This is a genomic window from Clostridioides sp. ES-S-0005-03 (genome assembly GCF_020658455.1).
Classification (GTDB): domain Bacteria; phylum Bacillota; class Clostridia; order Peptostreptococcales; family Peptostreptococcaceae; genus Clostridioides.
Genome location: NZ_JACVWI010000001.1, coordinates 519,042 through 749,727 on the forward strand (window position 1 = coordinate 519,042; position 230,686 = coordinate 749,727).

General features: G+C 27.5%; 224 protein-coding genes, 1 tRNA gene, 1 pseudogene, 7 riboswitches and 4 other annotated features (2 of these 237 only partly in view). Of the genes and pseudogenes, 177 read left to right on the forward strand and 49 right to left on the reverse strand.

What is annotated here, in order from left to right:
- Positions 1–562 carry the 3' end of a gamma-glutamyltransferase gene (gene ggt / locus IC218_RS02445; RefSeq protein ID WP_227432919.1) on the forward strand. Its footprint begins 1,052 nt before the window's first position, so only the last 562 of its 1,614 coding nucleotides appear in the window; its start codon lies beyond the left edge, outside the window; its stop codon occupies positions 560–562.
- Positions 563–700: 138 nt separating this feature from the next.
- On the opposite strand, the gene IC218_RS02450 is transcribed toward ggt, so the two are convergent.
- Positions 701–1,552 (reverse strand): sulfurtransferase, encoded by an 852-nt coding sequence (locus IC218_RS02450; protein WP_227823743.1) that lies wholly within the window; start codon positions 1,550–1,552, stop codon positions 701–703.
- Positions 1,553–2,180: 628 nt separating this feature from the next.
- Between IC218_RS02450 and IC218_RS02455 the strand changes: the two genes are divergently transcribed.
- The 10 genes from IC218_RS02455 (at position 2,181) to IC218_RS02500 (ending at position 13,886) form a co-directional block, all read left to right on the forward strand.
- On the forward strand, positions 2,181–3,074 hold the full coding sequence (locus IC218_RS02455; protein WP_227432921.1) for a sulfide/dihydroorotate dehydrogenase-like FAD/NAD-binding protein: 894 nt from the start codon (positions 2,181–2,183) through the stop codon (positions 3,072–3,074).
- The gene (gltA, locus tag IC218_RS02460; RefSeq protein ID WP_227823744.1) at positions 3,074–4,468 is read left to right on the forward strand and encodes an NADPH-dependent glutamate synthase; all 1,395 of its coding nucleotides are present in this window, start codon (positions 3,074–3,076) and stop codon (positions 4,466–4,468) included. The genes IC218_RS02455 and gltA overlap by 1 nt, the downstream gene beginning before the upstream one ends.
- Positions 4,469–4,638: 170 nt before the next feature.
- Positions 4,639–4,971: a hypothetical protein gene (locus tag IC218_RS02465; protein WP_227432923.1), complete on the forward strand. Its 333-nt coding sequence runs from the start codon at positions 4,639–4,641 to the stop codon at positions 4,969–4,971.
- Between the two features lie 21 nt (positions 4,972–4,992).
- Complete coding sequence (locus tag IC218_RS02470; RefSeq protein WP_227432924.1) at positions 4,993–7,203, forward strand: EAL domain-containing protein; 2,211 nt, start codon at positions 4,993–4,995, stop codon at positions 7,201–7,203.
- A gap of 155 nt (positions 7,204–7,358) precedes the next feature.
- A complete protein-coding gene (locus IC218_RS02475) occupies positions 7,359–8,105 on the forward strand; it encodes an ABC transporter ATP-binding protein (RefSeq protein ID WP_227823745.1) in 747 nt (248 codons plus the stop codon).
- Positions 8,105–9,979 carry an ABC transporter permease gene (locus IC218_RS02480; RefSeq protein WP_227482348.1) on the forward strand — a complete coding sequence of 625 codons (1,875 nt, stop codon included), beginning with the start codon at positions 8,105–8,107 and terminating at the stop codon, positions 9,977–9,979. The genes IC218_RS02475 and IC218_RS02480 overlap by 1 nt, the downstream gene beginning before the upstream one ends.
- 122 nt (positions 9,980–10,101) lie before the next feature.
- Positions 10,102–11,475, forward strand: coding sequence for an MATE family efflux transporter (locus tag IC218_RS02485; protein ID WP_227482349.1), 1,374 nt, complete (start codon positions 10,102–10,104; stop codon positions 11,473–11,475).
- 107 nt (positions 11,476–11,582) lie between these two features.
- The gene (locus IC218_RS02490) at positions 11,583–12,623 is read left to right on the forward strand and encodes a Fic family protein (protein ID WP_227823746.1); all 1,041 of its coding nucleotides are present in this window, start codon (positions 11,583–11,585) and stop codon (positions 12,621–12,623) included.
- 319 nt (positions 12,624–12,942) lie between these two features.
- On the forward strand, positions 12,943–13,596 hold the full coding sequence (locus tag IC218_RS02495) for an FMN-dependent NADH-azoreductase (RefSeq protein ID WP_227432929.1): 654 nt from the start codon (positions 12,943–12,945) through the stop codon (positions 13,594–13,596).
- An 80-nt stretch (positions 13,597–13,676) separates the two neighbouring features.
- Positions 13,677–13,886: a hypothetical protein gene (locus IC218_RS02500; protein ID WP_227432931.1), complete on the forward strand. Its 210-nt coding sequence runs from the start codon at positions 13,677–13,679 to the stop codon at positions 13,884–13,886.
- A 139-nt stretch (positions 13,887–14,025) separates the two neighbouring features.
- On the opposite strand, the gene IC218_RS02505 is transcribed toward IC218_RS02500, so the two are convergent.
- Positions 14,026–14,592: a DUF1836 domain-containing protein gene (locus tag IC218_RS02505; protein ID WP_413927178.1), complete on the reverse strand. Its 567-nt coding sequence runs from the start codon at positions 14,590–14,592 to the stop codon at positions 14,026–14,028.
- A 159-nt stretch (positions 14,593–14,751) separates the two neighbouring features.
- Between IC218_RS02505 and trhA the strand changes: the two genes are divergently transcribed.
- Positions 14,752–15,405, forward strand: a complete 654-nt coding sequence (gene trhA, locus IC218_RS02510) for a PAQR family membrane homeostasis protein TrhA (RefSeq protein WP_227482350.1) — start codon at positions 14,752–14,754, stop codon at positions 15,403–15,405.
- Between the two features lie 158 nt (positions 15,406–15,563).
- On the opposite strand, the gene IC218_RS02515 is transcribed toward trhA, so the two are convergent.
- On the reverse strand, positions 15,564–15,740 hold the full coding sequence (locus tag IC218_RS02515; RefSeq protein WP_003420092.1) for a hypothetical protein: 177 nt from the start codon (positions 15,738–15,740) through the stop codon (positions 15,564–15,566).
- A 527-nt stretch (positions 15,741–16,267) separates the two neighbouring features.
- On the opposite strand from IC218_RS02515, the gene IC218_RS02520 reads away from it, so the two are divergent.
- From IC218_RS02520 to IC218_RS02560, 9 genes are all read left to right on the forward strand, one after another.
- Positions 16,268–17,212, forward strand: a complete 945-nt coding sequence (locus tag IC218_RS02520) for an ATP phosphoribosyltransferase regulatory subunit (protein ID WP_227432936.1) — start codon at positions 16,268–16,270, stop codon at positions 17,210–17,212.
- A gap of 21 nt (positions 17,213–17,233) precedes the next feature.
- A complete protein-coding gene (gene hisG / locus IC218_RS02525; protein WP_227432938.1) occupies positions 17,234–17,860 on the forward strand; it encodes an ATP phosphoribosyltransferase in 627 nt (208 codons plus the stop codon).
- 33 nt (positions 17,861–17,893) lie between these two features.
- On the forward strand, positions 17,894–18,943 hold the full coding sequence (gene hisC / locus IC218_RS02530; RefSeq protein WP_227432939.1) for a histidinol-phosphate transaminase: 1,050 nt from the start codon (positions 17,894–17,896) through the stop codon (positions 18,941–18,943).
- A 2-nt stretch (positions 18,944–18,945) separates the two neighbouring features.
- Positions 18,946–19,524 (forward strand): imidazoleglycerol-phosphate dehydratase HisB, encoded by a 579-nt coding sequence (gene hisB, locus IC218_RS02535; protein ID WP_227432940.1) that lies wholly within the window; start codon positions 18,946–18,948, stop codon positions 19,522–19,524.
- A 1-nt stretch (position 19,525) separates the two neighbouring features.
- Positions 19,526–20,131, forward strand: coding sequence for an imidazole glycerol phosphate synthase subunit HisH (hisH, locus tag IC218_RS02540; protein ID WP_227823747.1), 606 nt, complete (start codon positions 19,526–19,528; stop codon positions 20,129–20,131).
- Positions 20,128–20,850 (forward strand): 1-(5-phosphoribosyl)-5-[(5-phosphoribosylamino)methylideneamino]imidazole-4-carboxamide isomerase, encoded by a 723-nt coding sequence (gene hisA, locus IC218_RS02545; RefSeq protein WP_227823748.1) that lies wholly within the window; start codon positions 20,128–20,130, stop codon positions 20,848–20,850. The genes hisH and hisA overlap by 4 nt, the downstream gene beginning before the upstream one ends.
- A complete protein-coding gene (gene hisF / locus IC218_RS02550; protein ID WP_227823749.1) occupies positions 20,832–21,590 on the forward strand; it encodes an imidazole glycerol phosphate synthase subunit HisF in 759 nt (252 codons plus the stop codon). The genes hisA and hisF overlap by 19 nt, the downstream gene beginning before the upstream one ends.
- A 28-nt stretch (positions 21,591–21,618) precedes the next feature.
- Positions 21,619–22,287, forward strand: coding sequence for a bifunctional phosphoribosyl-AMP cyclohydrolase/phosphoribosyl-ATP diphosphatase HisIE (hisIE, locus tag IC218_RS02555; protein ID WP_227823750.1), 669 nt, complete (start codon positions 21,619–21,621; stop codon positions 22,285–22,287).
- Between the two features lie 810 nt (positions 22,288–23,097).
- On the forward strand, positions 23,098–24,435 hold the full coding sequence (locus IC218_RS02560; protein ID WP_227432948.1) for an APC family permease: 1,338 nt from the start codon (positions 23,098–23,100) through the stop codon (positions 24,433–24,435).
- A gap of 93 nt (positions 24,436–24,528) precedes the next feature.
- Here IC218_RS02560 and IC218_RS02565 read toward each other — a convergent pair whose 3' ends face one another.
- Positions 24,529–25,377, reverse strand: a complete 849-nt coding sequence (locus IC218_RS02565; RefSeq protein WP_227823751.1) for an MBL fold metallo-hydrolase — start codon at positions 25,375–25,377, stop codon at positions 24,529–24,531.
- A gap of 502 nt (positions 25,378–25,879) precedes the next feature.
- Here IC218_RS02565 and IC218_RS02570 point away from each other — a divergent pair.
- The 17 genes from IC218_RS02570 to IC218_RS02650 all read left to right on the forward strand — a co-directional run bounded on the left by IC218_RS02570 (position 25,880) and on the right by IC218_RS02650 (position 43,114).
- Positions 25,880–26,713, forward strand: coding sequence for a polysaccharide deacetylase family protein (locus IC218_RS02570; RefSeq protein ID WP_227432951.1), 834 nt, complete (start codon positions 25,880–25,882; stop codon positions 26,711–26,713).
- Positions 26,714–26,781: 68 nt separating this feature from the next.
- Positions 26,782–27,738, forward strand: a complete 957-nt coding sequence (locus IC218_RS02575; RefSeq protein WP_227823752.1) for a peptidylprolyl isomerase — start codon at positions 26,782–26,784, stop codon at positions 27,736–27,738.
- 51 nt (positions 27,739–27,789) lie between these two features.
- On the forward strand, positions 27,790–28,272 hold the full coding sequence (locus IC218_RS02580) for a sigma-70 family RNA polymerase sigma factor (protein WP_227432953.1): 483 nt from the start codon (positions 27,790–27,792) through the stop codon (positions 28,270–28,272).
- Between the two features lie 11 nt (positions 28,273–28,283).
- Positions 28,284–29,153: a DUF3298 and DUF4163 domain-containing protein gene (locus tag IC218_RS02585; protein WP_227823753.1), complete on the forward strand. Its 870-nt coding sequence runs from the start codon at positions 28,284–28,286 to the stop codon at positions 29,151–29,153.
- A gap of 42 nt (positions 29,154–29,195) precedes the next feature.
- A complete protein-coding gene (locus IC218_RS02590) occupies positions 29,196–29,951 on the forward strand; it encodes a DUF3298 and DUF4163 domain-containing protein (RefSeq protein ID WP_227432957.1) in 756 nt (251 codons plus the stop codon).
- A 41-nt stretch (positions 29,952–29,992) separates the two neighbouring features.
- On the forward strand, positions 29,993–30,820 hold the full coding sequence (locus IC218_RS02595; protein ID WP_227823754.1) for an XdhC family protein: 828 nt from the start codon (positions 29,993–29,995) through the stop codon (positions 30,818–30,820).
- Positions 30,820–31,581 carry a M48 family metallopeptidase gene (locus IC218_RS02600; protein WP_227823755.1) on the forward strand — a complete coding sequence of 254 codons (762 nt, stop codon included), beginning with the start codon at positions 30,820–30,822 and terminating at the stop codon, positions 31,579–31,581. The genes IC218_RS02595 and IC218_RS02600 overlap by 1 nt, the downstream gene beginning before the upstream one ends.
- A gap of 154 nt (positions 31,582–31,735) precedes the next feature.
- Positions 31,736–31,994: a binding site (T-box leader), on the forward strand.
- A gap of 113 nt (positions 31,995–32,107) precedes the next feature.
- Positions 32,108–32,347, forward strand: coding sequence for an ACT domain-containing protein (locus IC218_RS02605; protein WP_227432962.1), 240 nt, complete (start codon positions 32,108–32,110; stop codon positions 32,345–32,347).
- A gap of 295 nt (positions 32,348–32,642) precedes the next feature.
- Positions 32,643–33,662 carry a ketol-acid reductoisomerase gene (gene ilvC / locus IC218_RS02610; protein ID WP_255606542.1) on the forward strand — a complete coding sequence of 340 codons (1,020 nt, stop codon included), beginning with the start codon at positions 32,643–32,645 and terminating at the stop codon, positions 33,660–33,662.
- Between the two features lie 50 nt (positions 33,663–33,712).
- Positions 33,713–35,401 carry a biosynthetic-type acetolactate synthase large subunit gene (gene ilvB, locus IC218_RS02615; RefSeq protein ID WP_227824256.1) on the forward strand — a complete coding sequence of 563 codons (1,689 nt, stop codon included), beginning with the start codon at positions 33,713–33,715 and terminating at the stop codon, positions 35,399–35,401.
- A 220-nt stretch (positions 35,402–35,621) separates the two neighbouring features.
- Positions 35,622–36,299 carry a manganese catalase family protein gene (locus IC218_RS02620; RefSeq protein WP_227432965.1) on the forward strand — a complete coding sequence of 226 codons (678 nt, stop codon included), beginning with the start codon at positions 35,622–35,624 and terminating at the stop codon, positions 36,297–36,299.
- A 172-nt stretch (positions 36,300–36,471) separates the two neighbouring features.
- Positions 36,472–38,508 (forward strand): thioredoxin domain-containing protein, encoded by a 2,037-nt coding sequence (locus IC218_RS02625; protein ID WP_227823756.1) that lies wholly within the window; start codon positions 36,472–36,474, stop codon positions 38,506–38,508.
- 384 nt (positions 38,509–38,892) lie between these two features.
- Positions 38,893–39,594: a response regulator transcription factor gene (locus IC218_RS02630; protein WP_227432970.1), complete on the forward strand. Its 702-nt coding sequence runs from the start codon at positions 38,893–38,895 to the stop codon at positions 39,592–39,594.
- 7 nt (positions 39,595–39,601) lie between these two features.
- On the forward strand, positions 39,602–40,519 hold the full coding sequence (locus IC218_RS02635) for a sensor histidine kinase (RefSeq protein ID WP_227823757.1): 918 nt from the start codon (positions 39,602–39,604) through the stop codon (positions 40,517–40,519).
- 157 nt (positions 40,520–40,676) lie between these two features.
- On the forward strand, positions 40,677–41,600 hold the full coding sequence (locus IC218_RS02640) for an ABC transporter ATP-binding protein (RefSeq protein WP_227823758.1): 924 nt from the start codon (positions 40,677–40,679) through the stop codon (positions 41,598–41,600).
- The gene (locus tag IC218_RS02645; RefSeq protein ID WP_227432975.1) at positions 41,593–42,330 is read left to right on the forward strand and encodes an ABC transporter permease; all 738 of its coding nucleotides are present in this window, start codon (positions 41,593–41,595) and stop codon (positions 42,328–42,330) included. The genes IC218_RS02640 and IC218_RS02645 overlap by 8 nt, the downstream gene beginning before the upstream one ends.
- A gap of 10 nt (positions 42,331–42,340) precedes the next feature.
- A complete protein-coding gene (locus tag IC218_RS02650; RefSeq protein ID WP_227482363.1) occupies positions 42,341–43,114 on the forward strand; it encodes an ABC transporter permease in 774 nt (257 codons plus the stop codon).
- A gap of 637 nt (positions 43,115–43,751) precedes the next feature.
- Here the strand turns inward: IC218_RS02650 and IC218_RS02655 are convergent.
- Positions 43,752–44,318: a MarR family winged helix-turn-helix transcriptional regulator gene (locus IC218_RS02655; RefSeq protein WP_227432977.1), complete on the reverse strand. Its 567-nt coding sequence runs from the start codon at positions 44,316–44,318 to the stop codon at positions 43,752–43,754.
- A gap of 280 nt (positions 44,319–44,598) precedes the next feature.
- On the opposite strand from IC218_RS02655, the gene IC218_RS02660 reads away from it, so the two are divergent.
- From IC218_RS02660 to IC218_RS02680, 5 genes are all read left to right on the forward strand, one after another.
- Entirely contained in the window at positions 44,599–45,540 is a 942-nt protein-coding gene (locus IC218_RS02660) for an alpha/beta hydrolase (protein ID WP_227823759.1), read from the forward strand.
- 127 nt (positions 45,541–45,667) lie between these two features.
- Positions 45,668–46,879, forward strand: a complete 1,212-nt coding sequence (locus tag IC218_RS02665) for a helix-turn-helix domain-containing protein (protein WP_227823760.1) — start codon at positions 45,668–45,670, stop codon at positions 46,877–46,879.
- Between the two features lie 298 nt (positions 46,880–47,177).
- Positions 47,178–47,975: a 3D domain-containing protein gene (locus IC218_RS02670; protein WP_227432982.1), complete on the forward strand. Its 798-nt coding sequence runs from the start codon at positions 47,178–47,180 to the stop codon at positions 47,973–47,975.
- Positions 47,976–48,085: 110 nt separating this feature from the next.
- A complete protein-coding gene (locus tag IC218_RS02675; protein WP_227432984.1) occupies positions 48,086–48,676 on the forward strand; it encodes an SGNH/GDSL hydrolase family protein in 591 nt (196 codons plus the stop codon).
- Positions 48,677–48,738: 62 nt separating this feature from the next.
- Positions 48,739–50,436 carry a phospho-sugar mutase gene (locus IC218_RS02680; protein ID WP_227432985.1) on the forward strand — a complete coding sequence of 566 codons (1,698 nt, stop codon included), beginning with the start codon at positions 48,739–48,741 and terminating at the stop codon, positions 50,434–50,436.
- Positions 50,437–50,731: 295 nt separating this feature from the next.
- Here IC218_RS02680 and IC218_RS02685 read toward each other — a convergent pair whose 3' ends face one another.
- Positions 50,732–50,908 (reverse strand): hypothetical protein, encoded by a 177-nt coding sequence (locus IC218_RS02685; RefSeq protein WP_227823761.1) that lies wholly within the window; start codon positions 50,906–50,908, stop codon positions 50,732–50,734.
- 255 nt (positions 50,909–51,163) lie between these two features.
- Here IC218_RS02685 and IC218_RS02690 point away from each other — a divergent pair, with 255 nt between their 5' ends.
- Positions 51,164–51,592, forward strand: coding sequence for an HTH domain-containing protein (locus IC218_RS02690; RefSeq protein ID WP_227432988.1), 429 nt, complete (start codon positions 51,164–51,166; stop codon positions 51,590–51,592).
- Positions 51,593–51,730: 138 nt separating this feature from the next.
- Here IC218_RS02690 and IC218_RS02695 read toward each other — a convergent pair whose 3' ends face one another.
- Entirely contained in the window at positions 51,731–51,925 is a 195-nt protein-coding gene (locus IC218_RS02695) for a DNA-directed RNA polymerase (RefSeq protein ID WP_227432990.1), read from the reverse strand.
- A gap of 626 nt (positions 51,926–52,551) precedes the next feature.
- Between IC218_RS02695 and IC218_RS02700 the strand changes: the two genes are divergently transcribed.
- From IC218_RS02700 to IC218_RS02830, 27 genes and pseudogenes are all read left to right on the forward strand, one after another.
- Complete coding sequence (locus IC218_RS02700) at positions 52,552–53,391, forward strand: YihY/virulence factor BrkB family protein (RefSeq protein WP_227823762.1); 840 nt, start codon at positions 52,552–52,554, stop codon at positions 53,389–53,391.
- 129 nt (positions 53,392–53,520) lie between these two features.
- Entirely contained in the window at positions 53,521–54,141 is a 621-nt protein-coding gene (gene dhaL / locus IC218_RS02705; protein ID WP_227823763.1) for a dihydroxyacetone kinase subunit DhaL, read from the forward strand.
- A gap of 55 nt (positions 54,142–54,196) precedes the next feature.
- Positions 54,197–55,198 carry a dihydroxyacetone kinase subunit DhaK gene (locus tag IC218_RS02710; protein ID WP_227482369.1) on the forward strand — a complete coding sequence of 334 codons (1,002 nt, stop codon included), beginning with the start codon at positions 54,197–54,199 and terminating at the stop codon, positions 55,196–55,198.
- Between the two features lie 23 nt (positions 55,199–55,221).
- Positions 55,222–56,106 (forward strand): 3-hydroxy-5-phosphonooxypentane-2,4-dione thiolase, encoded by an 885-nt coding sequence (gene lsrF, locus IC218_RS02715; protein WP_227432997.1) that lies wholly within the window; start codon positions 55,222–55,224, stop codon positions 56,104–56,106.
- A 44-nt stretch (positions 56,107–56,150) separates the two neighbouring features.
- Positions 56,151–56,462 carry a hypothetical protein gene (locus tag IC218_RS02720; RefSeq protein WP_227432999.1) on the forward strand — a complete coding sequence of 104 codons (312 nt, stop codon included), beginning with the start codon at positions 56,151–56,153 and terminating at the stop codon, positions 56,460–56,462.
- A gap of 116 nt (positions 56,463–56,578) precedes the next feature.
- Entirely contained in the window at positions 56,579–57,514 is a 936-nt protein-coding gene (locus IC218_RS02725) for a sugar-binding transcriptional regulator (RefSeq protein ID WP_227433000.1), read from the forward strand.
- 127 nt (positions 57,515–57,641) lie between these two features.
- Complete coding sequence (locus IC218_RS02730) at positions 57,642–59,495, forward strand: ATP-binding protein (protein WP_227823764.1); 1,854 nt, start codon at positions 57,642–57,644, stop codon at positions 59,493–59,495.
- A gap of 80 nt (positions 59,496–59,575) precedes the next feature.
- Positions 59,576–59,816, forward strand: a binding site (T-box leader).
- A 69-nt stretch (positions 59,817–59,885) separates the two neighbouring features.
- Positions 59,886–60,124, forward strand: a binding site (T-box leader).
- A gap of 84 nt (positions 60,125–60,208) precedes the next feature.
- The gene (locus tag IC218_RS02735) at positions 60,209–61,426 is read left to right on the forward strand and encodes a homoserine dehydrogenase (RefSeq protein WP_227433002.1); all 1,218 of its coding nucleotides are present in this window, start codon (positions 60,209–60,211) and stop codon (positions 61,424–61,426) included.
- A gap of 113 nt (positions 61,427–61,539) precedes the next feature.
- Positions 61,540–62,088 carry a hypothetical protein gene (locus IC218_RS02740; RefSeq protein WP_227823765.1) on the forward strand — a complete coding sequence of 183 codons (549 nt, stop codon included), beginning with the start codon at positions 61,540–61,542 and terminating at the stop codon, positions 62,086–62,088.
- A 223-nt stretch (positions 62,089–62,311) separates the two neighbouring features.
- Positions 62,312–63,577, forward strand: coding sequence for a histidinol dehydrogenase (gene hisD / locus IC218_RS02745; protein ID WP_227823766.1), 1,266 nt, complete (start codon positions 62,312–62,314; stop codon positions 63,575–63,577).
- 218 nt (positions 63,578–63,795) lie between these two features.
- A complete protein-coding gene (locus IC218_RS02750; RefSeq protein ID WP_227823767.1) occupies positions 63,796–64,890 on the forward strand; it encodes an ROK family protein in 1,095 nt (364 codons plus the stop codon).
- Between the two features lies 1 nt (position 64,891).
- Positions 64,892–65,842 carry an N-acetylglucosamine kinase gene (locus IC218_RS02755; RefSeq protein WP_227823768.1) on the forward strand — a complete coding sequence of 317 codons (951 nt, stop codon included), beginning with the start codon at positions 64,892–64,894 and terminating at the stop codon, positions 65,840–65,842.
- Complete coding sequence (locus tag IC218_RS02760) at positions 65,835–67,019, forward strand: hypothetical protein (protein ID WP_227823769.1); 1,185 nt, start codon at positions 65,835–65,837, stop codon at positions 67,017–67,019. Before IC218_RS02755 ends, IC218_RS02760 begins: the two co-directional genes overlap by 8 nt.
- Positions 67,020–67,031: 12 nt before the next feature.
- The gene (locus IC218_RS02765; protein WP_227482377.1) at positions 67,032–68,528 is read left to right on the forward strand and encodes a sugar ABC transporter ATP-binding protein; all 1,497 of its coding nucleotides are present in this window, start codon (positions 67,032–67,034) and stop codon (positions 68,526–68,528) included.
- Positions 68,529–68,552: 24 nt separating this feature from the next.
- A complete protein-coding gene (locus IC218_RS02770; protein ID WP_227823770.1) occupies positions 68,553–69,503 on the forward strand; it encodes an ABC transporter permease in 951 nt (316 codons plus the stop codon).
- Between the two features lie 23 nt (positions 69,504–69,526).
- A complete protein-coding gene (locus IC218_RS02775) occupies positions 69,527–70,489 on the forward strand; it encodes a sugar ABC transporter substrate-binding protein (protein WP_227482379.1) in 963 nt (320 codons plus the stop codon).
- A 368-nt stretch (positions 70,490–70,857) separates the two neighbouring features.
- Positions 70,858–71,502 (forward strand): YitT family protein, encoded by a 645-nt coding sequence (locus tag IC218_RS02780; protein WP_227823771.1) that lies wholly within the window; start codon positions 70,858–70,860, stop codon positions 71,500–71,502.
- Positions 71,503–71,670: 168 nt separating this feature from the next.
- Entirely contained in the window at positions 71,671–71,814 is a 144-nt protein-coding gene (locus IC218_RS02785; protein WP_227823772.1) for a hypothetical protein, read from the forward strand.
- 23 nt (positions 71,815–71,837) lie between these two features.
- The gene (gene kdpF / locus IC218_RS22140; RefSeq protein WP_227433307.1) at positions 71,838–71,915 is read left to right on the forward strand and encodes a K(+)-transporting ATPase subunit F; all 78 of its coding nucleotides are present in this window, start codon (positions 71,838–71,840) and stop codon (positions 71,913–71,915) included.
- A 46-nt stretch (positions 71,916–71,961) separates the two neighbouring features.
- Positions 71,962–73,638, forward strand: a complete 1,677-nt coding sequence (gene kdpA, locus IC218_RS02795) for a potassium-transporting ATPase subunit KdpA (RefSeq protein WP_255616310.1) — start codon at positions 71,962–71,964, stop codon at positions 73,636–73,638.
- 24 nt (positions 73,639–73,662) lie between these two features.
- Positions 73,663–75,720, forward strand: coding sequence for a potassium-transporting ATPase subunit KdpB (kdpB, locus tag IC218_RS02800; protein WP_227823773.1), 2,058 nt, complete (start codon positions 73,663–73,665; stop codon positions 75,718–75,720).
- An 18-nt stretch (positions 75,721–75,738) separates the two neighbouring features.
- A complete protein-coding gene (locus IC218_RS02805) occupies positions 75,739–76,365 on the forward strand; it encodes a K(+)-transporting ATPase subunit C (RefSeq protein WP_227433020.1) in 627 nt (208 codons plus the stop codon).
- Between the two features lie 237 nt (positions 76,366–76,602).
- Positions 76,603–77,511: a cysteine synthase A gene (cysK, locus tag IC218_RS02810; protein ID WP_227433021.1), complete on the forward strand. Its 909-nt coding sequence runs from the start codon at positions 76,603–76,605 to the stop codon at positions 77,509–77,511.
- Positions 77,512–77,537: 26 nt separating this feature from the next.
- Complete coding sequence (gene epsC / locus IC218_RS02815) at positions 77,538–78,128, forward strand: serine O-acetyltransferase EpsC (protein WP_227823774.1); 591 nt, start codon at positions 77,538–77,540, stop codon at positions 78,126–78,128.
- A gap of 109 nt (positions 78,129–78,237) precedes the next feature.
- Positions 78,238–78,357, forward strand: a pseudogene (locus tag IC218_RS02820) (cell wall hydrolase); the annotation flags it as partial.
- Between the two features lie 203 nt (positions 78,358–78,560).
- The gene (locus tag IC218_RS02825; RefSeq protein ID WP_227823775.1) at positions 78,561–78,803 is read left to right on the forward strand and encodes a hypothetical protein; all 243 of its coding nucleotides are present in this window, start codon (positions 78,561–78,563) and stop codon (positions 78,801–78,803) included.
- Between the two features lie 99 nt (positions 78,804–78,902).
- Positions 78,903–79,556, forward strand: coding sequence for a hypothetical protein (locus tag IC218_RS02830; RefSeq protein WP_227433023.1), 654 nt, complete (start codon positions 78,903–78,905; stop codon positions 79,554–79,556).
- An 84-nt stretch (positions 79,557–79,640) separates the two neighbouring features.
- Here the strand turns inward: IC218_RS02830 and IC218_RS02835 are convergent, their stop codons facing one another.
- The 3 genes from IC218_RS02835 to IC218_RS02845 all read right to left on the reverse strand — a co-directional run bounded on the left by IC218_RS02835 (position 79,641) and on the right by IC218_RS02845 (position 81,754).
- Complete coding sequence (locus IC218_RS02835; RefSeq protein WP_227433024.1) at positions 79,641–79,958, reverse strand: hypothetical protein; 318 nt, start codon at positions 79,956–79,958, stop codon at positions 79,641–79,643.
- Positions 79,959–79,989: 31 nt separating this feature from the next.
- Complete coding sequence (locus IC218_RS02840; RefSeq protein WP_227433025.1) at positions 79,990–80,958, reverse strand: CPBP family intramembrane glutamic endopeptidase; 969 nt, start codon at positions 80,956–80,958, stop codon at positions 79,990–79,992.
- Positions 80,959–81,535: 577 nt separating this feature from the next.
- Positions 81,536–81,754 (reverse strand): hypothetical protein, encoded by a 219-nt coding sequence (locus IC218_RS02845; RefSeq protein WP_227823776.1) that lies wholly within the window; start codon positions 81,752–81,754, stop codon positions 81,536–81,538.
- Positions 81,755–81,912: 158 nt separating this feature from the next.
- On the opposite strand from IC218_RS02845, the gene IC218_RS02850 reads away from it, so the two are divergent.
- Both IC218_RS02850 and IC218_RS02855 read left to right on the forward strand, forming a co-directional pair.
- Positions 81,913–82,119, forward strand: a complete 207-nt coding sequence (locus IC218_RS02850) for a helix-turn-helix domain-containing protein (protein ID WP_227433028.1) — start codon at positions 81,913–81,915, stop codon at positions 82,117–82,119.
- A 278-nt stretch (positions 82,120–82,397) separates the two neighbouring features.
- Entirely contained in the window at positions 82,398–82,586 is a 189-nt protein-coding gene (locus IC218_RS02855; RefSeq protein WP_227433029.1) for a ferredoxin, read from the forward strand.
- 53 nt (positions 82,587–82,639) lie between these two features.
- Here IC218_RS02855 and IC218_RS02860 read toward each other — a convergent pair whose 3' ends face one another.
- Complete coding sequence (locus IC218_RS02860) at positions 82,640–83,509, reverse strand: methionyl aminopeptidase (protein ID WP_227823777.1); 870 nt, start codon at positions 83,507–83,509, stop codon at positions 82,640–82,642.
- A gap of 143 nt (positions 83,510–83,652) precedes the next feature.
- Positions 83,653–84,906 (reverse strand): anthrax toxin lethal factor-related metalloendopeptidase, encoded by a 1,254-nt coding sequence (locus IC218_RS02865; RefSeq protein ID WP_227823778.1) that lies wholly within the window; start codon positions 84,904–84,906, stop codon positions 83,653–83,655.
- A gap of 291 nt (positions 84,907–85,197) precedes the next feature.
- Between IC218_RS02865 and IC218_RS02870 the strand changes: the two genes are divergently transcribed.
- From IC218_RS02870 to IC218_RS02920, 11 genes are all read left to right on the forward strand, one after another.
- Positions 85,198–85,509, forward strand: coding sequence for a GIY-YIG nuclease family protein (locus tag IC218_RS02870; protein WP_227433034.1), 312 nt, complete (start codon positions 85,198–85,200; stop codon positions 85,507–85,509).
- 93 nt (positions 85,510–85,602) lie between these two features.
- Positions 85,603–85,695: riboswitch (TPP riboswitch) on the forward strand.
- Positions 85,696–85,798: 103 nt separating this feature from the next.
- A complete protein-coding gene (thiD, locus tag IC218_RS02875; protein ID WP_227823779.1) occupies positions 85,799–86,593 on the forward strand; it encodes a bifunctional hydroxymethylpyrimidine kinase/phosphomethylpyrimidine kinase in 795 nt (264 codons plus the stop codon).
- A gap of 22 nt (positions 86,594–86,615) precedes the next feature.
- The gene (gene thiM, locus IC218_RS02880; RefSeq protein ID WP_227433036.1) at positions 86,616–87,407 is read left to right on the forward strand and encodes a hydroxyethylthiazole kinase; all 792 of its coding nucleotides are present in this window, start codon (positions 86,616–86,618) and stop codon (positions 87,405–87,407) included.
- A 21-nt stretch (positions 87,408–87,428) separates the two neighbouring features.
- Positions 87,429–88,061 carry a thiamine phosphate synthase gene (gene thiE / locus IC218_RS02885; protein ID WP_227823780.1) on the forward strand — a complete coding sequence of 211 codons (633 nt, stop codon included), beginning with the start codon at positions 87,429–87,431 and terminating at the stop codon, positions 88,059–88,061.
- Positions 88,062–88,197: 136 nt separating this feature from the next.
- Positions 88,198–88,500 carry a PTS sugar transporter subunit IIB gene (locus tag IC218_RS02890; protein WP_227433038.1) on the forward strand — a complete coding sequence of 101 codons (303 nt, stop codon included), beginning with the start codon at positions 88,198–88,200 and terminating at the stop codon, positions 88,498–88,500.
- A gap of 409 nt (positions 88,501–88,909) precedes the next feature.
- Positions 88,910–91,666 carry a sigma 54-interacting transcriptional regulator gene (locus IC218_RS02895; RefSeq protein WP_227433040.1) on the forward strand — a complete coding sequence of 919 codons (2,757 nt, stop codon included), beginning with the start codon at positions 88,910–88,912 and terminating at the stop codon, positions 91,664–91,666.
- Positions 91,667–91,798: 132 nt separating this feature from the next.
- On the forward strand, positions 91,799–92,278 hold the full coding sequence (locus IC218_RS02900; RefSeq protein ID WP_227433042.1) for a PTS sugar transporter subunit IIB: 480 nt from the start codon (positions 91,799–91,801) through the stop codon (positions 92,276–92,278).
- A gap of 15 nt (positions 92,279–92,293) precedes the next feature.
- Positions 92,294–92,716: a PTS sugar transporter subunit IIA gene (locus IC218_RS02905; RefSeq protein ID WP_227433043.1), complete on the forward strand. Its 423-nt coding sequence runs from the start codon at positions 92,294–92,296 to the stop codon at positions 92,714–92,716.
- 28 nt (positions 92,717–92,744) lie between these two features.
- Positions 92,745–93,536 carry a PTS mannose/fructose/sorbose/N-acetylgalactosamine transporter subunit IIC gene (locus IC218_RS02910; protein WP_227433045.1) on the forward strand — a complete coding sequence of 264 codons (792 nt, stop codon included), beginning with the start codon at positions 92,745–92,747 and terminating at the stop codon, positions 93,534–93,536.
- Entirely contained in the window at positions 93,529–94,329 is an 801-nt protein-coding gene (locus IC218_RS02915) for a PTS system mannose/fructose/sorbose family transporter subunit IID (RefSeq protein WP_227433047.1), read from the forward strand. Before IC218_RS02910 ends, IC218_RS02915 begins: the two co-directional genes overlap by 8 nt.
- 48 nt (positions 94,330–94,377) lie before the next feature.
- Positions 94,378–95,433: an SIS domain-containing protein gene (locus tag IC218_RS02920; protein WP_227482392.1), complete on the forward strand. Its 1,056-nt coding sequence runs from the start codon at positions 94,378–94,380 to the stop codon at positions 95,431–95,433.
- Between the two features lie 183 nt (positions 95,434–95,616).
- Here the strand turns inward: IC218_RS02920 and IC218_RS02925 are convergent, their stop codons facing one another.
- From IC218_RS02925 to IC218_RS02935, 3 genes are read right to left on the reverse strand one after another with little or no spacing between them, the layout of a single operon-like run.
- A complete protein-coding gene (locus tag IC218_RS02925) occupies positions 95,617–96,366 on the reverse strand; it encodes an ABC transporter permease (protein WP_227482393.1) in 750 nt (249 codons plus the stop codon).
- Positions 96,360–97,322, reverse strand: coding sequence for an ATP-binding cassette domain-containing protein (locus IC218_RS02930; RefSeq protein WP_227823781.1), 963 nt, complete (start codon positions 97,320–97,322; stop codon positions 96,360–96,362). The genes IC218_RS02925 and IC218_RS02930 overlap by 7 nt, the downstream gene beginning before the upstream one ends.
- Positions 97,323–97,325: 3 nt before the next feature.
- A complete protein-coding gene (locus tag IC218_RS02935; protein ID WP_227482395.1) occupies positions 97,326–97,784 on the reverse strand; it encodes a GyrI-like domain-containing protein in 459 nt (152 codons plus the stop codon).
- 353 nt (positions 97,785–98,137) lie between these two features.
- Here IC218_RS02935 and IC218_RS02940 point away from each other — a divergent pair, with 353 nt between their 5' ends.
- From IC218_RS02940 to IC218_RS02985, 10 genes are all read left to right on the forward strand, one after another.
- A complete protein-coding gene (locus IC218_RS02940; protein WP_227433053.1) occupies positions 98,138–98,494 on the forward strand; it encodes a GntR family transcriptional regulator in 357 nt (118 codons plus the stop codon).
- A 72-nt stretch (positions 98,495–98,566) separates the two neighbouring features.
- On the forward strand, positions 98,567–99,283 hold the full coding sequence (locus tag IC218_RS02945) for an ABC transporter ATP-binding protein (RefSeq protein ID WP_227433054.1): 717 nt from the start codon (positions 98,567–98,569) through the stop codon (positions 99,281–99,283).
- The gene (locus tag IC218_RS02950; protein WP_227433055.1) at positions 99,276–100,100 is read left to right on the forward strand and encodes an ABC transporter permease; all 825 of its coding nucleotides are present in this window, start codon (positions 99,276–99,278) and stop codon (positions 100,098–100,100) included. Before IC218_RS02945 ends, IC218_RS02950 begins: the two co-directional genes overlap by 8 nt.
- Positions 100,101–100,110: 10 nt before the next feature.
- Positions 100,111–101,322 carry a hypothetical protein gene (locus IC218_RS02955; protein WP_227823782.1) on the forward strand — a complete coding sequence of 404 codons (1,212 nt, stop codon included), beginning with the start codon at positions 100,111–100,113 and terminating at the stop codon, positions 101,320–101,322.
- 20 nt (positions 101,323–101,342) lie between these two features.
- Positions 101,343–102,143, forward strand: a complete 801-nt coding sequence (locus IC218_RS02960; RefSeq protein ID WP_227433057.1) for a hypothetical protein — start codon at positions 101,343–101,345, stop codon at positions 102,141–102,143.
- 11 nt (positions 102,144–102,154) lie between these two features.
- Complete coding sequence (locus IC218_RS02965; protein WP_227823783.1) at positions 102,155–103,423, forward strand: hypothetical protein; 1,269 nt, start codon at positions 102,155–102,157, stop codon at positions 103,421–103,423.
- 317 nt (positions 103,424–103,740) lie between these two features.
- Positions 103,741–104,922: a metal-dependent hydrolase family protein gene (locus IC218_RS02970; RefSeq protein ID WP_227823784.1), complete on the forward strand. Its 1,182-nt coding sequence runs from the start codon at positions 103,741–103,743 to the stop codon at positions 104,920–104,922.
- 284 nt (positions 104,923–105,206) lie between these two features.
- Positions 105,207–106,001, forward strand: a complete 795-nt coding sequence (locus tag IC218_RS02975; RefSeq protein WP_227433060.1) for an ABC transporter ATP-binding protein — start codon at positions 105,207–105,209, stop codon at positions 105,999–106,001.
- A complete protein-coding gene (locus tag IC218_RS02980) occupies positions 106,002–108,074 on the forward strand; it encodes an ABC transporter permease subunit/CPBP intramembrane protease (RefSeq protein ID WP_227823785.1) in 2,073 nt (690 codons plus the stop codon).
- Between the two features lie 691 nt (positions 108,075–108,765).
- A complete protein-coding gene (locus tag IC218_RS02985; RefSeq protein WP_227823786.1) occupies positions 108,766–110,310 on the forward strand; it encodes a putative bifunctional diguanylate cyclase/phosphodiesterase in 1,545 nt (514 codons plus the stop codon).
- A 192-nt stretch (positions 110,311–110,502) separates the two neighbouring features.
- Here IC218_RS02985 and IC218_RS02990 read toward each other — a convergent pair whose 3' ends face one another.
- Positions 110,503–111,462 carry a helix-turn-helix transcriptional regulator gene (locus tag IC218_RS02990; RefSeq protein WP_227482401.1) on the reverse strand — a complete coding sequence of 320 codons (960 nt, stop codon included), beginning with the start codon at positions 111,460–111,462 and terminating at the stop codon, positions 110,503–110,505.
- Between the two features lie 108 nt (positions 111,463–111,570).
- Between IC218_RS02990 and IC218_RS02995 the strand changes: the two genes are divergently transcribed.
- The 9 genes from IC218_RS02995 (at position 111,571) to IC218_RS03035 (ending at position 121,500) form a co-directional block, all read left to right on the forward strand.
- On the forward strand, positions 111,571–112,023 hold the full coding sequence (locus IC218_RS02995) for a DUF6194 family protein (protein ID WP_227482402.1): 453 nt from the start codon (positions 111,571–111,573) through the stop codon (positions 112,021–112,023).
- A gap of 392 nt (positions 112,024–112,415) precedes the next feature.
- Positions 112,416–112,784, forward strand: coding sequence for a GntR family transcriptional regulator (locus IC218_RS03000; RefSeq protein ID WP_227433073.1), 369 nt, complete (start codon positions 112,416–112,418; stop codon positions 112,782–112,784).
- A gap of 1 nt (position 112,785) precedes the next feature.
- On the forward strand, positions 112,786–113,511 hold the full coding sequence (locus IC218_RS03005; RefSeq protein WP_227433074.1) for an ABC transporter ATP-binding protein: 726 nt from the start codon (positions 112,786–112,788) through the stop codon (positions 113,509–113,511).
- Positions 113,505–114,269, forward strand: coding sequence for an ABC transporter permease (locus IC218_RS03010; RefSeq protein WP_227433076.1), 765 nt, complete (start codon positions 113,505–113,507; stop codon positions 114,267–114,269). The genes IC218_RS03005 and IC218_RS03010 overlap by 7 nt, the downstream gene beginning before the upstream one ends.
- A gap of 254 nt (positions 114,270–114,523) precedes the next feature.
- Positions 114,524–115,774, forward strand: coding sequence for an MFS transporter (locus IC218_RS03015; protein WP_227482403.1), 1,251 nt, complete (start codon positions 114,524–114,526; stop codon positions 115,772–115,774).
- Positions 115,775–115,958: 184 nt separating this feature from the next.
- Positions 115,959–116,843, forward strand: a complete 885-nt coding sequence (locus tag IC218_RS03020; protein ID WP_227433080.1) for a mechanosensitive ion channel family protein — start codon at positions 115,959–115,961, stop codon at positions 116,841–116,843.
- A 563-nt stretch (positions 116,844–117,406) separates the two neighbouring features.
- On the forward strand, positions 117,407–118,024 hold the full coding sequence (locus tag IC218_RS03025; RefSeq protein WP_227433082.1) for a PepSY domain-containing protein: 618 nt from the start codon (positions 117,407–117,409) through the stop codon (positions 118,022–118,024).
- 107 nt (positions 118,025–118,131) lie between these two features.
- On the forward strand, positions 118,132–120,663 hold the full coding sequence (locus tag IC218_RS03030; protein WP_227823787.1) for an FAD-dependent oxidoreductase: 2,532 nt from the start codon (positions 118,132–118,134) through the stop codon (positions 120,661–120,663).
- A gap of 216 nt (positions 120,664–120,879) precedes the next feature.
- Positions 120,880–121,500: a TVP38/TMEM64 family protein gene (locus IC218_RS03035; RefSeq protein WP_227433084.1), complete on the forward strand. Its 621-nt coding sequence runs from the start codon at positions 120,880–120,882 to the stop codon at positions 121,498–121,500.
- A 128-nt stretch (positions 121,501–121,628) separates the two neighbouring features.
- On the opposite strand, the gene IC218_RS03040 is transcribed toward IC218_RS03035, so the two are convergent.
- Together IC218_RS03040 and IC218_RS03045 are read right to left on the reverse strand one after the other, a co-directional pair.
- The gene (locus IC218_RS03040; RefSeq protein WP_227433086.1) at positions 121,629–122,165 is read right to left on the reverse strand and encodes a metal-dependent hydrolase; all 537 of its coding nucleotides are present in this window, start codon (positions 122,163–122,165) and stop codon (positions 121,629–121,631) included.
- A 112-nt stretch (positions 122,166–122,277) separates the two neighbouring features.
- On the reverse strand, positions 122,278–122,982 hold the full coding sequence (locus tag IC218_RS03045) for a superoxide dismutase (RefSeq protein WP_285891625.1): 705 nt from the start codon (positions 122,980–122,982) through the stop codon (positions 122,278–122,280).
- Positions 122,983–123,152: 170 nt separating this feature from the next.
- Here IC218_RS03045 and asnB point away from each other — a divergent pair, with 170 nt between their 5' ends.
- On the forward strand, positions 123,153–125,036 hold the full coding sequence (gene asnB, locus IC218_RS03050; protein WP_227433087.1) for an asparagine synthase (glutamine-hydrolyzing): 1,884 nt from the start codon (positions 123,153–123,155) through the stop codon (positions 125,034–125,036).
- Between the two features lie 73 nt (positions 125,037–125,109).
- Here asnB and IC218_RS03055 read toward each other — a convergent pair whose 3' ends face one another.
- Positions 125,110–126,546 (reverse strand): trypsin-like peptidase domain-containing protein, encoded by a 1,437-nt coding sequence (locus tag IC218_RS03055; RefSeq protein ID WP_227482406.1) that lies wholly within the window; start codon positions 126,544–126,546, stop codon positions 125,110–125,112.
- Between the two features lie 329 nt (positions 126,547–126,875).
- Between IC218_RS03055 and IC218_RS03060 the strand changes: the two genes are divergently transcribed.
- The 10 genes from IC218_RS03060 to IC218_RS03105 all read left to right on the forward strand — a co-directional run bounded on the left by IC218_RS03060 (position 126,876) and on the right by IC218_RS03105 (position 138,629).
- Positions 126,876–127,454, forward strand: a complete 579-nt coding sequence (locus tag IC218_RS03060) for a TerD family protein (protein ID WP_227433090.1) — start codon at positions 126,876–126,878, stop codon at positions 127,452–127,454.
- Between the two features lie 34 nt (positions 127,455–127,488).
- A complete protein-coding gene (locus tag IC218_RS03065; protein WP_227433091.1) occupies positions 127,489–128,067 on the forward strand; it encodes a TerD family protein in 579 nt (192 codons plus the stop codon).
- A gap of 85 nt (positions 128,068–128,152) precedes the next feature.
- A complete protein-coding gene (locus IC218_RS03070) occupies positions 128,153–128,782 on the forward strand; it encodes a TerD family protein (RefSeq protein WP_227433092.1) in 630 nt (209 codons plus the stop codon).
- A complete protein-coding gene (locus tag IC218_RS03075; protein WP_227823788.1) occupies positions 128,772–131,531 on the forward strand; it encodes a calcium-translocating P-type ATPase, PMCA-type in 2,760 nt (919 codons plus the stop codon). The genes IC218_RS03070 and IC218_RS03075 overlap by 11 nt, the downstream gene beginning before the upstream one ends.
- 84 nt (positions 131,532–131,615) lie before the next feature.
- Positions 131,616–133,178: a YceG family protein gene (locus IC218_RS03080; RefSeq protein ID WP_227823789.1), complete on the forward strand. Its 1,563-nt coding sequence runs from the start codon at positions 131,616–131,618 to the stop codon at positions 133,176–133,178.
- Positions 133,179–134,315: a toxic anion resistance protein gene (locus tag IC218_RS03085; protein ID WP_227433096.1), complete on the forward strand. Its 1,137-nt coding sequence runs from the start codon at positions 133,179–133,181 to the stop codon at positions 134,313–134,315.
- Between the two features lie 60 nt (positions 134,316–134,375).
- Positions 134,376–135,452, forward strand: a complete 1,077-nt coding sequence (locus IC218_RS03090) for an HpcH/HpaI aldolase/citrate lyase family protein (protein WP_227823790.1) — start codon at positions 134,376–134,378, stop codon at positions 135,450–135,452.
- Entirely contained in the window at positions 135,430–136,668 is a 1,239-nt protein-coding gene (locus IC218_RS03095) for a phosphoribosyltransferase family protein (protein ID WP_227823791.1), read from the forward strand. Before IC218_RS03090 ends, IC218_RS03095 begins: the two co-directional genes overlap by 23 nt.
- A gap of 53 nt (positions 136,669–136,721) precedes the next feature.
- Positions 136,722–137,810 (forward strand): cysteine protease StiP family protein, encoded by a 1,089-nt coding sequence (locus tag IC218_RS03100; protein ID WP_227823792.1) that lies wholly within the window; start codon positions 136,722–136,724, stop codon positions 137,808–137,810.
- A 27-nt stretch (positions 137,811–137,837) separates the two neighbouring features.
- Positions 137,838–138,629: an HAD family hydrolase gene (locus IC218_RS03105; protein WP_227433102.1), complete on the forward strand. Its 792-nt coding sequence runs from the start codon at positions 137,838–137,840 to the stop codon at positions 138,627–138,629.
- A gap of 100 nt (positions 138,630–138,729) precedes the next feature.
- Here the strand turns inward: IC218_RS03105 and IC218_RS03110 are convergent, their stop codons facing one another.
- Positions 138,730–139,284: a cupin domain-containing protein gene (locus IC218_RS03110; RefSeq protein ID WP_227433104.1), complete on the reverse strand. Its 555-nt coding sequence runs from the start codon at positions 139,282–139,284 to the stop codon at positions 138,730–138,732.
- 197 nt (positions 139,285–139,481) lie between these two features.
- Between IC218_RS03110 and IC218_RS03115 the strand changes: the two genes are divergently transcribed.
- From IC218_RS03115 to IC218_RS03140, 6 genes are all read left to right on the forward strand, one after another.
- On the forward strand, positions 139,482–140,684 hold the full coding sequence (locus IC218_RS03115; RefSeq protein ID WP_227433106.1) for a DUF819 domain-containing protein: 1,203 nt from the start codon (positions 139,482–139,484) through the stop codon (positions 140,682–140,684).
- Positions 140,685–140,743: 59 nt separating this feature from the next.
- Positions 140,744–141,727 carry a dipeptidase gene (locus IC218_RS03120; RefSeq protein ID WP_227433108.1) on the forward strand — a complete coding sequence of 328 codons (984 nt, stop codon included), beginning with the start codon at positions 140,744–140,746 and terminating at the stop codon, positions 141,725–141,727.
- 242 nt (positions 141,728–141,969) lie between these two features.
- Positions 141,970–142,923, forward strand: a complete 954-nt coding sequence (locus IC218_RS03125; RefSeq protein WP_227823793.1) for an ABC transporter permease — start codon at positions 141,970–141,972, stop codon at positions 142,921–142,923.
- Positions 142,913–143,869 carry an iron chelate uptake ABC transporter family permease subunit gene (locus IC218_RS03130; RefSeq protein WP_227482412.1) on the forward strand — a complete coding sequence of 319 codons (957 nt, stop codon included), beginning with the start codon at positions 142,913–142,915 and terminating at the stop codon, positions 143,867–143,869. The genes IC218_RS03125 and IC218_RS03130 overlap by 11 nt, the downstream gene beginning before the upstream one ends.
- A complete protein-coding gene (locus IC218_RS03135; protein WP_227433112.1) occupies positions 143,866–144,621 on the forward strand; it encodes an ABC transporter ATP-binding protein in 756 nt (251 codons plus the stop codon). The genes IC218_RS03130 and IC218_RS03135 overlap by 4 nt, the downstream gene beginning before the upstream one ends.
- Before the next feature lie 84 nt (positions 144,622–144,705).
- Positions 144,706–145,674, forward strand: a complete 969-nt coding sequence (locus IC218_RS03140) for a siderophore ABC transporter substrate-binding protein (protein WP_227433113.1) — start codon at positions 144,706–144,708, stop codon at positions 145,672–145,674.
- 133 nt (positions 145,675–145,807) lie between these two features.
- Here IC218_RS03140 and IC218_RS22145 read toward each other — a convergent pair whose 3' ends face one another.
- Positions 145,808–146,023: a GntR family transcriptional regulator gene (locus IC218_RS22145; RefSeq protein WP_227824258.1), complete on the reverse strand. Its 216-nt coding sequence runs from the start codon at positions 146,021–146,023 to the stop codon at positions 145,808–145,810.
- Positions 146,024–147,006: 983 nt separating this feature from the next.
- On the opposite strand from IC218_RS22145, the gene IC218_RS03150 reads away from it, so the two are divergent.
- Positions 147,007–148,866, forward strand: coding sequence for a putative bifunctional diguanylate cyclase/phosphodiesterase (locus IC218_RS03150; RefSeq protein ID WP_227823794.1), 1,860 nt, complete (start codon positions 147,007–147,009; stop codon positions 148,864–148,866).
- Positions 148,867–149,164: 298 nt separating this feature from the next.
- Here IC218_RS03150 and IC218_RS03155 read toward each other — a convergent pair whose 3' ends face one another.
- From IC218_RS03155 to IC218_RS03165, 3 genes are all read right to left on the reverse strand, one after another.
- On the reverse strand, positions 149,165–149,764 hold the full coding sequence (locus IC218_RS03155; RefSeq protein ID WP_227433117.1) for a TerD family protein: 600 nt from the start codon (positions 149,762–149,764) through the stop codon (positions 149,165–149,167).
- A 102-nt stretch (positions 149,765–149,866) separates the two neighbouring features.
- A complete protein-coding gene (locus IC218_RS03160; protein WP_227482414.1) occupies positions 149,867–150,664 on the reverse strand; it encodes a MetQ/NlpA family ABC transporter substrate-binding protein in 798 nt (265 codons plus the stop codon).
- 113 nt (positions 150,665–150,777) lie between these two features.
- Positions 150,778–150,885, reverse strand: a riboswitch (SAM riboswitch).
- 90 nt (positions 150,886–150,975) lie between these two features.
- Positions 150,976–151,962 (reverse strand): lipoate--protein ligase, encoded by a 987-nt coding sequence (locus IC218_RS03165; RefSeq protein ID WP_227823795.1) that lies wholly within the window; start codon positions 151,960–151,962, stop codon positions 150,976–150,978.
- Positions 151,963–152,130: 168 nt separating this feature from the next.
- A riboswitch (Lysine riboswitch) is annotated at positions 152,131–152,307 on the forward strand.
- 144 nt (positions 152,308–152,451) lie between these two features.
- Between IC218_RS03165 and IC218_RS03170 the strand changes: the two genes are divergently transcribed.
- The 6 genes from IC218_RS03170 (at position 152,452) to IC218_RS03200 (ending at position 162,420) form a co-directional block, all read left to right on the forward strand.
- On the forward strand, positions 152,452–154,182 hold the full coding sequence (locus IC218_RS03170; protein WP_227823796.1) for a Na+/H+ antiporter NhaC family protein: 1,731 nt from the start codon (positions 152,452–152,454) through the stop codon (positions 154,180–154,182).
- Between the two features lie 111 nt (positions 154,183–154,293).
- Positions 154,294–154,374 (forward strand) — tRNA-Leu (locus tag IC218_RS03175).
- 659 nt (positions 154,375–155,033) lie between these two features.
- A riboswitch (glycine riboswitch) is annotated at positions 155,034–155,138 on the forward strand.
- A gap of 206 nt (positions 155,139–155,344) precedes the next feature.
- Positions 155,345–157,819 carry an aminomethyl-transferring glycine dehydrogenase subunit GcvPA gene (gene gcvPA, locus IC218_RS21805; RefSeq protein ID WP_255616311.1) on the forward strand — a complete coding sequence of 825 codons (2,475 nt, stop codon included), beginning with the start codon at positions 155,345–155,347 and terminating at the stop codon, positions 157,817–157,819.
- Entirely contained in the window at positions 157,819–159,276 is a 1,458-nt protein-coding gene (gene gcvPB / locus IC218_RS03190) for an aminomethyl-transferring glycine dehydrogenase subunit GcvPB (protein ID WP_227823797.1), read from the forward strand. Before gcvPA ends, gcvPB begins: the two co-directional genes overlap by 1 nt.
- A gap of 235 nt (positions 159,277–159,511) precedes the next feature.
- Entirely contained in the window at positions 159,512–159,829 is a 318-nt protein-coding gene (locus IC218_RS03195) for a hypothetical protein (RefSeq protein ID WP_227823798.1), read from the forward strand.
- Between the two features lie 233 nt (positions 159,830–160,062).
- Positions 160,063–162,420: an HAD-IC family P-type ATPase gene (locus IC218_RS03200; RefSeq protein ID WP_227482419.1), complete on the forward strand. Its 2,358-nt coding sequence runs from the start codon at positions 160,063–160,065 to the stop codon at positions 162,418–162,420.
- A 96-nt stretch (positions 162,421–162,516) separates the two neighbouring features.
- Here IC218_RS03200 and IC218_RS03205 read toward each other — a convergent pair whose 3' ends face one another.
- On the reverse strand, positions 162,517–162,834 hold the full coding sequence (locus IC218_RS03205) for a pyrimidine/purine nucleoside phosphorylase (protein WP_227433130.1): 318 nt from the start codon (positions 162,832–162,834) through the stop codon (positions 162,517–162,519).
- Between the two features lie 284 nt (positions 162,835–163,118).
- Here IC218_RS03205 and IC218_RS03210 point away from each other — a divergent pair, with 284 nt between their 5' ends.
- From IC218_RS03210 to IC218_RS03230, 5 genes are all read left to right on the forward strand, one after another.
- The gene (locus IC218_RS03210; RefSeq protein WP_227823799.1) at positions 163,119–163,799 is read left to right on the forward strand and encodes a response regulator transcription factor; all 681 of its coding nucleotides are present in this window, start codon (positions 163,119–163,121) and stop codon (positions 163,797–163,799) included.
- Positions 163,786–165,276, forward strand: a complete 1,491-nt coding sequence (locus IC218_RS03215) for a sensor histidine kinase (RefSeq protein ID WP_227823800.1) — start codon at positions 163,786–163,788, stop codon at positions 165,274–165,276. Before IC218_RS03210 ends, IC218_RS03215 begins: the two co-directional genes overlap by 14 nt.
- 204 nt (positions 165,277–165,480) lie before the next feature.
- Positions 165,481–166,356, forward strand: a complete 876-nt coding sequence (locus IC218_RS03220) for an ATP-binding cassette domain-containing protein (protein ID WP_227823801.1) — start codon at positions 165,481–165,483, stop codon at positions 166,354–166,356.
- On the forward strand, positions 166,356–168,602 hold the full coding sequence (locus IC218_RS03225) for a M1 family aminopeptidase (protein WP_227823802.1): 2,247 nt from the start codon (positions 166,356–166,358) through the stop codon (positions 168,600–168,602). Before IC218_RS03220 ends, IC218_RS03225 begins: the two co-directional genes overlap by 1 nt.
- Positions 168,595–169,329: a hypothetical protein gene (locus IC218_RS03230; RefSeq protein WP_227823803.1), complete on the forward strand. Its 735-nt coding sequence runs from the start codon at positions 168,595–168,597 to the stop codon at positions 169,327–169,329. The genes IC218_RS03225 and IC218_RS03230 overlap by 8 nt, the downstream gene beginning before the upstream one ends.
- Positions 169,330–169,612: 283 nt before the next feature.
- Here IC218_RS03230 and IC218_RS03235 read toward each other — a convergent pair whose 3' ends face one another.
- Complete coding sequence (locus IC218_RS03235; protein WP_227823804.1) at positions 169,613–170,890, reverse strand: amidohydrolase family protein; 1,278 nt, start codon at positions 170,888–170,890, stop codon at positions 169,613–169,615.
- 155 nt (positions 170,891–171,045) lie between these two features.
- On the opposite strand from IC218_RS03235, the gene IC218_RS03240 reads away from it, so the two are divergent.
- Complete coding sequence (locus IC218_RS03240; RefSeq protein ID WP_227823805.1) at positions 171,046–171,243, forward strand: hypothetical protein; 198 nt, start codon at positions 171,046–171,048, stop codon at positions 171,241–171,243.
- A 261-nt stretch (positions 171,244–171,504) separates the two neighbouring features.
- On the opposite strand, the gene IC218_RS03245 is transcribed toward IC218_RS03240, so the two are convergent.
- Positions 171,505–171,843, reverse strand: a complete 339-nt coding sequence (locus IC218_RS03245; RefSeq protein ID WP_227433146.1) for a TIGR04076 family protein — start codon at positions 171,841–171,843, stop codon at positions 171,505–171,507.
- A gap of 139 nt (positions 171,844–171,982) precedes the next feature.
- Between IC218_RS03245 and IC218_RS03250 the strand changes: the two genes are divergently transcribed.
- Positions 171,983–172,324: a winged helix-turn-helix transcriptional regulator gene (locus tag IC218_RS03250; protein WP_227433313.1), complete on the forward strand. Its 342-nt coding sequence runs from the start codon at positions 171,983–171,985 to the stop codon at positions 172,322–172,324.
- Positions 172,325–172,956: 632 nt separating this feature from the next.
- Here IC218_RS03250 and IC218_RS03255 read toward each other — a convergent pair.
- Together IC218_RS03255 and IC218_RS03260 are read right to left on the reverse strand one after the other, a co-directional pair.
- Complete coding sequence (locus IC218_RS03255; protein WP_227433148.1) at positions 172,957–173,133, reverse strand: hypothetical protein; 177 nt, start codon at positions 173,131–173,133, stop codon at positions 172,957–172,959.
- Positions 173,134–173,883: 750 nt separating this feature from the next.
- Positions 173,884–174,132 carry a hypothetical protein gene (locus tag IC218_RS03260; RefSeq protein ID WP_227433149.1) on the reverse strand — a complete coding sequence of 83 codons (249 nt, stop codon included), beginning with the start codon at positions 174,130–174,132 and terminating at the stop codon, positions 173,884–173,886.
- A 220-nt stretch (positions 174,133–174,352) separates the two neighbouring features.
- Between IC218_RS03260 and IC218_RS03265 the strand changes: the two genes are divergently transcribed.
- From IC218_RS03265 to IC218_RS03295, 8 genes are all read left to right on the forward strand, one after another.
- Entirely contained in the window at positions 174,353–175,375 is a 1,023-nt protein-coding gene (locus tag IC218_RS03265) for a hypothetical protein (protein ID WP_227823806.1), read from the forward strand.
- A gap of 13 nt (positions 175,376–175,388) precedes the next feature.
- Positions 175,389–176,276 carry an ABC transporter ATP-binding protein gene (locus IC218_RS03270; protein ID WP_227483256.1) on the forward strand — a complete coding sequence of 296 codons (888 nt, stop codon included), beginning with the start codon at positions 175,389–175,391 and terminating at the stop codon, positions 176,274–176,276.
- Between the two features lie 5 nt (positions 176,277–176,281).
- Entirely contained in the window at positions 176,282–177,055 is a 774-nt protein-coding gene (locus IC218_RS03275) for an ABC transporter permease (RefSeq protein ID WP_227483255.1), read from the forward strand.
- A gap of 118 nt (positions 177,056–177,173) precedes the next feature.
- Positions 177,174–177,896, forward strand: a complete 723-nt coding sequence (locus tag IC218_RS03280; RefSeq protein WP_227823807.1) for a response regulator transcription factor — start codon at positions 177,174–177,176, stop codon at positions 177,894–177,896.
- 3 nt (positions 177,897–177,899) lie between these two features.
- Positions 177,900–179,303 (forward strand): sensor histidine kinase, encoded by a 1,404-nt coding sequence (locus IC218_RS03285; RefSeq protein WP_227483254.1) that lies wholly within the window; start codon positions 177,900–177,902, stop codon positions 179,301–179,303.
- 10 nt (positions 179,304–179,313) lie between these two features.
- Positions 179,314–179,709, forward strand: coding sequence for a TraX family protein (locus IC218_RS21810; protein ID WP_255616312.1), 396 nt, complete (start codon positions 179,314–179,316; stop codon positions 179,707–179,709).
- Between the two features lie 11 nt (positions 179,710–179,720).
- On the forward strand, positions 179,721–180,134 hold the full coding sequence (locus IC218_RS21815; protein ID WP_255616313.1) for a TraX family protein: 414 nt from the start codon (positions 179,721–179,723) through the stop codon (positions 180,132–180,134).
- A gap of 159 nt (positions 180,135–180,293) precedes the next feature.
- Positions 180,294–180,734 (forward strand): hypothetical protein, encoded by a 441-nt coding sequence (locus tag IC218_RS03295; protein ID WP_227823808.1) that lies wholly within the window; start codon positions 180,294–180,296, stop codon positions 180,732–180,734.
- 149 nt (positions 180,735–180,883) lie between these two features.
- Here the strand turns inward: IC218_RS03295 and IC218_RS03300 are convergent, their stop codons facing one another.
- Positions 180,884–181,504 (reverse strand): flavodoxin family protein, encoded by a 621-nt coding sequence (locus IC218_RS03300; protein ID WP_227483251.1) that lies wholly within the window; start codon positions 181,502–181,504, stop codon positions 180,884–180,886.
- 371 nt (positions 181,505–181,875) lie between these two features.
- Here IC218_RS03300 and IC218_RS03305 point away from each other — a divergent pair, with 371 nt between their 5' ends.
- Positions 181,876–182,208: a winged helix-turn-helix transcriptional regulator gene (locus tag IC218_RS03305; protein ID WP_227433162.1), complete on the forward strand. Its 333-nt coding sequence runs from the start codon at positions 181,876–181,878 to the stop codon at positions 182,206–182,208.
- A 133-nt stretch (positions 182,209–182,341) separates the two neighbouring features.
- On the opposite strand, the gene pcp is transcribed toward IC218_RS03305, so the two are convergent.
- The 7 genes from pcp to IC218_RS03340 all read right to left on the reverse strand — a co-directional run bounded on the left by pcp (position 182,342) and on the right by IC218_RS03340 (position 187,138).
- Positions 182,342–182,983, reverse strand: coding sequence for a pyroglutamyl-peptidase I (gene pcp, locus IC218_RS03310; RefSeq protein ID WP_227433163.1), 642 nt, complete (start codon positions 182,981–182,983; stop codon positions 182,342–182,344).
- 20 nt (positions 182,984–183,003) lie between these two features.
- Positions 183,004–183,936 carry a DUF979 domain-containing protein gene (locus IC218_RS03315; RefSeq protein WP_227433164.1) on the reverse strand — a complete coding sequence of 311 codons (933 nt, stop codon included), beginning with the start codon at positions 183,934–183,936 and terminating at the stop codon, positions 183,004–183,006.
- 21 nt (positions 183,937–183,957) lie between these two features.
- Complete coding sequence (locus IC218_RS03320; RefSeq protein ID WP_227433165.1) at positions 183,958–184,623, reverse strand: DUF969 domain-containing protein; 666 nt, start codon at positions 184,621–184,623, stop codon at positions 183,958–183,960.
- A 191-nt stretch (positions 184,624–184,814) separates the two neighbouring features.
- Positions 184,815–185,414 (reverse strand): GNAT family N-acetyltransferase, encoded by a 600-nt coding sequence (locus IC218_RS03325; protein ID WP_227823809.1) that lies wholly within the window; start codon positions 185,412–185,414, stop codon positions 184,815–184,817.
- Between the two features lie 226 nt (positions 185,415–185,640).
- Positions 185,641–186,117, reverse strand: a complete 477-nt coding sequence (locus IC218_RS03330) for a flavodoxin domain-containing protein (protein WP_227433167.1) — start codon at positions 186,115–186,117, stop codon at positions 185,641–185,643.
- A gap of 3 nt (positions 186,118–186,120) precedes the next feature.
- A complete protein-coding gene (locus IC218_RS03335; RefSeq protein ID WP_227433168.1) occupies positions 186,121–186,534 on the reverse strand; it encodes an FMN-binding protein in 414 nt (137 codons plus the stop codon).
- Positions 186,509–187,138 carry a TetR/AcrR family transcriptional regulator gene (locus IC218_RS03340; RefSeq protein WP_227823810.1) on the reverse strand — a complete coding sequence of 210 codons (630 nt, stop codon included), beginning with the start codon at positions 187,136–187,138 and terminating at the stop codon, positions 186,509–186,511. The genes IC218_RS03335 and IC218_RS03340 overlap by 26 nt, the downstream gene beginning before the upstream one ends.
- A gap of 1,055 nt (positions 187,139–188,193) precedes the next feature.
- Between IC218_RS03340 and IC218_RS03345 the strand changes: the two genes are divergently transcribed.
- Positions 188,194–189,021, forward strand: coding sequence for an N-acetylmuramoyl-L-alanine amidase (locus IC218_RS03345; protein WP_227433170.1), 828 nt, complete (start codon positions 188,194–188,196; stop codon positions 189,019–189,021).
- Positions 189,022–189,102: 81 nt separating this feature from the next.
- Here the strand turns inward: IC218_RS03345 and IC218_RS03350 are convergent, their stop codons facing one another.
- The 3 genes from IC218_RS03350 to IC218_RS03360 form a co-directional block, all read right to left on the reverse strand.
- Positions 189,103–189,285 carry a hypothetical protein gene (locus IC218_RS03350; protein ID WP_227433171.1) on the reverse strand — a complete coding sequence of 61 codons (183 nt, stop codon included), beginning with the start codon at positions 189,283–189,285 and terminating at the stop codon, positions 189,103–189,105.
- Between the two features lie 328 nt (positions 189,286–189,613).
- Positions 189,614–189,814: a helix-turn-helix transcriptional regulator gene (locus tag IC218_RS03355; RefSeq protein ID WP_227433172.1), complete on the reverse strand. Its 201-nt coding sequence runs from the start codon at positions 189,812–189,814 to the stop codon at positions 189,614–189,616.
- A gap of 2 nt (positions 189,815–189,816) precedes the next feature.
- Positions 189,817–190,173: a DUF3796 domain-containing protein gene (locus IC218_RS03360; RefSeq protein WP_227433173.1), complete on the reverse strand. Its 357-nt coding sequence runs from the start codon at positions 190,171–190,173 to the stop codon at positions 189,817–189,819.
- 360 nt (positions 190,174–190,533) lie between these two features.
- A riboswitch (PreQ1 riboswitch) is annotated at positions 190,534–190,577 on the forward strand.
- Positions 190,578–190,678: 101 nt separating this feature from the next.
- Here IC218_RS03360 and IC218_RS03365 point away from each other — a divergent pair.
- The 12 genes from IC218_RS03365 to IC218_RS03420 all read left to right on the forward strand — a co-directional run bounded on the left by IC218_RS03365 (position 190,679) and on the right by IC218_RS03420 (position 199,619).
- On the forward strand, positions 190,679–191,647 hold the full coding sequence (locus IC218_RS03365) for a nucleoside hydrolase (RefSeq protein WP_227433174.1): 969 nt from the start codon (positions 190,679–190,681) through the stop codon (positions 191,645–191,647).
- A 1-nt stretch (position 191,648) separates the two neighbouring features.
- On the forward strand, positions 191,649–192,212 hold the full coding sequence (locus IC218_RS03370; protein ID WP_227433175.1) for an ECF transporter S component: 564 nt from the start codon (positions 191,649–191,651) through the stop codon (positions 192,210–192,212).
- Positions 192,213–192,220: 8 nt separating this feature from the next.
- Positions 192,221–192,910 (forward strand): radical SAM protein, encoded by a 690-nt coding sequence (locus IC218_RS03375; protein WP_227433176.1) that lies wholly within the window; start codon positions 192,221–192,223, stop codon positions 192,908–192,910.
- Between the two features lie 162 nt (positions 192,911–193,072).
- Positions 193,073–193,801: a DNA alkylation repair protein gene (locus tag IC218_RS03380; protein ID WP_227823811.1), complete on the forward strand. Its 729-nt coding sequence runs from the start codon at positions 193,073–193,075 to the stop codon at positions 193,799–193,801.
- 13 nt (positions 193,802–193,814) lie between these two features.
- Positions 193,815–194,453: a DNA-binding protein gene (locus tag IC218_RS03385; protein ID WP_227433178.1), complete on the forward strand. Its 639-nt coding sequence runs from the start codon at positions 193,815–193,817 to the stop codon at positions 194,451–194,453.
- 25 nt (positions 194,454–194,478) lie between these two features.
- On the forward strand, positions 194,479–195,318 hold the full coding sequence (locus tag IC218_RS03390; RefSeq protein ID WP_227433179.1) for a hypothetical protein: 840 nt from the start codon (positions 194,479–194,481) through the stop codon (positions 195,316–195,318).
- A gap of 15 nt (positions 195,319–195,333) precedes the next feature.
- The gene (locus tag IC218_RS03395; protein ID WP_227433180.1) at positions 195,334–196,005 is read left to right on the forward strand and encodes a response regulator transcription factor; all 672 of its coding nucleotides are present in this window, start codon (positions 195,334–195,336) and stop codon (positions 196,003–196,005) included.
- Positions 195,995–197,227, forward strand: a complete 1,233-nt coding sequence (locus IC218_RS03400; RefSeq protein ID WP_227823812.1) for a sensor histidine kinase — start codon at positions 195,995–195,997, stop codon at positions 197,225–197,227. The genes IC218_RS03395 and IC218_RS03400 overlap by 11 nt, the downstream gene beginning before the upstream one ends.
- Before the next feature lie 149 nt (positions 197,228–197,376).
- Entirely contained in the window at positions 197,377–197,694 is a 318-nt protein-coding gene (trxA, locus tag IC218_RS03405; protein WP_227433182.1) for a thioredoxin, read from the forward strand.
- A gap of 15 nt (positions 197,695–197,709) precedes the next feature.
- Positions 197,710–198,588, forward strand: a complete 879-nt coding sequence (locus IC218_RS03410; protein WP_227433183.1) for an NAD(P)/FAD-dependent oxidoreductase — start codon at positions 197,710–197,712, stop codon at positions 198,586–198,588.
- Positions 198,589–198,876: 288 nt separating this feature from the next.
- Positions 198,877–199,245 carry an ArsR/SmtB family transcription factor gene (locus tag IC218_RS03415; RefSeq protein WP_227433184.1) on the forward strand — a complete coding sequence of 123 codons (369 nt, stop codon included), beginning with the start codon at positions 198,877–198,879 and terminating at the stop codon, positions 199,243–199,245.
- 2 nt (positions 199,246–199,247) lie between these two features.
- Positions 199,248–199,619, forward strand: a complete 372-nt coding sequence (locus IC218_RS03420; protein ID WP_227823813.1) for a NifB/NifX family molybdenum-iron cluster-binding protein — start codon at positions 199,248–199,250, stop codon at positions 199,617–199,619.
- 138 nt (positions 199,620–199,757) lie between these two features.
- Here the strand turns inward: IC218_RS03420 and IC218_RS03425 are convergent, their stop codons facing one another.
- Together IC218_RS03425 and IC218_RS03430 are read right to left on the reverse strand one after the other, a co-directional pair.
- Complete coding sequence (locus IC218_RS03425; RefSeq protein ID WP_227433186.1) at positions 199,758–200,213, reverse strand: hypothetical protein; 456 nt, start codon at positions 200,211–200,213, stop codon at positions 199,758–199,760.
- Between the two features lie 38 nt (positions 200,214–200,251).
- Positions 200,252–201,517 carry an ArsB/NhaD family transporter gene (locus IC218_RS03430; protein WP_227433187.1) on the reverse strand — a complete coding sequence of 422 codons (1,266 nt, stop codon included), beginning with the start codon at positions 201,515–201,517 and terminating at the stop codon, positions 200,252–200,254.
- Between the two features lie 466 nt (positions 201,518–201,983).
- On the opposite strand from IC218_RS03430, the gene IC218_RS03435 reads away from it, so the two are divergent.
- On the forward strand, positions 201,984–203,435 hold the full coding sequence (locus IC218_RS03435; RefSeq protein WP_227823814.1) for an alanine/glycine:cation symporter family protein: 1,452 nt from the start codon (positions 201,984–201,986) through the stop codon (positions 203,433–203,435).
- A gap of 211 nt (positions 203,436–203,646) precedes the next feature.
- On the opposite strand, the gene IC218_RS03440 is transcribed toward IC218_RS03435, so the two are convergent.
- The 5 genes from IC218_RS03440 to ribD all read right to left on the reverse strand — a co-directional run bounded on the left by IC218_RS03440 (position 203,647) and on the right by ribD (position 208,195).
- Complete coding sequence (locus tag IC218_RS03440) at positions 203,647–204,075, reverse strand: hypothetical protein (RefSeq protein ID WP_227433189.1); 429 nt, start codon at positions 204,073–204,075, stop codon at positions 203,647–203,649.
- Positions 204,076–204,600: 525 nt separating this feature from the next.
- Positions 204,601–205,062: a 6,7-dimethyl-8-ribityllumazine synthase gene (gene ribE / locus IC218_RS03445; RefSeq protein ID WP_227433190.1), complete on the reverse strand. Its 462-nt coding sequence runs from the start codon at positions 205,060–205,062 to the stop codon at positions 204,601–204,603.
- A 106-nt stretch (positions 205,063–205,168) separates the two neighbouring features.
- The gene (locus tag IC218_RS03450) at positions 205,169–206,362 is read right to left on the reverse strand and encodes a bifunctional 3,4-dihydroxy-2-butanone-4-phosphate synthase/GTP cyclohydrolase II (protein ID WP_227433191.1); all 1,194 of its coding nucleotides are present in this window, start codon (positions 206,360–206,362) and stop codon (positions 205,169–205,171) included.
- 23 nt (positions 206,363–206,385) lie between these two features.
- Positions 206,386–207,051: a riboflavin synthase gene (locus tag IC218_RS03455; RefSeq protein ID WP_227823815.1), complete on the reverse strand. Its 666-nt coding sequence runs from the start codon at positions 207,049–207,051 to the stop codon at positions 206,386–206,388.
- A 31-nt stretch (positions 207,052–207,082) separates the two neighbouring features.
- Complete coding sequence (gene ribD / locus IC218_RS03460) at positions 207,083–208,195, reverse strand: bifunctional diaminohydroxyphosphoribosylaminopyrimidine deaminase/5-amino-6-(5-phosphoribosylamino)uracil reductase RibD (RefSeq protein WP_227433193.1); 1,113 nt, start codon at positions 208,193–208,195, stop codon at positions 207,083–207,085.
- A gap of 137 nt (positions 208,196–208,332) precedes the next feature.
- Positions 208,333–208,454, reverse strand: a riboswitch (FMN riboswitch).
- A gap of 187 nt (positions 208,455–208,641) precedes the next feature.
- On the opposite strand from ribD, the gene recQ reads away from it, so the two are divergent.
- The 8 genes from recQ (at position 208,642) to IC218_RS03500 (ending at position 218,034) form a co-directional block, all read left to right on the forward strand.
- A complete protein-coding gene (gene recQ, locus IC218_RS03465; RefSeq protein WP_227823816.1) occupies positions 208,642–211,125 on the forward strand; it encodes a DNA helicase RecQ in 2,484 nt (827 codons plus the stop codon).
- An 88-nt stretch (positions 211,126–211,213) separates the two neighbouring features.
- Positions 211,214–211,325: riboswitch (TPP riboswitch) on the forward strand.
- A gap of 142 nt (positions 211,326–211,467) precedes the next feature.
- Positions 211,468–212,769: a phosphomethylpyrimidine synthase ThiC gene (gene thiC, locus IC218_RS03470; RefSeq protein ID WP_227823817.1), complete on the forward strand. Its 1,302-nt coding sequence runs from the start codon at positions 211,468–211,470 to the stop codon at positions 212,767–212,769.
- A 48-nt stretch (positions 212,770–212,817) separates the two neighbouring features.
- Entirely contained in the window at positions 212,818–213,012 is a 195-nt protein-coding gene (gene thiS, locus IC218_RS03475; RefSeq protein ID WP_227823818.1) for a sulfur carrier protein ThiS, read from the forward strand.
- Complete coding sequence (gene thiF, locus IC218_RS03480; protein ID WP_227823819.1) at positions 213,005–213,808, forward strand: thiamine biosynthesis protein ThiF; 804 nt, start codon at positions 213,005–213,007, stop codon at positions 213,806–213,808. Before thiS ends, thiF begins: the two co-directional genes overlap by 8 nt.
- Positions 213,809–213,870: 62 nt before the next feature.
- Positions 213,871–214,641: a thiazole synthase gene (locus tag IC218_RS03485; protein ID WP_227823820.1), complete on the forward strand. Its 771-nt coding sequence runs from the start codon at positions 213,871–213,873 to the stop codon at positions 214,639–214,641.
- Positions 214,642–214,657: 16 nt separating this feature from the next.
- Positions 214,658–215,761, forward strand: a complete 1,104-nt coding sequence (gene thiH, locus IC218_RS03490) for a 2-iminoacetate synthase ThiH (RefSeq protein ID WP_227483240.1) — start codon at positions 214,658–214,660, stop codon at positions 215,759–215,761.
- Positions 215,762–216,460 (forward strand): thiamine phosphate synthase, encoded by a 699-nt coding sequence (locus IC218_RS03495; protein ID WP_227433200.1) that lies wholly within the window; start codon positions 215,762–215,764, stop codon positions 216,458–216,460.
- A gap of 179 nt (positions 216,461–216,639) precedes the next feature.
- The gene (locus tag IC218_RS03500; RefSeq protein WP_227433201.1) at positions 216,640–218,034 is read left to right on the forward strand and encodes a YfcC family protein; all 1,395 of its coding nucleotides are present in this window, start codon (positions 216,640–216,642) and stop codon (positions 218,032–218,034) included.
- 179 nt (positions 218,035–218,213) lie between these two features.
- Here IC218_RS03500 and IC218_RS03505 read toward each other — a convergent pair whose 3' ends face one another.
- On the reverse strand, positions 218,214–218,723 hold the full coding sequence (locus tag IC218_RS03505; protein ID WP_227433202.1) for an SdpI family protein: 510 nt from the start codon (positions 218,721–218,723) through the stop codon (positions 218,214–218,216).
- Positions 218,724–218,732: 9 nt separating this feature from the next.
- Positions 218,733–218,993 (reverse strand): autorepressor SdpR family transcription factor, encoded by a 261-nt coding sequence (locus IC218_RS03510; RefSeq protein WP_227823821.1) that lies wholly within the window; start codon positions 218,991–218,993, stop codon positions 218,733–218,735.
- Between the two features lie 277 nt (positions 218,994–219,270).
- Between IC218_RS03510 and IC218_RS03515 the strand changes: the two genes are divergently transcribed.
- The 12 genes from IC218_RS03515 to IC218_RS03575 form a co-directional block, all read left to right on the forward strand.
- Positions 219,271–220,638, forward strand: coding sequence for a GTP pyrophosphokinase family protein (locus IC218_RS03515; RefSeq protein WP_227433204.1), 1,368 nt, complete (start codon positions 219,271–219,273; stop codon positions 220,636–220,638).
- A 75-nt stretch (positions 220,639–220,713) separates the two neighbouring features.
- Complete coding sequence (locus IC218_RS03520) at positions 220,714–221,262, forward strand: molybdenum cofactor guanylyltransferase (RefSeq protein ID WP_413927321.1); 549 nt, start codon at positions 220,714–220,716, stop codon at positions 221,260–221,262.
- A 47-nt stretch (positions 221,263–221,309) separates the two neighbouring features.
- Positions 221,310–221,681: a CoA-binding protein gene (locus tag IC218_RS03525; RefSeq protein WP_227433205.1), complete on the forward strand. Its 372-nt coding sequence runs from the start codon at positions 221,310–221,312 to the stop codon at positions 221,679–221,681.
- 163 nt (positions 221,682–221,844) lie between these two features.
- Complete coding sequence (locus IC218_RS03530; RefSeq protein ID WP_227433206.1) at positions 221,845–222,183, forward strand: heavy metal-binding domain-containing protein; 339 nt, start codon at positions 221,845–221,847, stop codon at positions 222,181–222,183.
- Positions 222,184–222,371: 188 nt separating this feature from the next.
- Positions 222,372–223,187, forward strand: coding sequence for a selenium-dependent molybdenum cofactor biosynthesis protein YqeB (yqeB, locus tag IC218_RS03535; protein ID WP_227823822.1), 816 nt, complete (start codon positions 222,372–222,374; stop codon positions 223,185–223,187).
- A gap of 62 nt (positions 223,188–223,249) precedes the next feature.
- Entirely contained in the window at positions 223,250–223,753 is a 504-nt protein-coding gene (locus IC218_RS03540) for a molybdenum cofactor biosynthesis protein B (protein WP_227483237.1), read from the forward strand.
- A 46-nt stretch (positions 223,754–223,799) separates the two neighbouring features.
- A complete protein-coding gene (moaA, locus tag IC218_RS03545; protein ID WP_227433209.1) occupies positions 223,800–224,759 on the forward strand; it encodes a GTP 3',8-cyclase MoaA in 960 nt (319 codons plus the stop codon).
- A 3-nt stretch (positions 224,760–224,762) separates the two neighbouring features.
- Positions 224,763–225,233: a cyclic pyranopterin monophosphate synthase MoaC gene (gene moaC / locus IC218_RS03550; RefSeq protein ID WP_227433210.1), complete on the forward strand. Its 471-nt coding sequence runs from the start codon at positions 224,763–224,765 to the stop codon at positions 225,231–225,233.
- A gap of 34 nt (positions 225,234–225,267) precedes the next feature.
- The gene (locus IC218_RS03555; RefSeq protein WP_227433211.1) at positions 225,268–225,702 is read left to right on the forward strand and encodes an MOSC domain-containing protein; all 435 of its coding nucleotides are present in this window, start codon (positions 225,268–225,270) and stop codon (positions 225,700–225,702) included.
- Positions 225,703–226,367: 665 nt separating this feature from the next.
- Positions 226,368–226,579, forward strand: a binding site (T-box leader).
- 162 nt (positions 226,580–226,741) lie between these two features.
- Positions 226,742–228,031 carry a cytosine permease gene (locus IC218_RS03565; RefSeq protein ID WP_227823823.1) on the forward strand — a complete coding sequence of 430 codons (1,290 nt, stop codon included), beginning with the start codon at positions 226,742–226,744 and terminating at the stop codon, positions 228,029–228,031.
- A 53-nt stretch (positions 228,032–228,084) separates the two neighbouring features.
- The gene (locus tag IC218_RS03570) at positions 228,085–229,164 is read left to right on the forward strand and encodes a DUF917 domain-containing protein (protein WP_227433213.1); all 1,080 of its coding nucleotides are present in this window, start codon (positions 228,085–228,087) and stop codon (positions 229,162–229,164) included.
- A gap of 20 nt (positions 229,165–229,184) precedes the next feature.
- Positions 229,185–230,686 carry the 5' portion of a hydantoinase/oxoprolinase family protein gene (locus IC218_RS03575; RefSeq protein ID WP_227433214.1) on the forward strand. 43 nt of this gene lie beyond the right edge of the window, so only the first 1,502 of its 1,545 coding nucleotides appear in the window; it begins with the start codon at positions 229,185–229,187; its stop codon lies beyond the right edge, outside the window.

Consider the following 230,686-nt stretch of genomic DNA (forward strand, 5'->3'; position numbering starts at 1 on the left):
ACCATATTGTGGTGGAACTGTATATCTTTGTACTGCTGACAAAGATGGAAATATGGTTTCATATATACAGAGTAATTATATAAATTTTGGTTCTGGGATAGTAATACCAAACACTGGTATTGCACTACATAGTAGAGGTAATAATTTTAACTTAGACCCTAAACACCATAATGTAGTAAAACCATTTAAAAAACCTTATCACACAATAATACCTGGTTTTTTAGGTAAAGATGATAAGGCAATAGGTCCATTTGGTGTAATGGGTGCTTTTATGCAACCACAGGGACATCTTCAAGTATTAACGAGTATGATAGACTTTGGTTTAAACCCTCAAGAGGCATTAGATGCTCCAAGATGGCAGTGGATAAAAGGTAAAGAGATAGAAGTTGAATCAGAGATGCCAAGACAGATGGTAGATGCTCTTATTGAAAAAGGTCATGAGATAAAAGTAATTCATGATAATGTTGATATGGGTAGGGGACAAATAATCTTCAAAACAGAGCAAGAAAGTTATGTTTGTGCAACAGAGTCAAGATGTGATGGTCATGTTGCAGTTTATTAATATTGTAAACTAAATTTATATTTAATGACTAAAGGAATCTATATGAAATGATGATAATAAAAGGCGAAAGTCTACAATGACTAACGCCTTTATAAAAAGCTAAGATATATAATATGCTAGATTTATTTATTATTAACTTTATTCTTGTCCAGTTTTAACTTCGTTGTCATCATAGCTAATCCAGTCACTAAAGCTACCAACATAAATCTTATGGGGCATATTAAGTTCTCTAAGTGCAAGGCTGTTAACACAAGCAGATATTCCTGAACCACAAGACAAAATTATTTCTTCATAATTGTTTAAATCCTTAAAGAAGTCTTTTAAAAATTCAGTATCTTTAAGTGAGCCATTTTCAAAATCACCTTTTATTAAATCCTTGCAAAAGTAATTTTTTGCACTAGGTATATGGCCAGCTTTTGAATATGCAGGTTCAACTAAACCTTGGTATCTTTCATTAGCACGACAATCTATAATCACAGTATTTTTGTCATATAATTTAGACTTAACATATTCCATTGGAACAACTAAACTGTCATTTACATTAGGCTTAATTTTTTTGTCTGTACAGTTTGGAATATTTATTTTTTCTTCTAATTCTCCACCTTCTTTTACAAAAGCTGTTATTCCACCATCTAATACATAGACATTTTCAAGACCTAAGTGTTTTAATTGGAAGAATAGTCTACAAGCACCATTTAAATCTCCATCATCATAAGCTACAATTGTAGTGTAATTATCAACACCCATTTTTTCTAACTTTTCTTTTAATATAAAAGGGTCTTGTAAAGGATTTTTACCGCCATGTTCTTTTGTAGGAGATGATAAATCCTTGTCTATATCCAAGATAAAGCTACCTTTTATATGTCCTTTTTTATAAGAATCAATACCATAAGTTCTATTGATAAGGTCAAATCTACAATCTATAACAACTAGATTATCATTATGTTCTAATTTAGATATAAGTTCTTTTGCAGAAATAATATTTTTCAAAAAACAAACCTCCTATTTTTAATTATTTTTATGTGTATTCATAATAATTATTAACTTTATAAATTAATATTATTATAAATTATTACATAAGTAAATAAATCTTTAGAAAATATAAAAATTTTATATAAAAATTCAAATAATTAATGAATATTAAAAATTTTAGATATATAATAAAATAAGAGTATATTTTAGTTTATATAAAAGCTGGTATTGCAATAGATTAAAGCCTTATACATGTTTAGTTTTTAAAGAAATCTGAGTTATTATGAAAACCTAGGTTAATTTATTAAACAAATAATTGAATAAAAAAAATTTATTATGTATTTATAAAATTTTTGTTACAAATTTGGCATAATATAGTATACTTTAAGTGTGTATTAGGTTAAATCTATAACAAATTATACATATAATATGGGTTTTAATATTTGTTGGAATTTAAACGTAATTTGTTAATATCAACTATTTGTAATTTGGGCAGTTATAATTATTTTACAGGGGGGATGTCCAATACAAAACATTTAATCGAGAACTAATATTGTATTATAATTAGAGTTATAGTTTTGTGTGTTTATGTTTTAATTAAATTTAAAGTGGGAAAAATATATTTGTTAGAATGGAGAATAGCGAGATGAGTAATAAAATAGTTAGTAAGAGACAATTAACAGATAGTATTTATTTGATGGAAATAGAGGCTCCTAGAGTTGCAAAATCTTCTCAGCCTGGTCAATTTATAATAATTAAAAATGATGAAAAGGGAGAAAGAATTCCTCTTACAATAGCTGATTATGATAGAGAAAAAGGAACAGTAACTATCGTATTCCAAACAGTTGGTGCTTCAACTAAGAAATTAGCAATGTTTGAAGAAAACGATTTTGTAATGGACTTTGTAGGGCCATTAGGACAAGCAAGTGAATTCATACATGAAGATATAGAAGAATTAAAAAATAAAAAAATCCTATTTGTAGCTGGTGGAGTAGGTTCTGCTCCAGTGTATCCACAAGTTAAATGGTTTAAAGATAATGGATTAGATGTAGATGTAATAATTGGTGCAAGAACTAAAGAATTAATCATATTAGAAGATGATATGAGAAAAGTAGCTAAAAATGTATACATATCAACAGATGATGGTACATATGGATTTGATGGAAGAGTTACAGATTTATTAAAAGATTTGGTTGATAATCAAGGCAAAAAATATGACCAAGCAATAGTAATTGGACCAATGATAATGATGAAATTTATGTGTCAATTGACTAAAGAATTAAACATACCTACTATAGTAAGTTTAAATACAATAATGATTGATGGAACAGGTATGTGTGGTGGTTGTAGAGTTAGTGTTGGAAATGAGACTAAGTTTGCATGTGTAGATGGTCCTGAATTTGATGGACATTTAGTTGATTTTGACCAAGCTATGAGAAGACAATCTATGTATAAAACTCAAGAAGGAAGAGCTATGTTAAAACTTGAAGAAGGCGATAGTCATCATCATAGTAATTGTGGATGTGGAGGTAACAAATAATGGATGCTAAAAAAGTAAAAGTACCAGTTAGAGAACAAGAACCTGCTGTAAGAGCAGCAAACTTTGATGAAGTATGTTTAGGATACAATAAAGAAGAAGCTATGGCAGAAGCTAATAGATGTCTAGGATGTAAAAAACCAAAATGTGTAGGTGGATGTCCAGTAGGAATTGATATCCCAGGATTTATAACAAAAATTAAAGAAGATGATATAGAAGGTGCTGCTAAAGTAATAGCCAAGAGTAGTTCACTACCTGCTGTTTGTGGTAGAGTATGTCCACAAGAAAGTCAATGTGAAGGAGTATGTATACTTGGAATAAAATCAGATGCAGTATCAATAGGAAAATTGGAAAGATTTGTAGCAGATTGGTCAAAAGAAAATGATATAAACTTATCTGACACAGAACCTAAGAAAAATCAAAAAGTAGCTGTAATAGGAAGTGGACCAGCAGGTCTTGCTTGTGCTGGTGACTTAGCTAAAAAAGGCTATGATGTAACAATATTTGAAGCAATGCATGAACCAGGTGGAGTTTTAACTTATGGAATACCTGAATTTAGACTTCCAAAACAAGCTGTTGTTCAACCTGAAATAGATAATATAAGAAAATTAGGTGTAAAAATAGAAACTAATGTAATTGTTGGTAAAACAATAACAGTAGATGAACTTATAGAAGATGAAGGCTTTGAAGCTATATTCATAGGTTCAGGAGCTGGTCTTCCTATGTTTATGAACATACCAGGAGAAAATGCTAATGGAGTATTTTCTGCAAATGAGTTTTTAACTAGAGTAAACTTAATGAAAGCTTACAGAGATGATTATGATACACCTATTAGTTCTGGTAAAAAAGTTGCTGTAGTTGGTGGTGGAAATGTTGCTATGGATGCTGCTAGAACTGCATTAAGATTAGGTTCAGAATCATATATAGTTTATAGAAGAAGTGAAAAAGAGCTTCCAGCGAGAGCTGAAGAAGTACATCATGCAAAAGAAGAAGGAATTATATTTAATACATTGACAAATCCTAAAGAAATTTTAGTAGATGAAAATGGATATGTTAAAGGTATGGTTTGTATAAGAATGGAATTAGGAGAACCAGATGATTCTGGAAGAAGAAGACCTATAGAAATAGAAGGTTCTGAATTTGTACTTGATGTAGATACAGTTATAATGTCACTTGGAACAAGTCCAAATCCATTAATATCTTCTACAACAAAGAGTCTTGATATAAATAAGAGAAGATGCTTAATAACAGATGAAAATGGTCAAACTTCTAAAGAAGGTGTATTTGCAGGTGGAGACGCTGTTACTGGAGCAGCAACAGTAATATCTGCAATGGGTGCTGGTAAAACTGCAGCAGCTTCAATAGATGAATATTTAAAAGCAAAAGTTAATGCTTAATTTGTAAATTAAATATACCAAGTTAGAATAATTTCTAGCTTGGTATATTTTTTTGAAAAATTATATAATAAAGCCATAGTTACTATTGTAATATTTACTATTAAGCAACATAATTTTGTTTAATTATGGTAAAATAATATCGAATAAAGATTTTATAAGGGGGAAATAATGTGTGGTTGGCAGAATCAGAGTTATCAGACTTGACATTAGAACTTATACCTAAAAAGAATATTTTTGGTATAACGGTTACATATATTAGTGCAACAGATATTGAAAATGTAAGCATTTTAGATAAAGCAAGTATAAATTACTTAAAAAATAATATTCCATCATTAGAATATAGGCCTTTCCTATATAAAATTGAAAAATTAAATGTGCCAGTTTTAAATTATGAATCTCGTATAAAGGATTCATATAAATTTAAAGAAAGAATACTTTTGGATTATTCACATAGAGTAATGTCACAAGTTATTAAAGAGCCGATTGAGTATGTATTACAATAGTATAATTAATGGTGTTTAAATATGAGAAAAAGAGAAAAAATATTTGATGGATTAGTTTTTAGGTATATATTAATTTTATGGATGTTATTAATTTTAATTGATTTTACAAGTACAATTATATATGCAAGTAATTCTATGGAGGTTGCTTCTAAAAATATGATTGAAGCCTCAAAAAGAGAATTAGAAAATTATTTAAGTGTCAATGCATCCTTATTAAAAGCTCTTAGTCAAGACGATAGATTTTCTGATGCCAGAACTTCTCTAATTGAAAAAGGTAAGTTATTAAGACCTTATCAAAAACAATATAACCTTTTTATGCTTGGAATAACTGATGCACAAGGGAATACTTCAAGTACATATAGAGAAAGGGTTGGGACAATAAAAGACCGAACTCATTTTCAGAAGGTATTAGAAACAAAGAAAATGGTGATTTCTGACATTACAGTTAGTAAGGTTACAGGAGATAAAGTATTTATTATATGTGTACCTATTATAAAAAATAATGAAGTAACTGGAACTATTTTTGCTTCCTTTTATTTTCAAGATGTAAATAAGATAGTAAGTAGAAGTAATTCTGATGATTCTATTAAGTTTTTAATGGTAGATAAAAATTATGCCATTATTTCTCATCAAAATAAAGACTATGTCCACAATAAGACGGACATGTTTAGTATAGAAGGAAATATTATAGGGTCCAGTAAAAATGAAATTTTAAAAAATATAGATGAGAAACGTCAAGGTGGTTTTTTATCATGGGATAATTGGAAGTTATATAGTGCAAGATATACGAGTATCGAAGGAACTGATTGGACGTTAATATCAAGTTGTGATGTCTTTAAGAACTTTAAAAGCTTGATAATTGATTTTATAATCAAGTTATTTTTCTATATATTAATATTTTTGATATTGTGGAAATTAAGTAATGTTACACTAATAGAACAACTGAAAAAATTAGCTTATTATGATTCCTTAAGTGGAATAAAGAACAAAGAAAAGTTTAAAAAAGATTCTATATATATTTTACATAATTATTATAAGGATGATTTTTACTTAGTTCAATTGGATGTCAATAAATTTAAATACATAAATGAGATGTTTGGTTATACTGAAGGAAATAAGATATTAATACATATTGCAAATGTGTTAAAACACAATACAAACAAATATGAACTTTGTGCCAGAATGGATAATGACCACTTTATATTATTGCTTTCTTGTAATACTGATACTGACCTTTTAAATAGACTAGCTAAAATAAATAATGAAATATGCAATTTAAGTACTAGTAATTCTTCACAATATAAAATTGTTATGTCAAGTGGCATATATAAGATAAATAGAAGTGATGATATACAAAAAATTGACTTGTTAATTGATAGAGCGAATATTGCTGCAAAAACAAAAAAAGATAAGTATGAGCATTCATATTCATTTTTCAATGAAGATACAAGAAATCGATTATATAGAGAAAAGAAATTGGAGGATAATATGAATAAAGCTTTGGAAAAAGGCGAGTTTGTAGTATATTACCAACCAAAATATAGTTTAAATGATGGAAATGAAATTGAAGGAGCAGAAGCTCTAATAAGATGGAACAATCCAGATATAGGATTTATTTCACCCGTAGATTTTGTACCTTTATTTGAAAGAAATGGTTTCATTGTAAATATTGATATGTTTGTATTTGAAGAAGTATGTAAGACCTTGAGAAAGTGGCTAAACAAAGGTTATAACCCTGTGCCAATCTCAGTGAATATATCTAGAGTTCATTTACATAGAGATAATTTTATAGAGAATATTACTGAATTGATAAATAAGTATAATATATCTCCTAAGTTTATAGAACTTGAATTAACAGAAAGTGTTGTATTTGATAATTTAAATATATTGATTGATATAATTAAGAGGCTTAAAAAGATAGGATTTCTTATATCAATGGATGATTTTGGCTCAGGATATTCATCCTTGAATCTATTAAAGGACCTTCCTTTTGATATTTTAAAATTAGATAGAGGCTTTCTAATTGAAACAACAGATACAAAACGTGGAAAAATTATTATCTCTAAGATAGTAGAAATGTCAAAAGCGATTAATATTAAAGTTATATGTGAAGGTGTAGAAACCAATGAGCAAGTAGAGTTTTTAAAAGAAATAGGATGCGATAAGGTTCAAGGTTATTTATTTGCTAAACCGATGGTACTTAGTGAATTTGAAAAGCTTCTAAAATTTTAGTTGAATTAATTATTAATACTAATTAGTTTGTTGATACCCTAACAATTAACTTACAAATATGTAAGTTAATTGTTAGGGTATTTTTATGGTTAAAATGGGATATTCACGATAATATATTACTGTAGTGAAAATAAAAAAGTAATGGAGAATATAAAATGAACATATTAAGTATTAAAAATATATCAAAAACATATTATGGAAAAGTTCCATATAAAGCATTAGATAGTATTAATTTAAGTATAGAAAAGGGCGAATTTGTAGCTGTTATGGGTCCATCTGGAAGTGGCAAATCTACTCTCTTAAATATAATATCTACAATTGATAAGCAGAGTGAAGGCCAAGTTATATTAAATGGACAGGATACAAGTAAATTAGAAGGAGAAAAATTAGCTGAATTTAGAAGAAAACAACTTGGTTTTGTATTTCAGAATTTTAATTTGATTGATACTTTGACAGTTGGTGAAAATATAATGTTGCCACTTACACTAGATGGTAGAAATGTTAAAAAAATGAACAGGGAAACTAAAAATATATCTGAATTTTTAGGTATTGATAAAATTTTAGATAGAAGAACTTATGAGATTTCAGGAGGACAAGCTCAAAGATGTGCAATTGCTAGAGCAATTATAAATAACCCATCATTACTTCTTGCAGATGAACCAACAGGGAATCTTGATTCGAAATCCACTGATGATGTTTTAGAGTTATTTGCTAAGATAAACAAAGAACAAAATGTAACTACACTTATGGTAACTCATGAAGCATATAGTGCAAGCCATTCAGATAGAGTTGTTTTTATAAAGGATGGATGCATATATACAGAGATAAAGAAATCAGGCACGAATAGTTCTTTTTACAATAAAATACTATCTGTCTTGTCTCAAATAGGAGGTGTAAGGTAGTGACTTTTGGAAGATTTGCTTATAATAATATAATTAGAAATTTTAGAGCATATTTAGCGTATTTTTTAAGCTCAATTTTCTCTATAATGATATTTTTTGTATTTGCAGTATCTATGTTTCATCCAATTATAACGGATTCTGGAATCCAAAGTGGTTCTACTGCATTTATGGCTCTTATGATTTCAGAATTAATAATATTAGGATTTAGTCTGCTTTTTATATTATATTCCTTAGGAAATTTCTTAAAATCTAGATTAAGAGATTTTGGAGTTATGATAATAATTGGAATGAGTAATAAACAATTGAAAAGATTGATATTGATTGAAAATTTAATAATAGGATTATTAGCAATAATGTTAGGAATACTTTTAGGGCTATCTATTTCTAAGTTATTTTTATTGTATTTAGGTAAAATATTTTATATGAACTTGACAGAAAGTTACTTTCCAATAAAAGCGATACTAATGACAATTATATCTTTTATGTTATTATTTTTGATAACAGGACCACTTAGCTTAAAATTGTTAAACAAAAATAATATTTTTGAACTTTTAGTAGGCACAAAGAAACCTAAAAAAGATATAAAACCTTCAAAATTATTTGGAATACTTGGTATATCATGTCTTATGACAGGATATGCTATGATACTATTTGGTAATAAGTTAAATATAAATGGTGATATGTACATGATAGCGCTGTTGATTACTCTAGGAATGTTTTTATTTTTTTCTCAGTTTACCATTTTAATATTAAAGCATATGAAAAATAGAGAGAAGTTTTATAAAAACAAAATAAATATGTTGCTTATAGGTAATTTAGTATATAAGATGAAAGATAATTCTCGATTATTGTTTTTAATGACAATACTTTTATCTGGTACTTTAGTAGCATTTACAACAACTTTAACGCTTGTAACTTCACAAGGTAAATCCTCTAAAAATAATTTTCCAATGGTTTACTCATATTTCTCAGAAGACAATAATAACAAAAAATATGAAGACTTAGAAGAAATTAGAAACACAATAAAAGAATATGATTATAAGGAATTAAGTTTTCCTATGCTTGAATATAATAATGAAGTATTATTAAGTATGAGTAACTATAATAAATTATCAAAACAATTGGGATTAGATAAAATTAATCTAAAGATAGATGAGGGCATTATAGTTCCTAGATATAATTCTAAAGAGCATATAAATTCTTTAAAAGAAATTAAAGCTTATAAGATAAAAAATGTAAACATAAAGATAAAAGAATCAACAGATAGGATAATTTTTCCTACAGGTATGTTTAGTAAAATTATAGTTATACATGATAATTTATATAATAATATACAAAGTAAGTTTTCAAAAATAAACTTTCATGGATTTGATTATGAAAACTGGCAAAATAGTGCTGATATAACTGAAGCATTAAAAGAAAAACATTTTAATCTAGATAGAAATGATATGAAGTCATATTTTTTAACCTTACCAGATATGTATTTAGCTGAGTTACAACAAAGTAAAATTCTTCAATTTATGGGTATTTTCATAGGTGTTATTCTGTTTATGGCAGTTCTTAGTTTTTTGTATTTTAGACTATACACAGATGAACCTTTTGATAAGGTTAAGTACAACAATCTATCAAAAATAGGTCTATCTTTTAAAAATATGAATAAGATTGTTAGTATAGAGATAGGTATACTATTTTTTGTACCTTTTATCATAGCTATTGTAAATAGCATATTTTCTTTACTCTTTTTAAATAGTGTACTAAACAATAGTTTTAACTTAAAAAATTGGGGTATATTATTAGTGCTCTCATGTATATATTCACTTTATTTTCATTTACTAAAGAAATTTTATATTAGAAAAGTTTGGTTTTTTGATTAAAGTGGTATATAATATATATTATAGAAAATTAATATTTAAAAAGTAGTTAATATTAAGGGAGGGCATATGCACCTCCCTTGTAATATGTGGAAAATTAAATATTAGAAGAAGGAGGAGACTTGATGGATAATCAACAATTATTAGGAACGGAACGAATCAGTAAATTACTACTGAAATACTCTATACCGGCAATAATAGGTATGCTGGTAAATAGTCTATATAATGTGGTAGACAGAATTTTTATTGGGAACATACCAGGGGTTGGACCACTTGCAATAACAGGTCTTGGTGTTACGATGCCAATAATGACAATAATACTTGCATTTGGTATGTTGATAGGAATAGGAACAACGACAACTATATCGATAAAACTTGGGCAAGGTAAAGTAGAAGATGCAAGGAAACTTATAGGAAATGCAATGACATTAGCTGTAGTTACAGGAATTATAATAATGGTACTTGGGATATTATTTGCAAATAAAATACTTACATTATTTGGAGCAAGTGAAAATACATTAATATATGCAAAGACATATATAAATATCATCTTATTAGGAACAATAGTAAATCTTCTATCCTTTTCTTTAAATCACTCAATAAGAGCTGACGGTAGCCCTAAGATTTCAGCAGGAATAATGATAATAGGATGCCTAACTAATATAGTTTTAGATTGGATGTTAATATTTGGATTCAATATGGGAATACAAGGAGCTGCAATTGCTACAGTAACTTCTCAAGCTCTTACAGCCATTTTAACTATAGGCTACTATATAAGTGGAAAATCAAATTTAAAATTCAGTAAATCTCATTTAAAATTAGATAAAAGATTAGTAGGTGCAGTATTTGCAATAGGAATGTCACCATTTGCTATGCAACTTGCAGCAAGCTTAGTTCAAGTAATATCAAATATTGCACTTAAAACTCATGGTGGAGATTTAGCTATAGGAGCTATGGCTACAATTTCTTCTATAGCAATGGTATTTTTAATGCCTATCTTTGGAATAAATCAGGGAGCGCAACCCATTATAGGTTTTAACTATGGGGCTGAAAAATACGATAGAGTTAAAAAAGCATACTTAGGTTCATTAGTAGTAGCTACTATAATTTTATGCATGGGTATGGTAGTAATTATGCTTTTCCCAGAGGCAATTATAGGGATATTTAATAAAGACCCTGAGCTTATGAGTATATCTGTAGATGGTTTAAAAATATACCTACTTATGTTACCAATTGTAGGTTTATCAATTACAGGAACAAACTTTATACAATCTATAGGTAAAGCAAAAATGGCAATGTTATTAAGTCTTCTAAGACAGGTAATTTTATTGATACCAGCAGTAATAATTCTTCCTACATTCTTAGGTTTAAAGGGTGTATGGACAGCTCAACCAGTATCTGACTTTATAGCCACAGTAATTACAGGTGTAGTAGTATTTAGAGAGTTGAAAAGATATACACCTAAAAGTGAACGTTTAAGTGAAATAACAACTGAATAAAAAGTATAATTTCAGATAAATAAGTAAAAAATTGTAAAAAATACAATTATATGATAAAATAAAACCGCTGTCAAAAAGAAGAGAAATTCTAATTATGGAGTGATTTTATGGAATTTACAAAAAAAAGCAAATTAAAAAATATGTATGTAAACATGAATGTAGCTAAAATGTTGTCTAAGATAAATGAGTATAAGGGTAGACAACTGCTTTACAAAAAACAACCAAAAGAAATTTTAGAAAGTCTAGAAAAAAAATCTTTAGTAGATTGTTCAGAATCTACATATATTGGAAATCAAAAAGAAAGTAATACTTTTAATTTAGAAAAATTAATAAGCAATGAAGTCACACCTAAAAGTAGAGAAGAGTTAAGTATTGTTGAATACAGAGATGTAGTAAAAACTATTAATAGTGCTTATGAGAGTATACCAATAAGCTCACAAACAATTCTTGAACTTCATGGATACTTATATAAATTTTCATCTACCAGAGGGGGAAGCTATAAATCAGAAAGTGGATTCTTTGAATATAATTTAAAAAATAGTGACTTCATAAATGTTGATGCAAGTGTTAATAAGGTTGAAAAAGCTGTAGAAGAAATATGTGAAGCTTATAATACATTGATAGATGAGGATGAAATTGATATATTAATATTAATTTCTGCATTTGTGTTAGATTTCATCTTGATACATCCATTTAAAGAAGGTAATATAAAAATGGCAAGAGTACTTATACTACTGCTGTTAAACAAAAATGGATATGAAGTTGGAAGATATATAAGTTTAGGAAAAATATTTGATGACAGTTCATATGAGTACTATAGTAACTTAAACTATTTGAAGTCATCTATAGGGAATGAAAAATCAGATATGAATGCTTGGATTGAATATTTTTTAGAAACTATATTGACTGCATATAAGAAGTTAGATGACAGTTTAAATGTATCTGATAAGAAAAGACAGACAAAAACTAGTAGAATAGAAAAAATAATAAATTCTACTCTAGGATATTTTACAAAAGAAGATATAAAGGACTTGTGTCCTGATATTCCAGAACCTACTATAAATAGAGTTTTTAATAATCTAAGAAAACAAGATAAGATAGAGGTTGTTGCAAGGGGAAGAAGCGCAAAATGGAAGAAGAAGTATTAAAAAATACTTTAATAATTTTAATGGTATAGTGTTAAAGCACTATACCATTTTTTATTGAAATTAGAAACTCTGAGAGGAATTTACATAACTTTATGGAACACTTATCTTATCTAAAATACTATAGGTAATTTCTTGATTAGAATTTTAAAATATTTAAAATTATATTATATAATAAATTATGTTTTATTCCTGTACTCTATCAATTTACTTTTTAAGATTATTTAACAAATATATTTCTATTAACTTTATAATTTAATTACAGAATAGAATGGTTATTTTTGTGAAATAATAATATAAAAATAATCTTAGGAGTGAGCTTATGAAGAAAAAATTATTATATATAAATGTGAATTCAAAACCAGAAGATTTATCTTCAAGTAAAACTGTAGCAAGAAAGTTTATCAATAAATTTATAGAAAAAAATAAGGATTTCGAAGTTGAAGAAATAGATCTTTATAAAGAGCATATACCAAGACTAGAATATCAATACTTCGAAAAGAGAAATAGTATAGTCAGCGAAGAAGCCGCTAAGCAATTAGATGATAAGGATAGAAAAGAACTTGCAAAAATTAGAAGCCTTTGTGATCAATTTGTGAGTGCAAGTGTATATGTAATAGCAGCACCTATGTGGAGTTTATCTTTTCCAGCACCACTTAAAGAATATATAGATTGTATAATTCAAGATGGAAAAACTATATCTTTTGAAGGTGATGATAAACCACAAGGAATACTGAATGATATTGATAGAAGTATGGTATATATACAATCTTCAGGTGGACATATACCATGGGTACTAAAACCAGTTATGAATAAAGGGGTAAATTATGTGGAAAGTATCATGAAATTTATAGGAATCAAAAAATTTGATGAATTATTAGTAGATGGAACTGGAACTAGTGAAGAAGAAAGACAAAGTGCAATAGAAAAAGCATCTGAAAAAATAGAAGGCATAGTAGATTCTATGAAGTTTTAGTTATAATATTTTATTTTATTGAAAATATAAAGGAAAAACCTCTCTTAATGTAGAAACCTATATTGAAGGAGGCGAAAATCATGCGAGAAGAAAAAAGTAATGAGAAGTATGATTGTTATTGGTGTAATCAAGAAAATAATTTCCATGTAGAGATAAAAGACAATGTAGTGATGATAGATGATGGCACTGGTATACTTAAACAAGCCGTTTTCATAGGGTATAAACAAATTCAAGTTAATTTGAATTGTTCACATTGTCAAAACTTAAATAGAATAAAATTAAATTTGTAAACTTTAGATATGGAGATTCTTGAAAGAGTTAAAAATAGAAAGTATTAATATTTAGACTGAAAATTATATTGTATACAATAATGATTAATTTAAGCTGTATTGTATTTTAATATTTATTTTCAGTCTTACTTTATTAAAATTATTTTTTGGGAGTATCTTGGAAAAAAGTATCTACTATTTTTTCTGAAATACTTTTTAATTGGTCAGCCATTGAAGTTAGGCTTAGTAAGGCTATCAATAAATCACCTTTATTTTCTGGATTAATACTGATATTTTCAAAATTAGACTCTATAAAGTTTGGCATATTATTTCTTTGCCTTTCTTTTATTGATATAAACTTTTCATAACATGCCACTAAATCTTCTCCGTTGAAATCATCTTTTTCGTATACACCATTTAAGATTCTTTTAATCTCTTGTATTGTAAGTGTATTTTTCATAGAATAAATGATTATCATTTGTAAGATTTGTTCTTTGGTATATTTTTTTCCCTTAATTGGTTTGATTAATCCTTCTTTACTATAATTATTTATCATTGTTTTAGTGAGAATTTTATCATCCTCAAATCTTTTATTGGCAGAAAGTTTACTGTCAATTAGAGAAATAATCTGATCCATATATAGGTCAATAGATGGAATATCATTTGAAGTTATATCTGTATTATTTAGCGTTTCCAGTATTATGGTATTTAATTCATTGTTCATCATATGTTACCTCCATAATATTTATAATACACTAATTTAGAAAATAAAACAATATTAATGGTTGCAAAAGAGATATAAAGTGGTATAATTAAATTTATAATATAGTATTAAAAACTATATATAAAATGTAATTTTTAAAATACATAATTGTAGGAGGACGAAATGTATCAATTTTTTTTAAAGGGTAGAGACCCAATAAGTAGTTTAACTCATTTTATAGGGGCTTGTTTATCTCTTATAGCTACTATAATTTTAATTTTTCAATCTATATCTTTACAACAAACTTCTTTTTTGATGATAGTGTCTGTGTCTGTATTTGGATTATCATTAATTGCTCTTTATAGTGCAAGCTCATATTATCATTTTTTAAAAGGTACACCAGAACAAGAATTATTTTTCAGAAAAGTAGACCACGCAATGATTTATGTATTGATTGCTGGTTCATATACACCAATATGCTTATATTTTATGCAAAAAGAAGAGGGAATAATATTTACTACAGCAATATGGATAGTTGCATTTATTGGTATAGTAATAAAAATATTTTGGATGGATGCACCTAGATGGTTGTCTACAAGTCTATATTTACTTATGGGGTGGGCAATTGTCTTTGATATAAATGCATTTAATTCAATTCCTAAGGATTGTCTTAACTTATTAATAATGGAAGGTGTATCTTACTCTATAGGTGCAGTTATTTACATTATTAAGAAGCCAAACATAAGTCCTGAATTTGGATTTCATGAGATATTTCATATTTTTATTATGTTAGGTTCTTTATTCCACTTTTTAGCTGTTTTATTGTATGTTTTATAGTTTAAGAATCCAGTTAATTGATACTAAAATTTCTACAATGAAGAAAATAAAAAGAACTGTCTTATATAGAATCTATCTTCTACTATAAGACAGTTCCTTATTATAAATACAATTATATTTATAATAACCTGTTTATAAAAATAGCATATTCAAAATGTCTATTCCATAATTCCTTTAATGTATTTCTCATTTACGACATATAGTTTGAATTTATGTACTATAATTATATCCTCTAAATTCTCTGACACACTAACAATTCTAACACATTTATTTCTAATTTCTACAGGCAAATCTAAATCATTTGTTAAATTTACATAGTCATCATATTTATACATAAAATCATCCCTTTACATTAAGATATACTTATTATACTATATTTTAATAAGTTTTTTTAAATTATTACAATTTTTCCCGAAATTTCATTTTTTATACACAAAACTTCCAAATTAAGTAAAGATTAAATATCTAACTGTACAAATAAAAAATCATATAAAATATTTTATTTAAATTTTTAAATAACTATTGCCAATTTTTGAAAAGTATATTATTATTAATATTAATAAAAAAACTGTAAATTTAGAATATTAATAAAAAATATTTGGGAGGAAATTATCATGGTGAGATTAAATGTAGAAAAATTAAATATAAAATTAAATCATCACCATCATCATAGATTAAAGGGATTGTAATATGAAATTGATTCATAGACACAAGCCCTGTTTTTAGTGTAATTGGTCTTGTATCTATGATGGGAAGTAATTTTAAAAGAAAATTATAGCCATATAGGTATAAAGCCTATATGGCTTTTTTATTGTTTTAAATTTGCAAATGTAAGAGTAATTTTAATGAAAAGGGTGAGAGTATGAAATTTTTAAGAATTGAAGATGAGGTTATTTATTCTAAAAAAAGATACAAATTAAAAAGAGAAATAGACAGGCTTTTCTTAGATGAAGAATATTTTCAAATAGAACCACAATTATTTGAAGAATATGATGAATTTACAAATATAAATAGTAAAATCCCAAAAGAATCTATGGTAAAGGTTGTAAATGGAAGAGTAATGGTGTTAAGAGCTGATATAACTACAAGTATAATAAAAAGCCTCATACCAAGATGGGAAGAGGGTTTAAAACTTAAACTTTTTTATAATTCATCTATATATAAAAATAAGAATACAGTTGGAATAAAAGAGATAAGACAGATAGGTTGTGAGTATTTAGGAGAATCTTCTGTAGAAGCAGATAGAGAAGTGGTAAAATTGGCCCTTAAGATACTTGAAAAGTACAACAATAATTTCATTTTGGAAGTTGGGAGTAGTAAATATATTAATGGATTATTAGAGGAATTAAAATTGAATAAGAATTGTGAAAATCAAATTAAAAACTTATTATATACCAAAAATAACCATGAATTAAAAGTATATATTGAAGATTTAAAAATTAAAAATGATGTAAAAGAATTATTATCAAATATCTTAAGTTTTCAAGGTAATCTATATAATGTTATTGAAAAGGCGCAAAAATTCTATTGTAATGATAAGATGAAACAAGCACTTGAAGAGTTAAAACAAATAAACGATTTAATTGAGGAATGTAATTTTTTAGATAAAGCTAGATTTGATTTATCAATGATTACAATGCTTGACTATTATGAAGGAGTTATGTTTAGAGGATACTATCCAGACTCATATAAAGAAATTCTAAGCGGTGGAAGATATGATTCTCTAACTAAAGAGTATGGAAAAGAAATTCCAGCTATTGGATTTACATTAAGTGTTGATGAGCTAATGAAGTATGTATATAAGTAAGATTGAAAAGGAGGTATTATTTTGGATTATTTAACTATAGCACTAGCAAAAGGAAGAATAGAAGGGGAATCATTTAAAAAATTTAAAAAAATGGGCTTGGGAGACAGTATAGATACTGATACAAGAAAGTTAATTTTTAAAGATGAAAAAAATAAAATCATATATATACATGTAAAACCATCAGATGTGGTTACCTATGTTGAAAAAGGAGTTGCTGACCTTGGTATAGCAGGGAAAGATACTATTTTAGAAAATGAAACAGATGTATATGAAATATATGATTTAGGTTTTGGAAAGTGTAAATTTGCAGTAGCAGGATTAAAGGGAGATAGCATATATAGAAAAGATGAATATTTAAAAGTGGCAACAAAGTACCCAAATATAGCAAAAAAATACTTTAAAGAAAAAGGTCAAAAAATTGAAATAATAAAACTAAATGGTTCTGTTGAACTAGCTCCAATAGTAGGCTTATCAGATGTAATTGTTGATATAGTTGAGACAGGTAATACACTTAAAGCAAATGGACTTGAAATATTAGAAGATATATGCGATATAAGCGCTAGGATTATATCAAATAGAGCTAGTTATAGATTTAAGTATGAACAAATTCAAAATATAATTCGTTTGTTTAAGGAAATTGATAACTAAAATATAATTAAAATTGACAAGGAGAGGTTTAGATTGAGAGAAAAAGAAAGTATAAGAGAACTAAAGGGATACGAACCAAATCATGTAAATTGTAAGGTAAAGCTTGATGCAAATGAAGGAAATAAAAAGTTGTTCAAGTATCTTGTTAAAGAGCTTGGAGATAGCGATATAGATTTAAATTTATATCCTGAAGACTCTTATAGCGATTTAAAAGAGTCTATAATAAATTATATAGATATTTCTGGAGTAAGTAAGAAAAACCTTTTAGTAGGAAATGGTTCAAGTGAAATAATTGATTTGATAATACATACTTTTGTAGATAAAGATGAAACAATATTAAGTTTTTCTCCAAGTTTTAGCATGTACTCTATATACAGTCAGATAAATGGTTCAAAGTTTATAGGTGTTGAGAGTGATGAAAATTTAGTTATAAATATAGATGATGTAATTGAAACAGTAAAAGAAAACAATCCAAAGATAGTAATTGTTTGTAATCCTAATAATCCAACAGGGGCAATACTTAAAAGAGAAGACATAATAAAACTTTTAAACTCAACTAACAGTTTAGTAGTTTTAGATGAAGCATATATGGATTTTGGGGAAGAAAGCATGTTAGAGAATGTTTTTGAGTATGAAAACTTAATCGTTCTTAGAACTCTATCAAAGGCATTTGGATTAGCTGGGATAAGAACTGGATATATGCTATCTAATAGTAGTTTGATAAACTCTGTTGAGAAGGTAAGACCTCCATATAACTTAAATTCATTGTCCGATTTCATTGCTACAAGAGCATTGAAAAATAAAGAAGTAGTTAAGTCTTATATAGATGAAGTAAAAAAAGAAAGAGAAAAATTGTATAAAGAAATAATTGATATGGGTATCAAAGCGTATGAGTCACAAGCAAACTTTATATTATTTTACTCTGAGATAGAAAATTTATCACAAAAGCTGATTGATAGAGGAGTACTAATAAGAAAGTTTAGTGGAAAACTAGAAAATTATTATAGAGTTACAATTGGTGATAAAGAAGAAAATATTATGTTTGCAAATGCTATAAAAGATATTTTTCAAAAGGAGAATTAGGTATGAGAGTTTGGAAGATAGAAAGAAATACACTTGAAACACAGATTTTAGTAGAACTAAACATTGATGGTACTGGAAAAGTTGAGGTAGATACTGGAATTGGATTTTTAGACCATATGCTTACTTTAATGGCGTTTCATGGTAAGTTTGATTTAAAGATTATTTGTAAAGGAGATATATATGTAGATGACCATCATAGTGTGGAGGACATAGGTATAGCTGTAGGAGAGGCATTTAAAAATGCTTTAGGGGATAAAAAAGGAATAAGAAGATATTCTACTATCTACATACCTATGGATGAATCTTTATCCATGGTGTCTATTGATATAAGCAACAGACCATATCTTGTATTTAATGCAAAGTTTGATACTCAAACGATTGGTAGTATGAGTACTCAATGTTTTAAAGAATTTTTTAGAGCTTTTGTAAATGAATCTAGAGTAACTTTACATATTAATCTTTTGTATGGAGAAAATGACCATCACAAAATAGAAAGTATTTTTAAAGCATTTGCAAGAGCATTGAAAGAAGGTAGCGAAGTAATTTCCAATGAAATAGCATCTTCAAAGGGGGTCTTATAAAATGAATATAATAGTAGATTATGGTCTAGGAAATATAGATTCTGTATCTAGAGGTTTTAAGAAGGCTGGAATAGAAACTAAAATTTCTAACAATTTAAATGAAATAAAGGAGGCAAATTCACTAATACTTCCAGGTGTTGGAGCTTTTAGAGATTCTATAAATGCTTTAAATAAGCTAGATTTGGTGCCAATAATAAAAGAACATGTGTCAAAGGGAAAGTTTTTAATAGGCATATGTTTAGGCATGCAATTACTTTATGAAAAAAGCTATGAATATGGAGAATATGAAGGGTTAGGTCTTATAGAAGGTAGCATTGATAAACTGGATATAAGTTTAAAAGTTCCACATATGGGATGGAATAATCTAAAATTTAATAAGAAAAATGATGATATTCTTAAATATATTAAAGAAGATGACTATGTATACTTTGTTCATTCATATTATGCAAATTCATCAAATGAAGAACTTGTTGCGTTTTCAGAGTATGAGAAGAAGATTCCAGCAATAGTTAGAAAAGATAATGTATATGGTATACAATTTCATCCGGAAAAAAGTGGAGAAGTAGGTTTAAATATATTAAGAGCATATGGGGAGATGATAAAATGATAATATTTCCAGCAATAGATATAAAGGATAACAAGTGTGTAAGATTAACTCAAGGTGATTTTGACAAAGTAAATGTATATTATGATAATCCATTAGAAGTAGCATATAAATGGAAAAATGAAGGTGCAGAATATATACATATAGTAGATTTAAATGGAGCTAGAAGTGAATTTGGTGTAAATACAAAAACAATTGAAAATATAGCAAACAATATAAAAATACCTATTCAAGTAGGTGGAGGGGTTAGAGATAAGGAGAAAGTTCAAAGTTTAATAAAAGCAGGTGTTACTAGAGTGATACTTGGGAGTATCGCAATTGAAAATATGGAGTTAGTTGAAGAGTTGGTTAATGAATATCAAGAAAAAATTGTTGTTTCAATTGATGCTAAAAATGGAAAGGTAGCGGTTAGAGGTTGGGAAGTTGTAAGCAATGTAGATTCTCTGACTTTATGTAAACAACTTGAAAAAATAGGAGTAAAGACGATTGTTTATACAGACATATCAAAAGATGGTATGCTTCAAGGTCCAAACTTTGATATATATGAAAAAATATCAAAAGAGACATCTTTAAATGTTATTGCTTCTGGGGGAGTGACTTCTATTGAAGATATTAAAAAACTTAAAGATATGAACTTATATGGAGCAATAATAGGTAAAGCACTTTATGATAAGAAGATAGACTTTAAGGAGGCTCAACAACTATGCTTACTAGAAGAATAATACCATGTTTAGATGTACGAAATGGAAGAGTTGTAAAAGGGAAAAAATTTACAGATATAGTGGATGTTGACAGTCCAGAAGTCCTTGGAAAATTTTATAGCGACTGTGGCGCAGATGAACTTGTATTTTATGATATAACTGCATCAAATGAAGAAAGAAAGACATCTTTGGAATTTGTATCTAAAGTTGCAGAAAATATAAATATTCCATTTTGTGTAGGTGGAGGAGTAAATAAATTAGAAGACTTTACTAATATTTTAAGAAAAGGTGCAGATAAAGTTTCTATAAATTCATCAGCAGTAAAAAATCCTGAATTAATAAGAGAAGCCTCACTAAGGTTTGGTGCACAATGTGTAGTTTTATCAATAGATGCAAAAAAAAATGAAGCGGGTTCATGGAGTGTATATGTAAAAGGCGGTAGAGAGAAAACAGATTTAGATGCAATTGAATGGGCAGTCAAAGGTGTTGAACTTGGAGCTGGAGAGATTGTTGTAAATAGTATGGATGAAGATGGAATGAAAAATGGATATGATATAGAGTTACTGTCAAAAATAACATCTTTAGTAAATGTACCTGTTATAGCATCTGGAGGGGCTGGGAAAATGGAAGATTTCTATGAAGCAGTCAAAGAATCTAATGTAGATGGAATCTTAGCAGCATCTGTTTTTCATTTTGGAGAGATAAAAATAAAGGATTTGAAAAAGTATTTAAAAGAAATGGGTGTAGAAGTAAGATTATAAATTAAATATCTATAAGGAGATTGGAAAAATGAATGATAAATGTAATAATGTATGCAGTGAAAAATTTGAAGAATTTATAAAAAATGTAAAATTTGATGATAAAGGATTAGTTCCTGCTATTGTTCAGGATGTAATAAGTAAAGATGTATTGATGTTAGCATATATGAATGAGGAGTCTATAAAGAAAACTTTAAAAGACAAAATAGCTTGTTACTTTAGCAGAAGTAGACAAGAATTATGGGTTAAAGGTGAGACATCTGGAAATATTCAAAAAGTGGTCAAGATTTCTTATGATTGTGATGTAGATACAATATTACTTTTAGTTGAACAAACAGGTGTAGCTTGCCATACAGGTAATTACTCTTGTTTCTATAGAGATTTATTTGATGATACTGATAAAATTGACTTTGAAGTACAAAAAAATACATTAAAAGAATTATATGATTTAATAAATGAAAGAAAAAACAATCCCATTGAGGGGTCTTATACTAACTATCTATTTGACAAAGGTTTGGATAAAATTCTTAAAAAAGTTGGAGAAGAAAGTAGTGAAGTAATTATAGCCTCAAAAAATGAAGATAAAAGTGAACTTATTTATGAGATTAGTGATTTAGTATATCATACATTGGTTTTAATGATAGAAAAGGGTGTTGAAATTGATGAAATAAAAAAAGAATTAGTTAAAAGAAGAAAATAGAATAAAAATAGATTGATAGAAAATAAGAAAGTATACCGTTTTTTAAAAAAAATGGTATACTTTCTTATTTTCTGTTTTATATTGTAGAGGAAAATCACAGGTTTCTTACTTAAGTTTATTATGTATACAATTTATCAATAAAACGATTATAATACATTATTTATTTTAGAAAAACTATGATTATATAATTAATATTTAAGAAAAATAATTTTAAATTAATTTTCATATTGAATAATATGGTCTGAAAAAGGATATGTTTTAAGATGAAATAGATATAAATTTTAACAAAAAGTAAACGTTTTCAAAACTAATATTTTATTTTTTACTAAAAAATAAAATATTAGTTTTGATTTATGGTTTAATTTGGGTTATAATAAATTGTTAAATTATTTATTACTATAAAACAAGCTATAAAATAAATAAAAGTGATACTATTTAGTCAAAAACATTAAGAATAAAATACAAATTACAAAAATATAATAAAATGTTTTTGAAAAACAGTGAAAATTTATTGCAAAAGGTTTAAATTAACTTTTACTTGTGGATAGAATCTATTTTAATAGATAAATAGATATTGAAATGTAAAACAATTTAACTGTTATGAAGAATGTATCATCATATTGGGATTTTTAATTTTTATAATTTTTTTAAAAAATTTTAATTTTACTTAAAAATTAAAATTTACAAAAGTTTAGCATATGTTATTTTATCTTAATAAATAATAAAAACTATTTTTCTATAATATTGGCATAGTAGATGCTTATATAACTATGAAATTAAAATTAAATAGGATGAAGTAGGAGGAAAAAAATGGGAAATAGTGAGCTAAAAAAGACTCTTGGTGTATCTGCAGCATTATCAACTGTTGTAGGTTCAGTAATAGGAGCAGGTGTATTTTTTAAACCGCAAGCAGTTTATACATTAACTGGAGGAGCTCCAGGACTCGGTATATTGGCATGGTTAATAGCAGGAATCATAACTATAACAGCTGGTCTTACAGCTGCAGAGGTATCAGTTGCAATACCAAAAACTGGTGGAATGATGGTATATATAAAAGAGATTTATGGAGATAAATTGGGATTTTTAACTGGATGGATGCAAATTGTATTATTTTATCCTGGGATGATGGCAGCATTAGGTGTCATATTTGGAGAGCAAGCATCAGCTTTAATTGGTAATTCATCATTATTACTTCCAATAGCAATTGGAATTATAGTGATAGTTGCAGGGCTGAATATGTTGGGTTCAAAAACTGGGGGAGCTATACAAACAATTTCTACAATATGTAAATTAATACCACTTATATTAATAATGATTGTTGGATTTATTAAAGGCGGTGGAGATAATCCAATACTTAGTCCTATGGTTGGTGAAGGATTAAGTCTAGGAAGTGTAATAGGTCAAGTTTTAATTGCTATATTATTTGCATTTGATGGATGGATGAATGTTGGTACTTTGGCTGGAGAAATGAAAAATCCAGGAAAAGACCTTCCAAAAGCTATAATAGGTGGATTATCAGTGGTTATGGCTGTTTACTTTGTAATAAACTTAGCATATCTTTGGGTATTACCAGCTAGTGAGCTAGCTAATTACGCTTCACCAGCATCAGCAGTTGCTGAGGTTATATTTGGTTCAATAGGTGGAAAAATAATATCTGTAGGTATATTAATTTCAGTATTTGGAGCATTAAATGGATTCTTATTAACTGGTTCAAGAGTGGCCTATACTTTAGCAACAGATAAAACTTTGCCTAAATATAAAGTATTTTCTAAATTAAATTCTGCTCAAGTTCCAGCAAATTCTATAGTATTAGTATCTGTTCTTGCAGCTATCTATGCTTTATCAGGTCAATTTAATTTATTAACTGATTTAGCAGTATTTGCTACTTGGATATTCTATGTATTGACATTTATAGGGGTAATGAAGCTTAGAAAAACTCACCCAGATATACCAAGAGAATACAAAGTACCACTATATCCAATTGTTCCAATAATAGCTATAGTGAGTGGTATATTTGTCGTAGTTAATCAATTATGCTTCGCGGGTATGAAAACTACTATGATATCTGTTGGAGGTCTTATAATAACAGCTATAGGCTTGCCAGTGTATGCTTATATGACTAAGAAAACAAAAAATGAGTCTAACTAGTTTATAAATACTTTATGATTATATAAAAAATAAAATCTCAATCTATAACGTAGATAGATTGGGATTTTATTTTTTTATTTTTAGCTTTTATAATTACACCTCTAAAAAATCACCTGTCTTAAAATACTCTATTTTGTCTCCAAGTAATTTTTTCATGTAATCAAATGCAACTAATCCTGTACAATGGAATGTATATATTTTCTGAAAACCAATTGTGTTAAGTTCCTTTATGACATCATCTATGTATTCTGTAGAACAGTTAAGTCCACCTTGTTTTGATAAATTATCCATATGAAATCCTCCAATAATAAACTTAATTGATTTATCTGGAAAGTATTTTTTAACAGTATGAGCGATATTTACAATTCCACTATGACTACAACTACTTATTATTGATACATAGTCTCCATCCACATATACTAAGAATAATTCGTGTTTAAAATCATCTTCAATAAACATATTGTCCTTAAATTTTAACAGATTTTTATCTCTACAAAAGAAATCTTTATTATTGTTTTTATCAGAGAAGATATAAAGATTTTCACTAAGTTTGTAAAAATCATCTATCCAAATAAAGTTTTTATTAAAATCTTCAAATAAGCCCTTTCTATTTCCTATATAGTAGTTTTCTTGCTGATTTTCGTTATGGTAGAAATATTCATATAATTTAGCTTGAGATTTTATATAAACGTTAATATCTTTATTAATTTCAAAAAATTTATCTATACCGCCAATATGGTCGGAATGATTATGAGATATTACAAGTGCATCTAAATTTAATAAATCAACATTTAAATTTTTAGCATTTTCTATAAAATTTCCACTTTTTCCTGTATCTAATATATATCTTTTATCATTAATTTCTAAAAATAAAGATAAACCATGTTCAGATTTTAAGTTTTTGGAGCCAGAAATATTTTCAATTAAAGAAATTACCTTCATAAACAATACCTCCCAATAATATTTTTAGAATTTTTATACAACTAATACTTATATTGTAACAAATTATTATGTTGTAATGTAAAAAGTTTCCTATAAAGTATAACACTTTGTAGACAAGTTTATAAATTTTTATTTAATAACAAAAACAAATGTATATGAATATATAAAATATAAGGTCAAAACAAGAAATAATATTATTTTCTTAATATATTTCTTATTTTAAATTTCTATTTTATAGAAAAAAAATTATAAATTTTAAAAATTAGAAACGACATTTTAACTAGTATTAATTGTAAAAAACACTATATAATACTCAATTTTCAACATTCTATACAATTATACAGAAATTATACAGCATAATAATCAGCAAAATAACAAATTTTAAAAATTAAGTAAAACTTTTTGTCGAAGTTCAACGTCTATATATATGTAGTGTAGATTCTGATTCTAAAATACTACAAAAATATAAATGTAAAAATATAGTAATATTGGAGGTCGAACGATGAGAAATAAAAAGAAAAAAATAAATAGAAAGAGATTGTATTTGCTTTTAAGTGCTATAGTAGTCTGTTTAGCATTTATAATAATTGGCATACGAGTTAGTTATATGAACATGAAAGAAGATGAAATTAGTAGAAATGCTAAACTATCAAGTTCTACTATTACAGATATAATATCTAATACATCAGCAGAAGTTAGTAAAGGGCCTAGTAAAAGTTCTGGAAAAGTAGCATACATAACTATAGATGATGGTCCATCTAAATTTACTGACCAAATGATAAAAACTTTAAATAAGTATAATGTTAAAGCAACTTTTTTTATGATAGATGGAAATATGAAGGAATATCCACAGCAAGTTAAAAATATAATTAAAAATGGGAACACAGCAGGTTTTCATAGTGTATCTCATGATATTCATAAACTTTATGTTACTAGTACATCAGCAAAAGATGAATTTGATACGAATGATCAGACTCTTTATAGTATAACTGGTAAACATTCAAAAGTAATAAGAATTCCTTATGGAAGTAAACCATATACTCCACAAGCTTCATATCAAGCCTTAGTTGATGCAGGGTATAAAATTTGGGATTGGGATTTAGATACTGAAGACTGGAAATCTAATTCTGCACAAATTGTACAGAATGTAAAAGCTCATATTAAGAATAGAAAAGGTGAAGATAAGGATCAACTTGTAGTTTTAATGCATGAGAAAAAACAAAGTGCAGAAGCTTTAGATTCAATTTTAAAATTTTTATCAGATGAAGGCTATGAATTTGCAGCAGTAGAGCAAAATCAGATACCAAAAAATTATTGGTTACGTAATTTGGAATAGTAAAAATAAAAAATGTTGATTAAGAGTTTTAAAAATTGAAAATAAAAAATGAGTGAGGTGTAAGTGTTTTGAATAAAAAACTTTGTGTAGGAATGGTCGGAGTACTATCTTTAATGATGGTTGGTTGTAATAAAAGTTTAGCTAAAGTGAATGATGTAGAAATCACAAAGGCGCAATATGAAAAAACAAAGGCAGTATTATCTGCTACTAACAGTTATATAAATGGTCAATCTTTAGATGAAATGGAAAAAAGTTTAGATAAAAAAGGTAGAAATAAATTAGAAAATGTTATAATATCGTTTATGGTGGATAATGAACTTTTATATCAAGAGGCTAAGGATAAAGGATTAACTCCAAGTAAAGGTGAGATAGACTCAAAATATCAAGAACTAGAAAATGAAATGAATTTGAATACAAGCTATAAAGAAAAAATGGACAAAGCAGGTGTAGATAAGGAATATTTAAAGCAAGAAATATCTAGAGATTTAGCCATAGACAAAAGTAAAAAAGCCTTTGAAAATAAAATAAATATAAGTGATGCTGAGATGGAATCTTATTATGTAAATCATAAAAAAGATTTTAACGTAGAAGAAGTAAGTGCTTCTCAAATATTGATATCAACTTTAGACAAAAATAAAAAAGAAGTAAGTAAGGATAAAAAAGAAGCTTTAAAAAAAGAGGCAGAGAATATATTGACTAAAATCAAAAATGGAGAAAGTTTTGAAGCATTGGCTAAAAAATATTCAGATGACAAAGCGACTGGAAAAAATGGAGGTCAGCTAGGATATTTTTCAAAGAATGATAAAAATGCTGAATTTACAAAAAAAGTATTCAAATTAAAGAAAAATGAGGTTTCAGGTGTTTTTGAAACTAGTTATGGATATCATATAGTCAAAGTTACTGATAAAAGAGAAAGACAAAAAAGTCTTAATGAGTGTCAGAGTTTAGTAAGAGAATCTATTTTAAACGAAAAATATATTGAGCACATAAAAAAATTGAATGAAAGTGCAAAAGTAGAGAGATAGAATCTATAAAAACTCAATCCTAGCCTGTAGCCGGAGGGAGATTTTACAGGAATGTTTAAGAGTTTAAAGAGAAGGAAAGTTGAGAGATACATTATCGATAATAAAGACTCTTTTTATAGAATTGCATATAGTTATACAAAAAATGAAGAGGACGCATTAGATGTGGTTCAAGAAGCCATGTATAAGGCTCTATATTCAGTAGAAAACCTTAAAGAAGTAAATTATATAAAAACATGGTTTTATAAAATTCTAGTTAGAACGAGTATAGATTTTATTAGAAAAAACCGCAAATATAATAATATGACAGATATCACTCTTATAGATGAGACAGGAGAATGTGATAAGTATACTGATTTAGACTTAAAAAAAGCATTAGAAGAATTACCTATTGAATATAAATCTATTATAATATTGAGATTTTTTGAGGATTTAAAGATTGAAGAAGTAGCAATAATATTGGATGAAAATGTGAATACTGTTAAAACTAGGTTATACACTGCTTTAAAAAAATTAAAATTAAAAATTGAAGAGTAGGGATAAAAAGAATGACGAACAAGGAAAGGTTAGATAAGTTAAGAGATGAGTATCATAAAATTCCAATACCAAAGAAACTAGATACTATAATAAATCATAAAAAAATAAAAGATATATATTGCGAACAAAATAAAAAGATAAATAAATGGAGATTTAAAGTCATTATGGCTTCAGCCTGTATGTTTATAGTATTAGTAAATATTAGCCCTGTATTTGCAGATAACTTTTCTAAATTACCTATAATTGGAGGATTAGTAAAAGTAGTAACTATAAAAAATTATAGTTTAAAAAACGAAAACTATGAAGCTAAAATTGATATTCCTAAAATACAAGGTTTAAAAGATAAAAATTTAGAGAAGAGATTAAATAATAGTTTTATGGAAGATGGAAAGAGGCTTTATGATGAATTTCAAAATAGAATGGAAAAAATAGAATTATCAAAAAATAAGGAACATAAGTATTTAAGCTTAAGTTATAGTGTTAAAAATAATTCTAAAGATTTTCTATCAATAGAAATGACAAAAAATGAGATAGAAGCATCATCATATGTGAGCAAAATACATTATAATGTTGATAAAAAAAGACAAATAGTTTTAACTTTACCTATGCTTTTTAAGGATGATAAATATATAAAAGTTATTAGTAATAATATAAAAGAACAAATGCGAAATCAAATGAAAAATGACAGCACAAAATCATATTTTATAGATCAGGGGAAAGATTCTCCTGTTAAAGATTTTAAAATAATAAATAAATATCAAGATTTCTATTTTAATAAAAATGAAGACCTTGTAATTTGTTTTGACCAATTTGAAGTAGCACCTGGTTATATGGGTTCAGTAGAATTTGTAATTCCATATAAAGTAATAAAAAATTTGTAAATAGAATAGTAATTTATATATAAATATATTAAGGAGGTTAATATGAATACATATAAAAAACTTAAAAAATCTATATTTAAAATTGCTGTGATTTCAGTGTGTCTACTTGTAGCATTAGTAAATGTAAATCCTATATTTGCAGGAAGTTCTTCTGATAGAGTTATAAAAAATAATCCGATAAAAGTGATAAATGCTAAAAATTATAGTTTGAAACAAGATAATTATGAAGTCAATATCAAAATTCCTAAGATAGAAGGTTTAAAAGATAAAGATTTAGAGAATAAATTAAACAATGAATTTATGGAAAATGGGAAAAAACTTTATAGTGAATTTCAAAATAAAATGAAAAAAGAAAACAATAAAGGTCATAGATACTTAAATGTAAGTTATAGTGTAAAAAATAATTCTAAGGGCTTTTTATCTATAGAAGTTAAAAAAGAAGAGATAGAAGCTTCCTCATATGTAACTAAAACACATTATACTATTGATAAAAATAGAGAAATACTATTAAACTTACCAATATTTTTTAAAGATAGTAGATATATGGATGCTATAAGTGATAATATAAAAGGACAGATGAAAAATCAAATTAAGAAAGACAATACAAAATCATATTTTATAGACCAAGAAAAAGATTCCCCAGTAAAAAATTTTAAGTCTATAAATAAGTATCAAGATTTCTATTTTAATAAAGATGGAAACCTTGTAATTAGTTTTGATGAATATGAAGTAGCTCCTGGGTATATGGGGCCAGTTGAGTTTGTAATACCAGACAAAGTAATAAAAAACTTAAAGTAGACATATAGAAGATTTTTAAATAGACTAGTAAGGAGAAATATATGAATATATATGAACAAGCGATAAAGTTAATAGAAAATAATGAGGACTTTGCATTTGCTACAATAACTTCTCACTCAGGTTCAACACCACGTGAAACTGGAGCAATGATGATTGTAAAAAGTGATGGCTCTATATTTGGTTCTGTAGGTGGGGGAAGTGTAGAAGCAACATGCATAAAACATTCAATTAATGTTATAAAAAGTAGAGAGTCAATGTTGTATAAATTTACTCTAAATAAAACTGATATAGCAAAGCTTGGAATGATATGTGGTGGTACTGGAGAAATACAGATAGATTTTATTGATAGTAATTTGAAGAGCAATTTAGAAAGATTTAATAAAAACTTAAAAGAAAATATAAGTAAAGCATATATATTTGGTGCAGGTCATATTTCAAAAGATGTAGCAGTAATATTATCACTTCTAGAGTTTAGAACAATAGTAATAGATGATAGAGAGGAATTTGCTAATTCTGAAAGATTTCCACACTCAGAAGTGGTAGTTTTAGATTCTTTTGAAAATATACCAGATTTTCCAATTGATGAGAATAGCTATATAATTATTTTAACGAGAGGTCATCTATATGATTCAAGTTCATTGGAATGGGCTCTTAAAACGAATCCTTGCTATATAGGTATGATTGGAAGTAGAACAAAAATTGGATTGACATACGAAAAACTTATGAAAAAGGGGTTCAGTAAGCAAGAACTAAATAAAGTACATGCTCCAATAGGAATAAAACTAGATGCTCAAACACCAGCAGAAATAGCTGTGTGTATAGCAGCTGAACTTATAAATTGTAGAGCAAATAAGGAAAAAAGAAATTAATGAAAATGATGAGCAAAGGTTATCAGATTTTAAATATTAATTTTAAAAATAAAGAAATAGAAGCAGTATTACTGTATAAAAATAGAAAAAATATTTGCATAAAAATAGACTCATTTGGCAAAGTAGTTGTAATAAGTCCACCTAAAGTTTCTAAAAAAACAATAGAAGAAATAATAATTAAAAAAGGAGACTGGATACTTAAAAAATCTGGTGAGTATAAAGACAGAGAGGAAGCATACAAGCAAAGAACATTTATGACAGGTGACAAATTTCTTTATCTTGGTGAAGAATATTGCTTAGTTGTAAATAAAACTTTGGATGATTGTGCGAAAAAAAGTAAGTGTAAAATAAATCTTGAAGAATATAAAATAATTGTTAAAACAAATGACCTAAGTAAAGATTTTATCAAAAAATCTTTACAGTGTTGGTACAAAAATGAAAGTCGAAGAATTGTTTCAGAAAGAATCGATTTTCTTAAGTCGAATTGTGATATAATGAAGCAACTAACACCAGTTAATGTAAAAGTAAAAGAACAAAAAAGTAGATGGGGGAGTTGTACATCTCAAAAAAATATTTATATAAATTCAAAAATATCTATGGCGAGATTAGATGTAATTGACTATATAATAGTACATGAGTTTAGTCATTTATTACATATGAATCACTCAAAAAAATTTTATGATTTGGTAAAAAATATTATGCCAGAGTATAAAGATAAAGAAAATTGGCTTAAAAAAAATGGATATAAGATAATAATATGAAAACGATTATTTCAAATTTTCATTTAAAATATAAAAAAGTGATTATTGTGAAGAAAAAAAATAATCTGAAAATTTTCAAAAAGTCGTTGACATTCCAAAAGATAGAGAATATAATCTATATTAACAGCAAAACAAAGTTAAAAAAATTAGATAAATAAAAGCAATGACAGAGACAACAATACTAATAGAGTTATCTACAGAGAACCAATGTTGCTGAGAATTGGTGTTAACAGTAGTATAATGATCACTCTGGAGCTTTTGTACTGAATATATTTTAGTAAGTACAAACGTCTGCCAACGTTATATGGCTAAGGTTAAGGTAATCAATTACCCGACCTGAAAAAAGAGTGGTAGATATATTTTTTATATCTACAAATAAGGTGGTACCGCGGAATTTAACTTTCGTCCTTATAAGTAATATTTATATTGCTTATAAAGATGAAAGTTTTTTTATTTTGAGCGATATAAAAGATTAATCCATATAAAATTAATGAAAATAATAATAAAAAATAAGGAGGAGTTTTTTATGGAAAATACTGTATATGCTAAATTAAACCAAGGAATAGATTCTTTTTTAAGAGTGGCGATGACACTTAGAAGAAGAGAAGTTGATATACAATCAATAAGTATGACTGTAGATAATATGAATAATTCAGGTATAAAATTGATAGTAAATGAAGAAAAGACATCTCTAGATAGTGTCTTAAATCACATGAAGAAACTACATGATATAAGAGAAATAACTGTTGAACAAGTAAGACACTAATTAAATATGACTTATAAAAATTAAAAACTAGTATGAAGAAACTAATGTTTAAATAAAAACTAAAGAAAAATATTAGATGAGAAAAATTTTAGATTAAAAATACGATTATTATTGAAATTATAAACCTATTACAAATTCTAAAAACTGAAAATTATAAATATTAAGATTATTAAAACTATAAATGTTGAGATTCTGAAGATTAAAATTCTATAAATTAGAAAATAAAGTTTGTTAAGTAGCATAGAATCAATGATAATGAGTATAAATTTCTAATAAAAATAAATATCACAAAATAATTGAGAGAAAATATTGGGAGGAAGTAAAGATGGCAAAGATGTATTATGAAAATGATGTAAATTTAGAGGTTTTAAAAAATAAAAAGGTTGCAGTTTTAGGATATGGAAGTCAAGGTCATGCACATGCACAAAATCTTAGAGATAATGGTGTGGATGTAGTGATAGGACTTTATGATGGAAGTAAGTCAGCGCAAAAAGCAAAGGAAGATGGATTTGAAGTAAAAAGTGTAGCAGAGGCTACGAGAGAAAGTGATTTAACAATGTTGTTAATGCCTGATGAAAAGCAAAAGAAAGTTTATGAAGAAAGCGTTAGAGATAATTTAAAAGAAGGTCAAACATTAGCATTTGCACATGGATTCAATATACACTATAATCAAGTACAACCACCAGAATTTGTTGATGTTGTAATGGTAGCTCCTAAAGGACCTGGTCACTTAGTTAGAAATGTATTTACTAAAGGAAGTGGAGTTCCAGCATTGTTTGCAGTATATCAAGATTACACTAAAAAAGCCACAGAGACAGTTTTGGCATATGCAAAAGGAATAGGAGCTACAAGAGCAGGTGTTTTAGAAACTACTTTTAAAGAAGAAACAGAAACTGACTTATTTGGAGAGCAATCAGTACTTTGTGGTGGTATAAGTGAACTTATAAAATTAGGATATAAGACACTTGTAGATGCAGGGTATCAAAAGGAAGTAGCATATTTTGAATGTCTACATGAAATGAAACTAATAGTTGACCTTATATATGAAGGTGGATTTGAAAGAATGAGATACAGCATAAGCGATACAGCAGAATATGGAGATTATGTATCTGGTAAAAGAGTAATAACTGATGCAGCAAAACAAGGTATGCAAGATGTATTAGAAGATATACAAAATGGAAAATTTGCTAAGGCATGGATTAAAGAAAATGAAGAAGGGCGTGAAAACTTCCTAAAAACTAGAGAAGCAGAATATGCTACAGAAATAGCTGAAGTTGGTAGAAATTTAAGAAGTATGATGTCATTCTTGAAATAAATATATTAAATGGATTAGTTTGAGGGAAAGAGTGGTGCATAGTAGTGCGTATGAACGGAGCAAAGGTAATTTTAGAATGTTTAAAGAAAGAGGGAGTTGACACAATATTTGGATATCCTGGTGGAGCAGTAATACCTCTTTATGATGCTCTATATGATTATACAGATTATTTTAAACATATAAGGACTTCACATGAACAAGGTTTGGTTCATGCAGCAGATGGATATGCAAGAAGCACTAATACAGTGGGGGTTTGTTTTACAACATCTGGACCAGGAGCAACGAATGCTATAACTGGTATAGCAACAGCCTTTATGGATTCTTCTCCTATGGTTGTAATTTCAGGTCAAGTTCCAACTAGTTTATTGGGGAAAGATTCTTTTCAAGAAATTGATATAACTGGAGCAACCTTATCTATGACAAAGCACAATTATCTAGTTAGAAATACTAAAGAGTTAGTACCTACAATAAAAGAAGCTTTTAAAGTTGCAAACTCAGGTAGAAAAGGACCTGTACTTGTGGATGTTCCAAAGGATTTGTTTTTAGCAGAAATGGATTTTAATGATGAGGACTATGGTTTATGTCAAATAGATGAGTATATGGATTATAAGGATGATTTTGACTTAGATGATGAAAACAACTTTAAACTTTTAAAAGATGCAGTGGAGATGATAAAAGAGTCTAAAAAACCTATAATCTATGCTGGTGGAGGTGTTAAATCATCCAATAGTGAAGAAGTTCTTGTAAAATTTGCAACTAAGATAGATACACCTATATTAAATACACTTATGGGACTTGGAAATATAGATAGAAAAAATGAATTATCTCTTGGAATGGTTGGAATGCATGGAAGTAGAGAAAGTAACTTAGCACTTTCTAATTCAGATTTAGTGATAGCGATAGGTGCAAGATTTAGTGATAGAGTAATAAGTAAAAGTTCTGAATTTGCTAAAAATGCAAAAGTAATACACATAGATATAGACCCATCTGAAATAAGTAAAAATATAAAGTCCAATATATCTTTAGTTGGAGATGTAAAGATGGTTCTTAGTCTACTACTAGAAAGAGTTGAAGGTAAGGACAATAGCAATTGGAAAGAGGAAATAAAGACCTTTAGAAAAGGTGAGGGTGTAGAGGAAAAAGAGTTTCATCCACAGAATATACTTAGAAAAATAAACGAAAAATACGAGCAATTGGCAAATCCAACTGTAGTTGTTACTGATGTTGGCCAGCACCAAATGTGGTCTGCAAAGTATTGGGATTTTAAAGGAAATAAAAGTTTTATAACATCAGCAGGTCTAGGAACTATGGGATTTGGTCTAGGAGCAGCTATTGGAACTAAAGTTGGTAATTTAGATAAAAATGTAGTTTTAGTTACTGGTGATGGAAGCTTTAGAATGAATTGTAATGAGTTAGCTACAGTTGCAAATTATAATGTACCTATGCTTATTTTATTGCTTAATAATAGAACTCTAGGAATGGTAAGACAATGGCAGAAATTATTTTCTAATCAAAGATACTCTCAAACTGATATTAATGAAAATGTAGACTATGTTAAGCTTGTAAATGCTTATAATATAGATGGATATAAAGCATGTGATATGGAAGGATTAGAAAGAATTTTGGATGCAATAGATTTTAATAAACCTGTGTTTTTACAATGTGATATAGATAAAGACTATGATGTTTATCCTATTGTAGCTCCTAATGATGCATTAGAAAATTTGATATGTAACTAAAAATTGATACTGAATATTGATAAAGTTTTTTATTAAACTTTTATTGATATTCAGTTTTTTATTTTACAATAATCTCAAGTATAGATTAATATTTTTTAGTTTTATAATAATTTAATTCATGTATGATAAATTATTGATTAAATATTAATGATGGAATTTAGAATAATAATGTAACTTAAGTAAATAATAATTCTGAATAATAATTTACGGAGGTATTTATATGTTTAAGCATGATAAAGCTTTATTAAAAGAAGTAAAAGTAGAAAGACCAAACCCTCAATATGCCGTTTTGATGCAAGAACAGTTAGGTGGTGGAAATGGAGAATTAAAAGCAGCAATGCAATATTTAGCTCAAAGCTTTAGAATAAAAGACCCTCAAATAAAAGATTTATTTCTTGATATAGCAGCAGAAGAACTTAGTCATATGGAAATGGTAGGTCAAACTATAAATTTATTAAATGGGCATGATGTTGATTACAAAGCAGTTGATACAGGGGAAATCGAAACTCATGTCTTAACTGGATTATCACCAGTATTAATAAATTCATCAGGAGCTCCATGGACTGCTGATTATGTTACAGTTACAGGTGATTTAGTAGCTGATTTACTTTCAAATATAGCTTCTGAACAAAGAGCAAAGGTAGTTTATGAGCATCTATATAGACAAATTGATGATAAATATGTAAAAGAAACAATTGATTTTTTACTTAATAGAGAAGAAGCACATAATGCTTTATTTAGAGATGCTTTAAACAAGGTTAAAGATACAGGTTCAAACAAGGATTTTGGAGTTACAGAAGATTCTAAGTTATACTTCGATTTATCAACTCCAGGACCAAATCATGATACTAAGATAGATATCAATCCTCCTTCTTTTGAAAAACCTTTAAAGAAATAGCTTGATATTTCTTGTTTTGTTTTAGTAGGTATTTTAAAAATTATTTGCCTAGAGGAATTAAGTAGATAAAAACTTAAATATATACAGTTAAAAATGGGTATATGCTTATTATAAGTGTATATCTATTTTTTTATTGCAAAACATATAACAAAATAATAAATGAGGTGGTATTATGGCAACGAATAAAAAACCTAATAATTTAATAAATGAGAAATCTCCATATCTTCTGCAACATGCATATAATCCCATAAATTGGCATAGTTGGAACGACGAAACTTTTAAAAAGGCAAAGGAAGAAGATAAACCGATATTTTTAAGTATTGGATATTCAACTTGCCACTGGTGTCATGTTATGGAAAATGAATCTTTTGAAGATGAAGAAGTTGCTGAAATAATGAACAAAAACTTTATAGCAATAAAAGTAGACAAGGAAGAAAGACCAGATATAGATAGTGTGTATATGACAGTTTGTCAAGCAATGACAGGTAGTGGTGGATGGCCAATGACTATAATAATGACTCCTGATAAAAAACCTTTTTTTGCAGGAACTTATTTTCCAAAATACTCAAGATATAATAGACCAGGTGTTATAGATTTATTGGAAAATGTATCTGACAAATGGAATACAAATAAGGATATGCTTATAAAATCTGGAAATGAAATAGTAGAGGCTCTTAAAGATGATTTTGGAGTGAAAAATACAGATGGTGATTTATCAAAAGATATGTTGAGTTCATCAGTTAGAATATTTAAAACTATTTATGATGATAAATATGGTGGTTTTGGTAATGCACCTAAGTTTCCAAGTCCTCAAAATCTTATGTTTTTGATGAAATACTATAGTATAGAAAAAGATGAAGATGTATTAAAAATGGTGGAAAAAACTTTAGATGGAATGTACAGAGGAGGTCTATTTGACCATATTGGATTTGGTTTTTCAAGATATTCCACTGATAAAAAATGGTTAGCACCTCATTTTGAAAAGATGCTATATGACAATGCTATGCTTACAGTTGCATATTTAGATGCATACAAGATAACCAAGAAAGAGTTATATAAAGAAATTGCTATAAAAACTATAGATTATGTAATTAGAGAGATGCAAGATAAAGAAGGTGGATTTTATTCAGCACAAGATGCAGATAGTGAGGGCGAGGAAGGTAAATTTTATACATTTAATCCACTTGAAATAATTGATATATTAGGTGAAGAAGATGGAAAATTCTTTAATGACTATTTTGATATAACTAGTAGTGGAAATTTTGAGGGGAAAAGTATTCCTAATCTCATAGAAAATAAAGAATATGATAAGTATAATGAAAGAATAGCTAATTTGAGTAAAAAGGTATTTGAATATAGGAGAGAAAGAACTTCTTTGCATAAAGATGATAAAATTCTGACATCATGGAATGCATTGATGGTAGTAGCTTTAGCAAAGGCTTATAAAACTCTAAAAATGGATAGATATTTAGAGTATTCAAATAAGTGTATTGATTTTATAAATAGTAATCTTGTGAATAAAGCAGGTAGATTATTAGCTAGATATAGAGATGGTAGTGCTGATTATTTAGCATATTTGGATGATTATGCATTTTTAATATGGGCATATATAGAACTTTATGAATCAACATTTGATATAAAGTATTTAGAAGAGGCATTAAAATTAAATGAAAGTTGTATTGAGCTTTTTTGGGACTATGAAAAAAGTGGATTTTACCTATATGGTAAAGATAGTGAAAATTTAATAGCAAGACCAAAAGACTTGTATGATGGAGCTATTCCATCAGGTAATTCTGTACAATTATATAATCTTATAAGACTTGCAAAAACTACTGGTGACAATAAACTTGAAGAATTGTCATACAAGCAATTAAAGCTTTATTCAGATAGTGTAAAAAATTCACCAACAGGATATAGTTTTTATATGCTTTCATTAATGTATGAACTTTATCCTACAAAAGAAATCATATGTATTTTAAAGGAAAACTCTGATTTAATTGGTTTTAAGACTTTAGTAAGTGAAAATTTTTTACCAAATTCAACTTTTTTAGTAAAAAAATACAATGAAGAAAATACTAAGATAGATTTTTTAAATAATTATAGATTAAAAAACGACAAAACTACTTATTATGTATGTCAAAATAATAGTTGTAGTCAACCATTTAATGATTTACAAAAGCTAAATGATATAATTTTTATGAGAGACTAATTATAATGTTGAAAGAACTCAGTATTGATATTTGATACTGAGTTCTTTTTGCAATAGTTATTCACCTAGTTACATTTTACTGTTCTCCTTTCTTTTTAGGGATATTTACATAGTTCTTATTATTAGGCAAAATAAATCATGGTATTCGCACTCCATTTCTTGATTTTATTTGGTTCTCCATATATAATATATGCTGATATATTATAACGAAAGAACCATTTGAATATGGAATATATGTCTTGCCCCTAAGTGGCGATAAAATGGGGCATTTCTGAAAGATGGTGCAAAATATACTGGAATTTTCAAAAATTGATTATATGTGGCTAATACTAAAAGACTCTAAAAAGTCGTATAGTAGAACAAAGAGGAGAAAGGAGCTATAATATGAATAATGTTGTGATTATAGACGATGACAAAGAGCTTTGTGCTCTTATGAAAAAATGTGTAGAGCAAGAAAATTTATCTGCTATTATTGCACATGGAGGTGTGGAGGGATTACGCCTGACTGATGAAAACAAAAATAGCTGCTCTCTTGTGATTTTGGATGTAATGATGCCAGACATAGATGGGTTTCAAGTTCTGAAAAAAATTAGGGAAACAAGTAATGTCCCAGTACTTATGCTTACCGCTAAAAGTGACGAGAATGATAAAGTTTCTGGGTTGCGTCTAGGTGCTGACGATTATCTAACAAAGCCATTCTGCATAAATGAGCTTATGGCTCGTATCAATTCTCTTATTCGCCGTTATACTATGTTAAACCCTACTTTTGTAACAGATACAGATTGCATAATAATAAAAGGCATGGTTATTGACAGAACAAATCGCGTTGTTTCCGTTGACAATATTCCTGTTCAGCTTACAAGCAAAGAATTTGATTTACTTTCTTTTCTGGCTTCTAATAAAGGACGAGTGTTTACCAAAAAACAGATTTATATGCAAGTGTGGGGAGAAGAATATGCTTTTGACGATAGTAATATTATGTCTTTTATCAGTAAATTACGGAAAAAGATTGAAGCAGACCCTGGACATCCATTTTATATTTTGACAGTCCGAGGTGTTGGCTATCGTTTTAATAAGGAGGCATAACCTAAATATGAATGTTTATCTGCTTTTTGCATTTGCTCTTGCTTTAATTATTATAGTGTATCTCATTTCTATTTTGTGGCGTGTCCGAACACAGCTTGCACTTATAAAATATGCTTTAGAAGATATAAAAAACGGGAACCTTAACCGACGTGTTTTAACAAGGAAGAGTGATATAACAAGACAAATTTGCTATGATATTAACGAAATTGCAATCAACAGTCAATCACAGCTTATCCAGCAGAAACAATCGGAACAAGCATACAAACAGCTAATGATAAGTCTTTCCCATGATGTAAAAACTCCACTTGCTTCTTTGGTTGGTTATTTGGAGGCAATCGAAACTGATATTGTTGTAGGAGAAGAAAAGGACGAATATATACATGTTGCGTATAATAAAGCCCAACACTTAAAACATTTTGTAGAAAATCTATTTGAATGGGTGAAATTGGATTCTAGGGAACAGATTTTTCATTTTGAACTTTTCGACTTGAATGAATTATCTCGTAATATTATAGCTGATTGGGTTCCTATTTTAGAAAAATGCCATTTTGAATATGAAATTGATATACCTGAAACTGAGTATGCTATGCACATAGATGTAAACGCATATACCCGCATTCTTAATAATCTATTACAAAATATCATTAGGCATAGTGATGGAGATAAAGTAACACTACGTATTTTTGAAAATGAACAGCAAGTCAAAATTGTAGTAGAAGATAACGGGAAAGGAATATCTTCTGATAATCTCCCACATATCTTTGAAAGAATGTATCAATGTGACCATTCTAGGTCATCAAAAGGTAATGGCTTAGGATTGGCGATTGTAAAAGAACTTATCAATGTTCACAAAGGAACGATTACCGCCAACAGCACCATTGATATGGGGACTATATTTACAATATTGCTTCCGAAAGCTCTGTAAAATGCAGGGCTTTCTTTCTGCTAAAACAAGATAAAAGCAAGGTTTTAGCAAGGTTTTGGCAAGGTTTATGTTGTATACTTCTAATTGTGATTGTTTCTGATATTCTATCAGTTATCACATGACAAAAGTAGTTTTATGGAAAGTGAGGAAATTTTATATGAATGATTTTGTGATTGAAACAAAACATCTGACAAAAGTTTATGGAGAACAGGAAGTGGTTAGCAAAGTCAATCTCCATATTAAAAAAGGTCAAATTTACGGTTTGTTAGGACGCAATGGCGCTGGTAAAACCACGATTATGAAAATAATTTTAGGACTGACACCTATCACTTCTGGCGAAGTAACTGTATTCGGAAAAAATATCAAAGGTAGAGAAAAGCAAATATATCCCCGTATTGGCGCAATTATTGAAACACCAGGATTTTATCCAAATTTAACTGGAACAGAAAATCTTGAAATTTTTGCGAAGCTGCGCGGCACAGCCAGCCCACACGCAGTTGAAAACGCATTGAAAATAGTAGGATTGCATTATAAAGACAAAAAGCTGTTTGGTAAGTATTCACTTGGAATGAAACAGCGTCTGGGAATTGCAAATGCTATTTTACATGACCCAGAAGTGCTGATTTTGGATGAACCTACAAACGGTCTTGACCCTATTGGCATTGCTGAAATGAGAGATTTTATTAAACATTTAAGTGTTGAGTGCGGAAAAACGATTCTTATTTCAAGTCATATTCTTTCGGAAATTTCATTATTGGCTGATGATATTGGAATCATCAATAATGGTGTCCTCTTGGAAGAAAGCAGCATGAGTCAACTAGAAAAGAAAAATCGTAAATATATACTGCTGCAAGTGTCAGATACTCCAAAAGCTTTACTGATTTTAGAGCGTCAATTCAACTTAAAAGATTATTCTGTTCAAGACAGCCATAGCTTACGTATTTACGACACTAATCTGAATATGGGTGAAATAAATAAAGCCCTTGTTATGCAGAATGTTACTGTAACTAGTTCGGGGATTTGTAATGATACTTTAGAGGACTATTTCAAAAAAATTACAGGAGGAGAAGGCATTGCTTAAATTTATTCAAACAGAATTTCTTAAACTGCGCCGCAAGAAACTTATTTGGTTAATGTTGTTAGCTACTCTCATTATGCCATTTTTCGCACTATTATATTTCAAGCATTTGGGAGAAACTGATGTTGACCCAATACAATTTTATAAATGGTCTGCGTTCAGTTATACTATTTTTATTATTTTGCCTGTCGTTTTGGGAATGCTTTGTACGATACTTATGCGCGAAGAAAATCAGTATGATATACTCAAACAACTTTTGATTGTGCCTATAAGCAAAATGGGATACTTTTTCAGTAAATTTTTTGTGGTTTTGATTTACTCTATTTGTTTCATGCTGATTACAGCCATTGCTTCTATTATATTCAGTATACTTCCTGGATATGTCGTATTTGAATGGGGAAGCGTTTTATATTTACTGAAAAAATGTTTGGAATTTGGTGTTATTATTGCTTTTGTAATGCTACCAATTTTAGCAATCGCTGTGTCGCAAAAAGGATACATTCTCCCAACTTGTATAACATTGGTGTATGCCTTTTCTGGTTTTATCTTAATGACAGTAAATATGTATTTACACCCGTTATCCAGTATGGCAGTTATCGTTATGCGAAATAAAGATATTCCAGGTCTTGTATATACACAGGCAATTAACATTCCACTTGCATTTCTTTGTATTTGCATTTGGGATATTGTTTCAATAGTACTTGTAAATATAGCATTAAGAAAAAGAAAGTGAGGTATGAATCATGCAAAAATTACTTTGGGCTGAAAGCCAAAAGCTTCGCCGTTCAAAGGTTGTTTGGATTGCAGTTTTTGCAATAGTTATGGTAGCTACTATGATTTTTGCAGGAGGACAAGGTGTGCATGATGGACCAGATTTACACTATGGATTAAAAACTGTATATGAGGGCTCTCGGTATATAGACAATGCAGGGTGGTATATGGACGAAGTTCAACCCTGGGCAACTTTTTTTGTTCTTCCAGCAGTAATTGCCCTTTTAGGGAGTTATATGATTTGTCGTGAAGAAGATGATGATACCATAAAATCTCTGCGCCTAATTCCTGTAAATGAAGCAAAATTAACCATTGCAAAAATGATTGTTACTTTTGCATTTAGCATACTCCTTTATTTGTTGCTCTTTGCCATAACATTTTTGACTGAAGTTATTTTACATCTTTCCGATTTATCAGTAGAACTGATTTTAAGTTCTTTGAAAGAATATTTTTTAGGTGGTGTAGGTGTATTCCTTGCAATTTCACCCATTATCGCGCTGGTATCACGTATGAAAAAAGGGTATTGGCTTGCGTTAGTATTTACTGAAATTTATTCTGTTACTGGACTATTTGCTAGTATGTCAAATACTCTAAAAACCTTTTATCCTATTTCAGCTATATTTAACTTTTCTGGTTACCACATAACCACTGTAGGAAAAATAATGGGGAGTACTATAATATTGTTGCTGTGCATCTGTCTTTCTGCCTTTATACTGAAAGGGCTAAAACATAGTGAAGAAAATTGAAATAGGTAATATCAAAATGAAGAAGATGAAAAAGCTGATTATGCTTATTGTATTTCTATTACTCTTTGATATGCTACACTGTTATATCGAATGGAAATTCAACAATGACTCACCTAAAGGGATAATAGAACTAATAGATGAGTGGACTGACCAGATTGGTCTGCATCATGTGATGGGTGTATTTTTTTATTCGAAAATGCAACTGGAATCATTTCTGTGTGGCGACTAAGAGTGAAAAGTAGAAATTCCTATCAGAAATGATGAAGCCATTTGAAATTTCAGACAATCATAGAAAACCAGTTTGGTTACATCTATAGATAATTCATCTATGTATTTTAATGTAAGAATAAGCTTATAATGTTTGAGAATCTTATCTAAGCAACTTACTATAATCTGATTTTCATAATCTCGCATGATTTCAAGTTCAATGACCTTAATACAGTCAACAAAAGACTATAAAAGTTATTCAAATTTATAAAAGGATAAATAGATTTAACGGCGATTTTGAAAAAATTAAAGTCGCCGTTTTCATGTTTTGATTTATATTATACAAATATCTATATTTCAAACCTCCATCTTTAATCTCATGAGCATTTAAAAATATTGTGATATTATAGATAGCTTTTTCATTATAATATTAATCTTTTTTATTTACTTTATTTCTTCTTCTTGAGAATTCTTTAAGTGCTTCAGCTTTAATTTTATCAAGTTCTTCATCCTCCATAAAATTAGCATCGTCTTCAAATCCATCTTGTTCTTCGCCATTAAAACGATACATTTTTTTTAGTAAACTCCACAAGGTTTCTAATTCGTCTTGAGTAAACTCATGAAATACATCTGCCATAAAATTTATTCCAACTCTACTACATTTAATCATGACTTGTTTTCCTAAATCGGTAACCTTTACATTAATTGCTCTTTTATCATTTGGGCTTGGAACTACCTGAACATATTCATTTTTTTCAAGGTTAGCAACTATTCTATTTATATTTTGTTTACTTGTACCCATTTTTCGTGCAATATTATTTAATGTTGTTTCTTCTTCTGGTAAGTGAAGAATAGATAAAATAGTCATATATTGTCTTGAAGTAAGTACATCAAAATACTTATCGCCTTCTATTTGTATTTTGTTTGTAAGAGTAAAAAGAGTTGCATATGTTTGATTCATTAGAAACAATTCTTTCAATTCATTTGAATAATCCATAAAATATCTCCTTTGTATTTAGATACTATTTTGACGAAAACAGAATATCACGAATTGAATATAATGTCAATATGATGTCCAAGTATAGTTAAATGTTCTCTCTAAATAATTAATATTCAATAACTAAATTATTATATAGTTATTTAGAGCAACACTTGTATAGCAATTTATGCTAATAATTAATAAGTAAGAAACTTATATAGAACGTTTTGACTTGAAAATTGTAGTAATATAGTATATAAGTTAATATGTTGAATAAATTCAGGCTGGAGGAGTAATTATGAAGTGTACAAATTTTACTTTCAAGGGAAAAGAAGATTTAGATATATATACATATAAATGGGAAGATGAAAGTATAGAAAACCCAAAGGCAATTGTACAAATTGCCCATGGAATGGCAGAAACTGCACAACGGTATGAAGTTTTTGTTAAAGAGCTTACTAAAAATGGATATATAGTATATATAAATGACCATAGAGGACATGGAAAAACCGCAAAGACAGTAGAGAATGTTGGGCATCTAGCTGAAAAAGAAGGTTTTAGATGCCTTGTAGAAGATATGAATACTTTAACAAGTATTATAAAAAAGGAAAATAAAGATTTGCCAATTTATTTATTTGGGCATAGTATGGGGTCATTTGCGAGTCAAAGATACATAATGGATTACAGTGATAATTTATCTGGTCTTATATTATGTGGTTCAAATGGAAAACAAGGTATTATTCTAAATTTTGCTCATCTAATAATTAATCATGAGATTAAAAAGTATGGAAGAAATTCTCGAAGCAATAAAATAAATGATTTAATATTTGGTGGAGAAAGCATAAGAAGAAATAAAAATACTAAATTTGATTGGTTAAGTAGAGATAAAGAACAAGTTGAAAAATATATAAATGACCCATTTTGTGGGGTGGTATGTACTTGTGGCTTTTTTTATGATTTAGTGCAAGGATTAAAAGAAATAGAGGATAAAGAAAACTTAAAAAAGATACCACTTGATATTCCTATTTATATAATATCTGGAGATAAAGACCCTATAGGTAAAAATGGTAAGGGTGTCTTAAGGCTAAGGGATAGATATATAAAATTAGGAGTAAAAGATGTAACATGTAAACTCTATAAAGATGGAAGACATGAATTATTGAATGAGATAAATAAAGAGGAAGTTTTTGAGGATGTTATTTGTTGGTTAAATGAAAAATGGGAATTTTGTAGTCAATGAAATAAGCTTTTAACTTATAATTTAACCAATAGTTAAATTATAAGTCTTTTGTTAACTTTGCCTCGATTTACTAATAAATGCTTTTTTAATATACTTAAATTAAGAGATATACATTAAGGAGGTATATATGCGAATTAAAATAGGTGAAGTCATACAAACATTGAGAAAAGAAAAAAGTTTAACACAAGAACAATTAGCAAAGTTTATAGGAGTGTCAACACCAGCAGTATCTAAATGGGAAAGTGGAAACTCTTATCCAGATATAGAACTATTGCCAGTATTAGCAGATTTTTTTAATGTATCTGTTGATAAACTTTTAAACTATAAAGTAGATTTAAGTGAAGAAGAAGTAATGAAAGTCTATAAAGAACTAGAAGCAACTCTTGCTAAAGTAGAAATTGATTTATTAATAGAGGAACCATTAGAAGAATTTAAAGAAGATTTAGAATCTGTAGAAAGACTTGCTAATATGTATATGGAGAAATATCCTCAAAGTTATCTGCTAAAGTTAAAAATAAGTTCGCTATACCAAATGTATTCATATAAATTTGGTAAAGATAAATTCAATAGTAAAATTAAAGAAACAACAAATATTCTTGAAGATATAGTTAGAAATACAGATGATATTCAGATTAAAGAAACAGCGCTTCTTATTTTATCAAATGCATATTATATGTTAGACGATTACGAAAAGGCAGAATTATATTTAAATATGATACATAAAGCAATAGGAGACACAAGTGTTAATTTAGCTATGATATATTTAAGTCAGAATAGATTAGATGAAGCAGAAACATTACTTCAAAATAAATTATTTAGCGATGTATTTAATGCAACTCTGGATTGTAAAGGATTAATTAATGTATGTAAAAATAAATATAAAGAATTAAAGAAAGAATTAGATGATGGAAGCTATAACAAAAAAACAACAGAAAAAGAAATGGAATATATAAAAAATAAATCATTAGGATATGCAAATATATCTTTAGAAATAAAGAAGAAATTTAGTGAAAATAGAGGAGCTTTTTTTGGAATATACATGGACTACATAGAGTTATCTTTAAATTTCTTATTTTTTAATATGAAAGAAGAAGCTAAAGAAGCTTTATATGGTTTAAATGAAATATTAGAAAAATATCACCTACATGAAAGTTCAGATACAAGTCAAATGATGTTTTTTGATAAAGTAAAATCTAGAAATTCATATACTTTTAATGTATATACTAATCTACTTATCATGTTTAATGATAATAGTTTTAATGAATTAAGAGAAGAACCAATTTTTGAATCTATAATTAAAAAGGTTTCAGAATTGGAGAAAATGTTAAAAGATAAATAAATGTTTAGTGTGACGAACTGAAATTAGTAAATAAAAAGCTGGAAATCAGGATACTTAATAAAGTAAATATCTTGTTTCTAGCTTTTTATTTGCATGAAATAAGTTATCAAACATAGAGATTTAATTTGTATGAAATAAGTCATTAACCGTAGAATATAAAAAAATTATGAATAAAACAAATTTAGAAGTTACAAAAAAGTTACATAAATTTAGAAAGTTATAATATACATATATAATATAAGATTAAAACTGTAATAAATAAGTTAATTTAAAATTTGAACATGAAAGGGGAAATATTATGGAGAAAAGAGAAAAGAAAATAATAATATCATCTTTATTAAGTGTATCAATTTTAATGAGTTTAGTAAGTATATATTCTATATTAAATAAAGAAGAGATAAGTCTAACTGTTAAAGGCCAAGAACAAAAAGTGTCTTCATTTAAAAAGACAGTTGAAGAACTTTTGGATGAACAGGGAGTGAAATACAATTCTGAAGATAAAATTAATCCAAGTTTGAATACAGAATTAAAGGATAACATGAAAATCAAGGTTGTTAAAGTAACTAAAAATCAAAAAGAAGAATTTGAAAAAATACCATTTGACACAAAACATATGAATGATAGCAATTTAGTAAAAGGAAAATCTAAAGTCTATCAGGAGGGAATAGAGGGAGAGAAAAAACTAGTCTATAATTTAACTTACCATGATGGAAAGCTAGTCAAAAAAGTCTTATCAAAAGAAGTGATTTCTAAAGAACCAACTACAAAAATTATAAAAAATGGAACTAAAGAAAAAGTATTAATTGCATCAAGAGGAGCAAATACAAGAGGAGGAAAACATATGAGAGTAGTTGCTACTGCATATGCAGGAGATACTATAACATCTACTGGTACAACACCAAGATGGGGGGTAATTGCAGTTGACCCAAATATAATACCATATGGAACAAAAGTATATATACCTAGATTAGGTATGACATTTGTTGCAGAAGACTGTGGAGGTGCAATTAAAGGGAACAGAATAGATATATTTATGAATAGTGAAGGAAAAGCATCTAATTGGGGGAGACAGAGTCTAGATGTATATGTGTATTAATTTAGTGAATATAATAACTTTACTTAGAAGGAAAAAAAGTATAAAATATGAATTAATTAAACTGTTAGATTATTCTTAAAACAGAAAAAACATAGCTAAGGGGGGATAAGATGAAAATAGTCTGCTTAGGAGACAGTTTAACATATGGATTTGGAGTATCACGAAGTAATTCATGGACAAACATTGTGAGTCAGGAGACTGGTTTAGAAATAATAAATAAGGGTATAAATGGTGATACAACAAGTGGTATGTTAGTTAGATTTAATGAAGATGTTTTACAGAATTCTCCCGATATGGTTTTTATAATGGGTGGTACTAATGATTTTATTGCTGGAGCAGGAAATGAAGTTATTAATTCTAATATAATGGCTATGGTACATCAAGCATATGCAAAAAATATTATACCAATAATAGGTATACCACTGAGACCAGATATTCCAAATGTTAGGGAAGATTGGAGTAGCTTTACGGATTTTAATACAGTATCAAAAAAGTTAGAGTCATATAATTATTGGATAAAAAAATTTAGTGTGACATTTAATACTGATTTTGTAGATTTTTATTCTGAATATAATAAGAGTATGGAAAAAGAAGGATATAAAAAATTATATTTTGATGGATTACATCCAACTAAGGAAGGTCATAGAATAATTGCAAATATTTTTATTAAGTCAATTAATAAGTATATAGAAGAGTCATAATTATATAAAAAAGGTTTATCTATGCAATTATAATAAATGGATAAAATAGGGAGGATTTTATTATGGATTATACTAAAACTTATGAAGAATGGGTAAAGAGTTCATATTTTGATGAAGATACAAAACTAGAATTAGATAAAATAAAAGATAATGAAAAAGAGATAGAAGATAGATTTTATAAAGATTTAGAATTTGGAACGGCTGGTCTTAGAGGTGTAATTGAAGCAGGAACTAATAGAATTAACAAATATACAGTTAGAAGAGCTACTTTTGGATTGGCAAACTATATACTAGAAAATACTACAGAGGAAGAAAAAAATAGGGGCGTAGTAATAGCTCATGATAATAGGCATAAATCTAGAGAATTTTGTATAGAATCTGCAAATACATTAGCAGCGTGTGGTATAAAGGCATATATATTTGATAGTTTAAGAACTACTCCAGAATTGTCCTTTGCTGTTAGAAATCTAAATGCAATAGCAGGGATAGTTATAACAGCTAGCCATAATCCACCTGAATACAATGGATACAAAGTATACTGGGAAGATGGGGCACAAGTTATGCCAGATATTGCAAATGCAATAACAGAAAAAGTAAATAGCATACATGATTATAGTATAATACCAACTTTAAATGAAGCTAATAAAAATTTAGTAGTCTTATTGGACGAAACACAGGATACTGAATTTATAGAAGCTGTAAAAAGTCAAGTTATAAGAAAAGATTTAGTAAAAAGCGTAGGTAAAAATTTTAAAATAGTTTATACACCTCTTTGTGGAACTGGCAATATTCCAATAAGAAGAGCATTAAAAGAAGTAGGATTTGAAAACATATTAGTGGTTCCAGAAGAAGAAAATCCAGACCCAAATTTTGCAGGGCTTGACTACCCAAATCCAGAAGAGAAAAAAGCTTTAAACAGAGGAATATTGCTTGCAAAAGAAAAAGGAGCAGACCTTGTAATAGCAACTGACCCAGATTGTGATAGAGTAGGTGTAGCTGTAAGAACCACTACAGGGGAATATGTATTACTTACAGGGAATCAAATTGGTGGAATGTTGACACACTATATAATAGAAGGCTTAAAAGAAAATAATCAATTAAAAGAAAATCCTACAATGATAAAAACTATAGTTACATCAGAATTTGGAGCGGATATAGCAAAAGAAAATAATGTTGATGTACTAAATGTTCTTACAGGTTTTAAATTTATTGGTGAAAAAATAAAATTATTTGAAGAAAATAAAGATAGAAATTATGTATTTGGATATGAAGAAAGTTATGGTTATTTAGTTGGAACCCATGCAAGAGATAAAGACGGTGTTGTTTCATCATTATTAATATCTGAAATGGCAGCATTTTACTATTCAAAAGGCATGAGCTTATATGAAGGCTTAATAGAACTATATAAGAAATATGGATTCTTTAAAGAACAGACTATATCTTTAACTTTAAAAGGTATAGAAGGTGTGGAAAAAATAAAAGAGATAATATCTTATTTTAGAGAAAATCAAATTGATTGTATAAATAATATAAAGGTAATTGATAAAAAAGACTACAAAAATGGTGTAGATAATCTCCCTAAATCTGATGTTTTAAAATATTTCTTGGAAGATGAGTCTTGGGTAGCTATAAGACCATCTGGGACAGAGCCAAAGCTGAAATTTTATATAGCTGTAAAAGGAACTAGTGATGCTGAAGCAGATGAAAAGCTTAGAGGTTTAAAAGAATATATAGATATTATGGTATCAAAATTAAAATAAAATAGACTAAATTGCTACATAAAAGAATAATAAATAAGTATTAAAGATGCAATTTTATTTGTATTTAAATAAAAGCATTATAAAAAACTGGTTGACATTTAACTGAAAGTTAGCCAGTTTTTTAATTAAAAAGTATTTTACGAAAATTATTATTTTAATTATTTGTTTTGACAGTTTTTGTTATATTTGTAATAAATGATTTATTAAATTTTATACAACAGTATATTTTCTTAGTATGTAAACTTTAAAGACATTTGTTTTGAAAATAGATTTATTTTTCATACTTACTACTAATCTATCTCAGTTTTGTATAATAATATAAAAATAAAATAATATATACTATAGGTAATAAAAGTAATACTTTTAAATCAAGGTCAAAAGTATTAGTATAAAATGCAAATATGAGTGCTAATAATACAATTATTAAGTTTGGGATTGTTTGAAAGAATGCTTGTTTTGCTCTTTTATTCATTGTATTTCCTCCTTGTAAATATTAATATTTTAAAATGTTTTTCATAAAATAATCAGTAACTTATATTTGATTTTCTTAATCAAAGTATAACAAGAGAATAAGAATAAAGAGTTACTAAAATATTACAATAAGAAATAAAGAAACAAAAAAGTTTATATTTCAAGTTTTTAAAATTTCTTTATTATAATTGAGACTATTTAAGTGTGATATAATAAAAAGATACTTACTAATTTTACTTAGAGGAGTTTAACTTATATGGAAGTAAAAAAGATTGATAGTGATTACATAGAACCTTTACTTAATAAATTAATTGATGAATATCACATAAATGAAGATATTTTATCAAATTTGATTAAAATAGAATCAGAAAAACTAAGAAATTATAAAAAATATGAAAAAGAATTTACAGCAGATTTAGACGTATGGGCAAGATGGATAAATTTTGTTTTGCAACTCGAATATACTATAGATGTTGATTCAGATTCTAGGCTTAGAGGTATTTTAAGTTTACTAATTGAGATATATGAAATTAATATTGAATTTATAGCTAAAGTTGCACATGTTGAAGAACAATATTTGGTAGATTTTATAAATGGAGTAGATTATGTGCCAACAGAAGTAAAATACAGTATATGTGCTACTGCTATGAATCTGAGTTTAATATTTAAAAATAAGGAAATATAAAGAGCTAAATAAATAGAATAGATTATAATATATATTTGTATTAATCTACCTTAAATACCTTATGAAGTTATCTATATATAGAAAAAGCACCTATAATTAAAAGGTGCTTTTCTTATTTATACAATTTATATTGTGTCTTTATCCTATTTGTTTTATTAAAGCTTTTGCAGATTTAATCTTTGATTTTTCATTAGTTTTTTCTAATAAGTCTAAAGCACAATTAGTACAAATATTTACTTCATTACAACTATCTTTTTCAGAGTAAGTTATATACTTATTCTTAGATTTGTCTATTTTGTCTCCACAATAATTACATATTATAAAGTTACTCATATTTTAAGACCTCCGTTTTATTTATTTTTGAATATAAAAATATTATTTAAATAGAATTTGCATTAACAATTAATGTAAAATTTGTATAATTCTGAAAATTAACTTGTTAAAATTATAGCAAATTTGCAACTTTACTTTTAATTATAATGTATTTTATTCAAAAGATAAACATTATAACCATAAATACTTAACTTTTATTACATATTTCTTAAATTATAAGCATAAGATTAATATTGATTTGATATAATCAATAATTGTTTAAGAAGAAAATATAATAAATTTAAAAGTTACCCTGCTAATACTAGTTTGTTTAATATTTTTATTTGTTGTTACTTTAAAAAACCTTTTTGTGTTGTCAATTCAATTAGAAAATACATCTCGAATTTTATCCTTTTAAATTAATACCACTAGAAGCTTGTATATAATCATAATTATAGTCCAATAATATATATTTAATTCAAGATTATACTTTTTATTTTCAGTGATTAAAAAATTAAAATATTAGTAGAATTATTATTTTCAGCTTTTATTTACTTTATTTTTGTTTAAATAATTATATTATGGTATGAATCTGAGTATAATTAATATTGTATAATGAAATTAATATTAGAGAAAAGGGGATATTTATGTTTGGGATAGATAAGAAATTAATTGAATATATAGTAGCAAAATCTAATTATAGTGAGTTAAGTTCAAAATCAGCAGAAGTATCTTTTTTCTTAATGTTGTCTATATTTCCTTTTTTAATATTTACAATAAGTTCTATAGCATATATACCAGTTCTTCATTTAAATAAATATATAGCCTTATTTAGAAACATGATGCCAGAGAGTGCTTTTGATGTATTATCTTCAATTATAGTTTCTGCAATAGACAATAGAAGTTTAAATTTTTTAGCTGTCAGTTTTGTACTTACGATGTGGACATCTTCAAGGGCAGTAAAAGCACTTATTAAAGGAATGAATAGAGCTTATAAAGTTAAAGAAACTAGGTCTTTTTTTAAAATCTTATCTATATCATTTTTATTTACGATTATGCTTTTGGTATTGATTTTTTTATCTATGATATTTTTGGTTTATGGAGAGAAGATAGGTTATTTTATTTTTAACTTTATAGGATTAGATGAGATATTCATAAAAATATGGGATATTCTAAGATACACTGTAGGTATTGCAACAATAATAGTAATATTTACATTTTTGTATAAGTATACACCTAATAAGAGTTTGACTATGAAAGAATCTGCTCCAGGTGCTATTTTTGCTACGTTTGCTTGGTTTGTAGTATCATTTTTCTATTCTTATTATACAAACTATTATGCTAACTATGAAGTAATCTATGGAAGCATAGCTGAAATAATTGTACTTATGACATGGATATATTTTAGTAGTTGGGTTATTGTTGTAGGTTATGAATTAAATTCAAGATTGTATTTTAGAAAGATAAGAAATGAAATGTTAAAGTAAAATATTAAAATAAAAATTGGTATTTGATATTGCAAATGTAAATTTTGTAAAAACGTTTTCTAAAAATAATTTACATTTGTTATTACATATGATAATATTGAGTTAAGATATTGGTAAGGAGATGATTCAATGTTGTCAACAGTTACATGGAGAAAAATGCTAATAAGTGCAGCAGAAATATTAAAAGAAAATAAGATATATTTATGTGAATTAGATGGTATAGTTGGAGATGGTGACCATGGAGTTACTGTAGATAGAATAGCTGATTGTATGAGAAAAAGGGCTCTAGAAGAGCATGATGATGATAGTATAAAATCAATTAATGAAGATTTGAGTACTTTATGTATGAATGTAAATGGAGGGTCAGCAGGACCTTTATGGGGAACTATATTTGAGGGAATGGCTGAAGGAATAGAAGATAAAAAAGAACTTAAAATAGAAGAAGTAAAAGATATGTTTATTGAAGCAAGAGAAAATTTATCTCTTATTTCTACTGCTAAAGTAGGTCAAAAAACACTAGTAGATGCATTATACCCAGCAATAGATGCTATGCATACTATTGAAAGTGACAACATAAAAGATGTTTTTAAAGTGGGTTATGAGAAAGCAGTAGAAGGCGCAGAAAGCACTAAAACTTACATAGCAAAATTTGGACGAGCAAAAAGTATAGGGGAAAGAAGTTTAGGGCATATGGACCCAGGCGCTGTTTCTATATCATTAATGTTTAAAGGTTTATATGACGCATTATAAAAGAGATTAACACAGCAATTAATCAATATAACAAATTTAATAGGGGGAATTTATCATGTCAATGAAAAAATTTATTAACCAACCAGAAGATTTAACTAGAGAAGTTTTAGAAGGTTTAGAACTTTCAAATTCGGAGTTACTAAGAGTTACAGATTCAAATTTAGTAATAAACAAAAAGTTGGAAGAAGAAGACAGAGTAACAATAGTTACTTTAGGAGGAGCAGGTCATGAACCAGCTTTGAGTGGATTTGTTGGAGATGGAATGGTTGATATAGCTGTAGTCGGAGATGTATTTGCCGCTCCAGGACCAAATTCTTGTTTAGAGGCTATAAAGATGGCAGACAAAGGGAAAGGTGTATTATTTGTAGTTCTTAATCATGCAGGAGATATGTTGACAGGAAACCTTGTTATGAAACAAGTTAAAAAAGAAGGATTAAATGTTAGAAAAGTTGTTACTCAAGAAGATATAGCAAATGCACCGAGAGAAAATAGTGATGATAGAAGAGGATTGGTTGGATGTATACCTTTATATAAAATAGCTGCAGGGGCTGCTAAAGAAGGAAAATCTTTAGATGAAGTTGCAGAAATAGCACAAAAATTTGCTGATAATATGGCAACTATAGCTGTTGCATGTAAAGGAGCAACTCATCCATCTACAGGTATGGTAATTTCTGAACTTGGAGAAAATGAGATGGAAATAGGAATGGGGCAGCATGGAGAAGGTGGAGGTGGACGTATGGAAATGAAGTCTGCTGATGAAACTGCTGAAATAATGACACAAGCTTTAATAAAGGATTTGGATATCGAAGATGGTGAAAAAGTAATGTTAGTAGTTAATGGTTCAGGAGCTACTACTTTAATGGAAATGTTAATAGTTTATAGAAAGTGCCATAGAATATTACAAGAAAAAAATATAGAAATAGTTTCAAATTGTGTTGGAGAACTTTTGACTACTCAAGAAACAGCTGGATTCCAACTATTTATAGCTAGAATGGATGATGAATTATTGAGATACTTCAATTCACCATGTAATACGCCTTACTTTAAAAAAAATTAGACTAAATTAAAGGGAGATAAAAAATGGCAGATAAAGATGGAATAATATTACCAAAAGATTATGGAATAGGGATAAAACCACCTCAACAAAGTTTTTATTTAAAAGGAATGGACAATGTAGATTGGGGAATGAAAAATAGATTATCAAAGATATTTAATCCTAAAACAGGAAAATCATTGATGTTAGCTTTTGACCATGGATATATAATGGGTCCTACTCAAGGATTAGAAAGATTAGACCTTTCAATACCTGAACTTATAGAAGATGCAGATTGTCTTATGGCTACAAGGGGAGCTTTAAGAACGTGTATAAATCCCACTCAAGATAAAGCTATAGCACTTAGATGTTCGGCTGGTAGTTCCGTACTCAGAGAGGATATGAGTAGGGAGGTTATAGGAGTTGATATAGAAGATGCTATAAGAATGAATGCATCATGCCTAGCTATACAGACATTTATGGGGGCTGAAGGTGAGTGTAAGGCTATAGAAAATTTAGTCAAAACAATAGATATGGGAAATAGATATTCAATACCAGTTTTGGGTGTCGTTGCAGTAGGTAAAGAGATGGAAAGAACTGCAAAATATTTTCTATTAGCCACTAGGATGTTAGCTGAATTTGGAGCAAGTATAGTAAAGACTTATTATTGTGAGGATTTTGAGAAAATAACATCTGCTTGTCCAGTTCCAATAGTTATAGCAGGAGGGAAAAAAGTTCCAGAAAAAGAAGCGTTAGAAATGGCTTATAGAGCTATAAATGAAGGAGCAGCAGGAGTTGATATGGGAAGAAATGTATTCCAATCAGAAAATCCAAAAGCTATGATAAAGGCAATAAAGGCTGTAGTTCATGAAAACAATACTCCAGAACAAGCATACAAGTTATTTGAAGAATTAAAAGAAGAGTATAAGTAGTATAAGTTTAATATATAGGTTTTAATATAATTGGAGGGGAATTTATGGAATTTGTACATATAGGTGTTATAACAGATAAGCCACAAGAGCATGAAGAGTTTAATGAAGAATTGAAGGTATATATAACAGACCCAAAATACACAGATTTCAAATATGAATATTTAAGATTTGTTGAAGGAAGTCCACTTCCAGAAATAATGCAAAAAAATCCTCATGTTGCATATAAAGTAAAAAATATGGACAAATATCTGAGTGAGAATGAAGTAATTGTAGAACCTTTTAAAGTAGGAGATAACTTAAAATGTGCATTTATAATTAATGGTGGTTTTATAATTGAATTAATGCAAGAATGTTAATAATTAAGCTAAAAAGCCCAGAATTTTTCTGGGCTTTTTAAATTTTTTATACAACTTGACAAATTTTATCTAATGAGATAATTTTATCTTAGAATTAGCTTTGAAAGGATGAAAATATGACTATTGAAAACGAAATGTTGAAATTAGTAGAAGTATCAAAAATGTATTATGAAGATAATAAAACTCAAGCAGAGATTGCAAAAATTTTAGGAGTATCAAGACCATTGATAAGTAAAATGTTAAATAAAGCAAAAGAAATTGGAATAGTAAAGATAGAGATTAGGGAACTATTTTCTAGTAATGATTTGCTGATGAATCAGATGAAAGAGATATTTAACATTAGAGGTGGACTAATAGTACCAGAAGCTAAAACCGAATATATAACTCAACAAACTATACTAAGTCATGGAATAAAATATATAAAAGAAGAATTACCTAAGGTTAGTAATGTCGGTATAGGATGGGGATATACTATAGGTAATATAATAGAAGAAATACAAAAGAGTGAGGATACTTTTACGTTTAAAGGAGAAGTATATCCATTGGTTGGAATGGCTAACATACCAAATAAAGGATATCACCCTAATGAATTAATATCTGTATTTTCAAATAGTACAGGATTTAGTCCTGTATTTTTATATGCGCCTGCATTTCCAACTAGTAGTGAAGAGCGAAATATCTATTTGAAAACTGAAAATTATCAGAGTATGGAGAAAAAATGGGATAATATAGATACAATAATTTTATCTGTTGATAATTATCCTCAGGTTCCAGACCAAGCTACTGCGATTAGATTTGGAAAGAAGCTTACAAAAGAAAAAGCAATAGGTTCTTTTTTATCTTATTATTTTAATAAAGATGGAGAAATAATTAAAAGTGATAGTGATTATGTCATACAAATACCTCTTGAAAAATTAAAAAAGGCAAAAAAAGTAATAGCTATATGTTCAGATTCTAGTATAGATTCAATAACAGGTGCACTGAAGACTGGATACATAACACATGTCATTACCGATGAAAAAAAAGCGACACAAATAATTATAAACAAATAATAAATTACATAAAATTAAATTTATTTGAAAATATTTGTTATGAAATATGTTATAATTAATAGAAAAATGTCATATAATTACTTAAGAAGTATTATTATAAATAACATTGAGAGGTCGTGGTTAGGATATGGATATCCATAATAAATATGTGAATTTTATAAAAAATATACCTGTGCCTTTTTTATACTGTAAGATTATAAGAGAACATGAAGATATAGAATATAGAGTGGAATATATAAGTAAAGGTATGAGTCAAGTATTGAAACTAGAAGAGGGAATTTGTGATAAAGATATATTAGATGTATTACCTATATTTAGAGCAAAAAAATATTCTAAAGAGTTGTTCTCAGATAATATAGATTGTATAAAAAGATATATTCCAGCACTTAAAAATTGGATAAACATAAGAAAACAAATAGTTGGAGATTCGTACGTAGTTTTGTATTTTAGTAAAATAGTATTCGATTATAGACAGATAATCGATTCATTTGATAAAAAAGAAAAATTAGCTTATGTTAAAGATGAAGAAGGAATATATATAGATTGTAGTGAAAATTTAATATCAATATTAAATAACAAAATTAAAACTACAAAAGATATATTTGGAAAAAACGATATAGAAGTATGGGGAGAACGAACTGGGAAATTATTTAGAGATGACTATTTAGAAGGAATATCTAGTAAAAAAAGATTTTTACAAAAACTATTTGAATACGAAGAAACATTTTTTATGGTTGAAAAATATTTTTTATATGATGAAAGTGAACTTTTAGGTACTATAGGAATAATAGATAATATAATATACAGTGGATATAATAATAAAAACTATGATTCAAAAAACTTAATGAAGATGATTGAACATTCAATACCAGAGAATATGTTTTATAAAGATGTATATGGAAATTATATTGGATTTAATTCAGGATTTTTGAATCTAGCATGTATGAATAAAGAAGAATTACTAGGTAAGAATAGTCATAAGTTATCAACAGAAGAATCTCTTATAGACAAGATATGTAAAAGTGATAAGGATGTAGTTGAAAATAAAAAGATTGTTACATTTGAATCAAATATGACTATACATAACGAAAATAAATGTATTGAGATTACAAAAAGGCCATATTTTGATAGTTATGGTAGTGTCATTGGAATAATTGGTACAGCAAGAGATATAAGTAGAAGAAAAAAACTAGAAGAAGAGATGGATAAAAATAGAATGGAGTTTTTTGCAAATCTATCTCATGAACTTAGAACTCCTATAAATTTAATATCATCTTCATTACAAGTAATAGAAAAGAAAGAGGGAGACTTAATAGAATCAAATGATACTCTAAAAAGAAATCTAGGTATAGTAAAACAAAATGGAAATAGAATATTGAGATTAGTAAATAATGTTATAGATTTTACAAAAATGCAGTCGGGATATTTGGATTTTAAGCCAAAAGAGTCTGATATAATATCATTTGTGGAAGATATATGTATGTCTGTAGCTGATTTTGCAAGTCAAAATAATATACAACTTACATTTGATACAGAAATAGAGGAATTTTCAATGTTATTTGATTCAGAAAAATTGGAAAGAATAATATTGAATTTACTTTCTAATGGAATTAAGTACAACAAAGAAAATGGGAAAATAAATATATTTTTATATGTGAAAGATAATATGTTTGAAATGAAAATATCTGATAGTGGTATAGGTATACCAAAAGAAAAAATAGATAAAATATTTAATAGGTTTGAACAAATTGACAATGAACTTTCTTATAGAGTTAAAGGCAGTGGAATTGGGCTTTCATTAGTGAAATCTTTAGTTGAATTGCATGATGGTAGTATATCTTTAAAAAGTCAACTTGGTGTTGGAAGTGAATTTATTGTCTCGTTGCCAGTTAGAAGCAATAATAGTGAAAAATGCAATTATAAAAGAGAGCTCAGTAGTGAGCTAAGTAAAAAATTAGAAATAGAATTTTCGGATTTATAGATTAAGTATAAAAAATAAAATTAAAAAAACTATTGACAATTTATTTGTAAGGGTTTAAAATGAATTACAATATAATAAATAAAAAAGCGATGAATAGGAAGAGTAAATCTAATTCGATTATCAGAGAGAAAAGTCCATTGGCTGAAAGACTTTTTAAATTAGAGAGATTGAAAACTACCTAGGAGCTACTTTCTGAAGTTATCTATATTAATAGATTTTAGTAAGAATAGTCGTTAACTACGTTAAAGTTTAAAGTGGGTTTTCATAAAAAATGAAAACTAAATTAGGTGGAACCGCGGGAATTATACTCTCGTCCTTATATTATAAGGATGGGAGTTTTTTGTTATTTAAAATATTATTTGAAAGTATAAAAAGGAATTATAAAAAATTATAAAAGCGATGAATAGGAAGAGTAAATCTAATTCGATTATCAGAGAGAAAAGTCCATTGGCTGAAAGACTTTTTAAATTAGAGGGATTGAAAACTACCTAGGAGCTGTTATCTGAAGTTACTCTAAAAAGAGTTTTAGTAAGATTAACCGTTAACTGCGTTAAAGTACAAAGTGGATTTTGTCAATAATTGACAAAAATCAAATTGGGTGGAACCGCGAGTATAGACTCGTCCCTTTATATAGGGATGGGTCTATTTTTATTACAATAAAAGATTGAAAATTAAAAAAAATCGGAAAATTATAAATTTAGGAGGAAAATAAAATGCAAAATAAAGTGAAAATTGGAGTACTAGGATATGGAACTGTAGGAAGTGGACTTATAGATATAATAGATAATAATAAAGAGAAAAGAAATATAGAAATAGTTGGAATATTAGTTAATAATTTAGAAAAGCATAAAGAAAAAAAATACTCTAATATAATAACTAATAATATAGATGACATATTTGAGAAAGATATAGATATATTAGTTGAAGTTATGGGTGGTTTAGAACCAACACTATCTTATATAAAAAAAGCATTAAATAATAAAATTCATGTTGTTACAGCAAATAAAGATTTACTAGCTGAATGTGGAGATGAACTTGCAAAATTAGCTAGTGAAAATAAAGTAAGTATTAAATTTGAAGCTTCAGTTGCTGGAGGGATACCAGTATTAAAGCCAATAATAGAATCATTAGAAGGAAATAATATAGACAGCATAAATGCTATTTTAAATGGAACTACTAACTTTATATTATCTAAAATGTATGATGAGGATTTGTCTTATGACATGGCATTAAAACAAGCTCAAGAATTAGGTTTTGCTGAAGCAAACCCAGAGTCAGATGTATTAGGATATGATGCTGCTAGAAAGCTATCAATATTGTCAACTCTAGCTTATGATAATAGAGTATACTGGAAAGATGTATATCTAGAAGGAATTACAGATATAGATGAAAAAGACATAGAATATGCTAAAAAACTAAATTGTAAAATAAAATTAATTGGGCAAAGTAAATATGAAAATGATAAAGTAAGTGCATTTGTTAGACCTGTTTTAGTGGAAAAAGATAACATACTTGCTAGAATAGACAATGAGTTTAATGCTGTCATAGTAAATGGAGATTCAGTAGGAGAAGTTTCGTTTGTAGGTAAGGGAGCTGGAAGTCTAGCAACAGGAAGTGCAGTTTACTCAGATGTTATTGATATAATAGATAACAGAGTTTCTAGTATAGATTCTTTTACTAAAGATAGAATACAAGTAAATAAAATAGTTAGAGAAAAATGTGGAGCACTTCTTAGATTTAAAAAATGTAATAAAGATGAAATATTGAATATAGTTGGAAATTGCTTAGTAAACTATGATATTTTAAATGATGATGATGAGCTTGCTATTATGGTTTATGCTGACTCTGAGTATGAAATAAATAACAGTTTATGTCTAATAAAAGACAAAGGATATTGTGAAAAAATGAATAAAATGTTGAAAATAAGCTAAAAAGAAAAGAATATAGGTTTCTATGTAACATATTTTGGAAATTTTAATACTATATAGTATGAGATGAAACAAAACATCTCATAAAAAATTAAAATTAAAAGGAGATATGCTATATGGGAAATAATAAATGTTCAGGAGATTGGTATAGAAGAAGTTATTCTACATCAAGATGGTTCCAAGATGATAATAATTCATGGGATAGAGACAGAGATAGAGATTGTGACAGAGATAGAGATTGTGACAGAGACAGAGATAGAGATTGTGACAGAGATAGAGACAGAGATAGAGATAGAAATTGTGATAGATTTAGAAGAGAAGCAGAAAAAAGAGAAAGAGAAGCAAGAGAAGCATTCTGTGAAGCTGAAGAAAGAGGAAGAGAAGCAAGAAAATTTGAAAATGAAGCTAGAAAAATGTGGGAAAAAGCAGAAAAATCTTGGAATGAACACTCAGCTTATAATTATCAAGGTATAGAATCTCTAGAAGAGTCTAGAAGATTCTTTGACGAAGGTATGGAATGTGAAGCTAGAAGAAATGGAAACAACCATAATAACCATGATTGTGATAGATGTAGATGTCATAAGTGTAATTGTGACAGATGCAAATGTGACAAATGCAACAAATGCAAATGTGATAGATGTAATTGCAATTGCTGTAGAAGATAAAAAATTTCATTGACAAATTAATAGTTAAAATATATCATATTATGTATAATAAAGAGAAAATTCAGAAAGATTAACTGAAATATAGTATAGTTATTAGACAAATAGTGCTCAGTCAGTGAGGTGAGTACAATATGATTAAACTCCTATCCTCTAGTTATTGATAGAGGGTGGGAGTTTTTATTTATTGCTAGAATGATAACATTATAAAACTAGGAGGGAAAAGATGAAGATTATAAAAAAATCAAATATAAAAGAAAAGGTAGATGAAAAAATACTAAGAGAACAAGTAAGTTCTATAATAGAAGATATAAGAAATAATAAAGAGACTGCGTTGAAAAAATATAATGAAATGTTTGATAAAAACACAAGAGATGAATTCAGAGTTACTGAAGAAGAAATAAAAGAAGCCTATAAACATGTAGATGAGGAGTTTATAAACAATTTGAAAATTGCTGCTAAAAATATAAGCGAATTTGCAAAAGCCCAAAAGGCTAGTTTCGAAAATTCTTTTGAAAAGGAAATCTATCCAGGCGTTATTTTAGGTCAAACTAATATTCCTATAGAGTCATGCCTTGCATATGTTCCAGGTGGACAATATCCTTTATTTTCAACAGCTCTTATGCTTATAATACCTGCAAAAATTGCAGGAGTAAAAAGAATAGTGGCATGTTCACCAACTATGAAAAACACTAAAAATATAAATCCTAAAACATTAGTAGCTATGGATATAGCAGGAGCTGATGAAATATATGCAACTGGAGGAGTTCAAGCTATAGCAGCATTTACATATGGTACAGAAAAGGTTAAACCTGTTGATATAATTGTAGGACCAGGAAATAAGTTTGTAACAGAAGCTAAAAGACAATGTTATGGGCAAGTCGGAATTGATTTTGTAGCTGGTCCAAGTGAAGTTCTTATAATAGCTGATGAAACTTCAAATCCAGTCTATATTGCAGCTGACTTGTTGGCACAATGTGAGCATGATTTAAATGCAAGAGGTATATTATTAACTGATAGTTTAGAAATAGCACAAGAGGTTGAAAAAAATATGAAAATCATGTTAGAAGATTTACCAACAAAAGATATTGCATATAATTCATGGAAAAATAATGGTGAAATAATACTGGTTGATGATATAGATGAAGCAATAAAAATAAGTAATTTTTATGCACCAGAACACTTAGAAATAGCAGTAAATAAATATGAAGAAATTTGTGATAAATTAACTAACTATGGCTCATTGTTTATTGGAAACTTATCTGCTGAGGTATTTGGTGATTATGTTTCAGGTACAAATCATACACTACCAACATTAAAAGCATCAAGATATACTGGTGGTGTTTGGGTTGGTACTTTTATAAAAACTTGTACAAAGCAAATATTAAATGAAAAAGCTATAAAAGTGTTAGCCCCTGTTGCAGAGAAGCTAGCAAAAGAAGAGGGATTATATGCACATGCAAAGGCAGCAGAAGTTAGATTTAAGAAGTAGATAAAGAGAGTTTTAATTGTTATAAAAATGTATACTGCAATAAAAAATAAAATTTTAGAAAACATTATTTATATTATAGTTGAGAATTTAAAAGAAATAAATTTAGAAATAACCTATTTTAAATTTATTTCTTTTTTATTGGAATAATATTGACAAATTTAACCTGTAACTATTATACTAAACTTAATAAATAAAGTTTATAAAGTAAGGTGTTGTTTATGAAAAATATAGTTGGAAAGCCACAAACGATAAAAAAAGTAAATGAAGACTTAATAAAAAATATTATAAAAAATGATGGACCTATAACAAAGCCAGAAATTTCAAGCATTACTGAATTGAGTTTAGCAACAGTTAATAAAATTGTAGAACAATTAGCTTTGAAAAATGAAGTTAAAGTAAGTGGATTAAATGAATCTACTGGAGGAAGAAGAGCTCAACTATTTGAAATAAATGCAGACTTAGAACATATAATAGCCTTGTATTATTATAGAAACAGCTGTATAGGAGTAGTTGCAAATTTATTAGGTGAAATAACTTATCAAGAAGAGTTCAATATAAGAATGGATACATATGAAAACGTTAACCACGATACTTTTTTTGTTATAGATACTTTGATTGAAAAAGTAAGGGGAAACAATATAAGAGCGATTGGAATTGGTGTTCCAGGAGTTGTAAAAAAAGGTGTAGTCAAAAACATTCCAACAATAAAAAGTTGGGAAGGTATAGATTTAGAAAATTTAATAAAGAGTAAATATAACACTAAAGTATTTATAGAAAATGATACAAATATTACCACTATTGGAATTTATCAAAAACAGTACAAAGACGAATATAAAAATATGGCACTTATGTATTTAGATGATGGTATTGGCTCAGGTATAGTTATAAATGGTGAATTATATCTAGGTTCTACAAATTTTGCTGGTGAACTAAGCTATCTAAATATAGAGTTTAGCAAGTATAACTATGATAACTTAAATATTGAAGATTACATTATGAGTTTAAGAAAAAGATATTTAAAGAGCAAAGATAATAAATTTAAGAAAGAAATTTTATCTATAATATCAAATTTTGTAAGGACTCTTGTTTGTGTTTTAAATCCAGAAGCTATGATTATACAATGCAATATATTAACTAAAAGTGACATGGAATTTATAGAAGAAGATGTAAATAAAAGTGTTGGAGGAGAAAATTTCCCTAGACTAATAAAAGTGGAGTCATTGAGAGAGGGAAGTATAAATGGGGTAATTAGTATGTGTTTAAAAGAAACTGACTACCAATATTCCCTATCTAATAAAAAAGGAGGATATTAATGTGAAATATTTGATTTCAATAGATGGAGGGGGAACAAAAACAAAATTTTGTGTAAGTGATTTAGATGGAAATATACTTAAAGAACATACTACTGGTTCAACTAATTATAAGTCAGTTGGAGTTCAAAAAACATATGAAAATATTAATAATGGATTTGAGAAAATATTAAAAGATTTACATATTGACTATAACGATATTGAGTACACTGTATTTGGTATATCTGGATGTGATTCTCCAAATGATTATAATATTATAATGGATGAAATATTAAAAGTTGGGTTTAACAAAGAAAAAATATATTTAGTAAATGATGCAGTTTTAGCCTTTTATGCGCAAACTGATGCTCCTGGCTTAGTAATTGTAGCTGGTACAGGTTCAATTGTATTAGGAATTAGGGAAGATGGAGACATATATAGAGTTGGTGGATGGGGATATAATTTTAGCGATTTGGGTTCTGGATATGATATAGGAAGAAAAGTACTAAAGAAAGTTTTACTTTATTGTGATGAGTGCCATGAATATAGTGATTTATTTGATTGTGTTTTAGATTTCTTTAATGCAGATAGCTTTAAGAAACTTACATATATGATTACTGAAATAAATAACAATGTTGAAATAGCAAACTTAGCTTCATTAGTGATTGATTGTGCTAAACGAGGTGATAAATTAGCTATTGAAATACTGAGAGAGTCATCGATTGAACTGTCCAAATTAGCTCAAGTAATATTAAGTAAAATATTTAATTCAATGAAAAACAATAAAAGTGAAATAGATATAGTTTTATCTGGTGGTACATTAAACAAAACTATATATGCTCAAATGTTAATGGACAACTTAAGGGAAGAAAATACAGATAAAAAGTTAAAATTTATACTTCAAGAAAATCAGCCAGTATATGGAGGTATAAGACTTGCTATGGCGTTAGCTAATAGGAGGGTCAAACATGGATAGGAAAAAAATAGTTGTACAAATCTTTACAGGTGGATTCAAAAATAAAGAAATAAAATTTAATGATATAAAATGTAAGCTATTAGAATTAATGGAATGTATTGATGTAGAAAAGGTCATTATGGGTTGGAGTGTAGACAAAGAACTATATGTAAAGACTAAAAAACTATTAAAAAAATATAATGTTGAATTATATCTTTGGTTCCCATGCTTTTCGGAAGTAGGATTACTTGAAAAAAGTAATCTATTAGTTGATTATACTGGAAAAGAAGTTAAAGGATATGCATTACAAGAAGATGAAAACTTTGAATTTTATTGTCCAAATAATAAGGGAAATATAGAAAACATAAAGAAAATATATAGTACTTATTTTAGTGAAATTGAGTTTGATGGAATTTTTTTAGATAAGATAAGGTATGGCTCTTTTTCTAATAAATTAAATGGTGTTTTTAATTGTTTTTGTAAAGATTGTTTAGATATATATGAAAAAAATAATATTGATAAAAGGTCATTAATGATAGAAATGGATAATGTATCTAATGAAGTTATAGTTAGTGAAGATACTCCATTTGGTATAACAGAATACATTAATGGAAAATACAAATTTAAAAATAAAATATGGGAAGATTTTTTTGAAATGAAAAGTCAAAATATATATAACGCACTAGTGGATATAAGTAGTTATTTTAAAAGTAAAGGATTGAAAATAGGGATAGACACTTTTTCCCCTTTTATCTCTTACTTTGTAGGTCAAGATTTAGAAAAATTACAAGAAGTAGCAGATTTTATAAAACCAATGATGTATAGAATTACTAAAGCTCCAGCAGGTTTGCCATTTGAATTTGAAAGATTAATTGATGAATCAGTACATGAAAATAAAGAGATTGCAAAAAGAAATTTATTAGATATTTTAGGAATTAGAGAGTATGAAGGAGATATATATCCTATAAAATTTGTGCTAGAGGAAATCGATTTTATAACAAAAAATCTTATCAAAGATATATATGTAGGTATTGAAATAAATAAAAAAGAAATTATAGCTCCTGTTACACCTAAATATATAAGTGAAAATATTTCAAACATAAATAAGACAACAGTAAAAGGGTATGTACTATCTTGGGATTTGTTATCAGCACCAAAAGAAAATATTGATGAAGTTATAAATTGGTTTAGGAATTAGTGAGGTGATATAGTGAGTAAGATACTAAAAATGCAACAAATATACAAAAGTTTTGGAAAGGTAGACGTTTTAAATGGTATAGATTTTGAACTAGAAAAAGGAGAAGTAAGAGCCCTTTTAGGAGCTAATGGAGCAGGAAAATCTACACTTATTAAGATTCTAGGAGGAGTCCATTCTCAAACTAAAGGTAAAGTGATTTTAGCTGGCAATGAAATAATGTTTAAAAACCCACATCATTCTAAAGAAAATGGTATTAGTATAATTTATCAAGAATTAAGTTTAATACCAACTCTTACAGTTATTGAAAATATTTTTTTAGGTAGAGAGACTTTAAAAGGAATTGTGTTTTTAAATAAGAAAGATATGCTAGAAGAATACATGAAAATTTGTGAAGATTTTGACTTTAATATAGACCCACATGTAGTAGTGTCTAATTTGAGTGTAGCAAATCAACAAATGGTTGAGATAATGAAAGCAGTTTCATGTAATTCTGAAATCATCATAATGGATGAACCTACAACATCACTTACTAATAATGAAAAAGAAGGATTATTTAAAATAATAAACAGATTGAAATCTAAAGGTAAGACTATAGTTTACATTTCTCATATACTAGAGGAAGTTTTTAAAATATGTGATAGTGCAAGTATAATGAAAAATGGAACTATGATTGGAACTTATGATGTAAAAGATTTAACTAAATTAAAAATAACTCAACTTATGACAGGAAATGATAATCACAAACTTATTGAGAAGAAGGATTATACATTTGCAAAATATGAAGAAGCTCCTGTATTAGATGTTAAGAATGTAAGTTGGTCTAATAAAATAAAAAATGTTTCATTTAAAGTTTATAGAGGTGAAGTTGTAGGTCTTGCAGGTCTTGTGGGTTCAAGAAGAACTGAAATTATAAATTTAATATTTGGGATAGATAATAAAGATAGTGGAGATATATTTATTAATGGTAAAAATGTAGATATAACTTCTCCTAAAGTTGCTATAAAAAATAAAATAGGGTTAATCCCTGAAGATAGAAAAAATCTTGGGCTAATTTTGGAACAAGCTATATATACTAATTCGGCATCAGTACAAATTGATAAATTTAAGAAATTCTTGTTTATAGATAAAAATAGAGAAATTGAGTTTTCTAAAAAGGGTGTCAAGGAACTAGGAATAAAAGTTAGTGATGTAAAACAAGAAGTAAAAGAACTTAGTGGTGGAAATCAACAAAAAGTAGTAGTCTCTAAATGGTTAGACAAAGACTTAGATTTAATAATATATGACGAACCAACAAAGGGAATAGATATTGCTGCAAAAGAAGATATTTTTAATACAATAAAAGAATTTTCAAGTAAAGGGATAGGAGTAATCTTTATATCTTCTGATTTGGAAGAAGTAATAAGAGTAAGTGATAGAATTTTAGTGACAAGAGAAGGTTCTATTGTGGATGATTTAAAAAATGAGAATATAAAAGTTCAAGATATAATGAACAGTATATTTAATGTATAAAAGAAATGAAAATGGAGGACTGAGATGAAAAAAGCTTTTGAGAAATTGAATTTAAGAGATTATGGAGTATTACTAGGTTTTTTGGCTTTATGTATAGCGATAAGTGTTGCAACTCCATCATTTTTAGGTAAACAAAATATACTTAATCTTTTGCGACAATCTTCTATAATTGGAATAATTTCGGCAGGTATGACTTTTGTTATAATATCTGGAAACTTTGATATATCAGTTGGGGCAGTAGCAGCTCTTGCAGGTGCTATAACGATGAAATTTGCGACTGGTGGAACCAATTTATTTGTATCTATGCTTTTAGGTATAGCAATTTGTGCAGTAATAGGACTAATAAATGGGATAGTAGTTGCAAAGATAAATATACCATCGCTAATAGCTACTATGGCTATGGTTACTATTGTAAGAGGATTGCTTTTGATGCTTACAGGAGGATATCCAATTACTGAAAATATACCAATACTCGATTATATTGGAAATGGATATTTATTTAATATACCAATACCAGTAGTAATTTTCTTTATAGTAGTACTAGTTGCATTTATTGTACTAAATAAAACTAAGTTTGGTAGATATGTTTATTCTGTAGGAGGTAATCAAGAAGCAAGTAAACTCAATGGTATAAATGTGGATTCCCATAAAATAAAAGTATTTATTATTAATGCTGTACTTGCAGGAATAGCTGGGATTGTACTAACTGGAAGACTTGGAACGGCAACTGCGATTGCAGGTGAAGGCTATGATATGGATGCTATTGCATCTGTTGTAATCGGAGGGACATCAGTAGCAGGAGGCTCTGGCTCTGTACTTAAAACTGTTATAGGTGTGTTACTTATGAGTGTTATAAACAACAGTTTTAATCTTCTTGGAATAGATGTATATTTCCAATACATATTTAAAGGTTTAATAATTTTAGCAGCAGTTGGATTTGATTCTTATAGCAAGAAAAAGCTTGCTTCAAGATAAAAAATAAGAGGGGGAAATTTTTTATGAGAAAATTAATGAAACATTTAGCATTATTACTATCACTTGCTATGATATTCAGTTTAGTTGGATGCTCAAATGATAGTGGAAAAGGAAAAGATGGAGAAAAAAAGATAGCAGTATTGTTGCCAGGTTCAACAGGTTATTTTGTAGCAACTAAACAAGGTATAGATGCAAAATCTAAAGAATTAGGTGTAAATGTAGAATATGCAGATGCTCAATGGGATGCTAGTAAACAATTATCACAAGCAGAAGATTTTATGGCTAAAGGAGTAGATATGATTGCATTATGTGGAGTTGATTCTGCTGTAAGCGAGAGAATAGTTAAGGCTGCTAATGATTCAGAAGTTCCTATAATAGCATTTACAAATTCTATAGGAAGTAACTCAACTGGAGAATTTAAAGGCTTAGTTACCTATATAGGGCAAAATGAGGAAGAAACAGGAGCATTAACAGGTAAAATTGCTAAAAACTTATTAGGAGAAGCTGGTGGAAAAGCTGTATTAATAGAAGGTGTTCCAGGAACTACTCCACAAGTATTAAGAAAAAAAGGTCTTGAAAAAGAATTAAAAGATAGTAACATACAAATAGTTTATAACCAAACTTCAAATTGGGAGAAAGAGCAAGCCTTAAAGGTAACAGAAGATTTAATTCAAAAGAAAACTGATTTTAATGTTATAATATGTCAAGATGATAACTCTGCTACAGGAGCAGGACAAGCTTTAAAAGATGCTGGTCTTAAAGATAAAGTTAAAGTTATAGGTTTAGGTGGAAGTAAAGACGGATTAAAAGCTGTAACTGATGGGTTAATAGATGGTACAACTTATATGTCTGCTATTGAAGAAGGTGCATTAGTTATAGAAAAGGCATCTAATTTCCTTAAAGGCGAAAAAGTTGAACCTGTTACACAAATTAAACAAGTTGAAGTCAACAAGGATAATATTTCAGAATTTAAGGGTGAATGGTAAGATATTACATACATTAAAATTGAGAGAGTTACTTTATATAGTTTCTAAAGTAACTCTCTCTTTAAATCCAAGCTAGTAATAAGTTATTGGATAGTATTTCTAAACAAATAAAAAATTAATATAAACAAAGACTTATTTATACTAAATTATAAGTCAAATTAATATAAACTTATGTAAAATGAGAAAACATTTAAAGTATTGAAAATACTAAGGTTCAAAAGAATTATTAAAAAAACATAAAAAAACATAAAAAAACTATTGAAAAAAATAAAAAAATTTTGTATAATTAAAGTTTCAAAAAGTGTGGTATACAAAGCCAATTCTTTTGTATATAATATATATAAATTAAGAAAAAGGAAGGGATATGTATGGCCAGGCGGTTATTTTTAGAAAGAATTGGACTTATATTATTAGGTTCAGCAATATTAGCATTTGGAGTTTATAATTTTTACTATCTAAACAACATAACAGAAGGTGGAGTGTTAGGTATTTTACTACTGTTAAAAAATTTATTCAACATACAACCAGCAATAGCAAATATTGTAATTGATGGTTTACTACTTTTAGTAGGATATAAATTTTTCGGTAAAAAATTCCTAATATATTCAATAGTAGCTTCTATAAGTTTTTCAGTATTATATGATTTATTTGAAGCTATAGGACCTCTTGTACCACAATCACAAAATATGCTTTTATCAACTATTTTGGCAGGTATAACTGTAGGAGTAGGAGTAGGGATAATAGTAAAAGCAGGTTGTGCATCGGGAGGAGACGATGCTTTAGCATTAGTAATTTCTAAGACTACATCTTTGAACATAGGGCAAGTTTATCTAGCAACAGATGTTATTGTATTGTTGTTATCATTAGTTTACCTATCCGCATTTGATATTTTTTATTCTTTAATTGCTGTTACGATTAGTGGTAAAGTAATTGATTTTATTTACTATCATGGTAAAAATTTAGATATGGATATGAGTATGGATATGAGTAATGAAATAGTTCCAGAATGTTAATATAAACTAAATAACAGTATTTTTGAAAGGTGGCAAACTTGCCTCCTTTTTTTATGTCTAAATTAAGTAGAGAAGAGCTAATTTTATATTTATGCAATACTAATCAATAATAGATGTATCTTAACCCTATCTTTATACCTAAAATGATAAGATAAATGAAGTAGCAATATGAAACCAAAACGTATCAAAGAAACTAAAGTAAACGGAGGAGTCGAAATGTTAGATATAGTGATGATAGTGTCACTGGCTATAGGATTTATTTCCATGAAGTTGCTTGCTGGCTGGTGTGGGAAACAAACTGAAAAAAAATAATGTAATGTATGGAGGTATTACCTATGTGGTTTCTGGCAGTTGTAATTGTAATGTTGATAGTATATTTGGTGTATGCGCTTATTAATCCTGAAAAATTCTAAATAGTATAGAGGTAATAAGCAAGTTGAATTGGGGGGGAAAATTTTTATGGTACAGATAGTAATAGTATTGGCGATATTTATGGTTTTAGTAATACCTATGGGTAAATATTTATATCATATATCCACTAATCAAAAAACATTTGGAGATAAAGTGTTTGATAAAATAGACAATGGAATATATAAGGTATGTAGTATAGATAAGAAAAAAGAAATGAATTGGAAGCAATATGCTTTAGCTTTATTAGTTACAAATGCAGTCATGGTGTTTATAGGATATGTAATACTTAGAACTCAGAGCATGCATATTTTTAATCCTAATGGAATTAAAGGTATGGAACAAAGTTTATCATTTAATACAATAATAAGTTTTATGACAAACACGAATCTTCAACATTACTCAGGTGAAACAGGGCTTTCATATCTTAGTCAAATGACAGTGATAATATACATGATGTTTACATCAGCAGCAACAGGATATGCAGCGGCCATGGCATTTGCAAGAGGGTTAGTAGGCAAAAAGAAAACATTAGGCAACTTTTATGTAGATTTAATTAGAATAACAACAAGAGTACTTTTACCAGGGGCTTTAATTGTTGGTGTTATATTAGTTACACAAGGAGTACCACAAACTTTTGCTGGTACAGAAACAGTAACTACTATAGAAGGAAAACTTCAAGATATAGCTAAAGGTCCTGTGGCAGCACTTGAATCAATAAAACACTTAGGAACAAATGGAGGAGGATTTTTTGGTTCAAATTCATCACATCCATTTGAAAATCCAACAATAATATCAAATATAGTAGAGATGTTATCTATGATGATATTACCAGGAGCTTGTGTTGTTGCATTTGGACATATGATAAAGAATAAAAAACAAGGTTGGGTTGTATTTGGTGCAATGTCAATCATATTTTTAATAGGTTTAATGGTTTGTTTTAGAGCAGAAAGTGCAGGAAATCCTATCTTATCACAATTAGGACTTAATCAAAGCATGGGAAGTATGGAAGGTAAAGAAGTTAGATTTGGTATAGCTCAATCAGCATTGTTTACGACAGTGACGACTTCATTTACAACTGGTACAGTTAACAATATGCATGATACTTTAACTCCTCTAGGAGGATTAGTACCACTTTTAAATATGATGTTAAATGTCGTATTTGGTGGTAAAGGTGTAGGCCTTATGAATATGCTAATGTACGCTATAATAGCAGTATTTTTATGTGGATTAATGGTAGGAAGAACACCAGAATTCTTAACTAAGAAAATTGAAGGAAAAGAAATGAAGCTTATAGCTTTACTTATTATATTACATCCACTTTTGATACTTATGTTCTCTGGACTTGCAGTAGCACTACCAGCAGGTCTTGAGGGAATTTCAAATCCTGGATTCCATGGATTATCACAGGTTTTGTATGAGTTTGCATCTTCAGCAGCTAATAATGGCTCAGGATTTGAAGGTTTAGGAGATAATACTATGTTCTGGAATATAACAACAGGTATAGTTATGTTTTTTGGAAGATATGTGTCTATTATAATATTACTTGCAATATCAAGTTTATTAGCATCTAAGAACTCTGTAAATGAAAGCATAGGAACACTTAGAACTGATAATTTCACATTTACAATAATTTTAGTATTGGTTGTTTTAATTGTTGGTGCTTTAACATTTTTCCCAGCCTTAGCGCTTGGACCTATTTCAGAGCATCTAGTATTATGGCACTAAAAAATTGGGAGGGAGTAAAATTTTATGGAAACTAAAAAAACAAAGTTTATTACAAAAGATATTTTCAAAACTTCCATTATAGAAGCTTTTAAAAAATTAAATCCTAAATATATGATGAAAAATCCAGTTATGTTTGTTGTAGAGATTGGATTTATAGTAACTTTGATACTTACAATAGTACCTAGTTTGTTTGGAGATGAAGGTAATAACTTAAGAGCTTATAATGGGATTGTAACAATAATACTATTTATAACTGTTCTTTTTGCAAATTTTGCTGAAGCTGTAGCTGAAGGTAGAGGAAAAGCACAAGCAGATACATTAAAGAAAACTAGAAAAGATACAGTTGCAAGAGTTTTAGATAAATTAGGAAATGAAAAAATGATAAGTGCAAGCGAGCTAAAACTGGGAGATATTGTTTTAGTCAATGCAGGAGAAGTTATTCCAAATGATGGAGAAGTAATAGAAGGTATAGCTTCTGTGGATGAGTCAGCAATAACTGGAGAATCTGCACCTGTTATGAGAGAATCTGGAGGAGATTTCGCTTCTGTTACAGGAGGAACTACAGTTGTAAGTGACTGGCTAAAAATAAAAATAACAACAAAACCAGGAGAATCCTTCTTAGATAAAATGATAGCTCTTGTAGAAGGAGCTTCAAGACAAAAAACACCAAATGAAATTGCTTTAAATACTTTATTGGTGGGATTAACACTTATATTTATGGTTGTTTTAATCTCTCTTTATCCAATGGCAAATTATGCAGGTGTAAAGATTCCAATTTCTACTATGATAGCACTTTTGGTGTGTTTAATACCAACTACTATAGGTGGATTATTGTCAGCTATTGGTATTGCAGGTATGGATAGAGTAACTAGATTCAATGTTATTGCAATGTCAGGAAAAGCAGTAGAAGCTTGTGGTGATGTTGATACTATGATTTTGGATAAGACAGGTACTATTACTTATGGAAATAGACTTGCATCAGAATTTATAGCAGTTGGAAATGCAGATTCAAAAAATTTAATAAACTATGCTGTTATGTGCTCATTAAAAGATGACACACCAGAAGGAAAGTCTATAGTTGATTTAGGGATAAAACTAGGTTCAACAGGAAAAACAAAAGAGGCTGAAGAAGCTGAGTTTGTAGAATTCTCTGCACAAACTAGAATGAGTGGTATAAATTTATCTGATGGAACAGCTATTAGAAAAGGGGCTTATGACAGTATAATAAATCGAGTAAAATCTTCTGGTGGATTAGTACCAGACGATTTAGAAGAAAGTGTGAATAGAGTAGCAAAATTAGGTGGTACACCTCTAGTAGTGTGTGTCGATAATGAGATATACGGTATTATCTACTTAAAGGATACAGTAAAATCAGGTCTTGTAGAAAGATTTGCTAGACTTCGTGAGATAGGAATAAAGACAATCATGTGTACAGGAGATAATCCTTTAACAGCAGCCACAATTGCAAGAGAGGCTGGAGTAGATGGATTTATTGCAGAATGTAAACCAGAAGATAAGATAGAGGCAATAAAAAAAGAACAATCTGAAGGTAAAATAGTTGCTATGACAGGGGATGGAACAAATGATGCTCCTGCACTTGCTCAAGCAGATGTGGGTCTTGCTATGAATAGTGGTACAACATCTGCAAAGGAAGCAGCAAACATGGTAGATTTAGATTCAGACCCAACTAAAATATTAGAAGTGGTTGAAATAGGAAAACAGCTTTTAATAACACGTGGTGCTTTAACAACATTCAGTATAGCAAATGATATTGCAAAATACTTTGCAATTATACCAGCTATATTTACCCTTGCAATACCTCAAATGGAGATATTAAATATAATGAAGCTTTCTACATCATTTAGTGCGATATTATCAGCTTTAATATTTAATGCTATAATTATCCCATGTTTAATACCTCTTGCTATGAAAGGGGTAAAATATAGACCTATGAAATCGCAAGCTATGCTAATGAGAAATATGCTTATTTTTGGTCTTGGTGGGGTTATAGTACCATTTTTAGGAATAAAAGTAATTGATTTATTAATTACACCTTTAGTAATGGTTCTTAATTTAGGTTAATAAATGGAGGATATAAAAATGAAAACATTAAAACCAGCATTGCTTGTAAGTCTTGTATTGTTATTTGTTTGCGGACTTGTATATCCACTTGTTTTAACAGGCGTAAGTCAAGTTGCATTTAAAGATAAAGCTAATGGAAGTATGATAGAAGTAAATGGCGTAAAGGTTGGTTCAGAGCTTATTGGTCAAAGTTTTACAGATGCAAGATTTTTTAAGGGAAGAGTTTCATCAGTAAACTATAATACTTATACAAAAGAAGATTTAATACCAGATAAGGATGGAAATACAGTTTATGGCGGTGTTTCATCAGGTTCTTTTAATTATGGAGCAACTAATCCAGAGCTTCATGATAGAGTTCAAAAAGACATTGAACAGTTTTTGAAGGATAATCCAGGTGTAAAAAAAGAAGATATACCAACAGATTTGCTTACAGCATCAGGTTCAGGACTTGACCCTAATATAAGTCCCGCTTCTGCAAAGGTTCAGATACCTGCTATAGCAAAAGTATCAGGAATATCAGAGAGTAAATTACAAAAAATTGTAGATGATAATACTTCAAAAAAACTTTTCGGAGTTTTAGGTGAAGATAGAGTTAATGTGTTAAAGGTTAATGTAGAGGTTGCAAAAATATTAGGTCTTATATAGTATTTCGTAGAATTTTTGTAGTGAAGTATTGTGTATGACTTAGCATAAAGCTTGAAGTTTGAAGAGTGAAAATCGATAATGATTTTCACTTTTTTTGTTTGAATATTATTAATATTAGAAATAAAACAATTGAAGGGATAAAATCCAAAAAAAGGTTGCATTATCAAAATGATAATACTATAATATATTTATCGTTATCAATTTGATAATAGAATTGGACATATAGGAGGAAGTAGTATGTTATATAATAACGCATTAGAGTTGATAGGAAACACACCTGTAGTAAGGTTAAATAATTTAGGATGTACTAACGGGTGTTCTAACATATATGTAAAATTAGAAAAAGTAAATCCAGCAGGAAGTATAAAAGATAGAGCAGTTTATGAAATGCTAGAAGGATTAGAAAAAAGAGGAGAATTAAAAAAGGGTGATGTACTAGTAGAAGCAACTAGTGGCAACACTGGTATTGCATTATCCATGATAGGAAGATTAAAAGGATATGAAGTAGTAATAGTAATGCCAGAGACTATGAGTATCGAGAGACGAGATTTAATGAAGGCTTATGGAGCAAATTTAGTACTTACAGATGGAAAAGCTGGAATGTCAGGCTCTATAGAAAAAGCAAATGAACTATTGAGAGAAAATCCAAACTATAAAAGTTTGAAACAATTTGAAAATAAAGACAATCCAAATGCACATTATAAAACAACAGCAGTTGAAATTATGAATGATGTTAGAGATTTAGATATATTTGTATGTGGAGTTGGAACAGGTGGTACTTTAATAGGGACTGCAAGATATTTAAAAGAGCAAAATCCAAATATAAAAGTAGTTGCACTTGAGCCAAAAAAATCTCCAGCTATATCAGAAAATAAAACTGGACCTCATAAAATACAAGGAATAGGAGCTAACTTTGTTCCTGAAAATTATGATTCTAGTGTAGTTGATGAAGTAATATTAGTTGATGATGAAGATGCTTTTGATACAGTTAAATTACTTGCATCAAAGGAAGGGATTTTGGTAGGTATATCTTCTGGAGCAAATATATTTGGAGCTATGGAAATGGCGAAAAAATATCCAAATAAAAAAATAGTAACAGTAGCTCCAGATGGAGTAGATAAATATATGTCCATGGGAATATTTTAATAATTTTATTTGAGGGAGTGAATACTTTGTTTAAAAAAATAAATAAAGATATTGAATATATAATGAAGAATGATCCAGCAGCTAAATCTAAGATAGAAGTTTTTTTACTATATCCATCAGTGCATGCAATGATAATGCATAGAATAGCTCATTTTCTTTATAAGAAGAAGATGCTTTTTTCAGCTAGATTAATATCCCAGATATCCAGATTTATGACTGGTATAGAAATACATCCTGGAGCTAAAATGGGAGAAGGTATTTTGATAGACCATGGAATGGGTGTTGTAATTGGCGAAACAGCTGAAGTGGGAAATAGAGTAACAATATATCAAGGAGCTACTTTAGGTGCTACAGGAAAGGATACTGGCAAGAGACATCCAACTGTTGGCGATGATGTATTAATTGGAGCTGGAACAAAAATACTAGGAGCTTTAAATATCGGTTCTAATTCAAAAATAGGTGCAAATTCAGTTGTTGTTAAAGATGTACCTAATGGAGCCACAGTTGTTGGTATACCAGCAAAAATAGTGAAAATAAGAAATCTAGAACCTGTAAAAAAGAATAAAAGAGAAGTATCCTACGAATACGAAGAGTTAGACAATGTATATTATATATAGTCATAGTGATGTTATAGAATATGAACTTTTGGAAAATGGTGAAACTGTGACTAAAGGTGGGATAGGAAGAGCTTTAGCAGAAGGAGTTTTATTTGGAGGAGTAGGTGCTGTTGTTGGTGGTGGAGCATGTGAAAAGATAGGTTCTATGACTAAAGAAAAATTCACTATGATAAAGGGGAATGATAGGTTTGATACGCTTTACAAAGCATTAGATTTCATAAATAGATAATATTTTAAAATATATAAGGTATTTGTATAAATTATTACTATTTGATGAAAAAAAATAATTTTTTAAAAATATTAGCCAGTTTTGCGTGTTTATTGACTAGTTATGCAGATTTCTTGTAAATCTATCTCTATAGTGCTAGGATATGATTAAATATAAGATAATTGAAGGGGTATAATTGTATAAATTTTAATAAAATAACATCTATGTCATTAGCAACAATTAGTATTTTAGCATTATCGTTTTCTAATCTGGTTATTTCAAACGCAATGGAAAAGGACATAAATTTAAAAAACGAGAAAAATATTAGACTTGAGAATGGAGATACAATAAGCATTTCTGGGAATACAAGTACATGGAAGGGTAAATGGTTTATAGATGGAAGAAATTATGATTTTGCAGATGTATTAAGCAAGTATTCTGGTATTTTTATATCTCAACATATGTAATTAATGTATGTTTTAAAGTAATTATATGAATGGTTTTAAAACTAACATATAATTACTTTTTTAATATAAGAATAAATTTATTTTGGAGAGGTAAATATAATGAAAATTTCTAGTCAATATAGAAGCCAATATTTATTAAATAATGAAAGTAACATAAAAAATACAAAAAAAAATACAAATATTATTAAGAAAAATGAAACTATAGAAAAAAATAATTATTTATCTAATATCATGAAACAAAAACAAGAACTTGATAATAGAATTAAAGATTTAAAAGATAAACAAGAACTTTATGCTAAAAAAATAAATGAAGCAATCAGAAATTTATTTAAATCAGAAGAAGAAAATAAAAATAGTAATGTAGAAGAAGAAAATAAAAATACTATTTTGGAAGAATATCCAATTTCTCTAAATACAGGAGAAAAAGAGGAATCATTAAATACAGATGAACTTAATGATAAAAATGAAGAAAAGGTAGAAGAATTAGATCAAAAAGGCGTCGATAATGAAAAAGAGTCAGAAGAACTAGAACAAAAACATATTGATAAAGAAGATAAAGAACTTGAAAATTTATTTTTAGAAGGTAAAACTCGCGAAGAACTTGAAAATATGCTTAAAGATTTTATGAGTATGACTCAAGAGGAAATAAAGAAAATTGAGTCAAGAATAGAAAAGTTAGATAAAGATGCTGAAAAATACAAGAAAAATCAAAATATTAATGGGCAAAAAAATTATATAGATACTTTAATTTAAAGACCCCCCAATAAAATCAGGTATATTTTAGAAGGTAGCAACTAGTTAGTTGTTACCTTCTTTTGCTATTAATCCTATTAGATTTTATATAGCTATATATTTCTTTCTAATTAGATAATATAATGCTGTTGTTATAATGGCTGCTATTATCATTGCTATTATTGTAATGTCTAATTTTCTTGTGAATAAACCTATTGCTATATATTCAAGACCTATTACATAGCGAGAAAGTATTTCTAGTTTAACAGTTCTTTTCTTATCTATATTTCCATACGTTGATTCTAATTTATTAAAATATTTTTCACTGCAAAAACTAGTTTTAGGTTTAATTAAAGATATTATTGTAGTTAATATTATAATTCCTACTCCAATAAGTATAAGATTGATATTTCCAAAGTTCATAGTATATACCTCCTTTAGCATAATAATTTTTTTATGTATGTTGTTTATATTCTTTTGTAAAGAGGAAAGGAAGATAAAATAGTGATACAAATATAAGTCTCTCTAAAATAACATAATAGCTAAGTGGTATTTCAGAACTATTACAAATAACATCTAAACTATCAACTAAAGCATGAATTATAGAACAAATCCATATATTTTTAGTTTTCAAATAAACATAACCTAAAAATATAGAAAGTCCGATTCCATAAATTAAATGAATTACACTTCCCAGTATTGGAGCATCTGGATTATAGAATGTAAATTGTAGAGGTAAATGCCATAAACTCCAACAAACACCTACAATTATAACACCTATTTTTTTGTCAAATTTATTAAAGAAAATACTTTGTAAAAAACATCTCCAGCCATATTCTTCAGACAAAAAAGGATAAATATATATTAATGATATTATAGTAAGGTTCAGATAAAATAAAATACCATTATAATTAAGATTATTTCTACTTATTATTAATCCAAGGATAACTTGAGAAAATATAAAGTAGATAATTAATAAAGCACCTGTTCTTACATTTTTTAGAATATACAGTTCTTTTGATTTAAAAGAATAAATAATAAGATATAAACTGCTTATTAAAATTAATATAGAATTCACTAATTGAGATTGATTGAGGTTTATTAAGTTAAATGATTTAGCAATAAATAATAAAAAATAACTAAGAAAAAGTAATATTACTAATGAATAAAACTTATACTCATTATTAGTTTTTCCTTCTGAGTAAAATTTTGCAATAGCGACAGAAGATAAAGGCAATATCATTATGAATGATGCAAAATTTCCTGGGTCAATAAACTTATTGAAATATAATAGAAAACCTAATAAATAAGTTAAGCCAAAAGTTATAGAAAAAAATATTATAATCTGTATTTTCTTTCTTTTTTCTTCATTTTCAATATATCTTGGATTTAATAAATCAATCCATTTTTCTTGTAATTTCAATACAAAAACCTCCTTTAACATATTACTTTCTTTTCTATAATAACAAATTCATATTGTATTAATTTTCTTAATAAAAGTATAGCAGCAATGTAAGTATAAAGAGTATCTAAAATATTACAAATATTAACAGGTTATATAAAACTATAGTAGAAGTTGTAATAATAAAACGAACGAAAATTATTATACTAAAACATAAGACATGTTATAATTATATTGTATATTTATTAATGTATAAACTATCAAGAGCGTTACTTAACACATCTTAAAATTGATTTAAATGAGTCTTTTTCATACACAAAATTATATGATATAATAAAAAAATAGAAGTGTATTGGTAGTACACTTCTATAGCTATAACTAAGCATTCTCATGAGCGGGAGTGCTTTTTTCATTTTTCCAAACAACCTTGTTTACTTCATCAATAATTATCAAATTAATCTTATTATTTTTCAAAATCTCTGTTGCAGTATCAATAAGATTATCTAGGTCAAAACTACGAGTTAATTCTAGTTACTTGTTGTTTAAAACTCTTTTCAGTATGTAAGTATTAAAACACATCTATATCACCCCTTAAGCACTAAGGCATTCTTGTAAGCGCTTCCAAAATAAAAAATTCGTCTACATACTGGTCAAAGTTTCTAACATATTCAGTCTTGTATTTAGTGTTATTTATTTCTATAAAAGCAATAGTTTTGCCATCATCATAGTATCTGCTTATTACGAAATATTTTTCTGCAGTAGATACATTTTCTTTATCTTCTATAACTAAGCCTTCAGCATTAAAACAAGGTGCCATACTATGCTTTCCAATCCTTAAGTAGTTAATATTAACCTTTTAAGGTTAATTTAATAATATTACTATTTCATAATAAAGTCAAGAAAAATTAACTATAAAAGAGAAATATTGCCCTTAATGGGTTAATTATGATAAAATAAATTAAAAGAGGTGATAAAATGATTTCATACAATCGCTTATGGAAATTATTAATTGATAAAAAAATAAAAAAAATGGAATTTAAAGAAATGACAGGACTAGGAAGTTCAAGTATTAGTAAATTGAACGAGGATAAAGTTGTCTCTATGGCTACAATGGAAAAAATATGTTTGGCATTAGATTGTAACATAGAAGATATTGTTGAGATTAAAAAAGATATTGAGTAGTAATATTTATCTTAAAAAGTATATGATACTAATATGTTTTATAGGGCATTAGAAAATATAGAAATAATAGATTAAGTTTTATACAATGGACAAGGTTTTATCAGATTATAAAGAAAAATAATCATAACACAACTAATAAATTTTATAAAATTTATTTTGAAAAGGTATTATTTTCAAATTTGAGGACATAATAAAAAAGAACTGAAGGTCAAAGTTTTAGTTCGCCAATCGTTGGTAAACAAAAATTTTAAATTTGTAACATCTAGGAGGATTTTATTATGAAAGCAAATGTTAATCAAGATACTTGTATAGGTTGTGGATTATGTCCATCAATATGCCCAGAAGTATTTGACATGGCTGATGATGGAAAATCACATGTTATAGTTGATGAAATACCAAGTGATGCTGAAGAATCAGCAAAAGAGGCTAGAGAAAGCTGTCCAGTTGATGCAATAGATGTGCATTAACAAAAGAAAAGCCTATGAAGATTGAAAGCTCAATCTTTATAGGCTTTTATATTTTATTGAGTTAAAATTTCAATTCCTGTTTCTGTAACTAAAACCATGCACTCCCATTGAGCAGATAATTTACCATCTTTTGTGTAGATAGTCCAATCATTTTCTTCATCAACAAAAATCTCATGAGTTCCTTCATTTACCATAGGTTCTATAGTAAATATCATTCCAGGAACCAACAACATTTCAGTTCCTTTTTTAGAAACATAACTTACAAATGGGTCTTCATGAAAACTTAGTCCAACTCCATGCCCACCAATTTCTCTAACAACAGAATATCCATTTTCTTTTGCATAAGAATTAATAGCATTACCTATATCACCCAAGAATCCCCATGGTTTAGCAGCTTCAAGACCTTTTTGAATGCATTCTTTAGTAACTTGAACCAATTTTTTTGCATTTTCTTTAACATTTCCTATCATAAACATTCTTGAAGCATCTGAGTAATATCCATTAAAAATAGTAGACACATCTACATTTATAATATCTCCATCCTTTAATAGGATGTCTTTACTTGGGATACCATGACAAACTTCATTGTTTATTGATGTACATACACTTTTAGGAAAACCATTATAATCTAGTGGTGCAGGAATAGCTCCATTTTCTAATGTAAAGTTATGGACTAATTCATTTATATCTTCTGTAGACATTCCAACTTTAATTTTATCCGAAATATAATCTAAAATCTTTGTGTTTATTACAGCACTTTTTTTAATTTCTTCAATTTGTGTTGCATTTTTTATGATGTCGTGAGTAGGTACAATATGACCTAGCTGAGCAAATGAATTTATTTTATTATCTATATCCATATGACATTTTTTATATTTTTTAGTACTTCCACACCAACAAGCATCGTTTCTGTTTAATTTCATAACTCTTCATCCTTTTTATTATTTATTTAAATTATGGGCTACATAAACTATTTTAAAATATAACCATTAGAAATATTATAACATAAATATCAAAAAGTCTTTTATAAAGAGTACTTTATTAAATAGAAATATATTATTAAGTATTAATGTGTTTCATAGCTTAGTTCTAATTCTTCAAGAAAATTATATGTTAAAGGACAATTTTCTTTCAATATATTTTTTGAGTCTTCATCAAGATAATAATGCACAAATGATTCCGCAAAAAATTCTTCTGGGAATTTACTAATATATGCATGTGCAACTTGTTTAGGGTCATAAAGTTTATACCTTTCTTGAATAAACACTTCCATAAATTCTTCTGAATTTGATTTTTTGTCTAATACATTTTTATCTATAGCATGTGCAGTTTCATGTAATTCCAAATTTTTAGCTGAATGAACATTTGCATAACTAGGGTTACTATAACCTATTTTAGCCACAATAGAGTTGTTTCTATATATCCCAGGTACATCTTTCCAAGTTTTACCTGATCTTACCCAGCATGGAGGTAATTGGTGTTTTAAATCACTAAATTCTGGTTCATCAGTTAAATTTGAATTTATTAATTTTATAATTATATCTTTTTCTTTAAGTGTTTGTAGATATTTTCCATTTATGTTTGAAAGTCTGTTTTTCATGTTTTCAACTTCATCTTTATCATAGTCTGAATTATCTGGAAGTATAATCATTTGTTCAATTATATCTATATTACTTTCTCTTATATTTTTACTGTTTTTGTTAACTTCATATTTGAGGCTATCATCTCGATAAAAAGTCATATTTGCATCGTTTTCTGAAAAAGAGGAGTGAATATTTTCTAAATCTAAAATGTTCATTTGATGTAAAATATTTTTTGTTTCACCACTCCATACCACTAAAGAAAGTGAATTAAAGTTAATTAGTGGATTTTCTTTCATTTTTGTTTTATTACTTATACTGACATCGAATACATATTCAATGGAGTTTTCTATATCAAGATTGTTTGTATTCTTCTTAAGATATAGATATGCTTGTCTTAACTCTATATAAATGTTATCTAAAGATTCGTCGAAAAATTCTGATAGATTGTTTGTAAATATTTCTTCACTTAAAAGTTCACTTTTATCAGTCACACTTTCAATTAAAGTATTAATTTCTTTTATCATCTCAGGAATATTTATCTTCTTGCTTGCTTTTTCATCAGATACATTGCATGGTGCAAGAGCAATGCAATAAAAATCTTCTTCTTTTTTATAAAAGGCTTTAAGTGATTTTGACAAAAGTGTAAAGTCTACACCTATCTGTAAATTGACTTTAAATAAGTTCTTTTGTGATAATTCAATATTATTGCTTTTAGCTATAATTAAATTGTTTTCCATAATCATTGCCCCCTTTTTATTAGGTTATCATAATTTTTTTATATATGTCAATTTATTTTTTTGAAAATTATAATTTTTTTGAAAATTTTATTTTTTATATTTGTGAATTTTTTGTTAGAAGAATAAATATGTTATTAATATGTCAAAATTTAGCGTCAAATACTTTTAGAATCTACTTTACGAATTTACATTTGAGTTATTGTTATAGCTGACCAATATATAAAATTTACAGCAGTTTTTTTTATTTTATAATATAATGTTTATATATTTAATTTAAGGATGTGAATTAAGATGTATTTTACATATATTATAAGGTGCAAAGATGATTCTCTATATACTGGATATACTAGCAATATAGAAAGAAGAATGAATGAGCATAAGTCAGGAATTAATTCAAAGTATACAAGAGCAAGGGGATTTAAAAAGTTAGAGGTTTATTTTGTAACAAATACAAAAAGTAATGCAATGAAATTAGAATACTATATAAAAAAGTTAACTAGGGATAAAAAATTATCTATAATAAAAAATCCCAATATACTTATAGATTCAATTGACAATAAAGAAAATTATATTATTGGAGAAGAGATAAAAGAACTGAAGTAAGTGTCTTTAATTATATTGTAAATAAGTGTATACAGTGTAAAAACTTGACAATAAATACTATTGTAATATAATGAAGTTATAAATATAATAAATTAAAATAGCTAGGGGAGCCAAGAGCTGAGAGGAATACCGACCCTTACACCTGAACTGGATAATGCCAGCGTAGGAAAGCTTAGTATAAAACTTAAGTATGTATTATTTGTGATATATGCGAATTTCTAAGCTATACCTATTGTAGGTATAGCTTTTTTAGTTAATCTATTTAAATTAAATTTTTAGGAGGGTATAAATGAGTAACTACAAAATACCAACACTTACAATAGCTGGTTCAGATTCATCTGGAGGAGCTGGAATCCAAGCTGATTTGAAAACTTTTAGTGCAATTGGCACATATGGAATGAGCGTAATAACAGCTATAACGGCACAAAACACTAAAGGAGTTTTTGCTGTAGAAGATTTAAGCCAAAGTATAATAAAAAAACAAATAGAGGCAGTATTTGATGACATACCTCCAAGAGCAGTAAAAATAGGAATGGTTTCAAGCCCAGAAATTATACTTGAAATAGTTGAAAATTTAAAAAAATATAATCCAGAATATTTAATAGTAGACCCTGTAATGATATCTAAAAGTGGATATTATTTATTAAAACCAGAAGCAAAGGAAAATCTAATTAAGTATTTAATACCACTTGCATATATAATTACACCAAATATTCCAGAAGCTGAAGAAATTACAGGAATAAAAATACATAATGTAGATGATATGAATAGAGTAGGAAAGAAAATATTAGAGCTTGGACCTAAATTTGTTCTTATGAAAGGCGGACATTTAGATGGAGAAGCAGTGGATATTTTAGTTGGTAAAAATATATTTGAAGTGTATAAAAGTGAAAGAATTGATAAAAAAAATACACATGGAACAGGATGTACATTATCTTCTGCAATAACATCTTACCTTGCATTAGGTTATGAAATAAAAGAAGCAGTAAAATTAAGTAAAATTTATATAACAGAAGCAATAAAAAATAGTTTTGATATAGGTCATGGAGTAGGCCCAGTACATCATTTTTATAAGTTTGAATAATAAAATTTTATGGAGGCAGAATATGTATAATTTAATTGAAGAAGTAAAGAAAGTAAACCCATTAGTAATTCACTATACTAATAATGTAACAATAAATGATTGTGCTAATGTAACTTTAGCTATAGGTGCAAGCCCTCTTATGAGTTTTTCATATGAGGAAGTAGAAGAAATGGTAAGTATAGCAAATGCTGTAGTTATAAATATAGGAACTATGAATTCAAATATATTAGATTTGTTTTTATTGGCTGGAAAGGCGGCAAATAAATACAATAAACCTGTTATCTTAGACCCAGTGGGAGTCTTTGCAAGTAAAGCCAGAGCAGAACTTACAAATAAGCTTTTAAATGAAGTTAAATTTGATGTGGTTAAAGGGAATATAGCAGAAATAAAATTTATAGGTGGTTTTGATGTAATGGGTAAAGGTGTAGATTCCTTTGATGATGAAGAAGATTCTACTGATATAATAAAAAAAGTTTCTGAAAAACTTGAATGTATAGTTGCAGCAACTGGAAAAATAGATATAATAACTGATAGTAAGAATACATATAAAATAAATAATGGAACTGATAAATTAAAAGGTATTACAGGCACAGGGTGTATGACTGCTAGCTTGATTGCAAGTTTTATGGCTGTGACTAAAAATAAATTAGAAGCAGCTACAATGGGTGTACTTACAATGTCGTTAAGTGGGGAGCTGGCTAATTTAAATAATCCACCAATAGGTACATTTAAAGAAAAGCTAATGAATTCTATTTATCAAATGGATGAAGAGATTATAAGTAAAAACTCTAATATTGAATTTTTAAATGAATAAATGGTCAACAGGAGGTTGCAAATGATAGATAAAGAATGTTTAAAAAAAGACTTAAAGTTATATTTAGTGACTGATTCTGAAATGCTAGAAGGTAGAGATTTTTATAAATGTATTGAAGATGCAATTGTTTCTGGAATAACAACGGTGCAACTCAGAGAAAAAAATGCTTCTGGAAAAGAATTTTTAAAAAAGGCTATGAAGCTAAGGGAAATAACTAGAAAACATGGTGTTAAGTTTATAATAAATGATAGAGTAGATATAGCAATTATTTGTGATGCAGATGGAGTGCATGTAGGACAGAGTGACATTGATGCAAAGGAAGTTAGAAAGCTTATAGGAAAAGATAAAATACTAGGTGTATCAGCAAGAACTTTAGAAGAGGCTATCTGTGCAAAAAATGATGGTGCAGACTATTTAGGTATAGGGTCTATATTTACAACATCTACCAAACTGGATGCTAAATCTGCATCATTTGAAACTGTCAAAGAAATTAAAGAAAAGATAGATATACCATTTGTATTGATTGGTGGGATAAAACTAGATAATATAGATAAACTTAAGTGCTTAAATAGTGATGGATATGCTATAATATCTGCTGTATTAAAATCTGAAAATATTTCTGAAGAAGTAGAAAAGTGGACATTAAAAATATAAAATGAGTTATGGTAGTGAAAAAATTGGAAAAATTTGATATAATTTAAAAGTAAAATATAGGAAGTTATAAATGTAAACTTTTCTACATATACTTTTTAATCAAAATATATGTAGATTTGATTAAAAGGAGATATTAATGATTAGGATATTATTAGTGTGTGTTGGCGGTATGTCTTCTACTTTATTGGTAAATAAAATGGAGAAAGATGCAAAGAAAAGAGATATAGACTGTAAAATATGGGCAGTTGGAGAGGGAAATATAAAATCAGAACTTGGTAATTTTGATATTTTACTTCTTGGGCCACAGCTTAGATTTATGTTTGATGATGTAAAATCTATAGTTGGAGATAAAGCTCCAGTAGCTATAATAGATATGGTAAACTATGGTACTTGTAATGGTCATGCTGTATTAAATGCAGTACTAGAAATACTAAATTAAATTAATCACTGATAGTGAACTCTATGATATAGAGTTCACTTTTTATATTTTATAGTTCTTTTTCAAATTTTTTTATTTTCAACAAGGCTGATTTAAATTGTTCATCTTCATAGACTCTTAATATATAATTAACTTAGAAAAAAATTAATAAAGGAGAATATAAGGTAGAGTTGTTTCTATATGTAAATTATTCCTAAATTTGCACTGATTATATACTTATCCATTTAGATTTTAATCTATTCAAAATACACTTCTATTTACTCGTTTATCAATTTATATGGTAATAATTGGATTTGATTGTATGAGATTAGTGCAGTACTATTTATTAGAATAAAAGAATATAATTTATTTTTTCACTAATATATAAAGGATATACTGGTATCATTGACATTTATATTGGAGGTTGATTATGAAGAATGAAATTTTACGTTTTATAAATGAAAAGGTATTATTTGACAATTTTGATGAACTTAAAAAACAAAGTGGTATAGTAACAGAAGATATAGTAAAAAAGTTTAATTTAAGTAGAACTCAATCAAGCAGATTATTAAATGATTTGGTAAAGTCTGATAATCTTATAAAGATAAATAGTAGACCTGTTATCTTTCTACCAAAAAATAAGATAAATGATGCAATAGGTCCTACGAAAAAAAGTATTTATGAAAGTGTTGATGAACTTAGTAATGAGTGTAAATTATTAAAGCAGGAGATTGTATTTAACAGTATTATAGGTCATGAAAGTAGCCTAAAAGAGGCAATAGAGCAAATAAAAACCGCTGTACTTTATCCAAATGATGGACTTACAATAATGCTAACAGGTGAAAGTGGTGTAGGTAAAACTTTTTTAGCGAAGGTAATATATAAGTATAGTGTAAGTAGTAATATATTAGAAAAAAATGCTCCATATAATGTACTAAACTGTGCACAGTACTATAATAATCCAGAGTTATTATCAAGTATACTATTTGGACATGTCAAGGGGGCTTATACTGGAGCAAATGAATCTAGAGCTGGGTTAATAGAGAAATCTGATGGTGGTATATTATTTTTAGATGAGGTACATAGATTAAACAGTGAAGGTCAGGAAAAGTTATTTACATTTATGGATACAGGTACATTTTCTAGAATTGGAGAGAATGGAGTAAATAGAAGTGCTAAGGTAAGGCTAGTATTTGCTACAACAGAAAGCTTATCTGAGTTTTTGCAGACTTTTTTAAGAAGAATACCTATAAATATTTATGTTCCTAATATAGAGGAAAGAGGAACTATTGAAAAAAGGAAGATTATAGAACATTTTATATATGAGGAAAGTAAGGTGCTTGGTTTACCTATAGAGATAACTCAAATTACATTAAATACGATTTTAAAGATAAAATTCAAAGGTAATATAGGTGAATGTAAAAATGTAATAAAATATGCATGTGGAAGGGCATATGCAAAAAACCAAAAAAGAAATGGAAATATTTTTGTTACACTTCAAGACCTTCCTAGAAATATTTATATAGAAAATGTAGATATATTTCAGTTCCAAAGTGCTAAAAGCAAAAGTATTGTGTTTTCTCCTAAACAATTTAATATTGAGACATCAGATGAAGGAAATAAAAGAAATATAATATATCAAAGTCTTACAAAGTGTTTAGATTATTTTGATAGACTAGAAAAAAAAGAAATAACAAAAGAGATATTTAGTGAAAAGAGCTCAAACTTAATGATTAGGTTAATGGATAACCTAGTTTTTTCAAATAATGATGAAAATAAAAATGTACTTATGGAGCTTATAATATCTATAATGCAGGATATATTTAGAAATTTAGAAGTTAACAACAATATAAAATATGATGGAAATAATGTATTAGCATTTTCTTCGTATCTTTATTTGAAGGATGAGTCTTATCAATTGTCTGATGAATGTAAAATCTTACAAAGTAAATTACTAACATATTTAAAGAAAGAAAATTACAAAGAATACTCTATAGTAAATAAAGTATCGACATTAATAGCAAATAGATTGGATATGTATCTTAATAATGTAGATATAATTATAATGATTATATTTATTAAGTCGACAGTTATAAGAATGAAGTCTAATAAAGTTAATGCAATGATTATAGCACATGGGTATGCTACTGCTAGTAGTATGGCAAATGTATGTAATCGTATGTTGGGTAAAAATGTATTTACAGCTATAGATATGCCTATAGATGCGACAATTGCTGATGTATCAAATCAAATGTCTAGATACTTGGAAGGAGATAGGATAAAAAATGGACTAGTTGTGTTATTTGATATGGGCTCTCTTAATCTGATATATGAAGATTTAAAAAGTAAAATAAGTAGTCCAATGTTGTTTATAGACCAAATATCCACTATTTTTGCACTAGAGGTAGGTAATTTATTAATGCAAGGTAAAAACATTGAAGATATAGCAGAAATTATGGATGAAGAAATTAAACCCAACATACAATTGTATTATCCTCAAAAAAATAAAGAGTATGCCATAGTATCTTCTTGTTTTACTGGGATAGGTACTGCTATAAAAATCCAACATCTACTTTCAGAAAGCTTAATGGGGATAGTTGATGTTAAGATAATACCGCACGATTATGAGAGTCTTGTTTCTATGGGAGATAAAGATCCACTTTTTAAAATGTATGATGTATTGGCCATAGTAGGAACTGCTAATCCAAATGTAAATGGAGTAGATTTCATACTACTAGAGGATATAATATCAGGAAAAGGAGAAGATGATGTCTTTAGAATATTTAGTAAAGTAGTAGAAAGTGAAAAAATCAAAAACATAAATGATTCTATCATAAAGAATTTTTCTTTGATTAGAGTAATAGATAGTCTGACTATTTTAGACTCAAAAAAAATAATAGAGAGAATAGAAGAAGGAATCAATGCTATAGAAAATAATCAAAAGAAAAAACTTCCTAATGATAAAAAAATTGCTTTATATGTTCACTTAAGTTGTATGATTGAAAGATTGGTTAGACAAGCTGAGATTGAAGAATATACTGATATGAATTTATTAATTAAAAACCATCACAGTGAAGTTAAACTAATAAAAAATGCATTTAGTGTGCTAGAAAAGAGCTATAGTGTGCAAATATCTATTTCAGAAATCGGATATATCTATAATATTATTTATGGTCCACTTCAGTAAAATACAGTATTAAAAAATAAATAAATAAAATTGAAAAAAAGTATGCCACTAGTTGGCATGCTTTTTGCTTTTATAAATAAACAAGAGGATAAAAAATAAAAATTTTAATATATAATGGAGGATTTGAGGAAAATGATATCTTTAATGAGGATTGATGACAGACTAATACATGGTCAGGTAGCATATGGATGGACAACATCATTAGGTATAAATGTAATATTAGTTGCAAATGATGAAGCAAAAAACGATCAAATGAAAGCCATGTCATTAAATTTAGCTAAGCCTAGCAATGTAACTTTATATATAAGGGGGGTAGAGGAATCTGGAGAAATAGTAGAAAAATTTGCTTCTTCAAAGAAAAGTAATGTATTAGTATTAGTAAAAAATACAAAAGATGCTTTAGATGTAGCTAAAAACTCAGGAGGAGTTTTAAAAGAAATAAATGTAGGTGGATTAAGATACGAGGAAGGAAAGAAGAAGCTGACAGACTTAGTTGCTGTTGATGATAATGATATAAACAATTTTAAAGAAATAACTGATTTAGGAATTGATATAGAATTTAGAATGTTACCTAGAGACAAAAAGAAAAAATTATCAGACTTAATAAAATAATTTGGGAGAAAGAAAATGAAAAATTTTTTAATTGCAACACATGGAGAATTATCTAAGGAGCTTGTTGAGACAAGTAAATTAATAATTGGTTCATTAAGTAATGTTGAGTACTTTTGTATGACAAAAGATAAATCAGCAGACGATGCTGAGAAAGAAATGATAAGTATATTATCAAATAACAAAAATAATGGAGAACTTATCATACTAACAGATATATTTGGTGGAAGTGTAGCAAACATATGTACTAATTTACTCTTACAAGGGTTTAAATTTGAGTTATTGACAGGAGTAAATTTACCAATGCTTTTGGCTATTCTTTTATCAACAGAAGAGGATGCAAAGCTATTAGCTAAATCAGGTTTAGAGGAAGCGAGAAATGGAATAGTTCATGTAAATGAACTATTAGAAAATAAAAATGAAATCAAAAGTGTGATGTAATTAATGTAAATTAAGAGGGAGGTTCACTATGTTAGTACAAGCTATTATGTTAGCTATTATAGCAGGCTTTGGTATATTAGATGGACGTATATTTGGTCAGTCTATGTTTGATAGACCAATAGTTACAGGGGCATTAGTAGGATTAGTTTTAGGAGATATAAAGTCAGGAATTATGATTGGTGCACAACTTGAATTAATTTGGATGGGAATTGCAGGAATAGGTGCAGCTACTCCTCCAGATGTAGTAACAGGTGGTGTATTAGGTACAGCGTTTGCTATATTATCAGGAAATGGTGCAGAAGTTGCTCTAGCTGTAGCAGTGCCAGTAGCAGTTTTAGCACAATCTCTTGGAGTATTGGTTAGAATAGTAAACTCATATTTTTCTCAAAAGGCAGTTTTTTATGCTAAACAAGCTGACTTTAAAAAGGTTACTATAATGATGTGGATACCAGTAGTATTATTCTTTTTAAGTACTTCAGTTCCAACATTTTTAGCAATTATGATTGGTGCTGATAAAGTTACAACATTAATAAATGCAATACCTAAAGTTATATTAGATGGATTAGGTGTTGCAGGAACATTGTTACCAGCAGTAGGATTTGCACTACTTATGGATATGCTACTTTCAAAAAAGATGTCTGTATTTTTCTTTATAGGATTCCTCTTAGCATCTTATGTTGGACTAGATATAACTGCAATAGCGTTGTTTGGAGTCTGTGTAGCAGTTATATTAAACTTTTATATTAATAACAAAGAAAATAGTCAAAATCCTCAAGTAGCAACTAATATTTTAACGGAAGGAGAGATTGACTTTGAATAAACTAACAAAAAAAGAATTAAGAAGTATGTTTTGGCGTTCATTTGCTCTTCAAGGTGCGTTCAATTATGAAAGAATGCAAAACTTAGGTTATTGTTATGCAATGTTACCTGCAATAAAGAAGTTATATAATAAAAAAGAAAATCAAGCAAAAGCGATAGAAAGACACTTAGAAATTTTTAATACAACCACAGTAGTAGTTCCTGCTATATTAGGTATAACAGCAGCTATGGAAGAGGAGAATGCTAATAATTCAGAATTTGATGAAAACTCAATCAGTGCTGTTAAAACAGCTCTTATGGGACCTCTTGCAGGAATTGGGGATTCACTATTTTGGGGAACATTTAGAATTATAGCTGCTGGAATAGGAGTATCACTTGCAAAAGAAGGAAATATATTTGGCCCGCTATTATTCTTACTGTTGTATAATATCCCAGCATTTGCTCTAAGAATACTTGGACTTAAATATGGATATAAAGTCGGAGTAAATTCACTTGAAAGAATACAAAGAGAAGGGCTTATGGAGAAAATAATGTCTATGGCTACAACTGTTGGTTTATTCGTTGTAGGAGGAATGGTTGCAACAATGTTGAGTATAACTACTCCACTAAAATTTAATTTAAATGGTGCAGAAGTGGTTTTACAAGATATATTAGATAAAATAATACCTAACATGTTACCTTTAGCTTTTGCATTTGTAATATATTACATGCTAAAGCGAAAGGTAAGTGTAACAAAGTTAACTCTAGGCATTATAGTTGGAGGAATTGCTTTACATGCAATAGGGTTATTATAGAAAGAAAATTATAATTTATTAAATATATGAATAAGGAAGGCATACAAAATGAGAATACAAGATTATATGTTAGAAACACCAGCAAAAATGAGAGAAATGATATCTAATGCAGATAGTTTATTTAATGAAATTAAGAAAGAAGATATAAAAAAGATTATAATAACAGGTTCAGGTACTAGTTATCACTCAGGATTGCAAGTACAACCATATTTGCAAAATTTATTAGACATAGATGTTGTAGAAAAGTATCCATTTATGATAACTGAAGATACATTTAAATTTGATAATAAAAATACTTTAGTGGTGGGAATATCTCAAGGTGGAAGTAGTTATTCTGCATATAATGCTATGAAGTTAGCTGAAGACAAGGGTTGTAAAATAGCATCTATGGCAGGCTGTAAAAATGCTCTAATAGATGAGATTTCTGACTATATATTAACAGTGAATTGTGGTGAAGAAAAATCTGGTGCTAAAACAAAAGGCTTTTATTGTACAAAGTTAAATTTAATGTTATTAGGTCTTCAAATAGCTAGAGAAAAGGGAATAATATCTAGTGAAAAGTACAATGAAGAGATAAATAAGATATTGGATGCAATAGATAGATTTGAATCAGTATATAAATCATCTGAGCAATGGATTGAAAGAAACAAAGAAAAGTTAGTTAACGCTAAAGAAATAAGAGTAGTAGGTCACTCTGATATATATGGAGATACATTAGAGTCAGCATTAAAATTATTAGAGACAATGAGAATTCCTGTAACTGGATATGAGTTTGAAGAGTTCATACATGGTGTATACAATGCTATAAATAGTGATTCTACTATATTTATACTAGATACAGGAAGAGAACCTAGAGTAACTAAGATGGTTGAAGTACTTTCTGGATGGACAGACAATGTATTTGTCATAGGTAGAGATGTTGCAGAAGAAGATAAAAATTTAAAGGCAGATATTATAGATAATCCTTACTATCAAACGTTTAACTTCATAGTACCTATACAATTGATATGTGGAGAAATACCTACATTAAGAGGTATAAACCCAAGTATTCCAAAAGATACTAAGTTCCACATGAAGTTAGGTAGTAAGAAGTTTAATAAGTAATTATACATATAAGTACTTTAGTTTATAGTTTCTTGTATAAATTTATAAATATACACTTAAGTAGCATGAATTATAAAGGTGGTGTCTCAAAATGATTTTAATTAATCATTTTGGAACACCACTTTTTTAGTGTATATATAATAGATTAGTTTTTTACAAATCTACACACATTATCTTCAAAAATTAACTTACCATTTCTTTTTTCAGTCTCCACATAGCAAGTGCGAAACTTCCACAACACAATATTAAAAATAACACTATAACAGGTAGTATATCTCCAACTAGAATGGTTTCACCAAATATTAGACTACGTAAAGTATTAATAACATGGGTAAATGGATTGAGCATAACTGCTATTTTTAATCCTCCAGATAAATCTTCAACAGGGAAGAGAGCAGAGCTTAAAAAGAAAATAGGAAGTACAATGGCAGTCATAATTGTTTCATAAATTATTTCATTTGGTAATAATAGACTTATAGCATAAGCTAGGCTTGATAAAAAAAAGGCTGTCATAAATATCAATACTATCATTATAGCAATTCCACCAATACCAGATGCTATTTTTACTGAAAAGAATATGCTTACTATGCATAAAATTGCTACTTCAATAAAAGACACTAGGATAGCTTCTAGTAACTGACCAAAGACAATGGAATATCGACTAATAGGTGCAATTAAAACTCTATAAAAACTCCCGCTATTTTTCATTATAAAATTGATGATACCACCACTACTACATGATGAAAAGATAACCAATACAATTATACCTGGAAGTATAAAAGCTGTATAATTATCGACATTCATATCACTCATAGTTTGGTTTGCGACAGAGCTATAAAGTATAAGCCAAAGAAGAGGTTGTAATATAGTAACTACAAATGAAATTGGATTTTTAAAACGCCATTTCATATTACGCCATAAGATATTTAACATTTCCATTCCTCCTTTAAATCTTTATTAGAACTTGTTAATGCTAAAAAAACATCTTCAAGACTTGGCTCTACAATTTCTATCGCATCAAACTTTATATTATGCTCTAAAAGAAATTTATTTATTAAAGTAAGTGAAGTTCTACTTTCTTTTACACTTATGAAAAGAGAATTTTCATGTATATTCATAAATTTAACTAAGCAAGCATTTTTAATATCATTCTTATATTTTTTTATATCTTCAATATCATGAAATGCGATACGAAGTATATTTTGCTTAATATAATTACGTAAACTAGATGGTGTTCCTTGTGCCAAATCTTTTCCATTTTTCATAATACAGATATTATCACTTAGCTGTTCAGCTTCTTCAAGATAATGAGTAGTTAGAAAAATAGTTGTACCATATTCATCTCTAATTTTTAGTAGCATATCCCACATAGCTTTTCTTGAATCTACATCCATACCAACAGTAGGTTCATCTAAAAACAGAATCTTAGGAGACGACACCATATTCATAGCTATATCTAATCTACGTTTTACTCCACCAGAATAAGATGAAGTAGGATACTTTAAGTAACTAGTTAACTCAAATTTTTCAATTAAAGAGTTTATTCTTTCTTTTGCAACTTGTGGTTCCACTTTATACATTTTGCTTTGGAATATCATGTTTTCCATGAGAGACAGGTGTTCATCAATAGATACTTGTTGTGCTACACAAGCAATTTGAGTGCGTATCCAAGATGGATTATTTATTAAGTCTTTTCCAAGCATCGTTACATTACCCGCTGTAGGCTTATAAAAAGTGGTCAAAATATTGATAAGCGAAGATTTACCAGCACCATTTGGACCAAGTAAAGAAAATATTTCTCCAGTCTTTACACTAAAACTTAGACCATTTAAAGCTCTTACACCATTTTTATATTGTTTTACTAAATTGTTGATTTCGATTGCCAACATGTATTATTCCTCCTCTTTAAGTGGAAATATGATTTCTGTAATATATTTATCTGGATTACCTTTTATTAGCATACCTGGTCCTTTAATAAATACTTCTCTCCAAGGAGTTTTTATTGTTAGATTATTTTCATGAATATATTTAAATATCATTTCATATGTTTTCGGCAAATTGTTATATGAACCAATGTGGGTAAAAAACAAAGCTTTTGTTTTAGGAAACTCTTTTATTGTTACACCCATACGATTTGGAGTTTCAGAAGTTGGTACACATAACTCCATTTTTCCTATGCCAGTTTCTTGGTCAACATTATGGTAGCAAAAGAATGGTGCACCATTTGATTTTCCTTTTATAGATTTAAATACATTTGGAAAATATTTTGTTGCTTCAGTCATGGGTCCATTGTAACTCATAGTAGCTGCTGTGACTGATTCGATGTTTTTAATTTCAATTTTATAATTCATTTGTTTTCCTCCTTAGGTATGTTTATAATGGTTTAATTAACCCATTAAGTATTAGTACAATATAAGATTTTTGATTCATTGATGATATAACCTTACCTTGTTTGTTTTCAAGTCTAACATAACATAAAATATATATCCTCTCATTTGATGCTCAATTTTGTAAACTTATTATTTGAATTTTGATTTCAATGATTTAATAAATTAAAATCAAATAATTTATTAAAAAGTATTTACAAATTAAGTGTATTAATCGTATAATACACTTAACGAAATATAAAATAAAATTTAAAGTAGAAGTGTATTTTTTTAGAAAAAGTGTATTATCGTATTAATACACTAGAATAGGAGGAAGTATGAATTTTGAATTAGATAATACATCTCCAATTTATTTGCAAATAATAAAGCATATAAAGAGACAAATAGTAACAGGAGAATTAAAACCAGGAGAAACAATACCATCAAGAAGAGAAATGGCACTTAATTTAAAAGTAAATTTAAATACTGTTCAAAGGGCATATAAGGAGATGGGTGATATGAATATAATAAATACTTTTAAAAACTATCAGAGTAGCGTGACAGTTGATGAAAATATATTAAAAAATTTAAAACTAGAGTTAATAAATGAATCTTTAGTTGTATTTATAGAAGATATGAAGGCAATAAATGTTACTAAAGAAGAAGTTTTAAAGATAATAGAAGATAGATATTAGTTTTTTAATAAATATAAACACTTAACTTATAAGGTTAATTGTACAAGCATATTAAATATGGAGGATACTAATATGATAGAAATTAAAAATGTAAGCAAAACATATAAAAGAATGCAAGGACTAAAAGTAAAGAAAATAGATGCTTTAAAGAATGTAAGCTTTAGTATTGAAAAAGGAAAAATAACAGCTTTACTTGGGATAAATGGTGTTGGTAAGTCAACAATTTTAAAAGCAATAGCAGGGCTTATAAAAATTGATAGTGGAGAGATTTTAATAGATGGAGAAAAAATGAATAAAAACATATATAATAAACTTGCATTTGTTCCAGATGTAGAATCTCACTTTAGTAATACAACAATAAAAGAGTCATTTGAATTTATGGAAATTTTTTATCCAAGATGGAATAAAGAAAAATCAAAAGAAATGATGGATATATTTAAACTGAATGAAAATGAATTAATTGACAATTTATCTAAAGGAAATATTGCAAGAGTAAAATTAATTCTTGGATTTTGTCAAGACCCAGACTATATATTACTTGATGAACCATTCACAGGGATTGACTTGTTTAAAAGAGAAGAATTTATAGGAGTAATAGCACAGTATATGAAAGAAAATCAAGCTATTATTATAACCACTCATGAGATAGTAGAAATAGAAAGTCTAGTTGATGAAGTTATAATTCTTGATGAAGGTAAAGTAATAACATCATTTAATGCAGAAGATTTGAGAGAAAGAGAAGGTAAGTCTATATTAGATAAAATGAGGGAGGTATATAAGAATGAATAAGCTTCTATGTCTAATAAATGTAGATTTAAGGAGAAATAAGAGGTTTTATATAGCCTATATATCTTTTTTATCTTTAATTACATTGGGCTTAAATTTATTTGAAATTATTAAATTTAAGAACTCTAAATTTATTATAAACTTAGCAATAGAGGATTTTGGAGGTGTATTTTATGGAATAGGTATCATTGGCAATCTTAGATGTATCCAAACAATTTTACTGTATGGAATATTGGGAATGTTTACATACTATATTTTTATGTGGAAAAGAGATTTCTTTTCTAAAAATCAAAGTATTTATACTTTAATGATGTTACCTCAGAATAAATTTAAACTTTGTATATCTAAGTCAATCACTTTGATAACAATGGTATATGGTTTTTTGATAAGTCAGATAGCAACATTATTTATATGTAAACACATATTTAATTTTGTTTTTAGAAATGTTCCAATAGTTAATATGTCCTTTGCTCAGGATTTATATTATTTAAATTTAAAAAGTATTCCAATCGATTTTATTTCTTTCATAACAATTTATGTATTTTTACTGTTTGTAGCTATTTCTTTTTTGAATAGTTGTATATTATTCACATTTTCTTACAGAGGTAAATTTTATGTGATTTTAATTACCTTGATAATTTTGGCAGGGTTATATTTTTCAACAGTATATATAAATATAATTAGTTTGTTTAGAAAGTATTATGGATTTGTTGGAACACAACTTAATTCCTTAGGTAACTATGTATTAAGTTTTATAGTTATAATGTTTATTTTAAATGGAATCTCTTATTTCTTAATAAATAAGAAATTGTCTATTTAGGAGGTGTGACATGAAATTAAAATCTAAAATATCTATACTTATTATATTTTTAGCAGTGGCAATATATTTTAGTATAGACCTATTGAACAATGAAAACAATTTAAGTATAAAAACGATAAAAGGTGACCAAGATGAATTGGGTTATATAAACATATATTTTGGATATGATTTTAATGGATATATAAATTCAAGATATATAATAAATGGAAGCAATAAAACTAAAAAAACAGAATTATTAAAATCAATAAAAGAGAGTGAGAACACGAATAACCTAATCGATGTCTCTAGTGGTTTGGATTCAATAGCTCATGTTGGTTTTGAAATAAGTGATGATTCTAAATCTAGTTCAAAAGGGATAAATTTTGTTATAGATGAGAAAAAAGAAGACCTAGAAAAAGGTGTATTTATTTCAGAAGGAAGTGATAAAAAAGTTGAATATGAAAAACTAGATATGGATAATTTTATAAGAACTAAATATAAAGTAGATAAAGATATCGATGAGTATCATGTAAAAGTGCTATCATCAAAAAGATACAAAAAAGATTTATATGTGTCTGTGCTTTATGCTCCAAATGAGTCATCAGAAAAAAATGAAGAAGATTTGAATAATATAGATATAATAAAGATTAATACTAAAAGTAAAAAAATAGAGACGATAAAAAGTATAAATATAAGCAAGTATCTTTTTGAAAAATACAACAACATACAGAGTATTGATGTAAGTTATTCTAGTAAAGATGGAGATAAAATGTATATTTTGATAGAAGCGATAAATGCAAATACATGGGATGATGTTGATTCTAAGCTCAATTTACTTGAGTATAATGTTAAAGAGAATAAAGAGAAAATAATAGAATTAAAAAGTTATAATAGAATGTCTTTGGAAAAAGCAAAGCTAAAAGATAGTAAATTATATATGATAATGTCAGAAAGAGATAATTCCAATAAAAGTAAAGAGGTAAATTTAATAACTTATAACATACTAGATGGCAGTTTAGTTGAAGATAAATATGTTTTGGATGAAAAAGAAGAAAGAAGCATCAGAAACATTGAAATTGATTCAAATAAAATCATTGTATGTACATCAAAAACAAATTCCGTACTACCCTGGGACAATAAGACTATTCTATATATAATAAATAAAAATTCGAAAGAAATAGTGTATAAGGGAGAATTACAGTTTAATAGTTCAAATAGCAGTTTAGAATTTGAAATAAAGTAGGTGAATTGATGAGGGATTTAATGAAGTTATTTGAGTTTGATTTAAAAAGAAACATAAAAAATTATATATTTATAATAAGTTGTTTTTGTTCTATTGTATTTTTAAATCTAGTGAAAAATTTAAATGATTATAACTATATAATAGAAAATGCAGTAAAAACTGAGCAGTTATCAAAAGTAGGAAAGACAATAGAAACAGTAAGTGTCATGGGGTTTTCAAGTTTTGGAAACATAATGGGTTCTATACAATCATGTTTTTTATTTGGGATATTTGTGTGTATTTGTTATGCTTTTTTTATTTGGTATAGAGATTTTGACATGAAAAGCAAATCCATATATACACTTGTGATGCTTCCTAAGAATAAAATTAATATTTATATATCTAAATTATTAAATGTATTGTTTCTAGTGTATAGCTACACTATATTATTTACAATAACTTTATTTATTGCAAGTAAAATACTACCTAATTATATGCTTGGTAGTATTGCAAACTATAATTTTGTACAAGAAACAATATATAAATTAAATATTTTACTTCCATACAGCTTTGAGAACTTATTAGTAGAATATGTATTTTTACTAATAGGAGTTATATGTGTAGTATTCACATCAATTCTTATAAATAAATCTGTGTATAAGATGAGAGCTTTAATGAGTTTTCTATTTTTAGTTATAGAAATTCTAATATTTATAATTCTTGTAGAGTTTATTATACCTTATGAATATAGTAATGTATTTACTGTAGTATATTCAAGTGTGAGCATATTTGTATGTAGTTTTATGTCTAATAAACTTTTAAATAATAAAATTGACTTTTAGGAGGTGTATATATGAGAGAAAAGAAATTAGGAAAATATACAATATGTTTTATAACAGTATGTTTATCAATGATTATTATGACTTTGATATTGAGTTGTCTTAGTAAAAATAAATTATCTATAAGAACTTTAAATGGTAATCTAAAGGATATAGGAAGAGTTAGTTTAGTATATACACCAAATATAAGTAGATATACTTATGAAGAAGTAACCATAAGTAAAAATGGGACAAGAAATGATATAAATCCTAAAACTAAAATTGGAAATGATTATTTGCATATTGATAAGAAATACAGCGATTTTATTGATGGTAAAGGAATCGAATTTATATATAAAGATGATTTGAATATAGGGGTAGCATATACTTCTACTAAGTCTAATTCAGTACAGGAAAGAAACAATTTAAATGATTATATAAAAGTTTCAAATAAAAATTTGAAAAGTGGCTTAGAAGAAAATTTTGATATTGATTTAAAAAAATCTGATTTTAAAGAAAATAGTTGGCAAACTATTTTTAACAAAATATATAGAGGAAATTTATATATGGTGATTAGTGAAACAAATGTTTCAGGTGTTACAGTCAATAATATTTGTATATTAAAGGTAGATATAAAAAATAAATCCTATAAATTATTAAATAGATTTAATTTAGACTCACAAAGTAAATACCAACAAAATATTAATGAGATTAAATTTTCTATTGGAAGTAAACTTTATTTAGAGAGGTTAAACAACAAAGAGATAAATGGTGACATTGAAGGGCATGATAATTATTCAGATTTCATTGTGTATGATATAGAAGAGAATTCTTTCGATAAAAGTAACAAGTTTATGGATAATTTAAATAAAGAAAAAAATGCTGACCAAGGGGAAATGGGCTTATTGAGTAAAACAAAGTTAGACTATATCGTTAAAGATAACAAACTAAATATTATAGTTACAGATAAGAGTCGTTTTATAATTAATCTTGTTTATAGTGTTGATTCTAATGAAATTAAACTAGAAGATTATGAAAGGCTTAATTTAAAAGTAGATTATGATGAAGCACTATCTGGTGTTAGGAAAGTTAAGTTATTAGACGATAAAATATACTCTATTTCAAGTGTAAAGGAAACTATTTCAGGAGAGAAAAAAGGAAGTGGAGTTACTTCTGATATAGTTGGAACCAAGCCAATAAAATTTCAAGTATTTGATATGAATCTTAAAAAAACAGTATATGAAGCTGAATTGATAAATGGAGATGTAAGTTTACAAGATAAGTTATTCTTTGTAGCAAATTAAATAATAGTATTAATCAAATAACTTTAAATTTAGATATTTTTTCATGTAAAATATAAAAATGAATAGATAAAAATAAAACAAGATAATTATATACATTTTGATTATCTTGTCTTATTTTAGCATTGATATAAAAGCAATTTGATTAATATCTTTTACATATTATAAATATTCTAATATTATAATATATTCTAGTTTAATCCGATATTTAATTCACTTAAATTTGAAATGATAGTAATATAGTGGTAGAATTAATTATTAGAATATTAAAAATAATAAATAAATAATACATTATACTTGAAGAGGGGGATAATTTAAAAATGAGTAAAAAGTATATAAAAGCAGGAAATTTAATTGATGGAACAGGAAATAGTATTATGGAGAATAAAGGTATAATTATTGATGGAGATACTATACTTGAAATTGAAGATATAAGAGAAGATTTAAGTGGATATGAGGTGTATGATTACCTAGATAAAACTGTTATGCCAGGAATTATGAATTGTCATGTGCATTTGACAATGGAACCAGTAGGAAATCCAAAAGTTTATTATGAGAATGTATCTGATGTAGAGCTTGTAGTAAATACAATAAAACAACTTGATGCATATTTAGATTCAGGAGTAACATATATTAGAAGTCTAGGTTGTCCGAAATATGTGGATGTACAACTTAAAAATCTTATAGACAAAGGATCTATAGATGGTCCTGGTATAGTTACTTCAGGTCCAGTTATATGTATGACAGGAGGACATGGATACTATTTTGGTATTGAAAGTGATGGAGTAGATGAATGTAGAAAATCAGCTAGAACAGTTTTAAAAAATGGAGTAGATTGTGTAAAGATAATGGCTACTGGAGGTGTAACAACTGATGGTGTTGAGCCAGGTTCACCACAGTTGACTTTAGAGGAAATGAAGGCTGCTGTAGATGAAGCTATAAAAGCAGGTAAAATAACTGCTACACATGCACAAGGAAGAACTGGTATAAAAAATGCAGTTCTTGCAGGTATTACTTCTATAGAGCATGGTGTTTATTTAGATGATGAAATAATTGATTTGATGCTTGAAAAAGGAACATATCTAGTTCCAACAGTTGCTGCACCATATTTTATTTTAAATGCAGGAAAAGAAAGTGGAATAACTGAGGCTACTCTTAGAAAGTGCGAAATTGTTGCTATTCCTCATAAGGAATCATTCTTAAAAGCGTATAAAAAAGGAATTAAAATTGCAGTTGGTTCTGACGCAGGAACTTCTTATAATGAACATGGAAAGACGTATTATGAAATGAAATTAATGTCAGATTATGGTATGGATAACATGGATGTAATAGTAGCAGCTACAAAAACTGCATCCGAACTTTTAAGAATTGATAAAAATTATGGAACTCTAGAAAAAGGAAAGAAAGCAGATGTGATAGTGGTAAATGGAAATCCTATAGATAATATAGATGTAATGTCAGATGTTTTATCAGTATTTAAACTTGGCAAAAAAGTTAGATAATAAAATAAAAGAGAAATTAGAAAAAAGTGTCTGAAAGAATGTTTAAAAGATTAGAGACACTTTTTTTATTGATAATATTTATTAATACTTTAAAAATTCATATGTTATTTTATATCCATTAGTTAATATATATATTATAAAAGAATAAAAAGTAATAATTTGTCATGTAAATATATGTGTTTTTATAAATAATATATTTTAAAATAAAAAACAGTATATAAAAAAGGTTTATATGTTATATTTATATAAATATATCTATAAATAAGAAAGGAGCAAGTTGGTAAATGATAGAGGTAGATAAATTATGTAAATCTTTTACAAGGGTTGTAAAAGATGATAAAAGTAAAAGTTCGATAAAAAAATTAAAGAAGATTAAAACTAAAAAAGAAGACTTTCTTGCTGTAAATAATGTTTCTTTTAGTGTTGAAGAAGGTGAGATAGTTGGAATATTAGGACCCAATGGTGCTGGAAAAACAACATTACTTAGAATGTTAGGAGGAATATTAACACCAACATCAGGAAATATAAGTGTTTCTGGATATGATTATTCAATAGATAGAAATTCAGCAAAAAAAGAAATAGGATATCTATCTGGAAATACAAAGCTGTATGGGAGACTTTCTCCTAGAGAACTTTTAACAACTTTTGGAAGTTTATATGAAATGACAAAAGAAGAAATAGAAGAATCAATTAAAAATGTTGTAAAAGTAATGGATATGAATGAGTTTATAGACAACAGAATTGAAAATCTATCAACTGGTCAGACACAGCGAACATCTATAGCTCGTTGCTTAATACATTCCCCAAAAGTATATATTTTTGATGAGCCGACATTAGGTCTTGATGTTTTGAGTAGTGCATCTATAATAGACTTTATGAAAAATGAAAAGTTAATAGGAAAAACTGTACTTTATTCAACTCATTATATGGAAGAAGCAGAAATTTTATGTGATAAGATTTTAATGATTCATAATGGAAAAATAATTGCATCAGGGACTCCAGAAAGTTTAAAAGAAGAATCAGGAGTAAACAACTTGAGAGATGTGTTTATAAATCTTGCTAGAATGGAGGAGGTTTAGATGAGAAGTAAAATTGTAAAATACATATTCAAAAAAGAAATGTTAGACATACTAAGAGACAAAAAGACTTTATTTATGATGATTGTTATACCACTTCTTTTATATCCTTTGCTTATGTTGTTGATGATTCAGGTAATGAATATGTCCGCAAATAGTATGAATAGTAAAGATATTAATATAGCTTTTGATAGTACACCCAATAAAGTGCTTGTATCAATGATTGAAAAGGAGAATAATTTAGAGGGAGACACTGGGAACAATAAAGATACTACAAATGATAAAGGCAAGATAAAAATATTAAGTGTTGATAATTATAAGAAGTCTTTAGAAGAAAATAAAATTGATGCCTACATAAAAATAGAAGAAAAGCAATCAGCTACAAGTTATAAAATATATATGAATTCATCTCAGGAAAATTCTTCTAATTCTGTAAAAAGAATTGAAACTGTTTTAGATAAATACAAGAGACTTACTGTAGAAAATACTTTAGCTGAAAAAGGATTAGATGCACAGAGTACATTAGAACCTATAACATACAGTACTATAGATGTTGCAAAAACAGAAGAAGTAGCAGGTTACTTTTTAGGTCAGATATTACCATTTATATTAATAATAGGAGTTTTGCTTGGTTCAATATATCCAGCAATAGATGTTATGGCTGGAGAAAAGGAAAGAGGTACACTAGAAACTTTATTTACACTCCCAATATCGAATTTAGAATTAGTAATGGGAAAATATATGGCTGTTTCCCTTAGTGCAATAGTAACAGCAATTTTAAATATTTTATCTATGGGATTAACGATGGCATTTATTTTAGTTAGTGGTGGTCTTAGTAGCCAGTTTGGTTTTGGAAATTTTAATTATGGAGATTTAGTTTTACCAGTTATTACTACTTTAATATGTGTATGTCTGTTTTCAATGGTAGTTGCAGCAATAAGTATGTGTGTATGTTCACTAGCAAAAAGTTTTAAAGATGCTCAAAACTATATAACTCCTCTTATGTTGGTTATTATGATACCATCTTATGTTTCTATGATACCCAATATAGTATTGGATAGAGTAACAGCTGTAATACCTGTGGTAAATATATCATTACTTATAAAAAGTGTATTGTCTTTTAAAAGTGATTTAAATCTGATAGCACTAGTTTTAACATCAAATATAGCTTTTGTAATATTGGCAATTATACTTCTGTCTAAAATGTTTAATTCTGAAGAAATACTTTTTGGAAATAGTAAGAGTTTTTCTTTCTTGGAGAAAAGATGCAATATAAAAAAAGGGTCTATACCAACTGTGAGTGATGGTATTATTTTGTATGCAGTAGGATTAGTTCTTTTAATTTATGTTGGTTCTTTGGTTCAAATTAAATTTGGAACAGCAGGTATTGTAATGACACAAGTTATGATAATTGCTTTACCACTAATATTTGCATATTATATCAAAGCTGATTTTAGAGAAGTATTTAGTATAAAGATTCCAACATTAAAACATCTCTTAGGAGGCGTTGTTCTTTGGGTTGGAGGATACATAATTATTATGATTATAACTCAGTTAATTTTATTTTTATTTCCTCAAAATATGGAAGTGGCTGAGAGTTTAAATAAATCTCTTTTTATGAAGGATAAATTTTTATTGAATTTATTGATAATAGGATTATTGCCAGCTATATGTGAAGAAATATTTTTTAGAGGTTTTATATTTTCTGCATTTAGTAAATCCAAAAATGGAGTTAAGTCTGTAAAGTTAGCAATAATATGTAGTGGAGTATTGTTTGGTATTATGCATATGGATTTTATAAGAATAATTCCAACATCAATATTAGGAATCATATTTGCATACAGTGTATATAAGTCTGGCTCTATATTTGTATCAATGTTATTACATTTCTTAAATAATAGTGTAGCGGTTATAGTAAGCCATTATGCAACAGGAAATATAGCTAACTTATATAAGTTTATTGAGGTTGATTTTTCAAATTTAAATATATTTAAATTTGCTTTAGTTCTTGTAATAAGCTTTATATTAGTTATATTAGGAATGAGACTTTTATACAGAAAAGATTTAAAAAATTAAATATAAATTTCTTAAATATATTGAGATAATAAATAACACTAAAATATATAAGTATTGCTTTATTTATATATACTTTAGTGTTATTTTATTTATTTATTCATTATATAAACTCTTTATAAATTCATTTATATAATATTTTAATTATATAAATGAATTTATAAAGAGTTTATATCTAAAAAATGACTTTAAAAAATTAGGTAAAAATGGCATATTAAAAAATTTATATTAAATATTATTCAATTTAGTTAATTATAAAAATTAAGTGTTGATTTGTCGAAATGAATAGAAGAAGAAAAACATAATGAAATTTTAAAGGTGAATGTATTGGAAATACTGTGTTTTAATAAAAAGTAGTCATTTCTTGTAAAATGGATAGTTTTTATTAAAAATTAATATAATTATAATATAAAAATAAAATTTTTCAGAAAATTCATAGAAAGATATAGGCTTTTCATCAATAATTATATGCCAAAATAATCCAATTTATTTTCTATTATACCGATATGAAATGTATAAATCAATAGGAAAGACAACTAATATAACATATTCTATATATATAGTATAGCAAAATTTTACAAATTTTAAAATAAATATAAACTATCCATTTTACAAGAAATGGAAACTTTTGAAATGTGTTTGTTTGCTAGTGATTTATAATCAAATAGAGGTGCTTTAATGGGAGGAAATTTTTATGAGGAAATTACAAAAAAAATTAATGGTTTTTTTATTTATTTGTATAATTTTACAAGTTAAATATACAACACCAGTCTATTCTTTACATAAGCTTTATAAAAATAACTCCATAAATAACCTTGAATTCAGATTATTTAATAAACAATTTATTAGCTACTATGCATTGCAGATAATATTTATTATGACGATAATATGTCTAGTACTTATTTTTTATATAATATATGATAAATTAAGTTTAAGAGTTAAATTGCAAAAGATAGTATATACAGATGGTCTTACAGGAGCAAGTACTATGGATAAATTTGTAATTGATGCTAAAAAAATATTAAGCAAAAACACTCAAGAGAAATATGCGTTATTATATATAGATATTGATAAATTTAAGTATATAAATGATTTGTTTGGATATGAAGTGGGAAATAAAATTTTATGTAGTTTAACAAATATTATTAAACATAATATATTTGAAGAAGAAATATTTGCAAGGATATCTGCTGATAATTTCACAATAATCATGAAATATAGAGAAGAAGAAGATATAATAAATAGATTAGAATGTATATTTAAAGAATTGGATTTATTTAATAATAATCAGGAAGAAAAATATAAATTAGTTTTAAGTTGTGGAATATACTTTATACTTCCAGAAGATAAAGATATCAACCCAATAATAGATAGAGCTAATATACCTCATAAAATGGCAAAGGGAGGACATAAAAGTTCATATGCATTTTATGACAACAAGATTCATGATCAAGAAATAAAAGAAAAAGAGATGGAAAATACAATGTTCTCAAGCTTAGAAAATAAAGAGTTCATAGTATACTTGCAACCTAAAATAGAACTAAATACGGGAGAAATACAAGGTTCGGAAGCGCTTGTACGATGGAAAAGTCGTGATAAGGGATTAATTCCTCCAAATGAGTTTATACCATTTTTTGAGAAAAATGGTTTTATAATAAATTTAGATTTATATGTACTAGAAGAAGTTTGTATACAACTTAGAAAATGGATTAACACAGGTATAAACCCATTAACTATTTCAGTTAATGTATCAAGAATACATTTATATTGTAATAATTTTATAGAAACCTATAAAAATATAATTGACAAGTACAATATACCTGCAAAATATATAGAACTTGAATTAACTGAGAGTATTATATTTGATAATTTTGATATTTTAATTGATATAATGAATAGTTTAAAAGAGATAGGTTTTTTAATATCTATGGATGATTTTGGTTCAGGGTATTCATCATTAAATATGTTAAAAGAAATTCCTATGGATATTTTAAAACTTGACCAAAAATTTATCATGGAAACATATAATAGTAAGAGAAGTAAAATAATTGTTACTAAAGTTGTAGAGATGGCAAAGGAATTGGGGATGAAAGTAATATCTGAAGGTGTAGAGACAGAAGCACAGTTTAAACTATTGAAGGAAGTCAAATGTGATATGGCACAAGGATATCTATTTGGAAAACCAATGCCAATTGAAGAATTTGAAAAATTGATTGCATACACTTCAGCAAAAGAATAATCAGTTTACTTTATAAAAAATGAATAAGTTATATTAAAAATGAACTTTAAGCTAGAGTTCATTTTTTTATGTGGATTTTTATACATTTATTTATTAAAATATGTAAACATTAACAAATATAAATATAGTCTTATCTCATACAGATTAGACAAAACACTAGAATGTAGTATATATTGATAGCATCCATTGACATTACACTCCAGTGTTTATTTTGCAGTAATGATTGTATAATTCCTGAACTTTTGATTTTATCAATGTTTTAAGCTCAATTGGTTCTAGTACTGTGGCCTCTTTTCCAAATGACAAGAAATATTCAGCTACCCAGTTTAGTGTTGTTTTTGAGATATACATATCTATGTAACCGCCATTAGGAAAAACAGTCAATCCTTTTGCTAATAGAAATTCTGCCTCACAGCGTTTTACTCCTATATCTGTTAGTTGAATTTTAATATGATAATCTTTAGCAACTTCTAAATTTTCAAGATATTCATGTATTGAATTTGGAATACTGTATTTTGAACTTGTTATATTTTCTATACTTACAATCTTTTCAATTCTGTCTACACGAAATTCACGGATAGATTTTGACTTTAAGCAATACGCTGGACAGTACCAAAGACCATTCATTGCATATAAACCAACAGGTATAATAGTTCTGATACTTTGGTTTTTATTTGATGAATATTGAACTGTAAGAGCAGAATTATTTGTAATTATGTTAAATAGTTCTTTTAGCAAGGGAGAAGAGCAATGTCTATCTGGTGTCCAGAATACAATTTTATTTTGTATTTGAGTAATATTATGTTGTACATCTGCTGGTAGACAATTTAAAAACTTTTTTAATACAGAGACTCTCTCTTGTTCAAATGGCAAATCACGATAAAAAGCTAACGATTGATAGGCAAAAAATATTGCTTTTGCTTCACTTTCTGAAAAGGTAATTGGTGGTAGTATACGTTCTTTTAACATATGATAACCACCTGTTGCTCCTGTTTTTGAATATAGAGGGAATCCCATGCTTTCTAAAGCTTGTAAATCTCTAAGTATTGTTCGTTTTGATACACAAAATTCTTCAGCCAATTCTCTTAGAGTAAAATTTCTTTTTGCATTTATAGTTATCATCAATTCAATTAAGCGCTCAGCCTTTGACATTTTTCTACTCCTTTTTTTACAATAGTGACAATTATTGTCACTATTATATGATAGGATATTATCGTGTTGAAAGCAATATAAATATTATAGAAAGGATGGATATTTAATATGAAAGCTGACGATATATTCAATTACTGTGTATCAAATTTAGATGATGTTGTTTTAACAGAAAATTGGGGGGAAAGAGGGATATTTTATAATCCTAATGGTATTTTAAAGAAAGGAGTATATGTTCTTACTATCAAAGAAAAAGATGGTGAAAATGACAAAAGTTCATCACTAAACCGAAGTAATGTTTATCGTGTAAATGTATGCTTGAAAAAGGAAACATTTATTAAAAGGTTTGATAATATCCCAAAACGACCAGATGCTGGGCAAATTGTGAAAATGGACTTTGATTTTACAAAACTGGATACAATTATGCCTCATCCTGTTTATGCATGGATGGGATGGGTGTGTGTCTTAAATCCTTCAGAAAAAACATTTAAAGAATTAAAAGTAATGATACAAGAGTCATACGATTTTGCTAAGGAAAAATTTGCTAAAAGGATAAAAAAGTAATAGCATGTGAACATAATTATAATAAAGGCTACTGAAACCTGAAAATACAATTCTATTTTTTCACTTCATATATTCTTATAGATTCATATAAAATTTGGTAGCCTTGAATGTAAATCTCTAAGTCAGACAAGAGAAAAATAAATACCAAATGAAATATCAAAAAACATAGTGATTAAGGAAATTTCTTGTATTATACCTATTTAGACTTGAAGATTTTGAGGTTTAATAGTAGGTTTTAAAATGCTATTTTTTATAAAAACTATCTTTAAATGAAAAAGCTTGTAGATATTCATAATTTTATTTAAAAATAGTTGACATATGAGCTGTATTATTATATTATTGTATTAGGTTATTAATACAATAATATAATAACACAATGAGGAGGCATGAATATGGAATGGGAACTTGATAATAACAAACCTATATATATACAATTAGTAGAACATCTAAAGTTAAAAATAGTTTCAGGGGAAATAAAAATAGGTTCTAAATTAGAAACAGTAAGAGCACTTGCTGAGGATGCTGAAGTTAATCCAAATACGATGCAAAAAGCTTTAACAGAACTGGAAAGACAAGGATTGGTTTATAGCCAAAGAACAAAAGGAAGATTTGTAACAGATGATAAGGAAAAAATAAAAGCTATGAAAGAGGAAATAGCCAATGTTGAAATAAATACATTAAAAGAGACTTTAGTAAAACTTGGATATGACGAAGATGAAATGTTAAAACTTATAACAGAAAATTTGAAAGGAGAATTATAAAATGGATAAAAATATAAATGATGTTTCTCAAAATGACATAGTTGAATTTAAAGGTGTAAATAAAAGCTATGGAACTAAAAAGGTTTTAAAGAATGTTGAGTTGAATATACCAAAAGGAAAAATAGTTGGCTTGTTAGGTCCTAATGGAAGTGGTAAAAGTACAATGATTAAATTGATGAATGGATTATTACAACCTGATGATGGTGAAATTATGATAAATGGAATGAAGCCATCTATAGAAACAAAGAAAATAGTATCATACCTACCAGAAAGAACTTATTTAAACGACTGGATGAAAGTATCAGATTTACTTAAATTTTTCTATGATTTTTATAGTGATTTTGATGTTAGAAGGGCAAATGAAATGATTAAGAGTTTAGATATTGATGTAGATGAAAAATTAAAAACAATGTCTAAAGGAACTAAAGAAAAAGTACAACTTATTCTGGTCATGTCAAGAAAAGCAAATATATATATTTTAGATGAGCCTATTGGAGGTGTTGACCCAGCTGCAAGGTCATATATACTTAAGACTATACTAAAAAACTATTATGAGGATAGTACTTTGCTGATTGCAACTCATTTAATAAGTGAGATAGAAAATATATGTGATGAAGTAATATTTATATCTAAAGGTGAGATAGTACTACAAGGAGATGTTGAATCAATAAGAGAGGAAAAAGGTAAATCTATAGATGCATTATTTAGGGAGGAATTCAAATGTTAGGAAAACTATTAAAATATGAGTTAAAGGCAAGTGGAAGAACGTTTATACCATTATATATAGCTATAATAGTAGTGGCTATATTAAATGGAATATTTATGAAGATTGATATATTCCAAATACAAGGAATAGGAATACTTGTACTTACAAGTCTTTTTATGGCACTGGGTGTTTTAACTATTGTAGTTACAATTCAAAGATTTAGAAAAAATCTTTTGGGAGATGAAGGCTATTTAATGTTTACTCTTCCTGTTAGTACTAGTTCACTTATATTATCCAAATGTATAACAGCACTTATATATGCGGTACTTAGTTTTATAGTTGCAGTAGGTACATTTGCAGTACTAATGTTTTTTAGTGCTTCTGGAATTGCATTTGCTGAGATTTTAGATTTTTTTAATAATGTTTTCAGATTGGGGTTTGAAAATTTTTTAGATATGTTCTTGCTATTATTAACAATGCTTATTTCATATACTTCATTTATTTTATTGCTATATACAGCAATTTCAATGGGGCAATTACCAAAGTTTAATAAACATAGAAATGTATCTGCATTTGTTTCTTTTATAATTATAAATATGATAATATCAACTGTTGGTAGTACAATTGAAAGATTTTTACCAGGAGAAAATACTAACATGATTTATCATTTATATCAAAGTTCTCATTTTATGTTTGCTATACTTGGTAGTATTATAATTTTAGTAATATTATTTATTGCTACAAAATATATACTAGATAGAAATTTAAATTTAGAATAGATATTTTTATAAAGAGCCATCTTTTAGAGTTACTTTAAAAGATGGCTCTTGTTTACTTTAAGAATTAATTAAGTATTATATAAACAGGAATAAATTCTTATATATGGTTAAATGTGTATGTGTATTGTATAATAGAAATGCATATTAAAAATTTTGATAAATAATTACAAAATTCTTATAAACAAATACTGTAAATAGAAAGTCTACAAACAGAGTAATAAAAGTTAAAATTACATAGATTTGAGGGAGAAAATATGAAAAGTTATACAAAGACTAAATGGAGTGTTTGGGGCATAATTACATTTTCATTTATTTTAGTCTTATTTTTAAGGATGTCAACTGCTGTTGTCTCAGATAATTTAGCAAAAGAGTTAGGGTTTAATTCTATACAAATATCAAATATAGCATCATTTTGCCTTTACTCATATGCACTTATGCAAATACCAGCAGGTATATTAATTGATAAATATGGAGCAAGAAAGATTAGTAGTATTGGAATAATAACGGCTAGTATAGGTTCGATACTATTTGGATTAATACAAAATATAGAATTAGCATATCTTTCTCGTATAGTTGTAGGAGCAGGAACATCAGTAATATTACTCTGTATCTTAAAAATTCAAGGTAGATGGTTTGATAAATCGGAGTTTGCTTCTGCAACAGCTAAGTTCTCATTTGTTGGAAATGTGGGAGGAGTTCTTGCTACTTTTCCGCTAGTATTTTTGTCCGAATTTATTGGTTGGAGAAATTCATTTTTATTAATAGGTATAATAGGTATTTTAATTGGATGTTGTATGTATATTATTGTTAGAGATACACCAAGAGAATATGGATTTAATGTAAATGTTGATATTTATGAAGAATCAGAAAAAATTAGTATTATTGAAGGGATTAAGTCCGTTATAATTAATAAGTCAACATGGTATAATTCAATAATAATGTTTTCTTTTGTAGGTTTAACAAGTGCATTTACAAGTCTTTGGGGAGTAAGATACATAATGGATGTTTATGGAGTTAGTAAGAGTTTTTCTGCGTTTATAGTATCATTTTTTACATATGGATTTATATTTGGTTCAATAATCATGGATTTTGTGTTTGCAAAAATAAAGTCTAGCAAGTTTAACATAATAAAATATGGTGCAATGATAGACTTATTTATATGGATAATAATTGTAATTGTTTTTAAAGTAAAACCACCAATAATGTTTTTACCAGTAGCATTTTTTATAATGGGGTGTATAGTCATGTCACATCTACAAGTATTTAATGATGCTAAATATAAAAATAAAGAGATTTATTCTGGATTGGCAACTAGTGTTATTAATACCTTTGAATTTATAGGAAGTGGTATTATTAATTTAATCATAGCTATATCTTTACAAATAAATTTCTATAATACAGTTGATGGATATAAAAGAGGATTTATTGTATTTATAGTATTAAGTATTATAACTATAATAGCATCTCATATTGGTGTAAAAAATGATGATTTTAAAACTCAATAGCATTTTCATAGTGGCTTAGCATAAAGTTCTACAAATAATAGAAGGTTTGGATTTAGAAAAAAGAGCTAACTGGAATATAAATCTTGTTTACTATGATTAAATGATATTGTATCATATTAAATAGAAAAATAAGAACTTTAAACTATAGTATTGGTTCTAAAATATAAAGTAAGGAGTTTTTTCTATGGATACAACAAAAATAGATGATATAAGTAAGTTAGATTTAAATAATCTAGATATTAATAAAATGGACATGGGTGGTTTGATGGAAAGCCTTTTGGAATGGGCAACTACAAGTGGAGTAAAACTTATAATAGGTTTACTCATACTTTCAATTGGATTTAAAATAATAAAAAAAATTGTAAACCATGTCATGACAGTTCTTGGCAAAAGAGATGTCGATTTAACTTTAAGAAGGTTTTTGAAATCTCTTCTTTTAAGTGTACTTAAAGTTGCTGTTATAATAGTTGTTCTTGAATACTGGGGGATGAGTTTATCTAGTTTTGCTGCTGTAATAGCTTCAGCAGGGGTAGCGATAGGTTTAGCGCTGCAAGGTAGTTTATCAAATTTTGCTGGAGGATTTATTATACTTTTGATTAGACCTTTTAAAGTAGGAGATTACATAGAAGCAGCAGGTCATGGAGGAACAGTTGAGCAAATAGGACTTTTTTATACTCAATTAGCTACTCCAGATAATAAGCAGATACTTATACCAAATGGCTCTGTATCAAATGATAGTCTGATAAATTATTCTGCAAAAAATACTAGAAGGGTTGATTTAGTTTTTAGTGTAGGATATGAAGATGATATATTACATGTTAGAAGAGTCTTAAAAGAAATTGTAAATAGACATAAATTAATAATAAATGAACCAGAACCATTTATAGGAGTAGTAGAACATGGAGATAATGCCATTAAATTTGCAATTAGGGCTTGGTGTAAGACAGAAGACTATTGGACAATTTACCTTGATTTATTAGAAGATGTTAAAATTAGATTTGATGAAGAAGGAATTACAATACCTTATCCTAAAATGGATTTAACAGTTAGGGAACTAAATAAAATTTAAGTTTTTAATTATATAAAAGGGATGCTATTTAAAGCATCTCTTTTAGTTGTTTTTATTTTATGTAGATTTTTTATTTTCATATTTAATTAATGATAATTTTTACTATTTTATAGATTTAAATTTTAAAATTCTGGTATAATAAATTATATTATATAGATTTTAAAAATATTTCATCTTTGAGCGATACACGTATAGTTAAATATTATTTTACGATAGACAGAAAGTCATCTTATATCAGTATTTTAAAATAATAAGAAGTTGTATAACTTTGGATATTTGTGTATCATCCAATTTCATCTCAGTTTATCTCAACATTTCTATTTTTAAGAATAACTATGATTTATAAACAGGTATTATATTAGAAATTTAAAAATTTGTACTCATATCTTATTATTTAGGTTAATTTTCATATAAGTAATATTAAAATAGATTTTTAGCTTTTGATTATAAAGCTTTGAAAATAATTAAAATAAAGTAAGGAAAATATGCAATATAAAAGGGTAAATGAAGGGTTTAAAGGGCATAATATAGAATAAATTAATTATTATTTAAGGAGGATTTTTATGTGTAAAAAATTATATTTATTAGTAGCAAGTATACTTATTGCAGGTTTATTAACTGCATGTAGTGGAAATTCAAATTCAGGACAAGCACCTCAAAATAGCAATACAAAAAAAGAAGCAAATGCTTCAAATAGTGATTTAAAAGATGGCAAAATTGATGAAAGTTTAATGGAACAAGACTTCAAAGTACCTTATACAGATGCAATAAATATGTTTAAAGACAAATATAAGGATGCTGATATAGTAGATTTAAGTCTTGAAAGCGATTTAAATAAATATGTTTATACTGTTGAAGGTGTAGATGATAATAATGAGTATAAGATGAAAATAGATGCTAATACAAAGGATGTATTGCAAGATAAAACTGAAAAATTGGATTCAGAAGATTTAAATGGTAAAGCTAGAAAAGAAAAATTAGATTTAAATGATATAATAACACCTCAAAAAGCTATGGAAATTGCATTGAAAGAACAAGATGGAATAGTAAAAGAATGGAGTTTAGATAAAGATTTAGATGTTACTTTTTATAAAATAAGAATAGATAAAGATAAAAATGAATATGACATAAAGGTAGATTCTAAAAAAGGAACTATACTGGAGGTAGAAAAAGAAGATTAAGAGTTTCAAGTTGCTTTTAAAATAAATTCTTTTTTGAATAAAATTTGTTTAAAATATAACAAATAGGGTATAAAAAGGTTAAATAACTATTTTAGGAGGAGTACGGTATGTCATTAAAATCATTGAAAATAAAAGAAAATTTATATTGGGTAGGTTCACTTGACCCTGATTTAAGAGTATTTGACATAATTATGTATACACCTTATGGAACAACTTATAATTCATATGTCTTAAAAGGCACAGAAAAAACAGTTTTATTTGAAACAGTTAAAGATAAACATTTTGAGAAATATATTGAAAGATTAAATGATTTAAATATAGACTTTGAAAAAATTGACTATATTGTGGTAAGTCATACTGAACCAGACCATGCAGGAAGCGTTGAAAAGCTATTAGATTTAGCAAAAAATGCAAAAGTAGTAGCTTCAGAAACTGCTATTAAGTATCTAAAGGAAATCGTAAACAAAGACTTTGAATATATTGCAGTTGCAGATGGAGATGTGCTATCAATAGGCGATAAGACTTTAGAATTCTTCTCTGTACCTATGCTTCATTGGCCAGATACTATATACACATATATAAAAGAAGATAAAACTCTTGTAACATGTGATTCATTTGGAAGTCATTATAGTAATGACAAGATAGTAAACACTCTTAATGAAGATGAAGAAAAGGATTACTTAGATGCCTTAAGATATTATTATGATTGTATAATGGGGCCATTTAAACCATCTATGGTAACTGCTATAGAAAAGATAAAAGATTTAGATATAGACACAGTGTGCCCAGGTCATGGACCAGTATTGACTGAAAATCCTAGAAAAATTATAGACCTTTATTATAAATGGAGTGTAAATGAACAAGTAAAATTAGAAAAAGAAGTTACAATTTGTTATGTTTCTGCACATGGATATACAAAAATCATGGCAGAGGCTATAAAATCATATATTGAAAAAAATAGCAATTATAAAGTAAATTTATTTGATGTAATAGAGCATAAGCAAGAAGAAATTCTAGATAAAATAGCAGTATCGCAAGGTGTATTATTTGGAACACCAACAATATTAGGGGATGCATTAAAACCTATATGGGATATATTAGTATCTTTAAATCCAGTTCTTCATGGTGGAAAAGTTGCATCAGTATTTGGTTCATATGGATGGAGTGGAGAAGGTATAGAAAATGCTATGGAGAGAATCAATCAGCTTAGAATGACAACAGTGAAACCATTTGCTGTTAATTTTAAACCATCAGGGGAAGAAGTTGACAAATTATATGCTTATACAGGAAAATTCTTAGATAAGTTAAACTCTACTTTTGGAAGTAAAAAGAAGACTAAAAAGTTTAAATGTGTAATTTGTAATGAAGTATTTGAAGGAGATAGTGCTCCTAGTATATGCCCTGTATGTGGAGCCAAAGAGGACCAATTTATAGAAGTTGAAGAAGATGAGGTTACTTTTAGAAAAGATACTGACGAATATTTTGTTATAGTAGGAAATGGTGCAGCTGGTTTCTATGCAGCAGATGCTATAAGAAAAAGAAATAAGACTTGTAAGATAACTATGATTTCTAATGAGGAAGAGTTAACTTACTATAGACCTGCACTTTCTGATGGTATAAATGAAGAACTTAATTTTGATTTCTATATGGAAGATAAAGCTTGGTATGACGAAAACAACATAGTAGTAATATTAGGAACAAATGTAGATAAATTAGATGAAGCAAATAAAACTATTGTAGTAAATGATGGAGCTATTAAATTTGATAAGCTTGTAATAGCCACAGGAAGTAGAAATTTCATACCACCAATTAAAGGTCATGATTTAGAAAATGTATTTACACTTAGAAATATAAAAGACTTATATAATGTAAAAGAAGCATTAGAAAAGTCTAAGAAAGTTGTAGTAATTGGTGGAGGACTATTAGGTCTTGAAGCAGCATGGGAATTTAAATTAAAAGGCTTAGAAGTAGTAGTGGTTGAAGCAATGGATGGTATATTATCAAAACAACTTGATAAAGAAGGCAGTAAAATACTAGAGCAATGTGTAAGAGATACAGGCATAGATGTAAGATTAGGTGTGGCAGTTGATGGTATTGATGGCAATGGAAGGGCTCAAAAAGTTGTATTTAAAGATGGCAATAGTGTTGACTGTGATATGGTAGTCTTTTCAATTGGAGTGAGAGCAAATACTCAGATGGTTCAAGATACATCTGTAAAAATTGATAGAGGTATTGTTGTAGATAATACATTACAGACAAATGTTAAAGATATATACGCTTGTGGAGATGTTGCACAAGTAGGAAACACTAGTCTAGCAATATGGCCATCTTCAGTAGAAATGGGAAAAATAGCAGGAGCAAATGCAAGTGGAGATAGTTTGAAATTTGAAAGTGATGTATATCCAGTTTCATTAGATGCTATGAATGTTAAAGTATTTAGTATTGGTAATATACAAGATTTTGATAAAGAAATTTCATCAAAAGATGAAGGTAAAAGAGTATATAAAAAATTATTTATGAAAGATGGTTCATTAGTAGGAGCTATACTTATAAATGATTTAAGTTGCACTGTTAAATTGATAAGATTAATATCTGAAAAAGGGGATTTTGAAGATGTTATGAAGTCAGATATACTATAGTTTAAATATATCTAGATAAAAAGAAAAAGTCTTGAAATATGATAGATTCATATTTTAAGACTTTTTTGTTATAATATATAATAAAATAAAGATACCTTAACTGTAAATTTACATAAATTATTTACTTTTGAATATTAGATTCCTTTTTGAAATTGGTATGTAATAGCAATATAGAGTATATAATAATAGTTAAAGTTAAAAAAGGGGAAAAGCAATATGCAGTATATACAAGAATTACTTGATTTAACTCAAAACTATTGGGTGTTAGCCACAATAATTGGTTTATTAAGTGCATTTATAGAAAGCTTTATACCAGCCTTACCACTTGTGGCGATAGTTACAGCAAATGCTGCTATACAAGGGTTATTACTTGGGTGTTTGCTATCATGGATTGGCTCAGGGCTTGGGACAACCTCATTATTTTTATTAATAAGTAGATTTACTGATAGTAGACTTTTTAATAAGTTGAGAAATAGTAAAACTGAAAGAGCAATAAGTTGGATGGACAAACAGGGATTTAAACTGCTATTTATAGCATATGCTTGTCCATTTATGCCTGGGTGTTTAGTTACTGTTGCATCAGCTTTTTGTAAAAAAGATATAAAAGATTTTGTTCCAGCAATGTTGGCAGGAAAATTTGTAATGTTTATAGTAATAAGTTATGTGGCAAGTGATATAGAAGGATTTATAACAAGTCCACTAAAGATAGCATCATTTATACTATTAGTATTTTTATCATGGAAGATTGGAAGTAAAGTTAATAAAAACCTTGAAAATCATAACTATGAATTTCATCATAAAAAACACGATAATGATAGAGATAACAAAAGAATTTAACTTGTCAAAAAATTAAAATTGTCTTAAAAGAATTAGATTTAAATAAAAATTAAATTTAAAAGTATTCTTTTAAGACAATTTTTTTAATTTATTTAATTAATTTATAAATATGTAGCTATAAAAATACATTAAAATAAAATGTAAAATTGATATCCGATTAAAAAAATAACTATGAAGTTTAAAAGTTTAGATATGAATTTTTCTGTTTTTGAACTAGTTTTTATAGGGAGTAAGGAAATGTTTATAGTAATGGGAAAAAACAATTCGATACCTTCTTTGGTAATAAGGTCAAGACACATGTGAGAAAAATATCCTATTATAAATCCACTAGACAGACATGAAAAAACTATATTGTTGTTGGTAAAGATTGTTAGAGACTTAAAAAAACTACTAATGAGTAATAATGCAAGAAGACTATGGGTAAACCCTCTGTGTCTAAACCTACTTCCAAATAATTTGTAAATTAATATGAATTTTTTACTTATGTAAGAACCTCTCATATCTATATCTGGAAACAATGAACCTAAATATGCAAAATAGATATAGATTATAATTAATACTATTTTATATGTAGTATCGTATTTGACTAAATATATATTATTTATAAAGGGGAGTATCAAAAGCGCTAATATATATCCTCCCCTTTCATGTGTTTCTTTTATCATATAAAAATCCTCCTGAATCGTCACTATAAACACAATATTGGTAAATTTAGACTATCTTTTATTATATTATATAGCAAACATAAGTTTTTTTCAAAAGGATTTTAATATTTAATTACTCTTGAGATTTTAAATTTTTGTAATTTTCTAAAGCTCCATTCCAATTAACTACATTAAACCAGTTGTTAATATATTCATTTCTTCTGTTTTGATATTTTAAATAGTAAGCATGTTCCCAAACATCAAGACCTATGATAGGAGTCAAGTTTTTACTTACAGGGCTATCTTGGTTTGGAGTAGTTATAATGGACAATTTACCATCTTTAGTGGCTACCAGCCAAGCCCAACCAGAACCAAAAACATCTAAAGCTGCTTTTTGGAATTCTTCTTTGAATTTTTCAAAAGAACCAAAATCTCTGTCGATAGCTGCTTTTAAAGATTCAGAAGGTATAGTTTTCTCAGGAGTCATTATATCAAAAAAGAATTTATGATTGTAAGCACCACCTGCATTATTTCTTACTGTTGTAGCAATGTCTTTAGGCAAAGAATCTAAGTTTTGTAATAATTCACATAAAGAATAATTATAAAGCTCAGGATATTTTTCAAGAGCTGCATTTAACTTATCAACATAAGCCTGATAATGTTTATCATGATGTAAAATCATAGTTTCTTTATCTATATATGGCTCAAGTGCATCATAAGCATAAGGTAATGGTTTAACCTTAAACTTGTTATTTTCGGGTGTAAAAGCAAATAAAGTTATACACTGTGAAAGTATAAATAAAGACATAATAACTGGTATTAACATTTTTTTCTTCATAAAAATCACCTCCTAATATAGTATTTCTAGAAATTAAAAAATTATGAAAGATTAGCAGATAATTTATAAAAATTTGATAGTAATTTTTTTAAAATTGAATAAGTTTTGAAGGCAAAGACAAAACTATGAAATAAGGATAACACTAAAAATTAGGAAGGAAATTTGATAATATGTGTGGCAATATTTCAATTTATTATAAAGGAGATATATCTAAAAAAGAAGATATTAAATTTAAAATAAAAGAATCTGTAAATAATATAAATCATATAAGTCTTGATAGTAGAGGATACTTAAAAGGTGAGGAAAAAGAGTTTGATTTTAATAGATTTGATGTAATAGATGTTATACATGGAGTTAAACCATTTGAAAAAGATGGAAAGGTTATAGTTTTAAATGGTGAAATATATAATAGTTGTGAGATAAAAGAAGAATTGATTAAAAAAGGGTACAGCTTTGCTACAGATAGTGATATTGAAATCTTATTAACATCTTATATAGCATTTGGAAAAAATTGTGTACATAAGATAAAAGGTATGTTTAGCTTTATAATATATGATAAAGAAAATGAAAGCATATTTGGGGCAAGAGATTTATTTGGAATAAAACCACTTTACTATATAAATAAAGAAAAAGTGATAATCTTTGCATCAGAATATAAATTTATACTCGAGTATGTTAAAAAACTAAACATAAATGAACGAAGTTTACAGAGTTATTTTTCGTTTCAATATGTTCTTCCTGAAGATACTATGATACAAGGAATAAGATTGATACCAGCAGGACATTTTTTTAGAGTGGAAAACGGAATACTATCTTTAAAGAGATACAATAAACTTGAATTTAGAAGTAGTACAAAATTTTTTTACAGTAAGAATCATTTAGGGAATAGAGATATAGGCGAAGAAGAAATAAGAAATGTAGTAATAGATTCGGTAAGAAGACAGGTAGCAGAAAATAAACAAATTGGGACATTTTTGTCTGGTGGTATAGATTCATCAATTATAACCTCTATAGCTTCACAAATTAATCCAAATATAAAGTCTTTTTCGCTAGGTTTTAATGTTAAAGGGTATAGTGAATTGGAAATAGCTAAAAAAACAGCTGATAAATTGGGTATAGAAAACATTCCACTCAACATAACACAAGATGACTATATAAAAGCATTACCGAGTGTAATTTATTTTTTGGATGACCCTGTGGCAGACCCATCAGGAGTAGGTCTTTATTTTTTAATTAAAGAAGCTAGTAAATATGTTAAAATAGCTTTGTCTGGAGAAGGTGCTGATGAATTATTCGGGGGATATAATGTATACAAGGAATATAATAATGTGAAATCAGTTATAAATTCACCAGTGTATATTAGAGGCGTATTAAATAGAGTTTCAGAGCTTATGCCTAATATAAAAGGCAAAAATTATCTTTACAGAGCTACAACACCTTTAGAAAAGAGATATATAGGAAATGCGAAGATTTTTGAAAATAATGAAGTAAAAAGATTCTTTTTTAAATATAAGGAAAAAAATATACATGAGTATTTATTATCAAATTTGTACAGAGAAGCGCAGAAAAATAATTACGATTATATAAGTAAAATGCAACATATAGATGTAAATACATGGCTTCAAGGTGATATACTTCAAAAAGTTGATAAATTTTCTGTAGCTGAGCATCTAGAACTTAGAGTACCTTTTTTAGATAAAGATGTATTTGATGTAGCAAAAAATTTAAGAGTTGAACAAAAAATAACAAAAAATAACACAAAAGTGCTACTTAGAGAATCTTTTAAAGATATAGTACCAGAGCATGTTATTCAGAGAAAAAAATTAGGATTTCCAACGCCAATAAGAGTTTGGTTAAAAGATGATTTAGGAGTTGTTGTAAGAGAAACTATTTCCAATGCAAATGTAGACGAGTTTATTGATAAAAAATATATAATAAAACTTTTAGATGAACATCTAAAAGGTCACAAAGATAATTCAAGGAAAATATGGACTATATTTACATTTTGTCTATGGCATCAATTGTTTATAGAGCATAAAAACATCAAGTATTAATTTTTTCATGATATGGAGAGGGCGAACATATATAATGTTCTCACCCTCTCTATTGGTATGAAGAAAGAGTAAATTAGTTTATTATTTCGATAAAATTATTGGCAAATATTTTGACAAGATGACTTTCCACTGCTAGATTTAAGTTTTGTCCATCATCATATCCAGCAGAAATTAATCCCAGTAAATTGCCAAACATATCTAAAAGAGCCCCTCCAGAACTACCACTAGAGATTGGAGCTGTAAATTGTATCATTTGAACTGTTTCAAAGTCACGAAAAGCAGAGATAATTCCATCTGAAACTGTATTGAAAAGACCTAAAGGGCTTCCAATTGCAACTATTTTTTGGCCTCTTACAGGTTTTTTACTAACCTTGACTGGTATTGATTTACATTCTCTATCAACTTTTATTACAGCCAAATCATAATCTGAGTGGTATTTTATGATTTGATGTGATGTATAAACTTTATCATCATTTTCAAATCTAACTAAAAATGAATAGCCTTCATTAACTACATGGAGATTTGTAAGTATGTAACCTTCACTATTTATGACTACTCCAGAACCGCTCTTGAATGGTTTGTTTTCATTATCACACACAACAATCATAACAACGGAAGTTGATAATTTTGCGAGTTCTTCATATGTAAGTTCTATTTCTTTATCTTTTTTATTTTTTGTAGATGTAAAGTTTGTGTCAACAGAAGTTTGTTCAGATTGAGGTTTATTTATAGGAGTATAAGTTTTGTTATTATTGATGTTCTTATTTATATCTGTATTTAATTTTTCCAAAGGTATATCTAGCATAGTTGGACTTTTTTTAGAAAATTCAACTAAAGTAGAAAATCTAGAACATTCAGGATACAAATCAAGGATATCCTTATGAGGATTTATATATAAAATATCACATCCAAGCTGTGATAAAAAATATAAGAAAAAAAGTTCCTGTCTCTTAATATTTCCAAAATACACTACCTTGGGTGAAACAGTAATTTTAATTTTATTATAAAATAATTTAGGTAGAAAATAATCTATCCAACATAAAAGTTTAACAGCAAAATTTTTAACAATAGAAGGTGTTGAATGTGGTGTGTTTTTAGAAAACAAATCTAATGTATTTTTAAATGCAATTTTTTTTGTCCAATCTAATGTATCATTTTCTATCTTACAAGGAAATTCAATATTGTATAAATTCCAACTGTTAAATTTAGCATCATTATAAGTATTGAAAGTATTGAGCATCTTATCTGTTTGTGATTTATCAAAATTTATATTTAAGTTGTTTAGCCTAATATAGGGAACTGTTATATTGTTAAAAAAATGAGCATCTATATTTTTGATGTTTTTTATGTATTTATCAATCGAATTATCAATACCTATATATCGTGTAAAGTAGACTTCTTTAATATAAGAAGAACTCTTATTTGTATAAGACTTACTAGACATAAATTCATTTAAAGGCTCTTTTGAGTTCTTTATTACAACTTTTAATGGTTTAATAGTACAAATCATATTTTTTCTCCTCTAATAAGATGATATAATCTATTATAAAACATCTTAAAACAATATAGTACAAAGAATTTTGTAGTTTCAAAATAAAATGTATACTTGTATATATAAATGATATATAATTACATATTAAACATAGATTTTATCTATTTAAAAAAATATGTAAAATCTATGTAAAAAGTAAGAAATATAAACATTTTTTTAATTATATTTTAAAAATATCAAGTAAGTTTTATTCACAAATGAATAAAAAATGTTATAATATGATTAAAGAAAAAGATAAATAATTAGCAAGATTTGTTTAGCTAAAATTAACAAGGGAGCGATAAATTATGGGTATAACATTATCAAAAGGCCAAAAGGTTGATTTAACTAAGGGAAACCCAGGGCTTAAAAATATTTTAGTAGGGTTAGGATGGGACACTAACAAGTATGATGGTGGATTTGACTTTGACTTAGATACAGCAGCATTTTTAACAGGAGCAAGTGGAAGTGTTACTAATGATGGAGATTTTGTATTTTACAACAATTTAAAGCATACTTCTGGAGCAGTTGAACATTTAGGTGATAATAGAACTGGTGAAGGTGATGGAGATGATGAGCAAATAGTTGTTGATTTATCTAAGATTCCTGGAGAAATAAGCAAAATTTCTTTTACAGTTACAATTCATGATGCTACAGAAAGAACACAAAATTTTGGGCAAGTAAGTAATTCTTATATAAGAATAGTAGATAAAGATACAAATGAAGAGCTAATAAAGTATGAATTAGGTGAAGATTTTAGTATAGAGACAGCTATAGTAGTAGCTGAAATATATAAACACAATGGAGAATGGAAATTTAACGCACTAGGTTCTGGTTTTGAAGGTGGACTTGCTGCGTTATGTGGAAACTTTGGAATAAACTTATAATTTTAAATACAATAAACTAGAGGGGGTATTTTCCATGGCTATAGTATTAAAAAAAGGACAAAAAATTGATTTAACTAAGGGAAATCCAGGACTTAAAAATATTAGACTTGGACTAGGATGGGATACAAATTCATTTGATAGTGGATATGATTACGATTTAGATGTCAGTGTTTTTATGGTAGGAGAATCTCAAAGAGTTGAAAGAGATGAAGATTTTATATTCTATAATAATTTAAAACATCCATCTGGAGCAGTTGAGCATTTAGGTGATAATAGAACTGGTGAAGGTGATGGAGATGACGAAGAAATATTAGTAAACTTAGATACAATGCCAAAGCATATACAAAAAATAGCTGTAACAGTTACAATATATGAAGCTGCTGAAAGAAAACAAAACTTTGGACAAGTAAGCAACTCATATATAAGAGTTTTAAACTCTGAAAATGACCAAGAAATATTAAGATATGACTTAGGTGAAGAATTTAGTATAGAGACTGCAATTACAGTATGTGAGATATATAAATATAATGGAGAATGGAAGTTTAGTGCAGTTGGAGCAGGATTTGAAGGTGGCTTAGAAGCACTTTGCAGAAACTATGGATTAAGTGTTTAGTATGAGTAACACAGTATATTAAATATAAGTAGCCTATACAAATAATGTATAGGTTATATTATATAAAATTTTATGGAGGTTTAGTATGTCAATTAATTTATCAAAGGGTGATAAAATAGATTTAAAAAAATCCAACCCAGGATTGAGTAATATACTTGTGGGCCTAGGATGGGACCCTGTGCAACAGGCAGGTGGAGGATTCCTTAAGTCTTTATTTGGTGGAGGACAAGCTGATATAGATTGCGATGCATCTGTATTTATGCTAAATCAGGAAGGAAAATTAAGTGGTATAAAAGACTTAATTTATTTTGGAAATTTAAAGAGTGCCTGTAAGTCAGTTTTACATACAGGAGATAACTTAACTGGTGAAGGTGTGGGTGATGATGAACAAATTCTAGTTAATTTAGATAAAGTTCCATCAAATATTCACAGATTATTATTTGTAGTAAATATATACAATTGTATAGACAGAAAACAACACTTTGGGATGATAAAAAATGCCTATATAAGAGTTGAGGACCAAAGCAATAAAAAGGAAATAGCAAAGTATAATTTATCTGATAATTATTCAGAAAAAACTACTCTTATAGTAGGGGTTATATATAGAAAAGATGGAAGTTGGCAGTTTAAAGCAATAGGTGAAGGAACAAAAGATGCGGGTCTTAAAGAAGTAATGCAAAATTTAGACAGGATTGAGTGTGTATATGGAATTTAATAACGATATCAAATATTATAATGTTGACAAAGAAGACGTAACTAAAGACTTATCTGTTAACCCTGATAGAGGTCTATCAGAATCAGAAGTCAAGACTAGAAGAGAAAAGTATGGTTTAAATGAATTTACACCAAAAGAGGAAGGAAGCTTTTGGGATGATTTAAAAGACAGTTTAAGTGAACCAATGATAGTTATTTTAATTATTGCAGCAGTAGTAAGTGCAGTAATTGGAGAAACTCATGATGCAATAGGGATTGTAGGAGCTATAGCAATAGGTATAGCAATAGGTATGATTACAGAAGGTCGTTCTAAGAAAGCAGCAGATGCTCTTTCTAAGATGACTGAAAATATTGAAGTTAAAGTACTAAGAGATGGAGAAATACATCAAATTTCTAAGAATGAACTAGTACCAGGAGATATAGTATATATTGAAACTGGTGATATGGTACCTGCTGATGGTAGACTTATAGAAACTATAAATCTTAAAATTAGAGAAGATATGTTAACAGGAGAATCAGATGATGTATCTAAAAAATGTGATGTAGTAGTTCCAATGGAAGAAATAGAATCTAAAGGAGCACTAGTGGTACAAGAACCAATTCCTGCAAAACAAATAAATATGGTATTTGGTGGTACACTTGTTGCTTATGGTAGAGGAATATTAGTTGTAACTTCAATTGGAGATAGCAGTGAAATGGGTAAAATTGCTCAAAACTTATCAGATGCAGATGAGCAAACTCCACTTCAGATAAAGCTTGGAAATTTAGGTGGATTGATAGCTAAAGTTTCCAGTGCAGTAGCAGGACTATTATTTATATTCATGGTTTTCCAAATGGTAAGTAAGAATGTATTAAATGTTGATATGTCTGGAATTTTACCATTTTTAGAATCAATAGACCCTGTTAAAACAGCCTTTACAGTATGTGTTGCATTGATAGTTGCAGCAGTTCCAGAAGGTCTGCCAACTATGATAAATATGACACTTGCAATAACAATGCAAAAAATGGCTAAAATAAATGCCTTAGTTACCAAAAAAGAAGCTTGTGAAACTATAGGTTCTGTTTCTGTAATATGTTCAGATAAAACTGGTACATTAACAGAAAATAGAATGACAGTAGAAGTTGCATATATTGATGGAAGATATATTGAGAGCTCAGAAGAAGAAATAAATAGTTATTTTGAAGAAAACTGTATGATAAACTCTACAGCTGATGTAGAGCATAATGATAATGATGTTAAGTACCTAGGAAGTGCTACAGAATGTGCATTACTTCTATATTATAAAAATGTAGATTACAGACAAGTTAGAAAAGAATCTAATATAGTAGCTCAAAATCCTTTTACTTCTGATTCAAAGAGAATGACATCTGTCATAGGTCAAGATAATAATCATGTGTTGTTATCAAAAGGAGCACCAGAAGTATTGCTTGAGCTATGTTCACACATTCAAAGAGGTAAAGACATAGTTCCAATAACTGAAGGTATAAAACATGAGATTTTAGAAGAAATAAAAAAATTACAAGTAAAATCAATGAGAACCTTAGGTTTTGCATATAAAGAAATTTCCCAAGCTGAAGAAGAAGCAGCAGTAACTGCTGAAAGTGATTCTATGAATGTAAGTGCAATGGAAAGTAATTTAGTATTTAGTGGATTTGTTGGTATAAGAGACCCACTTAGAAAAGATGTTATAGAATCAGTGAATACAGCAAATAAAGCTGGTGTTTCTGTAAAAATGCTTACAGGAGACAATATAAATACAGCAAGAGCTATAGGTGAAGAGTTAGGTCTATTAAAAGGAAATATGAGAGCAGTTGAAGCTTCATATATAGATACTTTAGATGATGAAGAATTAAAACAAGAAATACAAACTATTTCGATTGTTGCAAGAAGTAAGCCAGATAGTAAAATGAGAATAGTTTCAGCTCTTCAAAAGAGTGGAGATGTTGTTGCTGTAACAGGTGATGGGATAAATGATGCCCCAGCGCTTTCAAAGGCAGATGTTGGTATAGCAATGGGTATATCTGGTACAGAAGTATCAAAAAGTGCAGCAGATATAATTTTAACTGATGATAGTTTTAGCACTATTGTAAAAGGTATTAAATGGGGTAGAGGAATTTATGATAACTTCCAAAGATTTGTTCAATTCCAATTAACAGTAAATGTAATTGCATTTTTAGTGGCTATAATATCTCAGGTTATGGGACAAGAAATGCCATTTACAACAATACAATTGTTGTGGGTAAATATAATTATGGATGGGCCACCAGCACTAGCATTAGGTTTAGAGCCTGTTAGAGACCACGTATTAAATAGAAAACCTGTTGATAGAAAAGCAAATATAATTTCTAAGTCAATGGTATATACAATAGTATTAAATGCATTCTATATAACAGCAATACTAATGTTACAATCTACATTTAACTTCTTAGGTGTTGATGAAGCTCATAAGGGAACTGTAATGTTTGCGTTATTTGCTTTTAGTGCATTATTTAATGCATTTAACTGTAGAGAATTTAGTGCAGATAGTATTTTTCCAAACTTTACACATAATAAACTAGCATTACAAATAATAGTTTTAACAGGTATTGCACAAGTAATATTTACTCAGTTATTCCAAGATTTCTTTAATTCTGTAGCTATGGATGTTATGACATGGGTAAAAGTTTTATGTGTTGCAGCAAGTGTAGTTGTAGTCAATGAAGTTGTAAAGTGTGTAATAAGATTAGTAAAACCAAAGAAAACAGCTTAAAACAAATTTTATAAAAAAACAAACTGGCTCAAAATATATATTTTGAGTCAGTTATCAATAAACAATTAAATTGGGAGGATAATTATGGGTGACTCAAAGGTATTTGAAAAAATATTCTCCAGCCAATCAGATAGAGGAAATTACACTCCTTCAAAGGGATATCTAAGTTATTTTATTTCATATATTGGTTTAGAAGATGAGATTTTGTATAATCTTGAAATATTTAAGGCGAAGCAAAATATTGATAGTAGAAAAGATATTGCCTTATTTACTGATGCTATAGCAAATCCTAGTGATTTTGACATTATTAATTATTTTAAAAATGGGCTTAAAAATTATAAAAACAGTACAGAAGATGTAGACATAAGTATTTTAGGGTTTGAAGAAATAGATTATAAAATAAAGCAAGCAATAGATAAAGTATTAAAAGAGGAAGAAAAAGATTTTACTAATGATAGAGTTAAACAAAATTTTATAGTGAAAATAATGGCATGGATAAAGACTTATATTGGTGCCTTAGATATAAATAAAAATGATGCTCCAAAAATAATATTTTATGGAGACATAAAAAAGCATGAAGTCTATCTACTTTTAATATTGTACTTAGCAGGATTTGATATATTATACCTTAATCCAAACTCAAAGAGTAATATAAGTATCTTAAATTTAGAGAAATATAAGATAGAATTAGAAGAGGCTAATATAATAGAAGAAAATGTTTCTTTTGAAGATAGAGTTGTTTCAGGTGAAAAGATAGATAAAGGCTCTGTAAAAAAAGCTTTTACTGTTGGAGCAGAAGCATCAAAAAGAATAAGTGAAGAATTGTTAAATGATGCTGGATTTATAAAACCCTGGCAACTTCAAGATAGAAAAATAAAAAGCTTGCTTTTAAGTTCAACTATTGATGAAATATCAATATATTGGAATCAGCCATTAAAATTGAGACCAGGATTTAAGTTTAATGATATTATAGTAGAAACTCCAGTTTTCTTTTCTAAAATCAATGGAATATATAATGATAAAAATGAATACATTAAGTTTTTAGATTTATTAAGAGATTCAGAAAGTTCAACATTTATTGAATTTAATGGAGAGATAGATAGATTTTCAAAAGAATTTACAAGAGAAGCTTTTAGCCTATCATTTGTATTAAATTCAAAAGGTATTATAGATAAAAATTCTGTTTTAAATAATAAAGAATATTCTATTTCAACATTAGCATTAAATCAACAAATTATGATTTTAGAAAAAGTGGAAGAACTTATAGAAGGCAACATGTTTTTAAATGGACTAAGTGGAGAGGATAAAATAAAAGGCTTATTCACAGTACTTCATATGGATAAAAAGCTTGTTCATATGATGAATAATTTCGATTACTCTCTCATAAATCCAAAGTTGGTTATATATATGTATAAGAGCATTGTGTTTGATAAAGAAGTTGTATTCCTAATGCTTTTACTTAGTAAAATTGGATTTGATATTATTATATTATCTCCAGGCGGAGAAAATAATATAGAAAATGTTATAAATAACCAATTGATTGATATACACAGATTGGATAAAATGGTATATGACCTTAAATTGAACTTACTTGAAGATGGAATACCTTTACTTAAAAAAATTTTTGGCAAGAGGAGACGATTTTAAATGGGGATAAATATAAATAATTTTTCAAAAGATAATAATTCTGTAGAGACTGTTGAAAATTTACCTACGACTATACAAGAAGAAAATTTTGATATAATGGAATATACAAATAATAAAAAAAATGAACTTAGAAAGTCTAAAGAGGTGGAGGCTTTAACTTCTCTTATAGAAGTAGAAAATCCAGATACAATTTTACAATTTGGTAGAAAAGCATCTGAAGGAGTAGCTAGAGTTTCTGATAGCCTATTAAACACAATAAAATTAAATAGAAATGAAGAAAATTCTAAGATGCTTGTTCACTTAACTAAAATAATGGATAAGTTTGATTTAGATGATTTTCAAGAAACTAAGGAACCAAATTTTGTTCAAAAACTTTTCAAAAAAGCTAATAATGCTATTGAAATGATGTTTCAAAAGTATGAAACACTGGGAGGAGAAGTTGAAAAGATTCAAATTGAACTTGAACAATATGAAAGAGATATAGCTCTTTCTAACAAGCAAATTGGTGCTATGCTAAATGAAAATTTTGACTTTTATAATGAACTTCAAAAATATATTGTTGCTGGAGAAATGGCAGTAGAAGAAATGGATAATGAAATACTACCATATTTCAAACAAAAATCAGAGACTAGTGGAGACCAAATGGATATTGTCAACTATCAAGAACTATTAAAAGTCTATGATATGTTAAATCAAAGAGTCTATGATTTAAGGATAGCAGAAAATATAGCTATTCAGACTATACCTATGCTAAGAGGTATGCAACATAATAACTATGGTTTAATTAGAAAAATCAATAGTGCCTTTGTTGTAACTCTACCAGTATTTAAACAATGTTTATCTCAAGCTATATTACTTAAAAAGCAAGAATTACAAGCAAAGTCTTTAAAAGCTCTTGATGATAAAACTAATGAATTACTGCTTAGAAATGCACAAAATGTAAGTTCTCAAAGTGCACAAATAGCTAGAATGGCTGGAACAAGCTCTGTGCAAATAGAGACATTAGAAAAAATGTACAATACCATTAAATCTGGTATAGATGAAACTATGAGAATAGAAGAAAATAATAGAGTTACAATTAAGGATAATACAAAGAGATTAGAAGAATTAAATACAGCTATAATTTATAATAAGTAGTATATTAAGGGCTAATTTTGATAAAGTTGGCCCTTTCTATGTATATGAGGAGGCCACACATTGAAATATTTCGATTATATCTGCAAAGAGGATTTAGAGAAAATTTTTTTGAAAGTGCCAGAAGACTTTAATGCCAATACTGAAAAAGATGTACTGAAATATGCACTAGGTGCTTTTTTATACGTTCCAGCGACTCAATATAACATGATTTATAAAAGTATTATAGGTGATGTTAAGGGAGTTAGACCATTAGCTATTTGTTTAGAAGATGCTGTTGGGGCAAATGGAGAATCTGAGGCTATAGAAAATCTTAAATTGATTTTGAAAAATATTAGCAATGAAAATATAACTAATAAAGATGGTATACCATTAATTTTTGTGAGAATAAAAGATGTAGAGCAATTGCTAAGAATTAAAGAGATTATAATTAAAAACAATAATACAATAACAGGAATATTGATTCCTAAAGCAAATTCTGAGTTAATTGAAAACTGTATAGAAGTTTTGAATTCTATAGGTCTTCAAAATATGTATGTTATTCCAATAATAGAAACAAGAGAATTCATATATAAAGAAAACAAAGAATTAAGCTTCAGTAGTTTATATAATACTATTTTAAGATATAAATCAAGAATACTCAGTATTAGAATAGGTCTAACTGACATATTAGGTATGTATGGTATAAGAAGAAATAAAAATTTTTTTATATATAATAATTTAATTTGTTCTTCTTTTATATTAGATATAATTACATATCTTCAAAGACCAGAGATAGATATACCAATAAGTGGAGGTGTATCGGAATTTTTTGATATGACAAATGAAGAGATAAGAAATAAGTATATAGAAGAAATACTATTGGATAAATTTCATGGATTAGTTGGAAAGACAGTAATTCATCCAATGCAAATTCAAATTGTACAAGCTTTGTCTGCAGTATCATATGAAGATTTTACTGATGCTTTGGAGATACTTGATAGTACAAATAGTAAATATGGTGTGAGTAAAGGCATATTAGGTGAGAGAATGAATGAAACTAATCCTCATTTTTTATGGGCTAAAAAAACATTGATTTTATCTAAAATATATGGTGTATTAAATAAAGGAGTAGACTATGAAGAATTGCTTAAATTTTAATTGTGAGATTGACATTGTTGATAATCCATTGAACTTAGATTTAAATGATTTTTTAGATATAGGAATAAGAAATAACAGCAAAAGACGTTTTTTATTTATATCAAAAAAACTTGGAAAACATTTAGCTTGTAAGCCAAGTGAAATGGATAATTTAGGAAAACTAATGGCTACGATTTATAATAAAAAAAATAAGGTAGCATCAAATGGAACTGTAATAGCTTTTGCAGAAACTGGGACAGCCATTGGGCATAGCTTTTTTGATTACTTATCTGGAAATTATGAATTTATTCATACCACTAGAGAGCAATTTGATGAGCTAGAAAATTTAGACTTTTTAGAAGAACATTCTCATGCAACAGACCAAAATTTATATTTTGAAATGCTAGACAACTTTAAATTTGGCGATGAAGTAATTTTGGTAGATGATGAAATTACTACAGCTAATACATGTATGAATATAATCAGAAAGATTCAAAGTATCTATCCTAAAAAAATATATACTATATGTTCTATACTTAATTGGGTAAGTGATGAAAATTTAAGAAGAATTAGTAGTCTAGAAATAGAACTTGGATGTAAAATAGAATTTGTGTATTTATTTAAAGGAGACTTTAATTTTGATATAAATGAAGATATTGTTGCAAATTACAATGATAATTGCAATATTAGTAAATTGAGTATTATGAAGGATGATAAAATAAATTTAATAGTAAATCATATCAATGTTGATTTAGAAGATTATATTGGAAATAAAAAATATATAAGATATACAGGTAGGTTTGGAATTAACAAAAGAGAACAAATTAAATTAAAAGAAATTATAAAAAGAGAAAGTAAAAAAATAGTTATAGAAAGTAAAGAATCTTTAAAAAAGAAAGCAGAAAAGGTTCTATTTTTAGGCACTGAAGAATTTATGTATATACCTATGTTATTTGCAAAAGAAAAAGAAAATCAATGTGATATATACTATCATTCAACAACTAGAAGTCCAATAATTAATATTGATAAAAATAATTATCCTATTAGAAGTAAGTTTAAATTAAAGAGTTTTTATAATTTAGATGTTCAAAATTACATTTACAACATAGACAGACATAATTTTTCTGAGTGTTATTTATTTGTTGAGTTAGATAAAAGTGAGAATTCTTATCTGGAATTTATTGATATAATTAAAAATACAAGTATAAAAAAATTGACTATAGTATGTTGTAGCTAAAATGTTTTATTGCAATAAAATATATCACAGTTTTAAGATAGGAGTTGAGTCATATGAGAGAATTTAGCACATATTCTAAAGATGATGTTATCTTTTTATTAAAAGATATATCAAATTTAATTGAAGAAGAAGGAAACAAAGAGAGAGAGTTAAAAATACAAAATGGCAGACATTATTCGGAAATGATACCAATAGAGTATGAGGTTAGCGAAGATTATCTGAAATTATATCATGATAAACTAGAAGAAAATAAGAATAAACTTGCATTTTCTATAGGTGTTATGTGTGAAAAGATAATTAAAAAAAATGGAAATGATGTTGTACTAGTTTCACTTGCTAGAGCAGGAACTCCAATTGGTATTTTGGCAAAGAGATATCTAAGAAATAAGTATAGTTTAAATTTACCTCACTATACAATATCTATAATAAGAGATAAAGGAATAGATATGAATGCAGTTGAATATATAATAAATAGTCATCCAGATTCAAACATACAATTTTTAGATGGATGGACTGGCAAGGGAACAATATCAAGGGAGCTAGAAAAAGCATGTGATGAGCTTAAAATTAAATTTAAAAAGAATTTTGATTCAACACTTGCCGTATTAGCTGACCCTGCTGGATATTCTGGACTTTATGGAATTAGAGAAGACTTTTTAATACCAAGTGCATGTTTAAACTCAACTGTTTCTGGATTAGTGAGTAGAACTGTGCTAAGAGAAGATTTGATTGGTAAGGATGATTTTCATGGTGCTAAGTTTTATAGCCATTTAAAGGATAAAGATGAGTCTATAAATTATATAGAAACTATAGAAGCATGTTTCAAAAACCAATTTGAAAATATATCTGATGAAGTTGAAAAATGGAAAAGTGATATTATAACTAAAGATGGTTATTTTGATGTTTTAAATATAAAGGAAAAGTACGATATAAAAGATATCAACTTTATCAAGCCAGGGGTAGGAGAAACAACAAGAGTTTTACTTAGGAGAGTTCCATATAAGATACTTGTTAAAGACTTAAATGATAAATCTTTAGAGCATATATTTATTTTGGCAAAAGAAAAAAATGTTGAAGTTGAGAAAATAGATTTAAAAGCTTACAAGTGTTGTGGCATAATAAAGAATATGAAAGATGTTTAGAAAATATATTTGACAGGAGAATGCTGAATGATTGTTTTTTCAGACTTAGACAGGAGTATTATTTACTCTGATAAATTTTTAAATACTAATAAGAGATATACCAATATAGAAATCTATAAAGAGAAAGAAATCTCTTATATATCTTTAAATACTATAAATTTAATAAAACAAATACAGTACTATGGTATGTTTGTACCAACTACTACTAGAACAATAGAGCAGTTTAAGCGTATAGAATTTAATAAATATGGTATTTACTTTCCATGGAGTATAACTTCAAATGGAGGAGTTATACTTAAAGATAATGAAATATTGAAATCATGGAGTGAAAAGATAGACAAATTAAAATCTGACTATGAGCCTATTGAAAGCATGGTAGATAAATTTAAAATTTATTTGAATGTAGAAGGAATAACTAATTTTAAAGTTGCAGAGGATACATTTTTTTATATAGTTGTAGATTTTAAAAAATTTAATTTAGATTCAATTAGGGAGTATATAAATATATTAGAATCAAAAAATTGGAGATTGTATGTGAGTGGTAGAAAAATTTATTTTATACCAAAAGAAATCTCAAAAGAAAATGCCATAGAATATTTAACCAAAGAATTAGGAATAGAAAGTTTTTATGCAATTGGGGATTCTATTATGGATTATGGGATGCTCGATATTTCAAATAAAGCTTATGTATTGAAGCATGGTGATATAAATAAAAATGAAATAAAAAACACATTTATATCAAGTAAATTTGATGGAATGAGTGGAACTGAGGAAATATTATCTGAAATTTTAGATGAAAGTTGTCTACTCAATATATAACCAATAAACTAGAAAAGTCTGAAATAAATTAGGATAAAATTTATCATACTAATTTATTTCAGATTTTTATTAATTTATATTTAAACAAGAGCTGCATATATTAAAATGAAGGTGGAGTCATTGCCCAGACGGAAATACATTCATCATCATCACAGTTTTCATATATATGTGGTATAGTGCTGTTAAAATAAAAACTGTCACCCTCCTCTAATATATACTCTTTATTACCAAGTGTTATTTTCATTTTTCCTTTTATTATGTATCCGCATTCCTCTCCTTCATGTGTAACAAATTCATTACTTTTTTTTGTATGTCCATTTAATGTAACAAGTATAAATTCTATTTTTTTTCCAATTAAATTAGGAACAAGAAGCTCGTAAAATTTTGTAGAATCGTTAGTTACTATTTTCTTTCGATTGTTTTTCTTTACTACTATATTAGAATTATCCTTCCCAATATCATCAAAAAAATAACCTATGTTTACATCAAGCGTTTTTGATATTTTCCACATTGCTATAATTGATGGAACAACCATATTACGTTCAATTTGACTTATTAAACCTGTACTTAAACCAGACTCTTTTGCTAAGGTAGCTATACTTATATTTTTAGATTTTCTAAGAGCTCTAATTTTGCTTCCAACATCTATGTCCATTAGATAAAAACCCCCCTCAAACATGATTATAACATATATAGTTTTCAAAATTAATAAAATAAAATAAAAGTTATATAATGCATGTATTTACATCGTTATATTGAATTTTCTGAAAAGATGAATTATAATAGTATTAATATTCAATATATTGAATATTAATATTTATATTTTAATTTAATGAAATGGAGGCGGTTGAGATGAGGAGTTTTGTAAGTCCTGATAATATTTGGGTATTGTGGGCAATTGTAACTGGATGGGCAGCATTTAGTATTTATTTAGAGCAAAAGTATAGTTGGGCATCAAAAATATCAGGAGCAATAATAGCTCTTGTAGGAGCAATGTTATTATCAAATCTAAATATTATACCAGTAGAGTCTGTTGTATATGACCAAGTCTGGGGTTATGTTGTCCCTTTAGCCATAGCTTTGTTGTTATATCAATGTAATATCAAAAAGATATGGAAAGAGAGTGGAAGATTACTTGTAATATTTCTTGTAGGTTCTATAGGAACTGTACTTGGAGCTATGATTGGATTCTTGGCATTAAAAAATGCAGTACCAGATTTAAATATTGTTGCAGCCATGATGACAGGTTCTTATATAGGTGGAAATGTAAACTTTGCAGCTATGTCAGGAGCATTTGATGCACCTGGAGAATTGGTATCAGCAACTGTTGTAGCAGATAATCTTTTGATGGCATTATATTTCTTTGTTTTAATAGCTATCCCATCTATTGGATTTTTTAGAAAACATTTTAAACATCCACATGTAGATGAGATGGAAAGCATAGGTGTAAATGAAGGCGAAACAATAGCAGCAAATTATTGGGGAAGAAAAGAAATATCTTTAAAAGATATAGCAATAGCCATTGGTAGTGCTTTTATAATAGTTGCAGTATCAGTAGAATTGTCAGGTTGGTTTAAAGCTATAATACCAACATCAAATCCATTTTTAGCAATGTTAAATACTTTATTTGGCAATCAATATCTAATAATAACTACTTTAACTATGATGTTTGCTACCTTTATGCCTAATTTCTTTAGTGATATAAAAGGAGCGCAAGAGCTGGGCACATTTTTAATCTACATTTTCTTTGTTGTAGTAGGTGTTCCTGCTTCAATCCCATTAATAATTCAAAAATCACCATTATTACTTTTATATTGTGGAATAATGGTACTTATAAACATGCTAGTTACATTTACAGTTGCCAAAATATTTAAGTTTAGCTTGGAAGAAGCTATTCTTGCATCTAATGCAAATATTGGTGGACCTACAACAGCAGCAGCTATGGCAATATCAAAAGGGTGGTCTAAGTTAGTAGGGCCAATACTTATAGTTGGAACATTTGGTTATATAGTTGGTAATTATTTTGGTCTTTTGGTAGGAAATATTTTAATATAAGTTTTGTAAAGAGTGAAAAACAAACGTTTGAAAAAGATTTTATTTAATTGGAGGTTGTCATGATTTTTGATGGACATTCAGATACTTGGTCAGATGTAACGATAAGAAGAATTAATGGAGAGAAAGATGTATTTAGAAGAATCCATCTTGAAAATTTTAAAAAAGCAAACATTGAAGGGGCTATTTTTGTAATATGGATAGACCCACCATATGATAAAAAGCCTGAAAAGAGAGTTAAGCAGATAATAGAATGTGTAAAAGAAGAAATTGAAGATATGAAGGATATTGTAAACATAGTAAAAAAATATTCTGATATAAATAAAGGTCTAAATGAGAATAAAATAAATATTTTAATTGGTCTTGAAGGTTTAAGCCATGTTGGAAAAAATTTAGACTTAATCGAATATTATTATAAAGAAGTTGGAGCTAGACATGCATCATTAACTTGGAATGAGCAGAATGAACTTGCTACAGGGTGTTTAGGAGATGAAAACAGAGGCTTAACTGCAATAGGAAAAAAAGCAGTAGATAAGTTAGAACAATTAGGTATGCTAATAGATGTATCACATCTAAATGAAAAATCATTTTGGGATTTGATGTCAGTTGTAAGTAAACCAGTTATAGCATCTCATTCTAATGTTAAGAATCTATGTGATGTAAAAAGAAATCTTACAGATAATCAATTAAAAGAAATTTCAAAAACAGGTGGATTAGTGGGAATAAATAGCTTTAGAGCATTTACCAATATTAATCCTAAGAAGCAAGATTTAATACATTTAGTTGACCATATAGATTATATGGTGAATCTTATAGGTATAGAGCATGTATCTTTTGGTTTTGATTTTAGCGATTATCTAGGAGAAGAGACTATAGGTTCTTTTACTGAAGAAAATTCCAAAAATCCAAGTGTAGATGGGCTTAAAAGTACATATGAAGCTAAGAATATAATAGTAGAGCTTGAAAAAAGAGGATATAAAAAAAGTGATATAAATCTAATATCTAGTGGAAACTTTTATAGAGTGTTTAAAGAGATACTAAAGTAAGATAGTAATTAAATTAGGTGTAGAAAATACTATATTTAATAAGAAGCATTCATATATATAGATTTATATATGAGATATGGGTTAGATTAAATTTAAATGTTACTAGAATTTTTAATTCTAGTAACATTTTTTATATAAAAAAACAAATATATATACATATTGACAATGATAATTATTATTGATAAAATGTAAAAAGAAATGATAATAATTATCATTTTTAGTAAAAAAATTAAGGAGGGAGAATGAAAAAGAGATATTTAATTATAGGAATAATAATTTTATCTTATTTTTCCTTATTTATAGGAGCAGAAGATATAAACATAATGCATATATTTGCAAAAAATCAGCATAAACTTATGATATTTGTCATGAGTAGAATACCAAGATTAATAAGTATATTAATTGCAGGTATAGGAATGAGTATAGCAGGCCTTATAATGCAACAGATAAGTAAAAATAAATTTGTATCGCCTACTACAGGAGCAACAATAGATGCGGCTCAATTTGGTATAGTAATTTGTATGCTTTTAATACCAAGTGCATCGATTTTCACGAAGACCATAATAGCATTTATATTTTCTCTTATAGGAACATTTATGTTCATGAAAATAATAAGGAAGTTACAGTTTAAAAGTATAATATTCGTGCCATTAGTAGGTATAATGTTTGGAAATATAATAGGTTCTATGACTGATTTTATTTCATATAAATATGATTTGAGTCAAAATGTAAGTTCTTGGATGCAAGGTGACTTTTCTATGATACTTAAAGGAAATTATGAAATATTATACATAACAATACCTCTCATAATAGTAGCATATATTTATGCAAATAGATTTACTGTTGTTGGGATGGGGATGGATTTTGCAACTAACCTAGGTCTAAGTTATAAAAAAGTCGTTAATGTAGGTTTAATAATAGTAGCTCTTGTTACAGTATGTGTAGTTGTTACTGCTGGTAATATACCTTTTATAGGTCTAATAGTTCCTAATATTGTATCTTTGTATATGGGTGACAATATAAGAGATAGTATATGGCATACGGGATTATTTGGGGCACTATTTGTACTTATATGTGATATTTTTGGAAGGCTTATCATTTATCCATATGAAATATCTATAGGGCTTACAGTTGGTGTTATAGGAAGTATACTATTCCTTTACTTAATACTAAGGAGGAATATAAATGAAGCTTAGTCTTAATAAAAAAATTTACTTAGTGACTGCATTACTCTTGATATCAATGGTACTTTTTTTAACCTATGGAATAGATATGAATAATCTAGATTATGCATTATCACAAAGAATACCAAAAATACTTGCAATGATACTTGGAGGAGGATGTATAGCATTTACTACAGTAGTATTTCAAACAATTACTAACAATCAGATATTAACACCAAGTGTGCTAGGGTTAGATTCCTTATATGTAATGATTCAAACTATAATAGTATTTATATTTGGAGCAACCAGTAATCTCATTACAAATGAAAATTATAATTTTATCATTAATGTTACTATAATGATTGTAGCTTCAATGTTATTGTATAGAGCATTGTTTGAAAGAAAAGAAAATAATATTTTCTTTTTAATCCTAGTAGGAATGGTATTTGGAACTCTATTTAAAAGTGCAACAACATTTATTCAAGTAATGATAGACCCTAATGAATTTCTAGCACTACAAACTAGCATAATGGCTAGTCTAAATAATATAAATACAAATGTATTGTTAATTGCATTTATAATAGTTATTGCAACAATACCTTTTATATATGATGATATAAAATATTTAGATGTACTATCATTAGGTAGAGAGCAAGCAATTAATTTAGGTGTAGATTTTGATAAAGTAGTAAAAAAAATGATAATCCTAATAGCAATTTTAGTTTCAGTATCAACAGCACTTATTGGACCTATGACATTTTTAGGTCTTTTACTAGCCAACATAGCTAGAGAAGTTTTTAAAACATATAAACATACCTATTTAATTTTAGGTTCTATATTGCTAGGAATGATTACGTTAATAATAGGTCAATTTTTTATACAACATATATTCAAATTTGATACAACATTAAGTGTAGTAATAAATTTTATAGGAGGAATTTACTTTATCCAATTATTATTAAAGGGGGCAAATAGATGATAGAAATAAAAAATATATTTAAAAAATATAAAAATAAAAATGTTGTAGATAATGTTTCTTTTAATATAGAAAAAGGAAAAATAACATCTTTTATAGGTCCAAATGGGGCTGGTAAAAGCACTGTGTTATCAATAGTAACAAGACTTATAGGAGGTGATAGTGGAGAAGTATTGATAGAAGGAAAAAGCTTGAGTTCTTACAACAATAAAGAACTTGCAAAAAAAATAGCTATACTTAAACAATCTAATAATATAACTTTAAAACTCACAATAAGAGAATTAGTTGGCTTTGGAAGATTTCCATACAGTGAAGGAAATTTAACTCAAGAGGATGAAAAATATATTAATGAAGCAATAGAGTATATGAAATTAACTGATATACAAGACAAATATTTGGATGAATTAAGTGGAGGTCAAAGACAAAGAGCTTATATAGCAATGGTAATAGCCCAAAATACGGAGTACATATTACTTGATGAACCACTTAACAATTTGGATATGAATCATTCAGTACAAATGATGAAGGTACTTAGAAGTCTTTGTGATGAGTTAGGTAAGACTATAGTGTTGGTCATGCATGATATAAATTTTGCTTCATGCTATTCAGATAATATAGTTGCACTTAAAAATGGAAAAATTGAAAAGGTAGGTCGTACAGATGAAATAGTTAATGAAAAAGTTTTAGGAGATATTTACGAAATGAACTTTGACATTAAGCATATAAATGGAAATAGAATATGTGTTTATTTTTAAAACACTATAGATAAAAATCTATGAATTTTCTAATCAAAATTTAAACTAAGACAAGTATTAATAAAAAATGAGGGAGACATTAAGATGAATAAAAAAGCAGCAATAATAGCAACCGTGGCTATAGTAGGATTAGTAGCAGTATTTGCATTAGGTGGGAGTAAAAAAAGTGATAAGAAAACATTAGATGCTTCAAATGCTACTATAAAAATAACTCATAGCTTAGGAGAAACAGATGTAAAGTTGAAGCCTAAAAAAGTAGTAGTATTTGATTATTCAGCACTAGATACAATGGATGCACTAGGTGTAAGTGAGAGTTTAGTAGGACTTCCAAAATCAAGCTTACCAGTATCTTTAGAAAAGTATAAAGATGAAAAATATGCAGATTTAGGTGGATTAAAAGAACCAGATTTAGAAAGTATAAAATCAACAAATCCAGATTTAATCATAATAAATGGAAGACAAGAAGATTTTTATGAGCAATTATCTAAGATTGCACCAACAATAAGTACAAGCAAAGATGATAAGAAGTATTTAGAATCTGTCAAAAATAATATAAATAAAATAGCTAAAATATTTGGAGTAGAAGAGAAGGCTAATCAAGAATTTGCTAAAATTGAAAAGAAAATAGAAGTTTTAAATAAAAAAGTAACAGAAAAAGACTTAAATGCTTTAACTCTTATGGTAAATGAGGGGAATTTAAGTGTATTTGGTGAAGAGTCTAGATTTAGCATATTATATAATAGTTTTGGATTTAAGAATAAAGATAAAAATATAAAGGAATCAAGTCATGGTCAAAATATTACTTTTGAATATGTAGCTAAACAAAATCCAGATATTATGTTTGTTATAGATAGAGGTATAGCTACTGGTAGTGATGTGAAAGCTGGTTTAACAGCTAAATCTGTTCTAAACAATGACGTAATAAAGTCTATGGATGCTTATAAAAATGATAATATAATATACTTAGATGCACCAACATGGTATGTAAATGATGGTGGTCTTACATCTTTAAATAAGATGATAGATGATGCTTCAAAAGCAGTTAATAAGTAAGTCTATTTTTTATGGCAAATGTGTTTTATATAATGATTATGTAATCAGCCACCTTAAAGTGGCTGATTTTTTTTGATTTAAATACTTCTGTGGACGAGTTTTGTAGACTTGTATAAATCTATAACAGTTTTCTTTATTGCTGAAAAGTAATTAATTGAATACTTTTTTGAATTTCTTCATCTTGTTCAGAGATGATAATAGAAGTTAGTTTAACTCTAATTGAAATATAGCCAGCATCTTGTATTTTTGATAGAGCAGTACGAGCTGTTTGTGGTGCAACTCTAAATTGCTTGCAAATTGTTTCAATAGATGGTAGAGTTTGCCCTTTTTTATAATGTCCAAATAATATACTCTATACATAGTATTCATAAATTAAATAATACAAGCCATATTCGTGTTTCAAAGTATTTACACTTCCTATTATTATACAACTTATTTGATGAATCTTATTTTATCATTCTATGTTTAAGGTTTAAGAAAACTAGCTAGAACTTGCGGTTTATTAGTTATTTTGATACAATTAATCTAATACATACATGAACAAGGTTATGTTATTATATTAATAATTCAATGGATATATATTTATTATATAATCTCTCAGGAGTGGTTTAAATATTAAAATAAAATCTTCTAAAAAAACGTTTTTCTATTTTTGTTACTAATTATTGATTTTATCCGTATAAAACCTCCAGCATATGCACTAAAGAAAGAATGTAGAAATTGATTAAACAGACCCTTATTTCTCAACTAGTTTACATAAAAAATACTTTGCACAACAAAACTTGAAAAACATTTACAAGTGTATGGACTTATGAGTGATTATTTTATTAAGTATGATTATAAAAAACACATTGATATTTTCAATACCACCTACAAAGGAGAATGAACAACCTAGATTAATAACAATGAAAAAAAGGAAAAAGGTCACGATAGATTTTAGATTGCAGATTTTGAATAAAAATAAACAAACATTAAACTTGCAATAGCTATTATGATTATAGTATTTATATAGGTTCTAAAGTTTGTTAACAGAAACTAAACCTAGACCTATTGGAAAATTTGAAAAAATGATGATTTACAAAAATATGCAATGTCAAAAATAAACTATGTAGAATAAAATCTTCTATATTTTAAGTAATAAGAGAGTTTTATTAAGGTTTAATACACGTTATTTGAGAAAATGATTATACAATATTTTACTAAGTTGGTTATTAAAAATGTTTAGAAAATTTATTGAAGAAATCATATTAATTATTTATAACATATAAAACCTAGTTAGCATAATTGTAGAATATCTGATAAACGTGAAAACATAGGGGATAGAGGTATTTTATGAAGAGATTTTTAAAGATAACTATCTTAGTTTTATTTGTTTTATTAATTTCTATAAGTTACATTTCTGTTCAATTAATTCACAACATTGGAGATTATGGAAAGTTGATTAATTATGTTGGTATTGTTCGTGGAGCGAGTCAACGTCTAACTAAATTAGAAATGAATTTTCAACCAAATGATGAACTAGTAGAATATATCGATGAAATTTTACATGAATTAAATACAGGACATGGAAAATATGGTCTAGTAGTCACTAATTGTAAAAAATATAACGAGTATTTATCTTTATTAGAAAGAAAATGGGAAAATTTAAATATTGAAATTAAAAAAGTAAGGATGGAAGAAGATAGTAGTCAGTTACTACAAACAAGTGAAGAATTTTTTAAGATTGCAAATGACACAGTATTTGAGATAGAACATTATTCGAAAGAAAAAAGCGATTACTTAATGACTTTAATAATTATAATATCAATTGTAGGTATAGTAGCATGGATTATATTGATTATGCAGTACAATAGAAGATTAATTAGACTTGAAAAATTAAATGTAGATTTAAAAAATATTGCATATAAAGATGAACTTACAGGAGCAAATACTATAGACAAGTTTAAGTTGGATGCAGAACAGTATATTTATAAACATAAAGACAAGAAATTTGCTATATTTTATATCGATTTTGAAAATTTTAAGTATATCAATGATATATTTGGATACGATTATGGGGACATGATATTAAAACGCTATTCTAATTTCATGATGGATGATATTGGAAAATATGAAACATTTGCAAGAGAGATTGCAGATAGATTTGTTGCATTAAGATGTTATGTAGATAAGGAAGCTTTACTAAGAAGACAACAAATTGTAGATGATAAGTTGATTAACATTACAGATGAAATTAAAAATAAATATAGTATTACTATTGTCAGTGGAATTTGTTGTATTGAAGATGTGAATGAAAAATTAAATATAGATGATTTGATAAATCGTGCAAATTTTGCACAAAAGACTGTCAAGAATAAACCTGGTACTAAGTATGCTTTTTATAATGAAAATATTCGCAAAAAAATGATTGAAGAAAATACCATTAAGAGTAGAATACATGAAGCACTCAATAGAAGAGAATTTGTTGTTTATTTTCAACCTAAAGTTAATTTACATAATCAAAAAATAGATTGTGCAGAAGCTTTAGTACGTTGGATGACACCAGACAAATGTGTGATATCTCCAGCGATATTTATTCCAATATTAGAAAAGGAATTTTTTATTAGCTTAGTAGACCAATATGTATTTGAAGAGGTATGCAGATGGATTAGAAAGAGATTAGATGAAAATGAACAAGTTGTTCCCATCTCAGTTAATGTTTCTAAGATTCAATTTTATAATGCTAAGTTTGTAGAAACTTATTCGCGTATACAAAATAAATATAATATACCTAAAAATACTATAGAAATTGAATTTACAGAAAGTGTTGCTTTTGAAAATCAAGAGCATCTTTTAGAAATTGTACATGACCTACATGAAAGTGGCTTTACTTGTTCTTTGGATGATTTTGGAAAAGGATACTCGTCTCTAAGTGTTTTGAAGGATTTACCATTTGATGTTTTAAAGCTTGACTCAATGTTTTTTAAAGAAAGTTTAAATAAAGAAAAAGAGAAGATAGTAATAAAAAATATTATACATATGATAAAAGAGTTAAATATTATAACTGTTGCTGAAGGTATTGAATATAAAGAACAGGTTGAGTTTCTTAAAGAGATTGGGTGTGATTTGGTTCAAGGGTTTGTCTTTTATAAACCAATGCCAATATTAGACTTTGAAAAAATATTAGATGAAGAAACTGTTTATAGTTTATAATAGTTAAAGTATATTTTAATATATACTAATCTAATAAAGTGCTTATAATATAAGTGCTTTATTAATTTTGTTAACTATCTAAAATGTACAGTGATACAAATATTGAGAATAACATCAATACATAATATACAACTTTATTTAAATAATTACATGAAAACTATAAATTCTTATAAGGTTTTATGTGAGGTGTAAATAATATAGAGTTATGTTTTAGAGAAGATGAACTTATTGATAGTGTTGATGGCGAATACATAAATAAAGACTATAAGTAGATTTACTTATAGTCTCTTAAACATTGTTATTTTTTCCCTGCAACCCATTTTAAGCCCCAGTTAAATTCATTATCCATTTCTCTATGTCCTTTAAAGTATTTAACTACCTTTTCAACACTAAATGTTTCATCATTTACATTTTCTATTAATGCTATTGAACACATATTATAGCCATTTTTATGCTCATCAAGCTTAACCACTAAATCAGAATCTTGTTTTTGTTTAATAGTTACAACTCCGTCAGCTTCTGACCAATTAGCCACACCTTCATAAATAAAAGCATAAATCAATATTCTTTTTATTTCTTTTATCTTGTTACCATTGATTCTTATATTTTCGCCTTGTGTATTGCTTCCTGTTCGGTCATCTCCATCTAGTTGAGCAAAAGGAGGATGTTCTAAATTGCCAAAAGAATTGCCTAACGCTTGAACAGCACCTTTTACACCATTTTTCATTTCAAACAAGCAACCTAAATCTAAATCTATATTACTATTTCTTAGAGCTCCAAAAAAGCCCTTTTTTTGTACTTTTTGATTCCAATTTAAATTAACTAAAATCTCACCTAAATCGGTATTTTCTTTTTTTGTAAGATTTATTTTTTGTCCTTTTTTCAATTCTATAGCCATAGTAATCTTCCTCCACAAACATAGATTTACTTAAATGGTAGCACTTAACAAGTCAATATTCAACAAGATTACAATAATAATATTAAAATTATACTAATTCTACTAAAAAACAGGAATTACAATTCCTTTGTATTTTTCTTTAATTAAGTTTCTTGCTTTATCTGATGTAAGAACTTCTTGTAGAACTTTAATTTTTTCACTATCTTTATCTTCACTTCTAAATGCTAAAAGATTAGCATATTCATCATTTACCGGTGCTGTGTAGATTCCATTTTTCTTAGCATCAAGACCAGCAGGTACTGCGTAAGTAGTGTCTATAAATGCAGCAGTTACATCTGGAAGAGAAGATGGTATTTGAGCAATATCTAATTCTTTGAATTGTATGCCCTTTGGATTTTCAATTATATCTTTAGGACTAACTAAATTATTTTCTTTAGGTAAAGTTAAAAGTCCTATACTTTCAAGATATCTAAGGTCTTTAGAACAAGAAGATGGATTGTTGCTTATTGCAATTGTATCTCCCTTTTTAAATTCATCAACAGATTTTATTTTGTAAGAGTAAAGTATCGCTGGGCATACATATAGTTTAGTTCCTGCCATTATTTTATAACCTTTAGCTTTAACAGCTTCTTTTAGATAAGGTTCATGTTGAAATAGATTTGCATCAATTTCGCCATTATTTAAAGCTTCATTTGGAAGTATGTAATCGTCAAAGTTCTTAACTTCTAAAGTATAACCTTTTTCTTCAATCAGTGGTTTTAGTTCCTCTAACAACTCTCCACCTGGAACTAAAGTAGCACCAACAACAATTTTTTTATCGTCTTTAGATTTTGAACATCCAACTACAGATAAAGTAAATACTAGACATAATAACAAACTTAATAATTTTTTGAATTTCATAAAAATTCCCTCCTGAATATAATTGATTAGTTAAAAATAAAATACCCTCTTTTTATCACATTGTGAAAATAAAATAAGCCTGAGTGTAAACTCAGGCTTTAAAAGCTAATTTAAACTCATCTTTCAGTACAATACTGCAGGATTTAGCACCAATGTATATTAAAAAATATACTGGTTGCTGGGTTTCACAGGGCCAGTCCCTTCACCACTCTGGATAAGAAGTATTAATTTTTAATTATGTTATACATATTAGCATGATTTTTTGTATCTGTAAACATAATTTTATAAATATTTTAAAGTTTTTGTTATTTCTATTTAACACCCAAAATTCCAGAAACTAAAATATTAGTATCAGCACCCAAGAAATAGTCATTTATTTCAATAGCATCTAAAATAGCTCTCAATGAATTCTCCTCATGCTTTGTACCAATAAGTTTATCTTCTACAAAAGATACATCACACTTCCCAAAGAAATCTCCAAAAAACTTTATACTAGTTATTATACCTTTATCAACATTTAAATTAAATTCTACATTTCCACCAGCATATTTTAATTCATTTGAAAGGGAGTATTTTGGTGAATTACCAAAATTCCAATCCCAAGTTTCATATTTTGATTTAGTAAGTTTTTCTATTTCTTCTATGTCATATTTACTTAGAGAGTAATTTGTATTACAAGTATTTGTTGAAGAAAGATAATTCATTATAGCATCTTTAAACTCAAGTATATCCATATCAGACTGTAAATGTTCGCTTATATTGGTTACACGAGACTTTACAGATTTTATGCCTTTACCTTCAAACTTTATGGGTTTTACTTTTAGTGCATTTGAAAGGTCATTTATTTCAGATGAAAATAAAAGTGTCCCATGATGCATCACTTTATTTTTATAGTTATGTTGAGCATTTCCAGAGAATTTTTTACCTTCTATAAGAAGGTCATTTCTTCCAGAAAACTCAGCATTGACATCTAAGGTTTTAAGCAAGTCTATTATTGGTTGAGTGAATCTTCTGAAATCACTAAAGCTATTATTATTACAAGCTATAAATGTAAAGTTTATATTTCCTAAATCATGAAATACAGCTCCTCCGCCAGATTGTCTTCTAACAACTGGTATTGAATGTTCTTTTATATATTCTAAGTTTATTTCAGAAAGTGTATTTTGATTTTTTCCAACGATTATAGAAGGTTCGTTCCTCCATAAAATAAATAAATCTTCGTCAAAGTTTTTAAGTAGATATTCTTCCATTGCTAAATTAAAATAAGGGTTTGTTTTTTCATTGTAAATTAATAACATTAAAGTAATTCCTCCATATAATTGATAAAATTTTTTTAGCTGATTTTAGTACAATTATTTTTATAATTCGACAATAATATAAAAAATCCTTTAAAGTAAAATTTTTAAAACTTCCTTGCAAATTTTAAATAAATAATATATACTCAAAATATATTTAATAAAAGTGAATAAAAGGGTAGAGGCGCAATAATCTATCAGTACCAATAAGGAGTTAAGCACAAAGAATTATTGGGAAAGGGGATATTGCCGAAGTTTTATAATCGATGCTTTAAGATTATATTGCTGGGGGTACATAAAATATATGTACAACTGTCACAGGTTTATTTGTGGTGAGCTATCATTTAAGGAATTATATTATATTTGTTTTTAGTATTATCAATGTATTGTAATGTTTAAGCCTTGAGTGTTTACCACTCAAGGCTTTTTTATTTTATCATAACCCATAATACCCTATATAATTCACAAAATTAAAAAGAGAGGGAGATTTATATGAGAAATAAAAAATTTAACATTATTTTTCTGACGACAATTATGTTTATAATGTCAACTGTAATGGTATTTGCAGAGGAAGATATAGATACAATTGCACTGGCTAACGCAGAAAAATTTGGAATTTTAACTTTAATACCACCATTAGTTGCTATAATACTTGCATTTATAACTAAAAATGTAATAATTTCTTTATTGCTAGGAATTCTTTCTGGAAGTTTTATAATTCAAGTCAGTGGAGTTAATGTATTTGCTGCATTTATACAAGCGTTTTTAGACTTAGTAGATAGAGCTTTAGTATCTCTGTCAGACCCATGGAATGCAGGGATAATACTACAAGTCTTAGCAATTGGGGGAGTAATAAATCTTGTTGCCAAGATGGGTGGTGCTAAGGCTATAGCTGAAGCACTTGCAAAGAGAGCAAAATCAGCTAAAGGTACACAGATTATAACTTGGTTTTTAGGTCTTTTAGTTTTCTTTGATGATTATGCTAATTCATTAATTGTAGGACCTATGATGAGACCAGTTGCGGATAAAATGAAAATATCAAGAGAAAAATTAGCATTTATAATAGATGCTACAGCAGCGCCAGTTGCTGGGCTTGCTATAATATCTACATGGATAGGTCTTGAAGTTGGTTTAATACATGATGCTTTTGAAAGTATAAGTGTAGATGTTGATGCATTTGGCATATTTTTAAATACAATACCATTTAGATTTTATAACATATTAATATTAGCATTTATTGTAATTTCAGCGTTATTATTAAAAGAATTTGGACCAATGAGAAAAGCTGAAATAAAATCTAGAAGTAGAAAAATTGGTACAGACCTTGATGAAGGTGTTGAAGAATTGGATGATTTAGCTCCAAAAGATGGAGTGAAATTAAGTGTATGGAATGCTATAATTCCAATAGGTACATTAATAGTAGTTGCACTAGCATCATTCTATTATAGTGGATATACATCTATAATGGGAGGAGAAGATAAGACTTTAATACAATTATTTACAAATTCGCCATATTCTTTTGAAGCAATCAAAGAAGCGTTTAGCGCATCTGATGCATCTAGAGCATTATTCCAATCTGCATTAGTTGCAAGTTTAGTTGCTATTATAATGGCTGTAGTTAAGAAGATTTTTACAGTATCAGAAGCAATTGATGTTTGGATAGATGGTATGAAAAGTTTAGTAATCACTGGTGTAATATTAATACTTGCTTGGTCATTAAGTTCAGTAATAAAAGAGTTAGGTACAGCTAAATTCTTGATACATTTATTATCAGGTTCACTGCCTCCATTCTTACTACCAAGTTTAATATTTGGATTAGGAGCAATAATATCTTTTGCTACTGGAACTGCTTATGGAACAATGGGTATACTTATGCCACTTGCGATACCACTTGCATATTCACTAAATCCTGACATGTCTTATGTAATAGTAAGCACAAGTGCAGTTTTAACAGGTGCAATATTTGGAGACCATTGTTCTCCAATTTCAGATACAACAATACTTTCTTCAATGGGAGCTGGATGTAATCATATAGACCATGTTAATACTCAAATGCCATATGCTATATTTACAGCAGTAATTACTATTGTATTTGGATATATACCAGCTGGATTTGGATTGCCAATATATATAGTATTGCCAGTTGCTATAGCAGCTGTATTTGTAGGTCTTCAAATTATAGGTAAGAGAGTAGATGAAGCAGAAATAGAACTTGCAGAATAAGGCTGTAAATGAATTTTACCTTTTATTATCATTATTTTGTTTATTTTTAGATAATTTAAAAAAGTTATTGAAAATAATAGCGAAATATAGTAAAATAAAAGAGTAATATAAGCGGATGTGGCGGAATTGGCAGACGCACTAGACTTAGGATCTAGCGCCATTGGCGTGGGGGTTCGACTCCCTTCATCCGCACTTTACAGTACTTAGTTGTGCTGAAAAAAAACTGGGGTTGCTGGCTTTCGGAGTGGGCTATCCCGTTTTTATTTTTTGATAAATAACTATATTAAATTAATAGGGATACCTAATGATAGGAATTTGCTATATTGTTATTTTTAGAAAACTTGTAAAAAAGCTCAATAAGTTCTTTTTGTTATACAAAAATAAAATTACATATACAACATTTAAAATGTATGTAAATAAAGGTATAAAATTTTATAGCAATGTATTTTAAAAGTATAAAATGATTAAAATTTTAAGAAATATTCAAATCACATAACCATTCATATAGTTGTAATTCTATTAAAAATATTCTATTTTAAAAATCTTATTTTTCACAAGTTTAAAATTGTAAACGATTTCATCAAGTGTATGAATATACTTTTAACATGTTATAGTAAATCTCGATACAAATTTACATTTGGTTCTTTGTGTGTTATTTTAATAATAAATTAAGTGAAAATGTTATTTTGCATTAATATATAATATGTTTGCAGAAGAGTGAATAATATAAAAGAGAAATAATTGATAATAAAAACTTAACAAAAAAATTAATACATAAAAAAAAAAAAATATAATGTGTTGACATTTGATTTAAATATTCATAAAATAAAATTGAAAATAAATATTTCCAAGTGAGATTAGCGAGAGAGACCTTTATACAAAAAGGCGCCGAAGAAGAAATTTAAGAAATGCCAATTCTTAGAGAAGCTTTCAGGCAAAGATATCGCTAATTGATGGGACTCTGGAGAGACTTAAGTTAAATACTATAAGTCACCGAAGAAGCAGAATAATATTAAATTATTAAATCTTTCAGGTATACAAACAGGGATATATAGGCTAGGATTATTTCCTATGCTTATATATTTTTTTTATGGGAAAATACAGGACATAATGGCGAAGTTGATTAAATAGAATAAGTTTAGTTTTATAGGGAGGGTTATATATGAATGAATTAAAAAGAGTACCTTTGTATAATACACACAAAGAGCTTGGTGCAAAGCTTGTTGAATTTGCTGGTTGGGAAATGCCTTTAGAATATGAAGGAATAAACAAAGAGCATGAAATGGTTAGAAAAAGTGCAGGTATATTTGATGTATCTCACATGGGAGAGATAGAAGTAAAAGGAGTAGAATCAGAAAAATTTATACAAAATCTAGTTACGAATGATATAAGTGTATTAAAAGTCAATGACATCATATATACACCTATGTGCTATGAAAATGGTGGAGTAGTTGATGATTTATTAATATATAAGTTTGGGGAAGAAGATTATTTGTTAGTAATAAATGCAGGAAATATAGACAAAGATGTTGCATGGATAATGAAGCAAAGTGAAGGGTATAAAGTAAATATAAAAAATATATCTAATGAAGTTTGTCAATTAGCAGTTCAAGGACCTAAAGCAGAAAAAATTCTTCAAAAAATCACGGACATAAATTTAGAATCAATAAAATTTTATAAGTCAATGCCAAAAATAAAAGTATCTGGATACTCTTGTTTAGTTTCAAGAACAGGATATACTGGAGAAGATGGTTTTGAAATATATTGCAAAAATGAACATATAAAAGCAATTTGGGATGAAGTCCTGAAAGTTGGAGGAGAAGATATATGTCCAGCTGGTCTAGGTTGTAGAGATACTTTAAGATTTGAAGCAGCTCTACCTCTATATGGACATGAGATAAATGAACACATATCTCCACTTGAAGGAGGATTATCTATTTTTGTAAAAGTAAATAAGGAATCATTTATTGGCAAATCAATCTTAGCAGAAGAAAAAGAAAATGGGATTAAAAGAAAATTAGTAGGATTTGAAATGCAAGGTAAAGGGATGCCAAGAAATGGATATGATATAAAAGTTGGAGATAAAACAGTTGGTTTTGTAACTACTGGGTGTGCATCTCCAACAACAGGAAAAATCTTAGGAATGGGAATTATAGATGCTGAATATGCAAAAGCAGGAAATGAAATAGGTATAGCAATTAGAAAAAAAGTTGTTCCTGCTATAACAGTTAAGAAGCCTTTTTATAAAAAACAATATAAAAAAGATAATGTTGTAGTAAATAAAGAAAATAAATTTTCATATATACCTGCCACAAATGAAGATAAGGAAAAAATGTTAAAAGTAGTTGGATTAAACTCAGTTGATGAATTATTTTCAGATATACCAGATGAACTAAAATTAAAAAGAGATTTAAATCTAGACAGTGGAAAATCTGAATTGGAAGTTAGTAAAATAGTAAAAAGATTGTCAGAGGAAAATTTAAGTCTAGAAGATTTAACTTGTTTTCTTGGAGCTGGTGCATACGACCATTATATACCATCAATTATAAAACATATAACTTCAAGGTCAGAATTTTATACAGCATATACTCCATATCAAGCAGAAATAAGTCAAGGAACTTTGCAAGTAGTGTTTGAGTTCCAATCTATGATTGCAGAAATTACTGGTATGGAAATTGCAAATGCATCAATGTATGATGGAGCGACTGCTGCAATAGAAGCATGTATAATGGCAATGAATCAAACTAGAAAAAGTAAAATAGTAGTATCAAAAACTACACATCCAGAAACTTTATCAGTACTAAAAACTTATTTACAATATAAAGATTGTGAAATAGTAGAAATTGATTTTTGTAATGAATATGGAACTACAGATATAGAAAAATTAAGAACTTCTGTAGATAAAGATACAGCATGTGTCCTTATACAAACTCCTAACTTCTTTGGGATTATTGAAGAGATGGAAGAAATAGAAAAAATAACTCATGAAAATAAAGCCATGTTAATTATGAGTGTTGACCCAATATCATTAGGTGTTTTAAAAACACCAGGTGAAATAGGAGCAGATATTGTTGTTGGAGAAGCTCAATCACTAGGAAATCCTCTTAATTTTGGAGGTCCTTATGTAGGATTTTTGGCTAGTAAATCTAAATATACAAGAAAAATGCCTGGAAGAATAGTTGGGCAAAGTTTAGATACAGAAGGGAAAATTGCATATGTATTAACTTTACAAACTAGAGAGCAACATGTAAGAAGAGAAAAAGCAACTTCTAATATATGTTCAAATCAAGCTCTAAATGCTCTTGTAGCATCAATATACATGGCTACTATGGGTAAAGAAGGATTTAAAGAAGTTGGTATGCAATCAATGAAAAAAGCACACTATGCTTATAATAAACTTGTGCAAACAGGAAAATACAGACCTATATTTAAAGGCAGATTTTTTAAAGAATTTGCAGTACAAGGAAATTATAATATAGACACTATAAACGATAAACTTTTAGAAGAAAATATATTAGGTGGTTATAATTTAGAACACAATTATCCAGAATTAAAAAATTCAACTTTACTTTGTGTAACTGAAAAAAGAAGTAAAAATGAAATAGATAAGTTAGTTGGAATAATGGAGGGGTTATAATGAAAGAATATAATAGTTTGTTGATAGATATATCTAAAAAAGGTAGAAAAGCATACTCACTTCCAGAATTAGATATAGATGATATAAAAATAGAAGATATGATTGACCCAACTATGGCTAGACAAAATGAATTAAACTTACCAGAAGTTGGTGAATTAGAATTAGTTAGACATTATACTTTATTGTCAAATAAGAATTTTGGTGTTGATACTGGTTTTTATCCTTTAGGTTCTTGTACAATGAAATATAACCCTAAAATTAATGAAGATATGGCAGCACTTCCAAACTTTACTGGAATGCATCCATATCAATCTTCAGATACAGCACAAGGGTCTCTTGCTCTTATGTATGATTTATCAAATAAACTTGCAGAAATTACAGGTATGGATGAAGTGACACTTCAACCTTCAGCAGGTTCACATGGTGAATTTACAGGTCTTATGCTTATAAAAGCGTATCATGAAAATAGAGGAGACTATAAAAGAACTAAAGTAATAATTCCAGATTCTGCACATGGAACAAATCCAGCAAGTGCAGCTATGGCGAATTTTGATGTAATTCAAATAACGTCTGATAAAAATGGTGCTGTAGATATAGATGTATTAAAAGAAGTTTTAAATGATGAAGTAGCAGCCCTTATGCTTACTAATCCGAGTACTCTTGGGCTATTTGAAAAAAATATAAAAGAAATAGCTGACCTTGTACATGAAGCAGGTGGCCTTTTGTATTATGATGGTGCAAACATGAATGCTATTATGGGAATAACAAGACCAGGAGATATGGGATTTGATGTAGTCCATCTTAATCTTCATAAGACATTTTCAACTCCTCATGGTGGTGGTGGTCCAGGGGCTGGACCTGTTGGAGCAAAAAAAGAGTTAGTGTCTTTTTTACCAATTCCAATAATCGAAAAACAAGAAGATAAATATGTATTAAATTATGATAGACAAAAGTCTATTGGAAAAATTAAAAATTTCTATGGAAACTTTGGAGTCCTTGTAAGAGCTTACACATATATATTGACAATGGGAAGAGATGGACTTAAAGAAGCTAGTGAAATGGCAGTTCTAAATGCTAATTATATAAAAGAAAGTATAAAAGATGATTATATTTTACCAATAGACACTTTATGTAAACATGAGTTTGTATTAGGTGGACTACCAAGAGGAGAAGCAAATATAAAAACTATTGATATAGCAAAGAGATTGTTGGATTATGGATATCATCCTCCAACAATGTATTTCCCTCTTATTATAAATGAAGCACTTATGATAGAGCCTACAGAAAGTGAGAGTATAGAAACATTAGATAGTTTTATTGAAGCTATGAAGAATGTCGCCAAAGAAGCTAAGGAAGAGCCAGAATTACTAAAAACTGCTCCACATAATACTTTAGTTAAAAGAGTTGATGATGCAAGAGCAGTGAAAAAGCCTATATTAACATGGTCACAAAGATAAGTAATTAAAATAATAAATAATTTAAATATACAAAAACTTTGTATTTGTATTAAAAAGCTATCTAAACTATTTTAAATTAGATAGCTTTTTTGTATATATGTTGACATACATGGTATGTACTGTTAAAGTTTTTTATATATTACTAGAAAATGTGAGGATTTAAATCCCTCTTGATTTTATGTATGTTTCAACCATTTCTATATTTTTACAAAATACAGGTAATCAAACAAGTAGTATGCTTGGAAGACTAATGATATTTGCGGCAGTAATTTGTGCAGGTGCATATGGTGTATATGTAAGAAAATTATCTAAAAGTGAATTTACACCAATTGAAATAACAGCAGCAATGCAACTAATTGAAACAATATCATTTACATCAATATTATCAAATATCGCTACGGTAGTATCTATATTTGCAGGAGTATTTTTACTGAATGAAAAGTTCAATTTTTATAGTATTGTAGGAAGTATGCTTATAATAATTTCAGTTATAGGAATGATTATATATGGTAAAGGAAAACATGAAGATTTGGAAATTGAATATACAAACTAGTTTTATTTTATAGGGAATAAACCTATTTATTCTTTTAACTTAATTTAAACTTAATAAGAATATATCGAAATTCATAAAAAATTTAGGAAATCTTAAGAATTATGATATTAAAATCTTTAGATTTATGTTTTATTATATAAACTACAATAAGATACATTAAACTAAATTAGAATTTTACAATATATTTATAGATATTACTATTAAAGAAAAAGTTAAGTTGAAAGGAGTATAATATGGATAAAGTTAACTTAAAAAGATATAATTGTGATATAAATGTTGGATTAAACAGTGAACAACTTAAAAGTAGAAGAGAAGACAATTTAATTAATGTATTTGACAATGGAAAAACTAAAACATACAAGCAAATTTTTAAAGATAATATATTTACACTTTTTAATCTTATAAATATTGTTTTAGTTTGTTTGCTAGTTTCAGTTGGCTCTTTTAAAAATACCTTATTTATATTTATTGCTGTAATTAATACTATTATTGGTGTGATTCAAGAAATAAGAGCAAAAAGATTGTTGGACAATCTATCTGTTATAGTATCAAGCAAAGTATCTGTTATAAGAGAAAAAGAGAAAATAAAGATTGATGTTCAAGAATTAGTGCTAGACGATATTATGATTTTAAAAACAGGAAATCAAATTTGTGCTGATTCAAAAGTTTTAGAAGGAAAGTTAGAGGTAAATGAATCTCTAATCACAGGAGAATCTGATATTATTGTAAAAAGCAAAGGTGATTTTTTATATTCTGGTAGTTTTGTAGTTTCTGGAGATGCATTTGTAAAAGTTGAAAATATAGGAAAAGATAACTATGCAAATAAGATAGCTAGTGACGCTAAAATTTCCAAGAAACACAATTCTCAACTCAGAAATTCATTAAATGCAATATTAAAAGTTGTTGGTGTAATAATTATTCCTTTAGGAATTATATTGTTTGTAAAACAACATTTTGGAAATGGAGATTCTATAGTAACATCTGTAGTAGGTACTGTGGCAGCTGTAAATGGAATGATACCAGAAGGATTAACTCTGCTTACAAGTATTGCCTTAGCTGTTGGGACAATAAAACTTGCAAGCCACAAGACTTTAGTTCAAGAATTATATTGTGTAGAGACTCTTGCTAGAGTTGACACATTATGTCTTGATAAAACAGGTACAATTACAGAGGGTAAAATGCAAGTTGATGATGTAGTAATGCTTGAAAAAGTTGATGTAAATGAGATTATGGGAAATTTGTGTAATTCTCTTAAAGATGATAATGCGACATTAAATGCTATAAGAGATAAATATGATATTTCAGATACGTATAAAGTTAAAAATTTGATTCCATTCTCATCAGCAAGAAAATACAGTGGTGTTGTTTTTGAAAATGAAGGTACATACTTAATAGGAGCCTTTGAGTTTATTTTTAAAGATAGATATAAAGACTTAAAAATAGAAATTGAAAAATATTCTAAAGCAGGAAATAGAGTAATAGCTTTAGCTCATAGTAACTCTTACATGGAAGATAATAAGATACCTGAAGATATAAAACCGCTTGCTTTTATATTGATATTAGATAAAATTAGGAATGAGGCTAAGGAAACTTTAGAATTTTTTTATAATGAAGGTGTAGATATAAAAATTATATCTGGAGATAATCCAATAACAGTAAGTGAAGTAGCAAGAAAAGCAGGTCTTAAAACAGCTAATAGATTTATTGATGCAACAACACTTAAAAATGATAAAGACATATACGATGCTGTTGATAAATATAGTGTTTTTGGAAGAGTAAGCCCACAACAAAAGAAACAAATGATTGTAGCATTAAAACAACAAAATCGTACAGTAGCAATGACAGGAGATGGTGTAAATGATGTGTTAGCACTTAAAGAAGCTGACTGTAGTATTGCAATGGCATCTGGAAGTGATGCTACCAAAAATGTTTCTAATTTAGTTTTATTAGATTCAAATTTTGCATCCATGCCAAAGGTTGTTATGGAGGGGAGAAAGGTAATCAATAATATTCAAAGAGCATCTTCTTTGTTTTTAGTAAAAACAATCTTTTCATTCTTCTTATCACTATTAACATTATTTTTCTTTAGTAGACAGTATCCATTTGTGCCAATTCAATTATCATTGATTGGAGCTGTAACAGTAGGTATACCATCATTCTTTTTAGCTCTTGAGGCAAATAGAAGTAGAATTTCAGGAAATTTTTTACTTAATATATTAAAAAATGCTTTACCAGGAGCATTATGTGTAACATTAAATGTAATTATTGTTTACAATATAGTCGAATATTTAGGTTATAGTTCAAGTGTATTTTCCACAATGTGTGCTATATTAACTGGTATATGTGGTCTTTTAATACTAAGACAGCAATGCTTGCCATTTAATAAAGAAAGATTATTTTTAATTGTAAGCATGACCATAGCATTTGTTATTGGGATTCTATTTTTAGGTGGATTATTCTCATTTGTAGCTCTAAGTAAAGAGCTAATCCTTATAACTATGGTATTAGCAGTGTTAATGCCGATTATGATAAAAGTTATGTTATTTGTATTAGATGAGATACTAGACACAATAGTTCCAGATTTAAACTAATTTGAGCAATATAAAAAAAAGAGCAACTTAATATTAAATATAGTTGTTCTTTTTTTATTTACATTAAATTTTATATAAGAATATCATATATATTTATTAATCAGCTATGTATGAACAGCAATAGTCAACAACTTCATTAACTTTTAAATCAAAACTTGAATCAGAAGGAACATTAAATTTTTGCCCTTCTTTATATGTCACAAATTCATTGCTTCCAGGTAGTTTTACATCCATGCTTCCAGCAAGCATTTCCATTATTTCTTCTTCTCTAGTAGAAAAAGTATACTCTCCAGGTAACATCAATCCTAAAGTTTTTCTTTCTCCATTAGGAAATATTATTACTCTACTACTTACTTTACCATCAAAATAAACGTTTGCTTTTTTTACTGCAGTAACATCTTTAAATTCACTCATTAGACAAATCCTCCAAAATTATTTACTCATATATATTATATAGAAATAATATAAAAATTGCTATATATTTACAAATAAAATTTAGTATTTATAAAAAAAATTAATAAAGATAAAATAAGAAAAAATTCATATTTTTATTATATTGACTTCGCAATTTTATAAATATAATATGAAAAGTACTTAGGAGAAGTACCATATGCTACACATCAAAAACATAAAGATAGTGTATAATCTAAATATGTTATACAATCTAAAGTTTATAATTATAGAAAGAGGGGATAGGCTTGTCAAAGAGAATATTGGTCATAGAAGACGATATAGATATCCAAAATATAATAAAAACATTTTTAGAAAATGCAGATTATACTATCATAACAGCAAATAATGGTCTTGATGGAATTGAAAAGTTTAAAAAGCAACAATTTGATTTGATTTTATTAGACATACTGATGCCAAAAATAGATGGCTTTGTAGTTTGTGAAATAATAAGAAATGAATCTAATATTCCAATTATTATACTTACAGCATTGGATGAAGAAACAGACCAAGTAAAAGGATTTGAATTAAAAGTGGATGATTATATTACAAAACCATTTTCTACAATTGTTCTTCTAAAAAGAGTAGAGGCAGTATTAAGAAGAACTGGGGATAAGGAAGAAAATCATGAAGATAGAGAATTTTTATCATATAGAGATATCAATGTTGATGTTGAAGGATATAAAGTTTTTATTAATGGTAAACAGATTGAATTGACTGCTAGAGAATTTGAAGTTCTAAAGGAACTAATAGAACACAAGGGGCGTGTACTTACTAGAGAAAATTTAATAAATAGCCTGTGGAAATATGATTTTTTAGGAGATGAAAGGGTTGTAGATACACATATAAAAAATCTTAGAAAAAAGCTTGATGTGAATTACATAGAAACAATAAGAGGGGTAGGATATAGGATTGATGTATTGGATTAAGAAAAGTCTAAATAGAAAAGTTTTTTTAAGTACAACTTTGATACTTATTTTATCCTGTACACTAATTTACATATTTATCATGATGTCAATGCCCAAAACATATAAATCATACTTAACAGATGATATCAAAAAAAATCTGAATGAATTTGTTAAAGTTATTGAGAAGACTAAATATGAGGATTCTACACTTAAATTTTATGATTTTATAATTGAAAATAATGTGTCTATTAATTTAATGAAAAATGGAAAATCAGTAGAAATACCATCTAATATAAAGTATGGGAAATTAGGTGATGAAAATATTATATCAAATAAGAAGCAAAGAACCATATTCAATGAAGATAATTTTTTATATAATTACCTAAATAATAATCAAATTTCGGGAAGTAGTTATGTAAGTGCCATATCCACTGATATTACATTTAAAAATAGTTCAGATAAATATATTCTCTCTGTTATGCCAAAATTGATGGTAGTTGATGAAGCTTCTATGGTTTTATTAAAATTGATACCAGTAGTTACAATAATGATTTTGATAATATCACTAGTTACTTCATTTATTTATTCTAGAGTAATTACAAAACCTGTTGTCAAGATAAGTAATACTTCAAAAAAAATTGCACAGATGAATTTAGATGTTAGATGTGATGTAGAAAGTGATGATGAAATAGGCTCTCTTGCTTTAAGTTTAAATGAGCTTGCACATAATTTATCAAGCACACTTAATAATCTTGAGCATGCAAATTTAAAGCTTCAAGAAGACATTGAAAAGGAAAGAAAGAATGAAATAAGTAGAAGAACTTTTTTTGCAGCAGTATCTCATGAGTTAAAAACACCAATTACGATTATAAAAGGTCAACTTGAAGGCATGATATACAATGTTGGCATGTATAAAGATAGAGATACTTATTTAAGACATTCACTTAAAGTAATAGAAAGTATGGAAGAAATGGTACGTGAAATTCTCGATATTTCTCGTATGGAGTCATCTGGATTTAAATTAAATACAGTAGAAATTAATATGAGTTCATTAGTACAGAAATCAATACAAAATTACTTAATATTAGCAGAAAATAAGAATATAGATGTTATTACTGATATAGAAAAAAATTTATACTCTTTTGTAGATATAAAATTGATGAAAAAAGCTATTTCTAATATTATTAACAATTCAATTAAGCACTCAAAAAATGGTGTTTTGGTAAGTATAAAATTGTATAAGAATAATGAATGTGGAGTTTTTGAAGTTGAGAATTCAAATACATTTATAGAAGAATCTGAGATAGAAAATATTTTTAATCCTTTTTATCGTGTAGATAAGTCACGAAGTAGACAATCTGGTGGAAGTGGTCTAGGATTGTATATTATTAAAGTTATATTTGATATGCACAAGGTCAAATATAAAATTGAAAATACATCAGTAGGTGTAAAATTTACAGCTATATTTCCTATCGCATTAAAAAATACATTGCAGTAAATATTTTATAAATAAAATAACCCTATACTAAAATTTTAAGGTTAAATTTAAATTTTAGTATAGGGTTATTTTGAGTATAAGAATGTATTTAAAAAGTATTTAGCTACCATATAAAAAACAAGATAAGAACATATTAACTACATACTTCATTTATATAATAAAAAATGTAATAAGAAACTAAAAAACGTGAAAGGTGAGTGAAACATGAAAATTGATGTTAAAAATTTAAATATGACTTATAGAGCAGGGAAGGAAGCACTAAAAGATATAAATATAAGTCTTGAAAGTCCAAATTTGATAGGCTTACTTGGTCCTAATGGAGCAGGTAAGAGTACTTTAATGAAACTTTTGACTTCAAGAATACTTCAAACTTCAGGTCAGATTTTAGTAAATGGTAAACCCCTTAAACAGAATGAAACAGATTTAAAAAGTAAATTAGGATATTTACCACAAGAATTTGGTTTGTATGATGAGTTGACAGTGTATCAATTTCTTGAGTACATGTCAGTTTTAAAAGATATTAATAAGAACACAAAAAAGATAATAGAAGAAGTTATTAGCCAAACTAATTTATTAGAAAAGAGAAATTCAAAGATTAAGACCCTATCAGGTGGTCAAAAACAGAGAGTTGGAATAGCTCAAGCAATAATGGGAAATCCAGAGTTATTAATACTAGATGAACCTACAGTCGGACTAGACCCTGAGGAGAGAATAAACTTCCGTAATTTATTTTCAAAAAACTCAAGAGATAAGATTGTAATATTGTCCACACATATTATAGAAGATGTTCAGTCTGTATGTAATAGATTAATAGTAATAAATAAAGGAAATGTGCTCTTTGATGGAAGTTCTGAAGAGTTAATTAAAAAAGCGGAGGGACATGTTGGAGTTTATGAAGATAAAAATGGAAAAATACATAGCAATAAAACAAGCAAATTTAAAGTTACATCAAGTATTCTTACTACAACAGGGACTTCATATCGTATTGTAAGTCATAAGCTTCCAGAATTTGCGATACCTGTAGAACCATCATTAGAGGATGCGTATATGTTTTTAATATCTGAGGAGGAGATAAAGTAATGCAATCAATTAAATTTATCAAAGATGAGATAAAGAGGATTTTTAGCTCAAAGATTACATGGACTTTCATAGTAGTAATAGCACTGATACCAGGTCTATCAATAATAATGTATGAAAATCCTGGATTATTGCTCCAAGGTAGTTCAGGACAATCACTTAGTTTGAGTATACCTGTTTTACTTAATCCAGCAAAGTTAGGGGCTTTAATAGGTACAGTTTTATTCTCAATGTTTACAATATATGAGATGGATAGTATTTATAGAAACAAAACCAATGGTATCATAGAAACTATTATGGATGCTAAAAGTTTAAATTTAGCTAGAGTGATTTCTATTCTTGTATCAACTATAGTATCTGTAATAATTTCGATGATTACATGTTTTCCATATTCTATCATTAAGATGGGTGATAATTTTAGTTTAAGTACTTATCTTATAAACTATTTAGTTTTAATGTTACCAGCCTTATTATTTGGTATTTTACTTTCAGCAGGATTTTATTCTATAACAAGACGTATTGATTTAAGTATGATTATACTCCTTGTTCTAGTATTTTTATCTATAAATATAAAAGATAGTTATCTTATTGATTGGGTACAGACAAAAGTTACTATTTATTCTGATAGCTTTGGGAATACTTTGCAATTAAAAGCTTTATGTTGGAATAGACTACTTTGGAGTTTTATATCAATATCAACGTATTTATTAGGTGTGATATGCACAAGAAAATATGAAAAAAATGTTTTTTCATCTATACTAATTAATATGAAAAAGGTATTACTATCAATTTTAACTATAGTATTAATTGCAGGTTCTTATAGTGTATATGCATTTGAACCATATTATGATGATACTCCTCCACCTAAAATGGAAAAGGTATCAGATAAGAAGTCTGGCTCAGGTGCTGTTATGTCTACTGGTGCTGATGAAAAGCTAAATAAGAATATAAAATTACTTGATTCAGATCTTGATATAAAAATAAATCCTAAAAAGGCAAGATTAGATGGCAAAATACAATACACTATGGAAAATACTAGTGGAGAAAATCAAAACTTGGAATTTGATTTAAATCCTGGATACGATATTAAAGATATTAAGATAAATGGTAAGAAAGCTAAATATGATATTTCTAAGAAGAAACAAGCAGAAGGAAGACTTAGTTTGAATATACCTAAAGAAAAAAATCTTAAAATTGAAATTGAGTATGGAGGGAAATTAATAAACAATCAACTATTTGAAACTATTCTTGCAGGAGATACAATAAGTAAAGATAAGGTTGAGTTACGTAGTAAAGGTTCAATATTTCCAAAACCTAAAGTTGATGCTATGAATACAATGGAATCGATGATTAATGGTAATATAACTCTACCTACTGGAATAACACCTGTAGTAAGTGGAATCAGTACAGAAAAGGTAAAAGGTGATAAAAAGGATAATGAATGTACATGGAAATTTAGCACAAGAGGAATAATGTTGACTATAATAGCTGCAGACTATGTAAAAAAAGATATAAAAGCAGGTGGGATTGATGTGCAATTTTACTATAATAGAAAGCATGGAGATAAAATAAATAAAATGAATGCAGAGAAAATTATAAAAGATTCTATCAATTTCTATACAAAACAATATGGAGAAGTAGAACGTTATAAAGTTATTCCGCTTAAGCTAGTAGAAGGAGGAGCCTCATCAGGACAGGTAACTGGAGGAAAAGCACATGAGAATATAAGTTATATGGATGAAAGTATTTTCAACCCAGATGTATTTGATACTCACATAGGAGAGGGAGAAAATGGATCTGAAGTTTTGGCTCATGAAATATGCCACCAGTGGTGGGGGATTATAGTACAAGTTGACCAAATGACACCTCCTTGGTCACCAGAAGGAATAACAAATTATGCAACTAATAAGTTCATGGAATACGAGTATGGAAAAGAGTATAGTAAAAAAACTATAGATAATTGGAAAGAAGAAAATGATAAGCTTAAGAGAAATTTCTATATGAATAATCCGCAGTATTTGGAAAAATTGCCTGAAAATTATGTATTCAATATTTTATCACCTAATTCTATGAGACTTCTATATAACAAAATGCCATTACAAATTTTGAAGGCAGAAGAGATTTTAGGACAAGATAAGTTTGAAGCTATTCTTAAAGACTTATATAACAAATATAAGTACAATATATTAAAATATGATGATTTCTTAAAGGCTTGTAATCTTACAGGGGAGGAATTGAATTTTGAATAATTTAAAAATAATAAAATATGAAATGAAGAGATTGTTATTCTCTAAGGTATATTTGGTTTTAATATTAATAACAGGATGGTTCTCCTACCATGTCCTTAAGACAAAGACAATCTATGGTTTAAACGACACAGCACCATTTTCAGAGTGGAGTTATTCTGGTTTTTTACTTGATGTAAATCCATTTTTACTAGTTATAGTTCTTGTGTTTTGCACGTACATCTTTTCAAAGAGAGAAGAAGCTGTAAGGACAATTACTATGAGCACTAAGATAAAACCTACAACATATTTTTGCTTAAAAAGTGTTACAATAGCAGTTGTGTATCTTCTAACAGTTGCAGTTGTAATTGCAATAAGTTTTATTTTTTACAATAGATTATTTCAATTTAATGATTTTAGTCAATTTATAAAACCTATAATTCTAATTTTAATACCATCTGTGTTATTTATATCAGGTATGGGCATGTTTATTGGTAATATAAATGGAAACTTTCTATATATTTTTATTCCAATAATATTTCTTATAACAAATTCTGGTACACTATCTATTATATCTGGTAAAAATCTAGTGAACTCTATACTAGAGAGTAAAGTTGCAGACACGATGGGTAATCTTGCATTTGATATTCCACAGAGATTTGTAATAAGTAGAATAGCTTTGGTGATTATAGGTATAGGCTTAATAGTTATTGTATGCAAAGCATACAATAAAACTAAAATTAAAGCTTAGAAGGGTATTACAAAGAGTAATTTAGTTAAACTTCATAAAAATTGTAGCATTCTTATTTAAGGACTAAGAGTAATGTGTACAAATTAAAGTTTAGAAAGAAAACTGACTATGAAAAAACACAATATAATTATTAAAATTAAATACAACTAGAAATAAATCAAAGATAATCTAAAAGAGTATGTTTTAATCTATGATTTCATGGATTTTAGTACATACTCTTTTTATTGAGTATATGAATATTGAGTATATGAATTAAGTAAGGTATGTACAATAAAATTTTTTATTATAATTCTACAGAAGGTTCCTCAATTAATTTTCCACATACATATCTATGAATAATATTTCTGTCATCACCAACATAGATAAATCTTTCAAGTCTTTCAAGTATAGAGTAACTGTCATGATTTAAATCTGAATCATCAATAATTAATGCATCAAAATCATAATTTTCTTCAAAGCTACCAACTTTTCCAAAAAAACTTCCTCCACTTTTAGTTGCAATATAAAAAGCCTCAGATAACGATAGGAAATTACATTTCTTATTAGAATTTACCCAGTATAATTTAGATAGCTGGATTGCAGATACTATTGCTTTAAATATTGACAATGTATGACCACCACTTATATCTGAACCAAGAGCTAGTTTAATATTATTATCAAGTAATTTTCTAATAGGCATGGCTCCACTACCAACATTAAAATTAGAAGCAGGACAATGAACAGCCATAACCTCATTTTCTTTCATTAAATCTATTTCTTCTTGAGAGCAGTGAATACAATGAGCCATTAATGTAGGTGTTTGACCAAATAAATTGTATCTATTGTAGGCATCTCCGTAAAATTTAGATTCAGGTTCTAAACTTTTAACCCATTCAATTTCATCATGGTTTTCAGATAAATGTGATTGTATAGGAACATTATACTTTAAACATAAATCTCCTAATTCCCTTAAGAGATTACTTGTACAACTAGGTATAAATCTAGGAGTTATAATTGGTTTTACAATAGAATTTATGTCACTGTATTTGTTTATTATTTCTTCTGTATCGTTGATAGAATCCTCAGTATTTTCTAGTAGAGTGTCAGGACAATTCATGTTCATATTTACTTTACCAACATATGCTCCAAGACCAGCTTCTTTAAAAATATCCATAAGTTTCATAGATGCTTCTTTATGTACTGTTGCAAATACAGCTATTCTAGTAGTACCTGATTTCCATACTTCTTTTACAAATTTTTTATACATCTTTGTAGCATATTCTATATCTATATACTTTGATTCTTCTGGGAATGTATAAGTTTCAAGCCATGGTATAAGTTCCTTGTCCATAGCCATGCCTAAATTTCTAAACTGAGGTGCATGGCAATGAAGGTCGTTCATACCAGGTATTATAAGTTTATCAGTATAGTCTACGATTTCTGAGTTTTTATATTCTTTAGGTATATCTTTAAAGACACCTTTTACTTTGCCTTTGTTTAGTATAATGTAGCTATTTTCAAATACTGTGAAAGTATCTGAAGTCTTTGTAAAAATTATATTTCCTTTTATTGCTTTTAACATATAGCTCTCCTTAGTTTTAAATTTGTTAGCTTTAATATATAAGTAAATATATAGGGTTTATTAATTAAAATTTTACCCTATGTATTATATCAAATCTGAGTTATAAATACTATTAAATAATAATAAATATTATTGAATTTGAGAGGATGAAAATAATGAAACAATACAAATGTATTGGTAAAGGAAATACATCTAAAATTTATGATTATGGAGAGAATAAAATAATAAAATTATATAAAAGTGAAATTTCAAAGGATTCTTACATTAGGAAATTTTGTATTACAAAAAATATATTAGGAATTAATAAGATTATAATATATGGCAAAATGAACAAGATTTATCATATATTATAATCATGTTAGAGACATCTATTGGTAGGAGTATTCTCTTTATAAGTGGATTAAAAAAATATTAGGTACATTACTTAACAGTTTTTAAAATCGATTTAAATGAATCTTTTTTATGACATAAATTGTACAATATACAATTTCCTTTTATTGTATTTCATTAATTTAATTTTGGTACTATATTTCACTATAAGCATTAAATTTTAAGGAATAAATTGGAATAATGCATTTAAAATATGATTAGTAAAATTAGTTTAAGACTATTATCTATCTTATGGGTTTATATTCCATTTTAGATTCTTCATCAGTTCTCTCAATTTTAAAAATGACAGGACGAATTCCATCATTACAGGAGCATATAGCCACTCCTTCTTTATCTATCCAATCTCCATAGTAAAATTTTTCACTACCATGAGATAAAGCAAATACATATTGATACATTGCTTTCCATGCTTCGTCACATAATTTTTCAGGTTTAGCAAAATCTCCAAAAAATACTTCTCCTACTTTATGCATAGGGCATTTTCCAATACCTTTACATCCATACTCATCTGCTAAATCTTTATGGAATGTTGTTTTTATTACTTCTATTTTACATTTTTTCATGAAAGTCATCTCCTCGTAATTTGTAACTTTTATTTATATAAGTATATGTGCTATCTTATATTTAAACAAGTATTTACTTTTAAGTAAGGTACTAACATTTAGGATAGTATCTTTATTATAGGATGGTGATTAAATGAGTATGAAAAACTATAATACATCTGATTTAACTAATATAACTTCTACACCATTTGGATATACTCTTTCAATTATTGGAGGAAAATGGAAGATGATTATAATGTTTTGGTTAGTCGAGTATGATGTATTACGTTATGGAGAACTTAAAAGATGTATTGGTTCAATAACTGATAAGATTCTCAATAATCAGTTAAAAGAATTGGAACGAGATGGTATTATCATACGCAAAGAATATCCTCAAATTCCTCCTAAAGTTGAATATTCACTTTCCAAAAGGGGATTGTCATTAATGCCTATTTTAGAAGAAATGTGTAAATGGGGTGAAAATAATAAACTCAATTTGTAAAATAAAAGCCCAGTAAAGATTTTGCTGGGCTTTTATTTTATAAATTAGAAATGCTAAAGTTAATTTACAGGTATATAATTTTCTGTGATTAATACTTTGAAAATCACTAATTAAAATCTTTATTAGTGATATTTTTTAATATAAATTAAATAAAAAAATAAAAAATATATCTAAATAAAATGATTATTTTTCTTGAATTTTTTATATAAATATGGAAATTTGTCTAGTTATACATTTTTATTGACCAGTTATGCAATTGATATTGAATATTCTAAATATTGATGTTACTTTATATATGATTTAAGTACAATAGGGGGATATTTTATAAATATGATTTGCGTTATAGATAGATAAAATTTGGAGTAGTAAAAACTTAGATTCATATTTGATGAAATTGTAGAATATGTGTATAGAATGATTCTTGTGTTTCAAGAGAATATAAAGGATGTAATTTGTATAGTTGTTTTATTTTATAGTATATACTTTTAGATTATATAGTGAAAAAGTAAAGATGTACTCCCAATACATCTTTACTTTAAAATAAGTTATAGTTACTTGAAAAGTATAAAAAATTATATAGTTATTTAAGGTAGAAAATCTAAAAAGGTTTTTCTAGAAAATGAAACTTAATTTTAATTATATCTACTTACTAACAATAAAACTTGATATAAACAAGATTCAACTACAGTTTCTCCATATTCTGATATAAAATCATCTAATTGTGTATCTATAAAATTACAATAATCATATGAACTACTTATATAAGCAGTTAATATATGTGTACATCTGTCTATTTCTCCAATAAACATATTATCCATCCCCCTAAAAACTTTAGTAAAAATAAAAAAATTATATATGTGCTAACTTGCTAACGTAACTTACAAAGAATTTTTTAGTACTTATCACTATAACTTTATTACTAAATTTTTCTAGTTTTACCAATTTAGCTTTTATTCTACAAGTTAATAATACTAGAATATGATTTATTATTCAACATGCTTGTTTTAGATTAAAAAATATTATAAAATTATATTTATTTTTTGAAGAATAAACTATGACAATAAGCTGATAAGGTTTACATGAATAGATTGAATTAAAGGTTTATATATTTGAATTAATTAGATTCAAAGTAGAGGATAAACTAAAAAAGTATTCAGGATATATTATTAAAATGAATGTAAGAATAAATAAAGTGAGATGCTAGAATATTAAAATTAACAATAATATAAAAAATAAAATTTATTGTTAGTAAGAACTTTAAGATAGATATTTTAAAACGGATATAAAAACTAATTGATTTACTTATAGATATTTAAAAGATATAAAGAGCTTGTAGATAGCTCTTTATATCTTTTTTGTTATGCTAAAAAATTTTAAGAGACAACAAAAAAGATAAGAGCATATCTATAACACATATATATGTTCTTTTATAAAAATAAATAAAACAATGTAATTAAATTTAGTTAAACTGTATTATTTATATGTAATATCTTGATTATTAATAATAAAGTTTTTATATTAAAAAAATTCCTTTTAAATATAGAATGCAATTTAAGTCACTATTTGATAATTTTTCCACAATATGGGCAATAAGTACTATTCTTTACAAGTTCCATTCTTGAATCTAAATAATGATTACAATTTGGGCAACGATAAAATTTCCAATCAATAAAAATACCAACAAGTACAAAAATAATTGATACTATATAATTTTCTATAAAAAAGATAAATGCTGCTCCAATAATAAACATAGCCATAGATGTTAAGAAGATTATTTTTAATTTTGTATAAATATCTATACTTTTCATACAATCACCAACTTATCTTAGATTTAATCCTATTAATAAAAGTATATCAAGTTTATTATAAAAAATGTAAACTAAAAAATTACAATAAAAATAAGTAGCGAATAAAACTAAACACATAATTTAAGTTTTATTTAAGGTTAGAATTATATTGATATAAGATTTAAGTTTTATTATGTATATAAATAAAAAGCAATTAAAAAGACTTAGGAGGAAATGTATATTGATAAGTTGGGAAATAAAGAAATTGATTAAATCTAAGAGCATGTTGATATCTTTAGGGATATTAATATTCATATTATTAATCAGTATATTTGTTAAACCTGTTTTAGAAACAGAAGATTATTATATTGATGAGAAAAAAGGTCATATAGAATATACAAGGAATAGAACAGATATAGCTAATGATAAATTTCAAAAAAAACTTGATATTTTAAAACAACTTTCAAATCAAACATATAGTGATAAATTTTCTAAAAAGATTAAATCCATGTCAAAAGAAAAACTTGATAATCTAAATGTTGATGAATATAAAAATGTTGACTTTTGGAAGGTATTTAATTATAGAGCCACAAATTCACTTATAAATATAGGGATGTTGATTGTCATAATCATAACTGTATCAAATCTTTATACAGATGAAGTAATTTCTTCAGTAAAAGATATTATACTATCATCAAAAGAGAAGGAAAAGGCATTAAAATCTAAAATAGTTATTGCTATATTTATACCATTAGTAATTTATTTTGTTTATTTAATCTGGATATTTATTATAACCTGCATACAACAAGGATTACCAATTAATGGTGACTTAGAATCGTTTAGGATAGTAGACAATATAGCTACATTGAAAGCAAATTCAAATATAACCAATTATGTAATATCAAATATAGCTATAGATATTTTAATGTTTGAAGGATGGGCAATGATAGCTATGTTAGGTTCTTTTATTAGCAAATCTTCAATATCATCAGTAGGTTTTCTTATTTTAAGTATAGCTGTAGCTAAAGTGATGTCAGTAGTTCACATATTACCTAAAGGATTGCTTTCGATTATTTCAACGGTAAATTACTATGATTTAATATTTGGATTTAATAAAATAATAGGAAATTATTTAGGTGATATTAGAATATTTAAAATGAATATAGATATTGTCAATCTATCAATAGGACTTTTAGTAGTAATATTTTTAGGTATAATGACTTTGTGTTTCTCAGTAATAAAGTCAAAGTATATAAATAGATAAAAGGGGAATTAAAATGAATAAATTAGAAGTTAAAAATATTTCAAAGATATATGGAAAAAAAGTAGTAAATGATAAAATTACAGTTACATTAGAAAATGGAGTTTATGGTCTTTTAGGACCAAATGGAGCAGGAAAATCCACTCTAATGAAACAAATAACCACACTAATAAAACCTGAGAGTGGGCAAATACTTTACAATGGTAAGGATATATTTAATATGGATGATGATTATAGAAATATTTTAGGATATTTACCACAAGAATTTGGAGTATATAAAAACTTTACAGCTAGACAATTTTTACAATATATAGGAGCGTTGAAAGGTCTAAAAGGCAGAAATTTAAATTGTAGGATAGATGAATTGTTAGAGTTAGTAGGTCTTTATGATGTCAGAAATAAGGCTATAGGAAAATTCTCTGGAGGTATGAAAAGAAGAGTTGGCATAGCACAAGTTTTATTAAACAATCCTAAAATAATAGTACTTGATGAACCAACAGCAGGACTTGACCCACAAGAAAGAGCGAGGTTTAGAAATCTAATAGCAAAAATATCAAGGGATAAGATAATAATTCTTTCTACTCACATAATTTCAGATATAGAATCAGTTGCAAAAGAAACAATAATGATTAAAAATGGTAAACTTCTTATGAAAGGAACATATAAAGAAATATTAAATCATATGCAAGATAAAGTTTATAATATTCAAGTTGAAGATGAGTGTGATATTGATGAGATTCAATCTAAATATAAAGTTATAAGTATTCAAAGTGATGTTAATTCAATAGTAATTAGAGTTGTGTCAGAAAATACTCCAACTGAAGCTAATGTACAACTAGTTCAAGCAAAATTTGAGGATGTATATATGCTTTACTTTGATTTAGAAGATGCAAAGGAGATATAACAGATATGATAAATTTAGTTAAAGCAGAAATAATAAAAGCCTTAAAATTAAAAAGTGTTTGGATGCTTTGGATATTTTTACTATTATTTGGGTTTGTATTGATTAGAAAATTTAATGTTTTTGACACATATTCAGATATATTTTATAAAATAGAGGGTTCTATACCTTTAATAGGGTTGATAATGTTTATAATAACTTCTGGAAACTATACAAAAGAATATGATTCTAATATGACAAGTCTAATAAATACAACTAAAAATGGGAAAAAGTCAGTAGTAGTATCAAAAATAATAGCTAATGGATTGACTTTGTCCATGATTAACATTTCTTTTGTATTATTGGTTGGGATTAGAGGATTTAGTTTTTTTGAATTTAAAAATTTGAATGAACCAATTAAGAACTTATGGTATTTTAGTAATAGTAATTTAAATCTTACAGTAATACAAATGTACTTGATTGTTATAGTATCAGTCATTTTTGGTTCTTTCATATTTGCACAAATAGGACTAGCACTTTCTTCAATATTTAAATCAGCTGTAATGCCTTTCATATTAGGAGGCTTAATTATGGCTGTTCCATACTTTATTACAGGTTTTATACCAGATAATGCTATAAAATTTGTTTCTATTACTCCAAACTGGATTATGATGAGTCAACAAATTGTTAAGTATAATGTACCAAATACTTTAATAGGTTTATCTATATTAATCTCAATCATATTGATAATAATATTAACTAAAATAACATATAAAAATTTTACATCAAGTAAAAGGTTTTAATTAAGAATAAAAAAGAACAATGATTTTGTTTATATATTGACTTGATTTAAAATAATATAAATAAAGCTTAGAGAAGATATATGTTAATATATAGATAAATTATCATAGGAGGTTATTTATGGAAAATAGCATTTTAGTAATAGATGATGAGGTAGAAATTTTAAAACTCTTAGAAACTGTATTTAAGAAAGAAGGTCTTAACAATGTGTATACTGCAAAAACAAGAAAGGAAGGATTGGAAGTATTTAAAAAATATAATCCTAACTTAATCATTCTGGATATTATGTTGCCAGATGGTGAAGGGTACGATATTTGTAAAGAAATAAGAAAAAACTCTAATGTACCAATCATATTTTTATCAGCTAAGACGGAAGAGTTAGATAAATTACTTGGACTAGCAATTGGAGGCGATGACTATGTTACAAAGCCTTTTAGTCCTAAAGAGGTCGCTTTTAGGGCAAAAGCTCATCTAAGAAGACTAAATTATTTTAATAAAGAACAAAATGAAAGCATAAACTCAGATAATAAAGAAAAGATTATATCATTTGGTCCATATAAATTAAATGAAAGTAGAGCAGAACTCATAAAAGATGGTAAGTCTATTGCATTATCTGCAAAAGAATTAAAAATATTGTCTTTATTTGCACACAATCAAAATCAAATTATAAGTAAAGAAAAGTTATGGGATAAAGTATGGGGTGAAGATTATATTGGATTTGATAATACTATAATGGTTCATATTAGAAAGATTAGAGAAAAATTAGAAGATAATCCTTCAAAGCCAGAATATATCCTTACGATAAAAGGACTTGGATATAAATTAGCAGTAAAGGAAGATTAGAATATGAAGTGGAAGATTACTAGAAACTTTATGTTTACAATCGTATTTGTAGTTATATCAGTGGTTATTATAAATATTGCGTCTATTTTATATGTGATTTCGACTAATAATTTTTTTAATGTTGTAGGTTCTAAAAACAGTCCTGAAGAGTTTGCTCGTTCTTTTGAAAAAGAGCTATATGAAAAAAATGGAGAGTTCAAGTTATCAAAAGCTGGCATTGAAAAATTAAAAAAATCACATTCTTGGGTACAAGTTTTAAATGACTCAGGAGAAGAATTGTATGGAGTAAATGTGCCAACGAATACTCCAAAAAAATATACTCCTTTTCAAATGGTTAATAACTACAAATATATAGAAACAGAGTATACTAATTTTGTTTTAGAAAAATATTTAGGCAACAAACATCTAAATATAATAATAGGTATGCCTAGTAGAGATGTATCGAGAATAATTTTAACTTATTCTCAAGATAATGCTAAAGCAATTTTAAATAAAATTATCACTTTGACATTGGTAATTGATGGGATGGTAGCTTTAAGCATAGGATACTTATTTAGTAGAAAACTTACAAAGCCAATATCCAATGTAATATGGAGTATTGAAACTATGGCTAACGGAAATTATAGTTTATATCTTAAAAACAGGGGAATATATGAAGAAGTTTTTGAAAATATCAATATGTTGGCTGATACATTGAGGGTAAACGAAGCAGAGAGAAAAGAAAATGAAGAGATGCGAGAGGAATGGTTAGCTAATATAACACATGATATAAATACACCACTGGCTTCTATACAAGGATATGCAGAGATAATCAATGATAAAGATTATGAATTTGTGGAAGAGGAATTACGAGAATATACAGAGATTATATACAATAAGTCCAAGTATATAAAAAATTTGGTTGATGATTTAAATTTATCAACTCGATTAAAAAATAATAGCTTAGTTTTGAACAAGAAGAAAATAAATTTAGTTAGTTTGGTTAGAAATATAATAATAGATATTCTAAATGACAATAGATATAAAAATAGAAATATTGAGTTTGTAAGTTATGAAGATTTAATTGAAGTATATGTAGATTCAATTTTATTTAGAAGAGCTATAACAAATCTCATATTTAATTCAATAGTGCATAATAAAGAAGAAACTCTGATAAAAATAGAAATAGTAAAAAAAGATACTATAGAAATTATAATAAAAGATAGTGGAGTAGGAATAAGTAAAAATGATTTAAAGCATATTTTTGAAAAATATTATAGAGGTACTAATACAGGTGAATTACATAAAGGCTCTGGTCTTGGAATGGCTATTTCTAAAGAGATAATAGAGATTCATAAAGGTAGTATTTATGTGAATAGTGAAATAGGAATAGGAACAGAAGTCGTCATAAAAATAAATCAGAAGTAGGAGATATGATATGGATTTTCTTAAAAAAGGTTTCAATGGATTTACTATTAAAATATTAGCACTGGTATTTATGACATTTGACCATATAGCAGCTTTTATGCCACAAACAATGCATATACCAGTTTGGTTTCATTGGTTAGGTAGAATATCAGCACCATTGTTTACGTTTATGGTAGTAGAAGGGTTTTGTCATACAAGCAACAAAAAAAAGTATATTGCTAGATTATATGTAGGGGCTATCATTATGGCAATAGGGAATCAAATAATTAATACTGCTTTCCAAAATCCAGAAGGTTCAATAATTATGAATAATATTTTTGCAACATTATTTTTGGTAGTAATTTATTTACAGGCTATAGAATTTATAAAGAAATTTAGAACAGAAAAAGAAAAAAGTATCTTGTGAGAGGGCTTTTGATGATAAGTGTTCCTATAATTTTAGGAATCGTTATATTAACTTTACTTTTTAGCTCAGCGGATAAAGTACTTATGTTTATTATGATTTTTGTACCAGTACCATTTTTGGTAGAAGGGGGACCAATTTTGATTGCACTGGGGATTATTTTTTATTTATGTAGAGGAAAGAAGTTTAGTTTAAGTATTTGTTATTTTTTGATGTGTATATTTATATTTGTAGCCATAGCAGGAGGAGATTATAGCTTGAAAAAATCTCTTCTAGAAAATTACCAATGGATGATGATTGCGTCACTTCCTTTTATGTTGCTTTATAATGGAGAAAAAGGTAAGAGTATGAAATATTTGTTTTATTTATACTATCCAATACATATATATATATTGTATATTTTAGGAGTGTATTTGATAAAAATCTAAGAATATAGAAGACATTGATAAGTATGGTTATTAATAACTTTCTATATTTCATACAAATGTCTATGGTCAATATATTCTACTTATTAATGACTGGCATGTTAAATAATTATGGAGTTGCTGTCTCAGCAGTATCTGGAATTGGATTGAAGATAAATACTTTTGCAGGGATGCTATGTTGGGCAGTTGGTCAAGCTGTCATTATTAAGCTTGGTTGTAACATTTATTTCCATTGTTTTTGTACAAATATTTGCAGAATCAATAGTTGTATTTTGGGGGTCTAAAAATCAAGAAGTTATTAGAGAGGGAATTGTGTATCTTAGAATTTATTGTTTAATTAACAGTTTGATTTATGCAGTAATGCATATTTATGATTCATTTGTAACTGGTATAGGTTTTACTAGTCTAGCTATGTTTAATGCATTATTAGATTCTGTAGTTATTAGACTATCCCTTAGTTATACACTAGGAACTATTTTAGAATATGGATTTATAGGCGTTTATTTTGCTCAATCTTTATCACCAATACTCCCAGCTATTATTGGGTTAATCTATTTTTATAAAAGAAAATGGAAGGGTATAACTGAGCATGTCAGAAATTAATCGTTTTAAACAGATTAAATAATAAAATAGTGGTTTCGATATAAATAGAATCAAAACCACTATTTAGGTATTATACTGCTTTCTATGCGCTATTCCATTTATTAAGTATCACTTTAATTTTAAATTAACAATTAATAAAACCAAATTATTTATTGTATAAAATTAGTCATAATTTTTTCTTCATATTGAGGGTCTTTGACTCCTGTTTTTTGCCCAGCTGAAATACACTTAAGAAGCCATGCCATGTTTTCACCTAAAGTTCTCATAGTTTGTAATCCCTCTTTATCTTTCATAACATCCTCTGGGGTAAAACCATGAACCTGATTCCAGTACTGTGATGATACAATAGGCATATTACTGATTGAGAAATATTTATTTAGTTGGTCAAATGTTGCAGTTGCTCCACCACGTCGACATGATACAACTGATGCACCAAGTTTCTTTGCCATTTTACTTCCAGCTGAAAAAAATAAGCGGTCAAGAAATGAAGTTAGTTGTCCACTTGCACCAGAATAATATACAGGTGAGCCAACAATAATACCATCAATATTATCTAGTTCTTTCGCTAACTCATTGACCTTATCATTCCAAGTACATTTGCCAGTTTGAAAGCATGATGAGCAAGCAATACAACCTGGTATTGGTTTTTTACCTAAATATAATATTTCGGTTTCAATGTCATGCTTATTTAATGTTTTAGCAACTTCATTTAATGCTGTATAAGTACACCCGTATTGGTTTGGGCTACCATTTATTAATAAAACTTTCATTAGAAATTCCTCCAGTAAAATTTATTTAATCGATATTCAAGGGTCTTTGCTTTTTCTAAAATAGGTTTTCTATGAATCTATAAGTACAGGTATATTCCATTTGTTCTTAGATTTACATTTAAAACACCTCCTATTACTAAATTTATCAGTGATATGAAACTACATTATGTTAGAAGTTTTTTATAACTTGAATTAAAGAGTAAATAAATTAAAATTTGACAATATGCTAAAGTACTAGCATTAAGTAGAATTTATATGTATTATAGCAAATTGACTTTTAATTGTTCTTACACTATAATTTTATTATAAATTAGCTAAAAGACAAGTACGCACATTTTTGTTCAATACTAACCTAAAGGAGAGTGTAGCACATGGATATGGATTGTATCTCACAAGCAGATTTAAGTGAAACAGGGTTTAGTTATACACTTTCACTGATTAATGGAAAATACAAGATGGTAATTCTCTATTGCCTTGCTGAATTTAAAGTTGTTAGATATAATGAACTAAAACGTTATATAAAGACTATTTCTTATAAGACTCTGAGTTTATCTTTAAAGGAATTAGAAGCAGATGATTTGATTATTCGTACTGAATATCCTCAAATACCACCTAAAGTAGAATACAGTTTATCAAAGAGAGGGAAGTCTTTGATTAAGATTTTAGATGCAATGTGTGAGTGGGGAGAACAGAATAGAATTTAATTTTACATTTGAAGATTGTACATATTGTAAAAGACTGTAGGTAAATTTGAATTTAAACAAATATACTTACAGTCTATATTTAAAAAAATGTCTATTTTCATTTATAATTTAAAAAATTTATTTTAGATATTTTTTATGAAATTTCACCACCAATTTCTTTTATATCATCTTTGTAGATTACACAAGCTTCTATGGCTAATTCCAAACCTTTAACTATTTCTTCTAAAGACATAAATGGTGTATTCTTTTTATCTATTATTTGAGAAGTCATGTATGGTATGTGTATGAAGCCTCCTTTTATATTAGGATATTTTTTATCTATCATGTAAAGAATTCCATACATTACATGATTGCAAACAAATGTACCTGCAGTATTTGAAACACTAGCTGGAATTTTATTTTCATTCATATGTTTTACCATAGCTTTTACAGGTAATTTTGAAAAATATGCAGGTTGACCATCTTCTTTTATAACCGTGTCTATAACCTGATTTCCTTCATTATCTTTTATTCTAAAATCATCTACATTTATAGCAACTCTCTCAGGTGTAATATCAAATCTACCTCCTGCTTGTCCGACTGATATTACTATATCAGGGTTGTGTTTTTGAATAGCTTTATCTATTGCTTCAACAGATTTTGTCATAACTGTTGGTATAGTTATTTTTATAATTTCTGAGCCATTTATATTATCTTTGACCCTTTCGACAGCTTCTTGAGCGGGATTAATTGGTTCTCCACCAAATGGGTCAAACCCTGTTAATAAAACTTTCATTATTTTACCTCCTATTTATATCAAAATCCTAAAAAATACATTACTAATATGTGTGCTACAATTAATATTAAAGCAACTGGTGCTTGATACTTTATAACAACATAATCATTTTTACATTCAAGTAAAGCTGCTGGAACTATATTAAAATTAGCTGCCATTGGAGTAAGTAGAGTTCCACAATATCCTGCTGTTAATGCTAATGCTCCAATTATAGCAGGATTTCCACCTTGAGACAATACAAAAGGAATTCCAATTCCTGCCGTTATGACTGAAAATGCAGCAAATGCATTTCCCATTATCATAGTAAATATAACCATACCCAATACATAAGCTATAACGCCAAATAATCTATTGTCAGTAGGAACTACTCCTGATATCATACCTGAGATAACTTCGCCAACTCCAGCTTGAGTAAACAAAGCACCTAATGCAACCAAAAGTTGTGGTAGCATGCTAGCTGGTCCCATTTGTTGCAATAATCTTGAACCATCATGAACTGAGGTAGATGATTTTGATTTGGTTATTATAAGAGCAGATATTAGTGCAATTATTGAACCTACACCTATTGCAAACTGTGAAGAATTATCGAAATTAGAAAGACTCATAGCTACAATTACTGCTGCAAAAGCTAATATTAATGATGGTATGAATATTTTATTTTTAAGTTTGTCTGCCTGTTCTTTCCCAAAATTTTCATTTGGCTCTTCGTATTTTGCAAATATGACTTGTTTAGTAAGTGTTAATAAACTAGATAATATTAGTATGATTCCTATTATATTAGCTGGAATTAATCTTCCAAATATAAATGGTAGTGATATTAGTATCCAAAATAATGATGTACCGTATTTTTTATTATTGTCTATTGTAGTAAAAGACCTGTATGCTATGACAATCATTAAAAGCCCCATTAATGCATAAAAAATTTCTAATGATATGTTTATAAAATTTTGCACTTTTATACCTCCTAAATAAATCTATCTCTTATGACTTTTATTTAATTTTTTATCATATAGAGTAAATTGGATTGTGGCAGCTATAAATGCTATTACGGCCATAATGATATTAGCTTTTACAATCTCAATTCCAGTTACATTATATCCAAATTGAGTAAGAGTAGATGCTATAAGTAAAACTCCACTGCTACCTGCAAATAAGTTTTGACCATAGAAGTTACCATAGTTTTCTGATGCAGCAGATAATGCTTTTATAGCTTCTTCGTCTGATTCTTTTAATTCATCACTATTGCTTAATCCAGCAGCTTGTGCCATGGGGTTAACAAGTGGTCTTACAAATTGAGGATGTCCACTCATTCTTATTGATAAGGCTCCAGCTATTTGTCTAGCAAACATATATATACTCAGTACTTTTCCTGTTGTGAGTCTTTGTAATTTTTCTATTAGAGAAACTGCTCTTTGTTTTAATCCATATCTTTCTAAAACACCAATTACAGGTAATGTTAGTATAAACAATGACACACCTCTATTTGAGACAAAAGAATCTCCTAGAGTTGTAAAGATTTGGTTAAAATCTAATCCTGCTACAAGTCCTGTTGCTATTCCTGCTAATAATACAGTAAATAATGTATCAATTTTAAGTATAAATCCAATCACAACTATTAATATACCAATCAGTTTTATCATCAATTATTCTCCTTCCATTTTTTCTATTTTGATTTAATTTTACTAAATAAATAAATTTAAACTCTTTTTATAGTATTTACGTTAATATGACTATTATTATAAAATTTAATAAAAAATAAGAAAGTAACTTTAAAATACTTATTTTAAAGTTACTTTCTTATTTTTATTTTGGTTTATTTAAAGTTTTTATTTTAAAGTAATTTGACAAGAAGACTGCTTTTTTTTAAAATAGTGTCGATTTCTTTCGTATCAATTTGTTTGATTGTTTTTATGTAGTCTGGTTTTATAGGATGAGTACCTATGTATTTTTCAAATAACATAACATCATGCCAACTACCAAACTTATATCCTGTATTATGATAAATTCCACATAGTTTGAAACCAAAGTGTTGGTGAAGTCTTTCGCTTTTAATATTAGGCGATGCAATGCTAACATATAAGTTTTGAATATTTTGTAATTTTAATATATCTATTATTGAATTATAAAGAGCTATGCCTATTTTACAACTTACAAACCTTTCATCAATATAAATTGATAATCCAGCATTCCATTGATAAGCAGTTCTTTCATTATGTTCATGAGCATAAGTATATCCAACAATTTTTTCATCAATTAAACATACTAGATATGGATATTTTGAACAAATTGTTTTTATTCTATTTTTAAAATCACTAATATTTGGTATATCATATTCAAAAGTAATTGCTGTATTAGTGATATATGGTGTATATATTTTTAATATTTCTTCAGCATCTGTTTCCTTTGCTAGTCTGATTTTAACTTTTCCCATAAGTATCATCTCCAATGTAGTAAATATAATAGTTTTTGTTTTATAATGTTCAAGTTTAAATGTGAAAACATATTGTATACTTTATTATATTTTATATCAAAAGTTATATAAGGGAAAGTTATGTAACTTTTGATATAAAAATATATGGTAAAACATTCCATGACTTTTGAGCTCTTTGCCATAAAGTAGGGGTAGATGGGGTTGTTAACGAAGAGTATAGCTTATTTTAGTCATTAAAATTTCTTAAAAAATTATCTATATTATCCTGTGATATTTTCAAACCATTGTAATCATTTTTTGTAACTGACTTCATAATCAATTTATCAAAAAATTTCATTTTCTCTAATCTAGCTTCACCACCAAATACACTTATTGATTTTGCACTCTTTAATAATGATGATGGGAAATTACTTGATAGATATTTATCCGTCTGTTCAGAGAATGCGCAACAAAGAAAAATTCCAACTTTCTTTTGGTTTAATGACTCTATATTATCATTACAGAATGTACGAATTTCTTTTGAAACTGAACCCACATATATTGAACTTCCAATAATAACTGTATCAAATTTTGATAATTCAATTTTACTGTTTTTATCCTTAATATCAACAATAGTCACATTATTTGATAGTTTACTTTTTAATATATTTGCACAGTCTGTTGTACAACCATATTTACTTGAATATACAATAATAGTATCCATATTTTACTCTCCTTTTTGTAAAGCATTTTCTATAGCTTTTCGTATAGTATCACTGCTGTAAGTTGCAGAAGTTATAGCATCCACTTCTAAAGATTGTTGCTTAATAATATTATTTACAATCTTTTCAGCTGGTTTACCTAAAAGAGTGTCATGTTTCAATATATGAATATCTTTTATTACTCCATTGTTAACTTTGACAGATACAGTAGCTTTTACTAGACCATTATCAGCATTTCCAAGATAAGTACCATTTTTTATTTTAGTAGGATTTATATTTTGTACTACTAATTTTTCTGGTTTCAAATTAACTACAGCTACAATAATAATACATATAAATATAAAAAATAAAACTATTAATACTTTTAGAATTCTTAAAAATTTATTTTTCTTATTAAGATTTTTGATGTGAATGCTCATTGTAAATTCCTCCAAGTAAAATATCCACGAAATTGTCTATAAATTGTGGGAAGTTATGTAAAGAATACAAGTGATTTTCAACAGCACATAAAACAAAGCCTAATAATGCACTTATAAGCATCCAAGAAGCATTATCTATGTTTGGTTTAAATATTTTTTGCTTAATTCCAATAGCAAGAAGTTTATCAAACATCTCTATACCATTATTAGCAGGAGTACTAGCAGTATTTTGAGATGCAAATATAATATTCATTCCACTATACATTATGGCTTTTGTCATTTCTGGATTGCTAGAAAGAATTTTGATAAAAGTAAGCATAATTTCTCTGATTTGTTTATCTACTGAAAATGAGGAGTACTTATCCATAACAGTAATAGAATCATTTTCTATTTTATTATAAAGTTCATTAGCCATATCATTAATAATCTGTGCCTTATCTTTGTAGTAAAGATAAATAGTAGTTGGAGAATATTCTATTTTTGTAGCAATTTTTCTAATTGATAAATTTTCATATCCTTCTTGATTGATAATTTCAATGGCAGCATCTATAATTTTTTTCTTCATTTCTATTTTTTCCTTTTTACGTCTTTCTTTGACACTCATATAATCACCTCTTTAACTTAACAGTGTTAATTTAATTTACAATGTTATTGTATGTTTTATTTTTAAGTTTGTCAACAATCTAGATTTCTATACTTTCTATATTGGTACAGTACTTACACATTTTAATTAAATTACTATTAAATCAAATTAATTTGGTTTTGCAAAATAATTTAGGATACTAAAATTGATTAGAATCTTCTTATGTGATATTAAGAAGATACATTGGATTTATTATGTGCTGATTTGGATAATATTAAGATAAAAAAGATAGTATTTATCTAATGATTGATTCTTATATAAAATTGAAAAATGAAGGTTTATTACATGGTATCTGAATATTTCACATAATTATAAAAAACAAAAAAGAGTGCCATAGCACTCCTATTGTGAGAAATATATATGAAATTCATTTTTGCATTAATGCAAAATGTACATATAACAAAGTTTATTTTTTATATTTACTTTATATAATAGCATATTAGTATTAACTAAATATTTATCATAATTAGTAAAAAGAAAAGGGAGTGATTTTACACTCCAGTTGTCAAAAATCTAAAACTGTCATCGCAATATTCTCATTATAACATAATTTATGAGAATGTGTGAATATATTTAAGATTTTTAAAATATTTTTGATATAACTAAAGTTATACTAAAAAATGTAATCATTAGATATTAACATAAAAAAATTAAAACAGAGTATTTATAAAATATATAAATGATAAAAAAGTGTTATAGTTAAAAAAAGTATTATCAATTAATAATTTTACGAATTTTTAAATAAAAATAGACAATAGAGATTATATAGTAGAATCACATAAAAGTTTATCAAATCAGATGAAAATAAATGAAAATAAAAATGTTTTTGTCTAGTTATGCGTTTTAGATTACCACTTATGTATTATATATTGAATATTAAGAATATTTGTGATATTTTTATAAAAAATAAAATGATAATTATTTTTTTTATGAAGATGAATGATTTATATAAATTTAGATTTTCATTATTATGGGACATATACATGGATAAAATTTAATTAAAGGAGTAAAATGTTATGAAAATATGTATTACAGTAGGACACAGTATTCTAAAAAATGGTGCATGTACTTCTGCTGATGGATTAGTTAATGAATATCAGTATAACAAATTATTGGCACCAATATTAGCAGATATATTTAGGAAAAAAGGGCATACAGTAAGCGTAATAATATGCCCTGAAAAACAGTTTAGTTCTAAAAATGAGGAAAAGTCTTATAAAATACCTAAAGTTAATAATGGAGAATATGATTTACTTATAGAGTTACATTTAAATGCAAGTGATGGTCAAGGAAAAGGCTCAGAAGTGTTATATTATAGTAATAAAGGTTTAGAATATGCAACTAGAATATGTAATAAATTAGGTATGGTATTTAAAAATAGAGGAGCCAAATTAGATAAAGGATTGTATATTCTAAATAGTTCAAAACCTACTGCTATATTAATAGAAAGTTTTTTTTGTGACAATAAAGAGGATTATGAGAAAGCAGAAAAACTTGGATATGAGGGTGTGGCTAAGTTAATCGTAGAAGGCGTATTAAATAATAATATAAATGGTGGAGATATCAAGCAGATTAAACATACAATAGTTTATAGTGGAGATGATAGAGTTTCAGCAGAAATAATAGGGTTATATTATAAAAGAAAAGATGAAAGCTGTTTAGTAACAGATATAAAAGATTATAAGCCATATAAAACAGAAAATTTGTATGTTATTGGCGGAGGTGCTTGTAGCAAGATGGAAGAAATGAGTAAGAGCACAGGAGAAAAATTTACACAAATATATGATAGTGATGTGTGGTCAACAATGGATAAAGTAAGAGCATTTATAAAAGAAAAAGCGTAATTTAAAATCTTTATTAAATTAAATATTTAGATAAGAAGAATTTATATAAAATTCTTCTTATTCTTTTTGATGAATTAAATTTTATGCCAAACCACATTCACATAATAAAATCATAATTCTATGAAGACAAGACTCTACAATATCTTCTCCATATCTTTTAATAAAATCATCAATCTGAGTTTCTATAAATGAATAGTATTCTTTTAAACTAACAATGTATGCAGTCATTATATGAACACATTCATCAATTTTGTCTTTAAACACAATACATCCCCCTAAAAAATAAAAATATTCAGTAAATAAAATAAATTATTTTATTTGAAAATATATATGTATAATACTTCGCTTTAATATATTTTACAAGTGTATATGCAAAACTGGATATTACAACTGTAAAACTGGTTGAATTATTATTCCTATCATAGTATCTAGTACTAATTTTTTAATATAAAAGCCACTAAAAAGAATATGAACAAACCAAATATATCCAAAAAAGCGTGTTGAAAGTTTTCTTTTCATATAATCACCAAATTGTATTAGTTTTAATCTATTTAAGAAAAGTATAGCAAAAATTTTAAGAAGAGAATAGTTACTAATCCTTTATATATTCAAAAACTTCTTCTATACTTACATTGAATACGTTAGCAATGTCAAATGCTAATTTTAATGAAGGGTTATATTTTCCATTTTCAAGATTTCCTATAGTTTCTCTTCTTACTCCTACTAATGATGCCAGTTCATCTTGTTTCATATTATATTTTGCTCTATATTCTTTAGTTCTTGAACGAATCATCATTACTCTAGTCCTTTTCCTTCTTTATACTGTAAGTATGCAAAAACTGCAACAAAGCTAATCATTGATATAGAAAAACTTATTCCTAGACCATTTTCAATAGTAGAAATATTATCTGAGATGATGGATAAAACCATAGCTACTGATAGCGATGAAAGTGTAAAGAAAAATGCTGGCACAGCTGCTTTTCTCAGGTTTTCTCTAAATAATTCATCTGGCATAATATTAAAGTATCTAAAAAAAACAAAGAATGCACAAAAACTAATAGTTCGTATTTCACCAGCATATATTCCAGCTAGTCCTAAAAAACCTAAGAAACCTAAAAATCCTAGTTTATTTAATTCCCTAAAACTTTTCATTATTAACAACTCCTTTAGTAAATGTTATATATTTTTAACTTCTTGTTAAAAATATATAACATTTGATGCTTATTTGCAACATAAAAATTAAATTTAGTATAAATTTTATATGTAAATTTAATTAAAGGTATTAATTGTAATATTTATAATATTGTTGTATAATAATAATCGGTTTAAACGTGCCACATTTTATTAAAGTTTGTTTATTATTTAAGCATGCTTTAATGAGACACATAAAAATATAATAAATTCTTTTAAACTACAAACAGTGTTTTTGTAGTTAGTAAATCAGGTGTTTGAAAGGTTTTAGTTGATTGACAGGTTATAATAAATGACTTAAAATCATAACTAAACTTAACATCTGTACTTGTTCGAGAACTCCAAGTATAAAAAACTAAGGAATTATATAGTGGCAGTATATAATTAATACCCTTAGACACACCTTTTTGAAAGTGGAAAAAAGATGTGTAGTTCTCCTCGACCACAAATCAAGGAGGATAGTAATATGGAAAAAAGAAAAGTAATAATTGATTGTGACCCAGGAATTGATGATTCTTTGGCAATCCTTTTGGCTTTAAACTCACCAGAGCTAGAAGTAATTGGAATTACCACATGTTGTGGTAACGTACCAGCAAATGTAGGTGCAGAAAATGCACTAAAAACACTTCAAATGTGTTCTTCACTAAATATTCCAGTATATATAGGAGAAGAAGCACCACTAAAAAGAACACTTGTAACAGCTCAAGATACACATGGAGAAGATGGTATAGGAGAAAATTTTTATCAAAAAGTGACAGAAGTTAAAGCAAAAAATGGAGCAGTAGATTTTATAATAAATACTTTACATAATCGTGAAAAAGTATCTATAATAGCACTTGCACCACTTACAAACATAGCTAAAGCACTTATGAAAGATAAAAAAGCCTTTGAAAATCTTGATGAATTTGTATCTATGGGAGGAGCTTTTAAAATTCATGGAAATTGTTCTCCAGTAGCAGAATTTAACTATTGGGTAGACCCACATGGAGCAGATTATGTTTACAAGAATTTATCTAAAAAAATTCACATGGTAGGTTTAGATGTAACTAGAAAAATTGTACTTACTCCTAATATTATTGAGTTTATAAATAGACTTGATGAAAAAATGGCAAAATATATAACTGAAATCACTAGATTTTATATTGATTTTCATTGGGAGCAAGAAGGAATAATAGGTTGTGTAATAAATGACCCTCTAGCAGTGGCATATTTTATAGACAGAAGTATATGTAAAGGATTTGAATCATATGTAGAAATTGTGGAAGATGGAATAGCTATGGGGCAATCCATAGTAGACTCATTTAATTTCTACAAAAAACATGCTAATGCGATTATTTTAAATGAGGTTGATGAAAAGAAATTTATGTATATGTTTTTAAAAAGACTTTTTAAAGGATATGAAAACATTATAGACTCTGTGGAAGGAGTGATATAGTGTGAAAAGAAAAATATGTGTCAAAACTATTACACTTATAGCCTTTGGGATTTCTATAAATATAGTAGGTGCGTTTATAGCTATGGGGCTGAGGCTACCTATATATTTAGATTCAATAGGAACTATAATGATAGCTTCACTTTTGGGGCCTAAATATGCTGTTATTACAGGTGTGTTTGGAAGTTTAATAAGTGGAGTTACATTTGATGTATATTCTCTTTATTTTGCACCAGTTCAGATATCAACAGGATTACTTGCTGGTATTGCTTTTAAAAAGAAATTCTTAACTGGTTTAAAAACTCCATTAGGAGTATTGTTGTTTGCCATACCAACATCTATAGTAAGCTCAGTAATTTCAGCTTTTTTGTTTGGCGGGGTGACATCATCGGGTTCTTCTTATATAGTTCAAATTTTAAAAGTACTAGGGCTTGGAGATGTATTTAGTGTGTTTATAACTCAAGTGTTCACAGATTATACAGATAAATTAATTGCTGTTGTTTTGGTAAATTTGGGATTAAATGCAGTTCCAAAGACTTTAAAAGTATCATTAACTGGAGAAAGATAGGAGAGAATATGGATAGATATAGTGAGATAATAAATAAAAATCAAAGAGAAATAGTTTTACTTAAAAGCTTTCCATGTATATGGGGAAGATGTTCTTTTTGTGATTATATAGATGATAATTCTAATTTGGAAGAAGAAATGAACAAAGTAAACTTTGAAGTTTTAAAAAATATAACTGGAAAATATGGAGTTCTTGAAGTCATAAATTCTGGTAGCTGTTTTGAAATACCTAAAGATACTTTAGAGAGAATAAAGAAGATTATAAAAGAAAAAAATATAAAAAAACTATTCTTAGAAAGTCATTGGTCCTACAAAAATAGACTAAAGGAAATGAGAGATTATTTTGAAATTCCTATAATATTTAAAATTGGGGTTGAAACATTTGATTATGATTTTAGAAATAATTTTTTAAATAAGAATGCAAGATTTAAAACTCCAGAAGATGTAAAAGAATATTTTGATTCGCCTTGTATTATGGTTGGAATAAAAGGACAGACTAAAGAAATGATAGATAATGACATGGATATTATTCTAAATACTTTTGAAAAAGCAACTGTGAATGTTTTTATAAACAATTCTTCTAAAATAAAAAGAGATGAAGAGTTGGTTAAATGGTTTATTAATAAGTATGAATTTTTAAATGAAAATCCAAATATAGAAGTTTTATACAATAATACAGACTTCGGTGTGGGAGATTAGTAAGATTTTCTAAAGAGATATTATGCTGTAGTAAAGATTAATTTAATTTAAATTTTAAATTGAAAAATTTAGTACATTTTTGAAAAAGCTTCTGATATGTAGAAGCTTTTTTTTATATAATTTTATGTTACAATAAGAAAAAAGGAACTAAGGAGTAAATAAATGATGCTTAGTAGGGAAAAATGGGATAAATTGGAATATATCGAATTTTTAGAGTATATGAAATCTATGCAAGATGTTAAGTATAGAGATTTTAATAAGAAACTTATACCAGGAACAGAAAATATAATAGGTATTAGAATTCCTAATTTAAGAAAGTTGTCAAAAGAAATAAGTAAAGGCAACTGGAAAGAATTTTTAGAAGTAGCAGAAGATACTTATTATGAAGAAGTTATGTTACAGGGTATGGTGATTGGCAATATAAATAGTAATTTTGAAGAGATTTTATATTACATAAAAAAATTTGTACCTAAAATTAGTAATTGGGCAATTTGTGATGGATTTTGTTCTGGACTAAAATGTACAAATAATTATAAAGAATACATGTATGATATATTAAAAAAATATGTTTGTTCAGAAAATCCGTGGGAGATTAGATTTGCATTAGTTATGTTTTTAATATATTATGTTGATGATGAACATATTAAAGATATTTTTGAATACTGTAACAATATACAAAGTGAAGAATATTATGTTAAAATGGGTATGGCATGGCTATTGTCAATTTGTTTTGTTAAGTATGAAGAAGAAACACTTCTTTATATAAAAAATAATAATTTAGATGATTTTACTTATAATAAAATGTTACAAAAAATAGTTGAATCAAACAGAGTAGATTTAGAAAAGAAGAATATAATAAGAAGTATGAAAAGAAAGACAAGAAGATATTGACGGAGGAGTATTAATGAATAATGAGGAAAGAATTGATAAATTTTTAGAATTTCAAAGTAAAGGAATCAAATTTACAGAGATAGCTCAAAATCTAAAAATTAGTCAAAGTACTTTAAGAACTTTTTTAAATAAAAAAGGATATAAGTCAGAAAAAGGTAAATACATATTAAAAGACGAATTAAAGAATAAAGAAGATTTGGATAAAGAAAAAACTAAGGAAGATAACACTAATAATGTAAAAAAGGTAAGCACCAAAAAGAAGAAATCTAATGAAAAGGTTTTAAATAAGAGTATTGAACAAATTGAGTTTAACGACACAGATTTAAAAAATATAAAATCAAGAAAAAATATTAAACCTAAAAAAGACAGAAAAATAAATATAACTCAAGAAGATTTAGATAAGCTTTGTGAAGTGTATGATTGGTATTTAGAAGTGAAGGATTATAATATAAAACCTAAAAAAATATCTAATAAAAAAGATGTACATATAGATAATGAATCTTTAAGTGAATTAAAAACAACAAGAGTACGTATAGATAAAGAAACTTGGAGTGACTTTGAAAGATTATGTAGCAACTCAAATTTTGAAAAACACCAAATACTTACACAAGCATTGAAGGAATTTATGAAAAAGTATAAAAATCTACTATAAAATACTACTATATGAGGTGCTTAATATGAATAAAATAGTAAAAAAATTAATTTTTTTAATGATTATATTAACAATATTTATTTTTACACTGACTGCATGTAAAAGGGAAGAAGAGCAATCTGATTCAGTTGAGATTCAAGCAGAAGACAATAATGAAGTGACAATAGATAAGGACAATGCAAAAGTATTGAATATAGGAGCAACAGAGATTATAACTGTAGATGAAGGTGGAAAAATAGATACATCCACAAAGATAGAAAATAATTCAACATTTAATATATCGAATGTTGAACTAATATATAATGAATACGATGATAATAAAAAAATTACTTCATCTGATAGTAAATCTCTGCTAGATATGACTTTAATGCCTGGGAAAGTTGCTTATGTAGAATGTGGACATAAAACTTTTGCTAAAAGTGTAGAAGTCTATGCATATGAATATGAAGCAGAGGGTAAAATTGTATATGTTAATTTAAAAGAAAATACTATTGATATAAGAAACAATAAAATTAAGCTAGAAAATAGTAGTCAGTATGAAGTATTATCTACTTCAGAACTTAAAAAAGTAAATGAGTCAAAAGAGGGAATCACATATCAAATAAAAGTAAAGAATTCATCATCAAAAGACTTAGGAAATATTATCCTTAAGACGGCAGAAGTTAATGATAATGGGGAATACTTGACAGTAAGTCGTGTACCATCATACAAAGTTTTGAAGGCTTCAGAAGAAACAGATATAGATATAACATGTTCAACAAAAGCAAAGAATGTTGAAATAGTAGGATATACTTATGATGATATAAAAGAAAAAGCAAATGTAGATATTGATTTGAAATCTCATAAAGTCAAGATAGACAAGTAAAGGTAGGGGATATTTATGAAGGTTTTGATAGTTGAAGATAATAGGGTGCTTTTAGAAAGTGTAGTAGAAGAACTTAGTAATCATTTTGAAACTGAAAAATGTGAAGATGGAGAAGAAGCATTATATTTAATAAATCAAAATATATATGATTTAGTTATTTTAGATTTAATGCTTCCTAATATAAATGGAATTGATATTTTGAAGAAAATGAGAATCAATAATATAGATACACCTGTACTTATATTGACTGCTAAAGAAGCATTAGATGATAAAGTAGAAGCATTTACTATAGGAGCTAATGATTATTTAACAAAACCTTTTTATATGGAGGAACTAGTAGCAAGAGTATATGCCATATTGAGGACTAATGGAAAAATAAAAGAAAGAAATGGATTAGAATTTAAATCTTTATATCTAGATACATTAGAAAAAAGAGTGTATATTGAAGAAGAAGAAATAAAACTTCAAAATAAACAGTTTAACTTATTGGAATATTTTGTTTTAAATAAAGGTTCAATTTTATTAAAAGAACAGATTTATGATAGAATATGGGGAATTGATTCAGATGCAACTATTGAAATAGTAGAGGTATATGTAAGTAATCTGAGAAAAAAACTAAGTAAATATGGATATGATAAATATATTAAAACTAAGCGTAAGGTAGGATACATATTCGATGATAAATAAGAATGTATTTACCAGCACTAAAAACCATTTGATAAAAATGTACATTGTTGTAGTGGGTAGTTTTTTAATAATATTTTCTATATTTATATATTCATATTTTAGAGGTCTTACATATAGTGGAATTGATAGTGAAATCAATGATGAACTGGAGTATATAGTTTCTCAATTTAAGAGAACCTCATTTTTAAACCCAATAAGACTTAAAGACCCTAAAGATATGGTATATGTTTATGAGAATGACAGAATAAGTTACTATACTCAAAATGAATATTTTGATGAATTACTTCCAGACAGAAGACTAGATAAGAAAAATACATTTTTTAAATATACAGAAAATGGTTATACATTTAGAGAATTAAATGTGGATGTGGGCAGATATCAGATACAAATAATCAGAAACATTGACTCAGAGATGAATTCTTTAAAACAGTTGACATCTGTACTTATAATTGGAATACTAATTTCTGTTATAATAACATACTTTGTAGCTGTATATCTTACTCGAAAAGCATTAATTCCAATAGAGACTGCTTGGAGGAACCAAGCTAAATTTATACAAGATGCTTCACATGAGTTAAGGACTCCAATAACAATAGTTTCATCAAAATTAGAAAGTATGTTAAAATCTCCAGAAAATACAGTAAATGATGAAGTTGAAACAATAGCTACTGCAATGAAAGAAACTAGAAGACTTAAAAAGATGATAACGGATTTACTATCTCTTACTAAGGAAGATTCTATTGTTAAAGTTAACTTGGAGGAAATTGATTTAGAAAAATTACTAGAAGAAATATCAGAAGATTATGTGGATATTGCTGAGTTTCAAGAAAAAAAATTTACATTTAACTCTGAATTAAAGAATAAAATTATAATAACAGATAAAAATAAATTGAGACAACTTATATTAATTTTTATTGATAATGCTTTTAAATATACTAAACTAGGTGATGAGATAGTATTAGAATTAAAAGAAGATGTGGAAGATGAAGTAACATTACTTATAAGAGATACTGGTATAGGTATAAAAAAAGAAGAAATGCCTTTTATATTTGACAGATTTTTTAGAAGTGAAAATGTGAGAAATAAAGATTTAGAAGGTTCTGGAATAGGTCTTTCAATAGCACATATGATTAGCTTGAATTTATCTATCGAAATAGATGTAACTTCTGATATAGGTATTGGAACTACATTTGAAATATCAATACCAAAAAAATTAAAATAATAAAAATATAAAAATCTGTTTTTACAAATAAAGAATGGGTATACTAATAGTATAAAATAAAATATAAAAGAATTTATAAAAGTAAAATTATATTTATAAATTTCATAGTATAATTATAAGGATAATAAATTTTTAGGAGGATTAAAAAAATGGCAAAAATTATAAATACATCTGAATTTAGAAGTAGTGTTGAAGGTAGTAAAGGAGTAGTTGTAGTAGATTTCTTTGCAACTTGGTGTGGACCTTGTAATATGTTAGGACCTGTATTTGCAGAATTAGGCGAAGAGATGAAAGACGAAGCTAGATTTGTAAAAGTTGATATAGATGAAAGCTTAGAAATAGCTCAACAATTTAGTGTATCTACAGTACCAACTATGATTATATTTAAAGATGGAGAGCCAGTTGAAACTCTAATTGGATTTATGCCTAAGAACAAAATTGAGATGAAAGTAAAATCATATTTATAAAAATGGGTGAATATTATGAGATATGACATAGCTATAATAGGTAGTGGTCCAGCAGGATTATCTGCTGCTATAAATGCAAAAATAAGAAATAAAACAATGATTATGTTTGGCAATGATAATTTAAGCAATAAGCTTGTTAAAGCTCCTTCAATAGATAATTATTTAGGTTTTTATGATATAAGTGGAGATGAATTAAAAGACAAATTTAAATCACATATAGATAACATGGATATTTCAATTGAAAATAAAAGAATAAATAATATTTATGCTATGGGAGAATACTTTGCAATAATGTCTGGAAATGATATGTATGAAGCTACTACTGTAATCCTTGCGACTGGTGTAGAATATACTAGACCAATAAAAGGTGAAGAAGAATTTTTAGGAAGAGGAGTAGGGTATTGTGCTACATGCGATGCACCACTTTATAGAAATAAAAAAGTAGCAGTTATAGGATATAATGAAGAATCTAAAGAAGAGGCAAATTTCTTAAGTGAACTTACTTCAAAAACTTATTTTATACCTATGTATAAAAAAGAAAACCTTATGAGAAGTTCAGATAATTTAGATGATTCTATTGAGATTATACATGATAGACCAGTGCAAATAGATGGAGATAAACTTGTAAATAAGATATCTTTTAAAGAAAATCATATTGAAGTTGATGGAGTATTCGTTATAAAAGATAGCACAGCTCCAAGTACATTGATTCCTGGAATAGAAATTGATGGTATCCATATTAAGGTTGACAATAATATGAAAACTAATATAGAAGGATGTTTTGCCGCAGGAGACTGTGTAGGTAAACCCTATTCTTATATCAAAGCAGCTGGGCAAGGACAAATAGCAGCATTAAATGCTGTTTATTATCTAGATAAATTAAAAAGAGCTTAGTATAATTAGTAAGTAAATTTTTAAATATACAAATAAAAAACTGTCTTAAAATAATATAATTATTTTAGACAGTTTTTTATTTGTATATTATTATTTTACTTCAAGATACATTAGAGATGTATCTCTAGGTATGTTTATTTTGATAGATTTAAATTGGCAATTGAAATATATATAGAAACAATTAGAATTATTTATAATAAGTTCCAAAATTTCAAAATAATAGTTGAAAAATCTAATTAAGAGTACTATAATTTAATTAAGTAATTACTTAATCAAAAAGAGGTCTTTATGGAAAATTTGGTTAAAATATTTAAAGCATTGAGTGATGAAACTAGACTTAACATACTTATATTAGTATCTAAAAGAAATATCTGCCAAAAAGGAATTTCTAAATATTTAGGAATTTCAGATTCTGCTGTTTCACAACATATAAAAATATTAAAAGAAGTTGGCATAATAACAGGATATAAAGAAGGATACTATGTTTTATATCATATTAACAAAGAAGTGTTTAACATATGTATGGATTTTATAAATTCTATGTTAAGTAATTCTAGTGAAAGCTTTATAGATGTATTTGATATAAATACAATACATCTAGGATGCAGTAAAGAATGTAAATCTATGAAAAAATGTTGCAAGAGAAGGGAGAAATAATAATGAAAGTATGTATACCAGTAGAAGAAAATAAAGGATTAGATAGTAAACCATATGGTCATTTTGGTTCTGCACCAATCTTTGTTGTGTGTGACTTAGAAAGTGGAGAAGTTAAATCCTTAGACAATGGAGATTTAGGTCATGAACATGGGAAATGCCAACCAATAAAAGCATTATCAGGTACAGTTGTAGATGCAGTAGTAGTTGGAGGAATAGGGCAAGGTGCCATAGTTAAATTAAATAGTATGGGAATAAAAGTTTATAGAGCTGAAGCTGATACTATCAGTGGTAATTTGGACTTACTTAAAGATGGAAAATTAGTAGAATTTCTATCAAATCATACTTGTTCACATGATGGATGTGGGCATCATTAAAAACAAGATAGCTGATGAAGCATATGCTTCATCAGCTATTTTATCATTTTAACAAATAAGATTCTTTATATTTAGTATTAAAATTTTGAGGTTGTACAAAGTTTTTATATATAACCTTAAATTTATAAGTATCTTACTTTAGATTTTCTTTGTATGCTTTTCTATATAGTTAATATCATTTAATATATCGTTAAGTTCTTTATTGAGTGTTTTTAAATCATCTCCATCTACATTATAGTTTAAAAATAACTCTTCTACATTATCAATAATAGAATTGACTTTTCTAGTAACTTCAACAAAAGTTTTAAAGTTACTACTATTTTTAGCATTTAGAAATTTGTTTAAATCCTTTGATATAAATGATATTATTTCATATTCATCATTAAATAGACCTCTACCAATAGGATATGGTTCAATTCTTTGTAAAAAATATTGATCTTTAGCATTAATATTATAAGTATAAGATATTTCCCAGTTGTCTCCTAAATCAAACTTAATAAAATATAATGTACTACTTACTTTTGATATTTTTGTAGCTCCAAGTTGTCTTAAAAGAACTTCAATTGAATCTCCTTGAACAGTATTAATATTCATATATACACATCCCCTTTAATACTATTATACTATATTTTCTAAAATTTTATAATTAAATAAACAGTAGATATAATAATAGATATAATCATAAGTGGAAAACCTATCTTAAAATACTCTTTAAAAGATATAGGATGACCATGCTTATTGCCTATACCTGCTAGTACAACATTGGCAGAGGCTCCAATAAGTGTCCCATTACCTCCAAGACAAGCTCCAAGGGATGTTGCCCACCATAGTGGCATTACATCAATTCCTTCAGCTTGCATAGTCAAAATAAGTGGAATTAATGTTGCAACAAACGGAATATTATCTAAGAATGAAGAAACTATTGCTGATAACCATAATATTAATAACATTGTAAATACAATATGGCCCTCTGTAAGTCCAATCAATGCTTGAGCTAATTTATTTATTATACCCACTTCTACTAATCCACCAACTACTACAAATAATCCCATAAAGAATAAGATTGTAGACCATTCAATACCTGCCATAATTTCATCTACATCTTGTTTTCCTATAAGAAGCATTATAGATGCACCAGTTAATGCTACAACAGAAGAATCTATATGGATTGTGCTATGAAACATAAAACCAAAGAGTATAAATGCTATTAAAAGAAGACTTTTTATAAGTAAGGGTTTATCTTTAATAGATTTTTTTTCATCAAGCTTTAATATTACTTCTTTGGCTTTATCATCTACAACAAGTTCTTTTCCATAAATAAATTTAAAACATATTATTGTTATAATAAGTATTACTATAACAGCAGGTCCTAAATTTATTACAAAATCCATGAAACTAAGATTGGCAGCACTACCAATCATAATATTTGGAGGGTCACCTATAAGAGTAGATGTACCTCCGATATTTGAAGCTAAAATTTGTGTTATTAAAAATGGAACTGGATTAAGTCCTAGAATTTGTGTAATAACTATAGTCATTGGACCTATAAGTAAAACAGTAGTAACATTATCTAATACAGCAGATAAAATAGCTGTTATAATAGCAAAACAAATCATTATTCTCCATGGATCACCTTTAGCTTTTTTTGCAGTCCAAATAGCTATATATTCAAATAGTCCTGAGTTTTTAACAACAGCAACAAATAGCATCATACCAACCAATACTCCAATAGTATTGAAGTCTATATGGCTTAATCCTTCATCAAGTGTAAGTATATTGAATATTATCATTAATAGTGCACCACCAACCGCTGCTACAGATCTGTTTACCTTTTCTGTAATAATAGCTGCCATAACTATTAAAAATATACATATAGCTATTATTTGTTGAAATTCCATAATATAAGTACCTCCATTTGTATTCTTTTGTGTCTAATGCTAGTACTATATATAGTATTACTTTTTTCTAGTTTTTTCAATGGATGTATAAAAGTATATTATTTAACAAAGTTTTTAAAAAATTAACAGAATTTAGAGAAAATTTTTGTTATTTAAATAAATTTTAAAATCATATCATTACTTATAATATTAAACGACAAACGAAAAAATATACTTCAAAAGTATAATTTATTGTATTTGATAAGCAATATAAAGTATTAATTACATCTAAGTTATAAAATTAATAAAATAAAGTTGAATTTAAAGATAAAACTGCAATTTATTAAAGAAATTATTCATTTTAAACCTTGTAATTTAATTTTATAAATATTATAATTAAATTAATGAATTTTTCACAAGGAATTATGCATTTTTTTGATTTTAAGATTTATTGAGAAAACAATATTAACAGGGGGTAATTAATAAAATGGATTTTTTAAATGGTATTTTAACAGGCATTAACAATGCAGTAGTATTTGTAAACAATTACTTATGGTCTTATATTCTAATTATAATGTTAGTTGTAATTGGTATTTACTTTACTATTAAAACAAATTTTGTACAATTCAGATATTTTATAGAAATGTTTAGGCTTTTAGGTGATGGTGCAGCAAATAAAAATGCAAAAAAAGAAGGAAAAATATCTTCATTTCAAGCCTTTTGTATAAGTACATCTTCAAGAGTTGGTACTGGAAATATAGCAGGGATAGCAATTGCAGTAGTAGCAGGAGGTCCTGGTGCTGTATTTTGGATGTGGCTTATAGCTTTAATTGGTTCTGCTTCAAGTTTTGTGGAGAGTACATTGGCTCAAATTTATAAAGTTAAGAATGGACCAGCTTTTAGGGGTGGACCAGCTTATTATATGGAACAAGGTTTAAATAAAAGATGGATGGGTGTTTTATTTTCAATACTTATAACTATCTGTTATGGATTTGTATTCAATGCAGTTCAAGCAAATACTGTTTCATTGGCGTTTAATAATGCATTTGGTATAAGTAAAATGGCTATGGGAATAGGTCTTGGAATTTTAACAGCAATAGTTATTTTTGGTGGTGTTCATAGAATAGCAAAAGTTTCAGAGATAATAGTTCCTGTATTTGCAGGATTATACATATTAGTTGCTTTAGCTATAGTTGTAATGAATATAACAGAAATACCAGGAGTTATATCATTAATAGTAGAAAGCGCATTTGATTTTAGAGGAATGGCAATTGGTACATTTATGGGAGTTGTAATGACTGGAGTAAAAAGAGGTTTATTTTCTAATGAAGCAGGAATGGGTAGTGCACCTAATGCTGCTGCAACAGCACATGTAACTCACCCTGTAAAACAAGGTTTAATCCAATCTCTAGGTGTTTTTACAGATACTATAATTATATGTAGTTGTACAGCATTCATGGTATTATTATATTCAGATTATGCTAGTAGTGGAGCAACAGGAATTGAATTAGCTCAAGAAGCTTTAACTCACCATATAGGTCCAATAGGAAATATTTTTATAGCAGTTTGTATATTCTTATTTGCATTTAGTTCTATAGTAGGAAATTATTACTATGGAGAATCAAATATGGAGTTTATGAGTGGAAGTAAAATTAAACTTAATGTATTTAGAGTTTTCGTTGTAGGTATGGTTTTATTTGGTTCTCTTACTCAAGTAGAAGTAGTCTGGAATTTAGCAGATTTATTTATGGCACTGATGGCTATAATAAACTTAATAGCAATAACTCTTTTAGGTAAGTACGCATTTATTGCTTTAAAAGACTATACAAGCCAAAAAAAGTCTGGAATAAAAGACCCTGTATTTATTGCAGATGAAATAGAAGGACTAGAAAATGTATCAGAGTGGCACGCTGAATTATCTGATGAACGTTTAGGATAAAAAGTAGTATAAAAATTATAGAGTAATTTTGATAGATTAGAATGTATTTAATTTATGTGAATATAGTATTTTAGTTAACTTATATTACTGGAATTTTTAATTCCAGTAATATTTTTTTATATCAAGTATATTATATTTTATTAAGAGTTTTTAGTATTTTAATATAATTTAGTTATCATAAATAATATATTAAAACCTCTCTTTTTAAATACTACACAATTAAATCTTGTAAGTTATCTTCAAAGCTTTCTAAGTAATCACAAAATAATCTAAACTCTTCTATATTTTTGATTTCTTGTAAATTTCTTAAGTCTATCATCATGTTGCTATATTTATGCAACATAAAACTCATATCATATATTTCACATTTAACAAATCCTTCTTGATAGTTGTATTTATAAGGTTCATATTTTGAAAAATTTGATTCAAAGTATTTTATTTTAGCATAACATAATCTGTGTATATTGAATAAAAGAGCAAATATAGATTCTTTAACTGCAAACTTGTGTGTGAAGTATTTTACAGTGTGGTATTTATCGTGTTTAAATTCCCAAATTAAATCTTCATTCAAAGTAAGAGAATATTTTTTTATAAGGTTACGTTTTTCTAGTGTTAAATCTTGTATTGAACTTGTTTTCATAATTCAGTCCCCCATAAATATTCAATAAACAACCATTAAATTATGGTGTTCATTTATAGTTTATTATTGCTTACTTAATTATATTGTATAATTAATCGAGAAAATAATAAAATAGATAATTAATATAACATTAATATATGCTATAAATAAAAACGATAGCTTTGATAGTAATATGTACAAATTTATGGTATTTTATATTTAGATTTATATTTGTAGTTATTTTAAGCTTTTAAAAGTATTTTTTATTATTAACTTATATTTCCTAGATTACAGGGAATTTAACACTAAAAATCTATCTTGTGTCCTTAAAAATTTACATAATGATTGTATATATTCTAATTTCAAAATATACGTGAATAGTGTTGGTATTTCTAATGAATATGAAGATATGGGTAAGGTTGTTCAAATAGATAATTATCTTTAAAATTATTAAGTACCAAAAGACAAGTATGCTTTGCCATATTGGTACTTAATAGTATTTTATAGTCTCTATTTTAATTTCCACTATTTAATCAATAAAGGTATTTAATCTAGAACCTTAAATAGGTTTGCCATTTCTAGTGCATTCATAGCACAATCATATCCTTTATTTCCAGCTTTTGTGCCAGCTCTTTCAATAGCTTGTTCAATATTTTCTGTTGTTACTATTCCAAATATAACAGGTAATTCATTATCCAAAGATACTTTTGCAATGCCTTTAGATACTTCGCTACATACATAATCATAATGAGAAGTAGCACCTCTTATAACACATCCTAAACATATTATAGCATCATACTTACCACTCTTAGACATTTTTTGAGCAACGAGAGGAATCTCAAAAGCTCCAGGTACCCAAACCACTTCTATATTTTCCTGAGTAACATCGTGTCTTAAAAGGCAATCTTGAGCACCAGATAAAAGTTTTGATGTTATAAATTCATTAAAACGAGAGTTTATTATACCTATTTTTAAATCTTTTCCAATAAGTTTTCCTTCATATATCATTTTTATTTCCTCCAATTTTATTTAGGTTATAAATCTATATTTTTAGTATATATGCATATTATTGTAATAAAAATTACTTAGTAGAATAAAAATTAAATACCATTAGCTATATAATATCTAATAGATGTCCCATTTTATCCTTCTTAGTTTTCAGATATAATTTATTAAAATCATTAATTTCTTCATTAATAGGAACTCTATGTTCAATTTTTATTCCATATTTTTCTAATTGATTTATTTTGTCAGGATTATTACTTAAAAGGTTTATACTTTTTATATGTAAATTTTTTAATATCTGAGCAGCGATATAAAAATCTCTCATATCTTCTTCAAATCCAAGCATTAAATTCGCTTCAACAGTATCATAACCTTCTTCTTGAAGTTTATAAGCTTTAATTTTATTTAAAAGCCCAATACCTCTGCCTTCCTGTTTCATATAAATTAAAACACCACTTCCATTTTCTACAATTTTTTTCATAGAAGTTTCTAACTGTAGCCCACAATCACATTTTAAAGAATGAAATACATCACCTGTTAAACATTCAGAATGAAGTCTGACTAGTGTATTTTCTTCATTTACATTTCCATAAGTAAGGGCAATGTGTTCTTCATTTGAGTAAATATCTTTATATCCTATTATTTCAAAATTTCCATATTTTGTTGGAAGAAAAGCACTAGAAATTTTTTCTATAGTGGTTTCATTTCTTTTTCGATATTCTATCAAGTCTTTTATAGTAATTATTTTTAAATTATGTTTTTCTTTAAATATCATTAAATCATCAACTCTTGCCATTGTACCATCATCTTTCATTATTTCGCAGATAAGACCAATTTCTTTAAATCCTGCAAGTCTAGCAAGGTCTACAGAAGCTTCTGTGTGACCATCTCTAACTAGGACACCTCCAGTTTTTGCTATTAATGGAAATACATGTCCAGGTGTTTTAAAATCTTTACTTGTGGAACTTTCATTACAGAATAGTTTGACAGTTTCAGCTCTCTCGTATGCAGATATACCTGTTAAAGTATCTATTCCATCTATAGTGACAGTAAATGCAGTTTGAAATGTGTCTGTATTTTCTTTAACCATAAGAGGTATATTTAGACTTTTAAATTTTTCTTCAGTAGCAGGAAGACAAATAAGGCCCCTACCATATGTAGCCATAAAGTTTATTGTCTCAGGTGTAGCCATTTCAGCTGCCATCAATAAATCTCCTTCATTTTCTCTGCTTTCATCATCAACTACGATTACCATTTTTCCATTTTTGATATCATTAATAGCTTCTTTAATAGTGTTAAACATGTAATTCACTCCTTTTATTATTTTTAAAAACCATTTTTAAATAAAAATTCTTTATCTATATTTGATTTATAGTTACTACTATTAGAATTTAATTCCTTGTAGTTTTTTACAAGAAAATTATTAATATACTTTCCAATTACATCACTTTCTAAATTGACAAAGTCTCCAATATTCTTTGTCAAGAGAGTAGTGTTAAATTTAGTATGAGGTATAACCGAAACCTTAAATATCTCATCATCTAAATAAGCTATAGTTAGACTTACACCATCAATAGCAACAGAACCTTTGTGTATCATTGTTGATAAAAGTTCTTTGGACGGTTGTATGCTTATTAAAACTGCATTTTCATCTTTTTCAAATTTACAAATAGTACCTTTACTATCAACATGACCTGTTACTAGGTGTCCACCAAATCTAGAAGAAAGGCTCATAGCTCTTTCAAGATTTACTTCATCACTTGGATTTAATGAACTTAAATTTGTGGAACGGACTGTTTCCATCATGACATCAGCAGTAAATTCATTTTTACCTAAACTTGAAACAGTTAAGCAAACTCCATTTACAGCAATACTATCTCCAAGATTTGTACCATCTAGTATTTTATTTGATTGTATGGTGACTTTTCCACTTTTGCCATTAGCAGTAATTTTTCTAAGTATTCCAACTTCTTCTACTATGCCAGTAAACATTTTAACCTCCTAGACGTATATATTTATAAATTTAATTTAAAACATCAGACTCTACCAAAATATCGCCATCTATTAAAGTTACATTCTTAATTTCTAATTGTATAGCATCTGATAAGTAATCTATTCCATCTCCAGAAACGAAAGTAGGAGCATCTTTTCCACCTATAATTTTAGGTGATAAAAACAATTTGACTTTATCAACTAAATTGTTTCTAAATAGACTGTCATTAAGTGTAGCACCACCTTCAACTAAAACAGAATCAATTTTTAATTCTCCTAATTTATACATTACAAATTCTAAATCTACCATATTATTTTTTTTAGGAGAAAGTACTACTTCAATATTATTTTTTCTTAGAACTAATGATTTTTCACTATCTTCACAACACGTAAAAACTATAGTTTTATTGTTTTTATCTTTAACTAATTTGCTATCAACTGGCAATTTTAAGTTTGTGTCTATTATTATTCTTACAGGGTGAGATACATTTTCTTGGTTAAGCCTGCAAGTTAGCAATGGATTATCATTTAAAACTGTGTTTATCCCAACCATTATACCTTGATATTTATTTCTATACTTATGAGTTAGATATCTTGATGATTCATTAGATATCCATTTTGATTCTAGCGATTTTGTGGCAATCTTGCCATCTAAACTTACTGCTGATTTTACAATACAAAGAGGTTTTTTTGTTTTTATATAGTAAAAAAATATTTCATTTAATTGTTTTGCTTCTTTTTCTAATATACCTACAGTAACATCAATGTTATTGTCTCTTAGTTTTTTTACTCCATTACCACAAACGATTGGATTTGGGTCTAATGTAGATATTACGACTCTCTTAATCTTATTTTGAATAATTTTATCTACACAAGGAGGTGTTTTGCCATAATGAGAACAGGGTTCTAAATTTACATAAAGGGTAGTGTCTTTTAAACTTTGATTAGCACTATTTATAGCATTTATTTCAGCGTGATTAGAGCCAAATCTCTCATGATATCCTTTACCTATTATGTCATCATCTTTAACGATTACACATCCCACTAATGGATTTGGATTTACAAAACCTTCTCCATTTTTGGCTAATTCAATAGCTTTTTTCATATAATAAATATCTTTCTCTTTTTGACTTATAAATTTCACAATATTTACACCCCCTATTTAAACTTAGATAATTTTCAAACAAAAAACCCCGAGAATTAACTCGGGGTTTAGAATAATCTACAATAAATATTGTATAAATGTATAGCAAAACGGCTCTACAAAAACACTTATTTAGCATATATCTTCTTCCATCCAGACTTTACTGTCGGCTTTGGAATTTAACCAAATCAACCAAGTTTTAACTCAGCTCGCGGGCTATACCGCCGATTGGGAATTTCACCCTACCCCGAAGATTAAGTATTAAATTTATATTTAGAATGTATCATAAATTATTTTACTTTGCAAACTATTTTTTTAAAAATATATGTTAATATATAATATATAACAGCTAGAAACTTTGGAATAATGCGATTGTGAATATAAAAATAAAAATTTGAACATAATCAGAAAAGAAGTTTAATTAATTTGAATTGGGAGAGAAATATATGAATAAAAAACCTTTAGAAATATTATCAAAATACTATGGATATACAAGTTTTAGAAAAGGCCAAGAGTCCATAATAAATTCTATTTTGAATAAAAAAGATGTATTAGCTATAATGCCAACTGGAGGAGGAAAATCTATATGTTATCAACTTCCAGCATTGATATTAGATGGGATGACAGTAGTGATTTCACCACTTATATCTCTTATGAAAGACCAAGTAGATGCTTTAAAAGCCATGGGAATCAATGCTGCTTTTATAAATAGTTCATTGGGAAACAAAGAATTTAATGAAATATTAAGTAATATTAGAAAAAATACTTATAAAATACTTTATATTGCTCCAGAAAGATTAGATACCCAAGAATTTCTTGAACTAATAAATAATAATGACATAAGTCAAATTGCAATAGATGAAGCACATTGTGTATCTCAATGGGGACATGATTTTAGACTGAGTTATAGAAGGATTTCTACGTTTATCAATAGTTTGTCTAAAAGACCTATAGTCACAGCCTTTACAGCTACTGCATCAGAAGAGGTAAGAGCTGATATAATAAATTTATTGTGTTTAGAGAGTCCAGATTGTTACATAACAGGGTTTGATAGAGAAAATCTAGCAATAAATATAGTGAAATCATCTAGTAAAAATAAATATATTTTAGACTATATTCAAAATCATAAAAATGAGTCTGGAATTATATATACAGCTACTAGAAAAGAAGTTGAAAATATTTATAATGGTTTAGCAAAGAGAAATATATCTGTATCAAAATACCATGCAGGTTTATCTAAAAATGAAAGAAATAAGAATCAAGAAGATTTTATAAATGATAATATAGATATAATGATAGCAACAAATGCATTTGGGATGGGGATTGATAAGCCCAATATAAGATGGGTTATACACTACAATATGCCTCAAAGTGTAGAAAATTACTACCAAGAAATAGGGAGAGCTGGTAGGGATGGAGAAAAAAGTGAATGTATACTTTTATTTTCTCCAGGAGATGTACATATACAAAAATATTTAATAGATATTGGTGTTGAAAATCCTGAAAGAAAATTATTTCAACATAAAAAACTTCAGCATATGATTGATTTAGTTTATAGTAATTCATGCTATAGGAGGACAATATTAAATTACTTTGGAGAAAATTATATAGAAAACTGTAATAACTGTAGTAATTGTTTAGTTGAAGGTGAAATAGTTGATAAAACTATAGATGCTCAAAAAGTTATTTCATGTGTAGCTAGAATGAAAAGAAGTTATGGTGTTACTACTATTGTAGATGTACTTAGAGGGTCTAAAAACAAAAAAATTTTACAACTTGGTTTAGATACTTTGTCTACATATAATATTATGAGAGATTATTCAAGTGAAGACTTGAAGAATTTTATAAATACATTAGTTTCTCATGGTTTTTTAGATTTAGTTGAAACTTTAGGTAGCGGAAACAGAGGAAGTTACCCAACTATAAGATTAAATGATATGTCTATGAAAGTTTTGAAGGGCGAGGTAAAGGTAGAATTTAAGGAAATTGTAATGACAAAATCTCTAGAAATAGAAGATGAATTATATAGTGCTTTAAGAGAATTAAGACACTTAATTGCAAGTGAAGAAAGAATAGCTCCATATATGGTTTTTGGAGATGGAACACTTAGAGCTATGTCTAGTAGTTATCCAGTCAATAAAGAAGAAATGCTAAATATATCTGGAGTAGGAGAAATTAAATATCAAAAATATGGTGAAGATTTTGAAACACTAATCAAAGAATATGTCGAAAAAAATAATATAGATAAAAAAGACAAAGAAAAAAATGTCGATTTAATGAATGTAAATAGTGAATTTCTTGAAGTTAATACAGATAAAGCTTTATATGAAAGGCTAATAAATATTAGAGAAGAATATGCTAAAAAAGAAAAATTACTTCCATACATGATTTTAACTAATAAGGCTTTGAAAGAAATAAGTGGAAGATATCCTATTGATAAAGAACAATTAAAGGATATTTCGGGTATAGGTGAAGTAAAAATTGAAAAGTATGGGGCTAGTATTTTAGATGAAGTCAAACATTATGTAAAAGAAAATAGTATTGATGTTACTTGGGAGAAAAAGAAAAAAAGAAAATTGATACTAGATGGAGAAAGCAGAAAAAACAATGAAATAGCACTAGATTTGTTAAATCAAGGTAAGGATATACAAAGTGTAAGTCAAGAAATAGAAGTCTCCCTATCTACAGTTATTGGATATGTATATGATTATTTAAAAGATGGGCAAAGTATATCATTTACATTAGATTTAGAAAATTTTTATAGTGAAGATGAAAAGAAGATAATTTTAGAAGTATGTGAAGAAGTAGGTTATGAAAATTTAAATAACATAAAAAGAAAACTTCCAGATTCAATAAAGTATGAAAATATAAGGGCTGTTATACTTAAATCTTATCTTGAAAATTCCAAAAAAGGTGCATCATTGGAGTAAAGTTAGCTGGATTAAAATATAAAATTTGTATTATTATGTTGAACTAATATTTTTGCTGTGTTATACTGAATTTGTAAAAATGATAAAAATTTAGAGCTAGGGGCGCTAGAATTGGCTAGCTGAGAGATAAAGCCGTAACTTACAAACCCTAATAACCTGATCAAGATAATGCTTGCGAAGGGAAGCTTTGTAATATAATTTTGTTATATAAATAGATAAATTATTCTGCATAGTGAGAAATTTGTCTAAGTGTATATATGATTATAAGAGTGCTTTCCAAAACAAGGAAAAGCACTTTTTTTATTGTTAAAAACTATAACTTTAATCTTGGAGGAATGTAATATGAATTATACAACGCAAATGGATGCTGCTAGAAAAGGCATAATAACTAAAGAAATGGAAATCGTTTCTCAAAAGGAACAAGTAGATGTAAATGAATTAAGAGAATTAATAGCAAAGGGACAAGTTGTTATACCTGCTAACAAAAATCATAAATCCTTAAGTGCAGAAGGTGTAGGTAAAAATTTAAGAACAAAGATAAATGTAAACTTAGGAATTTCAAGAGATTGTAAGAATATAGAAAATGAACTTGAAAAAGTTAAAGTGGCAATAGACATGAAAGCTGAAGCAATAATGGATTTGAGTAACTATGGAAAAACTAGAGAATTTAGAGAAAAAGTTGTTGAAATGTCACCTGCAATGATAGGTTCGGTTCCTATGTATGATGCAGTAGGGTATTTAGAAAAAGAACTAAAGGATATAACAGAAGAAGAATTTTTAAATGTAATAAGACAACATGCTATTGACGGAGTTGATTTTATTACTATACATGCTGGTCTTACTAGAAGTGTTTGTCAAAAGATAAAAAATCATGAAAGATTAACTCATATAGTATCTCGTGGAGGTTCACTATTATTTGCTTGGATGGAGTTAAATAATAAAGAAAATCCTATTTATACTAATTTTGATAAGATTTTAGATATATGTGAAGAGTATGATGTTACATTAAGTTTGGGGGATGCATGTAGACCTGGTTGTATAAAAGATTCTACAGATGGAGTTCAGATTCAAGAACTTGTAGTATTAGGAGAGCTTACTAAAAGAGCATGGGAAAGAAATGTACAAGTCATGATAGAAGGACCTGGTCATATGGCTATAGATGAAATAGAAGCAAATGTAGTGTTAGAAAAAAGACTATGTCATGGAGCACCTTTTTATGTTCTTGGTCCATTGGTTACAGATATAGCACCAGGTTATGACCATATAACTAGTGCAATAGGAGGAGCATTAGCATGTGCTAAAGGAGTAGACTTCTTATGCTATGTAACTCCAGCAGAACATTTAAGATTACCTAATTTAGATGATATGAAAGAAGGGATAATAGCTGCTAAAATAGCCGCTCATGCAGGAGATATAGCTAAGAATGTTAAAGGAGCTCGTGAATGGGATAACAAAATGAGTAGAGCTAGAGCAGATTTAGATTGGTGTGAAATGTTTAGACTTGCAATAGACCCTGAAAAAGCTAAAAGATATAGAGATGAGTCAACTCCGACTCATGAAGATAGTTGTACTATGTGTGGAAAAATGTGTTCAATGAGAACAGTTAAAAAAATATTAAACAATGAAGAACTTAACTTAATATAATTTGTGCAGAGCATTAGTTGAATAAAGTCAAAATGAGGAGGTGATTTAGTGAAGGTTAATGGAAAGAATGTTGAATTCAAAGAAAACTTAACTGTTATAGATTTGTTGAATAAATATAATTTGAAGAGCGATAGAGTTGTAGTTGAGATAAATCTAGAAATAATAGAAGAATCCAATTACAATACATATATGTTAAATGATGAAGATGTTGTAGAACTTATTAGCTTTATTGGAGGTGGTTAAAATAAAAATATTTGTAAATGAAATATTAACAGATGTTGAAAAAAATACAACTGCCTATAAAGTTAGAGACAAATATAATCATAAATGCGATGTATTGGTGTTGAATGGATATCCAATTAAAGCTGACATTCCACTTTCTGAAAATGATAAATTAACACTTATACAAAAAGGGGTTAAACCTTCTTTTGATGAGCTAGAAAGCTTGTTGATAGCTAGACATACTCCAAATGTGCATAATAAATTAAAAAAAGGAAGAGTTGCTATATTGGGACTAGGTGGACTTGGGTCCAATATAGCTATCTCTTTAGCTCGAATTGGAGTTGGAGAACTTCTACTTATAGATTATGATGTTGTGGAGCCATCTAACTTAAATAGACAGCAATACTTTATAGATGATATAGGAAAACTAAAAACAGATGCTATGGTTGAAAATATAACAAAAATTAATCCATTTATAAAATTAAAAAAGCAAAATATTTTTTTAAATAAATATAATATGGATACACTTAAAGAGGCAGATTTGATAATTGAAGCTTTTGATGATGCTTCATGTAAAGCACAAGTTTGTAATTATATCTTAATAAATTTGAAAGATAAATATTTGATAGCATCATCAGGTATGGCAGGTTACTATGATTCAAATATAATAACTACTAAGAAAATAAGAGATAGATTTTATATATGTGGAGATTTTGTAAATGAAGCTAAAATTGGAGAAGGACTTATGGCTCCAAGAGTTGCTATTTGTGCAAATCATATGGCAAATTTGGCAACAAAAATACTTATAGATATGTAAATACGTGAATCAGAAAATAAAAAGATTGAAAATTGAAAAAAATAAGATGGGGAGGAAAGAAAATGGATAAATTAGTACTTGGGGGACATGAATTCAATAGCAGATTATTGGTTGGAACAGGTAAATATGGGTCAAATGATATATTGCCTAAAGTAATCAAAGAAAGTGGAAGCGAAATAATAACAATGGCACTTAGAAGAGTAGATTTAGATAATAAACAAGAAAATATCTTAACATATATTCCAAAAGAAATGACTATACTTCCAAACACGTCAGGAGCTACTAATGCAGAAGAAGCTGTAAGAATAGCTAGAATATCTAGAAAAATGGGTTGTGGAGACTTTATAAAAATAGAAGTAATATCAGATACTAGATACTTACTTCCTGATAATGAAGAAACTATAAAAGCTACAAAAATACTTGCTGATGAAGGATTTATAGTACTTCCATATATGACACCAGACCTTTATGCTGGAAGAAGACTTATAGAAGCTAAAGCAGCAGCAGTTATGCCTTTTGGTGCTCCAATTGGTTCAAATAGAGGTCTTCAAATGAAAGAAATGATAAAAATAATGATAGATGAATTAGATATACCAATAATAGTTGATGCAGGTATTGGTAAACCATCTCAAGCTATGGAAGCTATGGAAATGGGAGCTGATGCAGTGCTTGTTAATACTGCTATAGCTTCAGCAGGTGACCCTGTGCAAATGGCTAGAGCATTTAAGTTAGCTGTAGAAGGTGGACGAGAAGCTTATATAGCAAAAGCAGGAAGTGTATCAGAATTTGCAAATGCATCTTCTCCTTTAACAGGTTTTTTAGGCAATTTATAGAAAGTGGTGATTGATGATGAGTTTTTATGAGGTAATAGAAAAATATAGGGATTTTGATTTTGATGGATATTTAAATAATGTTACAGACAATGATGTTTTAAGAAGTTTATCAAAAGACAAACTTGAGGATTTTGATATATTAAATTTACTTTCTAAAACTGCTGTAAAACATTTAGAAGCTATGGCACAAAAAGCACATAAATTAAGTGTTCAATATTTTGGAAAGACAGTCTGCCTATATACACCAATGTACATAGCAAATTATTGTGTAAATCAATGTGTTTATTGTAGTTACAATATAAAAAGTGGAATAAAAAGAAAAAAACTAACTATGGATGAAATCAGAGAGGAAGGAAATGAAATTTCAAAAGAAGGTTTCAAACATCTACTTGTTTTAACTGGTGAAAGTAGTTTTCATTCAAGTGTAGAATATATAGGTGAGGCTATAGAAATATTAAGAGATAAATTTCCATCTATAGGAATTGAAGTATATCCAATGGAAATAGATGAATATAAGTATATTGTAGACAAAGGAGTTGAAGGTCTAACTGTATACCAAGAAACTTATGATGAGAAAATATATAAAAGAGTTCATTTAAAAGGGCCAAAATCAAATTATAAATTTAGATTAGATGCTCCTGAAAGAGGAGCAAAGGCAGGTATGAGAACTCTATCAATAGGAGCACTTTTAGGATTAAATGATTTTAGAAAAGAGACCTTCTTTACAATATTGCATGGGAAATATCTAAAAACAAAATATCCTCATATTGAGCTTTCATATTCAACACCAAGAATGAGACCATTCAAAGGTTGTTTTGAAGAATTAGTAGATATAAGCGACACTGATTTAGTTCAAGCGATGGTTTGTATGAGGCTGTTTGACCCTCATGCAGCTTTAAATATATCTACTAGAGAAAATTTGGAAATGAGAAGTCATATAGTACCTTTAGGAGTAACTAAATTAAGTGCAGGTGTATCTACAGATGTAGGAGGGCATTCTCAAGATGAACATGATACTGCTCAATTCAAAATAAATGATGAAAGTACTGTTGAAGATATAGAAAAAATGCTAAATTCAATTGGTTATCAACATGTATTTAAAGATTGGGAAAGATTTTAGATGTATTTGATAACAAATAGAAATTTATGTAGCGAGGAACGATACTTAGAGGTTATTAAAGAATCTATATTGAGTGGTGTAGAAAATATTATAATAAGAGAAAAAGATTTAGAATATGAAGCATTAAAAGATTTATATATAAAGATAAAAAATAAAATTAAGTATATTAATTTTCAGGAAAAAATATTGGATGAAAGCTTGAAGAATAGTATAAAAAAGAAAGAGAATAATGATGGATTTAAAGTAAACTTTATAATAAATAGCAATATAGAATTTTTTGAAAAGACAGATTGTCAAGGTATTCATCTTCCATTTAAATTGTTTTTGAATTTACTGGGAAATAGATATAATTTCAATAAAAATAAGATACTGGGATTGTCATTACATAAAGTAGAAGAAGTAAAGTGTCTAGAAGAAATAATAAGAAAACTAAATATAAAAATAGATTACATAACATTATCACATATATATGAAACTAAGTGTAAAGAAAATTTATTGCCAAAAGGAATTGAACTTTTGAAGGAAGCTAAGAAAATTACTGATATTAAGACCGTTGCACTTGGAGGAATCCTACCATCTAATGTCAAAGAAACATTAAAATACTGTGATGATTTTGCTGTAATGTCAACTATAATGAAATCTAAAAATATTGAAGAAACAATATCAAATTATAATGAAAAAATTCAATTAGTAAAATAGAAAGTAAAGTATTTAAATTGAATAAAAATAAAAAAAGCTATCTTTTAAAATCTAAAAGAGAGCTTTTTTATTTTGTATCTTTGCTAATAAAAAATTGTAAAAAGGGAAAACTTTAGTCAGAGAGATTAAAAAGTATCCTATATAGATTCAAAATTTAGTAAAGTATGGAGGACATTATAATGATTGACAGTAAGAAGAAACGATTTATTATACCACACACTTTTACAATTATATTCTTGCTAATAGTATTAATGGCAATATTAACTTGGATAGTACCAAGTGGTGAATTTAGTAGAGAAGATGTAGAAGGTAGGATGGTTGTTGTACCAGGGACTTATCAAAGTGTAGAAAGTAATCCTCAAGGATTTACGGATGTTTTTAAAGCACCCATAGAAGGTTTTATTGATTCAGCAGAAGTTGTAGGATTTGTTTTAATAGTTGGAGGTGCTTTTGGTATTGTAAATAGAACTGGAGCTATAGAAGCAGGAATAGCATCAGTTATATCGAAGTTTAAAGGAAAAGAACTACTTATAATTCCAATATCAATGATTTTATTTGGTCTTGGAGGTACTACATTTGGGATGGCAGAAGAAACATTACCATTTTATATGATATTTGTTCCACTTATGACATCCTTAGGATATGATTCTCTAACCGCCATTGCGATTGTATTTATAGGAGCAGCGGCAGGAGCGGCTGCATCGACAATAAATCCATTCTCAGTTGGTATTGCACAAGCACTAGCTCAACTTGCTCCTGGTTCAGGAGTAGCATATAGAGTAGTGATTTTTATAGCATATATATTAATCAGTATAGCATTTGTTATGTATTATGCTAAAAAAGTTAAAGAAAACCCTGAAAGCTCAATAGTGTATGAGATAGATAAAAATAATAAATCAATACTTAATCATACTTCAACTGAAATAAAAGAGTTTACTTTTAAAGAAGTATCTGTTCTTGCTATATTTGGAATAGGAATGGCAATAATGATTTGGGGTGTTTTAAGTCAAGGATGGTATATTCCAGAGATATCAATGTGTTTTGCTGCGATAGGTGTACTTTCTGGATTAGTTGGTAGATTGTCACAAAGTGAAATTTCCGATAGTTTCATAGATGGAGCAAAAGATTTAGCATCAGCTGCCCTTGCAATAGCTTTAGCTCGTGGAATTGTAATAATAGCTCAAAATGGATTTATAATAGATACTATATTAAATTCTGCAGCAAGCTTTTTAGGTGGACTTCCAAAGGTTATATTTGTATATCTATCATTTTTCTTGGAAGCTGCGTTGGCATTTTTGATTCCATCATCTTCAGGACTTGCTTCACTTACAGTGCCTGTCCTTGCTCCTCTTGGTGATTTAGTTAATATATCAGCTCAAGTTATAGTAACTGCTTATCAATTTGGGGTAGGTCTTACAAACTTTATAACTCCAACATCTGGAGTACTAATGGGAGCACTTGCAGTAGCTCATATTCCTTTTTCAAAATGGGTAAAATTTATAATGCCTATATTACTGATTTTAACAGCTGTATCTTTAGTTTTTTTAACAATAGGTATATATATAGGTTTTTAATTGAAGAAAATTTAATTTAATATATTTAGAAATTATATAAAATACTAAAAATATGATTATTAATAAATTGCCACCATAAATGTCTTGGTGGCAATTTATTTTATAAACACTTCATTTCAATATTAAAATAAAGTATAGCTTTTTTTAAGAAGAGGTGGCTTTATTTTATTTACAACTATTTATTTAGGACTAGGAGCTCTAAATTTGTTTCTATAATGAAGTAATAAATATAATAATGGTATTGCAAACCATATGAACTGGCATGCTGTTGTGACTGTATCTGAATCAAAATAAAAACTCAATATAATCATTCCAATAGATATAACAAATGATAAATACGCAAAAATCTTACTTGCCTTTTTCCATATTTTTTCATCTCCAATGGCCCAAGCACATTTAGTATCTATGTTCTTATAAATTTGTAGCTTAGGTAATAAATTACCAAAATACATAATTATAATGGCATTTATTATAACTGATACTTTGTCGTTAATTTCATAAGAAAATATCTCATCTATACCTAGTAAAGGAATGATAAACCTTCCAACTGCGACTATTAAAAATAACATTTGTAACCTTCTTGCAGTTTTAACTTTAGGGTTATCTTTTGAAAAACCTAAAATTTCTGGTGCATTTACATAGTTTATAATTAATAATGCTATAAGTAATATTAAACCTATATTTTCCATAATAGCCTCCTACATCTTTTTAAAAATATCCAAGAAGTTTCCAAGTACTTCTTGAAGGACCGATAAATTAATAGAATAAATCAAAAATTGCCCCATTTTTTCTGAACTAATAAGTTCTGCATCTTTTAAAATATCTAAATGTTTAGATATTGCTGGTTTAGACATATTAAAATGACCTGCTATTTCTCCTGCATTCATATCTCTTTCATTAAGCAATTTTAAAATTTCTCTTCTAGTTTCATCACTTAATGCTTTAAATACTTTTACCATAATATCCTCCCTACTATAGATATAAATATTTAACTAATTAGTTAAATGTTTATATCTATAGTATACTCGTATTAGGAAAAAAAATCCACTATTTTTATAACTTTATTATCACAAAATCTTTTAATTTTATCTGATATTTTAATTCTAATTTGAAATATATATGAAGGTTTTTGGAGAATACTTACTTATAATAGGAAAAAATGTTAAAATAAGAATGTAGTTAAATATAAAGAACTGAAATAGCTAACAGTTATTAAACATAGGAGTGTAAAAATTTATGGGATTAAAAGAATTTGATTTTATTGAAGAGTCTATAGAAATGTTGAGGGTAATGTCTCCAACTTTAGAAACTATATCAGATGAAATAGAAGAGTACTTTGAAAATATCTTGGACGAAAAAAATCAAGAGTATATAAATGTAACCTCTAGAATAAAATCAGAATCAAGTTTGAGGGAAAAGATAATTAGAAATAGATATTTAAAAAAATATGGGGAGGCAAGTAATCTTATTCATAATGTATCTGATTTAATAGGACTAAGAATTGAGTGTAGATTTATTGAGGATGAAAATAAGATATATAGGCTTTTAAGAAGATATTTTAATAAAACAGATGATAAAATAAACTATTATAATAAAGAAAATAAAAATATTAAATTAAAATTGTCTGAAAGACAACCTAATAAGCAAAAAAATGGATTTGAAATATATAAGATAGATGGAGTTTTTGCATATTTAGATAGAGAAGTAAAATTTGAACTTCAAATTAAATCTCTTGTAAATGTGTTTTGGAGTGAGATTGAACATAAAATAATTTATAAAAATAACACATATTTACTTGCTGATAAATTTATAAAGGATATGATGGACTCTATAAAGAATAATCTTACTATGATAGATAATCAGCTTTTGAGTATTTATAAAAACTTTCATTCAGGAAAGTCTTTTAACATGAAAGTAAGTAAAAAAGAAATTGAAAAACTCTTTGCAAAATTAGTGTATGATGCTTTTTCAGAAAAGATGAATAAAAGTATAGGTTTTGTTGTGGATTTTAAAAAGCCATGTGAAACTATATTAAGTTATTCTTTTAATAAACAAGATATAAGTGATGAAGTTTTAGGCAATTTTATGCTTGATGAGTTTGCAAGATTAAATGAAATTGTAAATAAAGATATAGATTTTAATGACCAAATAGAGTTTGAAAGAGAACCTACATTTGATGATAAGTTCTGTAATGATTTAGGAAATCATTTTAGAAGTAGACTAAATACAGAGTTTCCATGGAATTTATTTTTTAGGATACTATTTGAAATAGAACCATGTAATAACACTGAAGATTTTGAAAACTTTGTAGAGTTTATAAAGGAAAATGTATTGCTTGAAGAAAATAGAGAACAACTTTTAGGTCAATTTGAAGAAGATAGTAATTTTATAATTGAAGATATATATGATTGTATTTTTAATAGCATAAGTGAGGTTGATAGTGTTGAAATTTTATATAACTATAATCTTGAAAAAATCAATTTTACATCAAGTGAAATTATAAATTGTATATGTAGAGAATATGAGTGTTATAGTGAATATTTAGAAGAAAAAGAAAAACTTATGAATGCATTTAAAGAAAAAATTATTCAGATTTTTGAGTAGTCAATCAATGTTGAAATGGCGCAATAGCGCCATTTTTCAAATATAAATAAAAGTATTTTAAAGGAGGCGATTTGTATAGAAAAAACAGGTGTAATTTTAGCAGGAGGGAAAAGTTCTAGAATGGGTAAAGATAAAGCTTTTCTAGAATTACATGAAAAGCCTTTTATTGAAATTGCAATAGAAGTATTTAAAAATTTTGATGAGGTAATAATAGTATCTAACAATGAAGAATTATACTCAAAATATAACATTAAAGTTTATAATGATATAATAAAAAATGTTGGTCCAATAGGAGGAATATATACTGCTCTTAAACATGCAAAGTATGATATAGTTACAGTTGCATGTGATATGCCATATCTAAATAATGAAGTAGTCGAAAAAATAGCTGATGAAATGGATGATAAAAGTGTAATTTCAGTAACAAATGGAAAGTTACAACCATTGTGTTCTGGATACAAAAAGAGTATAATAAATAAAGTATCTTTATGTATAGGGAAAAATGATTTGAAGCTTAGAACTCTTATAGAAAAAATAGATAAAAGCTATATATACTTTGATAACGAAGATTTATTTTTAAATGTAAATACTATTGATGAGTATAAAAAATTGACTGAAGTTTAATTAGCTACGGTTGTAAAATAGAGTAGGATTTATATGGAGGAGAATTTATGAATTTACTTAAATGTGATTCTTGGGCAGTGATATTAAATAATAGTGACGAAGAAAGCAAAGCATATAAAATATTAGATGAACTTAAAAAGAATATGTACAAAGTTGTTGCTATAGATGAAGAGAAAAAGAATATTGAAGGTATAGATGTATATGAGTGTCTAAAAGACGTACCACACAATATTGATGTTGTAGCTATTATAGATAAGCAGTCTAAGATGGAGGCCATTTTAGAAGAGATAGAACTTTTAGACATACAAAATATCTGGTTTGAAAAAGGAAGCTTTAGTGAAATGATTATTAAAAAAATTAAGGATTTAAAATTGAATGTAGAATACAATTTAAGTTTATATGATGAGTTAACTAAGTAAATTTATATATAGAAAATTGATTAGGAACATAATTGGTTAACGAAATATCTTATTTTATAGTATAGATTTCCTAGATAAAGTATTAAACTACAAGATTTATTAAGAAGATTGCTATTTACATGATATAATATATTAAACAGGAATATAAAGGAGTTGATATATTATGTTAATAGTAACTACAGAAAAAGTAGAAGGAAAAAAAATAGCAGAAGTTTTAGGGCTAGTTAGAGGAAGTACGATAAGAGCAAAACATGTTGGAAAAGATATAGGAGCAAGCTTTAAGAATCTTGTTGGAGGAGAACTTACAGGATATAATGAAATGCTTACAGAAGCAAGACAAATTGCAATTGGTAGAATGGTTGAAGATGCAGAATCTAAAGGTGCAAATGCAATAATAGCATTTAGATTGTCTTCAGCTTCAGTTATGCAAGGAGCGGCAGAAATGCTTGCTTATGGAACAGCAGTTATTTTAGAAGATAACAATGATATATCTGAAAAATAAAATATAAGGAATTAGAAAGAGACATCTTTTATAAATTTTATGGATGTCTCTTTTTGTTTGAAAAATATCAGGTAAAAGTAATTTTTAACCATTATAATAATAAAATAAGATGATATTATATAAATAAGTAAAATTATATTATATAATATAAAGTATAGACTTTAAAATTTTTATTAGTAGGAGAAAATATGAACAATGTTATAATAGTTAGAGGAGCTGGAGATTTAGCAACAGCAGTTATACATAAGTTACATAACTGTGGTTTTAAAATAATTGCTTTAGAAGTTGAGACTCCTCTTGCAATAAGAAGGAAAGTTTCTTTTAGTGAGGCTATCTATGAAAAGAAAGTTTCTGTGGAAGGTGTTTATTGTGTGTATTGCAAAGATAAAGCAGAAATAAAAAAAGCTTTAAATAAAAGAAACGTGGCACTAATAATAGACCCAAAAGGTAAATATATAGGTGAAATACGTCCTGTAGCGGTTATAGATTGTATACTTGCAAAAAAAAATATTGGAACAAATAAAGCGATGGCAGCACTTACAATAGCTTTAGGTCCAGGATTTTGTGCAGGTAAAGATGTAGACATAGTTATTGAAACTATGAGAGGACATAATTTAGGAAAAGTGATAAGAAAAGGATATGCTTTAAAAAATACAGGAATACCAGGTGCTATATTGGGTATAACCAAAGAACGAGTTTTTTATTCTGAGAACGTTGGAATAATAGAAAATGTATGTAATATAGGGGATGTAGTTAAAAAAGGAGATATAATATGTTATATCACTGAAAAAAATGGAAATAAAATAGAAGTGAAAGCTTCTATAGATGGTGTTTTGAGAGGCTTATTGAGAAATGGTTCACAAATAGAAAAAGGATTAAAGATATTGGATATAGACCCTCGAATGGAAGAAGTAAAAAATTCATTTACGATATCAGATAAAGGACGTTGTATAGCAGGAGCAGTTTTAGAAGCATTATTATCAGAAGGAATATTACCAGAATAGGTTCTATTAAATAGATTTTTTATTTATAAAAGTTTAATTAATATATAAAGGGGTGAAACCATATGTTTAATGTAGCAATTATAACGCTTAGTGATAAGGGCTATGAAGGGAAAAGAGAAGACATAACAGGAAAAAAATTAACTGAATTTGTTGAAAATACAGGGAATTATAAAGTTACTGAATACGTGTTGATAAAAGATGATAAGGAAATGTTAAAGGAAAATATTATAAAAATTTGTAACAGTAATAAAGTAGATTTAATTCTTACTAATGGAGGTACTGGATTTTCAAAGAGAGATATAACTCCAGAGGCTACTAAAGATGTTTTAGAAAGAGAGATACCAGGTCTCAGTGAATACATGAGAATGAAATCTACAGAAATTACTAAAAAAGCTATACTAAGTAGGGGTGTAAGTGGAATAAGGAATAATTCTATAATAATAAATTTACCTGGAAGTCCTAAAGGTGCAGTTGAAAATCTAAGTTTCATTATTGATGTCTTAGACCATGGCATAGAAATTTTAAGAGGAGAAGCCACAGAATGTGCCACTAATAACAAAAAATAGTATATAATTCAGATAGATAAAAAATAGACAAAGAGGTAGATAGAGTATGATTGATAAGTATGGAAGAAAAATAGACTACCTTCGTATTTCACTTACAGATAAGTGTAATTTAAGGTGTGTTTATTGTATGCCACCAGATGTTAAATTTGAAAAAAATTATATAAACGATAATCTAAGTTTTGAAGACTATAAATTCATTATAAAGGCTATGTCAGAACAAGGTATAAAAAAGGTTAGATTTACTGGAGGAGAACCTCTTTTATATCCCAATTTAAATGAACTTATAAGGTTTACAAGAGAAGAATGTGGAATAGAAAATATAGGAATGACAACTAATGCTCTTGGACTTTCTGATAGAATCTTTGAGCTTAAAGAATGTGGTCTGAATAAAGTAAATATAAGCTTAGATTCTTTAAAGGAATATAAATATAAATCTGTGACAAGAGGTGGCAATTTAAAAGAAGTATTAAAATCGATTGAGTCATGTTTAAATTTAGGTATAAAAGTAAAGGTAAATTGTGTTGCCATAAATGGATTTAATGATGATGAGCTTAAAGACTTTATGTTTTTAACAGTTAAATCACCAATTGATGTAAGATTTATTGAACTTATGCCATTAGGTGAAGCTAATAGAGTCTACAAAAAAGGATATTTTAATGTAAAAGAAATGGTTGAAAAAATATATGGTTTATATAAAGTTAAAAATGATGAAAAAAGTACAGCAGAATATTATAAGTTTAAAGGAGCAAAAGGAAGAATAGGAATTATAACTCCATTAAGTTGTTCATTTTGCAACACTTGTAATCGTATTAGACTTACCTCTAGTGGTGCAATAAAACTGTGTCTACATTCAAAAGAGGAAATAGATATAAAACCACTTTTACATAAACCATTGTTATTTAGAGAAACTATGAAAGATATAATAAAAGAAAAGCCAGAAAAACATCATTTAATAGAAAATAAATGTAGTGATACAAATAGACGTATGTATGAAATTGGAGGATAGGTAATGTTAACGCACATAAATGAAAAAGGGTATGCTAAAATGGTAGATATAAGTGAAAAAGATGATACAAAGAGAACTGCTATAGCAACAGCTACGATTACTCTTGGTAAAGAAGCTTTAGAAAAGGTAAAAAATGGACAAATAAAAAAGGGAGATGTATTATCTGTAGCTCAAGTTGCAGGGATAATGGGAGCTAAAAATACATCTTCAAATATACCAATGTGCCATCAAATTAAATTGGTTGGATGTGATTTGGAATTTGAGATAGATGATTCTATATCTGCTATTAGAATATATGCAACCTGTAAATCACTTGGTAAAACTGGTGTAGAAATGGAAGCATTAAATGCTTGTTCTTTAGCAGCACTTACAATTTATGATATGTGTAAAGCAGTTGATAAAAAGATGGTTATAAGCAATATACATCTTGTGGAGAAAACTGGTGGAAAATCAGGTGATTTTAAGTTTGAATAATTTAAGAATATATGGGTGAAAATTTGGAGGAAATATGGCTAAAGTAGTGTCAATAAATATAAGTGACAAAAAGGGTGTAATTAAGGTTCCTGTGCAATGTGCAGAACTAAAAATAAATTATGGAATAGTTGGAGATGCACATGCGGGAAACTGGCATCGTCAAATAAGTTTACTTGGAAAAGAAAGTATAGATAAAATGAAGATGAGAGGTTTTGACCAATTAAAATTTGGAGACTTTGCTGAGAATATAACTACAGAAGGAATAGAAGTGTTTTCATTACCTGTTGGTACAAAATTAAAGATAGGCAAATGTGAAGTTGAAGTAACTCAAATAGGTAAAAAGTGTCATAATGGATGTGAAATTAAAAAATTAACAGGGGACTGTGTAATGCCACGTGAAGGAATTTTTGTTAAGGTTTTAAAGGAAGGAATTATAAGTATTGGAGATTCAATAGATATAATTCAATAAAAATTTGATTGAACTTAAAATAAATTTCTGATTATATTTTAAAATTTTATTAAATGTTCGTATAGCCTTGTTTTATAGGCTGTTCGGACATTTTTACTGTCAGTAGATACTTTACAATATTTCAGAATGTGCAGTGTGAAGTATTTTAAATAGATAGATTTAACAATATAACATACTGTTGTATAATGTGAGATATGATTATTTGCTGTACGTTCATGTTGTCGTCCATAGTTGCCTTGGGGTTAAGCACTAACTAAATTTAAAAAAGACCCTACACCTATTCTACCTATATTGGAACAATTAAAAACCGACTCATCACTGTATGTGCGAAAGAGTGTTGCTAATAATTTAAATGACATTTCTAAAACACACCCAGATTTAGTTGTAAAGCTTGCGAAGGATTGGTATAGTGTAAATGAATATACTAACTGAATTGTAAAATATGGTTGTAGAACTTTACAAAAAAATGAAAATAATTTGTAAAATTATATTCAATTGTATATAAAAATAATATAAATTTTTATTAAATTTAAAAAATACAAAATATAAATACAGTAATAATATAAAAAATTACATATAAAACTAAAAAATACAAGTAATTTACTTTTTAAGTTGACAAAATATTGCATATATATTATGATATAAATCATAAATAAATAAATAACGTAGATTCGCAGAAGAAGAAAGTAGCATAAAGGAATTTTACAGAGAGTTAGATTTGGCTGAGAACTAATATTGAAATTTGTGTGAAAAGAGCTTTGGAGAATACTATTACAGTTCTATTGTAGTAGTGGTTTAATTCGCCTTAAGAAAATGAGTGAGTAAAATAAATTTTTACTAATAAGAGTGGTAACACGGATTGGTATTCGTCTCTTGGATTTTTTCCAAGAGGCGTTTTTTATTATAAAATTATTTCAGAAAATTTAAAACTATATATTAAATGAAAATTATAAATATATAGTTGTTAATAAATTTATAAATTAGAAAATTGTAAAACAAACAAATTAAATGGTTTTACAATTTTAATGGAGGGATGAAAATGGAAGAAGAAAAAATTAATTATGCCCTGGAACAGGTTCCAGAGAATCAAAAACGTGGTTGGGTAGCTATGTTTTCAGTGCTAGTAGCAATAGGTGTGGATTTATCATCTGTTATTTTAGGAGCTGAGTTAGCTCAAAGTATGCCAATGAAACAAGCAATATTATCAGTAATTGTAGGTTCATTTTTTTCTGCTATTTTGTATACTATATGCTCTTTAGTTGGTTCATCTACAAGCTTATCTACATCTATGATAACAAAATATGTGTTTGGAGAAGCTGGAGCAAAAATATTTTCTCTAGTTATAGGAGTTTCTTTATTAGGATGGTTTGGAGTTCAAGTAGGCTTTTTTGCTCAAAATGCTCAAATAATAATAAAAGATATATTTAATCTAGATGTGAGCATGCAAATTTTAAGCCTCATAGGTGGTCTTTTGATGATGAGTACAGCTATTTATGGATATAAAGCAATGGAAAAATTAAGTGTGTATTCAGTACCATTCTTATTAATTCTTATGATGTTAACTATATTCTTAGCTTTTAAAGTAAATGGAATTCCAGTTGATGATAATATGAAATCGACTATGACATTTGCAGGTGGAGTTTCTCTATCAATGAGTATAATAATAGTTGGAGCAATAGTATCACCTGACATAAGTCGCTGGGCTAAAAGTAGAAGAGATTGTGCACTTTCAAGTTTTCTAGGGATACAATTTGGAAATGCTTTTATGATAGTAGTATCAATAATATTAGTAAAATGTATGGGTACTTCAGATATTATGAGAATTTTTATTACATTAGGAATTGCTATACCAGGTATAATTGTACTTACATTAGCTCAATGGACTACAAATACAAGCAATGTATATTCTGCATCACTAAGTATAGCTCTTGTACTAAAAAAAGCTCCTGAAAAAGTATTAACTATAGTTCTTGGTGTTGTAGCAACTTTATTAGCTGTATTTGGAATATATGAAGGATTTATAGGATTTTTAAATTTACTTGGAATTGTTATTGCACCTGTTGGTGGTGTGTATACAGCAGAATATTATATAGTAAAACAAGAACTTAAAGGATTTGATAAGGGGATAGCATACAAACCAATAGTTAAACATTCAATAATATCTTGGATAATTGGTATATTAATAACATACCTTTCTACATATGGATTTATAACTCTTACTACTATAGCACCTTTAGATGGATTTATAGCAGGATTTATAATACAATCAATTATTGGAAAAGTGATTTGTTCATCAAAAAACAAACAAGAAGCAGAAAAAGCAGTTTAATGAAATATGCTTGTAAAGTATAAAATAAATTTGGAATATGAGGAGAAAGTAACATGAGATTTTTAACAGAAGAAAGCGTGGATAAAATAGCAGTTGGCGCAGCAGTGCTTGGAACAGGAGGAGGAGGAGACCCATACATAGGTAAATTAGTTGCAAAACAAGCAATTAAAAAGTATGGGCCTGTAAAAGTGATTAGTTTAGATGAGCTAGAGGATGATGCTTTAGTAGTACCAGTATCTGGTATGGGTTCCCCTGTAATTACAATAGAAAAATTACTTTCTGAAGTGGAATTAACTACTCCTTTAGAGATAATGGAAAAATTATTGAATAGAAAAGTTGATGTTATAATTCCTATAGAAATAGGAGGAATAAATTCACTTATGCCAATAGCAGTTGCTGCAAAAAAAGGGCTTCCTATTTTGGATGCAGATTCTATGGGTAGAGCGTTTCCGGAAGCTCAAATGGTAACTTTTTATCTTGAAGGATATGAAGCATCACCTGCTGTAATGGCTGATGAAAAGGGTAATTCAGCCATCCTTTATCCTGTTGATGGAATTTGGTCAGAAAGATTGGCTAGAACTTTAACAGTAGAAATGGGAGGAAGTTCTTCTATTAGTGACTATAATTTAAGTGGAGCTCAAGTTAAAAAAGCTGCGATAGGAAATACCTTGACTATAGCTGAAACTATAGGAGGATTTTTACTTGAGAATAAGTCAGACTCAAAAGGTGCTATTGAAAATATATTGAAAGAATTAAAAGGGTATAAATTATTTGAAGGAAAAGTAGTTGATATTAAAAGAGAGTTAAAAGGTGGTTTTACTAGAGGGCATGCATTCTTCGCTGGAATTAATGGATATGATGGAGAATACTCTGTACTATTTCAAAATGAAAATCTAATTGCAAAAAAAGGTAGTACACCACTTTGTATTACGCCAGATTTAATAGCAATATTAGATTTAGAAACTGGATTCCCAATAACTACAGAAAGAATAAAATATGGTTCTCGTGTGATGGTAGTAGCTTTTCCTTGTAATGAAAAATGGAGAACTAAAAAAGGAATTGAGACAGTTGGACCTGAATACTTTGGATATGATGTAGAGTATAAAACAGTAGAAGAATTACAAGGAAAATAAAAATTTAGGGGGAAATTTTGATGTATCGTGTAGGAATTGACGTTGGAGGAACAAATACAGATGCTTGTATACTGGATAAGGAATTAAAAGTAATCCATTCAGTTAAAGTAGCAACTACAAAAGATGTTGAAACTGGTGTTTATAATGCCTTAAAAAAAGTTATAGATGAAAGTAAAATTGACCATTCATTAATAAAATATGCTATGCTTGGTACAACTCACTGTACAAATGCAATAGTAGAAAGAAAAAGACTTAATAATGTAGCAATGATAAGAATTGGAAAACCAGCAACCACTGCTATTTTACCATTTATAGATTGGCCAGAAGATTTAAGAGAAAAAATAGAATTAGATTCAATATTGATATCTGGTGGTTATGAGTTTGATGGAAGAAAGATAAATGAACTTTGTAAAGATGAAGTTGTAGATTTTTGCAATAAGATAAAAGGCAAGGTAGAAAGTGTTGCAATAAGTGGAGTATTTGCTCCTGTAAATAAGCAACAAGAAGAAGAAGTTGCAAAATGGGTTAGAGAGATTCTTGGTGATATTCCAATATCCTTATCAAATGAAATAGGTAATATAGGTATACTGGAAAGAGAAAACGGAGCAATTTTAAACTCTGCATTGTCTAGAGTAGGTAAGGCTGTTTCTTTAGGATTTGAAAAAGCATTGAAAGATTTAGGAATAGATGCAGAAATATATTTTAGTCAAAATGATGGAACATTAATGAATTTGGAGTACACAATGAAGTATCCTATTTTCACAATTGGATGTGGAATAACAAATTCTATAAGGGGAGCGTCTTTCTTGTCAAAAGTAAAAAATGCAATAGTACTAGATGTTGGAGGAACTACGAGTGATTTAGGTGTATTATACAATGGATTTCCTAGAGAATCTTCAATTCCTGTTACAATTGGAGGAGTACATACGAACTTTAGAATGCCCGATGTTTTAACTATTGGACTTGCTGGGGGAACTTGTGTAAAAGGCGAAAAAGACAATATAAAAATAGGTCCTGAGAGTGTAGGGTATAGAATAACTGAAGATGCAATAATATTTGGTGGTGATACTTTAACTTTATCAGATGTTGTTACAAAGTTAGGCATGGCATTTGAGGATAGAAAAAATAATGTTGAAAATTTAGATAAAGATTATTGTGATGAGGTATATAAAAAAGTAATTTTAAAACTAGAAGATGCTGTAGACCAAATGAAGACTAGCCAAAATGATGTTGAATTAGTTTTAACTGGTGGAGGAAGTATAATTGTTCCAGAAAAACTAAAAGGTATAAGTGATGTTATAAGACCTCCTCATTATACTGCAGCAAATGCTATTGGTGCAGCTTTAGGGCAAATAAGTGGGGATGTAGAAAAAGTGTACAGCTTAGATAAAATGTCTAGAGAAGATGCTATAGAAGACGCAAAACAAGAAGCCATAAACAAAGCTTTAAAAGCAGGTGCTAAAAAGGATACTATAGAAGTATTAAATATAGAAGATGTTCCACTTGCATATCTTCCAGGTAA

Bases quoted from the DNA above. Each gene is read 5' to 3' on its own strand.
- IC218_RS02455 (WP_227432921.1), top strand. From the start codon at position 2,181: ATGAGTAATAAAATAGTTAGTAAGAGACAATTAACAGATAGTATTTAT.
- gltA (WP_227823744.1), top strand. From the start codon at position 3,074: ATGGATGCTAAAAAAGTAAAAGTACCAGTTAGAGAACAAGAACCTGCT.
- IC218_RS02470 (WP_227432924.1), top strand. From the start codon at position 4,993: ATGAGAAAAAGAGAAAAAATATTTGATGGATTAGTTTTTAGGTATATA.
- IC218_RS02475 (WP_227823745.1), top strand. From the start codon at position 7,359: ATGAACATATTAAGTATTAAAAATATATCAAAAACATATTATGGAAAA.
- IC218_RS02485 (WP_227482349.1), top strand. From the start codon at position 10,102: ATGGATAATCAACAATTATTAGGAACGGAACGAATCAGTAAATTACTA.
- IC218_RS02490 (WP_227823746.1), top strand. From the start codon at position 11,583: ATGGAATTTACAAAAAAAAGCAAATTAAAAAATATGTATGTAAACATG.
- IC218_RS02495 (WP_227432929.1), top strand. From the start codon at position 12,943: ATGAAGAAAAAATTATTATATATAAATGTGAATTCAAAACCAGAAGAT.
- IC218_RS02500 (WP_227432931.1), top strand. From the start codon at position 13,677: ATGCGAGAAGAAAAAAGTAATGAGAAGTATGATTGTTATTGGTGTAAT.
- IC218_RS02505 (WP_413927178.1), bottom strand. From the start codon at position 14,592: ATGATGAACAATGAATTAAATACCATAATACTGGAAACGCTAAATAAT.
- trhA (WP_227482350.1), top strand. From the start codon at position 14,752: ATGTATCAATTTTTTTTAAAGGGTAGAGACCCAATAAGTAGTTTAACT.
- IC218_RS02515 (WP_003420092.1), bottom strand. From the start codon at position 15,740: ATGTATAAATATGATGACTATGTAAATTTAACAAATGATTTAGATTTG.
- IC218_RS02520 (WP_227432936.1), top strand. From the start codon at position 16,268: ATGAAATTTTTAAGAATTGAAGATGAGGTTATTTATTCTAAAAAAAGA.
- hisB (WP_227432940.1), top strand. From the start codon at position 18,946: ATGAGAGTTTGGAAGATAGAAAGAAATACACTTGAAACACAGATTTTA.
- hisH (WP_227823747.1), top strand. From the start codon at position 19,526: ATGAATATAATAGTAGATTATGGTCTAGGAAATATAGATTCTGTATCT.
- hisA (WP_227823748.1), top strand. From the start codon at position 20,128: ATGATAATATTTCCAGCAATAGATATAAAGGATAACAAGTGTGTAAGA.
- hisF (WP_227823749.1), top strand. From the start codon at position 20,832: ATGCTTACTAGAAGAATAATACCATGTTTAGATGTACGAAATGGAAGA.
- hisIE (WP_227823750.1), top strand. From the start codon at position 21,619: ATGAATGATAAATGTAATAATGTATGCAGTGAAAAATTTGAAGAATTT.
- IC218_RS02560 (WP_227432948.1), top strand. From the start codon at position 23,098: ATGGGAAATAGTGAGCTAAAAAAGACTCTTGGTGTATCTGCAGCATTA.
- IC218_RS02565 (WP_227823751.1), bottom strand. From the start codon at position 25,377: ATGAAGGTAATTTCTTTAATTGAAAATATTTCTGGCTCCAAAAACTTA.
- IC218_RS02570 (WP_227432951.1), top strand. From the start codon at position 25,880: ATGAGAAATAAAAAGAAAAAAATAAATAGAAAGAGATTGTATTTGCTT.
- IC218_RS02580 (WP_227432953.1), top strand. From the start codon at position 27,790: ATGTTTAAGAGTTTAAAGAGAAGGAAAGTTGAGAGATACATTATCGAT.
- IC218_RS02585 (WP_227823753.1), top strand. From the start codon at position 28,284: ATGACGAACAAGGAAAGGTTAGATAAGTTAAGAGATGAGTATCATAAA.
- IC218_RS02590 (WP_227432957.1), top strand. From the start codon at position 29,196: ATGAATACATATAAAAAACTTAAAAAATCTATATTTAAAATTGCTGTG.
- IC218_RS02595 (WP_227823754.1), top strand. From the start codon at position 29,993: ATGAATATATATGAACAAGCGATAAAGTTAATAGAAAATAATGAGGAC.
- IC218_RS02600 (WP_227823755.1), top strand. From the start codon at position 30,820: ATGAAAATGATGAGCAAAGGTTATCAGATTTTAAATATTAATTTTAAA.
- IC218_RS02605 (WP_227432962.1), top strand. From the start codon at position 32,108: ATGGAAAATACTGTATATGCTAAATTAAACCAAGGAATAGATTCTTTT.
- ilvB (WP_227824256.1), top strand. From the start codon at position 33,713: ATGAACGGAGCAAAGGTAATTTTAGAATGTTTAAAGAAAGAGGGAGTT.
- IC218_RS02620 (WP_227432965.1), top strand. From the start codon at position 35,622: ATGTTTAAGCATGATAAAGCTTTATTAAAAGAAGTAAAAGTAGAAAGA.
- IC218_RS02625 (WP_227823756.1), top strand. From the start codon at position 36,472: ATGGCAACGAATAAAAAACCTAATAATTTAATAAATGAGAAATCTCCA.
- IC218_RS02630 (WP_227432970.1), top strand. From the start codon at position 38,893: ATGAATAATGTTGTGATTATAGACGATGACAAAGAGCTTTGTGCTCTT.
- IC218_RS02635 (WP_227823757.1), top strand. From the start codon at position 39,602: ATGAATGTTTATCTGCTTTTTGCATTTGCTCTTGCTTTAATTATTATA.
- IC218_RS02640 (WP_227823758.1), top strand. From the start codon at position 40,677: ATGAATGATTTTGTGATTGAAACAAAACATCTGACAAAAGTTTATGGA.
- IC218_RS02650 (WP_227482363.1), top strand. From the start codon at position 42,341: ATGCAAAAATTACTTTGGGCTGAAAGCCAAAAGCTTCGCCGTTCAAAG.
- IC218_RS02655 (WP_227432977.1), bottom strand. From the start codon at position 44,318: ATGGATTATTCAAATGAATTGAAAGAATTGTTTCTAATGAATCAAACA.
- IC218_RS02660 (WP_227823759.1), top strand. From the start codon at position 44,599: ATGAAGTGTACAAATTTTACTTTCAAGGGAAAAGAAGATTTAGATATA.
- IC218_RS02665 (WP_227823760.1), top strand. From the start codon at position 45,668: ATGCGAATTAAAATAGGTGAAGTCATACAAACATTGAGAAAAGAAAAA.
- IC218_RS02670 (WP_227432982.1), top strand. From the start codon at position 47,178: ATGGAGAAAAGAGAAAAGAAAATAATAATATCATCTTTATTAAGTGTA.
- IC218_RS02675 (WP_227432984.1), top strand. From the start codon at position 48,086: ATGAAAATAGTCTGCTTAGGAGACAGTTTAACATATGGATTTGGAGTA.
- IC218_RS02680 (WP_227432985.1), top strand. From the start codon at position 48,739: ATGGATTATACTAAAACTTATGAAGAATGGGTAAAGAGTTCATATTTT.
- IC218_RS02685 (WP_227823761.1), bottom strand. From the start codon at position 50,908: ATGAATAAAAGAGCAAAACAAGCATTCTTTCAAACAATCCCAAACTTA.
- IC218_RS02690 (WP_227432988.1), top strand. From the start codon at position 51,164: ATGGAAGTAAAAAAGATTGATAGTGATTACATAGAACCTTTACTTAAT.
- IC218_RS02695 (WP_227432990.1), bottom strand. From the start codon at position 51,925: ATGAGTAACTTTATAATATGTAATTATTGTGGAGACAAAATAGACAAA.
- IC218_RS02700 (WP_227823762.1), top strand. From the start codon at position 52,552: ATGTTTGGGATAGATAAGAAATTAATTGAATATATAGTAGCAAAATCT.
- dhaL (WP_227823763.1), top strand. From the start codon at position 53,521: ATGTTGTCAACAGTTACATGGAGAAAAATGCTAATAAGTGCAGCAGAA.
- IC218_RS02710 (WP_227482369.1), top strand. From the start codon at position 54,197: ATGTCAATGAAAAAATTTATTAACCAACCAGAAGATTTAACTAGAGAA.
- lsrF (WP_227432997.1), top strand. From the start codon at position 55,222: ATGGCAGATAAAGATGGAATAATATTACCAAAAGATTATGGAATAGGG.
- IC218_RS02720 (WP_227432999.1), top strand. From the start codon at position 56,151: ATGGAATTTGTACATATAGGTGTTATAACAGATAAGCCACAAGAGCAT.
- IC218_RS02725 (WP_227433000.1), top strand. From the start codon at position 56,579: ATGACTATTGAAAACGAAATGTTGAAATTAGTAGAAGTATCAAAAATG.
- IC218_RS02730 (WP_227823764.1), top strand. From the start codon at position 57,642: ATGGATATCCATAATAAATATGTGAATTTTATAAAAAATATACCTGTG.
- IC218_RS02735 (WP_227433002.1), top strand. From the start codon at position 60,209: ATGCAAAATAAAGTGAAAATTGGAGTACTAGGATATGGAACTGTAGGA.
- IC218_RS02740 (WP_227823765.1), top strand. From the start codon at position 61,540: ATGGGAAATAATAAATGTTCAGGAGATTGGTATAGAAGAAGTTATTCT.
- hisD (WP_227823766.1), top strand. From the start codon at position 62,312: ATGAAGATTATAAAAAAATCAAATATAAAAGAAAAGGTAGATGAAAAA.
- IC218_RS02750 (WP_227823767.1), top strand. From the start codon at position 63,796: ATGAAAAATATAGTTGGAAAGCCACAAACGATAAAAAAAGTAAATGAA.
- IC218_RS02760 (WP_227823769.1), top strand. From the start codon at position 65,835: ATGGATAGGAAAAAAATAGTTGTACAAATCTTTACAGGTGGATTCAAA.
- IC218_RS02770 (WP_227823770.1), top strand. From the start codon at position 68,553: ATGAAAAAAGCTTTTGAGAAATTGAATTTAAGAGATTATGGAGTATTA.
- IC218_RS02775 (WP_227482379.1), top strand. From the start codon at position 69,527: ATGAGAAAATTAATGAAACATTTAGCATTATTACTATCACTTGCTATG.
- IC218_RS02780 (WP_227823771.1), top strand. From the start codon at position 70,858: ATGGCCAGGCGGTTATTTTTAGAAAGAATTGGACTTATATTATTAGGT.
- IC218_RS02785 (WP_227823772.1), top strand. From the start codon at position 71,671: ATGAAACCAAAACGTATCAAAGAAACTAAAGTAAACGGAGGAGTCGAA.
- kdpF (WP_227433307.1), top strand. From the start codon at position 71,838: ATGTGGTTTCTGGCAGTTGTAATTGTAATGTTGATAGTATATTTGGTG.
- kdpA (WP_255616310.1), top strand. From the start codon at position 71,962: ATGGTACAGATAGTAATAGTATTGGCGATATTTATGGTTTTAGTAATA.
- kdpB (WP_227823773.1), top strand. From the start codon at position 73,663: ATGGAAACTAAAAAAACAAAGTTTATTACAAAAGATATTTTCAAAACT.
- IC218_RS02805 (WP_227433020.1), top strand. From the start codon at position 75,739: ATGAAAACATTAAAACCAGCATTGCTTGTAAGTCTTGTATTGTTATTT.
- cysK (WP_227433021.1), top strand. From the start codon at position 76,603: ATGTTATATAATAACGCATTAGAGTTGATAGGAAACACACCTGTAGTA.
- IC218_RS02825 (WP_227823775.1), top strand. From the start codon at position 78,561: ATGTCATTAGCAACAATTAGTATTTTAGCATTATCGTTTTCTAATCTG.
- IC218_RS02830 (WP_227433023.1), top strand. From the start codon at position 78,903: ATGAAAATTTCTAGTCAATATAGAAGCCAATATTTATTAAATAATGAA.
- IC218_RS02835 (WP_227433024.1), bottom strand. From the start codon at position 79,958: ATGAACTTTGGAAATATCAATCTTATACTTATTGGAGTAGGAATTATA.
- IC218_RS02845 (WP_227823776.1), bottom strand. From the start codon at position 81,754: ATGGCACCTTGTTTTAATGCTGAAGGCTTAGTTATAGAAGATAAAGAA.
- IC218_RS02850 (WP_227433028.1), top strand. From the start codon at position 81,913: ATGATTTCATACAATCGCTTATGGAAATTATTAATTGATAAAAAAATA.
- IC218_RS02855 (WP_227433029.1), top strand. From the start codon at position 82,398: ATGAAAGCAAATGTTAATCAAGATACTTGTATAGGTTGTGGATTATGT.
- IC218_RS02860 (WP_227823777.1), bottom strand. From the start codon at position 83,509: ATGAAATTAAACAGAAACGATGCTTGTTGGTGTGGAAGTACTAAAAAA.
- IC218_RS02865 (WP_227823778.1), bottom strand. From the start codon at position 84,906: ATGGAAAACAATTTAATTATAGCTAAAAGCAATAATATTGAATTATCA.
- IC218_RS02870 (WP_227433034.1), top strand. From the start codon at position 85,198: ATGTATTTTACATATATTATAAGGTGCAAAGATGATTCTCTATATACT.
- thiD (WP_227823779.1), top strand. From the start codon at position 85,799: ATGAGTAACTACAAAATACCAACACTTACAATAGCTGGTTCAGATTCA.
- thiM (WP_227433036.1), top strand. From the start codon at position 86,616: ATGTATAATTTAATTGAAGAAGTAAAGAAAGTAAACCCATTAGTAATT.
- thiE (WP_227823780.1), top strand. From the start codon at position 87,429: ATGATAGATAAAGAATGTTTAAAAAAAGACTTAAAGTTATATTTAGTG.
- IC218_RS02890 (WP_227433038.1), top strand. From the start codon at position 88,198: ATGATTAGGATATTATTAGTGTGTGTTGGCGGTATGTCTTCTACTTTA.
- IC218_RS02895 (WP_227433040.1), top strand. From the start codon at position 88,910: ATGAAGAATGAAATTTTACGTTTTATAAATGAAAAGGTATTATTTGAC.
- IC218_RS02900 (WP_227433042.1), top strand. From the start codon at position 91,799: ATGATATCTTTAATGAGGATTGATGACAGACTAATACATGGTCAGGTA.
- IC218_RS02905 (WP_227433043.1), top strand. From the start codon at position 92,294: ATGAAAAATTTTTTAATTGCAACACATGGAGAATTATCTAAGGAGCTT.
- IC218_RS02910 (WP_227433045.1), top strand. From the start codon at position 92,745: ATGTTAGTACAAGCTATTATGTTAGCTATTATAGCAGGCTTTGGTATA.
- IC218_RS02920 (WP_227482392.1), top strand. From the start codon at position 94,378: ATGAGAATACAAGATTATATGTTAGAAACACCAGCAAAAATGAGAGAA.
- IC218_RS02925 (WP_227482393.1), bottom strand. From the start codon at position 96,366: ATGTTAAATATCTTATGGCGTAATATGAAATGGCGTTTTAAAAATCCA.
- IC218_RS02930 (WP_227823781.1), bottom strand. From the start codon at position 97,322: ATGTTGGCAATCGAAATCAACAATTTAGTAAAACAATATAAAAATGGT.
- IC218_RS02935 (WP_227482395.1), bottom strand. From the start codon at position 97,784: ATGAATTATAAAATTGAAATTAAAAACATCGAATCAGTCACAGCAGCT.
- IC218_RS02940 (WP_227433053.1), top strand. From the start codon at position 98,138: ATGAATTTTGAATTAGATAATACATCTCCAATTTATTTGCAAATAATA.
- IC218_RS02945 (WP_227433054.1), top strand. From the start codon at position 98,567: ATGATAGAAATTAAAAATGTAAGCAAAACATATAAAAGAATGCAAGGA.
- IC218_RS02950 (WP_227433055.1), top strand. From the start codon at position 99,276: ATGAATAAGCTTCTATGTCTAATAAATGTAGATTTAAGGAGAAATAAG.
- IC218_RS02955 (WP_227823782.1), top strand. From the start codon at position 100,111: ATGAAATTAAAATCTAAAATATCTATACTTATTATATTTTTAGCAGTG.
- IC218_RS02960 (WP_227433057.1), top strand. From the start codon at position 101,343: ATGAAGTTATTTGAGTTTGATTTAAAAAGAAACATAAAAAATTATATA.
- IC218_RS02965 (WP_227823783.1), top strand. From the start codon at position 102,155: ATGAGAGAAAAGAAATTAGGAAAATATACAATATGTTTTATAACAGTA.
- IC218_RS02970 (WP_227823784.1), top strand. From the start codon at position 103,741: ATGAGTAAAAAGTATATAAAAGCAGGAAATTTAATTGATGGAACAGGA.
- IC218_RS02975 (WP_227433060.1), top strand. From the start codon at position 105,207: ATGATAGAGGTAGATAAATTATGTAAATCTTTTACAAGGGTTGTAAAA.
- IC218_RS02980 (WP_227823785.1), top strand. From the start codon at position 106,002: ATGAGAAGTAAAATTGTAAAATACATATTCAAAAAAGAAATGTTAGAC.
- IC218_RS02985 (WP_227823786.1), top strand. From the start codon at position 108,766: ATGAGGAAATTACAAAAAAAATTAATGGTTTTTTTATTTATTTGTATA.
- IC218_RS02990 (WP_227482401.1), bottom strand. From the start codon at position 111,462: ATGTCAAAGGCTGAGCGCTTAATTGAATTGATGATAACTATAAATGCA.
- IC218_RS02995 (WP_227482402.1), top strand. From the start codon at position 111,571: ATGAAAGCTGACGATATATTCAATTACTGTGTATCAAATTTAGATGAT.
- IC218_RS03000 (WP_227433073.1), top strand. From the start codon at position 112,416: ATGGAATGGGAACTTGATAATAACAAACCTATATATATACAATTAGTA.
- IC218_RS03005 (WP_227433074.1), top strand. From the start codon at position 112,786: ATGGATAAAAATATAAATGATGTTTCTCAAAATGACATAGTTGAATTT.
- IC218_RS03010 (WP_227433076.1), top strand. From the start codon at position 113,505: ATGTTAGGAAAACTATTAAAATATGAGTTAAAGGCAAGTGGAAGAACG.
- IC218_RS03015 (WP_227482403.1), top strand. From the start codon at position 114,524: ATGAAAAGTTATACAAAGACTAAATGGAGTGTTTGGGGCATAATTACA.
- IC218_RS03020 (WP_227433080.1), top strand. From the start codon at position 115,959: ATGGATACAACAAAAATAGATGATATAAGTAAGTTAGATTTAAATAAT.
- IC218_RS03025 (WP_227433082.1), top strand. From the start codon at position 117,407: ATGTGTAAAAAATTATATTTATTAGTAGCAAGTATACTTATTGCAGGT.
- IC218_RS03030 (WP_227823787.1), top strand. From the start codon at position 118,132: ATGTCATTAAAATCATTGAAAATAAAAGAAAATTTATATTGGGTAGGT.
- IC218_RS03035 (WP_227433084.1), top strand. From the start codon at position 120,880: ATGCAGTATATACAAGAATTACTTGATTTAACTCAAAACTATTGGGTG.
- IC218_RS03040 (WP_227433086.1), bottom strand. From the start codon at position 122,165: ATGATAAAAGAAACACATGAAAGGGGAGGATATATATTAGCGCTTTTG.
- IC218_RS03045 (WP_285891625.1), bottom strand. From the start codon at position 122,982: ATGAAGAAAAAAATGTTAATACCAGTTATTATGTCTTTATTTATACTT.
- asnB (WP_227433087.1), top strand. From the start codon at position 123,153: ATGTGTGGCAATATTTCAATTTATTATAAAGGAGATATATCTAAAAAA.
- IC218_RS03055 (WP_227482406.1), bottom strand. From the start codon at position 126,546: ATGATTTGTACTATTAAACCATTAAAAGTTGTAATAAAGAACTCAAAA.
- IC218_RS03060 (WP_227433090.1), top strand. From the start codon at position 126,876: ATGGGTATAACATTATCAAAAGGCCAAAAGGTTGATTTAACTAAGGGA.
- IC218_RS03065 (WP_227433091.1), top strand. From the start codon at position 127,489: ATGGCTATAGTATTAAAAAAAGGACAAAAAATTGATTTAACTAAGGGA.
- IC218_RS03070 (WP_227433092.1), top strand. From the start codon at position 128,153: ATGTCAATTAATTTATCAAAGGGTGATAAAATAGATTTAAAAAAATCC.
- IC218_RS03075 (WP_227823788.1), top strand. From the start codon at position 128,772: ATGGAATTTAATAACGATATCAAATATTATAATGTTGACAAAGAAGAC.
- IC218_RS03080 (WP_227823789.1), top strand. From the start codon at position 131,616: ATGGGTGACTCAAAGGTATTTGAAAAAATATTCTCCAGCCAATCAGAT.
- IC218_RS03085 (WP_227433096.1), top strand. From the start codon at position 133,179: ATGGGGATAAATATAAATAATTTTTCAAAAGATAATAATTCTGTAGAG.
- IC218_RS03095 (WP_227823791.1), top strand. From the start codon at position 135,430: ATGAAGAATTGCTTAAATTTTAATTGTGAGATTGACATTGTTGATAAT.
- IC218_RS03100 (WP_227823792.1), top strand. From the start codon at position 136,722: ATGAGAGAATTTAGCACATATTCTAAAGATGATGTTATCTTTTTATTA.
- IC218_RS03105 (WP_227433102.1), top strand. From the start codon at position 137,838: ATGATTGTTTTTTCAGACTTAGACAGGAGTATTATTTACTCTGATAAA.
- IC218_RS03110 (WP_227433104.1), bottom strand. From the start codon at position 139,284: ATGGACATAGATGTTGGAAGCAAAATTAGAGCTCTTAGAAAATCTAAA.
- IC218_RS03115 (WP_227433106.1), top strand. From the start codon at position 139,482: ATGAGGAGTTTTGTAAGTCCTGATAATATTTGGGTATTGTGGGCAATT.
- IC218_RS03120 (WP_227433108.1), top strand. From the start codon at position 140,744: ATGATTTTTGATGGACATTCAGATACTTGGTCAGATGTAACGATAAGA.
- IC218_RS03125 (WP_227823793.1), top strand. From the start codon at position 141,970: ATGAAAAAGAGATATTTAATTATAGGAATAATAATTTTATCTTATTTT.
- IC218_RS03130 (WP_227482412.1), top strand. From the start codon at position 142,913: ATGAAGCTTAGTCTTAATAAAAAAATTTACTTAGTGACTGCATTACTC.
- IC218_RS03135 (WP_227433112.1), top strand. From the start codon at position 143,866: ATGATAGAAATAAAAAATATATTTAAAAAATATAAAAATAAAAATGTT.
- IC218_RS03140 (WP_227433113.1), top strand. From the start codon at position 144,706: ATGAATAAAAAAGCAGCAATAATAGCAACCGTGGCTATAGTAGGATTA.
- IC218_RS03150 (WP_227823794.1), top strand. From the start codon at position 147,007: ATGAAGAGATTTTTAAAGATAACTATCTTAGTTTTATTTGTTTTATTA.
- IC218_RS03155 (WP_227433117.1), bottom strand. From the start codon at position 149,764: ATGGCTATAGAATTGAAAAAAGGACAAAAAATAAATCTTACAAAAAAA.
- IC218_RS03160 (WP_227482414.1), bottom strand. From the start codon at position 150,664: ATGAAATTCAAAAAATTATTAAGTTTGTTATTATGTCTAGTATTTACT.
- IC218_RS03165 (WP_227823795.1), bottom strand. From the start codon at position 151,962: ATGTTATTAATTTACAATGAAAAAACAAACCCTTATTTTAATTTAGCA.
- IC218_RS03170 (WP_227823796.1), top strand. From the start codon at position 152,452: ATGAGAAATAAAAAATTTAACATTATTTTTCTGACGACAATTATGTTT.
- gcvPA (WP_255616311.1), top strand. From the start codon at position 155,345: ATGAATGAATTAAAAAGAGTACCTTTGTATAATACACACAAAGAGCTT.
- gcvPB (WP_227823797.1), top strand. From the start codon at position 157,819: ATGAAAGAATATAATAGTTTGTTGATAGATATATCTAAAAAAGGTAGA.
- IC218_RS03195 (WP_227823798.1), top strand. From the start codon at position 159,512: ATGCTTGGAAGACTAATGATATTTGCGGCAGTAATTTGTGCAGGTGCA.
- IC218_RS03200 (WP_227482419.1), top strand. From the start codon at position 160,063: ATGGATAAAGTTAACTTAAAAAGATATAATTGTGATATAAATGTTGGA.
- IC218_RS03205 (WP_227433130.1), bottom strand. From the start codon at position 162,834: ATGAGTGAATTTAAAGATGTTACTGCAGTAAAAAAAGCAAACGTTTAT.
- IC218_RS03215 (WP_227823800.1), top strand. From the start codon at position 163,786: ATGTATTGGATTAAGAAAAGTCTAAATAGAAAAGTTTTTTTAAGTACA.
- IC218_RS03220 (WP_227823801.1), top strand. From the start codon at position 165,481: ATGAAAATTGATGTTAAAAATTTAAATATGACTTATAGAGCAGGGAAG.
- IC218_RS03225 (WP_227823802.1), top strand. From the start codon at position 166,356: ATGCAATCAATTAAATTTATCAAAGATGAGATAAAGAGGATTTTTAGC.
- IC218_RS03235 (WP_227823804.1), bottom strand. From the start codon at position 170,890: ATGTTAAAAGCAATAAAAGGAAATATAATTTTTACAAAGACTTCAGAT.
- IC218_RS03240 (WP_227823805.1), top strand. From the start codon at position 171,046: ATGAAACAATACAAATGTATTGGTAAAGGAAATACATCTAAAATTTAT.
- IC218_RS03245 (WP_227433146.1), bottom strand. From the start codon at position 171,843: ATGAAAAAATGTAAAATAGAAGTAATAAAAACAACATTCCATAAAGAT.
- IC218_RS03250 (WP_227433313.1), top strand. From the start codon at position 171,983: ATGAAAAACTATAATACATCTGATTTAACTAATATAACTTCTACACCA.
- IC218_RS03255 (WP_227433148.1), bottom strand. From the start codon at position 173,133: ATGTTTATTGGAGAAATAGACAGATGTACACATATATTAACTGCTTAT.
- IC218_RS03260 (WP_227433149.1), bottom strand. From the start codon at position 174,132: ATGAAAAGTATAGATATTTATACAAAATTAAAAATAATCTTCTTAACA.
- IC218_RS03270 (WP_227483256.1), top strand. From the start codon at position 175,389: ATGAATAAATTAGAAGTTAAAAATATTTCAAAGATATATGGAAAAAAA.
- IC218_RS03275 (WP_227483255.1), top strand. From the start codon at position 176,282: ATGATAAATTTAGTTAAAGCAGAAATAATAAAAGCCTTAAAATTAAAA.
- IC218_RS03280 (WP_227823807.1), top strand. From the start codon at position 177,174: ATGGAAAATAGCATTTTAGTAATAGATGATGAGGTAGAAATTTTAAAA.
- IC218_RS03285 (WP_227483254.1), top strand. From the start codon at position 177,900: ATGAAGTGGAAGATTACTAGAAACTTTATGTTTACAATCGTATTTGTA.
- IC218_RS21810 (WP_255616312.1), top strand. From the start codon at position 179,314: ATGGATTTTCTTAAAAAAGGTTTCAATGGATTTACTATTAAAATATTA.
- IC218_RS21815 (WP_255616313.1), top strand. From the start codon at position 179,721: ATGATAAGTGTTCCTATAATTTTAGGAATCGTTATATTAACTTTACTT.
- IC218_RS03300 (WP_227483251.1), bottom strand. From the start codon at position 181,504: ATGAAAGTTTTATTAATAAATGGTAGCCCAAACCAATACGGGTGTACT.
- IC218_RS03305 (WP_227433162.1), top strand. From the start codon at position 181,876: ATGGATATGGATTGTATCTCACAAGCAGATTTAAGTGAAACAGGGTTT.
- pcp (WP_227433163.1), bottom strand. From the start codon at position 182,983: ATGAAAGTTTTATTAACAGGGTTTGACCCATTTGGTGGAGAACCAATT.
- IC218_RS03320 (WP_227433165.1), bottom strand. From the start codon at position 184,623: ATGATAAAACTGATTGGTATATTAATAGTTGTGATTGGATTTATACTT.
- IC218_RS03325 (WP_227823809.1), bottom strand. From the start codon at position 185,414: ATGGGAAAAGTTAAAATCAGACTAGCAAAGGAAACAGATGCTGAAGAA.
- IC218_RS03330 (WP_227433167.1), bottom strand. From the start codon at position 186,117: ATGGATACTATTATTGTATATTCAAGTAAATATGGTTGTACAACAGAC.
- IC218_RS03335 (WP_227433168.1), bottom strand. From the start codon at position 186,534: ATGAGCATTCACATCAAAAATCTTAATAAGAAAAATAAATTTTTAAGA.
- IC218_RS03340 (WP_227823810.1), bottom strand. From the start codon at position 187,138: ATGAGTGTCAAAGAAAGACGTAAAAAGGAAAAAATAGAAATGAAGAAA.
- IC218_RS03345 (WP_227433170.1), top strand. From the start codon at position 188,194: ATGAAAATATGTATTACAGTAGGACACAGTATTCTAAAAAATGGTGCA.
- IC218_RS03355 (WP_227433172.1), bottom strand. From the start codon at position 189,814: ATGATTCGTTCAAGAACTAAAGAATATAGAGCAAAATATAATATGAAA.
- IC218_RS03360 (WP_227433173.1), bottom strand. From the start codon at position 190,173: ATGAAAAGTTTTAGGGAATTAAATAAACTAGGATTTTTAGGTTTCTTA.
- IC218_RS03365 (WP_227433174.1), top strand. From the start codon at position 190,679: ATGGAAAAAAGAAAAGTAATAATTGATTGTGACCCAGGAATTGATGAT.
- IC218_RS03375 (WP_227433176.1), top strand. From the start codon at position 192,221: ATGGATAGATATAGTGAGATAATAAATAAAAATCAAAGAGAAATAGTT.
- IC218_RS03380 (WP_227823811.1), top strand. From the start codon at position 193,073: ATGATGCTTAGTAGGGAAAAATGGGATAAATTGGAATATATCGAATTT.
- IC218_RS03385 (WP_227433178.1), top strand. From the start codon at position 193,815: ATGAATAATGAGGAAAGAATTGATAAATTTTTAGAATTTCAAAGTAAA.
- IC218_RS03390 (WP_227433179.1), top strand. From the start codon at position 194,479: ATGAATAAAATAGTAAAAAAATTAATTTTTTTAATGATTATATTAACA.
- IC218_RS03395 (WP_227433180.1), top strand. From the start codon at position 195,334: ATGAAGGTTTTGATAGTTGAAGATAATAGGGTGCTTTTAGAAAGTGTA.
- IC218_RS03400 (WP_227823812.1), top strand. From the start codon at position 195,995: ATGATAAATAAGAATGTATTTACCAGCACTAAAAACCATTTGATAAAA.
- trxA (WP_227433182.1), top strand. From the start codon at position 197,377: ATGGCAAAAATTATAAATACATCTGAATTTAGAAGTAGTGTTGAAGGT.
- IC218_RS03410 (WP_227433183.1), top strand. From the start codon at position 197,710: ATGAGATATGACATAGCTATAATAGGTAGTGGTCCAGCAGGATTATCT.
- IC218_RS03415 (WP_227433184.1), top strand. From the start codon at position 198,877: ATGGAAAATTTGGTTAAAATATTTAAAGCATTGAGTGATGAAACTAGA.
- IC218_RS03420 (WP_227823813.1), top strand. From the start codon at position 199,248: ATGAAAGTATGTATACCAGTAGAAGAAAATAAAGGATTAGATAGTAAA.
- IC218_RS03425 (WP_227433186.1), bottom strand. From the start codon at position 200,213: ATGAATATTAATACTGTTCAAGGAGATTCAATTGAAGTTCTTTTAAGA.
- IC218_RS03430 (WP_227433187.1), bottom strand. From the start codon at position 201,517: ATGGAATTTCAACAAATAATAGCTATATGTATATTTTTAATAGTTATG.
- IC218_RS03435 (WP_227823814.1), top strand. From the start codon at position 201,984: ATGGATTTTTTAAATGGTATTTTAACAGGCATTAACAATGCAGTAGTA.
- IC218_RS03440 (WP_227433189.1), bottom strand. From the start codon at position 204,075: ATGAAAACAAGTTCAATACAAGATTTAACACTAGAAAAACGTAACCTT.
- ribE (WP_227433190.1), bottom strand. From the start codon at position 205,062: ATGATATATGAAGGAAAACTTATTGGAAAAGATTTAAAAATAGGTATA.
- IC218_RS03450 (WP_227433191.1), bottom strand. From the start codon at position 206,362: ATGTTTAACACTATTAAAGAAGCTATTAATGATATCAAAAATGGAAAA.
- IC218_RS03455 (WP_227823815.1), bottom strand. From the start codon at position 207,051: ATGTTTACTGGCATAGTAGAAGAAGTTGGAATACTTAGAAAAATTACT.
- recQ (WP_227823816.1), top strand. From the start codon at position 208,642: ATGAATAAAAAACCTTTAGAAATATTATCAAAATACTATGGATATACA.
- thiC (WP_227823817.1), top strand. From the start codon at position 211,468: ATGAATTATACAACGCAAATGGATGCTGCTAGAAAAGGCATAATAACT.
- IC218_RS03485 (WP_227823820.1), top strand. From the start codon at position 213,871: ATGGATAAATTAGTACTTGGGGGACATGAATTCAATAGCAGATTATTG.
- thiH (WP_227483240.1), top strand. From the start codon at position 214,658: ATGAGTTTTTATGAGGTAATAGAAAAATATAGGGATTTTGATTTTGAT.
- IC218_RS03495 (WP_227433200.1), top strand. From the start codon at position 215,762: ATGTATTTGATAACAAATAGAAATTTATGTAGCGAGGAACGATACTTA.
- IC218_RS03500 (WP_227433201.1), top strand. From the start codon at position 216,640: ATGATTGACAGTAAGAAGAAACGATTTATTATACCACACACTTTTACA.
- IC218_RS03505 (WP_227433202.1), bottom strand. From the start codon at position 218,723: ATGGAAAATATAGGTTTAATATTACTTATAGCATTATTAATTATAAAC.
- IC218_RS03510 (WP_227823821.1), bottom strand. From the start codon at position 218,993: ATGGTAAAAGTATTTAAAGCATTAAGTGATGAAACTAGAAGAGAAATT.
- IC218_RS03515 (WP_227433204.1), top strand. From the start codon at position 219,271: ATGGGATTAAAAGAATTTGATTTTATTGAAGAGTCTATAGAAATGTTG.
- IC218_RS03525 (WP_227433205.1), top strand. From the start codon at position 221,310: ATGAATTTACTTAAATGTGATTCTTGGGCAGTGATATTAAATAATAGT.
- IC218_RS03530 (WP_227433206.1), top strand. From the start codon at position 221,845: ATGTTAATAGTAACTACAGAAAAAGTAGAAGGAAAAAAAATAGCAGAA.
- yqeB (WP_227823822.1), top strand. From the start codon at position 222,372: ATGAACAATGTTATAATAGTTAGAGGAGCTGGAGATTTAGCAACAGCA.
- IC218_RS03540 (WP_227483237.1), top strand. From the start codon at position 223,250: ATGTTTAATGTAGCAATTATAACGCTTAGTGATAAGGGCTATGAAGGG.
- moaA (WP_227433209.1), top strand. From the start codon at position 223,800: ATGATTGATAAGTATGGAAGAAAAATAGACTACCTTCGTATTTCACTT.
- moaC (WP_227433210.1), top strand. From the start codon at position 224,763: ATGTTAACGCACATAAATGAAAAAGGGTATGCTAAAATGGTAGATATA.
- IC218_RS03555 (WP_227433211.1), top strand. From the start codon at position 225,268: ATGGCTAAAGTAGTGTCAATAAATATAAGTGACAAAAAGGGTGTAATT.
- IC218_RS03565 (WP_227823823.1), top strand. From the start codon at position 226,742: ATGGAAGAAGAAAAAATTAATTATGCCCTGGAACAGGTTCCAGAGAAT.
- IC218_RS03570 (WP_227433213.1), top strand. From the start codon at position 228,085: ATGAGATTTTTAACAGAAGAAAGCGTGGATAAAATAGCAGTTGGCGCA.